Genomic DNA, 184,753 nt, shown 5'->3' with positions numbered 1-184,753 from the left:
CTGACGTCAGGGGAGCAAGCTCCCCATCAGTCCGCTCGACTTGCATGTATTAGGCACGCCGCCAGCGTTCGTCCTGAGCCAGGATCAAACTCTCCATAGAAAGTTTGATGTCTCTGACATCATTTAAATAATTCATTGACGGGATAATTTATCATTATCCCACGTTTCGCTTGGCTTTTTGTTTAGTTTTCAAAGGTCACTGTCTTTCATTTTGCCGCCCGCGTCTCTCGCGGCGACAAGTAATAATATATCACGATAACGTAAGCAGTGCAATAACTTTTTGTGAAAAAGTTTTTTATTTTTTGTCATCGTGTGCTGTTTCCTGTCCCTTTTACCGGGGACCTGATTTATTATAGAGTTTTATCTCAGGCCGGTCAAGGATATATTTTCATTTTTCACTTCTGCATATCTATTTATATCCTTGAAATGCCCCTGCCTATCTTTTATATCCAATGTAGCAGGAATTAAACCATCAGGGTCTCTATTCTGTATCCACATAATTGCATCGGAAGTCTTTTGAAGCAGCATACCAAATTCAATCATAAACGACTGACTCAACAGAAAAGACACAGGCATAAATCCACCTGTGTCTTCGAACGACCCGTTAATCGATCTTTTTTTCATCTATATAGCTGGAAAAGGTAAACGTCATTACAAAGAACAACACAAAACTAATGAGCAAAATACTGCCACCAACAATGTAATAAATGAGTGCAAATGTTGCGAGCGGGCCACCGGTAATTACTTGTTCCCAGTACATCCCTGTCGGCAGTGTAATGCTGCCAATGATAGCTGACCATACCTGGACCTTGGCAAGCTTTGAGTCTTTCGGTATTGGGAAGAGACGATAAAAAACCGCAAAGGCAAACAGTGACAGCCACCCTACCACCAGAATGTGGGCGTGCATCGGTCTTAACGCATAACTTCCTGCACCGGCCATGTGCGATCCTATAAATGTACCAACAAGCGCAAAAAGTGCAGCAAATCTCAATAACGTACGCGTACGATTCATTCTATCCCCTGCCTTGTTCATTATATTCCCGTTAACTTTATCATAACGGAGACAGCTATTCCTTCACATTTCTTGTAGATTATATGAATGTTTATCCAAAGAATGTTTACGTTAACCATTTTAACTTTACCGTTGACATTCCACACAAACAAAAGATATTCTATTGTTAACCGATATAGCGCATCGGTGAACAATAACATAATAACGAGGTGTACATAATGAACACTCACTCATCCAAGTCTCGATTTTCAGCTTCTGATATCACAAAAGCTGCCATGTTTATTGCATTGATGGCAATCGGTGCAAATGCTACTGCATTCATAACAATCGGAACGGTCCCGATGACTTTCCAGCCAGTAGTTGCTATTCTTGCAGGGGCATTGCTCGGCAGTCGGTTAGGATCCTTCTCCATAATTGGCTACACTGTACTCGGCTTAATCGGAGCTCCGGTTTTTGCTCAATTTTCAGGAGGCCCGCAAACGTTTGTTTCACCTACCTTCGGATTTATCCTTTCATTTATTCTAATGGCTTATGTTACCGGAAAGATCGTCGAAAAATCAAAAGGTTCACTTTCTTCTTACATGGCTGCTTGCTTCGCCGGACTTGCTGTAAACTATGTATTCGGCGTGACATATCTATACTTGCATATGGTCTATGTACTGGGGCTGGGAGGTGTAACCTATTTAGCTACTTACGCCAGCATGGGCCCATTCTTTATTAAAGACTTTATTTTAACAGGCTTTGCAGCATCGATTTGCCCGCAGATTGCCAACGCCGTTAACCGCCGGCGTCCCGTACAGCCAGAAAGAGCAGTATCCTGAGTCAGGTTTCTCCCATAATTAATATAGAGAAAGACAAAAGAGCATCCCGCTGACGGATGCTCTTTTTCATTGGCTGTTTTTATATCTTTTAATGCCATTTTCAATAAGACAAATCAAGTTGAAAATGAGGTTACGATCTGCTGCTTTTTACAGAGTAGTCTTGCACTTTCAGGTTACCATCTTCTCCCTCCTTGAATGTAAACCTGACAGTCAGTTCATCTTCAGGGGGATATCCGTACCTCTCGAAGTGACCTCCGGAATCTTTTTCGCTGTTGTAATAGAGGACACTTGCCTGTGTTGTTTCCAGAATAACATTGCCTCCATCCCTCCTAAACTCGAAATCATCAAGTGAGATAACAGAGAGTCCCGGGTTTAAGATTGTGTTTTTTACAGCATCATAATAATTTTGATCTGAAGATTCACTTGTCCTGTAATAGCCTTCTCTGAGATAGTGCTGAAAGGGCTCCTTGTAGACCAGTCCGTTATCTGCTTCTGTAAAAATCGTTGATAAAGCGAGCTCGATTCCTGCTGAAGTAAATGTATCCTCCATATATGTAAAAACCGCATCCTTCTGTGGAAACCTCTCATTGTAATACTTCCCGTCCATTCTTTCATGAGCTTCGAATAAACTTTGGGCTTCTGTTACCGTTTTTACATAATGGTAATGAACCTCATCCTCATCAATCCCCTCTGACTTTGGCAATTCCGTTACAAAGGGCAGACATGCAATAACAATTAATATGACCGCTGCAGCGATCCTGTTTCTTGTCTCTTTTCGCAACCTATCCCCCCCTCAAGTTTCACTCTTCTACAAATATAGACGAATCGTGCACCGCAAAAGTTTCAAATCCATTCATTTTCTTCCAAATAATTAGAATTAAAAAAGGTACTGTGAAGAAGTCAACTCCACAGTACCTTAGGTTAATAGTATAAACTTTTACAGAATAACCGCTGCCAGCCATCCGAAAAGGATAAGAGGGATATTAAAGTGAAGGAACGTCGGTACACAGGTATCCCAAATGTGATTGTGCTGTCCATCGGCATTTAAACCTGCCGTCGGACCGAGTGTACTGTCGGATGCAGGAGATCCCGCATCCCCTAATGCGCCAGCTGTACCAATAAGAGCAATTGTTGCCATCGGGCTCAATCCAACTGCTGCTGCCAAAGGAACGAAAATGGCAGCAATAATCGGGATTGTAGCAAATGAAGAACCAATCCCCATTGTAATAAACAGACCGACAACAAGCATTAGTAACGCAGCGAGACTTTTACTGTCTCCTACCCATCCTGCTACAGTATCAACGAGTGCATCCACATGGCCGGTTTCGCGGATTACTTCAGCAAAGCCTCCTGCGGTAATCATCACAAATCCGATGAACGCAAGCATTTTCATTCCGTCTGTCATCAGATTCTCAGATTCATTCAGTGATAACCTGCCGGCAAAATGAAGAACAGCAAAGTAAATGTACAACACACCTAATCCTAAAAGGGCACTGAAGATCATTGATTCTGTAAGGACCTGCGTAACGAGCGTGGTCACAATTGCTGCAAGTCCGATCACAACCGATCCGGCAGAATAGCTTGTTTCTTTTACATCATCATCAGTGCGTCTGATTTCCCGGTTTTCATACTCTCGTGGTTTTCGGTACGTGATAAAAATAGCTGTAAACAGACCGATAACCATGCCCAGAACAGGTAAAATTAACGCTTGGGGTATCATCGACATCTCAACGTCCATTCCACTGTCTCTCATGTTCTCAAACACGATCTCATGAAAGATTAATCCATACCCCGCAGGGATGAGAATGTAAGGTGCTTTCAAACCGAATGTCAGAGCTGTTGCAGCTGCACGACGGTCCATTGTCAATTCGTTAAATACCTTTAAAAGCGGAGGAATCAATAATGGAATAAAAGCAATGTGGACCATTACAACGTTTTGGGACATACACGAAATAATCACAATGATAAACAACAACAGAACTTTTGAATATGTTTTTCTTTTTGTTTCCCCGTCTTTCCCTACGATCCGGATTGCCCATTTAATAAGAAGGTTAGGAAGGCCGGTATAATTAATCGCTACAGCAAAGGCACCGAGCATAGCATAACTTAACGCCACAGTGGCGTTGGTACCAAGGCCTGATGTAAAGATATCAACTGTCTCCATTACAGAGAACCCGGCAACAAGCCCCCCCACCATTGCACCTCCAATCAGTGCAACAACGACATGAATCCGCATTAAACTAAGTAAAATCATAACCAGAACAGCAATTACAACCGCATTCATTTGCAAAATCCCCTTTAGTGCTTTATTTCTTTATCTCGCTAAAACGATAATGTATGAAAACATCAATTACTTTAACACCGGACCACACTTCTGTCAATTAAAGATTAACATTTTCCATAATGGCAGTATGCATACGAAAACCCGGAGCATGTATCGCTGCTCCGGGTTCATTATTATGTGATTAATTGCCTTCAGCTTCTTCAATTTCTTCAAGGAGCTTATCCAGAATAGCCGCTCCATCTTCTCCTACATCGTCACGGAAATAGTCCTGCATTGGAATGGCGAGCTCTCTGAATGCGTTTCTTTCTTCTTCAGAAAGTGTATAAATTTCAGTTGGATTGGCATCATCTTCTTCGATAGCCGTTAACAATTCTTCATTCATTTCAAGCTGCATTTCCTGTGCGGCCGGACGCATTTCATCGACTGTTTCATCTACCGCCTGACGGAGATCATCCGGAAGGTCATTATAAAAATCCGCATTTACCGTAGTCATAGCCACGTAAATGTTGTGATCAGAAATCGTCATGTGATCTTGTACCTCATGGAAATTCGCATCCTCAATAAAGAAGATCGGATTTTCCTGACCGTCAACGTTACCTAACTGCAGACTGGAATAAAGCTCTGCCCAGCTCAAAGGTGTAGGATCGGCACCATATGCTTCATAGGAGCGGAGGATCAAAGAAGATTCCTGCGTTCGCATTCTGAATCCTTCAAAGTCAGATGGTTCACGAAGCTCTCGGTTTCCTGTCCACTGCATGCCGCCTTCAGACCAGAAGGCGAGTGGTTTTACATTACGTTCTTCGTATTTCGCTGCCAGATCCTCATTTAACGCTTCACTTTCATTTAACACCTGGTAGTTTACGTCTTCATCATCGGAGAACAGAAACTGCAAGGCGAAGAGCTGCCCTTCACGAACGGTAGTTCCTGTGAAACCCGGTGACACAATGGCAAATTCAACGCCTCCGTTCTGAATCATTTCAAACTGGTCAACTTCACTTCCAAGACCGCCGAACTCATATACGCTCGTTGTGATCCGGCCATCTGTTTTTTCTTCCAGAAGCTCAGCAAATTCGCGTGCATACTCATATTGCAGCTGTCCTTCGTACTCTTCTGTGGCAAACCGCAGTTCGTATGTTTCATCTCCATCCCCGTCTGATGCACCATTATCTGTACCACCGTCTTCATCAGAACCGCAGGCAGCCAGTACAAACCCGAGTGATAACACACCACTCGCAAGTAAACCTCTTTTCATTGACATGTAAAATTACCCCCATTGTTTTTTTATGTGAAATTCGCCCTTACAACAAGTAAAGAAGGAAGAGTGAAATTTCTTCAAATAAAATCACCAGAATTCCTATAAAGAGCAAAATGATAATATACGGCGGTGTCCCTTTTATGACATCAAGGTAGGATTTATTAAAAACCGCACTCGCTGTGAAGATATCAACTCCAAACGGCGGTGTTGCCGACCCCAGAGCTGCCTGATAGGTAATGACAACCCCCAGATGAACAGGGTCAATTCCAGCCTCCATTGCCGGGCGCCAGAAGATTGGTGTTAAAATCAGGATGACAACGATCGGGTCTACGAACATACATCCTATAAAGAAGAAAAGTGCAATGATCATTAATACATAAAGGGCCGATGGGTCAGTTCCCATGACTGCTTCTGTGAGCATCTGCGGAATTTGCGCATAGGATATTACCCAGGAGAAGGCCTGTCCGCCGGCAACGAGCACGAATACAGCAGATGTTACAAGCCCTGTAGATAAGGCGATTCCAGGAATGTCCGTCACTTTAACGGAACGGTAGATAACAACTTCCAGGAGCAGGGCATAGAGTACCGCCACTCCGGCTGCCTCCGTAGGGGTAAAGTAACCTGTGTAAATACCGCCTACGATAATAAAAGGAAAGCCAAGAGGAAGAAGAGCTTTTCCGGTAAGCCTGAAACGAACGTTCCAGGGAGCTTTCTCCACGAGAGGTATATTGAAAATCCGCGCATGTATGTAAGCATAAATAGCAAAGCAAATAAAAATCAGCAGCCCCGGGCCAATTCCCGCAATAAACAGGTCACCGGTAGACGTCCCTGTAACAAGAGCATAAATAATCATCCCGATACTCGGCGGGATAAGAAGAGCTACATCACTCGCATTAATAATAAGCGCGATAGCACTTGAATCTTTATACCCTACTTTCAGCAGCCTCTCCCGCATGGGTTTCCCAATGGCAACAACCGTCGCCTGTGTGGAACCGGAAATGGAGCCGAACAACGTACAGGCAGCTGCAGTTGTAATCGCATACCCACCTCGGAGATGCCCGACAAATGAGCCTACAAAGTCAAGCAGCCGGCGTGAAGTCTTACCTGTAGACATTATGTCTGCTGCAAAAATAAACAAAGGAACAGCCAGAAGCACATAAGCTGATACCCCCTCTACAAGCTGGCCCGCCATCATCATCGGATCCAGGTTGTCAAAATAGATAAGCATGACGACGAGAGGAGCTACAATCAAAGGAATCATCATTGGAAAGCCCAGAAGAAGTAAAATTACCATAATGGCAAGTAAAGTCCAAACCATGTCCGTTTTCCTTTCTCTATTCACATTTTATTGTTCGTCATAATCTTTTTTGTCCTGCGCCAGATACACTTCCTCATTCACAATGTTGACCCACATGTTTCTAAGAAATTGAATGCCCCCGAGAACCAGACCCAGCGGAACAAACATAACCATAATCCAGATTGGAATTTGAAGTGCGGCTGTTGTACGACCCGAAGCATAGGTGGACATCATATACTGATAGGCAAAGTACGCAATAACAAAGAGGACGATAGCTGAAACCAGAGGATTCAATATGGATAGTGCCTTTTTCACGATCTTTGGAGATAAATCAAAGAAAGCCGACATCGTAATGTGTCTCCCTTTCCTGGCAGCATAACTGATTCCCATAAACGTAGCCATGATTACCGCAAGTCTGCTGATTTCCTGGGAGAAAGCCCAGCTTGATCCGGTGAGTTCACGACTGATCACATTTCCGACAGTCATAATTGCAATCACAATAATTGACCAGCTCAGAATAAACTTCTCAACCCAATGGAGCATGGCATCTGCTTTTTTTAAAATGGTCACTACTGTACCTCCTTTCAATATTCAGTTTTCTGATAAATTTACTTGGTATTCAATAAGATGCAGTTTGCAGTGAGCATGAAAGAGCATTATGTAAAAAACTGAACAAAAGCCAAAGCTACAGCCAGTACTTAACATCATAACGAAGCAGGACTTTTTGCACAAAGACTGTAAATTCTCATATTACGCCATTTTCAGGAAAATCAGCCCAAGCGGGATACTGGCATGAACACAATGCAGATATACAAGCCACATCGCCGGAATATTCCTTAATACTAAAGGACGATATGCCTATTCCCTTTTTACACTTCTTTTTAACCACTTTTTTCATTTGAAGCTTCACAAGCCATCATAAAACGGGATTTCAGGATAAGAAGAAGTTCATGATATTGGATTGTCGCTAATGAATAACCGCTGCATACTTAATTCATAAAAAAGAAACCCGGCCCGACAGAGACCATCGAACCGAGCGTCAATACCTTTGCTTTAATTACCTTTTTCCAATATTCATAACCGTCTCAGCTATTGTCCTTACCATCGTTCCTGTCCCGCCGCGTGGTCCCACAGCAGTTCTGCCCTCCTGCCATGCGGTACCTGCAATATCAAGATGAACCCAAGGTGTGTCTTCAGCAAATTCTCCAATAAACAAGCCTGCTGTAATTGTACCCGCCTGCCGACCCGGAGAATTATTAAGGTCTGCCACATCCGATTTTTTCACCATATCCTTATAGTCCTCATCATTCGGCAGGGACCAGACACGCTCGCCCGCCCGCTCACTCGCATCATGCACCGCGCTCATAAGGTCCACATCATTCGTTATTGCAGCTGTCATCACACTTCCCAGTGCCACTACTGCCGCCCCTGTGAGAGTGGCTACATCAATGATCGCTTTGGCACCTGCCTGTCTGGCATAGGTTACTGCATCAGCCAGAATTAAACGCCCTTCTGCATCTGTATTTAACACTTCGATTGTTTTTCCGCTCATTGACGTGATGACATCGCCTGGTTTTAACGCCTGACCGTTAATCAGGTTTTCGGTAGAAGGAATGACTGCCATCACGTTTACTGACGGCTTCTCTTCCATAATAATCCGCATCGCTCCCAGAACCGTGGCGGCACCTCCCATATCCATCTTCATTGTCTTCATCCCATCACGGGTTTTTAGGGAATACCCTCCGGAATCATAGGTGAGCCCTTTGCCTACAAGAGCTGCATCCCATTCCTGTGAGTCAGGATTTCCCCGGTACTTCATCGTTATAAACCGCGGAGGCTCATCCGAACCTTTAGCAACAGCCAGCAGTGCCCCCATTTCCATAGACTCGATTTCCTCTTTACCGTAAACATCAACCTCCACATCGTATTCACTCCCAAGCCTCAGGGCCTCTTCTCCAAGAATGGACGGCGTCATAAAATTAGCCGGGGTGTTAACGAGCCGCCTCGCTTCGTTTGTGGCCTTTCCCTGAACAAGACCGCTTTGTACTGCTGTTTCAATACTCTTCCGGGATTCTGAAAACACCTTTACGTGCAGCTCTGCCTTTCTTTTATGATTTTGTTTATATGTATCAACTTCGTATGAGCCCAGCTCCAGGCCTGCAGCAAATTGCGCGTAACAGTCCACACCGCCTCCGAAAGAATCAATCAGCAGCAAACTTGAATTTACTTTTTCCTTTGCTAAAAAGCGGTAGAGTGAAGCGCCGGTCCGTTCTGCTTTTTTCACAGACCAGTTCTCTTTTTTTCCCAAACCTGCTATAACTACATCTCCTGCTCCTGCCATCAAAATATGAATGCTGCCTGCATCACTCCAGGCTGGATGCTTTTCCTGCACATTTTGCAGCACCTTAGCCAATGATTCATCCATACTGCCCAAGTCTTCTCTTTGATCACTGAACAGGCCGTAAACAACAGTCTCGTCCGATCCTCTGTCCCATTTTTCATTCCAGGAAATTTTCATTTTTATAGCAACTCCTTCAGTAATTATTTTTAACCGACTATGACTGTAAGACTTCTGTAATGAATGTGAAATTCCTTTTATTTAAGCTGTTTTCGTCTGGATTGTTGTTTTTACCAAGTAAATTCCGCTTCAGGCGGACGCTTTCCGCGGGCATCGCTTCAGCCTCCTGAAGTTGCCTTCTGCTTCTTCCTCTACTAGCTTAGTCTTCGATGTACATGCGTCGAAGCAACTCGCAGCTAATTCTGTAATGCTCGTAGCTGATGCTATTCCCGCCGGAGTCGCCGCCTTTCGCTCCATAATTAATATTGACAAAACAACAATGTTTTCGAAAAGAGCTTTTATTTATAACAAAAGATCTATTCACTGCCTTTTAATGAGTTATGATATAATTATGGTTAAAAATAATAACTGAATGACTTTTTAAATAAGCGTGAAAGGGTATACCCTGAATGACAAACTTCAATGAAGAAAGGAATAATCCAATTGACTGAATTACTCACGAACTTTCCTCTTTGGGCCGCTTTGAGCGCGATCCTTTTAGCGCAATTTATAAAAGTACCCCTGCAATATATTGCATCCAGAAGGTTTGACTGGACACTTTTAACAAGTACCGGGGGAATGCCGAGTTCCCACTCAGGTGCTGTTACGGCTCTGGCTACAGCAATCGCCCTGCAGGAAGGTCTTAGTTCTCCATTCTTTGCCATCGCAGCGATATTTGGAATTATCGTGATGTTTGATGCAACCGGCGTCCGCTGGCATGCGGGCGAACAGGCTACTGTCGTAAATCAGCTTGTAACGGATTTTAATAAAATAATGGAGGAAATGAAAGCATGGCCGACAAAGGAAGAAAAAGAGAAGCAAAAAGAACTCAAGGAACTTCTCGGTCATCAGCCTATTGAAGTATTCTTCGGAGGTGTTCTCGGAATTGTCCTGACCTTCATTCTTCATGCCCTTGTTTTTTAATTTCCTTTGCACCTCCTTTAATGAAAACAAAAAAAGCGATCCTCCAGGTATTGATTCACCTGTTGGGATCGCTTTTTTAATTTACGTCACGAAATACCTGAACAGCTTCGTCTTCATTTAAATTAATCAGATCCTGCTCACTCAGACGCCCGTCACCTTTTTCAACAACGTAAACATTAATGGTTTGTTTGCCCCATTGAGAATAGACGTCGTCGACTGTTTCGTAGTATAAGTCAATTTTGTTTCCTTTTATAGCAGAACCGGTATCAGCAACAACTCCGAATCCATAACCAGGAATATAGAGAATGGTTCCTATAGGAAATACACTCGGGTCAGCTGCGATTGTAGAATAAAGATCCCGCTTTACTTTGACCCCGCTGTAAGTAATGCCATATTGGGGGTGTTCCTCTGTCTTTCCTGTAGACTCCACTCCGGCTGTATAACCGGTAGCAACGACAGAGTGAGAAGGATACTGTGTCCAATCCCGGGAGTTTTCCAATGTTTCTGCAGGTGGTCCTCCGTTTGTCTCGTAAAGGTTCCACGTCTTCACAGCCTGTATAGAAGGCAACTCTCTTGAACGATTGTAGACCGTTCTATTTACCGCACCATTTACTTCAACTTCATCAACCCGGTTTTCCTGGCGTTGTTCAAGCCAGCGGCTGATATCGTCCGGCTTTACATTCGTAAGGTTTATAAAAGTGGCCATCAGCGCACCGATAAGTAAGGTTGTAATTAACAGACCCTTTCCTGCTCTTCTTACAGCAGTAAGCATCTTTTTCACTCCTCTCACCTAACAGGATGTCCATTTGAGTGAAAGAATATGCAGTGAAATGATGGCAGTTAATAACTGCACAGCAGATTGGCCGTAGAGTGTCCCGTGCCATAACCAGACGAGCAAAAAACAAAAAGAACCTGCCCCAGCCGGAGCAGATTCCATTTTCTTTATATTTAAGGGTACATTACCGGAGCATTTGGTCCAAGCGGCATACCGGTTAAAATCCATACGATAAACATGACAATCCACATAATTGTAAAAGCAATCGAATATGGAAGCATAGTTGCAATAAGGGTTCCAATTCCCACCTTTTTATCATACTTCTGCGCAAAGGCGATAACGATGGCGAAGTACGGCATCAGTGGTGAAATGACGTTTGTTGTGGAATCGGCAATTCGGTAGGCGAGCTGAGTCGCTTCCGGTGAAATTCCCATCATCATCATAAGCGGTACGAAAACCGGAGCCATAAGAGCCCATTTTGCCGACGCACTTCCGATAAACAGGTTAATGAAACCTGCCACAATGATGAAAGCAATTAAAAGCAGTATGCCCGCATCCTCAAGGCCGAGACCCTGAAGTAACTCCGCACCTTTCACACTCATAACAAGTCCGAGGTTGGTTTCTGCGAAGTAAGCCACAAACTGACCGGCAACGAAAGCAAGTACCACGTACATTCCCATGGCAGCCATCGTATCGGACATTTGATTGGCTACATCTTTGTCTGACTTAATCTCATTTGTTACACGTCCGTAAACGTAACCCGGTATAAAGAACATAAGCAGGATTACAGGAACGAGAGATTCAAGGAAAGGGGCCAGTGAGACAATTAAATCGCTGTCCGGGTCACGTAAAGGTGCCCATTCAGGGACAACAAGCAACGCGATGGCTCCCATAGTAACAATAAAAGAAAGACCTGCTGCTTTAAGACCTTTTCTTTCAGTCGCATTAAGCTTGTCCGGCTCATCACCGATTCCGCCTTCATATTTACCAAGGCGAGGCTCTACGATCTTTTCAGTAACCAGTGTACCAACAATCGTAAGCACGATTACACTCACAATCATGAAGTAATAGTTCATGGCAATGTTCATACCCTCTGCGTAGGCCGGGTCCACAATTTCAGCTGCGGCAATCGTTAAATTACCGAGCAGCGGATCAAGTGAAGTCGGAAGCAGGTTCGCACTGAAGCCTGCCGAAACACCGGCAAAGGCTGCGGCAAGTCCGGCAAGAGGGTGTCTTCCGAGCCCCGCAAAAAGGACTGCACCAAGTGGTGTGAGGACCACATAACCGGCATCAGCTGCCATACTGGACATAATACCGCCAAAAACGAGTGCTGCTGTAATCAGCTGGTTCGGAACGCTCATGACAAGTCCGCGAAGCGCTGCGGAAATCAGTCCGGAACGTTCAGCAATACCAATACCAAGCATTGTAACAAGCACAGTTCCAAGCGGTGCGAAGCCGACGAAGTTATCAACGGCACTTTCAAAGATATAACGGATCCCCTCAGCATTCATCAAACTGTTGACTTCAATAATGCCTTCCTCGGGATCCGGGTGTTGAACAGACGTACCAAGGGCAGAGAATAACCCTGACGCCAGGATGACCATAAGGGCAAAGATCGCAAAAAGCGTGACAGGGTGCGGAAGCTTGTTACCTGTGCGCTCAATACCATCCAGAGACCTCATGAGAAGTCCGTTTTTATTGTTCTTCCCCATTTAATTCTCCCTCTCATTCTAGTTTAAAATAATGTAAAAAAGACAACTAAACACGATTATACGAAATTTTCCACTGATAATGAATCGTTTTTTAAACATCCAAACTAAAGCGAACGTTCATAATATTAACACGAATCTTGTCGGAGACGCTTGGGCCGAACAAGATTACACATAATTTTACAATCGAATAAAGTACAGGGTGGGGTGAAACACGTTTGATTAACCGGTTGGAACACCGTATTAACAGCTTCAGCTTCCTCATTGACGGAAGTGACCCGCCCCCAAAAGAAAAACCCTCCTTCATATAAGGAGAGTTTACTCATTAAAACATTTGATATCCACGTTCACGCAGCATACGGATCGTAATCCCGGAAAGAATTGCTCCTCCCATCCCTGCCGACAAAACGATGATGTCCGCAAGTTTAAGATTCACAAACGACTGGCCAAGCTCTGAAAAGGCCATCCCCGGAGATGTGAAATAGGTGAAAAATCCAACACTGTCAATAATGAAAATAACGACGATCGGGTAGATCACTGCCATCACCCAGGTGGAACGAAGCAGCATATTTAATATAAATCCGATTCCAAAGAACAGTACCAGGAAAAGGACAATTGAAATTATGAGTTGCGGTATACTAATCATCGGTCGTTTCACCCCCATACAAATCCGCAAAAACACGCGGTGCAACCAAACTTTAGTTTACTGCTATACCGTCTCAAGAGTCAAATGAATTTTCTTTGAACAAGATGCACAGGGGAAGAACGGTGCTTAGACTGTGATAAAGATTATCGTTGTTTTTATAAATGTTGATTACAGGAAGTGTGCCACACTCCTGCGGGTGCAATGAGCCTTCACATCACGAATTGGCTTCGAGCTGAAACCTGCGAAGCATAACTGGCAGAGGAAGAAGCATAAGCAATGGTGCTTCATATGCAAGGAGGGTCACCCCGCCACCCTGAAATCGAAGGGCATGGAGGCATCATCCACATACACGCTTATCAAAGTAAATAAAATAAAAGCCCTGTCCGTTAACGAACGGACAGAGCAAAATAACAAGAATAATTGCCTTTTTCTAAGCAGTCAGGAGGAAAACTTATCGCTTCTGGTATTGTCTTCCGGTACCGTGACAACGGTCGCATGTTTCTGAACCACCAAGCAGCAATTGGAAATACCCTTTTCCTGTACAATATACACACTCACCAGGCTTTAGACGATGCTTTGGAAATGCCATGGTTACTCTCCCCCTTTGTTGTTTATCTCAAATATATCTGAACTTTCTGATAATATAACAAGTTTCTTTACTAAAGCAAAGTGCCAAATTCAATCGTTTTAGCCCATGTAAGCGTAAACATAAGGGTTTCTCTTCTTTTTTCTCTCTCAATCAAAGCAAAAAAAATGTTCAGGGAAGCCCCTGAACATTTTAGTAATGCAATTTTTACTAAAGAATATTAAGTTTTCCTTTTTTAAGAACAAGAGGCATCCCGCCAAGAAGGAACAGGTAGCGGTTGTCGATCATCTTTTTCACAGCTGATGCTGAAGATCCGTATACTTTACGGGATCCCACGAGACCGATTGCTTCTTTTCCTCCAAGGGACGCAACTGTACCTTTAATTTCCGGTTTGAACTCATCCATTTCACCTTTACCTGTAATAAGGTGCTTCAGGTTGTTGGCACAAGTGTAGGCCTGCTGAATCGCAATTTGTGCAGTCGGCGGGTATGGACGGTTAATCTCTTCATTAATGATAAGAGCACAGTCCCCGATGATAAAGACATCATCATGATGAGGAGCACGAAGGTCTTTTTCCACCTTAACTCGACCGCGCATCGCTTCAAATCCGCTGTCTTCAACGATTGCATTTCCGCGCACCCCTGTTGTCCATACTACTGTGTGGGAATTAATCTCTTCACCATCAGCAAGGAGGACGCCGTTTTCTGTTACTTCTTTGATTGGTGTGTTGATTTTAAATTCAACACCGCGGCTTTCAAGAAGGTTCATAGCGTACTCTACAAGCTCTTCATCAAATCCCGGCAATGCTGTTGGCGCTGCTTCAACAGAAATAATCTTCACTTTTTCACGATCAATATCATACTCTTCACATAGTTCAGGAACACGCTCAGACAGTTCCCCAACGAACTCGATACCCGTGAAACCGGCACCTGCTACTACAAAAGTAAGGTACTCGTCGTGCTTTACATCATCGTTGTTATAGCTCGCGAATTTATATTCAATGTGCTCACGAATTAATCTTACGGAGTTTACACTTCGGATCGCAAAGGCGTGTTCATGTACACCAGGAATTCCGAAGGTTTCAGGCTCAGAACCAAGTCCGACAACGAGGTAGTCGTACTCTAGCTCTCCATTTTCAAGGATTACTTTTTTCTCTTCACGCTTGACTTCTTTTACAGCGTCTTTAATGAAGTTTACTTTGTTTGTATCAATAACACTGTCAATTTTCATACGTGTTTTATCATGGTGCAGTGTACCTGCTGCAGGCTCGTGCAGCCATGTAGTCTGATAGTGGTAATTATGCTTGTTTACCAGCGTAATTTCCGCTTCCTGATGCATCCCGGCTTTAGTTAGACGTGAAGCTGTCATAATTCCAGCGTATCCCGCACCTAAAATGACAATTCTTGGTTTTCTCTTCACAGTTCTCACTCCATTTCTAAATTACTCTCCATTTTCCCGGTTTCACATTGAATAAAGCATTTATATTTCATCCACGCAAATGGATATATGAAAAGGAGAGTTATAAGTTTGTGATGTAATTCACGTAATAGGGTACAAAAAAACAAGAAAAATAAGTTCAATGAAACGTGGTTGTTTTTGTTGCTGTAAACTCCATCTACAATCATATTCATTTCCTGTTTACATTTCAACCGTTTTGTGAACTTTTTCCGAACATTTTCATCTAATAATAACATTTCCATAGAATATCATATATATGTTTCCGTTTACTTTCACTTTTTAACCAGTAAACCCTGTTTACATTGAGTTATTATAACATTCTGATTTGCACGTATGTTCCTTGCGTATTTCCTTTTCTTCTATCCCTGTTACGTTTATACTGAATAGAGTAGATGTGTAAATTTTTTTCTGGAGGTGTCAGTTTTGTCAAAAGAAAGAGAGATTTACGATATTACCATTATTGGTGGAGGGCCCGTTGGGATTTTCACTGCTTTTTACGGTGGCATGCGCCAGGCCAAAGTGAAAATTATTGAAGCAATGCCTCAATTAGGCGGGCAGTTATCCGCCTTGTATCCGGAAAAGTTCATATATGATATAGCCGGCTTTCCTAAAGTGCGTGCTCAGGAGCTTGTAGACAGCCTTGTTGAACAGGCCGGACAGTTCGAGCAGACGGTCGCTTTGGAACAAGCTGTAGAGAAGGTCGAAAAAGGGGAAGACGACATTTTTATCCTGACTACAGATAAGGAAGTTCATTATTCCAAAACAATCGTCATTACAGCCGGGGTAGGTGCATTTAAGCCCCGAAAGCTTGAAATTGAAGGTGCCGAACAGTATGAAGGAAAGAACCTTCATTATTTCGTTAATGATTTAAATAAGTTTGCCGGTGACCGCGTCTTATTAGCAGGGGGCGGTGATTCTGCTGTAGACTGGACACTCATGCTTGAAGATATTGCCGAAAAAGTGACGATCGTTCACCGCCGAAACAAATTCCGTGCCCATGAACACAGTGTGAATCAGCTGATGGACTCGGATAAAATCAATGTCCGTACCCCGTATACCGTTGAAAAACTTCATGGTGACGGTGAAAAGATAACGGCTGTCGACATCAAGATGAAAGACAGTGATGAAGTTGAAACCGTAGAAGTGGACGCAGTCATTGTCAACTACGGCTTTGTCTCCGCCCTCGGTCCGATTAAAGAGTGGGGTCTGGAAATTGAAAAAAACTCCATTGTTGTTAACTCCAAAATGGAAACAAACATTAAGGGTATTTATGCTGCGGGTGACGTGGCTACCTATGATGGTAAAGTGAAGCTGATTGCCTGCGGATTTGGCGAAGCACCAATTGCCGTCAACAATGCAAAAGCTTCGATTGATCCAAAAGCGAGGGTTTTCCCCGGACACAGTTCCAGCATGTTCCCGCAATAAGGGTTTTATTGTCTCTCCTCGCAGCAGACAGATCAGGTTTGTTCATAAATTCACATAAGGTAGCAGAGTCTTTACTTATAGGATATGCCGGTTCCTGTTAACGGGGAACCGGCATTTGTCTTGACTTCTTTTAAGTTTCGCTCCGCCCACGGCAGCGGATTGGGAATGAATTCACAACAAACACAAACCCTTCATATCTTAACCCGTCAAATCTTCATAGAAAGTCAATAAAGTCCTCTGCCGCTTGTCCTCAACCCGCCTCCTCATTGAGTCCAAATGAAAACCAACCCCTGCTGGAGTTGGTTTGTATGTTTAGCAATCTTCAGGTGTTCCTTTATTGGTTGCTGTTCTGAATGATGCACCACAGCCACATGATGCAATGGCATTCGGATTATCGAGTGTAAATCCTCCGCCCATCATGTTCTGCTTGTAATCAATTTTAACACCATCCATAACCGGGATGCTCTCTTTGTCCATGACCACTTTTATGCCGTGTAACTCGAACGTTTCGTCGTCGGCATTCACTTCTGTATCAAAGCCCATTCCATAGGACAAACCGCTGCATCCGCCGCCTTTAACCCCGACGCGAAGGTAGCTGTTATGATTCTCTTCTGCTTTCATCATCTCTTTGATCTGGGTTGCTGCTGCTTCGGTAATATTCAGCATTTTTGCCCCTCCTTTCATATCTTTCCATTATATCGTCTAAAGCCGGTACCGTAAAGCTGACTGGTTTCTTCAAAACTTCAGGTCCTGCCCAGCTCTTCTCTGAACTGCATGAGCAGATTATGATAACGGTCAATCTCTTTACTATATTCCAAAACAGTAGGATGGTCACGGCCATGGGCTTCAGCTGCTCTCACCATTTCTATTCGCAGCTTCTCAATCTCCCGCATAAGTTCAGTTAACTTTCGTTCACGTCCCTGATCCGTTTCTTCAATCACAACCATCCCCTCCTTCTATATACATGCTTGCATACTTACCCCCTATTTTACACCACTCACCAGAAAACGGAACAGTAAGTCGCTCAATCTTTAGAAAGTTATTCACTTCCAGGTCACACAAGTGTATTTGGTCATTACTGTTTTACATGATTGTAAAATTGATGATAAGATAGACGGAGAGTTTTGACAAAACACTGTTTTCAGGTGCTGCAGCATATACCGTTAACCGGTCGCAAAACGATCGATGGTCATATAACAGAATGGGGGAAATTCCATGTCAATTTTGTTAATGGATCAAGAGTTAAAAAAGATTCAGGACAAAGTAGTAAATGGTGAGAGACTTACAATTGAAGACGGCCTTAAACTTTACGAAACAGAAGACTTTCTTGGAGTAGCGCAGTTAGCCAATATGGTAAACGAGCGTAAAAACGGCAAGAACGTCTACTTTATCGAAAACATGTACATCAATCCTACAAACGTCTGTGAAGCCAGCTGTGCGTTTTGCGGATTTAAGCGTAAGCCCGGTGAAGAAGGGGCCTACACCATGCACGAAGAAGAACTGCTTAAATATGTGGAAGACCGCTGGAATGACAACATCCGTGAATTCCATATCGTAGGCGGACACAATCATCAGGTGCCGTTTGATTACTACCTTGACACGATCCGCACATTAAAAAAGCACTACCCACAATGTACGGTCAAGGCCTATACAGGAGCAGAAATTGAGTTCTTCTCCCGTATCTCCGGTCTCAGTATGAAAGAAGTGCTTCAGGAACTTGTTAAAGCCGGCCTTGACACTCTTCCCGGCGGTGGCGCTGAAATCCTGACAGAGCGTTACCGTGCGAAAATGAGCCCTGAAAAAGCATCAACTGATGAGTGGCTGGAAGCTCACGAGCTTGCTCATGAGCTTGGTCTTAAAACACATGCCACGATGCTTTACGGTTCTATTGAAACAAAAGAAGAGCGTTTGATTCACATGGACCGTCTTCGTCAGCTTCAGGATAAAACGAACGGCTTTATGGTGTTTATTCCATTAGCGATGCAGCCAAGAAGTGTGAACGCAAATCTTACACGCCGTACATCTGCTTATGATGACCTGCGTACGATTGCCATCAGCCGTCTCATGCTTGATAACTTTGATCACATTAAAGCTTACTGGATCAACATCGGTCCTCAGCTGACTCAAATGGCTCTTTCATTCGGATCATCGGACATTCACGGTACACTTATCGAAGAACGTATTTCTCACGCTGCGGGCGCTTTAACATCACAAGGCCTTACGCGAAAAGAACTGATCCATCTCATTAAAGGGGCAGACAAGAAACCAGTCGAGCGTGATACATTCTATAACGTCATTAAAGAATATTAAGACACACAAAACCCTGATGCGTTTATGCATCAGGGTTTTTCTTTGAAATATTACGTTTTCTGTTTTTGTGTAAATCAATTGTTGCTAATCGCAGAAATTGAAGATGAAGCCCGCATGCCCTTCGCTTTCCGCGGCGGTGCCCGCAAGCCTCCTCGAGCTAAAACGAAGGCACTGAAAAAGTTTAGTCTTTAACTTTTTCCAGTGCATCCTAAAGCTCTGCGGAGTCTTTCCTTGCCCCCACGCCCACAGCAGTCTCTGATAGAGTACCCTGCTTTAACACGCTTAAGACCGGACTTGTCTCGGAATGTAAACTCCGTCACAAATTACTTCTGCGGGGCCTGTCATCCAAACTTCCCCTTCAAGGTCCCAGCGGATGGTTAAGTCCCCTCCAGCAAGGTGAACCGTAATTTCCTCGTCACGCTTTGAATGCCCGTTTAATACAGAAGCTACAGCTGCCGCACAGGCGCCTGTGCCGCAAGCCTGGGTAATTCCCGAGCCGCGCTCCCAAACACGGAAGTGCATCTCATTGGAAGATACGATTTCAACGAATTCAACGTTCACCCAGTCTGGAAAACGTATATCTTTTTCGATTACCGGTCCGAGTGTTGTCAATGGGGCCTGGTTAATATCATCAACAAAAAACACCGCGTGGGGATTACCCATGGAGATTGCTGTAAGGGAAAGTTCTTCCCCTCCTGCCTCAAAAGGTTCCGCTACTACTATTTCTGCATTTTCCCCGGTCATTGGGATGGCCTTCCGTTCCATAACAGGCTGCCCCATATTGACAGTCACTGCTTTAACTTTCTCATCGGCCAAGTGAACTTCGGCCGTAACATTTCCACTTTTCGTTTCAATTGTCATTTCCGTACTGTTCACAAGTCCTCTCTCAAAGGAAAATCTGGCTACACACCGAAGACCGTTTCCGCAGTTTTTTGCTTCTGATCCGTCATTATTAAAAACCCTCATCCTGACATCAGAGGTTTCAGACGGCCCAATCAGGATCATTCCGTCAGAACCGATTCCCTGAAACTGATCAGCCACTTCGACTGCCAGGGAAGGCAGCTGCTCCTCTTGGAGAGTTACCTCAAACTCGTTTACATAAATGTAATTATTCCCAAGTCCGTGCATTTTTGTGAAGGGTACTTTCATGTTCATCACTCCATACTTCTTTATATTACCTTAATGGTTCAGACGTCCAGAAATAGTCGTCGTCTGCTTCAAGGATGATCATCGTTTTTAAACAGCATGGCATGTTGAGCCTTTGCTTTACATGCTCTTTCGCTCTTTCCAGATCGCGGTTTTTCATATTTGTAAGAACATTCTCTTCTCCGCAGAACGGGCATTCAGAAAGGTAAATGTCGCCCATTTGCTTATCATAAGGCCATGTATGACTAAAAGGAATCACTTTCATATGCAGTCTCACTCCCTTGCGTTGATTTTAGCATGTATAGATGAGGAAAACAGCTTCTCTAATACCATTGAAGCTTTATTAAAAAACGTTGACTGGAATGATACCTGTGTTTAACAGAGGCAAATAAAAAAAGTGCCTCATCAAGGCATCGATCCGCCTTATGAGACACCCTCTCTTCATTAAAACATCGGATTTTCTTCCAGATGTTTATAAATATTATCGTAAAGCTCGTCGTTCGTCTCACCAGTCACTACGTCTCCATTTACAAGGGCAAAACGCTTTCTGGCACACTGACCGCAAAAGCTAAGACATCCATATTCAATCACATCGAGGTTCGGATCTTTTTCAAGCCGTTCGCGAACTTCCTGCGTTCCGCTTGCCAAGTTACTAACGCAAAACTCGATTATTGGTTTCATTCCTGCATCACCTCTTCGATGGTCAACCATAATCCTATCGTCTCACATATACCGTGTCAACATTCACGCTCATGATCGTGTAAAAAATTCGTAAAAATATTGTTATTTCGACAAAAAGTTGATAAACTTTAAACGTAGTAAAACGTTTACATATATTTCAACGTGTTTATAATCAAGGGGGCTGCCCCTTGTATATAGAGAGATACGCACATCCAAGAGGAGGCTGATCGTGTGAGAGATTTACTTATTTTAGGCGGCGGGTATGGCGGTTTACGGGTCATTCAACGGCTGCTTGCACAGAAAGACTTAAAGGATGTAAACATTACGTTAGTGGAAAAAGAGGCTTATCATAGTCTGAAGACGGAGTTTTACGCACTGGCTGCCGGTACTGTTGCCGATAAGCACCTTCGTGTAGCCTTTCCAAACGATGTCCGCCTTGAACTTAAATATGAAACCGTTACAGGTATTCACCTTGACGACAATAAGGTTGAACTGGCAAGCGGCGAGGAACTTTCATACGATGACCTTGTGATTGGTCTTGGCTGTGAAGATAAGTATCACGGCGTTCCAGGAGCAGATAAGTATACCCTCAGTATTCAGACAATGAGACGCTCCAGAAAAACCAACCAGGTTATTCAAGCCATCCATAATGGAGGAACAGTCGCCATTGTCGGTGGGGGCCTGAGCGGGGTTGAGCTTGCCAGTGAACTTCGTGAAAGCCGCCCTGACCTTAAAATCAAGCTCTTTGACCGCGGTGAAAACATTCTCTCCATGTTCCCGGCGAAACTCTATAACTATGTAACGGACTGGCTCATCAAAAACGACGTTGAAATCATTAATAAAGCCAACATTACAAAAGTAGAAGAGAATGTTTTGTATAACCATGATGAAGCTATCTCGACTGATGCCATCATCTGGACTGCAGGAATTCAGGCCAACAAGCTTGTGAGAGAGCTTGATGTGGATAAAGATAACCAAGGCCGTGTAAACGTAACCGAGCACCACTTAATCCCGGGATATGAAAACGCTTTTGTTGTCGGTGACTCTGCACGGTTAAAACAGGCACCATCAGCTCAGCTTGCGGAAGCTCAAGCCGAGCAAATTGCCATGCTTCTTCAAAAGAAGTGGAACGGCGAAGAGTGGCCGAAGGAATTGCCGCGTATTAAGCTGAAAGGCGTTCTCGGCTCACTTGGAAAAAAACACGGTTTCGGTTTAATGGGAGAAAAATCATTAACAGGCCGTGTACCGCGAGTACTCAAATCCGGTGTACTTTGGATGTATAAATATCACTCAGGATCGTAAAAACAATATAACGATTGTAGAGACATTTCCTCAATAAAAAAAGCCTCCAACAGCGGAGGCTTTTTATTTGTCTCTGTTAAAGGTAGATGCCAATTTACACTCATGGCACTTTCCAAGGACCGCTCGATACTGAGCGTATTGCAATTACGAGATCTCCCCGGAACACAAAAACATGGAAAAAACCCTCCCGGCACATGCTACTTCCATCACCCTGAGGCTTGAGACGTATTTTCAGCAGCAGACTGATGCTGCTTAATTTTTTCATAAATACTTGAAAGCTTCGGATTTCCTTCAGCCACCACTTCACCGTTTAACACAACAAGAGGATAAAAGAATTCATCATCCAGAATTCGCTCTGCAAATGAAGCCTGCTCTTCCCCGTCCGGCGAATCGATATCACAGTAGACGAACTCAAATTTCTGTTCTGGAAACTTACGGGTAATTGCTGCTTCGAGCCACTCTTTTGTTTCAAAAGCAGTCGGTAAATGAATACAGCTGGCACACTTAACTTCTGCGCCGTATATAGTGATTATAATCGGTGTCATAAGAGAACCTCCCTGAAAAGTCGAGGATAAAAACGTTTACACCCTTATTTTATCATAGATATATGTTATACTCATGGTGAATCCCATTTACAGAAAAATGGGTGAATGAAAGAAAAGATTTAAGCACGTTCATGGATTTTTTAGCGTATGGATATTATAATGAAAGATAAAGAAAGGAGTGTTTATTCAATGGCAACTGAAACAACTATGGAACAACAAGTACAGGAAGTATTAGATAAACTGCGTCCGTTCCTGCTGCGTGACGGCGGAGACGTTGAGCTTGTAGACATCGACGAAGACGGTGTTGTAAAAGTACGTTTGATGGGAGCTTGCGGTTCATGCCCAAGTTCAACAATCACTCTTAAAGCAGGTATCGAGCGTGCATTGCTTGAAGAAGTACCTGGTGTAACAGAACTTGAACAAGTATTTTAATTTGAATCCCTCTGCATAAGCAGAGGGATTTTTTGTTGCAGTTATACGGTTTTCTTGTTTACAAGTGCTTTTGGCCGGTATCCTTTCAAAATGTGAGCGATGTTCCGGCTCGCAAGCTCAGCCATGGCATGTCTTGTTTCCACAGAAGCACTGCCGATATGCGGAAGTGCAACTACATTTGGAAAAGAAAGCAATGGATGGTCCGGCTTAACCGGCTCTTCTGCAAATACATCGAGCCCTGCACCTGCGATCAGTCTCTCATGTAATGCATGAACAAGTCCTCTTTCGTCCACAAGTCCGCCTCTTGAAGCATTAATAAAGAACGCAGTGTTCTTCATTTGTTTAAACACGCTGTATGTAAACATCTGTTTGGTTTCTTTAGTCAGGGGAGCAAGACAAACAACAAAATCCGCTTCTTTTACAAGCTCTTCAAAGCCTGCATACCGTGCCCCCGTTATGTTTTCAGCTTCACGGTTTCTCGATCGGTTGTGATAAAGAATGTTCATATCAAAGCCGGCCGCACGTTTTGCCACTGCCGAGCCGATCCGCCCCATCCCTACAATGCCGATTGTTTTATGGTGAACGTCTGTTCCTGCCAAAAGCATGGGAGCCCACTCTTTCCAGTTTCCTTCGGCCAGGTAGGCAGCTGCTTCGGGCAGACGTCTTGCCGCACTTAATAACAGTGCAAATGTTAAGTCTGCTGTAGTATCTGTAAGGATGTCCGGCGTGTTGCAAACGAGTATGCCCAGCTCATCAGCTGCCTCAATATCGATGTTGTCGAAACCTACGGCCATGTTCGAAACCACCCGGAGCTTTGAAGCAGATTCCAGAAGATCCCGGTCAATGGAGTCACTCACCATTGTCAGCAGACCATCCGCTTTTTCAGCTTCTTCTTCAAGACGTGCCCGGGGGACGGGTTCATCGTCTTTTTCCCACATCACTACGTTTGCCATTTCCAGCAGCGGCTCAATTGTCTTTTCCGGCAGGGTACGGGTAATAAAGATATAAGGTTTACTCCTCACTGCAATCGCCTCCTCTCTACATTATAATTGACCCGGCTTTAAACGAAAACACTTTTAGAAAGAGTTAAGCCGCCCCAATTAAAAAGATGACCTGCAAGGTTTCAATATTCCCTTCCAAGCCATCTCTTTTTACCCCAGCCATCCTGGCAGACGCATACGGGTTCGTTCATCAATCATATAGTGAAGAACGTTGTTTACATTTTTCTCGTAACTGCCGGAATCGTAAATTGCAGTACGAAATTCACTGGCAAGCTCTCCTTTTTTCCGTTCGTCTACACTTTGGTAATATTCTTCTACAGTATCAAAGTAATGAAGGGGAAAAAGAAGCCTGGCAGCTACAAGCTTACGATCCACCACCGTCAATGGCCTCTCCTGATCATAGGTAGTAAGCATCTCTGGAAACTGCAGCGGCCTGTTTCTTTCGTTACCGGAAGATTGTTTGAAATCATCACGGAGCCACTCCGATAAGTCTCTTGAAAAGTGATCATACACAAGCTGGCCCGGTACTTTTACAGCAGACGGAAACCGTTCATCTACAGTCAGCCAGGTTGAATCCTGGAAACGCCTGTGGCAAATCGTATTTCCCTGCTCCATAGATGCCGCCCCATCATCAATCGCAATGTCATTTAACAGCTGAATGGCATTCTCACTTAATCCCATATAGTACGGATACGTGAGAAGAAAATCCTCATCAAATGGGGTTTTAATTTGTTCATTTCTTATGTGCACATACCACGATTCCATCTGATCGAGTCTTTTTTCCCAGCGGTCCTTCCAGCTCTGGGCTCCAGACGGCGCTTTTCTTTTCCCTTGATGAGCATAGAACTGACCGCGCTGATGAAAAGTAGCCAGCCTTTTTCCTACAGGATCATAACTTCTCATCATCCTGGCTTCTGAAGGCAGGCGGTAAAGAGCCATCACAGTCCCATCAAGGTCCAACGTTGCTTTACCCGTATCAGTAGGCACAAGTTCGGGAATGCCGTCCTCACCCTGAGACAACAGCCAGTTAGCCATCTCTGCCTGCTGCTGAACCTGGCTCTGTTCCGAATGAACCGGGGTAAGCATATACCTTTCCCCGCTTGCTTCGATAATCGTAACCTGGTAGGCCTGTAGTATGTTTTCCGGATATAGTCGATAGTGATCAAACAGCGAACGTTCAAGCATCCTGCTTCCTCCCAATTTCACAGCTACTCTAAACCCAGCTTATGAAAAAACAGGTTGTCACGTGATAAAAGCCTGGCTGAGTGTCTAAGATTAACTCATATCGACAACACTGTATTGAAGAACACCAAATAAGCATCAAATTCATATAAATACCCAAAGGATAATAGAAGGTGATGAGTGCAATGAGTAAAGAAAAAGAAATGGACATTGTCGAAAAAACAGCACGCGGCTGGCTTTCCGACCGAGGAGTTAAAATTGACGACATAGCTGACCTCGTCTATTTTCTTCAGGTGAGATATTATCCCGACCTGACTATGGATATTTGTAAACACAACATTAACCGGGTCCTCGCAAAAAGGGAAGTACAAAACGCTATCTTAACAGGCATCCAGCTTGATAAATTGGCAGAGAAGGGCCTGCTTGAGGAGCCGATCCAGGGTATCATTGACCGGGACGAGGGCTTATACGGGGTTGATGAAATCGTCGCCCTTTCCATCGTAAATGTATACGGCTCCATCGGCTTTACTAATTACGGTTACATCGATAAAGAAAAACCTGGCATTTTAAAATTCCTCAACGACAAATCAAACGGCTGTCATACGTTCCTCGATGATATTGTTGGAGCGATCGCAGCAGCTGCTTCCAGCAGACTGGCTCACGGAGCCGAAGCAGTGGAATAAAAGAGGTTGACCCAAATGGTCGTTTTTTACCTTTTGGGCCAGCCTCGAAGCAATGAGCGGAGCCGCTGCCCTTTTAAAAAAGCCCGGAAGGAATTGGTTTTCTCCTGCCGGGCGAGCAGCGTGCGGAGCCATTGCCAATCCGCCATAACCACTCTTTAAAGCCTATTTTGAAACCCCTGCATTGACAAGTGTTTTTTTCGTTTTGGTCGGAGCCAATCTGCTTTAGGACTCATGATACACATTTTTTATGTTTTAAGTGCCTATTCGAACCGCCACTCATCCAGGCCGCCTATGGAATGAGTCGGCTGTTCATCGTAGTCAGTGAGCTGTTCTTTCGATGTGACTCCTGTATGAACAATAATGGTGTCCAAACCTGCATGAATTCCTGCAAGAATATCTGTATGATAATTATCTCCGACCATCACTGTTTCTTCTTTTGCTGTCCCAAGAACATCAAGAGCCTGATTCACTATAATCGATTCCGGTTTGCCGATAAAGGTTGGTTTCACTCCGGTAGATACAGTCACAACAGATGTAAGAGAGCCATTCCCCGGGAGAAGTCCCCGTTCTGTCGGAATAGCCACGTCACCATTTGTAGAAATAAATGTCGCTCCGTTTCGGACAGCAAGACAGGCTGTGCTTAATTTCTCATATGAAATGGCACGGTCAATTCCCACTACCACCACATCGGCGGTTTCATCACCAGGCTTCATCCCTTTTTCTTTCAGTGCCTGCTTAATTCCCTCTTCCCCTATGGTAAAAACGGTTGCACCGGGCTTTTTTTCCGAAACATAGTTGGCTGTTGCCATACTTGTCGTGAACACGTGATCCGGTGTTGAAGGAATCCCCATGCTCACGAGCTTGTCTGATACTTGTTCAGGAGTTCTTGAAGAATTGTTCGTGACAAATAAATAAGGAATCTTTTTTTCCACCAGCTGGTTAACAAACGTTACTGCTTCCGAAATTTCCTCCTTGCCTCTGTACATTGTTCCGTCAAGATCAATTAAGTACCCTTTGTATGCTTTCATCTATGTTCTGCCTCCAGTATGTCTAAGTCAGTCTGTTTTGTTAGGTAAAAATGCCGATACCGGCCCCAGTTCATTTTCTAAATACATACGTACCCGCCCTGGAAAACGAAGAAGAACCGGCATTTGCTTTTTGTAATCCTCTTTTAATTTGCCGTGGTCAATATCCGTGTACTCCTGAAGCAGGGTTTTCCGCCATGGAAGCAGCGCTTTAATTCCTTCCTCTTCTTCTTTCGTAATCACCCGTTCATCGAGAAGAATATCCACAATGTCCTCAAAGCTTCCGGGATCTCTCATAATGAAGCCGTCGATCATCTGGTTGCCCACGTCCATCATCGTTTCAATAATCATATGACCGGCGCGTTCAAGAATGAAAGGCATATCCGGTTCATTATCATACTGACCTGCCAGCTCAGTGAGCAGCGTCTCTAAGTAGTTCAATCGTTTTTCAATTAGTTCACGGTCAACAAAATACATAATCATCACCTGTCTTCTTTAATCTCGAATTAGTATAACACATTGGCCTTTTTCCAGATAAATCTTTCATCAAATATCGTAAAATCGATTTATTTAGTGTGAAATGTTTGTTATTATGATGAAGGATTAATTATGGAAAGCTATTCTTTTATTATATCGTTATTTTACAACTGGAGGAATCAACGTGGATCGAGAATTAGCATTAGAAATTGTACGTGTAACCGAAGCAGCAGCTCTGGCCTCTTCCCAATGGATGGGTCGCGGCCGAAAAATAGAAGCGGACGACGCAGCAACCACTGCTATGCGCTCAATGTTCGACTCCGTTAACATGCAGGGAACGGTTGTCATCGGTGAAGGTGAACTGGACGAAGCACCAATGCTTTATATCGGTGAAGAACTGGGTTCAGGTAATGGTCCGGAAGTTGACATCGCCGTGGATCCGCTGGAAGGAACAAGCATCGTAGCGAAAGGACACCCGAATGCCATGGCCGTCATCGCCATCGCAGACCGTGGTACCCTTCTTCACGCTCCTGACATGTATATGGAGAAACTCGTTGTAGGTCCGGAAGCAGCCGGCCTCGTACGCCTTGATGACCCAATTGAAAAAACGATTGATATTATTGCAAAAATGAACAACAAACGTGTCCGAGACGTAACGGTGATCATTCAGGAACGGGAACGGCACGCTGAACTCATCGAACGCATCCGTGCAAAAGGTGCCCGGGTTAACCTCTTTGGGGATGGAGACGTAGGCGCATCTATCGCAGTTGCCATGCCTCGAACGGGTATTGACTTGTTTGTTGGAACAGGCGGTGCTCCTGAAGGTGTCATTTCTGCCGCAGCAATCAAGTCCCTAGGGGGCGACATGCAGGCCCGCCTTGTACCGATGAACGATGAAGAAGAAGCACGCTGTAAAAAAATGGGCGTCGAAGATACGTCCCGCATATTGCAGCTCAACGACCTTGTAAAAGGTGACGACGCTATTTTTGCAGCAACGGGGGTGTCCACCGGAGAACTGCTTGAAGGTGTCCGTTTCCTCGGCGGCGACCTCGTTGAAACAGACTCCATTGTTATGCGTGCAAAAACAGGCACAGTACGATATATTAAAGCTCATCACCGTCTTAACCAGAAGCCTCATTTGCAAGAGCAGGAGTAAGACGATAAGGAAGGGTGAGTCCCATGTCTGAGCGTTTTTATCTGTACAATGACCAAGAAGAAACAAAGACCCGCTTTGTCAGCTTTATGGGCGAAGAGCAGCGGTTTGACCTGGCCATTACAACAACGAACCGCTACTACGGAAAAAAACTCGTTATGAATATGCTCTCCAATCGCTTCGCTATAATCGGCAGTGATGACCTGGACGAGCCAGGCTACATCGAACACGCTTATAACCTGAGCGAAGAAGAAGCAAAAGAGCTCCGTGAATTCCTCTTTGAAGTTGTTTAACGTTCATAGTCAGCACCTCCTTTACACATACTATGTGCAGGAGGTGTTTTTTCTTGCCCGATAAAGATGAACGCAAGTATACAGACTTTATTGTTGTTGAAAAAAACAAAAATTTTGTTCTTCCGGAAATTACCCCGGAAGGCCCCTACGGCTCTCCCATTGAGCGCCCATTGGGAAAAAGCAGTCCATGGCATGAAGGACAGCGCTCTTACAGCGCCTTTAACTATGAATACAAAAACCTTCACGAAGGTCTGGACCGGAAAGATCCCGGCTCCCATCCGACCCACGATGACAAACGCTACAATGGCGGCGGACGGCAGTAGTTTTCACAAAGAAAAAAGTGTTCCTGCAGTGCACTGCAGGAACACCCTTTATTTATCTGGCTTGTGAGATTGGAGAGCCCGGTGTTGTACTATACGGGTTCACAGTGCCATTTATTTTTTGGATTAAGACGACTTTTTCTTCTCTTTTTCCTTTACTTTCTTTATCACAAAGTAAGGGCAGCCAAAGTTGCAGTATTCATATAAGTATTCCGGCAAAGAACTGATTTTGGATTCAAAAGGAGATTTTCGGTTCTGATCTTCAAAAAAGCCTTTCAGCCTTAATTGATTATATCCCCAGTCGCCGACGATGTAGTCATACTTATTCAGCACATCGCTGTACCGCGCTTTGAAATCTTCTTCAACCCAGCCGTCTTTTATGTTCTCGATCAGCTCGTATTCATTTCCCTGTATACGAATCATGGCAAACACCTCTCTCTACTCTCTTTATCTTGCCTTATCTCACTAAAAAATTCAATGTTTTCCTAAAGTTTTATGAGGTGTAAGCCGCGGGAGTCTCGTTCAGCAGGTTGCATGGTGTTTTGGAAATTATCCGTCTTTTCAAGGAGTTATTCAACACCCTTGGATTGTTTGTTCATCGAGTTTGAGCGGAGTTGACTGATGTTTTGGAAATTCATCTGCCTAGTTATTCATCGCCTTCAGCTGTTTGTTCATCGAGTTTGGCCGGTTGTTCATCGACTTTCCCCGGTTGTTCATCGAATTTCCACATACGCTGGCAGATCCCCGGTATTCTTGCAGGTCTTCATCAGTTTGCGTATTTATATCCAAATCCCACATATCTCAGTTCATCTCGTGTGGACTGTCCTCTCCTCACGGACATATCAACCATTTTTTCAGTTTTATCTACCATATTTACCCTCTGTCCTCTGTTAAATGGCGGATTTGTCCACCTCCAATGGATTGTCCTTTCTTCGCATACATATCTGCCAAATTTTACGATTAATCTACCACTTTTTACGGTTCTCCACCTCTTAAAACCGGTACAAATTACCGCTCCTAAGGTATCCCGAAATGGAGAACCTATAGTCAGGAGGTGGAAAAAATGAAACGATTACTCACAGCATCCCTTGTGTGTACTTTGGCACTTACAGCCTGCGGGCAAATGAATGATACTGCGCGACAGGACGGCGGCAATGCCCAGTGGAATTCACTTAGCACAGGTAACACGACTGATGGCTATAACGTCATTAACCGTCAGAGTGCCGACCATGATGAATACAATAAATACGGGTTTGTCCGTGAATCAAAAGAGACAGCCAAGCAGAAGAAGTATCCGGGTTATGCCGTTTATGACAGGGAGCTTCTTGCAAACAGTATCAGTGAGATGGCAGCCGTTATTCCATCCGTTGATGAATGCGGCACGCTCGTGACAGACGATAAAATCTTTATGGTTTACAGCCGTAACAGCGGCCACGAAGACATGGATCGCAATGAAGTGGCGGACCAGGTAAGAAAAACAGCATTATCCGTTGTTCCTTCTTACTACGAAGTGTACGTGTCTGATGATATGGAAATGATGGATGAAATTGAGCGCTTCGGCAGTCTGTATCCCGACTCTGAGGAATATAACAACACTCTGGAGCAGACAGCAGATCAGTTTAAAGATTATCCCCAGGGTGAGCCTATCAGCAGTGACGAAATGCATGATGGCAATGACGATTATATGAATTAATGGCACGAGGCCCCTTCGTTGAACAGGGGTCTTTTCTTTTTTTTACAGGCTTCGTTTAAATGAAAAAAATGACCCCCTGTAGTGGAGGTCATCTTTAATCATTAGCTTTGTGCTGCGTTTACCTGCTCATCAGCGTGGTAGGAAGAACGTACCAGCGGGCCTGATTCACAGTGCTTGAAGCCTTTGGAGAGTGCAATTTCTTTAAGCTCGTTGAACTCTTCCGGAGTCCAGTACTTTTTGATTTTAAGGTGTTTCTTGGTTGGCTGCAGATACTGGCCGATTGTCATGATGTCAACATTGGCAGCACGCAGGTCATCCATCGTTTCGATAATTTCTTCTTTTGTTTCCCCAAGTCCGATCATAATGCTTGATTTTGTTGGGATTTTTGGCTGCATTTCCTTGGCGCGTGCCAGAAATTCAAGAGAGCGGTCGTATGTAGCACGGGCACGGACACGTGGAGTCAGGCTGCGAACCGTCTCAATGTTGTGGTTGAGGATATCTGGTTTTGCATCCATGAGAGTCTCAAGGTTCTCATAGCGTCCCATCATATCTGAAGGGAGCACTTCCACCGTTGTAAACGGACTTTTGCGTCGAATAGCACGAACGGTTTCTGCAAACACTTCGGCACCGCCGTCTTTCAGATCGTCCCGGGCAACCGCTGTAATGACAGCGTGTTTAAGACCCATCAGGTGAACCGACTCCGCTACACGTTCCGGTTCCTGCAGATCAAGCTCTGTGGGCAGACCTGTCTTAACTGCACAGAAACGGCATGCACGGGTACATACATCTCCCAGAATCATAAATGTTGCTGTTTTTCGTTCAGCCCAGCACTCGTGAATATTCGGACAACGCGCTTCTTCACAGACAGTATGTAATTTCTTTTCACGCATCATCTTTTTCAGTCCTGTATAGGACTCGTTTGTATTAAGTTTTATTTTCAGCCAGTCGGGCTTACGAATGTATTCTTCTTTTTTCGCCATAAGGTTCACTCTCCTGATCAAATTTCCTTGTTTCCAAAAAAAGAGAGCCAGCTCTTTTTCTGACAGTAAACACGTCTGTTTCAGTATGCCAATGAACGATAGAATCATTAGTAACTTTAACATGAAAACTCAGAAATCTCAAAGGGGTCCGCTTATTGGAAGGATTTGTCGGGAGGGTTTTCCTTCATTTTTTCCAACACTATAGACACGTGATTTATATGAGTATTTTTTACTCATGCTGAAAGGAGATGCCTTATATGAAACGTGTCGCTTGCTGGCTGTGTGTTTTTCTATTTCTAGCCCTTTTCATCCCTGTAGAAAGCTATGCGTCGGTTCTTCAAGAACGTTCATCTGAAGAAATCTTTGCAGAGCGGATGGCACTTTATAAAAAAACTGAAACACTTACCGGTGTTCCCTGGTACTACATAGCAGGTGTGGACAGCTATGAACGCGGGCTCAGAAGGGCACGTCGGGACTTGGCTGATGAAGAGGGATATGTAGGTATCTTAATTCCGGCTGAAAGGTGGGCCGGTATGGAAAACCCCGATCCTGACGATTCAAACCCTGTTTCAATTTCGCTTTTCAATGGAATTGGCCTTGATGGTAACGGAGACGGCCTCGCCGAACAGACGAACGATGAGGATGTCCTCTTCACTTTTGCCCAGAGGCTTGCTGCTTTCGGCACTGATGAGGAGAACATGCGAATTGGATTATGGGATTATTATCAGCGCGATAAAGCCATAGAGCTCATCAACGGACATGCGGAAGTGTACCGTACCTTCAATACGCTTGATCTCCGTAAGAGAGTGTTTCCTCTGCCGCTCAATTATAACTACAGTTACAGAGGAACGTGGGGACATTCCCGCGGCTGGGGCGGACGCAGAATTCATGAGGGAACCGATCTTTTTGCTGGATACGGCACCCCCGTCAGGTCTACCACATACGGAATTGTGGAACTTAAAGGATGGAATAAGTTTGGTGGCTGGCGAATCGGGATACGTGACACAAATAACGTCTACCACTACTACGCCCACCTGACCGGATTTGAAAAAGGAGTGGAACGTGGGACAATCGTTGAACCGGGGACAGTTGTGGGCTACGTCGGAAGCTCAGGTTACGGAAAACCCGGGACCCAAGGGAAGTTCCCGCCCCACCTCCACTACGGAATGTACAAAGACAACGGCTACTTCGAATGGTCATTCGACCCCTATCCCTCACTCCGGGCATGGGAAAAAATCGAACGCCAGTCCCGCCGCAAATAAAAATCCAAGAAAAGTTCGGGGGTCTGTCCCCGCACAATTTGCGGGGAAGGGTTGACAGGAGCCTTTTGTATGGTCCTGAAAATCAAATAAAAAGGCCTCTCCGGAATTCCATTTCCGGAGAAGCCTTTTTGTCTTTTTTTATCCAAGAATGTTGAGAAGAAGAATCACGGCGATTCCCAATGGTGCTACAATTCGCAGGAACCAGATCCAGGCCGTTCCTAATGCTGAATTTGTAAGACCTGTTTCCTTAAGGGCATCGACTTTATTCCAGCCCCACCCCACAAACAGTGCAATCACAAGACCGCCCAGAGGCAGAAAGTACTTATCTGTCAGTGTATCAACTGCATCAAGGAACGGCAGTCCGAAAATCGTAAATTCTGATAGCGGACCTCCCTGACTCAAAGCAGAAGGAATACCAAACAGGGTCACAACCGCCCCGACCACTACGGCAGAGAAGCGTCTCGTCCAGTTAAACTTGCGCATCGCATATGCAACACTTACTTCAAGCAAGGAGATTGCAGAAGATAATGCCGCAATGGCTACAAGGAAGAAGAACAGAATGCCGAACAGCGTTCCAGTGCCGCCCATCTGGTTAAATACTTCTGGAAGGGTGATGAAGATCAGCCCAGGGCCGGCTCCCGGCTCAAGACCAAACGTAAACACTGCCGGGAAGATCACAAGACCTGCCACAATGGCAAACAATGTATCAAACGTGACAACTGTTCCTGCTGCACTTGGCAGGTTTGTATCTTTAGGCAGATAACTTGCATACGTAATCATAGCTCCCATACCCAGGGACAGGGTAAAGAAAGCTTGTCCGATGGCAGCTGCATACACACCCGGCTGGGCAAATGCACTCCAGTCCGGTGTGAACAGGAATGTCAGACCTTCTCCTGCACCGTCAAGCGTCAGGCTGTAGCCTGCAAGGAAAATCAGAATTACAGCCAGTAAAGGCATGAAAATCTTGTTTGAAAGTTCGATACCTTTTTTTACACCACTGAAAACAATAGCCACAACAAATATCATGAAGAGTACTTGCCAGAAAACAGGCCCTGCAGCTCCACCGATAAAGGCACCGAAGAAGTCCCCATATTCTCCTGTACCTACATTCCCCGTAGCACCGGTTACATAGCTGTAGAGGAAGTATACGACCCATCCGGCGATAACACCGTAAAATGACAAAATTAAGAATGCAGACGCAACGCCCAGAAATCCACCGATTGCCCATGGTTTTTGAGGGGAAATTGCGTTAAAAGATCCTACTACGTCCTGCTGCCCTTTCCGGCCTATCGAAAATTCAGCAAGCAATACCGGCAGACCAACGAGGAAAATACATAAGATATAAATAAGTAAAAAAGCAGCTCCTCCACTGTCTCCCGCTACGTACGAAAAACGCCACACATTTCCGAGTCCTACAGCCGAACCTACGGCAGCGAGGATAAATCCAAGCTTGGAAAACCTTTCACGGCCATTACTCATAATAAAACCCCTCTCTCTTTCTACGGAATTTTCCACCCTGGAAATTGTCAATATTTTCTGACTGCTATTACCTAAAAAAGAAGCAAACATAATCAGGTCATTCGCTTTTTTTTGACAAATTTCGACGTGGTTACATTGTCTTATTATAAGTAGCCCAGTAGTATTTGTAAAGGTATTTTCAGAAAATTAATGTAATCTGAATATACCAATTTTATCCGGTATCTGGCAAGATAATCATTTAAAATGGCACAAAAGGAGCAGATGCTCTGAAAAGTAATTATTATTAAACGAAAATAAAAAAAGAGGGTGATCATAAGGTGATTTTTCACCTTATGAATCACCCTCAGATTTAATTTTAAGCATCAACCGGCTTTATAACTGTTTTCAGAATAAAGACTGACAGTGCAAATACCACAAGCGACGCGGCAATGGCTGCAAGGAAGCTTCCTGTAAAGCCGATTACAAGGAAACCTGCAGACGCAATCACTGCAACGAGAACCGCATACGGCAGTTGCGTAAGCACGTGATCGATATGATGGCTTCCCGCACCTGTAGAAGACAAAATTGTCGTATCTGAAATTGGAGAACAGTGATCTCCGAAGATTGCTCCTGCAAGGACGGCGGCCAATACCGGAAGAAGCAGCGTAACATCCGTCTGAGCTGCAATTTCTCCTGCGATCGGCAGCATGATTCCGAATGTTCCCCAGCTTGTCCCAGTTGTAAATGCCATAAATCCTGCAATGAGGAACAATACAACCGGCAGATAAGCAAGGTTCATGTTGTCATTTACCACTTCAGCTAGGTAAGCACCTGTGCCGAGTTCGCCGATAATTTCGATGATTGTCCAGGCAAAGATCAAAATGTAAATGGCCGGAAGCATCGACTTAACTCCAGCCCATAAGCCTACGCCGAAATCTTTAACCGGCACTTTGCGCATAAAGGCAATGGCGATGGTTACTGCCATACTGATGAGACCGCCATAAAGGAGTGAAGCCGCTACATCTGTATTTTCAAACGTAGCAAGAAGGCCCGCTTCCCCTTCAGTACCTTGAACGCCTGTTACGATCATGAATAGAACTGTGGCTGCAATTAACGTGACGATCGGCCATACCAAGTCGCCTACACGACCTGAAACAACCGGCTGAGCATCTTCACTGTCCCCGGGAACAGCTCCTTTTTCTTTATCCACAAGCTCGCCTGTCGTAAGCGCACGAAGCTCATGTGTACGCATCGGACCGAAATCCAGACGGAACCAAGCAACCGCAAAGACCATAAGAATGGCAAATACAGCGTAAAAGTTCATCGGTGCCATCATAATAAACGCCTGAAGAGCACCAAATTCAGTGACTCCATGCTCCATTAGTACATCGTTACCGATAATCGTAATAATGTAGGCTCCCCAGCTTGAAAGCGGAATGAGCACACACATGGATGCTGCTGTTGAATCGACGACATAGGCAAGCTTCGCCCGTGAAATCCGGTGACGGTCAGTCAGCGGACGGCTCACGTTACCTACAGTCAGGCTGTTGAAGTAGTCATCAATAAAAATGATAATCCCAAGGAAGGCAGTGACAATCTGTGCGCCGATTCGTGTTTTCACACGGCTCAGTGCCCACTCACCAAAGGCTCTGCTTCCTCCTGTCATTGTAATAAGTGAAGCAATTATTCCTAAAATAACAAGGAACAGCAGAATATAAAACTCCCAGGTGTTTACTCCTTCACCCGGTACATAAAAGATACCTGTCACTATAGAGATAACCTGAGACAGCGCTTCGTTGACGAAGAGCTCTTCGTTCTGATTGACCATAAGCGCACCGACAATAATTCCGATACCCAGTGAAAGAAGAACACGGCGGGTAAGGATAACCATAATAAGTGCCAATATCGGAGGCAGTAATGATAATGCTCCGTGATCCATAATAATTCCCCCTAATTAAAATAATGTATGATATTCGACCCGTTCTTGAAATAACCTTCAAGAGCGCGCAAAAAGCTTGACAATACTGCTGTGAGATGAGGCCGTTCATCCATCAATTCAAGGAACACTGTTTTTTCTCACAAAAAAAAGACATCATTGGATTCCAATGCTGCCTTTGTAAGCTAACACATGATCCCCAACAAGAAAGAGTCAGTAGTTCTCCACTGCGGTTTCCCGAGTGACAGTGATGCATTTTTTAAATGCAACCCCAGCCAGGCAGCGCTGGACACGCATACCCGCTTCGGCAAAGTCCCCTTTTTGTATCACTCACAGATGTCCGAATCTCATGATACATACTCTTTGACTTCGCGCCTCTACCTCACACACATCGTGATGAGGTACCATAACCGATTCAATTGTCAAACCGTAAATGATTGTATCAGAGGGTGTAAGGGAATGCAACCATTAATCACCTGGCAAATTTTCCTGGGTTGAAATGGTTTCAGTCTCAGATACATTCACCTCTCCGGTTTCCAAGTCCCTGGAAAGCACAGGGGTTACACCCGTTCCGTAAAACTCAGGCACTTCTCCAGGGATATACACATTGGCCACCGCAATCGAAGTGGTTACAGCAGCCGTATCCGTTGCAAACGGGATTACGATTTTCACATCCGCCTCTATTTCAACGCTGATACTGATCCATGTGTTATTGATCCCCAGAGGTACCGCTTCCCACCTCAGCTGGGATTTCACGTCACCGATGGCGGATAAACGGACAGGCACCCTTGGACCAAGGTGTGCCAGCAGAGCATTGTTCGTAGCCTGACCGAGTGGAATCATGTGAATGATGCCATCCTCGGAAAACGTTGCTCCCTCTCTTTCCACGTTCACATCTGTGGGAAGACCCACATCCCTCACCCTGCCGTGTTCAATATCATTTAAATACGATTGTACGCGCTGGGTTGTCTGCTGCAAAACTTTATTAAATATAACCGGGTTGAAGTTCATATACGTAATACTGCCATCAGGACCCATCTCTGTTTCAATGACCTCTTCTAGGTTCGTATTCTCAAGAATCTGTTTGGAAATCGCATCATTGATAGCAAGTGTCCCGATCCTCTGTGTCTCAGTCTTTGCAATGGATATAAGCGTCGGACGAATACCCTTTTCAACAATCACAAGACCCTGGGCAGTCATCAGAGAAAAAATTAAAAATGAAATTAAAAATACATAACGAAAAGGCAAAGGTCCTTTCCGTCTCCTCGATTTGACCGGCTTGAACGCCCGAAACCTCCGCTTCATCAGCCAAGCACCCCTTCCTCTCTTACATACCTATGCAAAATTGTCGGGGGACAGACCCCGCACAATTTAGAGAAAAAGAAGGTTTGGGTTTTAATTTAAAAATTACGCTTGAAAGTGCCTCCATTAGTTCACCGAGGTGAGGTATGCCCCCCCATAAAATCTTCCAATGAAATTTAACCCTCCCGACAAAAAACGAAGGCTGGCTGCCTTCGTTTTTTCCAATCCTTTATTTTTCCGTGTCATTGTACTTCTCTAAAATTGATTCGTATAAAGGAGAGTTTTCTTCCAGCTGTGAGTAGTGTCTCAAAACATAACCCACACCTTTTTCCTGTATCTCCTCAGCGAGTTTCACCGCTTCCGGATCGTCTTCGTTCCGGAAAGAGAGAGCCGCCACAATCACATCAACGAGAAAAGCAGGCTGCCCATTTCGCTTCATTAACTGTTCTGCGGGAGAGATCAACCTTTCCTTACGTCCCAGTTTCCGTAGAGGGGTGCGCCCTACCCGCTTCACGTCATCCACCAGTTTGGGATTTACAAAGCGTGCCAGTACCTTCTCGATATAGGCTTTTTGCTCATCTTTAGAAAAGCTGTCATACTTTGCTGTAAGCAACTTCCCCGTTTCCTCCAGCGCTCCACGTACAGACGTAAATACACCTTCATCTGCCATCGCCTCAGCAATTGTTTTGTACCCTTCCAAAGAGCCGAGATACGCTGCCGCTGCGTGCCCCGTGTTGACGGTGAAAAGCTTACGCTCAATATAAGGGGAAAGAGCTTCCACATATAGGATACCTGGAATTCTTACGTCCGGATTCTTCATTCCTTCTGTTTCAACAATCCATTCATAGAATGGCTCAACTGTTACATCCAACCCGTTTCCAACGACTTGTTCGGGAACAATCCGGTCTACTGCAGCATTTGGAAAGCCGGCCGACTCTTCAACAATCCTGCGTTCCTCATCATCTGCTTGATCCAGCACATACTGTTTCAGTTGTTCACTGCCCCCTACCATGTTCTCGCAGGCGATCACATCTACAGCTTTACCGCTTCTTTTTACCAGTCCTTCTTTTATTACAGGAGCAAGGAACTTAAGAACGTTCGGCCCCACAGCCGTTGTCACGATATCCGCTTCTGCAATTTCTGAGACAACTTTATCTGTTTCAGTACGGCTGTTCAGGCCTTTTACACCATGCACGGAATAACGCAGTTCTTCCTCCTGGGCGTAAACAATGTCATAATGCCTTTCACTGTTCATGGCGTTAATAACCTCATCATTCACATCTACAAATGTAATCGCTGCTCCCGCATCGTATAGCAGCTGGCCGATAAAGCCTCTTCCGATGTTTCCCGCGCCAAAATGGACGGCTTTCATTTAAACGATCTCCTCAAAAAGACTGAGCAGTTCTTCCGGAGACGATGCGGATACCATTTTTTCAATGTTTTCTTCTTCAGAACAGACGATGGCGATTTGCGAAAGGATTTCCAGATGCTCATTATCTTTTCCGGCAATACCAATCAATACTTTTACTTCATTTCCGTCAAAGTCCACTCCTTCAGGGACTTGTACGATGGAAATACCGGAGTGTTTCACTTCTTTCTTTGAATCTTCTGTTCCATGAGGAATTGCTACAAAGTTCCCCATATACGTTGAGGTAAGAGCTTCTCTTTCCTTCATCTTTTCAATATAACCCGGAGACACATACCCTTTTTCAACCAAAATACTGCCTGTTTGTTCAATGGCTTCTTCTTTCGTTGCCGGTGCCGCTCCAAGTACAATGTTTTCTTTCGTTAAAATACTCATATAAAACACTCCTCATAAAGATTTTAAATAATCGTTAAATACTTTTGATAATTGATGAAGAACATCATCTTTTTCCCCGTATTCAAATACATGAAGATTTTTCTCATCATGTACGATCGCAGCGCTGATCGAACTTAGAACCTGCAGCTCTTCTTTGCTCGAATCTTCTCCTGCCAACATACATAAAACCGTAGATATTTCCTGATCCCCGCCGTCCATTCCCTTTGTCATAAGAGATACGCTGATCCGTGCGATTGTAAAAACAGGCTGTTTTACTGCCAGTGTCCGGGCGTGGAAAAGAGCCATTCCCGTATTGGGTATGCCAAGTCCCCCCAGCTTTTCCCGCTCAATCAGTGCCTTAGAAACCTCTATTGCAGAATCGATCTTCTTTTCCTTTTCCATCTCAGTGCACAGACTGTCCACAAGACATCGGATGTCAGTTGAGTCAAACCTGTACACTTCAAATTGATTGAGCAGACTGACGATGGCATTTACCGATTTTGAATAGCCTTCAAAATGGTCAATGTGTAAACCGGCATTGGATTCTTGTTTTGTTTCCTTCGCTTTCGGTTTTAACTGCTGAAGGTGTTGATGAATCGCCACGCTTTCACTTTGGGGCAAAAACGGACTCACAACAAAATAATCCCGGTTCACGCTGGTCAATTTAATCGTAGAAAGAACCAGATCATAGTCATCAAGGTTCATATCCATCATTTCCTGAACAGAAATGGTCTGCACACGATCGATTAACGAAATTTCCTTTTGAATTCTCGAGGCAAGCATTTTTGCAGACCCGACGCCGCTCGAACAAATCACAAGTGCCGTATAACCTGCATTACGCCGTCTCTGATTCATCACCGATCCAAAATGCATCACTAGATAGGCCACTTCTTCATCGGGAATATCAAGACCGGGAAAAACGGCCTTTACACCTTCTTCAAGTGTTTGAAAAAGTACTGGGTATTCTTCTTTAATTTGTCCGGTCATAGGGTTATGAATCTTCATCCCTTCCTTGATTCGGTAGAGAGCAGGATACAGGTGTGTAACAAGCCCCTGAAGAAGGGAAGAATCTTTTTCAAGGTCCCCTGCTATTTTTTTATCAACATAACGAATGAGTTTCTTAGCATAAAGGACAGTGTCCATGTTCGCCTGATCGAGCTGCACATACTGTTCAGCACTGAGCTTCGCTCCCCTGAGGTGCATGGTAATATAGCCGGTTTCAGCTTGCGGGATCTGAATAGCGAGTTTCCCTTCCAGGCGCCGGGCAAGCTCTCCAGCAAGCTTCCATTCTGCCGTCTCCATCATCTCTTCCAGTCCGCCCTGCTTCATGGTGATTTCTTCACCCAGCTTAATTCGTTCGATGGATAAAGTAAGGTGGATGACTAATCCGATATAAGCAGAGTCGGCAATCTCATATGGAAGGTCTCCCCTTACATCCTGGACGGCTTCTTCCACAGCCGAGAGCATGTCCTTATCCACCAGATGCAGAAGGCGGGCTGAAACTGTATTCATGCTGCCCTCTTCATCAGGCTGACGGTGTATTAAGGAATAGAAGTCTTCTTCATTCACAAACTCTACCAAAAGCCGGCTCATAGCCCTTCGCTTATTCGTTTCTGTACCGGACAGGTCAATTCCTGATCCTCTTTTTCTTACAACACTCAGCTGAAAGTCCCCAAGCCAGTCATCAGCTCTCGACAGATCAGTACTGATCGTGGCAGCGGTGACATTCAATTCGGTTGCAAGAGTAAACAGTTTTACAGGTTCACGTAAATGAAGAAGTTTGCTGATCAGCAGTACTTTCCGTTCTTCAGGTGTATACTCTTCATGGTTCAGCTGGGAGATATACTTGTGTAACTCATCCAGCCGGGGCTGAGAAGCTTGAAGCTCAAGCCCCCTGCCGGATTGCTTAACCAGAGTCACACCAAAGGAATCTAAGATATCCTCTACGCCCTTCAAGTCGCGGTGGACGGTCCGGTCGCTGACCTGAATGGATTTCGCAATTTCCTTAATGGTAATGTCCTGTTTGGCCCTCAGCAATTGTTCAATGATTTTTCGTTCACGAGCAGAGATATACATGTTATCGTCTCCCGCAGTTCTTTTTCACATTATTTTAACCGCTTTACCAGCTCGTCGTATTTCGGTGAGCCGAGAAAGTTGTCAACGGAAATGTGGTCCGCATCCGGCAATTTGTCCTTTGCCCGCTCAGTCAGATCTTTATGAGTAATGACAATATCCGCATCAGCCGGCAGATTACTGATTGAAGTGTTTGTAACCTCAATATCAATTGACTCTTTCTTGAATTTATTCCTCAGAATGGATGCTCCCATGGCACTGGAACCCATGCCCGCATCACAGGCAAATACGACTTTATTTACCTCAGCATCTGCTTTCGATTGTTCTACAGTTTCTTTTTCTTCTTTCTCACTGTCTGCCAGACTTCCAACAGCAGCGCTTTTCTTCCCTTTCATATCCTGCATTTTCGCCGCAGCACCTTGAAGATCTCCTTCATCGTCAGGTGCCCCGCGCTTCAGGATCACAGAAGCAATCAGGAATGAAACGACCGTTGCCACAATAACCCCTGCATAAACACCAAGGAAATTACCTTGAGGTGTTAACAGCGTATAAGCAATGATACTTCCTGGTGAAGGTGAAGATGAAAGACCTGCATTAAAGAGTGTGAAGACGAAAATACCGCTCATTCCCCCGCCGATTGCCGCCAGAATCAGCAATGGTTTCATTAAGATATAAGGGAAGTAAATTTCGTGAATGCCCCCGAAGAAGTGAATGACACTCGCTCCTGAAGCTGACTGTCTTGCCATTCCTTTACCGAATACCATATAAGCTAACAGTATACCCAGTCCCGGTCCCGGGTTGGTTTCAAGCATGAATAAGATTGACTTTCCTTCCTGAAGCGCCTGCTCGGCTCCAAGAGGAGATAAAATGCCGTGGTTAATAGCATTATTTAAGAAAAGTACCTTCCCCGGCTCAATAAAGATACTGACCAAAGGCAGCAGTCCAGCATTGACAATCACTTGTACTCCGCCTGCCAGAACCGTTGTAAAGGCTACAATGACCGGTCCGATCCCGATGACTCCGAGCATGGCAAGAAGCGCACCGAGTATCCCTGCCGAGAAGTTATTGTAAAGCATTTCAAAGCCTTGTCTTACTTTTGGTAAGAACACATTGTCAATTTTCTTAATAATAAAACCTGCAAGTGGTCCCATGATCATAGCGCCCAGGAACATTGGAATGTCCGCGCCTATGATAACCCCCATTGTAGCAATGGCACCGACCACACCACCACGAACATCATAAATGATCTTACCACCTGTATACGCGATCAATAATGGCAGCAGGTAAGTAATCATCGGTCCTACAAGCTGCTCAAACGTCTCATTTGGCAGCCACCCTGTCGGAATAAACAAAGCTGTGATTAATCCCCATGCAATAAATGCCCCGATGTTTGGCATGATCATTCCGCTAAGGAAACTGCCAAACTTCTGTACTCTGGCCTTAACTGAACTTTTTTTCTTTTCTTCAGCCATTTATGATTCCTCCTCTTTGATTAAGGATTTCGTTTTCTTATACTTTTATAGTAAAAGGGAATGTATGCGCAATCAATTTAATCTAAAGCCAATTTCGTCAAACCACTTCATGACATTTCTTTGTTTGGCAGCTGGACAGCTTTATAGGAATAGGAGGAGGAGTGATTTAAGTTCGGGATGATTTATGGAGAACTTTTCACGGTTTATGCAGACTTTCCGGAGTTTTATGGAGAACTTATGTACATTTAAAGAGAATTCGTTATATTTCGACATTTAAGAAAACCGGACCTGAGGGGAATCGGATTCTCTTTTCAAGGCTGCTGGTTTTTTTATAGGTGTATCGGCCACTAATTCTGATTTATCGACCTCTAACAGAAATATATCGGCCATTCGACACACACCGCCTTCTTCCGCACAGCAAAACCGCCTCCACTAATCCGCTCTCCATTTAAATACCTTTTGCATTTTTATGAAGAACTTCCCCTCATTTATACATGTCCACTTTTATACAGAGCTTCCGCCGGATATAGACAGACTTCAGCAGTATTTATGCAGAACTTCCAGCGATCGAAAGAGGATGCCCGGAAACGACATTCCCTCCCTGCCGCCCTCCGACACAAAAATCCCCCCGTCACACAAATGGACGGGGGGATGCTGTTATCTCTTCCGGTCATAAACGAAAAATGTATGGGCGTATTTGTTCTCACTGTCCATTTTTCCTTCAAGCTTCTCAGTGATATCCCAGTTCTGTTCTGAAAATGGCGGGAAATACGTATCGCCTTGGAACGTATGGTGAATGCGCGTCACATAAAGACGGTCCGCTTTATCCATGAGCTGTTCGAATACCTTCTGACCGCCCAGGACCATGACCTCTTCTTTTTGAGCCAGGTCGTCAACAACAGCGAGGCTGTCCACCACTTCAATCCCGTCATGGTAAAAGTCAGGGTTGCTTGTAACGACGATGTTTCGTCGGTCCGGCAGCGGTCTTCCGATGGAAACAAACGTGTTTCTGCCCATAACGACGGTGTGACCCGATGTAATTCTTTTAAAGTGAGCCAGATCGTTTGGAAGACTCCAGGGCAGTTTATTCTCATGACCGATCACATTGTTCTCGTCCATCGCAGCAATCAATGAAATCATACACTCACCTCTCCTTTAATGTGTGGGTGAGGGTCGTATTCCACTAATTCAAAGTCATCAAACGTAAAGTCCTCGATCTTCGTAATGTCCGGGTTCAGTTTCATCTTCGGAAGGCTTCTCGGTTCACGGCTCATCTGCAATTTCACCTGCTCGATATGATTGCTGTAAATGTGTACATCTCCGAAGGTATGAACAAACTCCCCGTACTCCAGGCCGCATTCCTGAGCAATCATCATTGTAAGGAGAGCGTAAGATGCAATGTTGAAAGGCACCCCGAGAAACAGGTCCGCACTTCGCTGGTACAGCTGACAGGACAGTTTACCGTCCGCTACATAGAACTGAAACAGGCAGTGGCATGGGCTCAAGGCCATTTTATCCAGATCACCTACATTCCACGCGTTGACAACAAGCCGTCTTGAATCAGGGTTCTTCTTAATTTCTTCGATGACGTTTCTCAACTGGTCAATCGACTCCCCTTCAGGTGTCGGCCAGCTGCGCCACTGTTTTCCGTAAACCGGGCCAAGGTCGCCATTTTCATCAGCCCATTCATTCCAGATCCGTACATTATTTTCTTTAAGGTAGGCGATGTTTGTGTCACCTTTAATAAACCAGAGCAGTTCATGAATGATTGCCCTCAATGAAAGTTTCTTCGTAGTAAGAAGCGGGAACCCTTCAGCGAGATTAAAACGCATCTGGTATCCGAACGTGCTCACTGTTCCCGTTCCTGTACGGTCATCTTTCTTTGTGCCGTTTTCCAGCACATGTTCACATAAGTCGAGATATTGTTTCATATCCGCAGCCTCCTATTCTTAATTGAGGCCCCTGAAAAAGTACAAACCAACTTTTTCAGTGCCTATTATTTCAGTGGCAATGGCTCCACTCGGTTGCGCGCCTGTTACGAGAAACCCATTCATAACAGGCTTTTAAAAATGCAACCGTTCCGCACATTGCTCAGAATGCACTGGAAAAGTTAAAGACCGAACTTTTTCAGTGCCTTCTACGATGCTTCTTCTTCAGAAAGCCTGGCTTCACACTTCACAATTGTAATGTTTAATTCTTTCGTCAGATCCACCTCATAAGGGAAAACAACCCTTCCTGCCTCTTGTAAAATTCGGATGACCGGCCTGGCATTCATGTTTTTATTCTGCTTGGATACAACACCTTGCCTGCCGTCATTCAACACCACTTCAAGACCGACCGGGTAGATAGCCACAGTTTTTGCAAAAACCTCAACCATTTTTTTATCAAACAGGTTGTCCGCTCCCGCATAAAGAAGCTCAAGACCTTCGTGTGGAAGCCTCGCTTTTCTGTATATACGGTTAGAGGTAACGGCATCAAATACGTCGGCGATTCCGATGATTTTTCCGTAAAGATGAATCTCATCTCCACCGATTCCCCGTGGATATCCCGAACCATTCAGGCGCTCGTGATGCTGGTATGCACAGTGGGCTGATAACAAAGGAATTGTATGGGTTTTTCTCAGCAGTTCATAGCCTGCTGTTGTATGCTCTTTGATGACCGCAAACTCTTCATCCGTGAGGGCATTCTTTTTATGTAACACTTCGGTAGGTACGGCCATTTTCCCGATATCGTGGAGTAGAGAGCCAAGTCCGAGATCCTTAAGCTGACCCTCATTAAGCCCGAGGCGTTCCCCCAGGGCAAGGGCATAGACAGTGACATTCAATGAATGGTGAAAAATATAGGAATCATAGCAATACGCACTCGATAAAAGGGAAATCGCTTCTTTATGCTTCCTCACATCATGCAGAATGTTTGAGACAATGCCGCCAAACGAACGGCTGACTTTGTCGACCTCAAAAGATTTTTTCAAAACTTCAGGAGCTGTAACGGCCTGAAAGGATTTCTTAATCGTATTAATGGACGAATGCCTCGTCTGCTCGGTAATGACTTCTTCAAAGTATATATCACTTGTAACGTCATCATCAACGTAGGCAAACGTAATCCCCTTTGCCTTTAACCGGCTGATCATGGCATTGGACAGTGGTATGCCGGCCTGCACGAGGACTTGGCCATTTTCATTGTAAATCGCCTTTGCAAGACGATCATTTTGTTTTATAGAGTAAACTGCTCGTAGACGCATAATTGACCTGCCTTTGCTGAGAAATACGCTCTGATTTATGATGTCTCAATAGGTCAGCAATATAGCTTTATCCGCTGCTTTCCCGGCAAACGAAACCTTTACATACCGGCTTTCCAGCGGCTTAGCCCTTGCTTTAAAAGGTGTCCCAAACGATAAGACAACCTGGAGGGACACCTTCAACATCCTTCGGTTACTAAAAGAAAAGGATTCACATTAACCCTTTATTATACTTTCTCCACCATGCGAAGCAATGCCTCTTTTCCTGACATGCCTGCATGAATGCCTAGATACTCCGCTTCATAAGTAACAGATTCAAGGGGCGCGTTCAGCAGGTCATCGATCGTTCTTACACCTACTGCTCTTCCCGCTACAATCTTTCGTGCTGCAAGCTTTTCGTTCAACAGTGCCACGTCCAAAGCACCGCACATAATGTAGCCAACGTCATTGGTAACAGCCATGAAGTTCGTTTTCGGTAACTTCACAGTAACTGCAGTAAAAGGCTTACCATCTATAAACATCGGTTGCACATCAATCACATCACTCACCTCTTCCACTTCCGGCTATTCCTTCTGATTCAAACAAGTCACAGGCTAGTAACAGCTTATGAGTGAAAAAGAAAAAAGTGCTTGTTCAATGGCTCCGGGCCTTTAATCGAGGTGTATGTTCCTAAGGCTCCATGCCAGTACGTCCCTGAGGAACTCCGGCATATAATAGGTTTTCTCATTTACTGTGCTTATGGAAGGGTACAGGTATCCGAAGGTAAACATATCCACCGTTGCTACATTGTAATTAGCTGACCGGTCAAGAGGTTTTCCAAGGATACGGATGTCTTTCGGCTGCAGGGGTCCCTCCGGTGATTCCAAAACGTCAATCCCATCATACACCATCATACCAAGAATCTTTCCGCGGAAACCAAATCCTTTGACTTTTTTATAAATCTTCTCCTCTTTATGGGCCTCCCGGATGAACTCAAGGAGTCTCTCACCCGAGAGCTTCACTTTCGCCGGATTAATCGGGTGTGGACAAATACTGTGAAGGGTCCCCTTTGTGACGGGTCCCTTCTTCAGTCCTTCAAGAAGAATACCGGCATTCATCATCGCTACATCCGCCTCGCACCAGCGTCTGAGCCCGGTTACAAGGAGCTTGGACAGAGGTGTTTCCTTTTCCCAGCTCAGTTCCCAGTCTTCCGGCAGTGTCGTAACAACTTCACCTAAAACATCATCTGCACGCTTTTGAAGCTCAGTAAGAGCATCTTCTGTACCCTTATCTCTGCCTCCATGTGCGTGATCCACTTCAACTGTGTGGATATCTACCAGGGAAACCGAATGACTCGTTTCATCAAATGAGATCGTAATGTCCCCAAAGTGCGAGCCGGAACGTCCGCACTGATGAATCCAGGTCTCATTAATTTTTTCTCCGTCCAAAAGAAGGTGGTGGGTGTGGGACCCGAGAATCAGGTCAATCTCAGGATACTGCTTTGCCATCCGCTCATCATCGTGCAATCCCAGATGGGAAAGACAAACCAGCACATCTACCTGGTCCTTCAGCAAATTGACTTCTTCTTCAATTGCCTCAAACGGATCTTCAATCGACCATCCAAGAGCACTGTAGAACAGTTTGTAGGCAACCGTCACACCGAAAACACCAACCGTGACACCTTGCTTTGTTGTAAAGATCCGATGGGATTTTGCCCAGCCGGGCTTTTGCCCGTTTGCATCTTTCAGGTTTGCAACGAGCACATCAAATCCTGCATCGGCATAAAGAGCATCCAGTTGTTTTTTTGAAAAAGTCATTCCTTCATTATTGCCAATGGTGACTGCGTCATAACGGAGACGGTTGAGGAGTTCCACATTCCCTTTCCCTTCTAGCCCCTCCGTTATCGGATGAACCCGGTCGGCATGATCACCGATGTCGAAAAGCAGTACTTCTTCACCCTCCTCCTCAGCTTCATCTCTCAGTTCATTGATTTTTGAAACAACAGCAGGCCACTGACTCAGCTGGCTGTGTAAGTCATTTGTATGTAGAATCCTAAGTGTTTTTTTCTTCAAGATGTTCACCACCTATGCGTCACGCCCCTGTTATACCTTGATAAATAAGGCGGATACCGATAATAACCAACATAATACGCAGTAAATTGACAACCGTATCACTTGCCAGACGACGGTTAATCGCAGCTCCGATCATCCCGCCTGCCCATGCACCGGGAATTAAGGCTGCTGCATACAGCCAATCTACGTTTCCTAGTGAAATGTGCGAAATGGAGCTTACAATCGCAGATAAAAAGACGAGGAACATCGAAGTAGCTACGGCCATGTGAGCCGGAAATGCAAATAGCAGGATCATGGCCGGAACCATTAATGATCCTCCGCCAATTCCAAAGAGACCGGAACACATCCCCACAACAAAGGCGATAGCAATGCCTAACGCAGGATGATACCCGTATTCAACCGTATCACCGAGATTATTTTGGTACGTTCTGCGCACGCCGCCCTTTTTCGCAAGCTGGATCGGCTTCACATATTTTCTGACCATTAGAATAAACGATACGAGGATAATAAAGACCCCAAAAAAGATAAGGAACATGTTCACATTGATATCTTTATTTAACCAGACACCGAAAAGTGCCCCCGGTCCGCTTCCGATAAAAAAGATGAGTCCGCTCTTAATATCTACTTTTTTCTGTTTTACATAAGCAAGTGTAGAGGAAAGTCCTGTAAATATCATCACAAGAAGAGACGTTCCGACAGCCACCTGTGGAGTAATCCCTTCCAGAATCGTTGTATAGCCGCTCAAAACCATAAGAGCCGGGACAATAATAATCCCTCCGCCAAGACCCATAATACTTCCCAGGATCGCAGCGACCAAGCCTAAAAATAATAAAAGAATCCATTCCATAATCGTATATCTTCACTTTCTGCTGCCAGCCTGCAGCGCTTGATGTATACCTTCTATTATCAATCAAAAAGGTCAAGTTGTCGAGGTGCGAGGCCCTTGTAATCAAGGCCAAGTATATCAATCATTGTCTTTGCATTTCCTGCCGCATGGCCGCCGGAATTGTTATTAAAAAGAACATAAACATTCTTTGCAGACTGATATGCTTTCTTAACTTTACCTGCGAGATCCTCCAGTTCCTGTTGGTTGTATTCATATAAATAGCGGACGTCCCGCCACTCTTGTCCATTGGCCGGTTTATTCCACCCTGCTACATTACGCCCATGAAACCGAAAGAGAACATCATCATTCCCTGCAGTATCCAGAACAAAAGGAATCGACCTTGCCCCTGCCTGAGGTTCATCACAAATGCTGTGAATCCACTTTTCTTTTTCCATAAAAGAAAGGGTTTGTTCTTTGAATTCCGGTGCAAACCAGGATTGATGGCGAAACTCAAGAGCGCAGGGTACGTCATTTAAGTATTCCTTACAATAGCGTAAGTACTGGACATTCTCTTTTTTACATTCAAACCACGGTGGAAACTGGCAAAGGACCATTGCTAATTTCCCGCTCTTTTGAAGGGGATCAAGAGAAGTTAAAAAAGCATCGAACATTTCCTCGCGTGTGGAAAAGGGATTGCCGTCCCCACGCTGGTGACCTGTCAGCCCCTGGTAAGCCTTTACAACAAACGAAAACGAATCCGGTGTATCATAAGCCCACTTTTCCATGTTTCTTAGTGGCTGGACAGCGTAAAAGGTAGAATCAATTTCCACAGTTGGGAAATGACCTGCATAGACACTGAGCTTTTCCGAGCTTTTTGTTATACCTTCATATAAAGAGTCATGATCTCCCCAACCGGTAAGGCCTATTTTGATCATGTATTCCATACACCTCTTTCTTTACCAAGCCTCTTCTTGTGTTTTATCTTTTCAGTAGGCTGTTAACTATACGCATTTTTATTTTAGTACATATGCTGATGTGTGAATACCCTGTTTGCGTCACTTTAAAAACGAGAGTTATGAAATTGAGGGGAGAATGAACATATTGGAGCAACAACCCTTTTATACTTCAGAAACACGAATAATTCATGGAGGATATGATACCCGTCGTCCTAGACCGGGCGGATGGGGTGGCGGTGGCTGGGGCGGCGGGCCTCGGCCAGGCTGGGGCGGCTATGGTGCAATCGGATTCGGCGCACCATTCTTGGGCGGTTTGTTAGGAGGAGCATTAGGCAGCTCATTGGCGGGTCCAAGCTATTATTATCCTCAGCCTTTCGGTTATCCGTACTATGCGTCTGCTTATCCTTATTATTACTAGGGGGGTGACGGTTTAAACAGGTTCGTGCTCGGTTTAAACACGTTAGCAGCCGCTTTAAACAGGTTAGCAGCCGCTTTAAACAGGTTAGCACACCCTTTAAACAGGTTAGTCCTGCCTGCCCTGCATCCCCCTCCCATTTCCCGCTAAAAAAGAACCTGGAGACCAAAATCTCCAGGCTCTTTCTATATTCAACGAACTTATCCGATGGAACCTTCCATCTCGAACTTGATCAGGCGGTTCATTTCTACGGCATATTCCATTGGAAGTTCTTTTGTAAATGGCTCGATGAAGCCCATTACGATCATTTCTGTTGCTTCCTGCTCGGAAACACCACGGCTCATCAAGTAGAACAACTGCTCTTCAGACACTTTGGAAACTGTTGCTTCGTGCTCCAAAGTAATGTCGTTGTTTAGGATTTCATTGTATGGGATCGTATCGGAAGTGGACTCATTATCCATGATAAGCGTGTCACACTCGATTTTGGATTTAGATCCTTCAGATTTTCGTCCGAAGTGACAGATTCCACGGTACGTTACCTTACCACCCTGCTTGGAGATGGACTTGGAAACGATCGTAGATGAGCAGTCAGGTGCTAAATGGTGTACTTTCGCACCGGCATCCTGGTGCTGACCTTTACCTGCGATAGCAATGGAAAGGATGTTACCACGGGCACCGCGGCCTTTCATTACGACTGCAGGGTATTTCATCGTCAGCTTGGAACCAATGTTACCGTCAACCCATTCCATGTTGGCACCTTCTTCAGCAACGGCACGTTTTGTAACGAGGTTGAAGACGTTTGGCGCCCAGTTCTGGATTGTCGTGTAACGGCAGTAAGCGTTTTTCTTAACGATGATCTCAACAACCGCACTGTGTAGAGAGTTGGTTGTGTAAACAGGAGCTGTACAACCTTCTACATAGTGTACAGAGCTGTCTTCATCGGCAATGATAAGCGTACGCTCAAACTGACCCATGTTTTCAGAGTTAATACGGAAGTATGCCTGAAGCGGTGTATCCGTTTTAATTCCTTTTGGTACATAGATGAACGATCCACCGGACCATACCGCAGAGTTTAATGCCGCGAATTTGTTATCAGATGGAGGAATCGTTTTTCCGAAATGCTCACGGAAAATATCTTCGTTCTCTTTTAGCGCTGTATCGGTGTCTTTAAACACGATTCCCTGCTCAGTAAGCTCTTCTTTCATGTTGTGGTAAACAACTTCAGATTCATACTGGGCAGATACCCCAGCAAGATACTTTTGCTCTGCTTCAGGAATACCGAGTTTATCAAATGTGTTCTTGATTTCTTCCGGTACTTCATCCCAGGAGCGCTCAGACTTCTCAGACGGCTTTACGTAGTACGTAATTTCATCGAAGTTCAATTCGCTCAAGTCGCCGCCCCACTGAGGCATTGGCATTTTATAAAACTGCTCCAGTGATTTCAAACGGAAATCGAGCATCCATTGTGGCTCTTCTTTCATACGGGAAATTTCCTCGACGATTTCTTTTGTCAGTCCGCGTTTAGACCGAAAAATCGATACGTCCTTATCGGAAAAACCGTATTGATATTCACTGATTTCTGGCATTTTCTTTGCCATGTGAAAAACCTCCCTTGTGATTCTGGTAAAACCAAACCGCGCTTCCTTCATCCGACACTGTTTCCTTCAGTCATAAAGGGAAGCTTTCTTTAGACTTTAGGAGATGTTCCCTCTATTTTACACGATAATGCGTATCTTCTCCACCTATTGTGCTTAATGGGAGATGCCGGATCACGCCTGACCGTCTTCTTTAATTCCTTTTTCCATCGCCTTCCACGCGAGTGTTGCACACTTGATTCTCGCAGGGAACTTGGCAACCCCCTGCAGTGCTTCAATGTCACCAAGGTCGAAATCACCGTAATCTGCATCTTTACCGAGCATGATGTCAGAAAAGATTTCAGATAACTTTAAGGCGTCCTCGACAGGAAGACCTTTAACTGCCTGCGTCATCATTGATGCGGAAGACAGACTGATGGAGCACCCTTCACCAGTGAATTTTGCATCGGAGATTTTACCCTCTTCCACTTTCATCTGAAGCTGGATACGGTCACCGCAAGTCGGGTTGTTCATGTTTACGGTAAGAGAATCTCCGTCCAATTCGCCTCGGTTTCTCGGGTTTTTATAATGATCCATGATCACTTGTCGATACAACGTATCTAGCTGATTACCCAAAGACATTTCCGAAGTACTCCTTTGTTTTTGTTAATCCTTTAATAAACACGTCAACATCGTCTTTCGTGTTATATAAATAAAAGCTGGCACGAGCCGTTGCAGTAACATCAAGCCATTTCATAAGAGGCTGGGCACAGTGGTGACCGGCACGGACGGCAATGCCGTCCGCGTCAAGGACAGTGGCTACATCGTGAGGGTGAACATCATCACAGTTAAATGTTACAAGTCCTGTACGGTGCTTCGGTCCGTAAACCGTCACCCCGTCCATCTCCTCAAGGCGGCCCAATGCATACTGGGCGAGATCGTGTTCATGCTTCTCTATATTTTCAAGTCCGATGTCTTCCAGAAAGTCGATCGCTGCACCTAAGCCAATTGCTCCGGCAATAATCGGTGTGCCTCCTTCAAACTTCCAGGGAAGCTCTTTCCACGTTGACTCCTGAAGACCTACGAAGTCGATCATTTCACCACCGAATTCCACCGGTTCCATGTTCTCCAAAAGAGCTTTCTTTCCGTAAAGAACACCAATTCCGGTCGGTCCGCACATTTTATGAGCGGAGAATGCAAAGAAATCACAGTCGAGATCCTGCACATCCACTTTCATGTGAGGCGTGCTCTGGGCTCCGTCCACAAGCATAACGGCGCCGTGCTTGTGGGCAGCCTGGGCAATTTTCTTAACAGGATTAATCGCACCAAGCACGTTTGATACCTGCATAACCGCAACGATTTTCGTCCGGTCGGTAATCGTGTTCCCGAGCTTATCCATCGCGATGGTACCGTCGTCATTAAGTTCAAGATACTTAAGCGTCGCCCCGGTCGCTTTGGCAAGCTGCTGCCACGGGATAATGTTACTGTGGTGCTCCATCGGTGTAATGACAATTTCATCATCGGGACCGACGTTGGCACGTCCGTAACTTGATGCAACGAAGTTAATCGCTGTCGTTGTTCCCCGTGTGAACACAATCTCTTCAGTTGAGGAAGCACCGATAAAGTTACGTACTTTATCACGTGCTCCTTCGTATCCGTCCGTCGCTAACGTTCCAAGTGTGTGTACACCGCGGTGTACGTTGGAATTATAACGGCGGTAGTAGTCATCAAGCTTTTCTATTACCTGAACAGGCTTTTGTGAAGTAGCGGCACTGTCAAGGTAAACGAGTGGCTGACCATTGACTTCCTGGTCGAGAATCGGGAACTGTTTACGGACGTCTAAAACGTTCATTAGTATACTTTCCTTTCGATTACCTCGATCAGCTGTTCTTTTACAGATTCAATTGGAATCTCATTAACAACCGGTCCAAGGAAACCGTGGATGATTAAGCGCTCTGCTTCCTTACGGGAAATTCCGCGGCTCATCAGATAGAACATCTGCAGAGGATCGATCTTACCTACAGAAGCTGCGTGGCCTGCTGTTACGTCATCCTCATCGATAAGAAGGATCGGGTTTGCGTCACCACGTGCTTTATCACTAAGCATAAGAACACGCTCAGTCTGTTCTCCGTTTGATTTCGTCGCACCTTTTTCGATCTTGGAAATTCCATTGAAGATCGAGCTTGCAGAATCTTTCATTACTGCGTGCTTAAGAATCTGACCATCGGAATTTTTACCATAGTGCTTGATCAATGTTGTGAAGTTCTGGGACTGCTTTCCGCGGCCGATGGAGACGGTCTTCGTATCTGCATAAGAACCTTCACCAACGAGGAATGTTGTGTTGTCGGAAACTGTATTCCCATCGTTCATTTGTCCAAGGGACCAGTATACTTTAGCGTCACGGCCGGTTACCTGGGCACGGCGGTTAACGTACGTTGTTACTTCTTCACCGAAGTTATCCACAGCACCGAAGTTCACTGTAGCGCCGTCCGCAGCATAAACCTCTGCCACGATGTTTGCTACTGTTTCTGAAGAGTTTTCGGAAGCGTAGTTTTCAATGTACGTAACAGAGCTGTTGGCTTCAGCTACGATCAGTACGTGATTAAAGAGACCTGCAGCCCCCTTTTGCACGTAAATCGCCTGAAGAGGGACTTTTACTTCTACGTTTTTCGGAACATAAATGAATGTTCCGCCGTTAAGAAGAGCAGCGTGAAGGGCAGTCAGACGGTTTTCATCCGCTGTTACAGCTTCACTCATGAAGTACTTCTCTACAAGATCACTGTGCTCCTGAACTGCAGTGTGGATATCGGTAAAGATAACACCCTGCTTTGCAAGATCATCCTGGGTACGGGCAAAAACCGTTCCACCGTTTTCCTGTACGAGAATTGTGTTGGCATTTTCTTCTTTACCTACAAGTTCTCTAACCTTTTCAGAAAGGGCGTCGTAGTTTGTATCTGCAGAAACTGCTTTCTCATGCTCAAATGATGAGAAATTCCACTTCGTAATGTTTGTTTTATCAGGTTTTGGCAGGTCGATTGCCTCTGCTCGCTCTAAAGACGATACACGCAAGTTAGTCAGCCATTCCGGCTCTTGGCGGTCTTTAGAGAAGTTCGTCACGTATTCCTGATCAAATGGTAGCTTTGTATCCACTGACATTTTGTTTCCTCCTCCTTAAAAAACCGCTCTTATTATTCGCCTACAGTCTCGTCTTCGATACCAAGTTCTTCTTTAATCCAGTCATAACCTTCAGCTTCAAGGCGCTCAGCAAGCTCAGGGCCACCGGATTTTACAATGCGTCCCTGCATCATTACGTGTACTTTGTCAGGCGTAATGTAGTTAAGAAGACGCTGATAGTGAGTGATGATTAAGCACCCAAAGTCTTCATTGCGCATATCGTTAATCCCTTCGGCTACAACTTTAAGGGCATCGATATCAAGACCTGAGTCAATCTCGTCAAGGATCGCAATCTTAGGCTCAAGCATCAATAACTGAAGAATTTCGTTACGCTTTTTCTCACCGCCGGAGAAACCTTCGTTCAGGTAACGGTGCTGAAAAGCCTGGTCCATATCAAGTGTATTCATTTTGTCATCCATTTTACGGATGAACTTCATTAGAGAGATTTCGTCGCCTTCTTCACGTTTCGCATTAATAGCGGAACGGATGAAGTCTGCGTTTGTCACGCCGCTGATTTCTGAAGGGTATTGCATAGCGAGGAACAAGCCGGCACGAGCACGCTCATCTACTTCCATGTCAAGCAGGTCTTCGCCGTTGAATGTTGCTTTACCGCTTGTTACTTCATATTTAGGATGCCCCATTAAAGCAGATGCAAGCGTTGATTTACCAGTACCGTTTGGTCCCATGATGGCATGGATTTCGCCGCCGTTCACTTCGATTCCGAAGCCTTTAAGAATTTCTTTTTCTTCAATGGAAACATGAAGATCTTCAACTTTTAAATTTGGTGCTGTCATTTGTTCTAACCTCCATTTATTTTTTTCACGGCACAGAAGCCGCGAACAATTTGGCTTGCTTAATAAGAATGATGCACGTTACCCATTCTCACTTTATTCTCATTACAATATTATATCATATGAAAGGTGAGTTCAAGGGAAAACGACACCCTGTTACCTATTCAAACATATTTTGTAACCATTCTTCAAACCCATTTCCAACTCTATGTATTATTCCGAGGATATGAAAGTTCATTCAAACTATGCCAGGCTTGATATATCAACGTTTTCACATTATAGAAACAGTCTGGGGACTTTCGATGGTTAATTCTCACTAAATCCTGACTAATTGAGAATGAACATCATTCTTAATCCATTTCTTTATCCTTCAATACGGTGCTCCAGAAACCAAAAATAGCGACTCCGATCAGCCCCATAATTAAGGCTCTCATGAACATGGCAGATAAGCTGTATTCATATTGAAAAAACGTATTTGCAATGACAACGGCAATAAAAATCGTGATCAGCGAATACCAGAACACTTTCTTCTCCCGTGTGGTCCTTTGTTTTTTCTCCATGTCTTCATTCTCCTTTTAATTATTAGTGTTGTTAAGCATTGGCGTGGACTGTAAAGCTCTCTTAAACTCAAGTGTATTTCCTTTCATTGCCCTTTCAGCGTTTCATTAAGAAAAGACCAGTATGCGGGGACATACTGATCTTCAAGGCAGGTTCATGGATATTTATGATCACCCTATCTCTAGGTGTGCAATTGTCGTTGATGATCAGACACCAGCTTTATGCTAGCCTGATGGTCCAGATCTCTTGCTCTTTCCACTTTCATGCGGTTATCCAGATTGTTACTGTACTCCGCATAGCTCATTCCGTGTGACTGCTGCATTCCTTTTTCCATCTCGCTTGTGTGATTCAATTGAATCTGATGGATAATAAATCAACCCTTTCAAATTTTTTGGTCAAAAGATCTGACAAGATACATGTACCTTTTATGGATATAATGTAAACTTGTTTTTATGTGATCTTTTTAACATAGTGTCATTTTACCACGTGGGTTGAGTTACTCCAATTTCCCTGAGCATGGATCCAGGACCAAATTGACTGAAAATTCTATTCAGTGAGCACTGATCACATGATCTTCTAAAATAACCCCATTTTTCACCGAAAAGCACCCGATTCCTCCAGGTGCTTTCCATAAAATTAATGGGGCTGTATATCCAGCTCAGTCATACACTGCTCCACAAGAGTCACTGCCTGACTCATCGCTCCGCCACCGCCAAAGGCTCCGGTGACAGCTACCGCCTCAAGAATTTCCTGCTGTGAGCAACCTTGATCAAGACACCCTTTTGTATGATAAATAATGCAGTATTCATCCTGCGAATAAAGAGCAATACCAAGGGCAATCAGCTGCTTTTCCTTCTGGGTCAGCTCCCCTGCTTCAAAGCACGCTTCTGTAAAGGCATTGTATTTTCGTGCAATATCAGGCATCTGCTCTGTAAAATGCCCGAGACCTGCTTTGTAGTCATGAAGCGCCTGCTGAACTGAGGACATTTGCTGGTTATTATGCTGTTCCATTTTTCATCTCTCCTTATAGTCATTTCACACCTTTTAGTATGAGTTGAAGGAGTGGAATTTATGTTTTAATGAAAAAAGTGTTGTTGTTATTGCTCTGATTAATTCTGCCTTTCTTTAGGAGTTCCTCTTTACCCGCCAGCAGGGCGGTCATCCAATTTCGATGAGAGTCTACCATAAAAAATTAGGTATGGTGCTATAACCCTTCATTTCAATTTGCTTTGTTGAACGGAATACACTCCCTTCCCCGGACTCCCGTCGAGCCTCCAGCTACGCGGAGCCGCTGAAAAAGTCTTCCTTTTAAATAGTCTCAGAAAAGTTAGGTGTTGATCTACGGGCGGCTCTATCCTCAGCGCTGCGCGCTTGCGGGGTCTCCCCGGAACTCGCTTTTCCCGCAGGAGTGTCGCGCATTCGCTCCAATCAACACTTTTTTTATAACAACAATGACTTTTAGCACATCAAAAAATCAAAACCCCCTTTGCAATCAGTGCCCTAAAGTGGTGAATTATTATTGGACTTTGACTTTTTCAGTGGCCTCGCTTTGCCCCTGTGGGGTCTCGTCTGTCTCGCACTTCCGCAGGGAGCCTCGCGTATCCATTTAACTCCGCACGATGCGCTGTGATAATCAAATGAAAAGGATAACTTAGCCAAAAAAAACACACTCCTACTTTCATCCCAGTATCGATGTGAGGTCATTTATCATGAATTCTTTCCTTTTATCATGAATCCGCAGACATTTATCATGAACCCTGCCCCTGCCGCTGATATGTAAAATCCCAAAAAACGCCTCCCCATAAAAGGGAAGACGTTTTTTGCATATCAACTATTATTCACCTGCCGGTACTACGGCTCCATCATATTCTTCAAGGATGAAGTCGCGCACTTCTTCAGAGCGGAGAACTTCTACAAGCTTCTCAATCTCTTCATTGCCTTCATCTTCGCTTCGAATGGCAATGACGTTCACATAAGGGTTGTCCAGCTCGGAAGACTCCAGAGCAATTGCATCTTCATGTGGATCAAGATCTGCTTCGAGAGCATAGTTACCATTAATTAATACAGCATCACCTTCACCGTTGTTAAAGGCTTGCGGAAGAATAGCAGCCTCAAAGTCGGCTCTGAAGTTGAGGTCTCGAGGGTTTTCTTCGATATCGTCAAGAGTGGCATCAGTTCCGGCACCTTCACTTAATGTAATCAACCCTTCTTCCTCAAGCATGAGGAGGATACGGCCGTGGTCGGCAATGTTATCACTCATAAGAATTTCAGCACCATCAGGAAGCTCATCCAGGGAGCTGTAGTCCTGGGAATAGACACCGATCGGCTCAATGTGAATACCGCCGGCATTTACAAAATCATAATCATCGTTGGAGGCAATCTGGTCCTCAAGATACGGGACATGCTGGAAGTAGTTTGCATCAAGCTCACCGTTAGCAAGTGCACGGTTTGGCGTAACATAATCGTTAAACGTCTGAACCTCAAGGTTAATTCCTTCTTCAGCGAGAAGCGGTTCTGCAAATTCAAGGATCTGGGAGTGAGGAATGTTTGTTGCCCCGACTACAAGTGTATCTTCGTCATCTCCTCCGCCGCATGCTGTAAGAATTCCTGCTGTTAATGTGATGACACCAAGTCCTGCAATTGTTTTCTTCATCGTTTCATATCTCCTTTTTCATTCATTATCGTTTGTCTAGAACATACGTTAATCTGTCGCCAATAAACTGAACAATAAATACCAGTATGAGTACCGCAATCGTCGCCGCAATTGTCACATCGTCATTGTAGCGCTGAAAGCCTTCCCGGTATGCAAAATCACCGAGTCCGCCGGCTCCGATCACTCCTGCCATGGCCGTGTAGCTGATTAATGCAATGGCTGTAACGGTTATCCCCGACATTAAAGCCGGCATGGATTCTGGCAGCAGTACTTTAAAGATAATTTCACGGTTGTTCGCCCCCATCGCTTTCGAAGCTTCAATAACACCTTTGTCGATCTCACGAAGGCCGATTTCCACCATTCGTGCATAAAATGGCGCAGCCCCGAAAATCAGAGCCGGCAATGCAGCTGATGGTCCAAGCATCGTGCCGAGAATGGCGACCGTAACCGGAATGAGAAGAACAATTAATATAATGAAAGGAATCGAGCGAAATAAGTTGACAAATCCTGCAGTAATTCCGTTTATGACTTTGTTTTCCCACAGGTTGCCTTTGCTCGTTAAAAACAGGACCAGTCCGAGAGCAACCCCTATTATAAAGGTAAAGAATACGGAAATGACCGTCATATACAGTGTCTCAAGAGTAGCGTCCCACAGCCTGAGCCAGTTTACGTTTGGAAATAATGCTTCAACCACCGTGGATCACCTCCACTTCAACTTTTTCCTTTTTAATGTGAGCAATCACGCTTTCCAGCTCACTCTTTTCTCCTTCAATCCCGACGAACAATGACCCGTAAGCGCCATTCTGGGTGGAAGAAATCTTCCCTTGAAGAATGTTTATCGTCACATCGTAGGTTCTGATCAGATCAGTGATCAGATGTTTCGTTACATCATTGCCTACAAACGTAAGCTGCAGCACCTGACCAATGCCCTCTTCACCAAAGAGATGCTCAAGGGATTTCTCTGTTTCTTCAGGTTCTGTTACCTGCTTCACAAACTCTTTCGTCATTTCTTCTTTCGGCTGCTTGAACACATCCAGGACATTTCCCTGTTCAACCACTTTTCCTTCTTCCATCACAGCTACACGGTGACAGATCTTCCTGATAACGTGCATTTCGTGTGTAATGAGCACAATTGTAAGACCGAGCTTTTGATTAATATCAACGAGAAGATCAAGAATGGAATCTGTCGTTTTCGGATCAAGCGCCGATGTGGCTTCGTCACACAAAAGAACTTCCGGGTTGTTTGCCAGTGCCCGGGCGATGCCTACACGCTGCTTTTGCCCGCCGCTCAGCTGTGAAGGGTACGATCCGCCTCTGCCTTCGAGACCCACAAGCTTGATGAGCTCTTCCACTCTCTTCTTTCTTTTTTCCTTAGGTACTCCGGCAATCTCAAGGGGAAAAGAAATATTGTCCCGCACAGTCCGGCTCCACAGCAAATTGAAATGCTGAAAAATCATTCCGATTCCCTGCCGGGCAAAACGCAGTTCATTTTTTGACAAAGAACCCATGTCCTTGTCATTGAGCGTTACGTTTCCGGAAGTCGGCCTCTCGAGCATGTTTAACATTCGGATCAATGTGCTTTTCCCGGCGCCACTGTATCCGATCACACCAAAGATTTCACCTTTTTCGATGGTAAGATCGACATTATCTACAGCCGTAACCTGGCCGTCTTTTGTCTGAAATAGTTTTTGAATCTGTTTTAATTCAATCATCTGCTCCAACCTCCAATAGCAAGAGGACTCTTAAACTGAGTACCAGTTCATATGCTCTCTTAGTATGCAGTGTCTGATATGAGAGTAAACAAAAAACCTCTCTGCTGAAAAATGAGCAGAAAGGTTTGCAATCTAAAGAACCTCTCTCTCATCTCTCAAAGCATCAACACCTGCTTTGTAGGAATTGGCACCTTCCAATCACACGGATCAGCGGTTGCCGGGTTTCATCGGGCCTGTCCCTCCACCTCTCTTGATAAGAGAATCTATAAAATTGTTTTATTGCTTTACTGTAGCACTGAGTTGAATATTAGCATGGGGAAAATAACGTGTCAACTGTTATCTCTTAATCTTAAATCTTTGCTTAAATACCAGAGTGATTCAAGAAGCAGCAGGTCCCGGAGACGTCCGGTTGCTGACAGGTCGCCTCTTTTTTTCAGGTTCAAAAGGAAGTCATCGCCGTTAAACAACGTCTTCATGGCTTCACGGTCACCATGAATCGTTACGTGGCTTGTTTCATTATCATATTGTGAGATCGAGATGGTATTTCCGGTCAGCGATAACAACCAGCTTTCCTCATTGCAAATAAGACAGACGTCGAGAATCGTTTCGTCCAGCAAACCTAACAGGTTATCTGTCTTCCTCATTCGTTTGATCGATGAAGTGAGCAGCTTTTTCACGGACACACACCGCCTCATTTTTACTTTCTGTTTGTCACTATTCGTGATGATAAGACTGTTATCCTGTCATGGATTGCTGATTTATTTTATTTCCTATCGGCTTTCGGAAGACAAAGAAGAAATATGCAGTACCGATAATGTAAAGCACACTCGTTATGGAAAAGACAATTGCATATCCCGAATATGCTCCGTATACCATGACAAGGGTTGTGGACACAGGACCCATCACTGCCCACCCTAACTGGAACACCGCCTGACCTACAGAGTTTGCCAGCCCTTTAATTGAGTCATCAACGCTTCTCATCATTAACGACATCTGTATCGGGTTACCTGCATTCATCAGTGCCTGGCGGAAAAGAAAGCCGAATACAGCAAACCACAGATTCTCAGTAAATGCTGTTATTAAAAGAAATGGAATCGATGCAAGCTGCAGGATGACCACAGCCATCACTTCCCCGTATTTTCGTACAACAGCCGGACCAATCATCATAGCAACCGCCGTCATGAGCTGCCCCATTGACAGGATCAGCCCGACCAGCGAATGGGAAATGTCAAACCGGTCTACAAAATAAAGGTTCAGGTACGGAATAACAAGACCCGAACCAAACCCGATAATCATCTGGGCAACGGCAAAAAGCAGAATGATTTTTACCCCGTGTTTATGAGTCGTGAACAATTTTTTGAATGAGCGTTGCTGATCGTTACGTGAAAAAAGCTTTCGTTCTTCATTAATCTTAAAAATCGGCAGCAGTGCAGCCAAGAAAAATACCGCTCCCACAAGAAGGGTAATACGAATGCTCCAAAGAGCGCTTAAACCTATTAGATGAGTCAGAAAATCACTAAGGGTTCCGCCGAGGAGATTTCCGACTACGTTGGCAAGCATGATAATGGCAAAATTAAAGCTGAACAAGTGAACCCGTTGTTTTTCCGTAGAATTCTCAGCAAGCAGAGGAATGGAGGATACCTGGATAAAGGACATAAACATCCCGGTCATAAAAGCCGCAGCCAGGAGCATATCTTCCAGGGATAAAACCGACCTTAAAAACAAACTTAATGCCGCAAACACAGCACCGATGACAATGATTCTCTTCCTGCCATAACGGTCACTGAGAAGACCGGCCGGCAGAAGAAGGAGCGCAGTTGCCATCGACTGCATCGCAATAACCCGGCCGTTTACTGAATCATCAAAGCCGAGCTCTCTTATGTAATAGTTATAAATGATGAGGAAGATCCCCATCCCTATGTTAGCCAATGCCGATGCGAGCAGAAAATAGCGTACATTCCGATTGTACACTTTAAACTGATCCATCCACTCTCCTACAAATCGTCCCACAAAAGCCACTCTCCGTTCTCCACCAATACTTCGCGTCCCTAAATACTAATATAATCATAGTGGAAACCTGTGACTATGGGAAGAGATTTTTTTGATTTTGGCCTTATGTAGGGATTGGGGAAAATAATCACTATATTTCGGAAAATTAATTCGGATTAAGGGAAATAATTATTACATTAAGGAAAAATCAATGGGCAGCTCTTAACTTCACGCGGAGCGGTAAGGGTAAATGTTGAATAATCGTGGCTATGTGTTAAATGCTCGTTACTAAACGTAAAATAATCGTTGCTAAGTGTTAAATGCTCACTGCTAAACGTTAAATGCTCACTGAGAACTGTAGAATTAATTTATGTAACCGTTAAATAGCAGCAATTCATTAAAAGATAAAAACACTGAGCGGCTCAGCCGCTCAGTGCTTTCCTAACATGAATATTTCCGTCAGCACCAGCCCATGTCACAGCCATCCACGTAGGACTGAGGCTGTTCTAACCGCTCTGCCTCTGGCTCACTCTTTGCCTTTAAAGAATCTGCTGCTGCAAACTCTTCAGCAAATTCATACTGCTGATTCTCATCATTCAGTCTCACTCGCCCGACTTTCTGCTGATCCAGATAAAAGGTGATGTACCCTTCATCATCGACCTGGGCACTTACCCTGTCGGAAACGTCCGTGTGGGAGCGCTCCTGGTTAAAGGTTGCATTATCTTTTTGTACATTGCTGACCTGGATTTCTTTTTCACCTGATTCGGTTGGGTTCATTGTTTTTGCCACCTTTCATAAGGCATTTATGAAATAGGATGGCTTTATAGAACCTTTTTTATAAGCAGAACTTTCATCAGGCCAAGGAATTACAATTTATATAATGGCTATTTTCGTATAAATTATTGGTTATTCACCCTTCCTTTGCAGTGAAGAAAATGAAGCCTACTTGCTTTTGATTTCCGCGGCGGTGCCGGCAAGCCTCCTCAATCTAAAACTCCGCGGGGTCTTGCCTGGCCAACACCGCACTTATCCGAAAACAGACACCCCTGCTAATTTATTTACACCATGGAGCATGAATGCTGAGTTACCCTTTTCTTCTGATTTTCACAGCGTATCATGCGAAGTTGAACGGAATATACGACACTCCTGCGAGAGAAGAAAGTTCCGGGGAGAACCCCGCAAGTGCAAAGCGCTGAGGATCGAGCCGCCAGCGAAAAGGGCAATGAGCGTAAATCAACACCTGGCTTCACTGAGCCTGTTTTAGAGAAAATGGACTTTTTCAGTAGTCTCGGCGCCAGTCCGGAAAAAGGGAGCGTATTCCGTTCAACACAGCTTAGAACATGAATATCCACAAAATTGTATTTTCAGGGTGGACATATAGAAAAAACCATCCCGTAAATAAAATGGGATGGCCCTTTTAATTGTTCTATTCTTCGCTGATCATTTCTTCGTATTGCTCTGCTGTCATAAGCTTGTCTTTTTCTGAAGCATCAGATGGTTCCACGACGATCATCCATGCTTTTTCGTATGGAGATTCGTTTACAAACTCAGGAGAGTCGTCGAGTTCTTCATTTACTTCCACTACCTTACCGCTTACAGGAGCGTAAAGCTCAGAAACCGTTTTTACAGATTCAACGCTTCCGAATGGCTCGTCAGCTTCTACTTCGTCGCCTACTTCAGGTAACTCAACGAATACGATATCACCAAGCTCCGATTGTGCGAAGTCAGTAATACCGATGCGAACTTTGTCTCCTTCGTCTTTTACCCACTCGTGCTCTTCTGAATACTTAAATTCCTTTGGTAAACTCATGTGTGCTTCCCTCCAAGTTTAAGTTGGCTGCTTATTTTACGGCACAGCATTCATTATGTACGTTTGTGCCACGTGTAAAACAATCTGATTTAACTATAGTATACTTTTCCACCTGTAAGCAAGGCTCACCCTTGCCCCCAGGCTTCTTCATATGACTCTTCTTTAAAACCGACTGTGACTTTTTTGCCGTCTGTGACAATCGGGCGCTTAATCAGCATACCGTCGGAAGCCAGAAGTTCAAGGAGTTCATCCTCGGAATCTGTTTTGATCCGGTCCTTTACACCAAGGTCACGGTATTTTTTACCGCTCGTGTTAAAAAACTTTTTCAGCTCAAGGCCACTCATCTCGTAAAGCTCTTTTAACTGCTTTTTTGATGGTGGGTTTTCCACAATATGCACAGATTCAAACGCAACATTGTTTTCTTCAAGCCATTTCTTTGCATTGCGGCACGTTCCGCACTTCGGATACTGATAAAAAGTTACACTCAACGTTTTCCCCTCCTTTTTCAAAGGTGCCTTCCCTCATTATTATGAAGGGTTTTAATTAATTTTAAAAGGCAAAAGACGTCCGTACATAGTTTCGCTTCTGCCTCGTGTGAATCCTTCTTAGTCAGCCTCTTTTTTTCGATAAGACTTGGTTTTTTCTGCAGCCGGTCCCCACGCCTCCTGAATCGCGTCCGCGGAACCACTGCTGCGAGGAGATAACTCCTGTGAAAACTCCTCTGTTCCCTGCAGATCTCCATCATACATAAATTCATTTTTCGGTCTTTTCATCGTCTTTTCCTCCTTATTTCTTTTAACCCTTTTAGTATTGGCAGAATGAAAAAGGAGGTTTCCAGAAATAAAAGTAAAGAGCTCCATATTAAGGAGCTCTTCACAATAAGAGAGGAGAATGTCCTTCCTTTAGAAAGGAGGATTATTATAATTTCGGGGCATGGGGAAATGCCCCAAATTCGATAACAGATTTTTTTCCGTTCAAAACATTCTTTACCCGAAAATGTTTTTTACAGGACGTAACGTTCAGCTTCAATGATCGGTGCCGCGATTTCACGCTTTTTCGCTACAACGTTCACTGGGGTGTGACGCGTAAGCTTTTTGAGGATCGCAAGCATTGTACGGGCACTGTCACCTTCTTCGAGTGCTACAAGTGACTCTTTTGCTACTGCTTCAATACGGTTGATCGCTTCCTGAGTGAATACCTCAGTAAGAAGGACTTTATGCTTAGCTTTCTCAAGACCGTCTTTTCCGATCGCTTTTTCTGTACGAAGGATACAAGATTCGATTGAGAAGATATCGGATACGATATCCGCGATGTTAGCAAGAATCTCTTGTTCTTTTTGAAGCTTCTCTCCGTATTTCTGAGCTGCCGTTCCTGCTACCATCATGAAGATTTTCTTAGCGTTCTCAAGAAGGTATTTTTCCTGCTCAAGAGCTTCGTCGCCTACTTCTTGCGGCATCATCATCATGAGCTCTTCTTGAAGGTTCGCAGCTTGCTCAAGAAGAGGAAGCTCGCCTTTCATTGCTTTACGCATGATGGTTGCCGGAACAAGCATACGGTTGATTTCGTTCGTTCCTTCAAAAATACGGTTGATTCGGGAGTTACGGTACATCGATTCCACTTCATATTCACTCATGAATCCATATCCACCGTGAATTTGAACCGCTTCGTCTACTACGAAATCCAACACTTCGGATCCGAAGATTTTGTTTAACGAACATTCAATCGCATACTCGGCAATTGCTTTTCCTACGGCATTGCCTTCTTTTTGCTCTTCTTCGCTCAATGCGTTGAACGCATCATCGATCAAGCCTCCAGTACGGTAGATGGAGCTCTCAGCCGCGTACGTTTTAGCTGCCATTTCAGCAAGCTTCTTTTGAATGAGGGTAAATTTTGAGATCGGAATCTTAAACTGCTTACGCTCATTTGCGTACTTGGCAGATACTTCAATCGCACGCTTCGCACCGCCTACACATCCTACTCCAAGTTTGTAACGGCCAACGTTTAAGATGTTAAAGGCAATTACGTGTCCTTTGCCGATCTCACCAAGCAAGTTTTCTTTAGGTACAAGAGCATCTTCCAGGATAAGGGTACGAGTTGACGAACCTTTAATCCCCATTTTCTTTTCTTCCGGTCCTACAGAAACCCCATCGTATTCACGCTCAACGATGAAAGCAGAGAACTTGTCACCATCGATTTTTGCGTAAACAACGAACACATCAGCAAAACCAGCGTTTGTAATCCACTGCTTTTCACCATTCAGTACATAGTGGGTTCCGGCATCGTTTAGTTTCGCTGTTGTTTTCGCACCAAGTGCATCTGATCCGGAGCTTGGCTCAGTTAGAGCATAAGCGGCAAGCTTTTCACCTGATGCAAGGTCTGGAAGGTATTTTTTCTTTTGGTCTTCAGACCCGAAGAACACGATCGGTAAAGATCCGATTCCAACGTGGGCTCCGTAAGATAGGGAGAAGGATCCTGCAAGGGCAAACTTCTCAGTAATTAAAGATGAGCTGATTTTATCAAGCCCGATTCCACCGTATTCTTCTGGAACATCGGCACCAAGAAGACCCAGCTCTCCTGCTTCTTTTAATAAGCGAACATTGATGTCAAACTGGTGTGCTTCCATTTTCTCAACTTCGGGTACTACTTTATTAACAACGAAGTCTTCCGTTGTTTTTGCAATCATCACGTGCTCGTCAGTAAAGTCTTCCGGTGTGAACATGCGGTCTGCTTCAATGCTTTCGAGCAAGAAGCCGCCGCCTTTTAACGTTTTATCCGCTGTTGCCATGTTCTTACCTCCCGTTATATTTAATTTTAATTAAGCTACTTATAAGCGGTTCTACTAAAAAGATTCCGGAAGCCTGCATGTCTTCGCTTTCCGCGGTGGTGCTGGCAAGCCTCCTCTCGCTGGTGCGATGCGGGGTCTTGCCTGGCCCCTACTACCGCAGGAGTCTCGGACATTCTGGCTTCCTAACCTTTTTTGATAACCTTCAGACATCTGAAAAAGAATGTTTATACTAGCTCAAACACTCCGGCTGCGCCCATTCCGCCGCCGATACACATGGTGACAACACCAAACTGCTCGCCGCGACGCTTCATTTCATGAATCAGACTGAGTGTAAGTTTTGTTCCTGAACATCCAAGCGGGTGACCAAGAGCAATGGCTCCACCATTTACATTCACCCGGTCATAATCAAGACCTAAGTGACGGATCACTTGAAGAGACTGGGAAGCGAAGGCTTCATTCAGTTCAAACAATCCGATATCAGACTGTTCCAGACCAGCAAGTTTAAGAGCTTTCGGGATCGCTTCAACGGGACCGATTCCCATTATTTCAGGTGCAACTCCGGCAACTGCGAAAGAGCGGAATTTCACCAGTGGTGTCAGTCCGTCTGCCTCAGCCATTTCACGGTCCATAACGAGTACAGACGCTGCTCCGTCACTCATTTGGGATGCATTTCCTGCTGTAACGGATCCGGTTGTGCTGAATGCGGGACGCAGTTTAGCAAGAGATTGAACAGTCGAATCAGGACGAACGCCCTCGTCTTGTTTAAATAAAACTTCCTTTTCCACAAGTTTGTGCTTCTCGTTGACGGAACGGAATGTTACAGGTACCGGTACAATTTCGTCTTCGAAATGTCCCTTTTCAATCGCGGCGGCCGCCCGTTTATGGCTTTCCACTGCAAAAGCGTCCTGATCTTCACGGCTGACTTCAAAACGCTTTGCTACTTCCTCCGCTGTGTGTCCCATGCCCATGTAGTATTCTGGTGCATTTTCTACAAGAGCAGGGTTTAAAGCAATTACGTGACCTCCCATCGGGATCAGGCTCATGGACTCCGCTCCGCCGGCAAGGACGGCACCGGAGTGGCCGAGCATGATTCTTTCAGCCCCGTAAGCAATACTTTGAAGACCTGAAGAGCAGTAGCGGTTGATCGTAATGGCCGGAACTGTATCAGGCAGACCTGCGAGACCTGCAATGTTTCTCGCCATGTTCATTCCTTGTTCCGCTTCTGGCATCGCACAGCCAAAAATGACATCGTCAATTTTTGAAGGATCGAATCCTTCTGCTCGTTTGAGCGTTTCTTTTACCGTAACAGCCCCTAAATCATCCGGTCTAACCTGGGCTAACGTTCCTCTTTTTGCTTTTCCTACAGGTGTTCGTGCACCTGAAACGATGACGGCTTCTCTCACAAATTGTCCCCTCCTTTTGCGTTCATTTAGTTACGTAATGGTTTTCCTTTTGTGAGCATATATTGCATACGCTGCTGCGTTTTCGGTTCAGCTACAAGGCTTAGGAATGCTTCTCTTTCCAGATCAAGCAGGTACTGCTCATCGACCTCCGTTCCTTTTGGCACACGGCCTCCTGCAAGAACGAAGGCAAGTTTCTCTGCAATTTTCAGATCGTGATCGCTGATATGGCTGCCAAAGTGAAGAGCTTTTGCTCCCTGAAGCATCGTTGCGTATCCTGTTTCCCCAACCACTTTAATCTTCTTCCGCTCCCGTGGCTGGTAGCCTGCATTTGCAAGGTAAAGAGCTTTTTGTTTCGCGTCGTGAATGAGGTGATCTCCATTCACACTGATACCGTCCTGCGGGCGGATGTAGCCGAGTTCTGCCGCTTCCTGGGCACTCGTACCGACTTTCGCCATGGCAATCTTCTCAAACACCTGATTGGCAACAGCCTGAAGATCAATTGACGACCCTTCCGGCAGACTTTCTACATGACGAAGATAAAGCTCCTTGTTTCCTCCACCTCCGGGGATGAGACCGACACCGACTTCAACAAGGCCCATATACGTTTCCTGTGCTGCCTGAATGCTTGAGGCCGGCATGGAAATCTCGGACCCTCCACCAAGAGTCATCCCGTGTGTACCAACAACAACCGGTTTGCCCGAATAGCGGATTTTCGCCATTGTCTGTTGGAACTGACGCACAACAAGGTCAATTTCCGGGTAGTTCATGTCCTGGGCTTCCATTAAAATCATCATTAAATTCGCCCCGACACAGAAGTTTTTCCCCTGGTTACTGATCACAAGCCCTTTGTAGTTTTTATCTACTTCATCGATGGACTTTGAAATCATCTGCATAACATCAAGACCGATGGAATTGTTTGGAGACGTAAACTCGAGATTTGCAATACCGTCACCAAGGTCAATTAGTGACGCACCGGCATTCTTCATAATGATGTTGCTTTCTTCTTTTTTAAGTGTTTTAAGGTTAATTACCTTAGGGTTGATTTCCGCTTTTACGTAATCCCCGTTATGGAAAAATTCGTTGTCTTCGCCGTAGAAGGATGACTTACCTGAGGAAAGCATCTCTTTTACCCAGGAAGGAACGGTGTCTCCCTCAGCTTCCATACGCTCAACGCTTTTTTCAACACCGATCGCATCCCACGTTTCAAACGGGCCAAGTTCCCATCCGAACCCCCACTTCATGGCGTCGTCAATGGCTTTTACATCATCTGCGATCTCATATGCTTTATCAGCCGAGTATAGGAGAACTGGCTTTAAAATGTTCCAGACAAGCTCGCCCGCCCGGTCATCTGCATAGACAAGCGCTTTCAATTTGGCTGCTTTTCCTTTTGCCTGCTTGCTTTGCTGAACAGAAGGCGCTTTCAATTTTTTCCGCTCAACATACTCCATTTTGTTGTAGTCAAGTTCAAGGATTTCGCTTCCTTTTTCACCTTTTTGTTTCAGGAAGAAGCCTTGACCTGATTTACTTCCGAGCCAACCTTTTTCAGCCATTTCTTTCATGAAGGCAGGCGGGTCAAAGACGTCTTTCTCGTCCCCTTCCACTTGATCGTAAACGTTCTTTGCCACGTGAAGGAATGTATCAAGACCAACTACATCCAAGGTTCTGAATGTGGCACTTTTCGGGCGTCCGATGGCAGGCCCTGTTACAGAGTCCACTTCCCCGACGGAATAGCCGCCTTTTGTCATTTCACGAACGGTAACAAGAAGTCCGTAGGTTCCGATACGGTTTGCGATAAAGTTTGGTGTATCCTTTGCTTCAACGACACCTTTACCGAGTACGTCTTCTCCAAAGGTTTTCATATATTCAAAGACTTCCGGTTTTGTTGCTTTCGTCGGAATAACTTCTAGAAGCTTAAGGTAACGCGGCGGGTTAAAGAAGTGCGTTCCCAGGAAGTGGGCCTTAAAATCATCAGAACGCCCATCAGCCATCGCTTCAATCGAAATACCCGAGGTGTTGGAGCTTACGATTGTCCCCGGTTTACGATATTTCTCAACATTTTCATAAACCTTCTTTTTAATATCAAGGTTTTCTACAACGACCTCAATAATCCAGTCAACTTCAGCCAGTTTCTCCATATCATCTTCCATATTCCCCGGGGTAATAAGGGAAGTATTTGACTTTTTGGCAAGAGGTGCCGGTTTCTGCTTTTTAAGTTTGGCGATCGCATCTGCTGCAAGGCGGTTACGAACAACCTTATCGTCTAATGTAAGTCCTTTTTTCTCTTCTGCTTCCGTCAGTTTCCTTGGCACAATGTCCAAAAGAAGTGATGGTATGCCGATGTTGGCCAAATGTGCTGCAATGCCGGAGCCCATTACTCCGGAGCCTAACACCGCTACTTTTCCGATTCTCCCAACCATGAAGGACCTCCTTATTTCATTTTGAATGAATACTCATTCATTTTTCTGCTAAAAAAATATCCGCGTCTTCATTCCGCGTCATTTTCCTCATTTACACTTTTAACTATATAAAATAATTCCCAATTACGCAACCATAATGACAGAAAATTTTCTTTATTTCTACTTTATGCACTGCTGGGTTCTTTGATGACTGGGGAAACTTGTCTTCTTTTCCCGGGAAATTATTGCATACTTCTTCCCTTTCCGACAAAACTAATGACGATTATGTATTTCACTAAGGAGGAATCGGTATGCAACAGCAGCCAAATCAGCAGCAAGGACAAAGCGTCATGCCCCAGCCACCTGAAGTCGTCACAAATAAAGATCATCTTTATATCAGTGACATGCTTTCATGGAACCTGATGGCCATGAAAAAAGCACATCAGTTTTCACAGCAGTGCCAGGACCAGCAGATCAAAGACGCTCTGGATCAGGCGGGAAGAATGCATTACATGCACTATCAGAAATTACTTACACACCTGCAGGGTACTAACAACACAAATCAGATTCAGTAATGAAGGAGGGAAATAACATGAACCAAAATCAAGCCAATGACGCACAAAAGATTGGAAATCCGAAAACACAGACTCCGGATTCTCCACAGATGAATGACCGGGACTATATCAACGATATGCTCGCAACTGAGAAATATATGACAGGCTCGTACTGCACAGCATTGAACGAAGCGAGTCACGAAGGTCTTTATAAAGATGTTCAGTCCATCTTCAACGAAACCCAGGACTGTCAGCGCAACCTGTTTAATATGATGTTTGAAAAAGGCTGGTACTCTTTTGATGCCGTGCCGCAGCAGACACTGGATCAGTCACACCAGAAATTCAGCGGCTACAGCAACCAGTTTCCTTACAATCAGAACAACCCTGTATCGTAGACCGATATAAGCAATATCACCAGGGGTCTGCGCCATTTAAACGTTTAAAAGGGCAGTCGTAACGTGCTGTTTCAGACACTTCCACTTTCCCCCGGTTCTGATTCAATAACAGTGTATCGCTGTGCGATAAGAACGATATTCGGCTGAAAAAACCCGCGATGGTTTGGTAACCATCGCGGGTTTTTACTTGATATTGAAAGAGTTTTATTTTGAATATTTGTATATATGGACATTGTGGAAAGCGCGTTCTTTAGGTGTGACTATGGTCAAGAGCTCTGCCGTTGAGAACACTAAAGCGGAAACTGTGTTCGTTCTTCCAGCATCCGTTTTCTTATCACAGGGTCAGCCTCTATTTTCTTCAATTCAGAGCGAATGTAATGTAATTCCTCTAAATAAGCATCGTATTCCATTCCAAACATGTCTTCGAGGCAGCCGCGGATTTTTTTTGCCAAAACGGGACTTTTACCAGAAGTCGTTACACTTAGTTTCAACGCTCCACGATCCACTACTGCCGGAAAATAAAACGTGCTCAGCGCCAGATTATCCACTACATTAATGAGAGAAATATATGATTGTAAAGCACCGGACAGCTTTTCATTTAAAACCGGTGAATTTGTTGCCACAACAACCATAAAAAATGAACGCCAATTTATCTCCAGACGGGAACAATACTCCTGCGCAACATCCTCTATTGTTAAAGCTCTATTATAAAAGCAGAATTGGTCTAATTGAGACTCGAGCCCTTTCGTTATCGCAGGGCTGATAAGTGTCACACCTGCTCCACCCTTAACTAAACAGGCTGTCTTTCGTTCTGCTACGCTTCCTCCTCCAATAACGAGGACCGGTTTTTGATTAAGTTTCAGAACTAGTGGACTTCCCAAGGTACATGCCCTCCTTTTTTTTCACTATAGAAACCAGGTTTCAAAGGTAATAGGATCTTTATCCACCACTCTTTTTTGCCGCTCAGAACTGATGCCGTTCTTAATTTTCTCATTTATCCATGAGGTGATTAGCGGATGTGGAAGATAGGTTTTTCCATTCCACTTATAACTGAGGCCTTTGAGCTTCTCAGGAATGACTTTATTTGTGAAGTACCCCTCACTTAAAAATAACGGCACCACTATGACGGTTCGTCCACTATTTGACACCTGTTCTGCCTTTTGGCGAAGATTATCCGGAAGCAAAGTGCCATGTATGATGTCATGGAACGGTATCCGCAGACTGATCAGATGCTTAATTTCTTCAAGTAGCTTCTCCCACTTTTGATGAAAATCCGGCTCATCGCTCCCGTGAGCTGCGAGAAGGAGAACTTCCTCTTCCGGACCTTCTGAGAGTGAGAAGATCCGTTCAATAATGATTTCTAAAATGAGAGGGTGGGCGTCCATAGGGTCCACCCAGACAAAACGGGCGGATGAAGAGACAGGGCGCAAATCCGTTTCCACACCAGGTGCAGAAATAAGACCAAGGACATATTTGATTTCACTGATATGTGTACTGGCAGAAGAAACAAATAACGGAACTGCAAGAATGACCTTGACTCCTTTTCCTTCTAACTTTCGAATCCCATGCTCAAGCGTTTCATGCTTGGAAAACTCTAAATGTCCCACTTCTAAAGGAAGGTCTCCTTTCACTCCTTTAACAGCTTCTTCCACTTCTCTGACCCATTGAGGATTACTTGAGCCATGGACAATAATTAAAATACCGGTGTCAGACATTAACAGCCTCACCCAGATAAGAAGAAGTGTTTAGTTTATCCTCAAACCATGCAAGCTGCTCACGAAGTTTCACAACCTCGCCAACAACAATAATCGCCGGTGACTGGAAGTTCCTTCTCTCTACTTCTTTGGCAATCGATGCCAGTTCTCCTGTTATTGTTTCCTGTGTTTCACACGTACCCCAACGGATCAGAGCTACAGGAGTATCGTGAGCGAGCCCATGTAACAGCAGATTCTCTTGAATAACATGAATCTGTCTGACCCCCATGTAAAAGACGAGGGTATCCACTCCGGTCGCAAGGCCTTTCCAGTCAATCTCTTCTTCTCTTCCATTTTTGCGGCGGTGACCGGTAATAACTGCAAATGAGGAACTCAGTTCGCGATGTGTCAAAGGGATCCCTGCGTAGGCTGGAGCTGCAATACCTGATGTTATTCCCGGAACAATTTCAAATGAAAGCCCTTGTTCACGACATGCTGCAGCTTCTTCACCGACCCGTCCAAACACAGTGGAGTCCCCCCCTTTTAACCGTACGACCTCTTTGCCCTGCAAACCGTGATAAACAAGAATTTGATTAATTTCTTCCTGTGTAATAGAAGGTGCCTGGGGGGATTTCCCACAGTAAATCAATTCTGCTTTTTTGGGGGCATGTTGCAGCAACTCTTTGTTTACTAACCTGTCATAGACGACAACATCTGCTTCCTGTAGCAGCTCTGCCCCGCGAAGAGTCAGCAGCTTCGGATCACCTGGTCCCGCGCCAATGAAATAAACGTTCCCTTTGCCTCTGTTCACACCTTTTCCTCCTCATCACTATTCCTGGTTTCTTAAAACAAAGCCTGCTTTTTTTCCAAGTCTTCTTGTTTCTATAAGAGACAAGTCCTCGATAACCGGCATTTTCAGGTATACTTTTTCAAGTTCTACTTCTGCAGTCTCAAAAGCAGTGGATTCATCTTGAGCAGCTACGACAATATGCACAGGATCCTTTTTATTGATGGTGGCTTCAAACCGATAAAGTTTCATCTTAATCCCCTCCTCCCGCTTCAGGATGCCTTCTCGCTGATGATTTCTGTCAGTTTTTCCTGAAGGGGATCGACTCCGGTTCTTTCGTAAAAATCGTAAAAATCTTCCCCGGCTATCTTCGTTGATTTAAAATGCTTTAATAATTCCAGAAGAACATCATTTAAATGATGGGCTTCAATTTTCCCTTTTAGCTTTTTGTTAAATTGAGCATCTTCGGAAAGTCTTCCGCCTACATAGATTTCAAAAGCTTCCACAAGCTGTTTGTCTTTGTTTTTCATTTTTATCCCTTGCAGACCAATATCGGCAATTTGCCTTTGTCCGCAGGCATTCGGACAACCAACCATATGAATACGTACCGGAACATCAATGGACAGCTTTTCGTCCAGGTAGTTTGCAATTTGCTTCATCCGTTCTTTTGTTTCTACGAGGGCCAGATTGCAGTATTCAATTCCTGTACATGAAACGGAGTAACCGATAAAGTTCTTAGGTTCAATATTCAACCTGTCCAGTAACGTCTCCCTCAGGAAGGAATCCACATCATTGTCTTTAATATTTGGGATGACCACATTTTGGGAGTTACATGTGCGAATCTCTCCATTTCCATACGTCTTTGAAATTCCTGCCAATTCAATCAGTTCATCTGAATACAACCGTCCAACAGGGATATTTAATCCAATGTAATTTAAGCCCTCCTGCTTTTGAGGATGGACTCCGTAAAAATAACCGGCATTCCATGCTTCAAATCGGTTTTCTCCTTTTGAAGGTAATTCGATGTATTCTAACAGCTTTTCTTTAAATGCATCCGGTCCCCAGTCTGCCATTAAAAATTTAAGCCTCGCCCGGTGGCGTTTATCACGGTAGCCGAAATCACGAAAAATGGTTGTGACAGCCTCTGTTGTATCCTTTACTTGCTCAGGTCTTACAAAAACGTCAAGTTCCTCTGCTAAGTAAGGTTTTGCGGAAAGGCCCCCTCCAACATAAATATGGAACCCGACAACATCTTTTCCGTCAATGTTTTTAACGGCGGGTACGAAGGATAAGCAGTTAATCTCGGCGTTTTGGGCATTGTTAATGTTTGATGAAATCGATATTTTGTATTTCCGTGGAAGATTGGAATAATCCCGGTTCCCCTGAAAGTACCAGTACACATCATCTACGATCTCTCTCGTATCCATTAACTCATTCGGGTCGATCCCTGCCAGTGGATTCCCGACAATCGTGCGCAAAATATCTCCACATGCCCCAACAGACGATAACCCGACAGCTTTCAATCTTTTAAAAATATCAGGTATGTTTTCAATCTCCAGCCAATGAAACTGAACTGCCTGCCGCGTCGTAATATCGATGACATCCCTGCCATAATCTTTCGCAATAGCGGCTAAAGCGAGTGCTTGCTCATATTTTAAGACGCCTGAGGGGATGTTGACTCTCATCATGAAGTAACCGTCTTCTTTCGGTTTTTGTAAATAAAGGCCGGCCCATTTAAAAAGAGACCATTGATCTTTTGGAATCGATTCAAATCCTTCTTCGGCATAACGGGGAATATCCTCCAAAATGTCCAACCCGTCCTTTTGCAGTTTTGCCTTTTCCTCTTTGTTTAATTTTTCATTGTCTTTCCAAACTTTCGTATAAGCCATTTCACAAGCTCCTTCCTGTCTCATTTTTATCTGTAAAAGCTAAAAAGCCTCTTTCTTAAATAATCCGTAATTTCTTCTACTGCATTTTCTATGGAAAGTTCATCAGTGGAAATGGTCAGTTCTGGATTTTCCGGTTCTTCATATGGGGCACTTATGCCTGTAAACTCCGGAATTTCTCCAGCTCTGGCTTTTTTATAAAGTCCTTTTGGATCACGGTTTTCGCATTCCTGTAAAGTACACTTCACGTAAATTTCGATGAATTCATCAGCATCAACTAATCTTCTGGCCATATCCCGGTCGGCTTTGTAAGGGGAAACGAAAGCGGTTAGTACGATCGTTCCATTATCTACAAATAATTTCGAAACCTCACCTATCCGCCGGATGTTTTCCTGACGATCTTCAGGACTGAACCCAAGATCTTTATTCAGCCCGTGGCGGATATTATCGCCATCAAGGATGTAACTGTTGCTTTTCATTTCAAAGAGTTTTTGATGCACCCCGTCAGCCAAAGTAGACTTCCCTGATCCTGATAACCCCGTAAACCAGACAACACAGCTTTTATGCCCGTTTACTCTGGAACGATCTTTTTTACTGATTGAGGTTTCATGCCACTGAATGTTTTTTAATGCCGAAGATTGGCTCATATCGTTACTTTCACCCCCTCAATAAGCACTTGGACAACTTCAGGCCGGCTGAATTCAGGCGGAGGCGTTTTACCATCGCGTAATAATTTGCGTACTTTTGTACCTGAGAGAATAACGCGGTCTTCCTCACCATGCGGACACGTTTTTGTAGATGCCATGTTTTCGCACTTCCTGCAAAAGAAGCTGTGCTCAAAAAACAGGGGAGTAATACCCAGCTCTTCAGCTGTAAACTGATGAAAAATCTCCTGTGCATCATACGTCCCGTAATAATCACCAACCCCTGCGTGATCTCTTCCCACAATAAAATGGGTGCACCCGTAATTTTTACGAACTAAAGCGTGAAAGATAGCTTCTCTTGGGCCTGCATACCTCATAGAAGCAGGGAAAACCGCCAGGAATACTCGGTTTTTTGGATAATAATGTTCCAACAAAACGTGATAGCTCTCCATCCTGACATCAGCCGGAATATCATCCGATTTGGTTTCCCCTACAAGTGGGTTCAGGAAAAGTCCGTCCACCGTTTCCAGTGCTGATTTTTGAATGTACTCATGGGCACGGTGGACAGGATTTCTTGTCTGAAAGCCAACAACGGTATTCCACCCCAGTTCCTGAAACCGCTCTCGGGTTTTAGACGGGTCCAGATAATAATCGGTAAATTGCTCTTTCTTATGCTTCTTCACTAAGGTAACAGGGCCGGCCAGATACCTGTCTCCTCTTTTAAAGACATTTTTCACTCCGGGATGCTGTGCATCGTTTGTCCTGTAAACATTCAATGCTTCAATCGTCTGATCCGGGATATAAATCTCAGTTAACTCCATCACTCCGTAAGTTTCACCCTCATAAGTCAGGCGTATGACTTCACCAACCTTTATCCTTTTTTCCTGTTCTCTCGTTACCGGCAGGGTAATGGGGATACTCCAGATTTCTCCGGTGGATAATCTTAGATTGTTAACGACATTTTCATAATCTTTTTTTCCAAGAAATCCTGTTAAAGGACTGTAAGCGCCATTCGCAATTAGTTCCAGATCTGATAACCCCGTTTGATCTAATTCAACGAAAGGTTCAATCGAATGGTAATCATACCTTTCATCAATACGGTTAACGAGAATTCCGCCGTGGGGAATACTTTCTGTCATTGTGAGTCACTCCTTTTTAGTAATCGGTCTCGAATGGAGGCCGCATTCTGTTTTTTGACTGCCAAACCACCTGCCTGCACGATGATCTTCTCCTTCTTTAACCGGGAACGTACACGGCTGACAGCCAATACTTGGGTAATCCTGATCGTGTAATGCATTGTAAGGGAGATTATGCTGGTGAATATATTCCCAGACATCCTCCCACGTCCAATGAATAAGAGGACAGACCTTAATGAGTTCGAACTTATCATCTTTATTAATAAACTCTGTGTTCGCCCGGGTCGGGGATTGCTCTCTGCGTAAGCCGGACAACCACGCTGTACTCCCATCCAATGCCTTTTCCAATGGCAGGTTCTTTCTCAGGTGGCAGCATAAGTCCGGCTTAGTTTCCCAAAGGTTCTCACCGTATCTCTCCTTTTGTTCTTCCAGAGTTAACTCAGGTTGAACCATCTGAATGTGAAGAAAGGGGTATTTTTGCCTGACCCGCTCAATAACTTCATACGTCTCCTGGAAATGAACATGAGTATCAAGAAAAACAATACGAGCATCCTTTTTCACCCGGCTGATCATATCAACCAATACAATGCCTTCTGCACCGAAACTGCATGCATAGACGAGTTTGCCGCCAAAAAATTCGTAGGCCCAGCCTATTACTTCCTGTGCCTCCAAGTAATGGAGGCGTTGATTAAAAAACCGATAGTCTTCTTTGGTGAACGTATTATAATCTGTCTGGTGACCGCTCCCCATGCTTTCAACTCCTTTTAATTCAGTTTTTTGCAGAGACTTGATTGTCTATTTTCACTGACCGGTACAAGCTGATGGTCCCAAAAGTAGCAACAATAACCGCCGTAATCATCACTACACTGTATGGATTAGGGTGAAGAAATGCATGAATGAAACTATATGACATGACAAGAGAGAGAACAGGTGACACAATCCATACTTTAATAATCTTTTTTATCACATCCTTTTGCCATAGTTGAAACCCATTCTCTGCACAGCCGATGCCGATGATCCCCGAGGTGGTTGCCTGGGTTAAAGGAACCGGGATTCCGAAAACAGAAGCGATAATGACCAGCCCGCCGCCGGTTCCCGATACTGCTGTCCCTTGCAGAAGTGAAAAAGAAGTAATTTTTTTACCGTTCGTCTCAAGCACTTTGCCTCCAAGAAGAACCGCTCCCAACGCTACGAAAGCACCTCCGGCCCAAATGGCTGATGAGCTGTCCAGGACACCTGCACCAACCAGCGGACCTACAGCATTGGCAACATTGTTCATTCCTGCTGAAAACGCCTCAATAAACCCGGTAAACACTAATATAATGGCAAGTCCTTTCCTCCACCTGCCTTTGCCTTTTAGCTGCGGCCATTTGTTCTCTGCAAAAGATATTATCTTCCCGAAAACAAAGCAGAGAACAAAAGCAGTAAAAGGAACAAGGATCCAGAATGAAACAATGTAAAGAACGTTTGTTACGTAAAGAGCCTGAAACGCAATCCCTACTCCCACCACAGCACCGATCGTGACTTCACTGGTGGAGAGAGGAATTCCAATGACGTTTGCCAAAAAAAGAGTCAGACAAGAAGCCAGCAAAATGATTATCGCCACTTCAATTGAAAAGATGGCCTGGGGGATAATACCTTCACCTACTGTTTTTACAACTTCTCCTCCACCGATGACCGCTCCGAGGAAAGCCCCTATTCCGGCAAGGAACAATGCGGCCCTCCTTACCTTTAATGCTCCACTCCCGTAAGCCGGACCCATCGTAGCTGCCGCCCCGCTTGCACCGATATTCATGGCAAAAAACAAAGCTGCAATGATCGCAAAATAGGACAAATTCATCGTGACACCTCCTCGAACACCAAATGCACGTTAATTCATATAGGTTTACTTGGTTTAAAAGTACAAAAAAAACCTCTTTTTAAGAAAAAGAGGTCGGCTTTTAAGTAAACACTCATTTGCCTCTCTCTCATCTCTCAAATGAATACGGATGGAAGTAGCACCTTTTGATCGAAATCAATGGTTGCTGAGGAGTCATTGGGCCATTTCCCTCGTCCTCTCTTGATAAGAGTCGTGAATCATTATTTAATTTTTTTGAATAATTAGAGTGTAGTGTAAATGAACGTACCGGTCAACAGGATTTTTAAAAAAAATAATAAACTGGTACAAAGACTTAGTTATAAATGGCAACAGTATTGGTTTGTGTTAAAATAGTCCCCCGGCACGACGTTGTGCCGGGGTTTTTAAAAAGCAGAGGGCAGGTACATTGCTATACCCGGGCTTATTATTTCATCCAGACATCGCCATTCTTATATGTCATCTGCTCAGGGTAGCGTAGATCTTTTACTTCATCCTGTACTTCCTGGGACGGCGTTTTTGTCATGAGGGATACAACGACAATCGTAATGATTGCTGATGCTGCCCCGAAAATTCCTGCCCCGGTATCGATAATGCCCGCAATGGAAAAGCCGCCAAAGCGAACAGCGAAAATATAAGCAAGAGTCACAGTAAGACCAACCAGCATTCCTGCAATTACCCCAGGCCCGTTTGCCCTTCGCCACCAGACTCCAAGCAGCAAAGCCGGGAAGAATGTGCCGGATGCCAGAGCAAAGGCCCATGCAACGATTTGAGTAATCGCTCCAGGAGGGTCGAGTGCGATAATTCCTGCGAGTACCGTTGCTGCTACAATTGTGATACGCCCAACTGCCAGGCGGTTCGTGTCAGTCGCATTCGGACGAAGAACACGGTAGTAAATATCGTGAGCGAAGGAAGAAGAAATCGCAATCATTAATCCGCCTGCTGTTGAAAGGGCTGCGGCCATGGCTCCTGCGGCCATCAGTCCAATAACAAACACGCCGAGATTCGCGATTTCAGGGGTGGCCATTACAACAATGTCATTTGAAATCATGATTTCATTCCACTGAAGAATGCCATCATTGTTGGTATCTGCAATTTGCAGAAGATTCGTATTCAGCCACGTCTCTGTCCAGGCCGGCAAATCATCGATCGGCTGACCTACTACATTGGTCATCAAGATGAAGCGGGAAAATGCTGCGTACGCCGGTGCAGACAGATACAAAAGCCCGATGAACAACAGCGCCCAAGCACCTGACCAGCGTGCTGCTTTCATTGTTGAAACCGTATAGAAACGGACGATTACGTGGGGAAGGCCTGCCGTACCGGCCATAAGAGTAAACATTAAGGCCATGAACTGCCACCTTGACCCGTTCTCAAATGGCGCAAAGTACTCCGACAGCCCCAGTTGTCTGTCTATTTCACCAAGCTCCGATACCACCTGTCCATAGGACAACCAGGGCAACGGGTTATTTGTGATCTGAAGACTCATAAAGATAACCGGAATGAGGTAGGCAGTAATCAATATGATGTACTGGGCTACCTGGGTCCACGTGATTCCTTTCATCCCGCCAAAAGCAGCATAAAAGGCAATGAGGACAACCCCGATCAGTGTTCCGATACGAGCATCCACTTCAAGGAGCCGGCCGATTACAACACCGGATCCGGACAACTGCCCTACCGAATATGTAAAACTGATAATGATTGTACATATGGCTGCAATCACTCGTGCAGTATGGCTGTTATAGCGATCCCCGATAAATTCAGGAACGGTATATCTTCCGTACTTTCTCAGCTGAGGAGCCAGTAGAAAGGTAAGCAGCAGATAGCCGCCTGTCCAGCCCATGATGTAGGCAAGACCGTCGTAACCGAGCAGCATGACCGTTCCTGCCATACCGATAAACGATGCTGCACTCATCCAGTCAGCACCAATCGCCATACCATTAAAAACCGGCGGCACTCCTCTGCTGGCTACATAAAAATCCGACGTTTGCCGTGCCTTATTATAAATCGCAATCCCTATATAAATCCCAAATGTAATGAGTATCAATGTCAACGAAACAAAAAACTGTGAGTTCTCCAACCGGACGTCCTCCCTTAAGCTTCTGTTGTCTCTGTAACTCTTTCATTGAAGATTGTGCAGGGCTATCTCGTGGTGGGATTAAATGCATTGTGGGTTAATGGTCAACGGTCTTTCCGTAGCTGATCTGTTCATTTGCACTTTCATCAATACCGTATTTCTGATCAATCCGGTCACTGACTTTTGCATTAATAAACAAGAGGATAATAAAGGTTAAAATTGAGCCTTGCGCTCCCATAAAATAGTGGAACGGGAAACCGAGAATCGGCACTTCAAACTGTAATGAATCTGCGAACAATACAACGCCAAACGACACAACAAACCAGATCGACAGGAAAAGTAAAATATACTTGTTTTTCTCACGGTAATACGCATCCGCAACAGACTTATCGATTTTTTTCATTCAGGAAAACTCCTTTGGTTTCGGCTTGTCATCTACTGTGGCTGAGTGACTGCTTATGGTCTACTGCAGGCTGAATATAAACCTGACTGTTTCAAAAAACGGTGCCGGTACCATGGCAACCTGAATGACCATAAAGCCAATGATCACAACAACCGGCAATGCTAAAAATAATGGTCTCTGTTTCTTAACGGTCAGGTAAATACTAACCACAATGATGAGGAAAAAAAGAATAACGGTAAACAGAATGACCCCTCCCTCTTTTTTGTAAGCGCTTTAGTTTATGAAAATAAGAGAACGGTTCCCCCTTCCCGATATTATATGTCGTGTTATACTACAGAATTTTTTAAATATTTTGTTATTTTACTAGTATGATGGATGAGTATTGGTACGTCAACCGATCTGGCCGTTAAGATTTACCTATTTTTGACCCTGTCATTTCACCTACTATATAACAGTTCGTGGAAAATCGTGTTTTTCAACCTTGAGTAAATCCGGTAAAAATGGAAACAGTAAGACTATGACAATTTCAACAATGATCTTTATTGCTTTACTGACGTTATGGGTTGCTGAGTGGTTTATTTTTAAAGAAAGCCCACGGTTACGAAAGGAGGTTCTTCGCGGGAGCATAAGGGTTAAAGGACTGGTTGCTTTTACCTTCGTCCTCTCTCTCGCCATGGCCTTCCACCTTGGTCAGCTTAATATAGAACCGATGTGGATGGCAAAGTCGTGTGGTCTGTTCTTTTTAATACTAGGAATTGCACTCAGGTACTGGACGTATGCAGTTACAAGAACATATTTCTCAAGGGGATTATCGTACGATGAGAACCGTCCTCTGTTCAGCCACGGGCCGTTCCGTCTTCACCGACACCCTTATCAGACAGGGTTCTTTTTCATGACACTCGGGGTCTGCTTATACATAAGCGGACATTGGTTTGTTCTCCTCACTACATTTACTGTTCTCGGGAGTGCCCTGCATTACAGGATGAGCCTTGAAGAAGAGGTATTAAAGAGGGTTTACGGGGAGATTTACGGATACTGGTGCCGGCATCGTTTTCGGATCTTTCCTTATTTGTACTGAACGGGGTCTGTCCCCCGAACAATTATGTAAAAACCCTCAGTCCGGTTTCGGACTGAGGGTTTTTGGGGTATTCTTTTATTCTTGTTTTACATCGTCGTTAACATAACGAATTAGTTATTGCCTTTTCCGTTATTGTTACCAGGTCCTTGGCCATTCCCGTTTCCATTGTTGTTGCCCGGTCCTTTGTTCTCGTTTCCGTTATCTTTGTCATGCCCTTTTCCTTTACCTTTACCGTTACCCGGGCGTGTGTTCTCTTCCTCTTCTTCATCAGAACCTTCTTCCTCTTTAACGTCAGAAAGAACGATGTCATCTGCTCCGCGCGGCTTCACTTGGGGCGTTCCCTGGAACTGGCTGGAAACACCTGTAATGTCTACAACATCCCCATCTGCAAAAGCAAAGTCATCAAAAGCAAGACCTGTTCTGTTATCCACACGGATAAGAACGGACTCATCACCTGATACAGCGGTAAATTCAAACGTACCAAAGTTTCCTTGTGGAGTCAGGTCTGTAATTGTTGCTTCTGAAAGCTTTACAAGCTCCGCTTCATTCTCAACACCCACCTCTGCCGGAGTTAGCTCAAGTGGTGCTGGTACATCTGCAGATCCAGTCACTTCAAGAGTTTCAAGATCCGCAATTTGAAGCTCTCCGTTAAAGTCACCGCGTGCTCCAGTTACTTTAACCGTATCACCTTTGCTTACTGCACCTTCGTCAAACTGGTAAACATAAATACCTGCTGTATCGTCTTGAATGTAAAAGCCCTGTGCTCCCCAAGCTCCCGGCTGGGATGTTACAACTCCCTCTACATACACCGTGTCCCCGTTACTTGCTTCACGGGCTTCTGAGATGGATACAGGTTCCACTGGTCCTGGTTCTTCTGCGATAAATTCAAACGACTTCGCACTTTGTAAACCCGGACGCTGGAAGTACGCTTGCAGGCTTCCATCTACGAGTACACGTTCGCCGATGTGCTCAGGGTTCGTTTGGAGACCGAAGTCACTGCGGAACCCGGCAGGAATTTGAACATAAAGCATTTTGTCAATATCGGTTTCACCTGGTGTATCTGCAATTGCAAAGTTAAAGTCGTTATTAAATGGCGCTTCAGAACTAACATTCGTTCCGGATACAATGTGTCCGACAATATAACCGGCCACCTTTGCATCTTCACCCTGGTTCTCTCTTGCTTCTGCAACAGTTAACGCATCACCAGGTGCCGGTCCAGGCCCCGGCTCGTTACCTTCAGCATAATCAATCGTAATACGTTCCCCTTCCACGTAGTCGATCGGGCCGTCGTGGTTTTCAACGTATTCAACAATAGACTCCCAAACTCTACCGTAGTTATCGTTTACGTTGGTGTTCCCTAATGTATAGAACGCTCGACCGTGCATGAAGTCATTATATGCAGCAGAAAACGTATCATCATCCGCTACTTCCGTTCCATCTTCAAAAAAGAGGTTAATAGAATCAAAACGGTCAGACGTTTCGTTTCCTTCTACAAGCTCATATTTCAACCCGGAAATTTGAAGGTCTACCCCTCTATGATAGTTTGCTTGAGTTAAAAGAACTTCCTTCAATCGCTCACCGGTTGTATCCACGCTTACAATCTCATTTCCGAATCCGTCAAGACCTTCAATCATTTTGTCGGTGATCACGCCAGGAGCAATGGTTCCTGAGATTGAAGATTCGTTTAGAATGGCTACATCTGTTTCCGTTTTCGCACGGACCGAATCGGTGTAAAGATTTCCAAGACCGCTGTCACCTAAAGCATTATTATCAGAGCTTAGACCATTTTGAGTTTCCCCGATAATGTCGCCTTCAATAGGAGCGTCAGGTGCAAGACTTACACTGATACGACCTTCATTGGCTGGATAATCAATATCCTGGCCTTGTTCAGTCAATTCCTTTGAAAAATCAATCATTGCATCGGTCATGAATCCGACTTCGTCAAGAATTTCTCCGTCAAAGTCGTACCCGCCGCCGCCGGTTCCGATATAATCGGCAACCGATACAAGATATGTTGCTTCTAAATCAATCGGCTCACCATCCACCGTCAAAAGGGAGTCGTAATAGTTACCGGAATCATACGTTAAAATTTCATAGTGCAAACCAGAAGTCTGCAAATCTACTGAATTACGACGGCTGTAAGAAAATTCAATAACATCCTGAATTGCCGCTCCAGTCATTTCAATCAACATGATTTCATTGGCAAATGGTTCTACTGTATAAATGTCCCGTTTAGTCAAATCTCCAGCTGCAATATCAGCTCGGATTCCCCCGTTATTTGTGAGGGCAATATCAGCATCTCCTGCATGTCTCATGGCGTCTGTCCAGAAGTTTCCAAGAGGTGCGTCGCGTACCGTACGCCCGGCACGGGAAAGGCCTGTGTTTGAATACCCGATGACCACATCAAGCATCTCACCCATTTTATCGTTCCAATAATCAATAATGTCCTGAACTTCTTCGTTTCTTTCAGTCAATGCACTTGTAGACTGCAGGAAACCTTCTACACTTGTCACTTCTCGTGTATTTTCATCAATTGTAAGTGTCAGGTTACCAACATCTAATCCATTTGATCCTGCCTGCACGATCGGCGTCCCATTAACCACCTGTGGAGCAGTTAAACGAGTGTGTGAGTGACCACCGATGATCACATCAAAGAAATCCACAGCTTCAGCAAGTTTGCGGTCCTCAGTATATCCATGGTGAGTCAGACCAACAAAAACATCTACTTCATCTGCTTTGTGCGCATATTCTAAAGCTGTTTCAAAAGGATCGTGAAATTCCAGTCCAACAATTCCCGCCGGAGCTGTTGATGGTGGTGTTTCTGTAAGTCCAAGAACACCTACAGTCAACCCTTCCAAATCGAATTCAACGTACGGATCCGGCTGTTCGATCAAAATGGATTCGTCAACCACTTCCATATTTGCACTGATCCAAGGAAAATCAGACTCTTCAACACGGTTCATGAACTCTTCCTGACCATAATCAAACTCATGATTTCCAATTACCATGGCGTCAAGCTCCATGGCGTTCAACACTTCAACAATCGGCTTACCGTATTCCAAATCTACTACCGGATTACCACTGAAAATATCACCTGCATCCAAATACAGACTGTATTCCGCTGCTTCACGTTCTGCATTGATATAAGCTGATGCTTTTCCAAGCGGATCAATTCCGGAGTGAATATCATTTGTATGTAGAATCTTCAGCTCCAACCCCTCACTGTCTGCCGCTTCAACTGAGGATAACCCAATCCCCATCGCCCCGGTTATTGTCTGAAAAACCAGAATAAAAGCGATCGCTACTGCCAACACCTGCTTGTAACCACGTTGTAAGTTCATCATTTCCCTCCTAAAATTATCTTACAATTAAATAGTATAGAATAATAACTAAATAGGTTTTACTGTTTTTTAAATAAATGGTTACATATTCATAAATAAATAGAACATTATATTCATAAACTTTGAATACTAAATCATTAGAACCATGCCATAAGTAGTGAGAATTGATTAAATTGTCGAAAAAGTTAAGTTGAATTGGTTATTTAGTTCGCTTATAATCGAACTAAATAATTTCGATGGAGGTCGAACAAATGAATGTTATTTCCGTTTTCCATCCTCAATTTGAATTTTTCAACAGCCTGCTCGATTATTTAAACACAACGAATTATAAACGAATTGATTTAGGAAAGAAGTGGGCAGGCGAGGTACAAAACAAAGTGGGAGAGTCATTCCTTGAACTTGTGGATAACAACAGCGATCTTCATACTCACCTGCACTTTATCCACATGGCTATGATAAGTAAAGAGGTCCACACCGGACAAACACCTGAAGACCTGTTCTCCTGGCTCAAAACCTACGAGCCTTCCCAGATCGGGGACTCTTTTCTTCAGCAACATGATTTAAAGGCACCTGTGCTTCTGGAAAAGGAATATGAACTCCTTTCACTGTGGAACAACCGCTACTACAATGACTTGGAACCCATTTTGTCCCCTAAGCTTATTGAAGTAGAACGTAAAGCAAATGCCATCATCAGCTCCCATACTCCTGTACAAGCAATTAACCTCATTACGAACGGACTTGTCCTGGAAGGTGACTTAAAGAACCTTACCGTCTACCTGTTACCTCAGTATCACGGCAGACCTGTTCTGTTTTACAAACATACAAACAAAGTACATATCTATGGGTACGCAGCGGATTCAGTAACCCTGACCAGCGATGAAGTTGCACCGGTCCTTATCAGAACCCAGCAGGCTCTTGGTGATGAAAACAGACTGAAGATGCTTCAATTTATCGAAAAAAAACCGTGTACGTTTAAAGACATACACACTCATATCAACCTTGCTAAAAGTACCGTACATCATCACCTTCTGGCACTTCGCTCATCCGGGTTAATCAATGTCCATCAGCCGCTTGGTAAACATGTCTGGTACAGCTACAGACCTCATGGAATAAGGAATCTTGAAAAAAAGCTCACCTCTTTTATCAAGGGGGGAGAGCTTCATGAATGACACCCCTTTTTTGAAGCGATCATTTGTAGTGCTCTGGTTGGCTCAGGCTGGTTCAGGATTGGGAGGAACGTTTGCAGCCTTTTTGATGTCATGGCTCGTGTTTGATCTCACAGGATCCATGGTTCTCATGAGCAGTGTGTGGGTTGCATTCATGGTTCCAAGCATCCTCACCCATTTAATTTCAGGCCCGTACATAGACAGACTGCAATATAAAACCGTGATGATATTTTCAGAGTGGCTTCGTGCTGCAGGGTTTATTATGCTGGGGTTTTGTGTGTTCACCGATCAGCTTACCCTTCCGGTTATTATGGCCACAGCCATCATGACAGGCATTGCAGAACCATTATTCCGTCCTGCAAGCATGGCTTATACAGCACACATCCTACCGAAAGAGTCGCTTCAGAGAGGAAATTCCCTTCTTGAGGGCACAATGCAGCTCATGATGCTGGCCGGACCAGCCCTTGCAGGAATATTCCTGACAGTTTCAGGTCCGGGATTACTAATTGGCATCCTTGTTTTTGTCCTGATCGTATGTGGATTGCTGCTGTTTTTGGTTCCGAGGGTGGAGCGGGAGAAGACAGATGAAAAACCGACTTGGTTAAAAATGTTTAAGGAGGGGTTGTCCTTTTATCACCTTTATCCTGTGTTATTATGGATCGGCCTGCTCATGATGGTCATTAATTTCAGTACCGGCGCGGCTGTACCTTTATTTTTGCCTTACATTATTGAGCATATTGGCAGTACAGAGTTTATGTATGGTCTTTTCACTTCGCTTTTTTCTTTCGGTATGATGGCCGGGTCTCTTATTACCGGGATGTTCAAGCAGCCAAAGAACCTTCGCGTTGTGATGCTTGGGAGTCTTACAGCTAATGGTTTGTTAATGGTATCACTCGCTCTGATCACAAATATCTGGACAGCTTTGTGTGTCGCTTTATTTCAAGGGATATTTGCGATGATCTTCACAATAAATAATACGACGTTTTACCAGCAGAGAGTCCCGGCTGCTATCAGGGGACGAGTGTTCGCCGTGCGGACACTTCTTGCCCAGACAGGGATTCCCCTTGGAGCTGTATTCGGCGGGTTTATTGCAGAAGGATATGGTTTTACAATCCTGTTTATCACTTTAGGCAGCATTATCCTGACCGCAACAACAGTCGCCTGGTTCTCGAGAATCTACCATCAGCTCAACGTACCTGTGGACGAAACAAAGATGAAAAACAAAATTGGAGCCTGATACAGGATTCAAATTGTGCGAATTGTGCGGGGTCTGTCCCCGCACAATTTTGCGGATGAAAAAAAGAAGCACCGGCGCGGCGGCCGGTGCTTCTTAAGATATTACGATGTTTTCTTTAAGAAACCTGTGTATTTGCGGTCAATAAGCTGACTCTCGATCCGCTTCATTGTATCAAGGGCAACACCTACTACGATGAGAAGACCGGTACCGCCGATTTGTACGGTAGCAGGAAGTCCCATACCGATCGTAAAGAAGACCGGAATAACAGAGACTGTCGCAAGGAACAGCGCTCCCACAAACGTGAGACGGTAGAGCACTTTCGTAATGTGCGTCTGTGTTGCTTTCCCCGGTCTGATCCCAGGGATGTAACCACTCTGACGGCGCAGGTTGTCTGCCATCTGTTCAGGGTTAACCTGAACGAACGTGTAGAAGTACGTAAAGGCAATAATTAATGAAGCAAATACGATCAGGCCAACGGGCTTCGTCTGATCAAAGTTCTGGACAACCCAGTTTGCCACCGGATTGGACTGATCAAAAAAGTTTGCAATCGTTGGCGGGAAGATGAACAGGGACATGGCAAAAATAACCGGAATAACCCCTGCACCATTAACTTTCAACGGCAGGTGCGTTGACTGACCGCCAGTCGGACGGCCGCCAGCCGCCATCTTTTTCGCATATTGAACCGGAATTTTACGCAGCGCCTGCTGAACGAAAATCACTCCTACTACAATTGCCAGCACTGCCAAAGCAAGCAAACCGATAATAACAAGATTTAAGAAAAGCTGTTCACCGGCTCCCTGAATATAAGTGGCATACAACTGGTTAACCCCGCCCGGAATCGCAGCTGCGATACCTGCAAAGATTAAAAGTGAAATTCCATTTCCGACGCCTTTTAATGTGATCTGCTCTCCGAGCCACATTAAGAAAGCTGTACCGGCAGTCAGCACCGTTGCAATCAGAAGATATGTAACAACCGATGGATTCGGCACAAGGCCCGGCATTAGGTTATTAAAACCGATCGACATTCCGAGTGCCTGTAAAAAGGCAATTCCGACCGTTCCGTAGCGCGTCACCTGCGCCAGCTTTTTACGTCCGGACTCCCCTTCTTTTGACCATTCAGCAAACTTCGGAACAACGTCCATACGGAGTAATTGTACGATAATGGATGCAGTAATGTATGGCATAATACCTGTTGCAAAAATGGAGAAATTCTCCAGTGCGCCGCCCCCGAACGTATTCAGAAAACCAAAGGCAGCCATTCCCTCAAAGTCAATAACACTTGCATTCACTCCAGGTGCTGGAATATGAGCACCTATACGGAACACGATTAACATCAACAATGTGAATATAATCTTGTTACGCAAATCCCCTACACGAAAAATGTTACGAAACGAATCAAACATACGTGCACCTCAATCCCTTCTGATGTCCTCTCCCATAAAGAAGCAAAATTCTTGAGAAATGGGCTTGTCCATTTGCTCATGTGACCGGCTTCAAAAACTTGCGCCCCCTCGCGCAATCTTCTGATACAGCCGCACAAAAGGCGACCCCTTACCCAATCCACTTAAACTATAAACTACTGTTCTCTCATTTTAGCACAAATTCCTTTAAAAATTTTGAGAATTTTCTATATTCGACAAAAAAGGTGAGATTTTTACAATATTACTTTTATTTAGAACAGCTTTTTTTCTGCTCGGACATTTAACGTGTTGCATATCTATCTAAACAAAAGAAAAGACACCGTTCTCCAAGGAGAGCGATGTCTTTTTATATTCCCATATCTATTGCCTGGTTCCTTTATGTAGCACGGGGTGAATGGAATTTTGTGATTCCGTATTCGCTTAGTAAGTCAATTAGTTCATCTACAGCGACCTCGTAAAGCTGACGTCCATCCGTAAACTTATAGATCCCAAGGGCAAGGCACTCACTGATGATATGGTCTTTCTCTACGCTTGCCAATGTTACTCCTCCTTGTATGAATCGTATGTTGCTCCACGGTACTTATTCCCACCCCGCAGGGAAGTAAAACCCATTTCATGTGTCAAAAATTTTGACTAATGTCGAATCAGCAAATACTTAGTCCTTCACAGCGCAGAGCATAGGTTATGCCATGCTGAAGGTTGCTAAAACACTTCACCCCTGTAAACTCATAATTGAGGTTACTCATTTTCATACTCAGTAATGGGGAAATCCCTACAAGCACCGTCTCAATACCCAGCAGGTACGTAGCCGAAACAAGCTGCTGGATCATGGAAACCCCGTACTCATCAATATCTTCATGCAGTCCCGTTAAATCAAGGAGCAGGTAGCTGACAGAATAACGGGAAATTTCCTCCGTTGTTTTTTCAAGAAGTTCTTTTGAGCGGAACTTATCATACTTTCCAAGCAGCGGAATCACGACCACCTGGTCAAGCACAGGGATAATTGGTGAAGAAATGTCTTTGATCGTCTGAGAAAGCTCTTCGGTTCTGACCTTAACAAGGTTCTCCAATTTATCTATTTCATTTTGTTCATTTCTGCGGGAAAGCTCGTGAATATTCTCTTTTACTGTAATGTCAGAAGGAAAAAACGAAAATTCACAGTAGTTATCTCCCTCTATCTGGCTGCTTTTGACCTCGTACCAGACGTTTGTATCAAATATTCCTGTAAAAAGCCCAGCAAAGTGACCAGGGAAAAATCGACCGCACTGTTTTTTACCCTGAATTTTATTGATCCTGTATTCCCAGCTGTCGGTAATACGAATAACAGCGGTATGTGCTTCCTCGTTCAAATGTGTAACTTCAAAGCGCCCCCAGCCTGCTGCAGCATAAATATCAGGAAGAGCATTCAATGCTTCTGCCGGCCGATCGCTCGTCTTAAAGAAGTATTCTCCCACAATAATCCCCATCCGGTAACCTGTCGTTTCCAAAACCACATTTGCCGCATCCTCACCGGACACTTCCTCCATCGTATCCAAAAAGGTTTTAAAAGCCGAGTTAAGCCAGAATAAAACGGCCTGATCCCCTTCGAACGTAAAAGTTCCTTTTCCATGATCCCAGTTGAATGGTGAACCAACAACCTCTACTGCTTTTGTTTGATTTGTCATCAAGTTCGAAACCCCTTCCCATTATAGGCCAGTATCTCTGAGCGCTCTTATCAGTAAGGAGCTATTAAACTCAGGTGTTGATTTCCGCACTCCCTCTCGCTCCCTTGCATATGAAGTACCCCTGCTTCTTCCTCTGGCAGTTATGCTTCGCAGCTTTCCGCGTCGAAGCTCATTCGTGATATAAAAGCTCAGTGCGCCCACCGGAGTGTCGCTCATTCGCTGCAATCAACTTTCTTCATAAATCACCAATGCACCTTAACACAGCCCATCGGTAAAAAACAGACGGCAATGCTTTTATTACAAACACATTCGCAACAAAAAACGGAAAACCCTGCTAAAAATATTAGTTTCCCGAAACATTATTAATGCTCGTACAACATTTTTCTTGTCATTCCTCCATCTACAGTCAGGTTTTCCCCATTAATAAATCCATTTTCAGGATCTGTTAAATAAATACAGGCACGAACGATGTCTTCAGGTCTTCCTACTCTCTTCGAAAGATGCTGATTGTGATCAATATCACGTAACTCTTCACAGTCACCTGTATGGATCCATCCCGGGGATATCGCATTGACCTTAATGAAGCTTTCCGATAACGAAGCTGCAAAAGCATGAGTTAAGGATACAATCCCACCTTTGGAAGCAGCATATGCTTCAGAGCCGGGCTCACTCATTGCAGCACGGGTTGAGGCAATATTAACCACACTGCCCCCCTGCCCGTTTTCCTGCATCACCTTTGCAGCTTCACGCGTACAAAGAAAAACACTGCGCAAATTTGTATTAATCACATCATCCCACTCATCCACAGCAAGATCAAGAGGGGAACGGAATACGGACTTTCCGGCATTGTTTATCAATACATCAATGCTTCCGTACTTATCCACAGCCTGTTTCATTAAAGATACGACATCTTCTTCAAGACGAACATCTGTTTTTACAAAACTTCCCTCTCCTCCTGTTTCACGAATGACCCTGACCGTCTCGTCGCCGCCGGTCTCATCCAAATCTGCCAAAACAACATTCGCTCCTTCTTTTCCAAAGCCAATTGCAACCGCGCGGCCAATGCCGTTTCCTGCACCTGTCACAACGACAGTCATATCCCGAAACCTCATTTCCACTATACCTCCAGTTAATTACATTTTTCTTTCTTCCTTCCTTACATATACCCTGCTTTCACTTCAAACTCCCTTCACTCTTTTATAATGGCTCAGGCACCCTGAAGCTTCCCGAATCTTTAAAATCTACTAGTATATAGAATCCATACTAAAAACGGAAGGACCATGTCCTCCCGTCTGAATGATTCATTATTTTTTTGGAACGATTGAAAAAATCTCACCTGTTTCAAATAAATCCACGACTTCTGAAAGCCACTCATAGTACTTTTCCGCACTTTCCAACTTCTGAAGGTCCCAGCAGATCCGTTCTTTTATTTCATCATGTCCGGATTCTTCTGCAAGGTCTTTCAGCAATTTTTTTGTATCGGAAATGGCGAGCTTGTTTTTTTCAGTAGCGTCACTCCAGCGCGTGACAAAAACATTGGAAAAGGATTTATACCAGTCATCTTCGGTTTTATAAAGATCTTTCCTTACCCCTTTTTCCCACACTTGCTCCACCATGTCTGCCTGGAGAAGGGCACGGATGTTCATGGACATGCTCGTCTTGCTCATCTCCATTTCCTTACTCATCTCATCAAGCGTCATAGGACGTTCTGAAAAGAATATCGTTCCATAGAGTCTTCCAGCTGAAGGCGTTATATTGTACAAGGGAATATTCTTAGCCACTTCACTGATAAAACGATTTCGAGCCGTTTCTAATTTTTTTGTGTCCTTCTCGTAGCTGTTCTGGCTGACCATCGTCCTGCCTCCTTTTAAATGCCACTGTAATAGCTATACAAAATAGTATCAGACTGAACGAAATTGTCAAAACACTCAAATGAAAAGGAAAGAAGAGGATTCAGAAGTAATTTAAAGAAATTCATCCGGTCACTTCGTACAGTTTTTTCTGAACGAACTGTTTATACAAAACAAACCTTAAATAACGTTTGTACATCGCCTGGTAAACACGTATAGTAATACAAGTGTGATTGGACCAAAGTACACAAGACTATCTTACTAATCCTGACAAATGATCTATTCGTTTTTATAAAAAGAGGTGGAAAAATGGCAAAAATAAAAGTTCAATCATTAACAAAAGTTTTTGGTAAACGTCCAAAACAGGCTGTAAAACTTTTAAACAAGGAAAAGTCAAAAGACGACATCCTAAAAGAAACAGGAATGACTGTAGGTGTCAATCAAGCCTCTTTTGAAGTGGAAGAGGGAGAAATATTCGTCATTATGGGACTCTCCGGAAGTGGAAAATCCACACTGGTCCGGTTACTGAACCGTTTAATTGATCCTACTGACGGAAATGTCTGGGTTGACGGGGAAGACCTTGCCAAAATCAGTGACAAAGAACTACGGGAAGTACGGCGAAAGAAAATGAGCATGGTCTTTCAAAAGTTCGGACTTTTCCCATTTCGCTCGATCCAGGAAAACGTTGAATACGGTCTTGAGGTTCAAGGAGTAGAGAAAAGCAAGCGTTCCGCTAAAGCCATCTCTTCTCTCGAACTGGTCGGTTTAAAAGGATATGAAGACAAATACCCGGATGAACTCTCCGGCGGGATGCAGCAGCGTGTCGGTCTTGCCCGTGCACTTGCAAATGACCCTGACATCCTCCTTATAGATGAAGCTTTCTCGGCTCTCGATCCTCTCATCCGAAAAGACATGCAGGATGAACTGCTTGAACTGCAGGAAAAGATGGAAAAGACCATTGTGTTTATTACACATGATTTAGATGAAGCGCTGCGGATCGGTGACCGGATAACGATTATGAAGGATGGCTCCATTGTTCAAGTCGGAACACCTGAAGACATTCTCACAAACCCGGCAGATGACTACGTTAAACGATTTGTAGAAGATGTAGACCGTTCCAAGGTATTCACAGCCGAAAACATTATGGTCAGACCGGAAACGGTTAATGTTGAGAAGGATGGCCCCCGCGTCGCTCTGCAGCGCATGAGAGATACGAATATCTCAAGTATTTATGTTACGAAAAGGAACAAACAGCTGAGCGGGATTGTTCATGTTGATGAAGTATCCCAGGCTGTTAAAAACAAACATACTGATTTAACGCCATACATACATAAAGACGTTCCGACAGTAACACCTGATACACCTTTGCATGACTTGTTTGACCTCTCGTCGACTTCCCGGGTGCCAATTGCAGTCGTAGATGAAGAGCGTAAACTGAAAGGCATTATTATCAGAAGTAAAGTATTGGCTGCCCTGTCTGGAAATGAGGTGACGACAAATGAATCTGATTCCTAGAATTCCGGTAGGCGAATGGATTGAAGCATTTGTGGAGTGGTTAAGGAATGCGGAGTTTATCCTCGGGTCACTTCGCAGTGTAATCAATTTTATCGCCACAGACATTTTTCTGGCTGCATTTGACGTCATCCCTCCCCTTCTGTTTATCGTTATTTTAACGGGAGTGGCAGCATTTCTCGTACGCAAAGAGAAGAACTACGGCTTACCTCTGCTTGTTCTCTTTGGATTACTCTTTATCGAGAACCTGGAGTATTGGGATGATTTATTAATTACCCTTTCCCTTGTCATGACGGCAACCTTAATTTCAGTCGTCATTGGCGTACCGCTTGGAGTCTGGATGGCGAAAAGTAATATGGTTCAAAGAATCTTCACCCCATTACTTGATTTCATGCAGACAATGCCGGCTTTTGTTTATTTAATTCCGGCAGTTGCCTTTTTCGGCATCGGTATCGTTCCAGGTGTTGTGGCCTCAGTTATTTTCGCCATGCCGCCAACGGTCAGGTTAACCAACCTGGGTATCCGTCAGGTACCAGTTGAAATGATCGAGGCTTCCGATTCCTTTGGTTCTACACCGAATCAAAAGCTGTTCAAAGTACAGCTTCCAATGGCAAAAACAACGATGATGGCCGGGGTAAACCAGACGATTATGCTCGCTTTATCCATGGTTGTTATCGCTGCGATGATCGGTACTGACGGCATTGGAAGACAAGTGTATTATGCTGTCGGCAGAAACGATATCGCCATGGGCTTTGAAGCGGGGATCTGTCTCGTTATCCTGGCGATTATCCTTGACCGCCTGACACAAACCCTGAACAAAAAAGCATCATAATTATGTTTTTCTCCCTTTTTTAATAAAAGGGTAAATAAATAGATAGAAAAAGGAGAGGTCAATTATGAAACTTAAAAAATACGGAATCGTTGCAGGTATGTCACTTGCACTTGTTGCGGCAGGATGCGGCACAGATGAAGAAGACACAGGTACAGAAACCGGTGCAGATGAAGAGAGCTCAGAAGAGAGCACGAACTATGGTGAAGAATTAGACTACACCATTACAGGTATTGAGCCTGGAGCCGGTATCATGTCTGCAGCTGAGGAAGCTGTTGAAGCCTATGAACTTGAAGACTGGGATATTTCTGCAAGTTCAAGTGCCGCTATGACACAGGCGCTGGGAACAGCTTACGAAAATGAAGAACCTGTAATCGTTACAGGCTGGACTCCTCACTGGAAGTTCGCTGCCTATGACTTGAAATATCTCGAAGACCCGGAAGGTATTTTCGGTGAAGCGGAAGATATCCACACATTCGCACGTGAAGGCTTGGAAGAAGAGAAGCCTGAAGCTTACACAGTCCTTGAAAACTTCCACTGGACTGAAGAAGACATGGGTGAAATCATGATGGCCATTAATGAAGGGCAGAACGAAGCCGAAGCTGCTGCTGAGTGGGTTGAAAATAACCAGGATAAAGTATCAGAGTGGACAGAGGGTGTAAGCTCTGTCGAAGATGAAGAAATCGAGCTGATTTTTGTGGCCTGGGATTCAGAGATCGCTTCTACTAACATGATCGGTAAAGTCCTTGAAGATATCGGATATGATGTAACAATGACTCCGACAGAAGCACCATACATGTTCCAGGCTGTTGCTACAGGAGAAGCTGACGCAATGGTCGCTGCATGGCTGCCATTAACACATGCTCACCTTCTTGATGATTACGAAGATGATATGGTTGACCTTGGTGTTAACCTTGAAGGTGCACGTACCGGTCTTGTTGTCCCTGAATACATGGACATCGACTCGATTGAAGATCTTAAGTAATCTTTACAATACTAAAAAGGAAAGAGCGGCTGATCGAGCCCTCTTTCCTTTTTTTTCTATAAATTTGCTGCAGGTTTACGTTAATGATGGAGAAATCCAATCCCTTCCTTTTTCCCCGGTCGCCCAGGTGATTCTCCTCATGAGTAGTGCCCCGTCACTGAAAGCGAAGGGCCCGCATGCTTCATCTTCATTTTCTGTAATCTAAAGACGAATAGCAACATTGTATACGAAAACAGATACTCATGCTAATTTAATCGCCCCATAGCGCATGAAAATAGGCATGGGGTCTCCCCGAAGTGGTTCAGCGCGAGTCCGCGGAAAGGGAGCGTATTCGGTTCAATGAAGCTGAGTTTGAATTCTTTTTCTGGGTAGCGTTTCAAAAACAACCACCCTTAGAAAAAAACGTTCATAATTATTACCCTTTCATCCTTCTCAGCAGATAAAGCAGGTAAGGTGTACCGATTAACGCTACCACCAGACCGCTCGGAATATCTTTTGGTGCAATAACGACTCTTCCGATGAAGTCTGCGGTCACTAATAAAAGCCCTCCCAATAAACCTGAAATAATCAGAAGAGGCAGATGTTTATAACCGGTCAGCCGCCTTGCAATATGAGGAGCAACGAGACCAATAAACCCAATCGTCCCTACAATGGAAACCGCTGCTGTACTTATGGCGACACCCGTAAACAACGCTCCGATCCGTACAGAACGAACGTTCATCCCGAGACCGGAGGCAACATCATCCCCGAACATGAGTCCATCCAGACTTCTCGTCAGGTAAACGGCCGGCACCAGGAATACAACAAGCAGAATAATCGCAAACTGTACACTTCCCCAACTGTTACCATACGTACTTCCCGACAACCAGACTAGGGCAGAAGAAACACTCAGGCCTGCTTTTACGACAAAAACCTGAATGGCAGCCGAACCGAATGCTGAAATGGCAATCCCGATCAGAGCAACCAAAATAGGCTGAAAGTTATTTTTCCACGCTGTAAATAAGATGATTGCCAGGGCTGTCATTGCACCGACAACCGCTCCCAGTGGAAGTAATTGGGGAGGCAGTGCAGGAAACATAACTAACAGAAGCATAGCTCCGGCGCCTCCCATGGACGTTACCCCGATAACGCTGGCATCTGCCAAGGGGTTTCGTAAAACCCCCTGAAACAATACTCCTGCCATGGCAAGCATGACACCAACAAGAAATGCGGTAATCACCCGAGGTGCCCTGAAAGTCCACACAGCAGCACCGGACCAGTCGAATCCTCCGGTCAACGCATTGTAGGAATACGCAATTAAAATCACAATGGCACTGCTTACCAGGAGGACCGGAACAATGATCTTCATTTTGACAGGTGACCGGGTGCCGCCCATCTGACGGTCACCCTGCTTTAGTGCTTTCGCCGTACGCCAGGCCAGGTACAAGAGCCACGGACTTCCCAGGAGCGCAGTCATGGCACCTGCAGGGATTTCCTGGGCAGGCTGAATCAGCCGTCCCAATACATCAGCTCCTACAAGCAGAGTAGCGCCCCATAAGAAAGAATGAATGAAGATCTGAAGATGCCCTTTTACGCCTATCATTTTTACAATATGAGGGGCCATTAATCCGACAAAGCCAATCGGCCCGACCACGCTGACCGTAGCAGCAGCCATCACAATGGCAAGTATCCAGGTAAGGAGTTTCACTGTCAAAACCCGTTGCCCGAGAGAAGCAGCTATATCTTCACCAAGTGAGAATGTGTCCAATGGCTTTGATAATAAGAGAATAGCTAAAAAACTGAGCCCGATGACCGGAGCTGAAAATGCAACCCCGTTCCAGTTCATCTGGACAAGGGTTCCGGCTCCCCAAAGGAACAAACCATTTGTCTGATTTTCAAAAAGCAGTTGCAAAGCACCTGTTAAAGAAGCAAAAAACAGAGAAACAATCATCCCTGTAAGGGCTACTCTGACAGGATTCATCTGCTTTCCGGATAAAAGGATGACAAGAACAGCGGCCAGGACAGCACCACACAAGGCTGTTACAAAAGGATAGCTGCCTAACAGTCCCGGGAAAAAGATCATTGATGCCACCACAAAGAAAAAAGCACCAGAATTGATCCCCAGTGTACCTGCGGAAGCCAGGGGATTTCTCGTCAATGTCTGCAATGCTGCGCCGGAAACGGCTAACGCTCCTCCGGCAATAACCCCCATCGTAAGCCTTGGCAGACGAAGAGATAAAATGATGTCCTGAATACGCCCTGGAATCCACACCTGCTCGACAAGCTCAGCCACCGTATACTGAGCCTGTCCCTGGGTAAGATGGATAACAGACAGAATTAGAAGAAGGAAAAAGCCCCCTGTCAGTGAGACAAAGGACTTTTTCGCCGCTATCCAACCCACGGTTATTTCACCATGACATCGGTAACTTGTTCAAGCAGCGTTTCAGCTGATAACGGCCCGCCATAAAGCCATGTATCTTCACCCAGGTCGTAGAGACGATCTTCCTTTACGAAATTCAGGTTTTCCCAGACTGCATTTCCTTCCAGCTGATTTTCGTAGATGTTATCGTCATCAGGAACGGTGTACAGGTAATTCGCATCTTCATATTGAACAAGTCCTTCAACGTTATAGGTGCTCGAACCAAATTCCTCAAATTGATCCGGCTCATGTACATTGTTTAAACCGATCCGCTCCAGAATAATTGAAGCCATGGAATGAGGAGTAAAGACACGAATTTCAGGTGCTTGGGCTCCGGAATAGGCAAGCGTTAAAATGACATCCCGCGTTTCAAGATCAGCCTCGTCGATTTTAGATTTCGCTTCTTCATATTTCCCATCCAGATCCGTAAGTACCTGTTCAGCTTCATTCTCCTTTCCAACTGCTTTTGCCATTTCTTCAAACGTCATTTCCATTTCTTCATACAAGTCCATGGATTCATCTTCTTCAGGGTATGGATTAAAAATAACGGTTGGAGCAATCGATTCAAGCTCATCTAAAATAGCGTCATGACGGAAGCTTACCCCGATAATCAGATCCGGCTCCAATGCGGCAATCGCTTCAAGGTTTGGTTCCTGGCGTCCGCCAACATCGGTCACTGCATCTTCATCGAGCTCCGCATCTATATTTACATAGTTATGATATTCCTCAATGTCAGCCATTCCTGCCGGCTGTATGCCAAGAGCAAGGAGATTTTCAGCATAAGTCCATTCCAGCACGACTACTTTTTGAGCCGGCTCGTCTAACGTCACTTCTCCGTTTGTGCCTTCGATTGTAACGGGTTCGCCTTCCTGCTCACCACCTGTATTTGTTGTATTTTCCTCACCGGAGCATGCTGTAAGTGCTAATGCCCCTGCAATAAGTAAAAATAATCTCTTCATGTTGATCCTCCATCTCTCATTTATTTGATTATGATAATCATTCTCAGCACAACATTAGTCTACTCCGATGTTTTAAAAATGTAAAGAACTATTTGATAGTGAAAATCATTCTCACATAACTTCTCTTTTGTGCTAAGATAGAACCAACATTATTTTGGAGGGATCTGTGTGAGCAGTTCATTACGCACCAGAGACGTATCAATCGGCTATGATAACAAACTGTTATTTAAAGATTTAAATCTGTCCATACCCAAAGGTGAAATCTCTGTTTTCGTCGGCAGCAATGGTTGCGGGAAATCCACTCTCCTCCGTTCCCTTGCCCGTTTACTTAAACCTTCGGAAGGCTCTGTTCTTCTGGAAGGGAAAAACCTGCAGCAAATGTCTTCAAGAAGTCTCGCGACGCAGCTCGGTATTTTACCCCAGTCTCCCGTTTCACCTGAAGGACTGACGGTTCATGACCTGGTTAAACAGGGACGTTATCCACACCATTCGTGGCTGTCCCGCTGGACTGAAGAAGACACCATTAAGGTCGAAGAAGCGATGAAGGCTACCCGTGTGGATAACCTCCGTGACCGGCCTGTGGATGAATTATCAGGAGGCCAGCGCCAGAGAGCCTGGATTGCCATGACCCTGGCGCAGGATACTAACATCATCCTTCTGGACGAACCGACCACATACCTGGATATGACGCATCAGATTGATGTGCTTGATCTCCTTTATGATCTGAATGAAAAACATAACCGGACAATTGTTATGGTCCTGCACGATATTAATCTGGCCTGCCGTTACGCTCATAACATTATTGCCATAAAAGACGGAGCGGTATTTGAACAGGGAAAACCGGAAGACATTGTTTCCTGTGACCTTATCCGTACTGTTTTTGATATGGCCTGCCGGGTTACCACCGATCCCCTATTCGGCACCCCTCACTGCATCCCTTACGGAAAAGGGCGCTGTATCGGACAAAATATAGAGAAGGTTATGAACGGTGCCTGAGATTAAGCTCTATCAGACAGATATTGTTGATCAGGCCAGTGGATTTGCTACGTTAGGGGATATTTGCGGAGATCATTTCGGGACGTTAATGGATATGGTCACAGAAGACACGTGTGCCGCCGACCACAGTGTAGCCACATCGATTTATATGAGAAAATACGGATTCTTTCTTGCTTCACTCCTGTCTCTTGCCGCCCAAAACAGGACATGGGACGGCACACTCGATGACGTTTATGTAGTACATAACGACGGTAGCTTCCGTTTTCAAATTGAGGAACGTTTCCTGCGCAAGCGTGAAGATCAGGACCTGCCATTCCTACTGGAGCTTTTCGGTCACGAGGTCGTTGAGTCTTTAAGAAGAAAAGGAAAGGTGTCTTCTTTTACCCTTTGGGAAAATATCTGGGGGTACGTTCTCTGGGTGTATGAACAGACAGACACAGACCTTGCCCGTGAAGACTTACATTCGCTTCTTGAAGATGATGTGTGGCAGCCCTTTAAAAGACGCTCACCTTTCAGGCGGTTTCTTAACGGACGGTCTGTGGAAGAGTGTTCCGCTGACTTTAAGAGGATTACCTGCTGCTTACTAAAGGAATTGCCTTCTAAACGAAAATGTGCGTATTGTCCATTTAACTGCTGAACTGCGAAAAGAGGCTGGGACATAAGTGTTTTAGTCAACGAGAACCCGAACATAAAAAATATGCGGTGCAAATAAATCGCTCCTGAAATATACTTCGTTACTTTCGTGCATTGTTCGGATTATCAACTAAACACTTTCTTTATGTCCCGGCCTCTTTTCGCAGTTGGCTTTTTTCTTTTTGACAGAATAATTACGATATTTGACTGAATTATCGTCATTTTCGATAGAATAAATGCCATTATCGACAGAATTCAGAGGATTTTCGAAAGAATTACGTCCTGATCCTGGGCTTTTTCTCTTTTTGACAGGAATAATTTGGACTTCAACAGAATTATCGCCTTTTTCAATAGAATCAATGCCATTTCCGGTAGAATTCAGAGGATTTCCGCAAGAATCGCATCACTAACAGGATCCATCGTAATAAAGTAATCATCCCGTCTTCTGATTTCAGAGAGGTTTTGGAACCACAAAAAAGCGCACCGGTCCGATGCGCTTTACTGATATGTATGGTGGAGACGGTGGGAATCGAACCCACGTCCAGAGATAACGACACCTAAGCGTCTACGAGTGTAGTCAGTTTATTGGGATTTCGCCATCACTTCAGCCAGCTGACAGGCTTCCATGTGGCTATCCTGGTTGATCTCTTCCTGTTATCCTCAGGCGGTGGACTTCAGGCGTATCCCACTATAAGTGAGTCCCTGGTCCTTCACATGGGCGATGAAGGGAGGAACCGCAAAGCAACTGTTACGCTGCTAGTGCGAAGTTGTTTTCTTCTTTGCCAACTATAGGCGATGAGCGTTTTATACGAGGACACTCAGCTCGACTCGCAACTTAAGCTCGACCTACCCCTGTCGAATCCAGAACGTCCCCATGATAAATGGGAAAGCTGGAGAACATGAATAGATGCTATTCTGTTTTCAAAAGTCGTCTCACGGAGAAACCACCATCTCTCCTGACGACACTTCTAATTATAGCATATAGAGATTGACAGTCAAATGGTAAACCCATCCCCCGTTGGAAAAGACGTGTACTACCGGCCGGTCTGATGATCTTTAAAGGCACGTTCGATATCACGCTTCGCTGCCTTCTTCTTAAGGTCTTCCCGCTTGTCGTATTTCTTTTTCCCTTTTCCGAGGCCGATTAAAACCTTTGCAAAGCCGTTTTTCAAATAAACCTTCAGAGGAACAAGAGTGTAGCCTTTCTCCCTAGAAAGTCCGATAAGCTGATTTATCTGCTTTCGGTGAAGAAGCAGCTTTCTCGTTCTCACAGGATCGTGGTTGTAACGGTTTCCCTGCTCGTACGGGCTGATATGCACGTTATGAATCCATGCTTCCCCGTTACTCACCCGCGCGAAAGAATCCTTCAGGTTGATTCTGCCTCCGCGGATCGACTTTATTTCCGTTCCGGTCAGGACAATGCCTGCTTCGTATGTTTCTTCTATATGATAATCGTGACGTGCTTTTTTATTCTGAGCTACAAGTTTTCCGTCTGCCATCGTATTGCATCCTTTCAGCTTGCTTCGATTCCTTTATCATACCAAATAGTATGGCTTATTTTCAATAACAATGAAGAGGGCGGCTCTCATGTGAGTCCCCCTCTTTCTTGTCAGCTAAAAACCAGGTGCCCTCTTTTTAGTTGCTAATTGTTTGGGTCTGTTAAAGCTGGATGTTGAGTTGCCTTCATTCGTGGATCTAAAAAACTGCCTCATGATCCGTACGCACCGCAGAGCTCACTTACCGTATGGCAGGCTTCTGCACACATCTGGCAGTGATCGTGTTTATGTTTGCCACACTCATTTGCGCAGTCTGCAGCTACCTCTGCACATAATCGGATAATGTCTTTCATATGGGGAGCGTTGGTCGCTATCGCTTTTAATGTTAATTCACACACATCCGCGCACTCACGGTCCGTGCGGATACACTCTCTCATGTGGGAAACATCTTCTTCAGACAGGCACGCTTCATAACACTGATTACATGCTCTGAAGCAATCTTCAACTGCAGCGTAAATCTCTTCTAAATGGCCGTTCATATGGTTCATCCTTATCCCTCTCTCTACTGTATTTTTCACCATTCTTTTCCCATCTGAAAAAGAAACTAACCGTTTTTTATCCACATGTAGATAAAAAATCCGGATCCCTGGAAAAGGACCCGGATATTCAGCGAAGTCACTGAAAAAGTTCGATCTTTACCTTTTTCCAGTGCTTTCACATTCAGACTAGCGTTTTTTCTTCTTTTTCTTCCCTTTTGGCGCACGCTCGTAGAAAGGCTTATCTTTTTTCCCGCCGTCTTTTTTCTTCTTGCCCCCGCGGTCTCCGAGCTTTAAGCCGCCTTTATCCCCGTCTTTTTTACGAGGAGAGCGTTTGCCCCCTTCGATGACTTTCGGACGGTCCTGCTTCTTCGTTTTCCGCTCTTTCATACCGACGATTTCAAAATCGATAATCCGTTCATCCACGTTTACGTTAATAACCCGGACATCAATGGCATCACCGATACGGAAGACCTTCGCTGTTCTTTCACCGATCATGGCATATTGCTTTTCATCGTAATGATAGTAGTCATCGGTAAGATAACTTACATGAACAAGGCCTTCAATCGTGTTCGGCAGTTCGACGAAAAGGCCGAATCCGGTGACACCGCTGATAATCCCTTCGTACTCTTCACCGATTTTATCTTCCATATACTGCACTTTCTTAAGCTCATCCGTTTCCCTCGACGCATCTTCTGCCTGACGCTCACGTTCAGATGAGTGCTGTGTAAGAGCCGGGAGCTTTTCTTCCCAGTAGGCCTGTGTTTTTTCATCTGTCTTTTTCTCGATCAGATACGTACGGATCAAACGGTGAACAATTAAGTCAGGGTAACGCCGGATCGGAGACGTAAAGTGCGTGTAGAAGTCTGCCGAAAGTCCGAAGTGACCGACGTTATCCGGATCATATTTAGCCTGGCGCATGGAACGGAGCATGACCGTACTGATGACGGCTTCCTCCGGTTCCCCTTTCGCTGCATCAAGAATTTCCTGCATGGCCCGGGGATGAACCGTATTGGCACTTCCTTTCACTACATAACCGAAGTTTGTAATGAACTCCAGGAAATGATTGAGCTTTTCTTCATCCGGATCTTCGTGAATCCGGTAAACAAACGGCAGCTTCATCCAGTGGAAATGCTCGGCAATCGTTTCGTTCGCACAGAGCATAAACTCTTCAATGAGCTTCTCCGCTACAGAACGGTCCCGAAGCTCTACATCCGTCGGCTTCCCTTCTTCATCCACAATCACTTTTGCTTCTTTAAAGTCAAAGTCTATCGCACCGCGGTCAAAACGCTTTTTACGTAAAATAGCAGCGAGATCTTCCATTCGTTTAAAGAACGGTACCAGGTCTTCATAGCGCTTCGTTACTTCTTCATCTTCTTCCTGAAGAATCTTGCGCACATCTGTGTATGTCATCCGCTCCGTTGTTTTAATAACCGCTTCAAAAATCTCATGGTTAACCACTTCACCCTGTGGACTGATCTCCATTTCGCAGCTGAGAGTCAGCCGGTCCACCTGTGGATTCAACGAGCAGATGCCGTTGGATAAGCGGTGTGGAATCATGGGGATAACTCGGTCAACGAGGTAGCAGCTTGTTGCCCGCTCATACGCTTCCTGGTCAATTGGAGAACCTTCTTTTACGTAATGGGAAACATCGGCTATGTATACGCCGAGAAGGTAGTTACCGTTATCGAGCTTCTCTGCACGGACAGCATCATCAAGATCCTTTGCATCCGCGCCGTCAATTGTCACAATCGTTTCGTTACGTAAATCCCGGCGATGCTTGATCTCATCCGGACTGATTTCATCAGGCACATTATTTGCGTGATCCAAGGCTTCCTGGGGAAATTCCCCGGGCAGTCCGTGCTTGTGGATAATTGACAGGATATCCACACCTGGATCGTTCTTGTGACCAAGAATCTCAACCACATGACCCTCTGCACTCATCCGTCCTTCAGGGTACTTTGTGATCTGTACAACCACTTTATGCCCGTCAACGGCCCCGCCTTCTTTTTTCTTCGGAATAAAAATATCGTTTGGAATCCGCTTGTCATCGGCAACGACGAATCCGTAATACTTATCATCCACATAAGTACCGACGACTTCTTTAACCCCGCGCTCAAGAATACGGATGATCGTCCCTTCAGGCTTGGATCCGCTTGAGTTGGTATGACGCCTTACAAGTACCGTATCCTTGTTCATGGCACTGTTCATTTCAGAGCCTGAAATATAAATATCATCAAAGCCTTCCTCGGTACGAACGAAGGCAAAACCTTTCGGGTGCATAATCACAGTCCCTCGAATGAGGTTCATTTTATCCGGCAGTCCATAGCGGTTGCTTCGTGTACGGACAAGCTTCCCCTCTTCCTCCAGTTCGTTAAGCAGTTTTACAAACGCTTTGAACTGGCTGGAATCGGTGACGCCGAGGGCCTCTTCCAGGTCCTTTACCGACAGCGGCTTGTCCGCTTCTTCTTTCATATAATTTAGTACGTACTCTTTTGTTAACTCTGTCATTTTGACTGCTCCTTTCCCTCGGACCGCATTTGCACCGGTCTATTCATTCCAGTCCAGTTTCTCAAGGAACTGATAGACATCTTCGTGCAGCTGGTCCTTTTCTTTGTCCAGTGTAATGATGTGACCGGATTCTTCGTACCACTTCAAGTCTTTTACTTCCGATTCAACTTCATTATATATAATGTTCGCACTGTCCGTATCGATCATATTATCGTGACGGGCCTGTACAACAAAAACCGGAGAATAAATCATGTCCACATTGTCCCGGACTTCCTGATTCAATTCCTGCAGTGCCTTTAATGTATTCATCGGCGTTTTCTCAAATGCCTTCATCTCTTCTTCAATTTGTTCATTCGATTTTTTTTCATAGCGTTTATACTTCCGGGCATACTCAAGTACACCTTGGTACATCGTTTCTTCACTTTTTATGTACATCGGTGCACACATCGGTACAATTCCCTTTACTGGTAGTGTGTACCCAAGCTTAAGGGAAAATACACCACCAAGTGAAAGACCGGCAACGGCAATTTCCTCGTGTCCCATCTCCTTCAAGTGGTTATATCCTTCCTGAACGTCTTTCCACCAGTCCTCAGGGCCAGTATGAACCAGTTCTTCCGGTGGAACGCCGTGCCCTTTATACTGGGGTGCGTGGGAAGTGTAGCCGCGCTTTTGTAAATAACGGCCGAGCATGCGGACGTCAGCGGAATTCCCTGTGAATCCGTGCAGTAAAAGAACAGCACGCTTTCCCCCTTCAAATGTAAATGGCTTAGGCTGTGATACTTTAATCATGTTTCTCTCTCCTTCGTTCTCCTGGTGTTTTTGTTCGTTCAAATTAAAGAAAGCATGTCCGCGTAGCAACGACGGCATGCTCGTTTTTTATCCGAGATCTTCATGCTCCAAAGACGGCGTGTCTTCTTCAGTCAAAAACGCATCAATCGTCTGCAGAAATTCCTCTTTCTCTTTACCAAACCAGATGTAATGCTTTGCATTCTGAATATAGTATACCCTTTTATCGTCAGATTGAATGTGTTCGTAAATATATTCTGCACTTTTTTTCGGCGGAACAATACCGTCGCTCTCACCCTGGATGATCAGTGTGGGAACCGTAATGTCCTTAAGTAAAGGACGTGCAGACTTAACCACTTTCGTAAACTCATAAGCAGCCATAATTGGTGTTTCTTTGATTTTCTTTTTATAAAACTGGTACAGTTTTTCATCGAATAAAGGCTTCTGGAATCCTTCCACCATCCATGCCCGTACATCCTGGACAAGCTGTTTTGGGTTCAGGTAGTAGGCTGCGGAACTGATAAGAACGAGCCGGTCTACGGGGTATTTTGCCGCAAGGAAGCTTGCAAGCATTCCTCCCATGGAAAAACCGATCACATACACTTTTTCACACCGTTCCAGCAACTCCTCAATTGAAACCATTGCCGCATAAAGCCAGTGTTTATAAGTGACTTCCCTCATCCCTTCTTTTGATCCGTGTCCCGGAAGATTGGGTGTATAAACAAGCCAGCCTTCTTTACTCTGAAGGTGGCTGGATATTGCCTCAATTTCCTTTGGTGTTCCACTAAAGCCGTGCAGGCACAGTACTCCAATCATGATGTTCACATCCATTTTCATTGAGTCATTAATATCATACGGGAAAACCCGCCTCATTGTCACGTCGTGGGCTTAAACCAGCTTCTCTCTTAAGCCAATACCCGTTTTTATCATGAACCTAACAAAAAGAAGGTATTCCAAAAGAGGAGATTCATCTTTTGAAATACCTTCTTAAGCATTGTGCGCATACGCTCTTTTTTTCTTCACGGAGAGAACAAGCTATCTGGGAGAAATCATTCTATCGGCCTGTTTGTCTTTCTTTTAATACATTCCACAGTACATCAGGATAATCTGTAAATAAACCAGTTACTCCCCAATCCAAAAGCTCGTGCATAACTTCCGGGTTATTAACAGTGTAAGGATGAATGTCCAGGTCATATTGCAAAACCCTTGCTACATCTTCTTCTGAGATGCGTGTATGGTTTGGCCCGACCCCGATGGCATAAGTTGAGATTTCTTCAAGCTGTTCATCTGTAATGTTATCTGAGTCAGCTGCTCTGATCAGCTGTACCAAAGGCCACGAGGGATCGAGTTCATGAATGATTTGAAGGCTCTCCTGACTGAAAGACTGCAATAAAACACGATCGTGCTTTCCTGTCAGCCCGTATTTATTTAAAAGACGGAGAAGCTCTTCCTCCATTCCAGGATAAACTTCAGGGGATTTTGTTTCAATATAGTACTTTGTACTTTTTCCAAACTCAATAAAGATTTCTTCTAACGTTGGTACAGTCAGCCCGACAAAATCTTCACTTGCCTTTTCAGGATTTCTTTCATTAAACCATGACCCTGCATCAAGCTGTTTGATTTCATCAATAGTATGGTCTTTCACATGCCCCGATCCATCAGTTGTGCGATCAAGTGTCTCATCGTGCATGGCTATTAATACACCGTCTTTTGTCATCTGCAGATCAATCTCGATGTAGTCACCCTTCATTTTTTCCCCAAGTTCATAAGATAGAATTGTATGTTCCGGAGCATGTCCTGAAGCTCCCCGGTGGGCCACATTAAGGATTTTCTCTGAGAAGGCTGAGGCAGTAGCCTGTCCAACTACCGTACTGACGAAAAGGGTGATTAGAATAATACTTAAAAACTTTTTCATTTTTCCATCTCCTCTGTTGATAGTAGTTTCCCTGAGACTTCATTCACCTCACTCAGTCTGACGTCATGTAAACGATACCTAACATTATAGTAATTTTCTGAATATTTTAAATAGATATGAATGAGAAAGGATATTTCGCCCTACGAATTATTTTTCCTGAAGAGAAATCTATGTCATGGGAACTGAACAAAAAGACACACAAGAGGCTGGGACATAAAGAAAAAGTTTAGCTGAGAAGCCGAACATTATGCTAACATAGCGGAGGAAATATACGCAGACTCCTGCGGGATGAAAAGGAAAGGTGAGACCCCAGAGTGCGGGCTCACCCGTTCCCGCGGAAAGCGAAGTATATTTCAGGAGCGATGTATTTGCACGTTCATCATTTATTCGGATTCTCTTTGACTAAAACACTTCTGTCCCAGCTTCTCTACATATATACATATCCTCAAATGCTATTTTGAGTCCGGTAATCTTTCAAATAAAAAATCTACAAGGTGAACAGCTCTAACCTTCTCTTCCAATCCTTCACGTTGAATACCCATCTTCATTTGCAATAGACAACCCGGGTTAGTGGTTATAATTGTTGCAGCATGTGTAGGTTTCACCTTTGCCATTTTAACATCGAGTATTTCCATTGCTTCTTTGTAATTAACAATATTATAAATTCCTGCAGAACCACAACATTTTTGTTCATCATCCATTTCTTTAAAAGTAACTCCCGGAGCTGATTTAGCTAAGAGCTTAGGAGCTTCTGTAACTTTTTGCACATGAGTCAGATGACATGAGGGTTGATAGGTAACCACTTCCTGTTTCTCAACAAGGGATGGTAACCCTCCTAATTCAAAAAGGACAGAACTAATGTCTTTAGATTTTCTTACAAAGGAAATCGCACGTTCTCGCCATTGCTCATCATTCTTGAGTAAATGGTCATATTCAACAAGTTGTGCTCCACAACCACCTGCATTATTGACTACGTAATCAACATCATACTTCTCAAACTGCTCGATATTACGTTTTGCAAGTACTTTTGCTGAATCCCCTTCTCCTGAGTGCGCATGCAAAGCTCCACAACACGTTTGTTCGTCAGGTATATAAACGTCTGCTCCTGCATGATTTAACAAGGAAATGGTATTTTGGTTTGTAGAGTAGAATGTGCTGTCCATGATACATCCTTTAAAGAAAGCGACAGAAGCTTTAGCTTTTCCTACAGCAGGATAAAACCCCTTTCTGGAAGAACGTACTTTGGGCGAGACTTGATTTGGCAGTACCTGTTCAAATTTGGCAAGATTCAATGGAGCAAAGTTTGAGAGACCTGTTTTTCTTGCGAACTTCTGCAAACCTGTTTTTTGATATGCCCAAGTGAAATGTCCGATCGTATCCATCCATTTCGAAGAAGGGAATACTCTGTTAAAAATAAAGTCCTGAACCTTCTTTTTTGGAAAAGGCAGGGTACTCTCCTCATTCAAAACCTCTTTAGCACCTTCAAGTATTTTTCCATATTGCGTATTCGTTGGACATGCTGTGACACAAGCTTGACAACCAAGACACTTTTCAATTGGATCCCGCAAATCACTAAGATCCAATTTCCCTTCGGCAGCCATCTTCACTAAATTAATACGTCCCCGGGGGCTGTGTGTTTCTTTCCCCATGGTTTCATAGGTCGGACAAGCAGGCAGACAATATCCGCATTGAACACAATCAAAGGTGTAGCTGTATCCGATTTTTTCTTGAAGCTCTTTTAATGATTGCGTACTCATTCTGTCAACACCAGCTTTGTTTGTCCGTCTTGAGGAAAGATTTTACCGGGGTTCATCACATCGTTTGGATCCCAAGCTTCTTTTACTCTTCTCATCATCTCGAGTCCAATCTTCCCAAGTTCTTTCTCCATAAAGGGAGCTTTCATTGTTCCTATACCATGCTCCCCCGACAGTGTCCCGCCAACTTCGATTGCCGATTCGAAAATTTCGGATACAGCCATTTCCACTCTTTTCATTTCCTCCTGATCACGCTTATCAGTCAATATATTTGGATGGAGGTTCCCGTCCCCTGCATGACCAAATACAACAAGCTCCACGTTATATTTTTCTCGAATTTCACTCAGCCTCTCAAACATCTCCGGTATTTTGCTTCTCGGAACAGTAGCATCCTCGGAAATTTTTGTCGGCTTGATTTTAGCAATAGCAGGAGAAACAAGCTTGCGCGCTTCCCATAATTTTTTCTGATCCTCTTCATCGCTCGCTGTCTGCACTTCTCTGGCTCCAATTTCTCTGCAAATTCGATCAGCTTCAACCATCTCCTCTTCAATCGCTTTAGGATGGCCGTCTAACTCAATGAGTAAGATCGCCGCTGCATCAACTGGATATCCTGCAGGTTTATGTCTTTCTACTGCATTAATGCAATGCTGATCAATAATTTCCATTGCTGATGGCATGATCCCGGAAGATAAGATGCCTGAAATCGCTTTTCCCGAAGCAACGAGGTCGTCAAATACAACTAGTAATGAGACACGACTTTTTGGCTTTGGTATTAAACGTAATGTCACTTCTGTAATGACGCCCAATGTTCCTTCAGAGCCTACAAGTAGTTGTGTCAGATTATATCCGGTAACATTTTTAATGGTTTGTCCACCGGTTCGAATGATCTCTCCCTGGGGGGTAACCACTTCAAGACCGAGTACATAATTGCCTGTAACGCCATACTTTAATCCTCTTGGACCACCTGAGTTTTCAGCCACGTTTCCTCCGATTGTAGAAACGTGAGCACTGCTTGGATCGGGGGGATAAAAGAACCCTTCTTTCTCAGCTGCCTCTTTTATTTTCGACGTTATCACACCGGGAGAAACAGTAGCTGTGAGGTTTTCAGAATCAATGGTAAGCTTGTCTTTCATTTTGCAGGTATCCAGCACAATTCCACCCCGAACCGGGAGAGGACCTCCGCTTAAACATGTAGCCTGCCCTCTAGGGTAAACAGGGACACCAAAAGTATTGGCCAGTTTCATGATGTCTGCGACTTCTTCACGGTTAATGGGCTGAACGACCCTTTCAGGTTGATACTGCCCGAAAGAACCGTCAAAACCATAACTCAGCAAGTCGGCCGGATTCGATAGAAGTCGCTTTTTATCCTTAATGATTTTTTCCAGTTCGATTTGCCATTGCTTATTCAACCTGTCCACCATCTTTCCAAATTCAGCTTAAATTTAATGATACAAATTTATCTTCCAAGTATTCGTTAATCCCGTGGTGACCACCTTCACGACCAATCCCGCTTTCCTTCATTCCACCAAAAGGTGCTTGAGCTGTGGTTGGGATAGGATCATTAATACCTACAATTCCATATTCCAGTTCTTCCATCATGTAGTAGGCTTGAGATAAGTCTTTTGTAAAACAATAAGCAGCAAGTCCATACTCTTGATGATTCGCACGCTCAATCACTTCTTCTCGTGTTTTGAATGTATAAATTGGTGCTACTGGGCCGAACGTCTCTTCAATAGAAATGATCATCTCATCGGTTGCTCCTTGAATAACGGTCGGCTCGAAGAAGCAGCCCTCGTTACCTTTTACCTCAGCTCGTTTTCCTCCACACAATATTTGTGCTCCTTTATTCTCTGCATCTGAAATATGTTCAACAACTTTACTTAATGCCCCTTGGTCAATAAGCGGCCCTATAGCAACCCCTTCTTCTAAACCGTTACCAATTTTAAGTGCGGAGACTTTTTCAGCAAATTTTCGTCCGAATTCTTCTGCAACACCTTCTTGCACATAGATTCTATTTGTACAGATGCAAGTCTGGCCTGCATTTCTGAACTTACTTGCTACAGCGCCTTCAACAGCTTTATCAAGATCAGCGTCATCAAAAACAATGAATGGTGCATGACCCCCAAGCTCCATCGATACTTTCTTTACAGTATCAGCAGAGTCACGAATTAACTTTTTCCCTACTTCTGTTGATCCTGTAAATGTTATTTTTCGGACAATGGTATTTCTCGTCATTTCACCAACAACCTTAGAAGCAGATCCTGAAACCAGGTTAGCTACTCCTTTTGGCAATCCAACTTCATGAAAGGCTTCAAACACTTTTAATGCAGATAGTGGAGTAGCAGAAGCAGGTTTGATAACAACCGGACACCCTGCTGCCAGAGCAGGAGCAAGCTTCCTTGTAATCATGGCTACCGGAAAATTCCAAGGGGTTACAGCTGCTGTAACTCCAACGGGTTCTTTTAGGACCATTAACCGTTTATCTTTATGGGAGGAAGGGATTGTTTCTCCATAAACTCTCTTCGCTTCTTCCCCATACCACTCTAAATAATCAATCGCTAACCCAATTTCTCCTTTTGCTTCGTTAACAGGCTTACCCATTTCTTTAGTGACCGTTTCTGCCAAGTCATCGATTGTACTGCGAAGGTACTCAGCTGCACTTTTAAGGAAAGCTGCTCGCTCTTTTGCCGGGGTTGATTTCCATGGCTTAAATGCTTTTTCAGCGGCCTCAATTGCTAACTTGGAATCTTGTTCATTCCCCTTCGCTACCTTTGTAATAACCTCATTTGTAGCAGGGTTAATGACTTCTAATTCCTCTCCTGAAACAGATTGGACCCATTCTCCATTTATATATAGCATGATTCTTCTCCCCTTCTACTCGTTTTCGGTTAAGCCTTCTTCGACGATTGACAGCACAAGATCAATTTCTTGTTTTGTTACGGTTGTAGGTGGAATAAATCGAATAACATTCTTATCCGTCCCGCATCCCAATAGAATGACACCTTTCTTCTCGGCAAAAGCTCTTAAGTGAGCGAGTTTTTCCGGATCAGGGGTCCCATCATCCTTTACGAGTTCCATTGCGAGCATTAAGCCGAAACCTCTTACATCACCAATAACCTTATACTTGTCTTTTAATTCTAGTAATCTGCCTTTGAAGTATTTTCCTAAGGTTGCAGAATTGGACAATCCTTCCTCTTCAAGGATTTTAATAGAAGCCAGAGCCGCTGCACAGGCAACTGGATTACCTCCGTAAGTTCCTCCATGAGTGCCTGCAGGCCACTGTTCCATTATCTCTTTAGGAGCGATAAGAGCACTCAAAGGAAAGCCCGATGCAATTCCTTTAGCAAGGGTTATGATATCCGGTTTTACATTGAAATGCTCGTAGGCAAACATTTTTCCTGTTCGTCCGAATCCGGTCTGAATTTCATCAAAAACAAGAAGAATACCGTGGTCATCACAAATTCGGCGAATCCTTTCCAAGAACGATTGAGGAGGCACAATATAACCACCTTCACCTTGAATTGGTTCAAGAATAATCGCTGCAACACTATCCGGTGTTACTTGAAATTTAAAGATCTCCTCAAGTTGTTGAATACATCTCTCTACTTCCTCTTCCTCTGATAGATTTGACCGAAAGACGTAAGGAAAATCTGCATAATACACACTAGGCATTAAACCTTCATAATCTTTACGGTAAGCTGCACTTGAGGCTGTAATTGATGTGGCTGCTAATGTTCTTCCATGAAAACCTCGTTTAAAGGAGATAACAGCCGGCCTTTTGGTAACCTTCTTGGCCAGTTTAATGGCTCCTTCGTTTACTTCAGCACCACTGTTACTAAAGTAAACCATGTGATCTCCACCATTTAGTTCATTGAGTTTCTCTGCAAGTTCAATATAGGACGGATAATAAACGACATTGTGTCCTGCATGAATCATCTCGTCCATTTGCTTCTTAGCCGCTTCGACAACTTCAGGGTGGTTATGTCCAACGTTCATTACTGCAACACCGCTTGCAAAATCCAGATACTTTTGTCCATCTTCTCCGTACAGGTAACTCCCTTCCGCTTTAACAACACCTATTTTAGTTGCCCTTTGAGCAGTAGGGGGTGTCACTTTTGAAGCTCTTTCAAAAAGAGATGATTTCGTCTGTAGCATAATGTTCTCCTCCTATTGGTTTAATAGTTTTTCGGTAAACGTGCGGATTAGTTTCGGTAAGATGTTGAAGGAGTAAGGCATAAACACTCTTTCTGTTCGTTTATGGGCATCTTGCCCGTATACTCCCATATTGATTGAAGGAATATTCAGCCTCCGTATGTTGTGAACAGGTACCGGGTAAATGGCTTCCCATTCGGGAAAGTTTTCAATGAGACGGTCCAATTCTTGATTCGTATCATGAAGTGATAAATAACTGCTGTCTGATAAGAAAGGAAAGAATTTTTTTAGTTTAAAGGTTTCATTTGTTTCTTCCTCAAATTGCGATAATACTTCCTTTATAACCTCAATCGTTTGTGCCTCTTTATCTACATGATCACGTAAATAATTATGTGGACAATAAGGAGGTGCGAAGAAAATGATTACCCTTGGCTTTTGATCAGGATCCGCTTCCTGGAGGTGGCGAATGATTTCAAAGCATAACTCCCGCTTTTCAAGAAGCTGATTTTTTTTGACTACTTTCTTAGTTATACTGTCAATGTCGATACCTTTTTTCACTAATGAAGAGGTATAATCTTCATAAGTAAGCACGTCAATGCTCCAGTCCAATGTTGTAGCCGGAGGTGTTTCTGTAACACGTGAAAACGTATTAAATTGTTTTTTCATATGTTCTTCCACGCTTACACAAGCTTCCTTTGTCTTGACTAAAAGCTTTCCCATTACTTGATCCGGACTGTCTTTGTAAACAAAGTAATTAAAATACAAATAACTTGTCAGAGCTGTTTGTACATTATAAAAATCTTTATTGTCTCTCTGGTAAAGACAGGTTGGTGGAAGCATTAACTCCCCTTGAAAATCCTCTGCCAACTCCATATTGTTGTTCAAATTTCGATTAATCTCGGCAGAAATTAAAGTAGGGTCCACACTAGTGAGCGTCTCCCCCACATGCGCTTCCCTTCCACTTATATAAAAACAAGGAAGTAGTTTTCCAACTGCACCGGTATAAATATATTTACTTTTATCTCCTTCATACAAACTGGTAACAAAGTCGTTGTTAATACCTGCTACAAAATCTAGTTTTTCTTTCTCTTTTAACCTTAAAAGTACATCTACTGATTCAATTGCACCTGTATGCTCATTTTCCTCAACCGGATTGAACATAACCAAGATATTTCCGTTTAAAACCTTTACTCGTTCGCAAAAATACATAAGGTTAACAAGGTGAACTGCAATTCCACTCTTCATATCCAGTGCACCTCGACCAAACATCCATTCATTGCTTAAAGCATCTTCTCGTATTTGAAGGTTATCAACTTGATCAGCAAACTGAGCTTTTAGTCGGTCCGGTTGAAAAGCTAACTCTTTATTTTCACCAAAATCATCTACCCCGACAGTATCAATATGACTATGATATAAAACTGTCTTTCTACTCGTTTTGTCTCCCTCTAAGAATGCATATACATTTTTTCTGTCTAGTAAATCATTTTTTAGAGGTTGTGCCCAAACGGAGCCTTCTCTTTGTTTGAAATAAGGGATTTCCGTTAAGAACCTTATAATAAAGTCTGCAATAACCCCTTCTCCTTTGGTTCCATTAATACTATTAATGCTAACAAGTGTTTTTGTAATCTCTTCCACCTGTTCAGGTATAGGTAAATCCTTTACCTTCTCATATAACACTACAGGACTTACAATTGATCTTTTTATTGTAGGCATGATAACGGTCACCTCCTTAATAGTACCGGTGTAAATCAACCAGATTTATCATTTCTTCAATGTTTCCATTTTCATAGTGTTTGTAATTTTGCTCAAATATCTCCTTGCACCTTGTCAGGTAATGAATAGACTTTGCAGACATATGGGGTGTAATCAACACGTTATCAAGATCCCAAAAATAATGACTTTTCGGTAAGGGCTCTTGAACAAACACATCCAAAGCCGCCCCTTTAATCTGCCCTTGTTCTATCGAATGGGCTAAGTCTGCTTCATTAACAAGACCCCCGCGTCCCGCATTGATAAAGACGGCATTTTTTTTCATTCTTTCAAACTCTAATTTCGTAAACATATTTTTCGTATTTGGCGTTAACGGTAGAACACTGACCACGTAATCATAAGAACCAATATTCTTTAACCCATCTTCAAGGGTAAATGCTCGATTAAATTGAGGATGTTCAGCTCCTGTAGTATTTACACCATCTACCTCGCAGTCAAAGAACGAACACACTTTTGCCATTTCAGCTCCGATGGTTCCGGTTCCGAAGATTAAGACTTTTCGGTTTACTAGTTCTCCTACAAAAACACTCCGATCCCAAACTTTGTCTTTCTTAAGTTTAGAATAACGGTTAAAGTCTTTTTCAAAGTACAACATTGTACTGATCAAGTATTCGGCCATCGGGCGAGTATGAATGCCTTTAGCGTTAGAAACAACCGGTTTAATTTCTTGAAGCTGCATAAACGGAAGGTCTTCAAGTCCTGCACTAAGCAATTGAATCCACTTCAATCGTTCAAAGTCATAGATGTTTTTTTCATTCAAATCGTTTCCAAAAGTAACGAGTACCTCCGTCTCTTTTCGTACCGACAAAGGCACTTCCTCAATACAAGAAAAGATCTTTACATCAATTCCTGTTTCCTTCATTGACTCAATATCCAAAGTAGAAAATTCATCGGAAGTACTGACAATCATCTAACCATTACCTCCCCTCAAAGTATTGTGGTAGGAAAGTCGATAGCTCAGGGACGAAAGTAATAACCAACAGTGAGATAATCAGCATCAGGAGTATCGGCAGCACCGCACGTGATATCGCTTCAATTCGCGTCCCACTTATATTCGAGGCAACAAACAAGTTAACCCCAACCGGTGGAGTGATGAATCCTATTGCCAGGTTCGTTATCAGGATCACCCCAAAATGAATAGGGTCTACACCTACTTGAACAACGACCGGCAGTAAAATAGGCGTTAAAATAACCAGTGCTGAGATTGTATCGATAAATGCTCCTACTATTAACAAAAAGATATTAATCAAAAGTAAAATTACAATTGGATGTTCAGACAAACTAGTCAAGTAATCTGCAATTGTCATAGGAACTCTCTCTGCAGTCATCAAGTAAGAAAAGGAAATGGAAAGACCGATGATAATCATAGTCGCTCCATTAATGATTGAAGCTTCAACAAACGCTTGATAAATATTGCGGAAATTAAGTTCTTTATATACAAAGGTCCCTATCACCAGAGCATATACTACAGCCACAACGGCTGCTTCCGTTGGAGAAAAAATACTACCGTAAATCCCCCCTAAAATAATCACCGGAATAAGGAGGGCCCATTTTGCATCCCAAAAAGCGGTCATCATATCTTTAAAAGAATAGGTTGTTGTAGCTGCTCGGTAATTGTGCTTTTTGGAAATAAGAAAGGAGATCAGTAATAATGAAAGACCAACTAGTAACCCTGGGATAATCCCTGCCAGAAACATAGACCCGACAGAAACACTGCCTACTACTCCATAAAGAACAAACGGTATACTAGGAGGGATGATCACACCTATAGATCCTGCTGAAGCTGTAATTGCGGAAGCAAACCCCGCTCCATAATTTCTTCGTTTCATCTCAGGGATCATAAACGACCCTATTGCAGCTACGGTTGCAGGACCTGATCCGGATATGGCAGAAAAGAACATACAAGCTACTACTGTTACCATGGCTAATCCACCAGTGACCCAACCAACGATAGCAGTGGCTAAATGTAAAAGCCTTTTTGACACACCACCTTTTCCCATCAATACTCCTGCCAGCATAAAGAAAGGTATAGCCATTAATGGAAAAGAATCCAGTGAAGTAAATGCCCGTTGAGCAATAATCGTCAGATTCATATCCGTCGTGATCAAGATTGTGAAAATGGCAGACAACCCTAGTGCAATAGCGATTGGGACACTTAATAAAATAAAAAGAAATAAAGTTCCGAAAAGAATAAGTATCGTCATTACAGATCACCTCTGGTAGGTTCTGGCGGTTCTGGCGGAGCTTTAAAAACCCAAACCATTTGCTGAATCAATCTAATGGACATCAGCACCCCACCTACCGGTACAGCTGAATATCCAATCCACATCGGGATTCTCATAGCAGGGGATGTTTGACCACTTAAGTACATGTTATAGACTACTTGTGTCCCAACGTAGGCTAAAACGACGGCTAAAAAGAACCACAATAAAAGAGATAGTAATTCTACGCCCTTTTGCATTGAACGAGGCAACATGTCCTTAAACATTTCCACCTTGATATGTCTTCTCATCCGTACAGCAAAACTAGCGCTTATCCAGATTTGCCATATATGTATATACCTCGCCGTTTCTTCCGTCCAACTTAATGAGTTTCCCAACAACGACCTGGAGACAATTTGATAAAAGATGAGCAGGACCATTACTGCAAGAGAGATAACAATAATCACTTCTTCCAGTCTTTCATCCAACAACTTTTTTACAGACAATGTGATCACCTCATTTATTGAGGTGGAGCAAAGAATGCACCACCTCATCAGTTGCTTTCCTCTTACTGGTTTCTATTCGTTTGCTTGTCTTGCCAATTCTATGAGATCCGCACCGATTTCTTCTTCAAAGTCGTCGTACACTGACTGTGTAGCTTCCACAAAGGCCTCTTTTTGCTCCGGAGATAGTTCATTCACTTGCATGTTGTGGTCATTCTGGAGCAATTCCAACCATTCTTCATCTTGAGCGTCAGCAATTTTTCTCTGCTCATCTCGATAGTTTTCGGACTCTTCAACAACAATTTCTTGAAGATCTTCCGGAAGCTCATTAAAGAAGTCATTGTTCATAAGCAGAATCGTAGCAGCGTAAAAGTGGTCACTTAATGTCAGATACTCCTGTACTTCATGGAATTTACTGGTGTAAACAAGTGAAATTGGGCTCTCCATTGCATCATAAGTTCCTTGTTGCAGAGCTGTATACAGTTCACCAAAAGCAAACGGAGAAGCATCTGCACCTAAAGATCGGAAACTAGCTGTATGAACAGGATTTTCCATTGTTCTAAGTCTCATTCCTTGTAAATCTTCAGGGGTCTCTACTGGTTTGTCATTGTTAGTAATATGACGAAATCCGTTTTCTCCGAAAGCAAGTCCTTTAAATCCATTCTGTTCAAGATCCTCTATTAATCCCTGTCCAAGTTCACCGTCTAAAGCACTGTATGCTGCTTCTTTGGTTTCAAATAAGAATGGGAGGTCAAACACCATGAAACTACTATTAAATCCTGACAATGGAGCAACAGCAGGAATCGTCATTTCAAGGTTCCCCATCTGAACGGCTTCAATAGCTTCTCGATCAGAGCCGTACAAAGAACCGTTTGGATAAGCTTCAACTTTCAATTGTCCATCGGACCTCTCTTCAACTCTTTCTTTAAAACTTTCCAGTGCTACATGGGTCGATTGTTCCTCATTAACCAAGTGAGCTACTCTAATTTCGTATACGTCCTCTTGAGCACCTGAACTTTCTTCTCCACATGCCACCATCATTGCTGCCAACCCTGCTGTTAATAACCCTAAGCTTGCTTTCTTCATTTTGTATCCTCCTTTGTTTTTGAATGACCAAATATTCGTCTTGTCACATTTTTTATGTGGTTTTGCATTGTCACACCCGCTTGTTCTGACTCTTGTTTTTGTAACATCTCGATAATTACATAATGCTCATCAACGGCTTCAATACCGCTATCAGACAACGTATTGGATAAAACTAAAAATCGTTGGACTTGCAGGTTCAGATAGTTTATAAATTCAACCAGCTTTTTGTTGTTTGAAAGCTCAGCGATTTTACTGTGAAATTGATAATCAAGTTCTATAAACTGATGGTAATCTTTCAACTCCAAAGACTTATTTTGTTGTTTTGTAATTTCAATAAGCTCTCTAATGTCACGTTCTGTTGTATAGTTAGCTGCCAGTTCGGCAGACAGGGATTCTAATCGTTCACGTAACAACTGATAATCCAGAGCATCTTCCGGTGAGACAGAGCTTACTCTTGCCTTAGAACCCTTCCTCAACTCAACAAGTCCTTCAAAAGCCAATTGTTTGAGCGCTTCCCTTATAGGGGTTCGACTAATGCCAAGATTATTAGCTATTTTTTCTTCAGCTAAGTATGCTAAAGGCTCAACTTCATTGTTGATGATTGATCTTTTTATTTCTCTGTAAGCCTGTTCTGTAAGTGACTGAGGTCTTTTTAATTTATCGATTGCCGTTCTCTCCTCTCAACTTCCCATATCGGTATACTGTATACAGTCTGAAAGTAAAAAAAATTCAGATAACATAGCCTGGTTTATTTTGTATACTGTGTACTGTATACAATTTTAAACATGGTGTTATTGTAAGCGCTTCACTCTTTATTGTCAAACTATTTTAAAGTTTTTATTTATTTAATTAATTTAATTATATACATGGGTTTCCAAACAAAACTACCTGCTTGTCAGATAACCTTGCATGTTTTTTATTTAGGAGGATTATATTAACTCTTAACATTTCGGGAGTATAATAAATATATGAGGAGAATGAAGAGAACACCCTCTTTTCGCAAAGGTGATGTTGCTTGTTTAAACCGGGGATGTGAACCATGTACCTGAGACTCCTGGGGGTACAGAATTCAGAAGCGTTCACAGAAAGCCAATTGTCTTCAACTTATTGTATTTATAAAGTAAAGTGGATCAACAAATACATCCTGATCAGCGCCAAAATAAAAAACAGCAGGGAACCAGGTTCCCTGCTGTTGGCATTACTTTTTACATATAAAATGCTACCGTAATGGTTAACAAGAAGAACAATACAGCAAGTACGACGGTTGTTTTGCTTAAGAAAGCTTCCAAACCACGTGCTTTTTGTTTTCCCATTAACTGCTCGGCACCACCGGAGATTGCTCCAGATAGTCCTGCACTACGGCCTGATTGCAGTAATACAACTGTAATAAGCATAATGGAGACAATAACTAGAAGTATTGACGTCACAGCTAACAATCCCTACACCTCCATCCGACACTTAAACAATACTCTGAGATGAGCTTGCTTAAAACCTATTTTGAGTTTACCAAAAAAGGATGAGGTGTGCAATAGGACATTCACCCTCTGAGATAGACATTTTCTGAATTTTACAACAAACTTACAGACTGACATTTGGCTGCTGACTCATAGAGCCCTTCAACAATCCTCTGAACCGTTGTTCCCTGAGCCGGCGTAGAAAGAGGTTTGGCTTCCCCACGGCAGCAATCAATAAAGTGCGTTATCTGCCGCTCGTAACTGGAGCGGGGATCTGTTTTTTCCAGATAGGCAGGCGTTGTGTTTAAAAGTGAACCGTGTTTTTCTTCAAAGAGCTGGAGTGGTGCTGTCTCGGCTCCTCCCTGGTCCCCGAGAAGCTTAACATTTAACGTTTCTTCCTCTTTTTGATTAGCAGCAAAAGAGGACTCAATCAGCATGCTCATCCCGTTCTGAAAACGAACCATTCCTGTAGCGAGGTCTTCCACTTCATATTTGGCTGGATCCCACTGGCCGAGAAGCCCAACTCCCGGTTTATGACCAATACGTTTATGCGTCGATCCCATTACTTCGATCGGTTCAGGAAAGCCCGTCAGGTAAAGAGCCAAATCAAGCATGTGAACACCTACGTCAATAAGGGGGCCTCCGCCTTGGAGCTCTTTGTTAGTAAAGACGCCCCACCCGGGAATTCCCCTGCGACGCATGGCTTGAACATTCGCATGATAAATGCTGCCCAGGTCACCTGCTTCGATTGCCCGTTTAAGCACCTGTGTTTCAAGATTGTAACGGTGGTGAAAAGCATACATCAGAACCTTGCCTGCTTCCTCTGCGGCAAATTCCATTTCTTCCGCTTCCGCAAGAGACATAGCCGGCGGCTTTTCGCAAAGGACATGGCAGCCTGCCTTGAGGGATTGAATGACCGCGTCCTTGTGGAACTTATTCGGTGTACAGATGCTCACGAGGTCGATATCCTCGTTTTCAAGCATTGTCTGAGTATCATCGTAGGCAGCCGGGACATTAAAATCTTTAGCAAAAGCTTCTGCTTTCTCCAGCGTTCTGGATGTCACAGCTGCCAGCTCTGTGCGTTTGTCATTTATGTAATACGGCGCATGGGCACTTCTGGCAATGCCTCCCGGTCCGATAATCCCGACTTTTAATGGTCTTTCAATCATGTCTGACTCCTCCTTCTTGTTGAAGGCACTGAAAAAGTTCGATCTTTAACTTTTTCAGTGCCTTTTAAGCAATGAGCGTAACGGTTGCATGTTTTAAAAGCCAGTTATGAGTGGGTTTCTCGTAACAGGCGCGCAACCGGGTGGAGCCATTGCCACTGGAATAAAGGCACTGAAAAAGTTGGTTTGTACTTTTTCAGTGGCCTCCTTGTTGCTCTTCGTCTATTGTAGCATTTCTTTCTGGTTCAGTGGTGGACAGTGCAAGAGGACTAATTGATCCTGGTTAGTCATATAAAGTATGAAGAGGATTTTCACGAGGAGGGGCAGTGATGGAGAGGAGAACAGCATCCATTTACCCGAACAAGCCCGTTCATGATGATGGTTTAAAGCGTGCTTTTGCCTATTCCAGCTTTATTCTGGGGATTGCCTCCCTGATCGGCGGGATCCTGCTTGCGTTTATGTCAATTCCCAGCAGCCTTCTGGCGATTATTCTGGCTATACCGGGCAGGAAGAGTACAGAACGGCGGTCATTCGCTACTGCCGGAATGATACTGGGGATTATCTCATTGTTATTTATGCTGCTGTATTTTTTAATCTTCTTCAGTACGATCTTTGATCTTGAGGATAAGATCATTGAGCAGGTCCGGGGATGGTGAGTGAGGGGGATTGGTGTAAAGGGCGGATGTAAGTGTGCGCGCAGGGGAGTGTGCTGGTGGTAGAAGGGTGTGGCGGAGGGTTATATAGCTTCCCCTGTGTTGCTGTTGAGTGCGTTGTTCATCGAGTTTGGGCGGTTTTTCATCAGGTTGAGGTCAACAGGGCTTTTGCCGCATACTTTGAGACCGATGTTCATCACTTTTGCCTCGTTGTTCATTGAGTTTGGGCGGTTCTTCATTGAGTTCAACCAACCTGATGTCCCCCACGGACTGTCCTCTCACCGTGGACATATCTATCACCTTTTCGGATTTATCTACCATCTTTCCCCTCGCACACCCTAAGTCGGAATTTTGACCTGAGTTTACTTTTTTAATAGGGCTTTTGCCGCATTTAATCGGGCTTTTCAAAAATTTAACCGGTCTTTTCCCGCGACCTGCCCCCCTTCCATTTAAATTAGTCAGAGCTCTCATAAATTAACCGGTCTTTCTCTCACCCTCCCCCTCATTCATCCACCATTAAATTCATACGGCCGGTGTGCACCAAATCCCCTTCCACCCACCCTCCACAAATGCCAAAAACCCCGCTGCACCATATGTGCAGCGGGGCTTTTGTATATTACTTACTTCTTGTTGCTTAGGTTGTAGAACGCGTCTTTTCCAGCGTAACGGCCGATGTACTCGAGCTCGTCTTCGATGCGAAGAAGCTGGTTGTATTTCGCTACGCGGTCAGAGCGGGATGGCGCTCCTGTTTTAATCTGGCCAGCGTTTGTAGCTACTGCGATGTCAGCAATTGTGCTGTCTTCTGTTTCACCGGAACGGTGAGAGATTACTGCAGTGTAGCCTGCGCGCTTCGCCATTTCGATTGCGTCAAACGTTTCAGTAAGTGTACCGATTTGGTTTACTTTGATAAGGATCGAGTTACCGATTCCCTGTTCGATACCTTGAGAAAGTTTGTTTGTGTTTGTTACGAACAAGTCGTCACCAACAAGCTGTACTTTTTCGCCCAGAGCGTCAGTAAGCTTTTTGAAGCCGTCCCAGTCGTTTTCGTCCAGGCCGTCTTCGATTGAAACGATTGGGTACTTAGAGCAAAGGTCCTCGTAGTAAGCAACCATTTCTTCAGATGTTTTAACAACACCTTCACCTTTAAGGTTGTATTTACCGTCTTCGTAGATTTCAGAAGCGGCAACGTCCATGGCAAGAACGATGTCTTCGCCTGGCTTGTAGCCAGCTTTTTCGATCGCTTCGATGATGGTAGATAGTGCTTCTTCGTTGGAAGATAGGTTTGGAGCGAATCCGCCTTCGTCACCTACAGCTGTGTTGTAGCCTTTTTCGCTGAGTACTTTCTTAAGGTTATGGAAGATTTCAGCTCCCATGCGAAGTGCGTCAACGAACTTTTCAGCACCTACAGGCATGATCATAAATTCCTGGATGTCAACGTTGTTGTCCGCGTGCTCACCACCGTTGATGATGTTCATCATTGGTGTTGGTAGAGTTTTCGCGTTAAATCCGCCAAGGTACGTGTAAAGAGGTACACCTAGAGCGTCAGCAGCCGCACGTGCAACAGCCATGGATACTCCAAGGATGGCGTTTGCGCCAAGCTTGCCTTTGTTTTCTGTACCGTCAAGCTCGATCATAAGCTGGTCAATGCCAACCTGGTCAAGAGCGTCGAATCCTACCAGTTCCGGAGCAATTTGCTCGTTTACGTTCTCAACAGCCTGGCCTACGCCTTTACCCATCCAAGCGTCGCCGCCGTCACGAAGTTCAACAGCTTCGTATTCACCAGTGGAAGCACCACTTGGTACAAGTGCGCGGCCGAATCCGCCGCTTTCCAATGTTACTTCTACTTCTACAGTCGGGTTCCCGCGGGAATCCAATACCTGGCGTGCATATACATCAATAATTGCAGTCATGTTCAAAACACTCCTTTTAATTTTGAATAAAGTACGGTGTGAAACGCCGAAAAAGTCTGCGGATACAAAGGCCTTCGAACGTCTCCGTAAGCTGTATTCGCTTCTCTTTTCCCGTTCACCTGCACCGTCTTTATTTTGTAATCAAACTTTTACCTGTCATTTCTTTTGGCTGCTCAACACCAAGCAGTTCAAGCATCGTTGGTGCCAGATCTCCGAGAATACCGTCCTGACGGATTTCACCTTTGTGACCTGTTACGATAACCGGTACCGGGTTAGTCGTGTGGGCCGTCATTGGCTTTCCTTCCATTGTCATGATTTCATCGGAGTTGCCGTGGTCAGCGGTAATAATGGCCTGTCCGCCTTTTTCGTGAATCTTCTCGACTACGCGGCCGAGGCACTCATCCACTGCTTCGATCGCTTTGACAGTCGGATCCATTTTACCGGAGTGACCGACCATATCAGGGTTGGCGAAGTTAAGAATGATCATATCGTGCTTGTCCTGATCGATCTCGTTAATAAGAGCATCCGTTACTTCATAAGCACTCATTTCCGGCTTAAGGTCGTAAGTGGCTACTTTAGGAGAATCGATCAATACCCGCTCTTCTCCCGGGAACTGCGCTTCGCGTCCACCGCTGAAAAAGAACGTAACGTGAGGGTACTTCTCGGTTTCAGCAATCCGAAGCTGGGTCAGGCCTGCTTCGGAAACCACTTCCCCGAGTGTGTTTGCAAGATTCTGAGGCTCGAACGCCACATACCCTTTAACCGTTTCACTGAAGTGTGTAAGACACACATAGTGTACGTCTTTCGGAAAGCGGTGCCCTTTATCAAATCCATCAAACTCGTCGTTTGTGAATACTTGTGACATCTGGATTGCACGGTCAGGTCGGAAGTTAAAGAAGATAACACCGTCCCCTTCCTGAATTGTTCCAACCGGTGTTTCACCGTCTTCTTGTGTCATTACAGAAGGAAGAACGAATTCGTCGTGGATGTCATTTTTATAAGAGTCTTCAAGAGCTTCAATAGGATCACGGTACTTAAGACCTTCGCCGTAAACCATAGCGCGGTAGGATTTTTCAACACGGTCCCATCGCTTGTCACGGTCCATGGCGTAGTAGCGTCCCTGAATGGATGCAATTTCACCAATACCGAGCTCTTTCATTCTCTCCTGTGTTTCGCGAATGTACTTCTCTGCTGATTGAGGACCTACGTCGCGGCCGTCAAGGAAGCCGTGAAGATACACTTTTTCCACACCGCTCTTTTGTGCCATTTCCAGGAGAGCAAACATGTGGTTGATGTGACTGTGGATCCCGCCATCGGAAAGAAGTCCGTAGATGTGAAGATTCGTTCCATTGTTCCTTACGTGATCCATAGCGTCTTTGAACGTCTGGTTTGCATAGAACTCACCTTCACGGATACTCAGGTTTACACGGGTCAGGCTTTGATACACCGGGCGGCCGGCACCGATGTTCAAGTGACCTACTTCTGAATTACCCATCTGGCCTTCCGGAAGACCTACTGCCTCTCCGCAGGCCTCAAGTGTTGCGTGCGGGTGCTCGTTCCAGTAGCGGTCAAAGTTCGGCTTGTTTGCCTTGGCAACCGCGTTACCTTTCGTTTCATCACGCAACGCAAAACCATCGAGGATGATTAATGCGGTTGGTTTTTTACTCATTTATTTCCTGCCTCCACTAACTGTAAGAAAGATTGAGGGTCTAAGCTTGCTCCACCGACGAGTGCTCCGTCAATATCGGACTTTCCAAGAAGCTCTTCAATGTTTGCCGGCTTCACACTTCCGCCGTACTGGATGCGGATCGCTTCAGACGCCGCTTCAGAGAAAGAAGACTTCACAACTTCACGGATGACTGCACAAGTGTCGTTTGCATCGTCCGCAGAAGCGGTTTTACCTGTACCGATCGCCCAGATTGGCTCATAGGCAATAACCGTTTTCTTTACCTGCTCTTCTGTAAGACCCTGAAGACCTTTTTGCACCTGGTCCGTTACTACCTGTGCTGTTTTGTCAGCTTCTTTTTCCTCAAGAGACTCTCCTACACAAACAATAGGTGTGAGGTCATGAGAGAATGCAGCGTGTACTTTTTGATTCACGATCTCATCTGTTTCGCCGAAAAGTTCACGACGCTCGGAGTGGCCGAGTACAACATATGTTACACCCAGATCGGAAAGTGCAACCGGGCTGGTTTCACCTGTGAAAGCACCACTCTCTTCAAAGTGCATGTTCTGAGCACCGATTTTAAGGTCACTGCCTTCCGCTTCTTTTACGAGGGCGTCCAAAAACAGTGATGGAGAGCATACTACTGCGTCTACCGTTTCCTTTGAAGGGATAAGCCCTTTGACTTCCTGTACAAAGTCCTGAGCTTCACGCTTCGTTTTGTTCATTTTCCAGTTTCCTGCAATGATAGGTTTACGCATTGCCAGACCTCCTCAAAAATAGTAATGCTTACTTATCGTTTAAAGCAACGACACCAGGAAGTTCTTTGCCTTCCATAAACTCAAGTGACGCTCCGCCACCAGTTGAAATGTGATTCATGCGGTCAGCCATGCCGAATTTTTCAACAGCTGCTGCAGAGTCACCTCCACCGATAACCGTATACGTTCCTTCTGCATCTGCTAATGCATTACCAACGGCCTTTGTTCCGTTAGCAAAGGTTTCAAGTTCAAATACGCCCATTGGACCGTTCCAGATTGCCAACTTGGAAGAAGTGATGACTTCTTTAAATGTTTCACGGGTTTTCGGACCAATGTCCAAGCCTTCCCAGTCAGAAGGGATGCTGTCGATATCAACCTCTTGCGTATTTGCGTCTTCACCGAAGTCGTCAGCTACAACAACATCTTCAGGCATGTAAAGGTTCACACCGTTTTTCTCTGCCTTTTCCATGAACTGCTTTGCAAGATCAACCTTGTCTTCTTCAAGAAGAGACTTACCGATTTCAAAACCGCGGGCTTTTATGAACGTGTAGGCAAGTCCGCCGCCGATAATCAAATTGTCTACCTTATCAAGCAAGTTATCAATCACACCGATTTTATCTTTTACTTTTGCACCGCCGATGATGGCTGTGAACGGACGTTCAGGCTCAGAGAGAGCTTTTCCGAGAACATCAAGTTCCTTTTCCATCAAAAGACCCGCAAGTGCCGGAAGATGATGTGCGATGCCTTCAGTAGAAGCGTGTGCGCGGTGAGCAGCACCGAATGCATCGTTTACGTAAACGTCAGCAAGCTCAGCGAATGCTGCGGCGAGATCTGCATCGTTCTTCTCTTCGCCCGCTTCGAAACGGACATTTTCAAGAAGGACGATATCTCCTTCACCAAGCTGGTCGATGGCTTTTTTCGGCTCAGCGCCATATACCTCATCGGTTTTTAGGACTTCTTTTCCTAAAAGGTCACTCAAGCGCTTAGCCACAGGATCGAGGCGAAGGTCTTCAACGACTTCTCCTTTAGGACGGCCTAAGTGACTCGCCAGAATAACTTTTGCCCCTTGCTCTGTAAGGTACTTGATCGTTGGCAGGGCAGCACGGATACGAGTTTCATCGGTTACTTCCCCATCTTTCATCGGGACGTTAAAGTCAACACGGCAGAATACTCGTTTTCCTTTTAAGTCGAGGTCACGAATCGTTTTTTTGTTCATGAAATTGGCCTCCTCGTGTTTTCATTCAATTTGATTTCCCGGGCATTCCGGGCTATATGAGTTAAGTAAAAGGGAAAGAGGAGCGGAAACCGCTGCCTCTTTCAGTTGTGGATCATTATGAGAGGTTTACAGTCCTTTTTTAGCGATATAGCCAACAAGGTCTACAAGGCGGTTTGAGTAGCCCCACTCGTTGTCATACCAGGAGATGACTTTAACCATGTTGCCTTCCATAACCATTGTAGAAAGAGCGTCTACAGTTGAAGACTCAGGGTTTCCGTTGTAGTCACCGGATACAAGCGGCTCTTCGCTGTAACCGAGAACACCTTTAAGGTCTCCTTCAGCTGCTTCTTTAAATGCTGCGTTTACTTCTTCAGCTGTTACTTCTTTGTCAAGTTCAGCCACAAGGTCAACAAGAGATACGTTAGGAGTTGGTACACGCATAGCGCCACCGTTCAGCTTCCCTTTAAGCTCAGGAAGTACAAGTGCTACAGCTTTTGCAGCTCCGGTTGTTGTCGGGATGATGTTTTCAGCTGCAGCACGGGCACGGCGGTAGTCCTTGTGTGGAAGGTCAAGGATCTGCTGGTCGTTCGTGTAAGAGTGAACAGTTGTCATCATACCGCGACGGATACCGAACTTGTCGTTAAGTACTTTTGCAAATGGAGCAAGACAGTTCGTTGTACAAGATGCGTTAGAGATAACGTGGTGGTTGTCAGCATCGTAGCTCTCTTCGTTAACACCCATAACAACTGTAAGGTCTTCGTCAGATGCCGGAGCAGAGATTAATACTTTTTTCGCACCTGCTTCGATGTGTTTCGCAGCGTCAGCACGCTTCGTGAAACGTCCTGTTGATTCGATAACCACTTCTACTCCAAGGTCTCCCCAACCAAGTTTCGCAGGGTCACGCTCAGCAAGTACTTTGATTTCTTTACCATCTACTACAAGGTTCTCTCCTTGTACTTCAACAGTAGCGTCAAGCTTACCGTGTACAGAGTCATACTGCAGAAGGTGAGCAAGCATGTCAGCATCAGTAAGATCGTTTACTGCTACTACCTCAACATCGTTGTTGTTTAGTGCTGCTCGGAATACGTTACGTCCGATACGTCCAAAACCATTAATACCAATTTTTGTAGCCATAATAATAGCTCCTCCTTATTTGGGTAAAGAAAGTTTTATATTTCAAAGGGTAATCCCCTTGATACACAATGTGATTGTCCACATTACCGCTCTATTAACGGCATGGGACATGATTAAACCTCAATTTCACTCAGTATTGCTTTTGCAGCGCCCTCATCTGTGACAAGGACTTCGCTCGGCCCTTGCTTCATATAGGCCTGAATCGCGTGCCCTTTCGATGACCCTCCTGCTACGGCAACCACATAAGGAATCGTGGCGAGGTCCTCCAGCTGCAATCCGATCGTCAGTACTTTATGGATAATATCCCCACTCTGATCGAAATAATAACCAAAGGCTTCAGCAACTGCATTTTTATCCCTGAGTTTATCGACGAGTTCCTGCGAAGACTGTCTGCGGGTCGCCATTGTCCTTGCTTCCCCGATACCGTGAACAACCATGGCGGCTGAACGGATCAGGCCGAGTATTTCTCTGACGGACGGCTCTTCAACGAGAGAACTGTACGACTCTTTGCTGAGCTGATCAGGTACATGAAGCAGCCGGTACTTTCCTGATGCTTTTCTGGCCATTTCAGCACAGATCGTATTCGCCTGGTTCTCTACCTGTTCCCCAAGGCCTCCCCTTGCCGGAACAAACAGCGCTTTTTCCAGTTCTGTGTTCGGAGCCATCATTTCAGCAACAGCTGAGATGGATGTTCCTCCTGTTACAGCAATGATGTTCTCTTCTGTTGAAAACTTCTTTTTCATCAACGAGACACACGCTCTTCCCATCTCTTTTTTCACCCACGGATATTCATCACTGTCACCAGGGACAATAACCACATCCTGAAGGTTAAAATGAGATTTGAGCTTTTTCTCCATCATGCTGATGTTGAAGGTTTCTTTCATGACTTCTTCCAGCTGAACAAGTAAATTGTACCCTTCTTCTGTGAGCGTCATTCCTGAGGAAGCGACATTGACCAGACCCTGGTCTTTTAAGAACATCACTTCACTTCTTAACACCCGCTCGGACATTTCAACGCTGGAAGCGAGGCTTCTTCTTCCGATCGGCTGCATTAACCGGACAAAACGAAGAATCCGATACCGCATACCCATCGTATCTACAAGATCAGGCAGCAGTTTTTTCTGGATATCCAACAATCGATTCATCTTTGAAACTCCTTTTTAAGTAGGCCGTTTTTATGTAACAGGGATTGGGTAATGATAAGTAATCGTCCAGGCTGCTTATTCGGGACACCAAATGTCCCCCATAGACATATTATGTCCCAACCACTGTAAAAAAAAGACCCGCCCTGCCAATCGGATTGTCCGTACTTTGGATAACACACTTTGTGTACATCCAAAGCCATTGTAGCAAGTAAAGGTCTGTGATTCAAGAATTAAGTTGTAAACAAATCATTTAGTTTTTGTTTCAATGTAAGATAAGAGATATTTCCTTCTTCCAAAACCTTTCCCTTATCATCTTCAATGACAGGAATGCGGATCTGGTATTTTTCAAGGAGAGCGTCGTCCTCGTAAATATCCATTTCTTTAACGGTGAACGGATAATCTTCACGAAGCATCTCCAAAACTGCCAGACCGCCTTCACATAACGGGCAGTCTTTTTTTGTGTAAAAAGTCAATTTCAAACTGAGGGACCTCCTGTTTATGTCAGGCGTAACGTTTCCGCTGGGACGAAGAAGGAATGTGCATCTCATCCCGGTACTTGGCAACCGTACGTCTTGAGACATGGATATCATGTTCAGACTTCAATAACTCGGCAAGCTTCTGATCGGAGAGAGGTTTGGCTTTCGGCTCTTCATCAACGAGGCGCTTCAGGTAAATCTTCACCTTTTCGGAGGAAGTCCCGTCACTGCCGCCCGCTCCTCCACCAACCATGGAGTTAAAGAAATATTTCAGTTCAAATACACCCCGGGGTGTCTGGACATATTTTCTTGTTGTCGCCCGGGAGACCGTGGATTCATGAACATCAACAATCTGAGCGATCTGCTTTAATGTAAGAGGCTGAAGGTAGCCGGGACCGTGATCAAGGAAAGCCTCCTGGTGCTTTATAATGGCCTCTGTTACATTTTTGAGCGTTTGCTGACGCTGGGCAATGCTTTTTATTATCCATTGAAGCTGCTCGTGCTTTTGCTTTAAATAGCCGTTTAATTCTTCATTATTTTCCTTCAGCATTTTTTCATACTGACGATTCAGCGACACCTTTGGCAGGTACTGGTCATTTAACATCACTTTATAACGGCCTTCGATTTTTTTCACCGTTATGTCGGGTGTCACATACTTGGCCGGCTCATCCTGAAACACAGCCCCCGGTCTTGGGTTCAGTGTCTGAATAAGATCAGCAATCGTCTGTATGTCCTGAACATCGACACCTGCTTTTTTAGCAATCTTCTTGTACTGCTTTTTTCCAAGGAGATCAAGATCCTCTTCTACCACCCGTTCTGCCAGGGGGTCACGGTTTTCAAGCTGTCTCAGCTGAAGAAGGAGACAGTCCTTTAATGAGCGGGCGCCGACACCCGCCGGCTCCAGGCTTTGAAGAATATGAAGAGCAGACTCCGTATTTTCCAACGGTTCATCCAATTCTTCTGCCAGTTTTTCTATTGTATAGGGCAGATAGCCGTTTTCGTCCACGCAAAGAGCGAGGTAAACGACGATCCTTCTCTGTGCATCAGGAAGTTTGAGGAGCCTGAGCTGGCTCAGCAAAAAATCCTGGAGCCCTTCTGTCTGGTCACTAACATGGTCAAGGGGGGAGTAGTCGTCATCGTGATCGTGACGGCTCCCTCTGTCATAGTATGGGGTCTGGAGATTCATACTGTCACGGACAAGCTCTTCATGAGCCCTGCTTTCCTTTAATTCAATCAGCGGGTTCTCAAGCTGCTGTTCGTGGAGATAGTTGTTCAAATCCAGAGCCGAATATTGAAGTATCGTAATCGCCTGTCTCAGTTCGTTCGTCATGACAAGCTTCATTGTCTGTTGCTGATACAATCCTAAATCCATATTCATCATGAGGTATAACCTCCCTCACACAAGTATACATGATTAGACACAATCTTTAAAATAGTGGCTCTGTTAAAGGCAGGTGTTGATTTCCGTTCATTGCATGCGAAGCGCCGTTTGGCCTCCTCGAAGATGAAGTACACCTGCTTCTTCCTCTGCCAGAATAGTAAAGCAGAATGCAGAAGTTTCACCAAATGGAAAAGTCCTATCTATCACACTGCTATTTTACCACACATTGTATGCGCTTTCCTGATGCAATATTTGTAATTGAATTCGTTAAATAGCTCAACTGAAGTTTGAATTCCCCGAGATTAGGCTATCATGAAAAGTGTCGATTTTTTTATGAAATACATAAGGGTGAAACATTTGACCTTCACTGACCATTACGGTTATGATAAGAGTACCTTCATGATGAAGCAGATGATTTCACAACATCATACGTATACAATATTAAAGGAGGATTTCGAAATGAATTTAATTCCTACAGTTATTGAGCAGACAAACCGGGGAGAACGTGCTTATGACATCTATTCCCGTTTGTTAAAAGATCGAATTATTATGCTGGGGTCAGGTATTGATGACAACGTGGCAAACTCCATTGTAGCACAGCTGTTGTTCCTGGCAGCCGAAGACCCTGAGAAAGACATCTCCCTGTACATTAACAGCCCGGGCGGCTCCATCACTTCCGGTATGGCCATCTACGATACGATGCAGTTTATTGCGCCAAAAGTACAGACAATCTGTATCGGTATGGCAGCAAGCATGGGGGCATTCCTTCTTGCAGCAGGGGAGCCGGGCAAGCGATTTGCCCTTCCAAACAGTGAAGTTATGATTCACCAGCCGCTTGGAGGAACACAAGGCCAGGCATCTGATATTGAGATTCACGCAAAACGCATTATTGAAATGCGCGAAAAACTGAATCAGATTCTTGCTGAGCGTACAGGCCAGCCTATGGAAATCATTCAGCGCGATACTGACCGAGACAACTTCATGACAGCGGATGCTGCCAAGAAGTACGGTCTTATCGATGATGTAATGGCAAAGAAAACAGATCTGTCCAACGCATAAGAGCGTGTGAATCACGAATGAGCCCCGGATGTGTGAAACATCCGGGGCTCATTTTTTAATGTGTAAATTAGAATTCTTTTTTTAAAAAGTTTGAGTTGGTGCAGGAATGCCTTCGTTTTGCAAGCCTTCAATTTTCAAAAAACAGGCTCTTTGCTAAAAAAAGATGACCCGAGTCTACCCGGAGTCATCTTTCTTAAAAATATAAAAAGTTGAACAGAGCGTCTATTCTTCCCGCTCGACAAATTGACGTAATGCTTCCAGAGCTTCTGATTCGTCACTGCCTTCAATCGTCAGCGCAACCGTTTTTCCTGAACCAATAGCCAGGCTCATAATCCCCATAATACTTTTGGCATTCACTTTTTTCCCGTCACGTTCGATAAAAATATCTGACGAGAAGCGGTTTGCCTCCTGTACAAACAAGGCAGCCGGTCTTGCCTGTAATCCTGTTTTTCGTCTTACAGTTAATGTTTCCTCGATCATTTCCGATTCCTCCTTTAGTCCTTATATACAAGCGCTTTCAAAAAGAACCTGTAGAAAAGGAAGTCAAAAATGACTAAACCTTTTCTCCTGCCCTTAGTTTTGTCGCATACTCATCAATTTTTCTTAAACGATGGTTGACTCCGGACTTACTTACTTTCCCGCTTTCAACCATTTCACCGAGCTCTTTCAGCGTCACATCCTGATGATTGATGCGGAGCTCTGCAATTTCACGAAGCTTGTCCGGTAAAATATCAAGACCTACTTCTTCCTTTATGAAACGGATGTTCTCTACCTGCCTCATAGCGGCACCTACCGTTTTATTCAGGTTGGCGGTTTCGCAATTCACAAGGCGGTTTACAGAGTTCCTCATGTCCTTCATAATGCGGACATCTTCAAATCGAAGCAGTGACTGATGAGCACCGATGACATTTAAAAAATCGCTGATACGTTCTCCTTCTTTCAAATAGAGGATAAATCCTTTTTTTCTCTCCAGCATTTTTGCATTCAGGTGAAAATGATTCATCAGCCTGCGTAAAGAATCGTTATGTTCCTCGTAAAGAGAGAAAATCTCCAAGTGATAAGAAGACGTTTCAGGATGGTTAACGGACCCTCCGGCCAGAAATGCCCCGCGTAGATATGCCCGTTTACAGCAATCTTTTTCAATCAGATCAGGAGAGATCTCTCTCGTAAAAGAGAAAGCCCCTTCCATTATTTTAAGCTCCTCAAGAAGCTTACGCGCTTCATTGGAGATTCTTACAATGTAGACGTTGTTCTTTTTCAGCCGCATCTTCTTACGCACGAGAAGCTCAACGTGCAATGGATAACACGTTTTAATCAATGAATAAATCCGTCTTGCTATGGCTGCATTCTCGGTCTGGATATCGAGAATCATTTGTTTGTTTCCGAATGACAAAGAACCATTCATGCGGATAAGGGCCGCCAGCTCTGCTTTGCTGCAGCACGGGTCGACCTCCAGCTGAGTGAGTTCTTTTTTTGTCATGGAAGCAAAGGACATAGGTCCCACCCCCTGACGTAAAAAATTTACAAGTCCGGCCAGTAGGATGACCGGTCCCATCGTTTTATCTTTATTTACTATTATAGCTTGATCTTCCCCTAAAGCATACTCACAAGACGCTGGGAAACTTTCAGGGCATCGTGCCGCAGAAGGTAATTATCAAAGTATAACAGTTCATCCCCTATAATTTCTACTTCCAGTTTATTCAGATGATCGCTGTCCACCTTTACTTCCATCGCCCCTTCAGTTGCATAACGCTGGGCGTAGGACAAAGGAATCGGCTGGGTATTTACGAGCACCTTATCGAGAAGGTCTTTTCCTACATGGTCTACAAGGGCCTGCACATGGTCACCTGCACTGAAGTCATCCGTCTCCCCGGGCTGGGTCATTACGTTGCAGACGTAGACCTTTTCAGCCGAGGCTTTCTTAACAGCATCTGCAATTCCCGGAACAAGAAGATTGGGCAGGATACTCGTATACAGACTTCCCGGACCAATCACAATCAGATCGGCTTTGTTAATCGCGTACACAGATTCCTTGAGGGCCGTTACGTTTTCCGGTTCAAGGAAAACCCGTTTGATTTTTTTACCCGCATGAGGGATCTTGGATTCCCCTTCTACGTGGGTCCCATCTTCCATTTCTGCATGGAGGACGATGCTCTGGTTCGCTGCAGGCAGTACCTTCCCTTTTACATTCAACACCCGGCTCAGCACTTCCACACCCCTGGCAAAATCCCCGCCTGTAATGGACGTCATCCCCGCGAGGAGGAGGTTGCCAAGAGAGTGGCCGGTGAGGCCGTTCCCATTTTCAAACCGGTGCTGAAACAGCTCCTCTACAAGAGGCTCCACTTCAGAAAGGGCAATGAGTACGTTCCTCACATCACCCGGCGGCGGAATATTGAGCTCTTTCCTGAGACGCCCGGAGCTGCCCCCGTCATCGGCTACGGTGACAATGGCCGTAATATCCACCGGAAAAGTCTTTAATCCCCTGAGTAAAACCGACAGTCCTGTTCCTCCCCCTAAAATGACGACATTTGCTTTTTTCAACCTTCTCGTCGTCCTTTCTCTACGTCACGGTGAGAAACATACGTCATGTAACCAAGATCGAGAATTTTCTGCTTAAAGTATTCAGCAAGGGTGACAGAACGGTGTTTGCCTCCTGTACAGCCGATAGCAACGATTAGCTGGCTTTTCCCTTCCCGTTTGTAATGAGGAAGCATATAGCTCAGAAGATCATGAAGCTTTTCGTTAAACTGCTGGGTCTCTGACCACTTAAGCACATAGTCGGACACTTCTTTATCCAGCCCCGTCTTCGGACGCATATGGTCAATGTAGTGGGGGTTTGGAAGAAACCTCACGTCAAACACAAGGTCTGCATCAATCGGAATGCCGTGTTTGAAGCCAAACGACATGATTTGCACGGAAAATACATTTTTCTCGGGTGAGGAGAAGCGTTCGATAATTTTTTCTCTCAGGGCAAGGGGCTTCAGATCGCTCGTATCAATAATCAACTGGGCCTGCCCTTTTAATTCATCAAGCATCTGACGTTCCAGTTTAATCCCTTCAAGGGGCGGTCCGTCTCCCGCAAGAGGATGCGAACGTCTCGTTTCCTTATAGCGGCGGACAAGCGCATCGTCCTTCGCCTCCAGGAACAAAATCTGGGGCGTCACTTTGGCCTCTGAACTGAGATAGTCAATGGTTGCGAAAAGTTCATCGAAAAAGTCCCGGCCGCGAAGATCGATGACAAACGCGACCTTCTTCATTTTTTCACCGGAGTTTTCGATTAAGTCAACGAACTTCGGAATCAGCGCGGGAGGCAGGTTATCCACACAAAAATAACCGAGATCCTCAAAGCTCTGGACCGCGACAGTCTTTCCGGCTCCTGACATCCCTGTAACAATGACAATTTCCATCTCTGTTGCTTTTGTTCTGTTTTCCATCACTGTCACCTCTCCCCTCTTTTATTCAGCATCCAGGCTGTATGAAAGCAACTTATAATCTGTGGAGTAAACAAACGTGCCGTAAATGAGACCGTCCCGGCTCAGGATATGTTTAAAGAAGTGGTGGTCCCCGGCTGCCATAGGAAGATTTATAATATTTTCCGCAGGCTGCCACTCCAGGTGGCCTTCGGGAGATTCACTGAGAAGTTCACCACTGAAATTTTCAGCGTAAAACGTAAACAGCATCCACTCGTTAACGGTTTTCCCCTCTTCTTCCACAACGACTGTGAACACGCCTCTTAGTGTGGGTTCATGGAGATCAATGCCTGTTTCCTCTTTAAATTCACGTACGGCACTTTCTTTTACGGATTCCCGTGGCTCCATCTTTCCGCCCGGTGCCACCCACCATCCGCGGCTGGGCTTTTGCAGCATTAACACCTGATCGCTTTTTTTATCATGTAAAATACAGTTGCTTACTCGTCTCATACGGTTCACCTCTGCTATGTCTGCTACATTTATATTCATAAAAAAAGATATTGACCTGTTTTGGAATGCTACTGTCCCTGCTCTGTATGTACTGCGGAACAGCTGGATTATCGGGACAGGATTGATTGATCACATTTTCACAATTAAGGATAGTGTGACAATCCGCTTCTCTTGATTAAATTATACTATATATTGCACACCGTAACCAATAGAACAGGAAAAAAGGATTGTTTATACAGGGGGGAATGGCGGTTGGTGAATGTAACAGGAGACTCGCTGATATGAAGGCAAAAAAAGGGGCACAGACTTCGATCGCCTGTGCCAAAATATATAAAAGGGGGTCAATTACTTATTCTTATATTACCCCCATTGTGTGACAGATCTGTTACAGGTTCGTTAAGACGGAATTACGATTTCTAAAACCTGGTGAACTCCCTTCAATAACCAGGAAAAGTCCCATACCCAAACGAAACTCCCGCCTATGAAACAGGTTCGCCTCCCGAAGTAGTACAGCCCAAAGTCGAAAAAGTTCGGGGGTCAAAAGTTCGGGGGTCTGTCCCCGCACAATTGCTGGTGTTCTCTTGACATTTCTTGGACAGGTACCGGGGTTTTAGCCATGGCCAGGCTGTGGCTAATGATGCGGCTGTTCGGTGTCGAAATACAGGGTATTCTCTTTAAATCGTCCAAAAGTCTGCATAAAACGTCCCGAACTCTGCATAAACACCAGAAAGTTCTCCAAAAAACAGCCTCAACTCTCCATAAATCCACAAAAGTTCTCCATAAATGTCCTTCCAGTCTTTTCAGCGTCCCTTCTAAACCAAAAAAGCGGCTCATCACCCGATGAGCCGCCGCTTACACATTTAATTCTTCGCTTTTTCACTTTCAAGCTCTTCAATCAGACTTTCCACATAGTGCTGAACTGCCTGGGCTGCGATACTTCCGTCTCCTGTTGCTGTCACAATCTGACGGAGTGTTTTCTCACGAACATCCCCAGCCGCATAGATTCCCGGAATTTTCGTTTCCATCTCGTCATTTGTTTCCACATAGCCGTCTTCGTTCGTAATGCCAAGGTCCTTAAACGGCTCGTTGATCGGAAGCATACCGATATAGATAAATACACCGTCCGTTTTAAATTCACGCTCAGAACCATCTTTCGTGCTGACGAGTGTAACACTCCCCACTTTACCCTCTTTGTCGTTGATCTCTTTTACAACAGTGTCCCAGATAAAGTTAATCTTTTCGTTGGCAAACGCACGGTCCTGAATAATTTTTTGGGCACGGAATTTATCACGCCGGTGAACAATCGTCACTTTGCTGGCGAAACGAGTGAGATATACCGCTTCTTCCACTGCAGAGTCACCACCGCCGACAACCACAAGCTCTTTATTTTTAAAGAAAGCACCGTCACAAACCGCACAGTAGGATACACCGCGGCCGCTCAGCTCTTTTTCACCATCAACACCAAGAGCTTTGTATTTCGCTCCTGTGGCAATAATAATCGCACGTGTTTTAATTTCACCATTGCCTAACACGATGCGCTTGTATTCTTTACCGTCGATGATTTCTTTTACATCACCGTATTTATACTCAGCACCGAACTTTTTAGAGTGATCAAACATTTTATTAGACAAGTCCGGACCGAGGATGCTGTCATATCCCGGGTAGTTTTCAACGTCTTCTGTATTGGCCATCTGTCCGCCCGGCATGCCGCGCTCGATCATAACCGTGGATAAGTTTGCACGGGACGTATATACAGCAGCTGTCATCCCAGCCGGTCCTGCTCCGATTATTACAACATCATAAATTTTTTCTTCAGTCACTTTGTCCACTCCCCTAATACGATAGGTTGATTTGTTCACATCTATATCCTATGAAAAAATAATCACGAAGTCCATCGTTCTGCTCACACGTTAGTGTTTGCCTATGATGAGGCATTATACCGCCTTCCACCCATCGAAAAAGAGGTTGACTCAAAAGGTTGTTTTTTTACCTTTTGGGTCAACCTCAAGCAATGAGTGGAGCCGCTGCCCTCTTTATAGAGCCCGGCAGGAGTGGTTTTTCTCCAGCCGGGCGAGCAGCGTGCGGAGCCATTGCCAATCTACCGAGACCTTTTGAGGCCCCGGCTTTGAACTATTCTTGTTCGGATTCAGGCATGCGGTAGTAGAACCAGGATCGCTCTGGCTTTGCGTCCTGAATCACCTTGTCCATACACCACTCCGCCAGCTTCTTTTGGTGGTGGTCAAACTGCGTGACCCGTTTCCAAAGCTGACGGGCACGCTCCTTATCTCCTGCCATCCAGGCTGTAAGAGCCATCTGATGATAAAAACGCGGACGCTTTAAAAAGGTATGGCGCTGATACAAGCGTTTGAACCAGTCATACGCCTCGTGGTAATCACCCAGGAAAAACCACGTTTTTGCCAGGTGATAGCCGTACCAGTCGTTCATCGGTCTCATAACTCTTAAACCAGAGGCCATCTGTTCCCAGGCAATATCTCCCGTTTCTTTCAGGAAAACAGCAGCGTTACACTGGGCAAGGAAGTTTTTGTCCTCTTTCTGTAAAAGATCAGCGACAATATCGAGCGCCTGCTCTTTTTCACCTTGATAAAACATAGCTTCGGCCATGTAGGCATAAAGATCCCACTGCTTCGGCTCTTCCGATAAGGAAGTCGTCACTTCCCGTTCCGCTTCGTCAAACTGCCCACGGTCGAGAAGGTCTGCGGCTCTCTCAAGTCGGCTGTGAGCAAGCTGCTCTTCTGTTTCCTCAACATCATCGAGCTCTTCCTCATCGTCTTCAAGCATTTCAAGAAGCGTCGTCGCATCTTCAGCGAACTCTCCTTTAGGGTCCAGCTTCAGATACGTTTTCAAATGCTTCACGGCAATGTCGAAATCCCCTGCATGAGCAAGATTGTTGGCTAAAAAGAAATAGCATTCTGCCATGTTTTCATCAATCTCATTAATGACTTTTTCAAGGAGCTCGTTTGCTTCTTCAAAATGTCCTTTTTCCGACATGACAATGGCCATCTGACACAAAAATACAGGCTCCTCCGGCTCAAGGCGGAGCGCTCTCTTAATGTAATGTGCAGCCTGGTTTATATTACGGTTCTGATAGGCTTCGATACCTTTTTTATAGTAGTAGGCGCCGTCCTGTAAAAAAGGAATGACCTGCCCCTTCTTCTCATTTACATTTATGTTACGCACGAATTGTGCCCCCAATCACGGTCAAGAACTTCTATCTTCTTACAAATTACTGCAAAAAACACATACAAGCAGTATAACACGCACCACATCCACAATTCCACACCGTAATTTCTCACTTAAAACAAAATGAGGGGTCTGACCCTCTGTGATAAATTCACAGAGGGTCAGACCCCCGAACTTATGGTGTTTTATTTTTTCAGGTGCTGTTTGCCGAAGCGGTCCTCGAGGCGTTCCAGGATCAGGTCGAGTGGCAGCTTTTGTTCTTCCAGGAGAACCATCAGGTGGTAAAGAAGATCCGCCGTTTCCCAGGTGAGTTCCTCAGGCGAGCGGTTCTTGGAAGCGATGATGACTTCCGACGCTTCTTCTCCTACTTTCTTCAGAATTTTATCCACGCCTTCGTTAAATAAATACGTGGTGTAGGAGCCTTCGGGACGTTCTTTTTCCCGGCTCGCAATCGTCTTCTCCAGCTCTTCGAGAATGGCAAAGCGATCCCTTTTCCCTTCAGCTGAGCCGCCTTCACTTGAGACGAGGGTGTCCGAGAAACAGCTCACCGCCCCCGTATGGCACGCAGGTCCACGTGGTGTCACAAGTACGACCAGGGCATCCTGATCACAGTCAAACCGGATTTCCTCTATTGTCTGAGTGTTGCCTGAAGTGGCCCCTTTGTGCCAAAGCTCCTGGCGGGAGCGGCTGTAAAACCATGTCTCCCGGGTCTCCACGCTCTTTTGAAGCGACTCTTCATTCATATACGCCACCGTGAGCACTTCTTTTGTCGAAGCATCCTGAACCACCGCAGGAATGAGTCCTTTATCATCAAACGTAAGGTCTTTGAGTGTGATTGTCATCGTATGTTCAGCCCCTTCTCTTTTAACCAGTCTTTCACTTCCGCTACACTCGTTTCTTTATAGTGGAAAATAGACGCAGCCAGTGCTGCATCAGCTTTCCCGGCCGTAAAGGCCTCATAAAAGTGCTCTTTCGAACCGGCACCGCCGGAAGCGATCACAGGAACGCTGACCGCCTCACTGACAGCCGCTGTGAGTGCAATGTGAAAACCTGACTTGGCTCCGTCCTGATCCATGCTTGTAAGAAGGATCTCACCGGCGCCCAGTTCCACTGCTCTTTTTGCCCATTCAACCGCATCCCAGTCAGTTGAGTTTCGGCCGCCGTGGGTAAACACGCGCCATGATCCCATCTCTTCATCCCAGCGGGCATCGATGGCAACGACGATACACTGGGAGCCAAAGTAATCGGCTCCTTCTGTAATCAGTTCCGGACGCAGTACAGCCGCAGTATTCAGACTCACCTTGTCCGCACCGGCACGGAGAACCCGTTTCATGTCAGCCAGGGCATTGATTCCGCCCCCCACCGTAAAGGGGATGGCCAGTTCTCCGGCCACCTTCTCAATCACATCCACCATCGTTTCCCGTCCTTCGTGAGACGCGGAGATGTCGAGGAACACAAGCTCATCGGCCCCCTGCTCATCGTAAAAAGCAGCAAGCTCAACTGGATCGCCGGCGTCACGCAAATCAACGAACTGAACGCCTTTTACAACGCGCCCTTCTTTTACGTCGAGACACGGAATAATTCGTTTCGTAAGCATCAGTCTGCCACCTCCTCCAGCGCTTGCTTTAGTGTGAACCGTCCTTCATACAGCGCTTTTCCGACGATGGCCCCTTCGATTCCTTCGGAGGCACGGGCCTTCAAATCAGCCAGGTCCTTCAATCCGCTTACCCCGCCGGATGCCACAACGTTCTTTCCGGTCATGCTTCCCAGGTTGGCGATGGCATCCACATTCGGTCCGTTGAGCATGCCGTCCCGTGAAATGTCCGTCATCACAAACCATTTCGCTCCGTGACTCGCGAGCTCAAGGGCCAGGTCTTCTGCTTTTACCGTTGACGTTTCAAGCCATCCGTGAGTGGCAACGTAACCGTCACGGGCATCGATCCCGATTACGACACGGTCACCGCCATATGTACGAAGCATCTCCTGAACAAAGGCTGGATCGCTGATGGCCGAGCTTCCGAGGATGACCCGGTCAACCCCTTCATCCAAATAGGCCGCAGCCGCTTCAAGAGTACGGATTCCTCCGCCTACCTGAACACGTGCGTCCAGTTCTTTTGCCGCCCGGGTTACATGCCCGTGGTTAACGGGAGCCCCTTCTTTTGCTCCGTCAAGATCAACCATGTGAATCCACTCTGCTCCTTCTTCCGCAAAGGTTTTCGCCATATCAAACGGGCTGTCGCCGTAAACCGTTTCCTTATCGTAATCTCCCTGAAGGAGACGGACACACTTGCCACCGCGCATATCAATGGCCGGATAAATAGTAAACATTACTTTCCCCCCTCTACCTGGTCGGCAAAATTACGAAGCATCGCTATTCCTACGGTACTGCTTTTTTCCGGGTGAAACTGTGTTCCCCACACATTGTCACGGGCCACCACAGCCGGAATTCGTTCATAGTAGTCCGCATAGGCAACGAGGTTGTCCGGGTCTGCCACATGAACAGCGTAGGAATGAACAAAATAGACATGCCCTTTAGGCACACCTGCGGTGACAGGGTGATCAGCTTTCGCATAATGAAGCTCATTCCACCCCATATGCGGCACTTTGTACCGCTCCCCTGTTGCTGACATGCCAGTAAGCTTCTCGACACGGCCAGGCAAAAGACCAAGTCCATTTGTCGAGCCGTTTTCTTCGCTTTTATCAAAAAGCAGCTGCATGCCAAGACAGATGCCCAGCAGAGGCTTTCCTGACGCTGCCCAGTCTTGGATAAACAAGATGAGACCGGCGTTTTCAAGTTCGGTTATACCGTCCCGAAACGAGCCTACACCGGGTAAAAGAAGGCCGTCTGCTTTTGAAAGTTCAGCTTCGTCTCCTGAAATAAAGTACGGATAGTCAAGGCGCTCCAGTGCTTTTGAAACACTGTGAAGGTTCCCCATTCCGTAGTCGATAATGCCAATCATTATAAACGTCCTTTCGTTGACGGAACCCCTTTAACACGGGGATCGATCTGGGTTGCCTCGTCCAGTGCGCGGCCGAGGGCTTTAAAGACCGCTTCAATAATATGATGGGTATTTTCCCCGTACGGTACGTTCACATGGAGGTTCATCCGCGCTTCAAGAGCGAGCTTCCATAAAAATTCATGCACAAGCTCTGTATCAAACGTGCCCACCTTCTCACTCGGCAGATTCACTCTGTACTCAAGGTGCGGGCGGTTACTCAGATCCACTGTCACCTGGGCAAGAGCTTCGTCCATCGGTACGAAGGCGTTTCCGTAGCGGCGGATCCCTTTTTTATCTCCGAGGGCTTCCTTCAGTGCTTCACCAAGAACGATCCCGATATCTTCAGTGGTGTGGTGATCGTCAATTTCTGTGTCCCCGTCAGCCTGAATGTTTAAGTCAAACAGTCCGTGACGGGTAAAAAGATCGAGCATATGTGTTAAAAACGGCACGCCTGTCTCAAGGGATGACTGGCCTTCACCGTCGATGTTTAAGGAAAGATTAATCTTCGTTTCATTAGTGTTGCGCTTTTTTGTAGCGAACCGGTTACTCGTTTTCGTTGTCATGTTCTTTCTCCTCCAAACGTTTTTCGACGGCGCGGGCGTGGGCTTCGAGTCCCTCGAGTCTGGCAAATGCCGCAATTTTCGCCCCGTGGCGCTGTGCCGAGGTTTTACTGTAGGACAAAATGCTGGATTTTTTTGTAAAGTCATCTACATTCAACGGACTGGAAAAGCGGGCAGTGCCGTTCGTAGGTAATACGTGGTTGGGCCCGGCGAAATAATCACCCACAGGCTCCGAACTGTTTTCCCCAACGAAGATGGCTCCGGCGTGCCGGATCGCCCCCAGGAGTTCAAAGGGGGATTCGGTCTGCACTTCGAGGTGCTCCGGTGCCAGTTCGTTTACGGCATCGAGGGCTTCGTTCATGTCCCGGGTCACGTAGATGGCGCCGTAATCACGGATGGATGCTTCGGCGATGTCTTTTTTGGGCAGGGTTTCAAGCTGCTCGTACACTTCTTTGGCCACCTGTTCGGCCAGCGTAAGATCCGGTGTGACAAGAACGGCGGATGCCATCGGGTCGTGCTCGGCCTGGGATAGCATATCCGCTGCGATGTAGTCAGGGCGGGCGGTACTGTCGGCAAGAACGACGATTTCACTAGGGCCCGCGAACATGTCGATGTCGACTGTGCCATAGACGAGCTGCTTTGCAAGAGCCACATAGATGTTGCCGGGGCCGACGATTTTATCTACGGGAGCGATCGTTTCCGTTCCGTATGCAAGAGCGGCTACGGCCTGTGCACCGCCGACTTTGTAGATTTCCTTAACGCCCAGCTCACAGGCGGTAACGAGGACAACGTCGTTTAAGGTTCCGTCTGCCTGTGGCGGGGAAACCATGACGATTCGTTCAACGCCTGCGACCTGTGCGGGAAGTACGTTCATCAGAATTGTTGACGGGTAAGAGGCCCGGCCCCCCGGCACGTAGACGCCTACTGCGTCGAGGGGGGTGATTTTCTGGCCAAGAATTGTACCGTCTTCTTCCGTCGTCATCCATGATTGTCGTTGCTGACGTTCGTGAAAGCGGGTAATGTTCTCTTTTGCTTCACGAAGGATAGCGAGTGTTTCATCATCCACGTTTTTGTAGGCGGCGTCCATTTCGCTCTGGCTTACTTTAAGGGTATCGAGTCTGGCACCGTCGAACTGCTCGGTGAGTTCTGCGAGGGCTGTATCTTTTTCACGCCTGACGCGGCTAATGATTCCTTCCACCGCTTTTCGCTGTTCGCTTGTTCCCTGGTCGACGGTCCGTTTGATACTCACGTCTTTGGAGTATTCGGTGATGTTCACTGGCCGCTCCCTCCTTCAACGACACGGGCGAGACGTTCGATCATGTCATCGATCTGGCCGGCTTTCATCCGGTAGCTTACAGGGTTGACGATAAAGCGTGACGTGATCGGCATCATCGTTTCCGTTTCCACGAGGCCGTTTTCTTTCAATGTGCGGCCGGTGGAGACGATGTCAACGATCCGGTCGGCAAGACCTACGAGAGGAGCAAGCTCAATCGAGCCGTTCAGCTTGATGATTTCCACCTGTTCCCCCTGCTCGCGGAAGTATCCGGCAGCGAGTTTCGGGTATTTTGTTGCGATTTTAGGTGCAATGTCCGCCTTTGAATCGTAGCTTGGGAGAGCGGCGACAGCCATATAACAGGCGCTGATCTTCAGGTCGAGTACTTCGTATACGTCACGCTTTTCTTCGATCATGACGTCCTTTCCGGCTACTCCCACATCAGCTACGCCGTGTTCCACGTAGGTGGGCACGTCCATCGGTTTGGATAAAATAAAGCGCATGTTGGCTTTCGGTACGTCAAGAATGAGTTTCCGGGAATCATCAAATTCCGGCGGCAGGTCGTATCCCGCCTGTCTCAGAAGAGAGACCGCTTCTTCAAAGATGCGTCCTTTTGGCATGGCAACTGTGAGGAGGTCGTCCTTGGTTTGAGTTTGATTATTCGTTTCTGTCAACGCCGCCACCTCCGTTTGTTCCGTTTTTTCCGATTAAATAATGCACATCGTCAAATTGCTTCGAGTAGGCGTCGAGGTCCCGTATGCCCATAACATCCTGCATCACCACAGACTGGCCTTCGTTTCTTAAAGTATCGGCGGTCTTCATCGCTTCTTTCCGCCGTTCGTTTGAGTAGATGATGGCGTTGCTGATGGTCACGTCTTCTTTTGATTTTCCGAGGGCTTCGGTCAAAAGGTCGAGCCGGACGGCAAAGCCTGTAGCCGGTTCGGGCCGGTGAAATTTAGAAAGAAGCTCGTCATAGCGGCCTCCGCCTCCGAGGGGGAAGCCAAGCTCATCGCTGTAGGCTTCAAACACCATGCCCGTGTAGTAGCTCATGTGCATCACCAGGTTCAGGTCAATGATGACTGAATCTTCAAGATCGTACGCTTTAAGAACGTCCACGAGCTTGTAAAGGTCAGCAAGGGATTTTCGCCCTACTTCTGTTTCAATCAGGGCTTCTGCTTCATTTAAAATGCCGAACCCGCCTCTCAGGCTGAGAAGGCTGTGGAGTCTTCTCCGGTCAATGGACGAGAGTGGCAGCTGATCGACATCTCTTTTAAAGCCGACGTAATTTTTTTCATAGAGATAGCGGCGGAACGTGCCTGCCCGCTCCTCGTTTCCGAGGATTTCAGTGAGTAGCGTATTGACGAACCCGATGTGGCCGATAGCTACTTTAAAGTTTGAGAGGCCGGCTTTTTTAAGAGCGGCGATCATAAGGGCAATTACTTCTCCATCGGCGCTGGCGGTCGGGTCTCCGATAAGCTCCACGCCTACCTGTTCAAATTCAGCCGGTTTGCCCCCTTCACGCTGCTGGGCACGGAATACACTGGCGTCGTATGTAAGACGGGCCGGGCGCTCTGTTCCTTTCAGGGTCGATGCGGCAATCCGGGCAATCGGTGCCGTCATGTCCGGCCGGAGAACTAGGGTGTTTCCCTGCTGATCAAGGAGTTTAAACAGCTGTGTGTCGGAAGTGGCTGAGGCTGTTCCGATCGTATCGTAAAATTCAAGAGTCGGTGTTTCAATAGGCGCGTAACCCCATTTGGCTACTTCTGTGGCGATGGTGCTTCTCACCTGCTGCTTCAATGAATAGAGTTCAGGCAGCGTGTCTCTCATGCCCACCGGCTTTTCAAACATAAATGGTTTCGTCATCTCACGTCACACCTTTATCAAAATTGTGCGGGGTCTGTCCCCGGAACTTTCTGCTGTAAATTGTGCGGGGTCTGTCCCCGGAACGTTTCAAAAAAAAGAAGGGTTTTTGGCTGTGCGTGTCGTACGGGCTTTTTTTCCGGCACAGCTTAAGATGGTTTCGTTTTTCGCTTTAGTTCGCTAATGTGATGTCGTAATAAAGTTATACGTAGTAGTCTACAAGGCTTTTCAGATAGCGTCAACCGATTTGGCTCGATTTTCTTACTATTCTGTCGTTCGTATGTTCAGTCAGCAGGTGGAAGCGAGGCATGCTCACTCTTTCACCACTATACCCATTCGCCTTTAATGAGCCATTTCCCTATTAACAGACATAATAAGAGCAGAATTGCATTCCAGGAGCCCTGTATTCCGGTTACGGTAATCACCTCTATCTTTTCCTTAAAGACAGGTTTCATCACAGTTACGGTTACGGATCGGAGAAGATTTTGAGAGAGAGTGCGCCAGGTTGCTTTGTCAATAGAAAAGCAAAAAAGTTCAGGGGACAGACCCCTGAACTTTTTTAGATATCTTCTTTTGTTCTGATGATTTGCATCGGATTGCCGCCGACAAAGGCGCCTGGCGGGACGTCTTTGTGGACGAGAGTGGCGGCTCCGACGATGGCTCCGTCCCCAATCGTCACTCCGGGAAGAATCGTGGAATTGGCGCCGATGAGGACGTTGTCCCCGATGATCACCTCTCCGATCCGGTATTCTTTGATGAGGTATTCGTGAGCAAGAATCGTGGTGTTGTAGCCGATAACGCTGTTTCTGCCGATTTTGATTTTTTCCGGAAACATCACATCGAGCATTACCATGAGAGCGACACTCGTTTCTTTTCCTACGTCCATTCTGAGAAACGTGCGGTAAAGCCAGTTTTTCATGCCGAGAAACGGTGTATACCGTGCCATTTGAATAACGATGAAGTTTTTCACTACTTTAAGAAAAGGAACGGTTTTATATACGTGCCATAATGAATTTGCTGTTTTTACTGGATAACTTGTCGTTTTTCTCATCGGTCCCGCTCCTCACCATTGATTGAAATGACCGGCAGAGAAACTGCCTGCCCTTTTCCACCGGAAAATGATTGATTACTGTTTACTGGTGCTGACGCCTAAAACATCAAGGAGGTCTGTCATGGAATCGAGCATTACATCGGGCTCGAATGTTTCCAGATACTCACGGCCTTTTACAGACCATGCCACACCTGCAGTTTTCGTTCCGGTGTTTTTACCGCCGAGAATATCGTGCTGGCTGTCGCCGATCATAATCGCCTGCTCCGGCCGGCTGCCTAACTGCTCGAGTGCTTTTTCCAACGGCTCAGGATGAGGCTTGTAGTTTTCCACGTGATCAAGAGCAACAATCACGTCAAAAAAGCGGTCCAGTCCCATGAGTTTCATGCCTTTGATGGCCGTGTCACTCCGTTTCGTCGTAACGATGGCCAGCTTATACCCTTGTTTGTGAAGGGCTTCAACCGTTTCCAGCACACCTTCATATTCCGTAACGAGGTCATCGTGCTTTTCATGATTGAACGTTCTGTACGTGTGCGTCATTTCGGCAACACGCTCAGGGTCGAGGTTTTCAAACGTCTCAGAGAGAGGCGGTCCGATAAAGTGGATCACGTCTTTCTCCTCGTACTCACCCGGGTAATACGTTTCCATCGTGTGCATAAAAGAAGAAACGATCAGATCGATTGTATTAATGAGCGTACCGTCAAGATCAAATAAAACTGTATCAACATGTTCCATCGTGTTGTATTTTGTCATCGGTCAGACTTCCTTTCGAAATTGGAAATTGTGCGGGGACAGACCCCCGACAAAAAGTTCGGGGGTCTGTCCCCGGAACTTTTTATAATTTTTCTTGTGTGCTACGAGATATTCTTTTCGTACTGGTGTGCGTCTGCTTCTTTCTTTTCAATGCGGTTCCAGATGAAGGCGACTGCAATGGTCAGAAGTACAGCCGTCACGAGCCTGATCAGAAGCAGGGGCCAGAGCGGAATGCCGAGTGGCGCGAAGATCAGGGTGTCTTCAATGACCGCGTGACAGGCCACAAGGAAGATAAACACCAGATAGAGATCCTTCTTTCGCACACCATCTTCTTTTACGGCCTGAATCATCACACCGGCACCGTAGGCCAGGCCAAAGACGAGCCCGGCTGCAAGCGTGGTGGATGTGTTTTCCCGTATGCCCAGTACCTTCGTAAATGGAGACATCCATTTAGAGAACACGTCGAGCCACTTTAAATCTTTCATAATCTGAATAAAGACCATAATCGGGATCACAATCGCTGCAAGCTGCACGATTCCGAAGAACGCACTTTCCATGCCCTGCATCAAAATCGCTCCCCAGCCTGTGAGCTCTTCCTGGGATGGCCCTGCCACAAACCCGTAGCGCGCTGTTTCCTGTCCCCCCTGCCAGGTGAGATGAATTACCCACGCCGCTGCAAGAGCGAGACCGATCCGAACGACAAGAACAACCCAGATCTTTAAGCCTACCTTTTTTGCTACAGCCGACTCTACAAACAGGTTGTGGGAAAAGGACAGCATCACTGCCAGAATAAACACTTCTTTTACGGTCAGGTCCATCGTGAGAATTGCCCCGATGGCCGCATATAAATTCAGCACATTACCCAGTACAAGGGGAATCGCTGCTTCACCTGAAAGTCCGATCGCCCCCATAAGAGGGGAAAGCAGCCTTACAAGCCAGTCCATGACCGGCGTGTGACTCAGGATCGTCACGATCAGTGTTATAGGAAATATGATTTTTCCGAGCGTCCATGTGGTGGACAGCCCTACTTTTAATCCATTTTTTAATGTTGTAAGCATAGGAGTCCCCCTCGAATGCGCTTGTTAAAACGTCAAGTTTTGCCTCATATTACATTATCACAATCTCTATCCATAAAGAAAGATCACTGCTCTTCCCAAACAAAAAGAGGCCACTGAAAAAGTACAAAACAACTTTTTCAGTGCCTTTTATTTAAGTTGCAATGGCTCCATTCGGTTGCGCGCCTGTTACGCTCATTGCTTAGAAGGCACTGGAAAAAGGTAAAGGCGGACCTTTCTCAGTGCCTTCTACAAAAATGCCGGGAGTCTTTTCTTCTCCCGGCACCTCACTTTATTTTCGTTTCTTTTTCTTATTTTTCCCCTGCTGGGGGGAGCTGCCTGTTTTTTTGCCCGAACCGGTTTTAGATGCCTCGTCGTTATCCAGGTAGCGCTTGTCTGCGACTCCTGTCTGGCGGCGATAGACGATCAGTGCAACAGCACCCACAACCAGGACGATGGAAATGACCTGAGCTGTTCTCAGGAGGTCAAAGATCATCAGGCTGTCGGTCCGCAGGCCTTCAATAAAGAAGCGTCCGACCGAGTACCAGATGACGTAGGTGAGGAACAGTTCGCCCCGGCGCATATTGACACGGCGCAGATAGAGAAGGAGGGCCACACCGGCCAGACTCCACAGAGATTCATATAAAAATGTCGGATGGTAGTAGGTTCCGTTGATGTACATGCCGTTAATGATAAATTCCGGGATCATCAGGCTCTCAAGAAACTGGCGGGACACTTCCCCGCCGTGGGCTTCCTGGTTCACAAAGTTACCCCAGCGGCCGATTGCCTGACCGAGAAGAATACTCGGTGCTGTAATATCAGCAATCTTCCAGAAGGAAACGCCCCGTTTTTTCGCAAAAATAACGGCCGTCACAACAGCCCCGATCAGACCGCCGTGGATCGCGAGGCCACCTTCCCAGATCGCAATAATCTGACCTGGATTTTGAGAGTAATAGTCCCATCTGAAAATCACATAATAAAGACGCGCACTCAAAATGGCAATAGGTATAGCAAATAAAAGCAAATCAGCAATCAGGTCTTTGGGAAGACCTCGTTTCTTTCCTTCAGCGTTAGCTAGTAAGTACCCCAGGAAAGCCCCGAAAGCAATGATCAGGCCGTACCAGGCTACCGTAATCGGCCCGAGTTCAAAAGCAACGGGGTTCAAGGGTTGTGCGGTTCCTAACATCGTTTCACCTCATTATTACGTTCTGCCGCAGAAGCTCACAGGATCCCCTGTGAGCACAAAGAGCATGCGGCAGCCCGTTCATCTTTTAATAATCTTCTTTATCCCCGTCTTCAATGACATCGTTCAAACGTTCCGTAAATTGCTGGGCTGCGTTGATTCCCATACGCTTCAGCCTGAAATTCATAGCAGCTACTTCGATAATAACGGCAAGGTTACGGCCGGGACGCACCGGGATCGTAAGCTTCGGTACAGCTGTTTCAAAAATTGTCATCGTATCTTCATCAAGCCCGAGACGGTCGTACTGCTTTTTCTGGTCCCAAAGCTCAAGGTGGATCACCATGCCGATCCGCTTATAGTTTCTGACAGCTCCGGCACCAAAGAGAGTCATGACGTTGATGATCCCAAGACCTCTGATTTCAAGTAGGTGCTTAATGAGATCCGGCGCAGACCCTACAAGAACACCGTCGTGCTCCTGCTTGATTTCCACGCTGTCGTCCGCCACAAGACGGTGTCCCCGGCGGACAAGATCAAGCGCTGTTTCACTTTTACCAACGCCCGATGAGCCTGTGATCATAACGCCGATACCGTAAATGTCAATCAAAACCCCGTGAATCGCTGTCATCGGAGCCAGCTCGGTTTCAAGATAGTTGGTGAGCTGTGAACTGAGACGTGTCGTCGTCATTTTGGAAACGAGTACCGGCACCCCGACTTTATTCGCAGCTTCGATCAGTTCCGGCGGCGCCTCATTGTCTCTTGATAATATAATGCCTGGTGTGTCATATGTAGACAGACGGTCCATCCGGTCCTGTTTTTCTTCATCCGTCAGCTGGCTGAAAAACGTCAGCTCTGTTTTTCCGAGGAGCTGAATACGCTTTGCGGGATAATAAGTAAAATATCCGGCCATCTCCATCCCGGGTCTTGAAATATCCGGTGTTGTGATCGGGCGGAACACAACATCCCCTTCTCCATTTACCAGTTCCAGATCAAATTCTTCAATTAATTCTTTCGCTGTTACTTTTGCCATCAATATACCTCCTACAGCCATTCCTGTATATCCTTAGTTTATACAAAACACTGCCAAATCACATGCAGTATGCTTTCGTTTCTGAACCTCCTCATTTTATCACAACTCCCGTACAAGCAGAAACAAACCTCACATGTCAACAGTAACACCCCAAAGTTCGGGGGTCTGTCCCCGTACAATTTGTCGCCAACATGGCTACCGGATAAGATAATTGTATAATTCCAGCATTTCAGCAGTTTCCTCTGTTCGAAGCGCACCCTCCCTTTTCCCTGAACACAAAAAAAGCCGTCTGCCGGGGGGATTCTCCCCTTGGCAGACGGTTTTTGTTTTGTGCTACATTATCGTTTCGTAATCGGATCCACAATAAACGAATGGATTAATGCGCTCAGGATAGCGAAAATAATCGCTGCCACAATAGCGAGTCCGAACCCGTCAATGTTAAAGGCACTGCCCATTAATGCCTGCGTTAGCATTAGGACGATGGCGTTAATAACGAACAGGAACAACCCCAGTGACAGGATTGTGATCGGCAGCGTGAGTACGACTAAAATCGGTTTTACAATGAGGTTTACAATAGCCAGTATGAAGCTGGCAATCAGTGCAGCCATGAATCCATCCACTTCGAATCCCGAGAAGAAACGGGCGATGATCAGAAGGACGACGGCATTTACGACAATCTGTATGAGCCAGCCCATCAGCGGTTCACATCCGATTCACTCGGAATCACAAATACGCCGATAATATAAGCGAGAAGCGTGGCCACATTACCAAAAATCAACGCGATAATGGCAAGAAGCCGGATCAGCGTAGCATCTACATTAAAGTACGCAGCGATTCCGCCGCACACACCGGAAATTTTACGGTCATGTTCTGTTCGGTATAAACGTTTCATAAAATACACACCCTTTCATTCGTTACTGAATTTACTGCTTTCATTAGTAGTGGAAAAAGAACTTTTGTGCTCCAGCCGTAAATTGTGCTGAATTCATGAAACATTTTCAACTATTAATGTGACCTATCGCTCTTTTTTTACCCGTTATTAAATGCCTTTAAACGAACCGGGCGGCCGTCAGTTTTTGACCGTGATCGAACCGGTAGTGGCTTCAGCTTCCACATACATGGATGTTTCCGCTTCTTTGTTAGCTAAAAAAGACATACGTTTATTTGCCCAGTCCTTCTTTTCATCAATGATCGTAAGCATCGGCAACTCACAATTGATGCCACCCACCGTCGTTTTCAGTTCACCTTCAACTTTCATCTCTTCCGGCACACGTACCACAACGCTGCCCGTTGTTGTTTTGAAGTACGCCCGAGTTCCTTCGTTTTCTATGAGAGTGTAATTGATCGTCCCGTTAAGGGTCTCCACGTCTACTTCTCCCTTGGCTACGTTCAGATCAATCGTCCCGTTCACTGTTTTTGCGTCACAGTGACCGGCTGAAAGCTTTTCAACACTGATCGTACCGTTTACTGTCTCAAGGCGCACGTCCTTCCCGGTCACCTGTTCAAAACCGATCCGTCCATTTACCGTTTGCGCTTCGAATGATATTGTGTCAATAGTTTCACCGCTTATTTTTCCGTTAAACGCGTAAAGCTTTATGCGCTCAAGGGCGGCCGCGGGTAAGTAAATAACTGTATTCACCTTCATCGACTTGGATGGTGATTTCAGGCGCAGCTTTTTCTCCTTTACGTCAAAAATGACTTCGTCGAGGAAAAAGCGACGCGCTTCGTCTGCATCTCTTACTTTATACACCTTCACACTGCATTCAATCCGTATATCGGACTCTTCCCACGGACGGAACGTGACACTTCCGTTTTCCACGCTGACATCCACGTCTGCAATCACTGCCCCTGTGTGCTGGTACGTATGCTGAATTTCAACGGAAGAACCAAAATTAAAGTCTAAGTCAAACTCTTTGATTTTGTGGACTGCATCTTCAATAAAGTCTGTGAAACGGCTCGCAAAAGAAGGCTGCCTGCTGCTCGCACGATTGCGGTACTCTTCACCCTTCTCCCAGTTCACCTCAGTCGAAATTTCATGATTACTCTGCGGCCCCGCACCAGACCCGTCATCACTTGGATCAGTCTTGTCGTCTTTCAGGGCATTTAACAGCTGCAGTCCTTCCTCAGCTGTAATCTTTCCGTCTTCAATCATCTTCAAAATCATTTTACGTTCTTCCTGCATTTAAAACCCCTCCAGCCTTTTCGTCGTTATCTCCATCATAATATGTATTTACGAAACCAAAAAGAAAAAGTTTCACACAGAGGTTGATCCAAAAGATCTGTTTTTGCCTTTTGAATCAATCTCGATGCAATGAGTGGAGCCGCTGCCCTATTTAAAGAGACCGTCAGGAGTGGGTTTTCTCCTGCCGGGCGAGCAACGTGCGCAGCCATTGCCAATCTACTCTGCACTTGTAAACGCAGAGTCTGTTCCTTTAGCCGGTAAGTTAAGGAGAAGCATTATTAAAAGATGGTGATACCAGATACAGCCGTAATGTCCTTCCCTTTCCGCGGAGGTGCCGGCGAGCCTCCTCACTTCGTTTGCGGGGTCTCCACTGGCCCATCGACTCTCATCCACAAGAAGGTTAATAAAAGAGAAATTATTCATGGAGAAACGGAGTTTAGAAGCCGAGGCGACTGAATACGGGGTCTGACCCCCGAACAATTGTGTAAATTCCTGTTTTGTGCAGGAGTTACAGGATTATCCGCTCCGCCTTCCCCAATGGAGAAGGCTCTGCCAACACAAAAACCACCTGCTCCAGGAGAACAAGACTTCCCGCTCCCCGGACAGATGGTTATTATTTTGCCTATGAAGTTGCAACTGATTCTTTTTCCTTCATTCTTTTCTCCATGCGGGCACGGTCACGCTCCAGAATCGGCTTCAGGTATTCCCCAGTGTACGAACCCTTCACCTTGGCTACATCTTCAGGTGTACCGGCCGCCACAAGCTTACCGCCCTTGTCCCCGCCTTCCGGACCAAGATCCACAATGTGATCGACTGTCTTAACCACATCGAGATTGTGCTCAATCACCAGCACCGTATCGCCATTCTCAACAAGACGCTGAAGCACTTTGAGCAGCCTGTCGATATCTTGGACGTGAAGACCTGTTGTCGGCTCATCCAGAATATAAAGAGTACGGCCGTTCGAGCGACGGTGGAGCTGGGATGCCAGCTTCACCCGCTGTGCCTCCCCTCCGGAAAGGGTCGTAGCAGGCTGACCGAGAGTCATGTAGCTTAGACCGACGTCATACAGCGTCTGAATCTTCCGCTTGATCTTCGGAATATTTTCAAAGAAAGCCAGAGCATCCTCCACCGTCATCCCGAGAACATCGGAAATGGTCTTCCCTTTGTACTTCACTTCAAGGGTTTCCCGGTTGTAACGCTTCCCGTCACACTGCTCACATGGAACATACACGTCAGGCAGAAAATGCATTTCAATTTTAATGATTCCGTCCCCGCGGCACGCTTCACAACGGCCGCCTTTCACGTTAAAGCTGAACCGGCCTTTCTTATAGCCCCGGACTTTGGCTTCGTTCGTCATGGCATACACATCACGGATATCATCAAACACACTCGTGTACGTCGCCGCATTTGAACGAGGCGTTCGGCCGATAGGACTCTGGTCAATCTCCACCACTTTATCCAGATGATCAATTCCGCTGATGGACTTATGGGCGCCTGGCTTGTCTTTCGCCACCGTCAGCTTCTGGGCAAGAGATTTGTACAGAATATCATTAATCATCGTACTTTTACCCGAGCCGCTCACACCGGTCACCGCTACAAATACCCCGAGAGGAATGTCGATTGACGTATTTTTAAGGTTGTTTTCCTTTGCCCCTTTAATACTGATCGTCCGCCCGTCCGACTTCCGGCGCTCAACAGGGAGAGGTATAAACTTTTTGCCTGAAAGGTATTCCCCGGTCAAAGACTCAGGGTCATCCATAATTTCTGCCGGAGTACCAGCTGCCGTAATTTCCCCGCCATGGGCACCGGCACCGGGACCGATGTCAATAATATGGTCCGCTGCAAGCATCGTGTCTTCATCATGCTCCACGACAATCAGCGTATTCCCAAGGTCACGCATCCGCTCAAGTGTGCGTATCAATCTCGTATTGTCACGCTGATGAAGTCCGATCGAAGGCTCATCAAGAATGTACAGAACCCCCATCAGGGAGGAACCGATCTGCGTGGCAAGGCGGATCCGCTGCGCCTCACCTCCGGACAGCGTTCCTGCCGCCCTGGACAGAGTCAGGTACTCGAGTCCCACGTTGATTAAAAAGCCGAGACGCTCTTCAATTTCACGCAAAATCAGCCTTGCGATCGTCATATCTTTTTCCGACAGCTCAAGCGTTTCAAAAAAGGCTTTGGCATCCTTAACGGAATACCCGGTCACTTCTCCGATATGCTTTTCTCCCACAAGAACACTCAGGCTCTCCTTGCGAAGACGGTAGCCTTTACACGTCGGACAAGGCTTCTGGGTCATATACCCTTCCATCTGCTCCCGGATATAATCAGAGCCCGTTTCGTGATAACGTCGGGAAATATTATGGATAACACCTTCAAAGTAAATCTCTTTTTCACGAACACGACCAAATTCATTTTCATACCGGAAATAAATCTTCTCCTTGCCACTTCCATAAAGCACTTTATCCATCTGGTGCTTCGGCAGATTCTCAACCGGTGCATCCATATCGATTCCGTAATGCTCACAGACACTTTGCAGAAGGGACGGATAATACTGCGAACTCGTCGGCTCCCAAGGGGAAATCGCATGCTCCCGAAGAGACCTGCTCCAGTCAGGCACAACAAGCTCCACATCCACCTCAAGCTTATTCCCCAGGCCGTCACAGGACGTACACGCACCGAAAGGACTGTTAAAAGAGAACATCCGCGGTTCCAGTTCACCAATCGAGAAGCCACAGTGAGGACAGGCATGCTTCTGGGTAAATAACAGCTCTTCCTCCCCAATCACGTCAGCAATAACCCGACCATCGGCAAGGTTCAGGGCTGTCTCGAGGGAGTCCGCCAATCTTGATTCGACGCCCTCTTTGATTACAATCCGGTCGATCACGACTTCAATCGAATGCTTCTTGTTTTTATCCAAGTCAAACTCTTCCGCAGCTTCCCGCATTTCACCATCGACCCTCACACGCACATACCCCTGTTTTTTAATATCCTCCAGTACTTTCGCATGAGTCCCTTTGCGTCCGGACACAATTGGCGCAAGGATCTGCATTTTCGTACGTTCAGGGTAGGCGAGCATCCGGTCGGCCATCTGCTGTACCGTCTGGGAACTGATCTCTATTCCATGATTCGGACAGACCGGCTTCCCGACACGGGCAAACAAAAGCCTCAGGTAGTCATAAATCTCCGTTACGGTTCCTACCGTAGAGCGTGGATTCCGGCTTGTGGTCTTCTGATCGATGGAAATAGCAGGGGACAGTCCTTCGATGGCATCCACATCAGGCTTATCCATCTGCCCGAGAAACTGGCGCGCATAGGCAGACAGAGACTCTACATACCGTCGCTGCCCTTCTGCGTATATCGTATCAAAGGCAAGTGACGATTTCCCCGAACCTGACAGTCCCGTAAAAACAACGAGCTTGTTTCTGGGGATCGTTGCATCTATATTTTTCAAATTGTGAGAGCGTGCGCCCTTCACTTCAATATTATCTAATGCCATAAGGTTTCTCACCCTTCCGCTTTCAGTTCAATAATCACATCACGAAGCTCTGCCGCCCGCTCGAAATCGAGGGCTTTCGCAGCCTCTTTCATTTCCGCTTCCATTCTCTCAATCACTTTCTCCCGTTCCTTCTTGCTCATTTTCTGCTTAGGAGGAATCGCATCGGTACCTTTTTCACCGTAGTCTTCTCCCTCTTCTGCAGCATAAGTAGCCTGGATCAGCTCAGGAATGGCTTTTTGAATCGTCTGAGGTGTAATGCCGTGCTTTTCATTGAATTCTTTCTGCACAGTACGGCGGCGCTTCGTTTCTTCTAACGCAATTTTCATCGATTTCGTCATTTTATCAGCGTACATAATTACGTGCCCGTTGGAATTCCGGGCTGCCCGTCCCATCGTCTGAATGAGAGAGCGCTCCGCACGAAGGAATCCTTCTTTATCCGCATCAAGAATGGCAACGAGAGACACTTCAGGCATATCCAGTCCTTCCCGGAGAAGGTTGATTCCAACGAGGACATCAAATTCGCCACGGCGTAAATCACGGATAATCTGAATCCGCTCCAGCGTTTTAATATCGGAGTGGAGGTATTTTACCCGGATTCCCAGTTCCTTAAAGTAGTTTGTGAGATCTTCACTCATCTTTTTCGTAAGTGTCGTCACGAGGACCCGTTCATTCCGCTCTTTTCGAATATGAATTTCTTCCATAATATCGTCAATCTGCCCTTCAATCGGACGGACATCCACAGTAGGATCCAGCAAACCTGTCGGACGGATTATCTGCTCAACCATCTCAGGACAATGATCCAGTTCATACTGCCCCGGGGTCGCAGAAACGAAGATGGCCTGACTAATGTGTTTTTCAAACTCGTCAAATTTTAACGGACGGTTATCTTTTGCCGACGGCAGACGGAACCCATGGTCAACGAGGACACCTTTCCGGGCCTGGTCACCGTTGTACATTCCTCTCACCTGAGGCAGGGTGACGTGGGACTCGTCCACAACGAGAAGAAAGTCGTCAGGGAAGAAATCAATGAGGGTATAAGGTGTAGCTCCCGGTTCCCGGAACGTCAGATGACGGGAATAGTTTTCGATTCCTGAGCAGAAGCCCATCTCCTGCATCATCTCTATATCATAGCGGGTACGCTGTTCAAGGCGCTGTGCCTCAAGAAGCTTCCCTCTTTCGTTCAAATCTGCGAGCACGGTTTCAAGCTCTTTTTCAATGTTTACGATGGCTTTCTTTAATTTCTCTTCCCGGGTTACGAAGTGGGACGCCGGAAAAATAGCCACGTGGTTTCGTTCCCCCAGCACTTCCCCGGTAAGGGCATCCACTTCCGTAATCCGGTCAATTTCATCACCGAACATCTCAATTCTGAGACAGTGCTCGTCACGGGAAGCAGGAAAGATCTCCACTACATCACCGCGGACACGGAATGTTCCACGGGTAAAATTAATATCATTTCGTTCATATTGTATATCCACCAGTTCACGAAGAAGGCTGTTTCGTTCCATTTCCATCCCGGTACGGAGAGAAACAACAAGATCACGGTACTCCGTTGGTGAACCAAGACCATAGATGCAAGATACACTGGCTACAATTATCACGTCATTTCGTTCAAACAATGAACTCGTTGCCGAGTGACGGAGTTTATCAATCTCATCGTTAATGCTTGCATCTTTTTCGATAAACGTATCCGACTGGGGAATATAGGCTTCCGGCTGATAGTAGTCATAATAGCTCACAAAATATTCAACAGCGTTGTTTGGGAATAATTCCTTAAACTCACTGTACAGCTGCCCTGCAAGGGTCTTATTGTGGGCAATAACAAGGGTCGGTTTATTGATCTCCTTGATCACATTGGATACGGTAAATGTTTTCCCCGTCCCGGTTGCACCAAGCAGTGTCTGTAACTTCTTATTCTCCTTCACTCCTTTGACCAGTGCTTCTATTGCCTTTGGCTGGTCACCCTGGGGATCATATTTTGATACAAGTTCAAACGTTTGCTGGTTTTCATTCATGAATACAGCCTCCTTCGCCCAAGCGGCTTGTCCTTCGTGCAGTGTATTTAAGGCATAACCTGTTATTAAGACATGCTACGCCCGTTCATTTATATCCGTTTATTCTTCCATTACCCATTCTTAACATATGTACATCATTATATCACAGAAACCGCTCAAAATTACCCAAAACAAGAACACACGTTCCTTCATTTCTATCATATCAAATTTGTCAACCCCCCTCACGCCAATTGTGCGGGGTCTGTCCCCATAGCCATCAAGAAGCAGAACTTGGCCGTTTCTTTCGTTTTCTTTCCTAAACTTACTTCCCTCTGTTAATTTAGACATGACAAAGAAGCTTCCGAGATTTTTTGAACTTATATAAATTCCGCTACAGGCGGACGCTTTCCGCGGGCATCGCTTCAGCCTCCTCAGGAAAGAGCGCCCTGCGGGGTCTTCGGTTGGGTTTTTCCTGCTTCTTCCTCTACTAGCGTATGCTTCGAAGTATCTGCGTCGAAGCAACTCGATGATTAATCGTGATGTAAACGCTCGTCGCTGGAGTCGCCGCCTTTCGCTCCACAGGTAAAAAGGTAATACCTCCAGGTTCCTCTTTCTTACAATGAAATTGTTCTCTTTGGCAATTCCGTTAAGAGAATGCTTAGGAAAGGTGCAACGGAGGGCTTTTGTGGTTTCTTCGAGTTTCGTTATCCCCATAAAAATCTTCATGTGCAAAAGCACTAAAATAAGAATGTAGAAGAGGGTGTAGCCGGAATGTTCGAGACTCCTGCGGGAGCAACGAGCGGTACACCTCGAATAAGCTGCGAGTTGCTTCGACGCACATCTCTGCGTAGCGTTTCTGGTAGAGGAAGAAGCAGGCATAAACCTCTCGGAGGCTCAACGGCGCCCCCGCGGAAAGCGAAGGGCATTCCGGCTACATCCTGACTTCTTCTGCTTTAAATTCTTAAATTATTTAACTTGACGGCTATGGGGTCTGTCCCCCGAACTTTTTTGGCTGGAGCCAAAAAAGGCGGGGGACCTTTGGGGGTCCTCCGCCTTTCGATTATTTTAAGAACTTTTTTTGTTTTCTTCGGTTGCTGCTGCTTCGCTTTCGTAACTGGCATCCACAGCGTCCTCACGCTGGATCTTCTCCCGGTCTTTCTGAAGAATAAAAGTATAGCGAAGTCCTTCGGTTGACAGGTTACCGATATCATCGTCCGGTACAAACAAAAGCCCGAGCTGATAGTGATCTCCCTCATAAACGGAAGATTGGGTAAAACGGATCTGCCCTTCTTCATCAAGCACCTGCAATTTACAAAAAGCTGCTTTCGCCTGTAGCGCCTCATACAGTTCAATCTGACTTGAAACGGCTATGCCGTTTGCTTTCATCACTTTTTCTCCGACCTTAATCCCCATCTTGTCTCCTATCGAATGAGGAATTACGCCGAGTACAACAAGTCCTTCCGTCATGTTACGGAACATGCTTGCCGTTTTTTGTTCTTTAAGATTATGCTGAATAAAGATCAGCTCCCGGCCCAGGAGAATGAGCAAAGGTACTGCGAGAAGAAGGGGACTGTAAAACGCTGCTGCAACTGCTACAGCTGCAGTTAAGAGTGCCAGTCCGAGCATCCTCGCCCCAAGGCGGCGGAATCCTTCATAAGGATAACCGGACTGTACAACAGCCTTGAAGCCGAGGATCACAGGCACAAACATGAGGCCGGCGGTCTCAGGCGTCACACCTGATACTGATTCCGCTAAAGGCCACATACCTAATCCTCCGACAGCCAGTCCGCCTGCAGGAATCAGCAGCAGTCCCGGCACCAGCCATAACCGGTTGACTTCGTGCGCCCCGACCACTTTGCCACGCTTACTCTTCTTAAGCTTTGGTGAGGACCGTTTTTTTCCATTTGTCATAATAAGAAAGGCTTCTGCAAAAAGGATTGCAGCCAAAAACCAAACAAAACTTACCGTGCTCATCTCTGAAATAGAAGTGAGCTGTCTGTCGATCCAGCCATAGCCCGTCCCTGAAGTAGGAAGGAACATCGTCACAAGCAGTGCCAGACTCCCTGCGAAGGAAAAACTGAGCCAGCGGCTGTTTCGCAATGGCAGCAGCACTGCCCAGATAAGTGTAATCAATAACATCATGGCAAAAGGAACCGTAACACCAAGCCCCGTTAAAATAATGGTGAGAACTGCACCGGCAGCAAGCGCTGCCCCTGCAGGAAAAAGTAAATCAGATACAACATCATATACCCTGGTGTGAAAATCCTTTCGTTCCCGCCTCACTCTACGCATACCAAACCATATACAAACAAAAAGGAACAGGTACACAGCAGGGTGAAGGAAGAAACGCCCTATCGCTTGAAGCAACTCCCAAAACACCGCTTCCATCGTCCGCCTCCTTAAAAATCAATCTATCTCATTGATTCACATTTCTAAAACACTCTTCTTTCATTTTAATTGAAAATATAGAAAAGCACACCCTTTTTTCAAAAGGATGATCTTCTCTTTCTCAGGTCCTCCTAAACCATTCGATAAGAAAGGGTATTATCTTCCTTAAGTTTTGTTGTGATGCTCTGCACGCTTTCCTCTCAAACAAAAAGACCCGCCCCGAAAAGGAGCGAGTCATCATTCATTACTCATTTTCAATTAACAGCTCAATCGCACGTTTGAACTGAAGATCGTTCTCACGGTCACGGACCGCTTCAACAACACGGTCTTGAAGTGCCCAGGCTGTATCTTCATCAATTACACCTGTCACATCCAGTCCTTCGTCGTCCTGGAAGGCACGAACCGCTTCCTCTGTTTCACTGCTGAAGTAACCGTCCGTACGGCCAGGATCATAATCGAGTCCTTCAAGCATCAGCTGAGCGTTTTCCACCTGTTCACTGTTCATGTCATATTCCAGTGGGTCTTCCGCCTGTACCGGAGAAACATAGAAGAAATCAGGCTGACGTACTTCCTCTGTCGGTTCCACACCAACCTCATTAATGTCGTTGCCGTCAGAAGTAAGCCATCTGAACAACGTAAGTTTCAATTCACTGCCATCACCAAGCTGAAGTGTCTGCTGAACGGTTCCTTTTCCGAACGTTGTTTCACCCACAACGTGATGACCGCCTGCTTCTTTAAGGGCCGCAGCCAGAATCTCAGATGCTGAAGCACTTCCTTCATTTATCAATGTGGCAATTGGATACTCTTTTTCCTCTTCCAGGTTGGAAACATGACGAATGCGTTCACCGTCACGGTTTTCAATCTGCACAATCGGCTCACCGCCGGGTACAAGGAGGTTACCGATATCTTCTACACTCTGAAGGAATCCACCCGGGTTTCCACGGACATCAATAACCAATCCGTCAATCCCTTCTTTTTCAAGAGCGTGTAACTGTTCTTCAAAGTCTGTTGCAGTACTTTCGGAGAAAGAACGGATTTCTATCAAACCAATTTTCGCCCCGTCCTCTTCAATCAGCTCATTTGTGACCGTTTCAATCGGAATCGTATCACGGACCACATCGATATTCAGCTCCTCACTCACTCCGGGGCGTTCAACGGTAAGTGTAACTGTCGTACCTTTTTCCCCTCTGATCTGAAGCACTGCTTCATAAAGGGAAAGGCCTTCGATACTGTCACCGTCAATGCCGACGATCTGGTCGTTCGGTCTCAGACCTGCTTTTTCTGCGGGCGAATCCCTGAAAGGTGCTACAATGGTTACTTTCCCATTCGTCATGCTTACTTCAGCTCCGATTCCTTCAAAAGAGGAATCGAGTGAATCCATAAATTCACGGGCAGTCTCCTGATCCATATAAACGGAATAAGGATCATCAAGCACTTCAAGCATCCCGTTGATGGCACCTTCAAGAAGTTCTTCTTCATCAAATGCTTCCACATAGCGGTCCATTATGATGGAATAAGCTTTATGGAATTTCTCGGCTTTATCTTCTGAAATTTCGCTGCCTGACGTTTCAACCGCTTCTTCAGCAGCATTTTCTTCCCCGTCGTCCTGGTCAATCGCTAACTCTGTATCTGCGTCTCCACTGTCGTTCAGCACCGGCTCAGCTGATGTACCATCCGTCACCTGCATTACGACAAACATCGCGACTGCTCCTAAAATAACGGATAGAGAGACGATTAACGGCAGAAATTTCTTATCGATGTTCATTCACTCACCTCATCACGGAAACCATATTCCACTATGGAGCAGATCCCCCGTTTATTCTTGATAGTTTCTCTCTTTTTTTCTAAAAAATGCTGTACTTGTTATCCTCTATCTTAACAAATCTTTGCAACAGATTAAATTGTTCTACTCAACTTACCAGGGAAAACTCTTTTTAGTATACGAAAATTTTACTACATCTTATTCGCTTTATTTCTCCCTGGAAATGCCTTTCAGTTTCAAGTATACAATATTTGTTCCCTTAACAGGATAATAGCGCCGGAGTGCCCGTCTGAACAGGGGGGCCGTGATCACATAGCAGCCCATAACCAAGGGAAATGAAGACAGAAACGCCTCTACTGCGACCGCTGCCCTTCCTCTTTCCGCCAGACCGCCCAGCATGAAACCATTTACAGAGATATAGGTAACGCCATACATGAGCCATGAGAACATCACGTTCGGAAAGTGCAGTACGATCAAAGTTTTTTCCCTGTGAAAGTACACTCTCTCAATGAGAATCTGAAGATACAAGGTCGTCAGCATCGTAATACCACAGACAACTGCCGGAAAAAAGATCCCCACGCCTGTTCCCTCCTTTATAGCTGAACTTATAACTGCTGTCCTTCTCATTGCCCCGGTTAAAGTAAACAAAAACCACATCTCCGCTAGTTTGTCCTGGCGAAGATGTGGTTATTTAAGTGTGATTCGGAATGAATCCAACGAAGCTGACAGATTGGGCTGCCGAAATTAATTGTTTCTTTAGAAGACCGTTGCTTTTAATAGATGCACTGATGCTTTCTGCAACCCTCTCGTTTTACACGGTGGTGCAGCTGTTACTTTTATGATCAACAGTTCATATGAAATACAGCTATTTAAAAGTTAACGTATTTTCTGGGGTCTACCGAGTTTGATTTTGCACCGTTCCATCCGCCTTCGTGAACTTCAAAGTGAAGGTGAGGGCCCTGTGAGGCTCCGGTGTTACCCATAATTCCAAGGTTCTGGCCTCTGCTGACACGCTGTCCCTGGGACACACTGATAGAATCCATATGAGCATAGAGCGTTGTTATGGTTTTTCCGTTCACGTTATGTGTAATCATAACTGTGTTTCCATAACCATTCATGTATTCGGCTCTGATTACCGTACCTGATTCTGCTGCTACGATCGGAACATTGGATCTTCCACCCTGACCGATATCAATACCGTGGTGAACACGTCCCCATCGAGGACCATACTCACTTGTCACTCGTCCTGTAGCGGGCAATCCAAGTGTGCCGCCGCTGTCGCTCGGCGCACTGGCACTTGCAGAACGATCCGGTGAACTTGACGATCCAGAACTTGATGAGCTGCCGGTATTGCTTGATCCGGAATTACTTGATTCGGAATTACTTGATCCGGAATTAGAGCTTTGAGCTGCAGCTGCGGCTTCCTCTTCTTCCTTCTTTTTACGCTCTTCCTCTTCTTTCTGTCTCTGGCGCTCTTCTTCTTCTTTACGCTTGCGCTCTTCCTCAAGACGACGTTGTTCTTCTTCCCACTCTTCCAATTCTTCCTTCGCAGCCGCTTCCTGTGCTGCCAGGATAGACTGTTCTTCTTCAAGGGAAACAATCGCATCTTTCAATGAAGCACCTTTTTCTTCAAGTGAGTCTACAAGACGATCTTTCTCAGCCGTTTGAGCTTCAAGATCAGCACGGAGATCTTCCAGTTCGTTCATTTGAGTTTCAAGGTTTTCAAGCTGTGTTTCAAGTTCAACTTTAGCATTTTCCAAAGCCTCTTTATCAGCGATATGCTGTTCAAGAATGTTACGGTCCTGACGGGAAATGGTGCTCAGTGCATTTACACGCTCGATCAAATCTCCAAAGCTCTGTGCACCAAGAAGGACTTCAAGATAGTTTACCGTCCCGCCATTTTTGTACATTGAATTCACACGGTCTTTCAGAAGCTCATCACGTTCCTTGATACGCTCCTGAAGAATTTCAATTTCCTCACGCAAGTCTTCTATGTTTTCATTCGTTTCATCGATCTCATCCTGCTTCACACGAATGTCTTCGTTCGTTTTCTGTGTTTTTTCATCCAGTTCTCGAATCTCGTCCTGAAGCCCGACGATTTCTTCCTCTACTTCTGCAAGCTCCTGCTCTGTCTGTTCAGCTTCTTCCAGCTTTTTTTCCTGATCACGCTGACTCTGTTCAATTTGCTCTTTCAGTTCATCACCTGTATTTGCTTCAGCTGTCGACCACATATTCGATCCGAAAAAAGTCGATGCTGCAAGAAGACACGCCAATGATACTAGTCCCAACCTGCGATTCATTGAATAAAATCCCCCTCAACCCGAGCTATCCCGATTTATTTCCACGGAAATAGACAATTTTTATTTTTATCTGGTTATTCTCGTAAACTGTTAAACCTTCAGGAATTTACGTACGCTCATCACGCTTCCCCAAATACCGATAAAGGCCCCGATCCCGGCAAGTATAGCTGCCATCTGCCATATAAGAGGATTAGCCGGCATCATTGGAAGAAATGCGAGTTCCGGTGTAGCCTGGACCAGTTCCACGAGACGCATGTAGCCATAAGCCAGTGCGCTTACAGGAATGATGGATCCAAGAACACCGAGCAGTAATCCTTCTATAAAGAAAGGCCAGCGGATAAATCCGTTCGTGGCTCCTACAAGTTTCATAATCTGAATTTCTCGTTTTCTGGCAATGATCGTAATTTTAATCGTGTTTGCAATCAGAAACATCGCCGTGAACATCATACCGACAACAAGAACAATCCCTGCATAGCGAAGGATGTTCGTTACAGAGAAAAGCTGCTCGACAATATCTGCACCGTATTCAACATCGTCTACATAGCTCAATGACTGGATTTCCTCAGCAAGTACCTGTGTCTGCTGGGGGTCCTGAGCCTGTACAACAAAAACATCGTTTAACGGGTTTTCTTCTCTTAAAGACTCAAGGTAGGTTCCTTGATCTCCGAAACTGGTAATCAAGTTTTCCAACCCGTCCTCTTTCGGAACAAAATCTACCGTTTCAACAATATCCATATCCTGTATTTCACTTTCGAGAGCTGACTGACTCTCTTCGTCAGCTGCGATATCGATGAAGACGCGAACTTCCACATCGTCTTCAAGTGAATCGGCAAATGTATTCATGTTTAAAATAAGAAGAAGGAAAGCACCTACCACAAACAGCATAATCGTAACGGCACTTACGGACGCAAAAGTCATCCAGCCGTTTCTGACTAAGTTCTTTCCGCCTTCTTTTATGTGGCGTCCCAGAGTTCTACCTTTCATAACCGTAGTCCCCCTTTGCCTCGTCACGGGCAACCCGGCCGCCTTCTATGGCAATAACACGTTTACGCATCGTGTTTACAATCTCTTTGTTGTGGGTAGCCATAACTATAGTAGTACCCCGATTGTTGATTTCTTCGAGGATTTTCATGATTTCCCAGGATGTCTCCGGATCAAGATTTCCCGTAGGCTCGTCTGCAATCAGAACGGAAGGATTATTTACAATCGCTCTGGCAATGGCCACACGCTGCTGTTCACCGCCGGATAATTCCTGGGGCAAAAAGCGCGCCTTGTTTTTTAACCGGACAATCTCAAGGACCTGCATGACCCGTTTACGGATGTTTGCTTTGCTCTCTTCAATCACTTCCAGAGCGAATGCCACATTCTCATAAACCGATAGGGTAGGAAGGAGCTTGAAGTCCTGGAATACGACACCGATTCTTCTTCTTAAGTAGGGAATATGACGTTCTTTCACTTTGGAAAGCTCTTCGTCTCCGATTTGAATCGATCCCCGTGTCGGTTTTTCTTCTCTGTACATGAGCTTAATAAATGTTGACTTGCCGGCCCCACTCGGCCCGACTACATAAACAAATTCACTTTTGTCAATATGTATGTCAATCCCGTTAATGGCCATAACGCCGTTTGGGTATGTCTTCCATACCTCTTTCATCGTAATCAAAAATATCACTTCCCGCTTTAAATAGTTCTCTGAGGTGATCGCCTGCTCAAGGCGTATGTATGATTATGTCGAATTATTTGCATTTAGTTTTCAAATCATTGCTGCATCTAAATGAATCTGCTTCTACCATTCAACATTATATCATCTAAACTAAGTAATTTGAGTGCATTTACGTTACAGTTTCATTTCAAATCTTGTCACATTACGTCAATTTAGCGCTTATTTTATAGAAAATACCTATTGCAACCCCCTTCATTTCTGCATAACGATTCCGAGTATACGAAATATCGGAAAAATAAGAAAGGCGATATGGCACATTCTTAAAAACCGTTCAATGTAACCAGGACATAGGAATGGTCTTAGAAGTAAATATTGGTTTTACATACATCTTAATGACAAATTTCACGTCAAAAAAACAGCTGACCATTTATCAGCTGTTTTTTCTATATCACATTATGTTTACTGATCGGCAACCCATGCAGAAACGTTATCCGCTTCATCACCATCTACAAGCTCAGGTGGCATGCTTCCCGGTCCTTCTTCGATCGCTGCGCGCACGGAGTCCATATCCAGACCGGCGATACCAGGTCCAGACCCGCCTTCACCGTTTTGTCCGTGACAGGACAGACAGTTCTGCTCGTACACTTCTTCTCCAGCAGCGAGGTCATATTCTCCGTCTCCTGCTGTTTCTTCTGCGTCATCTTCCGTCTCTTCGACTGCGTCGTCGCCTTCGTCTACAGGTGTCGTGTCATCATCTCCGCCACCACACGCCGCCAGAACCAAGACAGCTCCCATCATCGGGATTAGCCATTTCTTCATGTAAACCCTCCTGATCTGCTGAAAATAATTTGGTAGGTTTTTCTAAGTAACCTTCCTAGATATTATAACCGATTTATCCTTTATTAAAACCCTCCCCAAGTACCTCCGACGCATTACTCACGATCACAAAGGCATGTGGATCAATGGTTTGAACCGTTTGTTTCAATTTTGTGACTTCGTTTCGTCCCACCACACACATGAGAACAGGACGCTCGTGATTCGTATAGCCGCCATACCCGTGAAGCTTCGTCACACCGCGATCCACCTGAGTGAGCAGACCCTGACGCACTTCTTCTTCATAATCTGAAATAATAATCGCCATTTTTGAGTAGCCAATACCAGTCTGAACAAGGTCTATGGTCTTCCCTGTAGCAAATAAACCGATTAGGGCATAAAGAGCAAATTCAAATCCGAAAACAACCGCTGCCGAGATTACGACGAGCCCGTCCATAAGAAAAACACAGGCCCCAAGGGTAAGTCCAGTATATTTGTTGACAATCTGAGCGGCAAGATCCGTCCCCCCGGTTGACGAATTCGACCTGAACACAATTCCCAAACCAAGTCCTACTCCTATCCCACCGAATATTGCAGCAAGTAAAGGATCTAAAGTAGCAGGCTCAAGATGCCTGGTCATTAATACAACTGCAGGTAAAAAAATCGTTCCGGTTAATGTCTTCAAACCGTACAGCAGACTTCCGGCAATACTCCCGCCGAGAAGCAGAACACCTGCTATAAACAATGGAATGTTAAATGCCCATTGCGTAAATGCCGGCTCAAAACCAAAAGTCGCTTCCACCAGGGTGGAGATACCGGCCACACCACCGGAAGCAATGCGGTTTGGCAGGAGGAAAATGTTAAAACTGATGGCTACAATAGCAGACCCCACCAGAACGTGGGCAAATTCAAATAGAATTCTGCTCAAGGGACTTAACGGCTGCTGATCTTTTCTCCGTTTCATGGCTTTCATCATTTATGTTCACCTGTTTCTTAAAAAATGTTGCTATAAAGACGTTGGGGAATGCTTGGAATATGTATGAATGAAAATCCCTCAGTCAATTAGCTTTCACTGTGCCCTTCATTGCTATCCACAAAGCAGCAGCAGTTCCGGGCAAAGACCCAAGTAGTATATCACCGGCATGCCGGACTGTAAACAAGACCGCGGTGATGCTTTAGCGTAGTGCATTTATGGGGAGAAGGAGGAAATCCCGGGTTTTTTTTAAAGGACGAGGGACGCGTTTCCACTTGATTGGAAGCGAATCTGGAATTCTTAACACAAATCCGATAATTCCTCCTCCACTCACCAAAAAAGGCTGCCCAGGCGGAACTCTCCCCCGGGACAACCTATTAATGAAACAATTAGTCAATTTTTGAACGCAGGTATGAATCAATAAATGAACCGAGATCGCCGTCCATGACAGCCTGGGTATTCCCTGTTTCATGGTTCGTTCGGTGATCCTTAACCATATTATACGGATGGAATACGTAGGAACGGATCTGACTTCCCCATCCGATATCAGACTGCTCACCGCGGATTTCATCAAGTTCTTTTTGCTGCTGTTCAATTTTCAGCTGCAACAGCTTTCCTTTAAGCATTTTCATTGCCTGATCTCGGTTTTTAATCTGGGAACGCTCAGATTGACACGTAACGACCGTATTCGTCGGCAAGTGGGTAATCCGTACAGCGGAATCAGTTGTATTGATGTGCTGACCGCCGGCACCGCTTGCACGGTACGTATCAATTTTCAGTTCATCGGGAGACACACTTACTTCGCTCACATCATCATTCAGTTCCGGAACGACATCACACGATACGAATGACGTATGACGACGGCCGGATGAATCAAACGGAGAAATCCGGACAAGACGGTGAACCCCTTTTTCCGCCTTCAAATAACCGTAGGCATTGTGGCCTTTGATAAGAAGCGTAACGCTTTTTACACCGGCTTCCTCACCAGGAAGGTAATCCATCGTTTCCACCTTGAAGCCGTTTCCTTCCGCCCAGCGGGTGTACATACGCAGAAGCATAGAAGCCCAGTCCTGAGACTCCGTTCCGCCGGCACCAGGGTGAAGCTCAAGGATTGCATTGTTTTTATCGTAAGGCTCACTTAAAAGAAGCTGAAGCTCAAACTGGTTCAGTTTCTCACCAAGGTCCTTCACGCCTTCAACCAGATCTTCCAAAAGCTCGTCGTCCCCTTCTTCTTTCACAAGTTCGAAGGAAACTTCAAGATCTTCAAAGATATTTTCCAGCTTCCGGTAGGTTTCCACACCCTCTTTAAGCTGGTTGCTTTCGTCGATGACTTTCTGAGCTTCGTTCTGATTATCCCAGAATCCGGGTTCGGACATGAGTTCATCCAGTTCAGCTACGCGGGTCTCTTTGTTTTCAAGGTCAAAGAGACCCCCTGAAGTCCGCTAATCGCTTAGCCATAGTTGAAAGTTCGTTTCTAATATCAGACATTTCCATATTACGAACACCTCATTAGTATAGGCAGCCGGACTCTGACGAGCACCGGCTGCCTTATTTTTTACTGCTTTAATAATGACCTCTTCTTTCAGACAAATCGTGCGTGCTCTTCGTTTTACGCGGAGGCTGGGCACTACTGCTACGTCTGTTTCTTAGAAAAAACCATTATCATCTCAAAAACAATACCTTTACCCTTAACCTAATTCTTTCTGACAGCAGTTCTTGTATTTTTTACCCGAACCACAAGGACAAGGGTCATTGCGCCCTACTTCAGGTGATTTCTTGAAAGGAACTTTCTTTTGTTTTTCCTTTGCTGTCGGGCTGCTGGCGCTGCGGTGGACCGCTTTTCCTTCAGCAACAGGCTTACGCTCGAGGTTCGCTTCCACCTGGGCATTCATCACGTAACGGGTGACGTTTTCTTCAATAGAAGCAACCATCTGCTCAAACATTTCAAAGCCTTCGAATTTGTACTCGCGAAGAGGATCGTTCTGACCGTATGCACGGAGGTGAATCCCCTGACGGAGCTGGTCCATCTGGTCGATGTGGCTGGTCCACTTGGAATCAACCGTACGAAGAAGGATAACCTTCTCGAACTCACGCAGACGTTCAGGCGTAAATTCTGCTTCACGCTTATCATATTCCTCTTTGGCCCGGTCGACAATCAGTTCAACCATTTCTTCCGGCTCAAGAGGCTTCAGGTCTTTCACTTCAATTTCATTGTCGTTTAACACATTTGCGTTGATGTAATCCACAATACCCTGAAGGTTCCAGTCCTCTGGCACATCGTCCGCCGGCGTGTAGAGCTGTACGTTTCGCTCGATAGTAGACTCGATCATCTTTTCAACCACTTCACGGAGGTTCTCCGACCCGAGTACCTGGTTACGCTGCTCGTAAATAATGTCACGCTGCTCACGCATAACATCATCGTACTGGAGAAGCTGTTTACGCGCATCGAAGTTGTTTCCTTCCACCCGCTTCTGCGCTTGTTCAACAGCACGGGAAACAAGCTTACTTTCGATCGGCTGGTCATCTTCAAGGCCGATTTTATCAAACATGTTACGCATGTTTTCACTGCCGAAACGGCGCATCAGCACGTCTTCAAGTGACAGGTAGAACTGGGACATACCCGGGTCACCCTGACGTCCGGAACGACCCCGGAGCTGGTTGTCGATGCGGCGGGATTCGTGACGCTCGGTACCAAGGACGTACAGGCCGCCAAGTTCTTTCACACCGTTGCCGAGTTTGATGTCCGTACCACGTCCGGCCATGTTTGTCGCGATAGTAACTGCTTTGGGCTGTCCGGCATTCTCAATAATCTCCGCTTCACGGGCGTGGTTCTTCGCATTCAGTACGTTGTGACGGACTCCTCGCTTTTTAAGCAGTCCGGCTAAAAGTTCTGACGTGTCCACGCTGACTGTACCAACAAGAACCGGCTGTCCTTTTTCATGAAGCTCTTTGATTTTTTCTACAATCGCCTTATATTTTGCATCCATTGTCTTATAAATAAGATCGGACTTATCTTCACGGGCAATCGGCTCGTTTGTCGGCATAGCAATAACATTCATGTTGTAAATGTTACGGAACTCTTCTTCCTCTGTTTTGGCCGTACCGGTCATACCGGCAAGCTTTTCGTACATACGGAAGTAGTTCTGGAACGTAATGGAGGCCATCGTCATGCTTTCCCGTTTAATTTCAAGGCCTTCCTTCGCTTCAATCGCCTGGTGAAGGCCATCGCTGTAGCGGCGGCCCTTCATCATACGGCCGGTAAACTGGTCGATAATCGCTACATCACCGTCATCAACCACGTAATCCTCATCACGCTTCATGACAACGTGTGCCTTAAGTGCCTGATTAATGTGATGGTTTAATTGAACGTGAGACTGATCGAACAGATTATCGATGTTAAAGGATCGTTCTGCTTTACTTACACCGTCATCGGTCATCTGCACGTTTTTCGTTTTTTCGTCGTACGTGTAGTCTTCTTCCTCTTTCAGCATGCGCACGAAAGAGTTCGCAACAGTATAAAGCTGCGTTGATTTTTCCGCAGAACCGGAAATGATCAGCGGTGTCCGGGCTTCATCGATCAGGATGGAGTCCACTTCATCGACAATCGCAAAGTGAAGCGGGCGCTGTACTTTCTGTTTATTGTAGAGCACCATGTTGTCTCTCAAATAATCAAAGCCCAGTTCGTTATTTGTTGCATAAAGAACGTCACAGGTATAAGCTTCACGCTTCTCATCCTTGCTCATGCCGTTAATGTTTAAACCGACAGTGAGGCCGAGAAATTCGTAAAGTTTTCCCATCTCCGTGGAGTCACGGCGGGCAAGGTATTCGTTAACCGTAACAACATGAACACCTTTCCCGGTTAACGCATTCAGGTAAACCGGAAGTGTCGCTACGAGGGTTTTACCTTCACCGGTTTTCATCTCAGCGATGTCACCCTGGTGAAGACACACGCCCCCTAAAAGCTGCACACGGAAATGACGCATGCCAAGGGCACGGGTCGATCCTTCACGGACAACCGCAAAGGCTTCCGGCAGCAGGTCTTCAAGAGACTCGCCGTCTTCCTGGTGGCGTTTCTTAAATTCTTCTGTTTTCTTTCGTAAGTCATCGTCCGAAAGCTTTTTCATGCTTTCGCCAAGTTCTTCAATTTTGTCCACCGTCTTCTGCCACTTCTTGATCTGGCGTGCGTCGGTGTCACCAATTACTTTCTTAAGTAATCCTAGCATTGGACATTGCTCCCTTATCGTATATTCCAATGGGATATCCCATGATGTGATCGTCAGGAATCTTATCGTACAAGTCTTCTGACAGTTAACTTTCATTTTATCAGTTTCCCAGACCCCTTACAAGAACATGCCTGAACGCTCACTTGTGAACCCCCGAACGGAGGGTCAGACCCCCGGAAATAATTTCCTGGTATTTCCGGGGGTCTGACCCTCCGTGAACTTTTTCACAGTCCTTTCGAGCGTGAAAAAGCCGGTGGCCCGAATGTCTCGGGCTGCACCGGCTTTTATGCATAGCTTTTATTAGTATCTTGCTGGTTACTCTGCTTCAATGAGGCCGTACTTGCCGTCTTTACGTTTGTAGACAACGTTTGTACCGCCGTTTACAGAGTTGGAGAACACAAAGAAGTTGTGACCGAGCATGTCCATTTGAAGAACGGCCTCTTCTGCATCCATCGGTTTCAGATCAAAGCGCTTCGTACGCACGATATCGATATCATCGTCCTCGTACTGAGGCTCATCCGGAACCGGAGTCTCTCCCATTGTCGGTTCGAGTTCGTTTTTAAACATATACTTCAAGCTCTCGTCCTGACGGAACTTGCGGTTAACTTTCGTTTTATGCTTACGGATCTGACGCTCGAGCTTTTCAATCACGAGGTCAATGGCCGCGTACATGTCAGTATGGGTTTCCTCTGCACGAAGCAGGAGCTTTGGCATTGGAATCGTTACTTCGACACGCTGGTCGTTATTAAGCACTTGCAGTTTTACGTGTACATCTGATGATGGAGTCTGATCAAAATATCGTTCAAGTTTGCCTACCTTTTTTTCTACGTATTCCCTTAATGCGGGAGTCACCTCTACGTTTTCACCACGAATGTTGTAAATCATAAGCAAACTCCTCCTTTCAGTTATGTGTGTAATATTCTTCATACCCGCTTTATAATCCTGCTAAATTGAAACAAAAATCTTAAAACTTTTTGTCATATTAAGTCGGAAAGTTTTGCCTACAGGCCGGGGTATGAATTTGATAATGCTGTAACTGCGACCATCATTAAACAAAAATCACCTCTTTAAGAAGTCAGAATCACCTTTCTGCGAGCCTCCGCCAGAAATCTCTGTCTGCCATAAAGGCAGAAACAAGACATCAATCATGGCGGGCTGTTTTAGAAAGATTACAAGCCTTTACCTCCTGAGCCGTAAAAATAAACACGGAACTGTGGTGTCTGCTTCAGGGAAGAGGCTGCGAGCAGCTGCAGGCAGTTCCTGCAAAACCCTTACTATCCCCTTCCCTTATTATCTATTATCGTCTAAATTAACAAAATTGTGCGGGGACAGACCCCGCACAATTTTGTGAACATATGTTTTTCTGTCAAAGACACTCTGCCCCGCCACTGAACAGACACAGAAAAATCCCGGCACAAAGCGGGATGCGCTTCGTACCGGGATTGTCTTCGCTTACATATTACCCCTTACTGACGTAAACAAAATCATACGATTTGAACGTTCTATTTCAGGGAAGTGCGAATCATTACAGTTTTGTTACGTTCGCCGCTTGAGGACCGCGAGCACCTTCTACGATTTCGAATTCAACATCTTGACCTTCTTCAAGAGATTTGAACCCTTCTTGTTCGATCGCAGAGAAGTGAACGAATACATCGTCTCCACCTTCGCGCTCGATAAAACCAAAACCTTTTTCAGCATTGAACCATTTCACTTTTCCTTGCATGTTTCTAACACATTCCCTTCGTATTAAAAATCTGGTGGCTTGACCACACTTATAATATAGCAACGCCTAAAAACACAGTCAATTTCTTTCGACCGCCTTATTTCGACACAGAGGTCTGTCCACTAAAGCTGGTATGACAATACGCCCAGGGAAATTAGACCTGTATTTTTCAGACGTTTTGAAAAGGGTTTTTCTCCTTTTCATTTGCGCTATGTTGGGTGGTCATAAACATCTTATGATTCTCTCCAACTTTTATTCGTTTTCCATGAACCTTTTTCGTTATTTTCAGCGTCATATATCCAGTTACCAAAATTAAACTTGCACGGCACCGTCTACAAGCCCTTTTTTACAGGCCAGGTAACAGTTCCGCGCCATTACTAAGGAGTGTATCTTCTATTATGTGTGGATTTACTGCTGTTTTTTCAACCAACCAGGAGTCTTTGAACAAGTACCCTCTTGAAACCATCACTGCCGTCATCACCCACCGGGGCCCTGATGACTGCGGCTATTATAAAAGTCCGGGGGTCCAGCTTGGCTTCCGCCGCCTGAGCATCATCGATCTCCCTCACGGCCATCAGCCCATGACTTATGACAATGGCCGTTACACAATTGTTTTTAACGGCGAGATTTATAACGCTCCTGAACTCAGGGACCGCATGAAAAAGCGTGGCGCGACCTTTCAGACCTCATCCGATACGGAAGTGATTCTCGCATCCTTCAAACACGAAGGAAAAAAGAGCTTCACCAATTTCAGAGGCATGTTTGCCTTTCTCATCTGGGACAGCCGGACAGAAACCCTAACCGGTGCCCGTGACCCGTTCGGCATCAAACCTCTCTATATGAAGAAAGACGGCGACGCAGTACTGTTTGCCTCCGAGAAAAAAAGCCTGACCCTTTTCGAAAAAAAGCCCGGCATTAACAAGGACGTTCTGCCTGCATACTTAACGTTTCAATATGCACCAGAGCCGCTTACGAGCACATCAAACATTACGAAAGTGCCGCCGGGACATATCATAGAGCTGAAAAGAGAAACGGGAAAACTCACCCTGAAACCCTATTCCCAGCCTGAGTTTAACCCGACCATTCAGGAAAAGGCTTCTGCAGTCGGTAAAATCCGTCGGGCCGTTGAAGAATCTGTCGAGTTCCACCTGCGAAGCGACGTTCCCGTATCCACGTTCCTGTCAGGAGGGATCGATTCGACTGCGATCACCGCACTCGTCAAGCAAATGAAGCCTGATGTGAAAGCCTTCACCGCTGAGTTTGCCGACGCCCGTTACAGTGAAGCTGATACCGCCCGAAAGACTGCAGAAGTCCTTGGTCTCGATCACCACGTTGTGACGATTACACCTGAACAGGTGGTAAAAGAACTGCCGAAAATCATCTGGCACATGGACGAGCCCGTCGCCGACCCGGCAGCGATTCCTCTTTATTTTGTGGCAAAAGAAGCGGCCGAGCACTCCAAGGTCGTTCTTTCAGGGGAAGGAGCGGATGAGCTTTTTGCAGGATACAACATATACAAGGAGCCCGGGTCCTTGCGTTTGTTTGACTTTCTGCCTTCCGGTATGAAAAAACAGATCCACTCCCTTGCATTGAAAATTCCCCACGGGGTGAAAGGGAGAGGATTTCTGCAGCGGGGAACAACACCGCTGCGGGAACGGTTTACAGGAAACGCCCGGATTTTTGATCCGGCAGAAGTGGAGGAATATCTATTCGAAACTAAAGGGGCTTCTGCGTTTGATTTCACCGCTCCCCTGTATGACCATGCAAAACGAAAAGGCTGGGATCCGGTTACTACAATGCAGTATGTGGACATGCACACGTGGCTTCGGGGAGACATTCTTGCCAAAGCCGATAAAATGACGATGGCCCACTCCCTCGAGCTCAGGGTACCGTTTTTGGACAAGGAAGTGTTTCAAGTGGCCTCCTCCCTGCCGGTGTCAGGAAAAGTAAGCCGGAAACAAACGAAAATCTGGCTGCGGGAGGCGCTGGCGGATGTGGTGCCCGCCCATGTGGTTGAACGGAAGAAGCTCGGCTTCCCTGTGCCGGTCCGCCTCTGGCTGAAGGATGAACTGTATGACTGGGCAAGACTGATCCTTACCCAGAGTCCTGCCTCCGACACAATTTTTGATAAAGGCGCAAGCGTCCGCCTGCTCGAGGAACATGTCCAGGGAAAGCACGATCACTCAAGAAAAATCTGGACTATCCTCACCTACATGCTGTGGCACAAGCAGGCAACCCAGTCCCGCCGCACCATCACCGACGCCAGCGACCTGAAAGACATCATCTAACCCAAAAGTCAATCCCTCAGACGCAATTGTGCGGGGTCTGTCCCCGCACAATTATTTTTGTATAATTTGTAAAATAATGCTTGAATTTGTCTGAATTATCAAATAGAATTAATTTCAAGAAGGGAACAATTTCTCCCTTCTGATTGGATTGACCGGTTGTTCACATTGAAGAACAATCCGGACCAATCACTTCCAACCACCTCTTTTACCGGTTTCAGAGTCAGGGACCTCCCTCGTTCCAGATTGAGACTGAGTCACTTATTGCAACCTCGATCCCCCCCCTGTCAGTCGAGGCTTAACACTTACATAGTAAACGCATCCCAGTGCAGTAAGGACAATTCGTTTCCAGTGTGAAAACAGACGAAAGCATCAATAACTGAAAAAAAGCATTTCCAGGCGCCTTTTCCATTCGCGCACCTTTTTTTGGCCGTTTTCTCTGTTTTTACACCTTTTTTTTCTTCACCACACGTTTTTGCCGTTTCACCACAAACATCACGTAACGCTGAAAGGTACTTGAAGTTTCCCCTAGGGCAAACTTCAAGTACGACGAAAAATCTGAATGAAAGGAGCGAATGAAGGGACAGACCCTCCATGCTTCCCCGATTGAACATTCCACTTTAAAAGGAGCTCATTCAATGGCTCGAAAACCCCGCCAGTGGTTTCCTGGTGCCATCTACCACATTGTCTGCCGCGGAAACCACCGAAAGAATCTGTTTTTTGACCGGAAGGATTACTTTAAGTACTTTTCACTGCTCGATCACGCCTATCATTATTCACCTTATCACCTGCATGCTTACTGCCTGATGACGAACCATCTTCACCTTTTGCTCGGAACACAGGCCGATCCGCCGTGTAAAGTGATGCAGCCGCTCAATTCGATGTACGCCATGTATATCAACAAAAAATATAACCTGAGCGGCCACCTGTTTCAGGACCGGTACTATTCAACGCCTGTCGCTTCATCTCATTCTCTGATGAAGACAAGCGCATACATTCACAATAATCCCCGGGCTGCCGGCATGGTCGACAACCCGGAAGATTACCCTTGGAGCAGCTATTATCACTATACGCAGCCTGTCCGAAACACAAATAACTCCAATCTGATCGTGACAGGACCTTACAATGAGAGAATAAGAGAAAAAAGAGCGTCCTTGACAATGATTCACGAAAAGGCCCCTTCGCTTCTTCCTCCTTCCCCTCTCCCTCTTGCAACTGAAAAGCTCACAGCCCTGTTCCCGGTGCCAAGCCACATTCATTACCGCACCTACGTTGAACGCGAATGGAAGTTATCCTCAATGTTAAAAGAAGCATTCCAAAAATAAGGAGCGTGACCTTTATGCTAAACCAGGTGAACTTAATCGGACGAATCGTAAAAGACCCTGATCTCTCATATACAAAGGACGGTGTACCACTATCAAGATTCTCAGTAGCTGTAAAGAGGAATTACAAAAACCAGAGCGGCAAGTACGACGCCGACTTCATTCCGTGTACCCTCTGGCAGGAAAGTGCAGAGAGGGTAGCGGAACATTGTGGGAAAGGTTCCATGGTATCTGTGAGCGGCCGGCTTCAGACCAAACTGTACGAGGACGGCAACAACAAACGGATTTTCAGAATGGACATGATCGCAGAAAACGTCCAGTTTCTTCAACTAAAAAAACCGGGGAGCTCTACTCTCCAGGAAGCAGGTAACAGCCAATGACTACACTATTTAAAACACAGGATACTTCCACCCTGACTGAAATGGACCTTTTAAAGTCAGTTCTTCATAAACTCGCCCAGCTGGAACGGACAATGGTGAAAAAGGAAGACGTCTCTTATTTGAACAACGCCATGAGCGAAGCGATCGAGCAAATGTCGTTTTTGCACGAAGACCTTGAGGCGCTGAAAACAAGCGTGGAAGTGAAACACATCGAAAACATCAACTCTGATGAAGTGATCCTCCATTCCTTCATGGAAATGGCCCACCATCATCCTTCAAAGTTTTAGCAGGCGATGAGGTTTTAAAGGATTAGCCCCCCTTCATTGAAGTAAAACCTCCCCAATGAATAAAAAGACCTCTCCTTCGTCAGGTACAGAATCCTGAAAAAAAGGAGGGGTTCTTTTGGTCGCAGCTTCCGGTTTCCCGGTGACGAGAGTCTCTCGTCTTTCTTTACCCTAAGGGTTGGTTGTGTGGGACGCCATCAGGGTCATGCTGCCCCGCAGTTCATAGCGCTCAGCCGTGGCCGGGATGATGAAGTGGGCACCTTTTCTGAGCTGGTGTGTGTTCGTGCCGATTGTTATTTCTCCTTCGCCGTCCACGACACTCGCGAGGGTGTACTCGTTCACGTCACGGCTCACCGCGCCATTGAGGGTCCAGTGATAGACAGTGAAGTAGTTTTCCTCGATGAGGCGGGTGATGGAAAGGCCTGCTTCCGTCCAGGTATGCTGTGCCGGTTTTGCGTCTTCATGTGGAACCATGGAGCAGGCGATCGAATCTTCAATATGAAGGTCGCGGGTGTTTCCGGCGTCATCGGTGCGGTCGTAGTCATAAAAGCGGTAGGTAATGTCGGAGCTTTGCTGAATCTCCAGAATCACGATGCCGCTGCCGATGGCATGAACGGTGCCGCTCGGAACATAGTAAAAATCGCCTTTGTTGACGGGAATTTCGCGGAAAAGGTCGTTCCACTGTCCTTTGTCCACCATGTCAGCCAGCTCCTCCCGGGTTTCGGCGTTATGACCGAGGATGAGCCTTGCATCAGGTTCGTGGTCAAGAATGTACCAGCATTCGGTTTTTCCGAATGCGTAGCCTTCATGTTTCTTGGCGTAAGTGTCGTCCGGGTGAACCTGAACGCTCAGGTCGTCCTGTGCATCAATGATTTTTACAAGAAGGGGGAATTCGTCCCCCGGCTCATTGTTAAAAAGTTCCCGGTGTCCGTTCCAGAGTTCACGTATTGTTTTTCCCTCGTAAGGGCCGTTTATGACGCGGTTCGTGCCGTTTTCGTGGCCGGAAATGCCCCAGCACTCTCCCGTTCGGCTGGAAGGTGTACTGTATCCGAAATCGTCGGCAAGTTTGCTGCCGCCCCAGATTTTTTCTTTCAATACGGGTTCGAAAAGCAGAATATCGTTCATCGTATGTTCCTCCTGATTGTCAGTTGTAAGTGAAATGGACACGCTTTCACAGGCGTGCTATACTGAAATTGTTAAAAATCAGTGTCTTGCTGAAAGGTTTGTGCAAACGATTGCACTCTCTTTCTCTTTCTTATCCATCTGAGAATAACTACAGCTATCATTGTATACGGTCACACGCTGCCAATCAACGGGTGCCCCGCAACGGGGTCTGACCCCGCACAATTTTGTGTGAAATTATGTATTTAGCAGGAGGGACAGTTTATGTTATTAGAGGCTATTTTTCACCAGCCGAAGTCGCACTATGCGTATGCTTACGATCACGAAACGCTTCATATCCGCCTTCGTACGAAGAGAAATGATCTGGACAATGTGTATCTGATTCACGGGGACAAGTACCGTTTTACTCAGGAATTCATCGAGACAACGAAAATGACGAAGTTTGCCAGTGACACGTTGTTCGACTACTACGAGGCTGCCGTGAAACCGGAGTTCCGCCGGTTTGCGTATGCATTCCGTCTCGAGAGCGGTAAAGAAACGCTCTACTATAATGAAGTGGGCTTTCAGGAGGAAGGCGCCCAGTCCCAGTCCGGGATCGGGATGCTCGAGTCTCCGTCCGGCATGTTTGAGTTTCCTTTCCTAAACCCGGCAGACGTAAACAAGCCTCCTGCATGGGTGAAGAATGCTGTATTTTATCAAATTTTCCCTGAGCGTTTTGCCAACGGTGACGACTCTCTTAACCCTGAAGGGGTGGAAGATTGGACACCGGATGCGGTACCGACCCGTGACAATTTCTTTGGGGGCGACCTCCAGGGCGTAATTGACAACCTCGATTACCTCGTGGATCTCGGAATTACATGCATTTACTTCACACCTTTTTTCGAAGCGAAATCAAACCATAAATACGACACGATTGACTATTTGAAGGTCGATCCACAGTTTGGCGACAACGAAACGGCGAAGCGCCTGGTGAATGAAGCTCACAAGCGCGGTATTAAGATCATGCTTGACGCGGTATTTAACCACAGTGGTTTCTATTTTCCACCGTTCCAGGACGTGTTGAAAAACGGCCGCCGGTCCCGCTTTGCGAAGTGGTTTTACCTTCGTGAGAATGAGGTTAAAACAGAGCCTCTTC

Annotated in this window: 173 protein-coding genes, 1 rRNA gene, 1 other RNA gene and 3 riboswitches (1 of these 178 running past the window's edge); of the genes, 29 read left to right on the top strand and 146 right to left on the bottom strand. The window is 45.3% G+C overall.

Annotated elements, in window-relative coordinates; translation table 11 throughout:
- From JSY36_RS14990 to JSY36_RS14980, 3 genes are all read right to left on the bottom strand, one after another.
- Positions 1 to 100: ribosomal RNA gene (locus JSY36_RS14990) — 16S ribosomal RNA — on the bottom strand; the annotation flags it as partial.
- A gap of 260 nt (positions 101 to 360) precedes the next feature.
- Positions 361 to 543 carry a hypothetical protein gene (locus JSY36_RS14985; protein WP_205166980.1) on the bottom strand — a complete coding sequence of 61 codons (183 nt, stop codon included), beginning with the start codon at positions 541 to 543 and terminating at the stop codon, positions 361 to 363.
- Between the two features lie 61 nt (positions 544 to 604).
- Positions 605 to 1,012, bottom strand: coding sequence for a hypothetical protein (locus JSY36_RS14980; protein WP_122898717.1), 408 nt, complete (start codon positions 1,010 to 1,012; stop codon positions 605 to 607).
- A 218-nt stretch (positions 1,013 to 1,230) separates the two neighbouring features.
- Between JSY36_RS14980 and JSY36_RS14975 the strand changes: the two genes are divergently transcribed.
- Entirely contained in the window at positions 1,231 to 1,833 is a 603-nt protein-coding gene (locus tag JSY36_RS14975) for a biotin transporter BioY (RefSeq protein WP_205166979.1), read from the top strand.
- A gap of 130 nt (positions 1,834 to 1,963) precedes the next feature.
- Here JSY36_RS14975 and JSY36_RS14970 read toward each other — a convergent pair whose 3' ends face one another.
- The 6 genes from JSY36_RS14970 to JSY36_RS14945 form a co-directional block, all read right to left on the bottom strand.
- Positions 1,964 to 2,614 (bottom strand): hypothetical protein, encoded by a 651-nt coding sequence (locus tag JSY36_RS14970; protein ID WP_205166978.1) that lies wholly within the window; start codon positions 2,612 to 2,614, stop codon positions 1,964 to 1,966.
- A gap of 156 nt (positions 2,615 to 2,770) precedes the next feature.
- Positions 2,771 to 4,117: a Na+/H+ antiporter family protein gene (locus JSY36_RS14965; RefSeq protein ID WP_205166977.1), complete on the bottom strand. Its 1,347-nt coding sequence runs from the start codon at positions 4,115 to 4,117 to the stop codon at positions 2,771 to 2,773.
- A 181-nt stretch (positions 4,118 to 4,298) separates the two neighbouring features.
- Positions 4,299 to 5,375, bottom strand: a complete 1,077-nt coding sequence (gene dctP / locus JSY36_RS14960; protein WP_205166976.1) for a TRAP transporter substrate-binding protein DctP — start codon at positions 5,373 to 5,375, stop codon at positions 4,299 to 4,301.
- Positions 5,376 to 5,415: 40 nt separating this feature from the next.
- Positions 5,416 to 6,690 carry a TRAP transporter large permease gene (locus tag JSY36_RS14955; protein ID WP_205166975.1) on the bottom strand — a complete coding sequence of 425 codons (1,275 nt, stop codon included), beginning with the start codon at positions 6,688 to 6,690 and terminating at the stop codon, positions 5,416 to 5,418.
- 27 nt (positions 6,691 to 6,717) lie between these two features.
- A complete protein-coding gene (locus tag JSY36_RS14950; RefSeq protein WP_336511497.1) occupies positions 6,718 to 7,239 on the bottom strand; it encodes a TRAP transporter small permease in 522 nt (173 codons plus the stop codon).
- Between the two features lie 487 nt (positions 7,240 to 7,726).
- Entirely contained in the window at positions 7,727 to 9,187 is a 1,461-nt protein-coding gene (locus JSY36_RS14945; RefSeq protein ID WP_205166974.1) for a leucyl aminopeptidase, read from the bottom strand.
- A 483-nt stretch (positions 9,188 to 9,670) separates the two neighbouring features.
- Between JSY36_RS14945 and JSY36_RS14940 the strand changes: the two genes are divergently transcribed.
- A complete protein-coding gene (locus JSY36_RS14940) occupies positions 9,671 to 10,150 on the top strand; it encodes a divergent PAP2 family protein (protein WP_236784933.1) in 480 nt (159 codons plus the stop codon).
- A gap of 76 nt (positions 10,151 to 10,226) precedes the next feature.
- On the opposite strand, the gene JSY36_RS14935 is transcribed toward JSY36_RS14940, so the two are convergent.
- The 5 genes from JSY36_RS14935 to JSY36_RS14915 form a co-directional block, all read right to left on the bottom strand.
- A complete protein-coding gene (locus tag JSY36_RS14935; protein ID WP_419466047.1) occupies positions 10,227 to 10,931 on the bottom strand; it encodes a 3D domain-containing protein in 705 nt (234 codons plus the stop codon).
- A 167-nt stretch (positions 10,932 to 11,098) separates the two neighbouring features.
- Entirely contained in the window at positions 11,099 to 12,637 is a 1,539-nt protein-coding gene (locus JSY36_RS14930; RefSeq protein WP_205166971.1) for an AbgT family transporter, read from the bottom strand.
- Positions 12,638 to 12,959: 322 nt separating this feature from the next.
- On the bottom strand, positions 12,960 to 13,280 hold the full coding sequence (locus tag JSY36_RS14925) for a YuiB family protein (protein WP_205166970.1): 321 nt from the start codon (positions 13,278 to 13,280) through the stop codon (positions 12,960 to 12,962).
- 451 nt (positions 13,281 to 13,731) lie between these two features.
- Positions 13,732 to 13,869: a YuiA family protein gene (locus JSY36_RS14920; RefSeq protein ID WP_205166969.1), complete on the bottom strand. Its 138-nt coding sequence runs from the start codon at positions 13,867 to 13,869 to the stop codon at positions 13,732 to 13,734.
- A gap of 207 nt (positions 13,870 to 14,076) precedes the next feature.
- Positions 14,077 to 15,285, bottom strand: coding sequence for an FAD-dependent oxidoreductase (locus tag JSY36_RS14915; RefSeq protein ID WP_205166968.1), 1,209 nt, complete (start codon positions 15,283 to 15,285; stop codon positions 14,077 to 14,079).
- Positions 15,286 to 15,747: 462 nt separating this feature from the next.
- Between JSY36_RS14915 and JSY36_RS14910 the strand changes: the two genes are divergently transcribed.
- Complete coding sequence (locus JSY36_RS14910; RefSeq protein ID WP_205166967.1) at positions 15,748 to 16,749, top strand: NAD(P)/FAD-dependent oxidoreductase; 1,002 nt, start codon at positions 15,748 to 15,750, stop codon at positions 16,747 to 16,749.
- Positions 16,750 to 17,061: 312 nt separating this feature from the next.
- Here JSY36_RS14910 and JSY36_RS14905 read toward each other — a convergent pair whose 3' ends face one another.
- Both JSY36_RS14905 and JSY36_RS14900 read right to left on the bottom strand, forming a co-directional pair.
- Complete coding sequence (locus JSY36_RS14905) at positions 17,062 to 17,415, bottom strand: HesB/IscA family protein (RefSeq protein ID WP_205166966.1); 354 nt, start codon at positions 17,413 to 17,415, stop codon at positions 17,062 to 17,064.
- Between the two features lie 77 nt (positions 17,416 to 17,492).
- Positions 17,493 to 17,690 (bottom strand): aspartyl-phosphate phosphatase Spo0E family protein, encoded by a 198-nt coding sequence (locus tag JSY36_RS14900; protein ID WP_249414078.1) that lies wholly within the window; start codon positions 17,688 to 17,690, stop codon positions 17,493 to 17,495.
- A 274-nt stretch (positions 17,691 to 17,964) separates the two neighbouring features.
- Between JSY36_RS14900 and mqnE the strand changes: the two genes are divergently transcribed.
- Positions 17,965 to 19,059 carry an aminofutalosine synthase MqnE gene (gene mqnE, locus JSY36_RS14895; RefSeq protein WP_122898748.1) on the top strand — a complete coding sequence of 365 codons (1,095 nt, stop codon included), beginning with the start codon at positions 17,965 to 17,967 and terminating at the stop codon, positions 19,057 to 19,059.
- Positions 19,060 to 19,341: 282 nt separating this feature from the next.
- Here the strand turns inward: mqnE and dapF are convergent, their stop codons facing one another.
- The 3 genes from dapF to JSY36_RS14880 form a co-directional block, all read right to left on the bottom strand.
- The gene (dapF, locus tag JSY36_RS14890; protein ID WP_236784930.1) at positions 19,342 to 20,208 is read right to left on the bottom strand and encodes a diaminopimelate epimerase; all 867 of its coding nucleotides are present in this window, start codon (positions 20,206 to 20,208) and stop codon (positions 19,342 to 19,344) included.
- Between the two features lie 25 nt (positions 20,209 to 20,233).
- On the bottom strand, positions 20,234 to 20,470 hold the full coding sequence (locus JSY36_RS14885) for a hypothetical protein (protein WP_122898752.1): 237 nt from the start codon (positions 20,468 to 20,470) through the stop codon (positions 20,234 to 20,236).
- A gap of 179 nt (positions 20,471 to 20,649) precedes the next feature.
- Positions 20,650 to 20,886, bottom strand: coding sequence for a YuzB family protein (locus JSY36_RS14880; protein ID WP_205166964.1), 237 nt, complete (start codon positions 20,884 to 20,886; stop codon positions 20,650 to 20,652).
- A gap of 231 nt (positions 20,887 to 21,117) precedes the next feature.
- Between JSY36_RS14880 and JSY36_RS14875 the strand changes: the two genes are divergently transcribed.
- Entirely contained in the window at positions 21,118 to 22,188 is a 1,071-nt protein-coding gene (locus JSY36_RS14875; RefSeq protein ID WP_205166963.1) for an FAD-dependent oxidoreductase, read from the top strand.
- A gap of 206 nt (positions 22,189 to 22,394) precedes the next feature.
- Here JSY36_RS14875 and JSY36_RS14870 read toward each other — a convergent pair whose 3' ends face one another.
- Complete coding sequence (locus JSY36_RS14870) at positions 22,395 to 22,733, bottom strand: YuzD family protein (protein WP_205166962.1); 339 nt, start codon at positions 22,731 to 22,733, stop codon at positions 22,395 to 22,397.
- A gap of 147 nt (positions 22,734 to 22,880) precedes the next feature.
- Here JSY36_RS14870 and JSY36_RS14865 point away from each other — a divergent pair, with 147 nt between their 5' ends.
- The gene (locus JSY36_RS14865) at positions 22,881 to 23,165 is read left to right on the top strand and encodes a NifU family protein (protein WP_236784928.1); all 285 of its coding nucleotides are present in this window, start codon (positions 22,881 to 22,883) and stop codon (positions 23,163 to 23,165) included.
- A 41-nt stretch (positions 23,166 to 23,206) separates the two neighbouring features.
- Here the strand turns inward: JSY36_RS14865 and JSY36_RS14860 are convergent, their stop codons facing one another.
- Positions 23,207 to 24,187, bottom strand: a complete 981-nt coding sequence (locus JSY36_RS14860) for an NAD(P)-dependent oxidoreductase (protein ID WP_205166961.1) — start codon at positions 24,185 to 24,187, stop codon at positions 23,207 to 23,209.
- Between the two features lie 129 nt (positions 24,188 to 24,316).
- Positions 24,317 to 25,351, bottom strand: a complete 1,035-nt coding sequence (gene yutH, locus JSY36_RS14855) for a spore coat putative kinase YutH (RefSeq protein WP_205166960.1) — start codon at positions 25,349 to 25,351, stop codon at positions 24,317 to 24,319.
- 182 nt (positions 25,352 to 25,533) lie between these two features.
- On the opposite strand from yutH, the gene JSY36_RS14850 reads away from it, so the two are divergent.
- A complete protein-coding gene (locus JSY36_RS14850; RefSeq protein ID WP_205166959.1) occupies positions 25,534 to 26,031 on the top strand; it encodes a phosphatidylglycerophosphatase A family protein in 498 nt (165 codons plus the stop codon).
- A 260-nt stretch (positions 26,032 to 26,291) separates the two neighbouring features.
- Here JSY36_RS14850 and JSY36_RS14845 read toward each other — a convergent pair whose 3' ends face one another.
- Both JSY36_RS14845 and JSY36_RS14840 read right to left on the bottom strand, forming a co-directional pair.
- Positions 26,292 to 27,059: a TIGR01457 family HAD-type hydrolase gene (locus tag JSY36_RS14845; RefSeq protein WP_205166958.1), complete on the bottom strand. Its 768-nt coding sequence runs from the start codon at positions 27,057 to 27,059 to the stop codon at positions 26,292 to 26,294.
- A 27-nt stretch (positions 27,060 to 27,086) separates the two neighbouring features.
- Entirely contained in the window at positions 27,087 to 27,533 is a 447-nt protein-coding gene (locus JSY36_RS14840; protein ID WP_205166988.1) for a DUF86 domain-containing protein, read from the bottom strand.
- A 184-nt stretch (positions 27,534 to 27,717) separates the two neighbouring features.
- Between JSY36_RS14840 and glpX the strand changes: the two genes are divergently transcribed.
- The 3 genes from glpX to JSY36_RS14825 are packed head-to-tail and all read left to right on the top strand — an operon-like array spanning position 27,718 to position 29,302.
- Positions 27,718 to 28,689: a class II fructose-bisphosphatase gene (glpX, locus tag JSY36_RS14835; RefSeq protein WP_122898772.1), complete on the top strand. Its 972-nt coding sequence runs from the start codon at positions 27,718 to 27,720 to the stop codon at positions 28,687 to 28,689.
- 23 nt (positions 28,690 to 28,712) lie between these two features.
- Positions 28,713 to 28,979 (top strand): DUF3055 domain-containing protein, encoded by a 267-nt coding sequence (locus JSY36_RS14830; RefSeq protein ID WP_122898774.1) that lies wholly within the window; start codon positions 28,713 to 28,715, stop codon positions 28,977 to 28,979.
- A gap of 53 nt (positions 28,980 to 29,032) precedes the next feature.
- The gene (locus JSY36_RS14825) at positions 29,033 to 29,302 is read left to right on the top strand and encodes a hypothetical protein (RefSeq protein WP_122898776.1); all 270 of its coding nucleotides are present in this window, start codon (positions 29,033 to 29,035) and stop codon (positions 29,300 to 29,302) included.
- A 123-nt stretch (positions 29,303 to 29,425) separates the two neighbouring features.
- Here the strand turns inward: JSY36_RS14825 and JSY36_RS14820 are convergent, their stop codons facing one another.
- Positions 29,426 to 29,722 (bottom strand): YutD family protein, encoded by a 297-nt coding sequence (locus JSY36_RS14820; protein WP_122898778.1) that lies wholly within the window; start codon positions 29,720 to 29,722, stop codon positions 29,426 to 29,428.
- 640 nt (positions 29,723 to 30,362) lie between these two features.
- On the opposite strand from JSY36_RS14820, the gene JSY36_RS14815 reads away from it, so the two are divergent.
- Positions 30,363 to 30,992 carry a YhcN/YlaJ family sporulation lipoprotein gene (locus tag JSY36_RS14815; RefSeq protein WP_205166957.1) on the top strand — a complete coding sequence of 210 codons (630 nt, stop codon included), beginning with the start codon at positions 30,363 to 30,365 and terminating at the stop codon, positions 30,990 to 30,992.
- Between the two features lie 101 nt (positions 30,993 to 31,093).
- Here JSY36_RS14815 and lipA read toward each other — a convergent pair whose 3' ends face one another.
- Positions 31,094 to 31,972 carry a lipoyl synthase gene (gene lipA, locus JSY36_RS14810; protein ID WP_026688470.1) on the bottom strand — a complete coding sequence of 293 codons (879 nt, stop codon included), beginning with the start codon at positions 31,970 to 31,972 and terminating at the stop codon, positions 31,094 to 31,096.
- 257 nt (positions 31,973 to 32,229) lie between these two features.
- Here lipA and JSY36_RS14805 point away from each other — a divergent pair, with 257 nt between their 5' ends.
- A complete protein-coding gene (locus tag JSY36_RS14805; protein ID WP_122898784.1) occupies positions 32,230 to 33,234 on the top strand; it encodes a M23 family metallopeptidase in 1,005 nt (334 codons plus the stop codon).
- 138 nt (positions 33,235 to 33,372) lie between these two features.
- Here the strand turns inward: JSY36_RS14805 and JSY36_RS14800 are convergent, their stop codons facing one another.
- The 34 genes from JSY36_RS14800 to JSY36_RS14640 all read right to left on the bottom strand — a co-directional run bounded on the left by JSY36_RS14800 (position 33,373) and on the right by JSY36_RS14640 (position 71,628).
- Entirely contained in the window at positions 33,373 to 34,713 is a 1,341-nt protein-coding gene (locus JSY36_RS14800) for a sodium-dependent transporter (RefSeq protein WP_205166956.1), read from the bottom strand.
- A 355-nt stretch (positions 34,714 to 35,068) separates the two neighbouring features.
- Positions 35,069 to 36,631, bottom strand: a complete 1,563-nt coding sequence (locus JSY36_RS14795) for a Na+/H+ antiporter NhaC family protein (protein WP_205166955.1) — start codon at positions 36,629 to 36,631, stop codon at positions 35,069 to 35,071.
- A gap of 206 nt (positions 36,632 to 36,837) precedes the next feature.
- Positions 36,838 to 37,016, bottom strand: a riboswitch (Lysine riboswitch).
- Between the two features lie 80 nt (positions 37,017 to 37,096).
- Positions 37,097 to 37,933, bottom strand: a complete 837-nt coding sequence (yunB, locus tag JSY36_RS14790) for a sporulation protein YunB (RefSeq protein ID WP_122898790.1) — start codon at positions 37,931 to 37,933, stop codon at positions 37,097 to 37,099.
- A gap of 226 nt (positions 37,934 to 38,159) precedes the next feature.
- Entirely contained in the window at positions 38,160 to 39,302 is a 1,143-nt protein-coding gene (locus JSY36_RS14785) for a mannitol-1-phosphate 5-dehydrogenase (RefSeq protein ID WP_205166954.1), read from the bottom strand.
- Positions 39,303 to 39,731: a PTS mannitol transporter subunit IIA gene (locus JSY36_RS14780; RefSeq protein ID WP_205166953.1), complete on the bottom strand. Its 429-nt coding sequence runs from the start codon at positions 39,729 to 39,731 to the stop codon at positions 39,303 to 39,305. It lies immediately after the preceding gene.
- A gap of 12 nt (positions 39,732 to 39,743) precedes the next feature.
- Complete coding sequence (locus JSY36_RS14775) at positions 39,744 to 41,807, bottom strand: BglG family transcription antiterminator (RefSeq protein WP_205166952.1); 2,064 nt, start codon at positions 41,805 to 41,807, stop codon at positions 39,744 to 39,746.
- Positions 41,808 to 41,836: 29 nt separating this feature from the next.
- A complete protein-coding gene (locus tag JSY36_RS14770; protein WP_205166951.1) occupies positions 41,837 to 43,276 on the bottom strand; it encodes a PTS mannitol transporter subunit IIBC in 1,440 nt (479 codons plus the stop codon).
- 657 nt (positions 43,277 to 43,933) lie between these two features.
- Positions 43,934 to 44,416, bottom strand: coding sequence for a dihydrofolate reductase (locus JSY36_RS14765; RefSeq protein WP_122898800.1), 483 nt, complete (start codon positions 44,414 to 44,416; stop codon positions 43,934 to 43,936).
- Entirely contained in the window at positions 44,413 to 45,207 is a 795-nt protein-coding gene (locus JSY36_RS14760; RefSeq protein ID WP_122898803.1) for a thymidylate synthase, read from the bottom strand. The genes JSY36_RS14765 and JSY36_RS14760 overlap by 4 nt, the downstream gene beginning before the upstream one ends.
- A 206-nt stretch (positions 45,208 to 45,413) precedes the next feature.
- On the bottom strand, positions 45,414 to 46,517 hold the full coding sequence (locus JSY36_RS14755) for an HD-GYP domain-containing protein (RefSeq protein ID WP_205166950.1): 1,104 nt from the start codon (positions 46,515 to 46,517) through the stop codon (positions 45,414 to 45,416).
- A gap of 224 nt (positions 46,518 to 46,741) precedes the next feature.
- Complete coding sequence (locus JSY36_RS14750) at positions 46,742 to 47,035, bottom strand: YunC family protein (RefSeq protein ID WP_236784963.1); 294 nt, start codon at positions 47,033 to 47,035, stop codon at positions 46,742 to 46,744.
- Positions 47,036 to 47,164: 129 nt separating this feature from the next.
- Positions 47,165 to 48,565 carry a bifunctional metallophosphatase/5'-nucleotidase gene (locus JSY36_RS14745; RefSeq protein ID WP_205166948.1) on the bottom strand — a complete coding sequence of 467 codons (1,401 nt, stop codon included), beginning with the start codon at positions 48,563 to 48,565 and terminating at the stop codon, positions 47,165 to 47,167.
- 19 nt (positions 48,566 to 48,584) lie between these two features.
- The gene (locus tag JSY36_RS14740; RefSeq protein ID WP_205166947.1) at positions 48,585 to 49,412 is read right to left on the bottom strand and encodes a sulfite exporter TauE/SafE family protein; all 828 of its coding nucleotides are present in this window, start codon (positions 49,410 to 49,412) and stop codon (positions 48,585 to 48,587) included.
- A 59-nt stretch (positions 49,413 to 49,471) separates the two neighbouring features.
- Complete coding sequence (locus JSY36_RS14735) at positions 49,472 to 50,326, bottom strand: DUF72 domain-containing protein (protein WP_205166946.1); 855 nt, start codon at positions 50,324 to 50,326, stop codon at positions 49,472 to 49,474.
- 636 nt (positions 50,327 to 50,962) lie between these two features.
- On the bottom strand, positions 50,963 to 52,360 hold the full coding sequence (gene sufB, locus JSY36_RS14730; protein WP_122898814.1) for a Fe-S cluster assembly protein SufB: 1,398 nt from the start codon (positions 52,358 to 52,360) through the stop codon (positions 50,963 to 50,965).
- A gap of 171 nt (positions 52,361 to 52,531) precedes the next feature.
- On the bottom strand, positions 52,532 to 52,978 hold the full coding sequence (sufU, locus tag JSY36_RS14725) for a Fe-S cluster assembly sulfur transfer protein SufU (RefSeq protein WP_205166945.1): 447 nt from the start codon (positions 52,976 to 52,978) through the stop codon (positions 52,532 to 52,534).
- Complete coding sequence (locus JSY36_RS14720; protein ID WP_205166944.1) at positions 52,965 to 54,188, bottom strand: cysteine desulfurase; 1,224 nt, start codon at positions 54,186 to 54,188, stop codon at positions 52,965 to 52,967. Before JSY36_RS14720 ends, sufU begins: the two co-directional genes overlap by 14 nt.
- Positions 54,188 to 55,492, bottom strand: coding sequence for a Fe-S cluster assembly protein SufD (gene sufD / locus JSY36_RS14715; RefSeq protein WP_205166943.1), 1,305 nt, complete (start codon positions 55,490 to 55,492; stop codon positions 54,188 to 54,190). The genes JSY36_RS14720 and sufD overlap by 1 nt, the downstream gene beginning before the upstream one ends.
- 32 nt (positions 55,493 to 55,524) lie before the next feature.
- Positions 55,525 to 56,304 carry a Fe-S cluster assembly ATPase SufC gene (gene sufC / locus JSY36_RS14710; protein WP_122898822.1) on the bottom strand — a complete coding sequence of 260 codons (780 nt, stop codon included), beginning with the start codon at positions 56,302 to 56,304 and terminating at the stop codon, positions 55,525 to 55,527.
- Positions 56,305 to 56,651: 347 nt separating this feature from the next.
- Positions 56,652 to 56,861 carry a hypothetical protein gene (locus JSY36_RS14705; RefSeq protein ID WP_205166942.1) on the bottom strand — a complete coding sequence of 70 codons (210 nt, stop codon included), beginning with the start codon at positions 56,859 to 56,861 and terminating at the stop codon, positions 56,652 to 56,654.
- Positions 56,862 to 57,040: 179 nt separating this feature from the next.
- Entirely contained in the window at positions 57,041 to 57,181 is a 141-nt protein-coding gene (locus tag JSY36_RS20955; protein ID WP_473678737.1) for a YuzK family famiily protein, read from the bottom strand.
- 314 nt (positions 57,182 to 57,495) lie between these two features.
- Positions 57,496 to 57,870 carry a carboxymuconolactone decarboxylase family protein gene (locus JSY36_RS14700; RefSeq protein WP_122898826.1) on the bottom strand — a complete coding sequence of 125 codons (375 nt, stop codon included), beginning with the start codon at positions 57,868 to 57,870 and terminating at the stop codon, positions 57,496 to 57,498.
- Positions 57,871 to 58,693: 823 nt separating this feature from the next.
- Positions 58,694 to 59,512: a MetQ/NlpA family ABC transporter substrate-binding protein gene (locus JSY36_RS14695; RefSeq protein WP_205166941.1), complete on the bottom strand. Its 819-nt coding sequence runs from the start codon at positions 59,510 to 59,512 to the stop codon at positions 58,694 to 58,696.
- Between the two features lie 25 nt (positions 59,513 to 59,537).
- Positions 59,538 to 60,206, bottom strand: a complete 669-nt coding sequence (locus tag JSY36_RS14690; RefSeq protein ID WP_122898834.1) for a methionine ABC transporter permease — start codon at positions 60,204 to 60,206, stop codon at positions 59,538 to 59,540.
- Complete coding sequence (locus JSY36_RS14685) at positions 60,199 to 61,224, bottom strand: methionine ABC transporter ATP-binding protein (protein ID WP_205166940.1); 1,026 nt, start codon at positions 61,222 to 61,224, stop codon at positions 60,199 to 60,201. Before JSY36_RS14685 ends, JSY36_RS14690 begins: the two co-directional genes overlap by 8 nt.
- A 145-nt stretch (positions 61,225 to 61,369) precedes the next feature.
- Positions 61,370 to 61,484: riboswitch (SAM riboswitch) on the bottom strand.
- Between the two features lie 69 nt (positions 61,485 to 61,553).
- Entirely contained in the window at positions 61,554 to 61,901 is a 348-nt protein-coding gene (locus tag JSY36_RS14680) for a hypothetical protein (protein ID WP_205166939.1), read from the bottom strand.
- Between the two features lie 58 nt (positions 61,902 to 61,959).
- The gene (locus JSY36_RS14675) at positions 61,960 to 63,234 is read right to left on the bottom strand and encodes an MFS transporter (RefSeq protein WP_249414114.1); all 1,275 of its coding nucleotides are present in this window, start codon (positions 63,232 to 63,234) and stop codon (positions 61,960 to 61,962) included.
- 438 nt (positions 63,235 to 63,672) lie between these two features.
- A complete protein-coding gene (locus JSY36_RS14670; protein ID WP_205166938.1) occupies positions 63,673 to 63,990 on the bottom strand; it encodes a DUF2553 family protein in 318 nt (105 codons plus the stop codon).
- A 649-nt stretch (positions 63,991 to 64,639) separates the two neighbouring features.
- A complete protein-coding gene (gene gcvH / locus JSY36_RS14665; protein WP_122898842.1) occupies positions 64,640 to 65,023 on the bottom strand; it encodes a glycine cleavage system protein GcvH in 384 nt (127 codons plus the stop codon).
- Between the two features lie 125 nt (positions 65,024 to 65,148).
- Entirely contained in the window at positions 65,149 to 65,511 is a 363-nt protein-coding gene (locus JSY36_RS14660; RefSeq protein ID WP_122898844.1) for an arsenate reductase family protein, read from the bottom strand.
- Between the two features lie 117 nt (positions 65,512 to 65,628).
- Positions 65,629 to 65,796 (bottom strand): hypothetical protein, encoded by a 168-nt coding sequence (locus tag JSY36_RS14655; RefSeq protein ID WP_205166937.1) that lies wholly within the window; start codon positions 65,794 to 65,796, stop codon positions 65,629 to 65,631.
- A 230-nt stretch (positions 65,797 to 66,026) separates the two neighbouring features.
- Entirely contained in the window at positions 66,027 to 67,808 is a 1,782-nt protein-coding gene (locus tag JSY36_RS14650) for an acyl-CoA dehydrogenase family protein (RefSeq protein ID WP_205166936.1), read from the bottom strand.
- 224 nt (positions 67,809 to 68,032) lie between these two features.
- Positions 68,033 to 69,211: an acetyl-CoA C-acetyltransferase gene (locus tag JSY36_RS14645; protein WP_205166935.1), complete on the bottom strand. Its 1,179-nt coding sequence runs from the start codon at positions 69,209 to 69,211 to the stop codon at positions 68,033 to 68,035.
- Positions 69,212 to 69,237: 26 nt separating this feature from the next.
- Complete coding sequence (locus JSY36_RS14640) at positions 69,238 to 71,628, bottom strand: 3-hydroxyacyl-CoA dehydrogenase/enoyl-CoA hydratase family protein (RefSeq protein ID WP_205166934.1); 2,391 nt, start codon at positions 71,626 to 71,628, stop codon at positions 69,238 to 69,240.
- 290 nt (positions 71,629 to 71,918) lie between these two features.
- On the opposite strand from JSY36_RS14640, the gene JSY36_RS14635 reads away from it, so the two are divergent.
- The gene (locus JSY36_RS14635) at positions 71,919 to 72,182 is read left to right on the top strand and encodes a hypothetical protein (protein ID WP_122898854.1); all 264 of its coding nucleotides are present in this window, start codon (positions 71,919 to 71,921) and stop codon (positions 72,180 to 72,182) included.
- A 17-nt stretch (positions 72,183 to 72,199) separates the two neighbouring features.
- A complete protein-coding gene (locus JSY36_RS14630) occupies positions 72,200 to 72,556 on the top strand; it encodes a spore coat protein (protein ID WP_205166933.1) in 357 nt (118 codons plus the stop codon).
- 290 nt (positions 72,557 to 72,846) lie between these two features.
- Here JSY36_RS14630 and JSY36_RS14625 read toward each other — a convergent pair whose 3' ends face one another.
- From JSY36_RS14625 to JSY36_RS14575, 11 genes are all read right to left on the bottom strand, one after another.
- A complete protein-coding gene (locus tag JSY36_RS14625) occupies positions 72,847 to 73,437 on the bottom strand; it encodes a precorrin-2 dehydrogenase/sirohydrochlorin ferrochelatase family protein (protein WP_205166932.1) in 591 nt (196 codons plus the stop codon).
- Positions 73,438 to 73,461: 24 nt separating this feature from the next.
- Positions 73,462 to 74,271 carry a sirohydrochlorin chelatase gene (locus tag JSY36_RS14620; protein ID WP_205166931.1) on the bottom strand — a complete coding sequence of 270 codons (810 nt, stop codon included), beginning with the start codon at positions 74,269 to 74,271 and terminating at the stop codon, positions 73,462 to 73,464.
- A complete protein-coding gene (gene cobA, locus JSY36_RS14615; RefSeq protein WP_205166930.1) occupies positions 74,264 to 75,061 on the bottom strand; it encodes a uroporphyrinogen-III C-methyltransferase in 798 nt (265 codons plus the stop codon). Before cobA ends, JSY36_RS14620 begins: the two co-directional genes overlap by 8 nt.
- A gap of 18 nt (positions 75,062 to 75,079) precedes the next feature.
- On the bottom strand, positions 75,080 to 75,289 hold the full coding sequence (locus JSY36_RS14610) for a DUF3906 family protein (protein WP_205166929.1): 210 nt from the start codon (positions 75,287 to 75,289) through the stop codon (positions 75,080 to 75,082).
- Between the two features lie 20 nt (positions 75,290 to 75,309).
- Positions 75,310 to 76,926 (bottom strand): nitrite/sulfite reductase, encoded by a 1,617-nt coding sequence (locus tag JSY36_RS14605; protein ID WP_205166928.1) that lies wholly within the window; start codon positions 76,924 to 76,926, stop codon positions 75,310 to 75,312.
- Positions 76,927 to 76,952: 26 nt separating this feature from the next.
- A complete protein-coding gene (gene cysC, locus JSY36_RS14600) occupies positions 76,953 to 77,570 on the bottom strand; it encodes an adenylyl-sulfate kinase (protein WP_122898869.1) in 618 nt (205 codons plus the stop codon).
- Positions 77,567 to 78,706 (bottom strand): sulfate adenylyltransferase, encoded by a 1,140-nt coding sequence (sat, locus tag JSY36_RS14595; protein WP_205166927.1) that lies wholly within the window; start codon positions 78,704 to 78,706, stop codon positions 77,567 to 77,569. The genes cysC and sat overlap by 4 nt, the downstream gene beginning before the upstream one ends.
- A 6-nt stretch (positions 78,707 to 78,712) precedes the next feature.
- On the bottom strand, positions 78,713 to 79,453 hold the full coding sequence (locus JSY36_RS14590) for a phosphoadenylyl-sulfate reductase (protein ID WP_205166926.1): 741 nt from the start codon (positions 79,451 to 79,453) through the stop codon (positions 78,713 to 78,715).
- A 19-nt stretch (positions 79,454 to 79,472) separates the two neighbouring features.
- Complete coding sequence (locus JSY36_RS14585) at positions 79,473 to 80,543, bottom strand: inorganic phosphate transporter (RefSeq protein ID WP_272873300.1); 1,071 nt, start codon at positions 80,541 to 80,543, stop codon at positions 79,473 to 79,475.
- 124 nt (positions 80,544 to 80,667) lie between these two features.
- Positions 80,668 to 80,772, bottom strand: a riboswitch (SAM riboswitch).
- Positions 80,773 to 80,985: 213 nt separating this feature from the next.
- Positions 80,986 to 82,638, bottom strand: a complete 1,653-nt coding sequence (locus tag JSY36_RS14580; RefSeq protein WP_205166925.1) for a sodium:solute symporter family protein — start codon at positions 82,636 to 82,638, stop codon at positions 80,986 to 80,988.
- Positions 82,639 to 82,732: 94 nt separating this feature from the next.
- On the bottom strand, positions 82,733 to 83,038 hold the full coding sequence (locus JSY36_RS14575) for a DUF4212 domain-containing protein (RefSeq protein WP_122898879.1): 306 nt from the start codon (positions 83,036 to 83,038) through the stop codon (positions 82,733 to 82,735).
- A gap of 517 nt (positions 83,039 to 83,555) precedes the next feature.
- Between JSY36_RS14575 and JSY36_RS14570 the strand changes: the two genes are divergently transcribed.
- Positions 83,556 to 84,116, top strand: coding sequence for a methyltransferase family protein (locus tag JSY36_RS14570; RefSeq protein ID WP_205166924.1), 561 nt, complete (start codon positions 83,556 to 83,558; stop codon positions 84,114 to 84,116).
- 110 nt (positions 84,117 to 84,226) lie between these two features.
- Here JSY36_RS14570 and JSY36_RS14565 read toward each other — a convergent pair whose 3' ends face one another.
- Positions 84,227 to 87,457 carry a 5'-nucleotidase C-terminal domain-containing protein gene (locus JSY36_RS14565; protein ID WP_205166923.1) on the bottom strand — a complete coding sequence of 1,077 codons (3,231 nt, stop codon included), beginning with the start codon at positions 87,455 to 87,457 and terminating at the stop codon, positions 84,227 to 84,229.
- Positions 87,458 to 87,708: 251 nt separating this feature from the next.
- On the opposite strand from JSY36_RS14565, the gene JSY36_RS14560 reads away from it, so the two are divergent.
- Together JSY36_RS14560 and JSY36_RS14555 are read left to right on the top strand one after the other, a co-directional pair.
- Positions 87,709 to 88,626 carry an ArsR/SmtB family transcription factor gene (locus JSY36_RS14560; RefSeq protein ID WP_205166922.1) on the top strand — a complete coding sequence of 306 codons (918 nt, stop codon included), beginning with the start codon at positions 87,709 to 87,711 and terminating at the stop codon, positions 88,624 to 88,626.
- Entirely contained in the window at positions 88,619 to 89,860 is a 1,242-nt protein-coding gene (locus tag JSY36_RS14555; RefSeq protein WP_205166921.1) for an MFS transporter, read from the top strand. The genes JSY36_RS14560 and JSY36_RS14555 overlap by 8 nt, the downstream gene beginning before the upstream one ends.
- Before the next feature lie 101 nt (positions 89,861 to 89,961).
- On the opposite strand, the gene secY is transcribed toward JSY36_RS14555, so the two are convergent.
- The 5 genes from secY to JSY36_RS14530 form a co-directional block, all read right to left on the bottom strand.
- Positions 89,962 to 91,263, bottom strand: a complete 1,302-nt coding sequence (secY, locus tag JSY36_RS14550) for a preprotein translocase subunit SecY (protein ID WP_205166920.1) — start codon at positions 91,261 to 91,263, stop codon at positions 89,962 to 89,964.
- A gap of 394 nt (positions 91,264 to 91,657) precedes the next feature.
- A complete protein-coding gene (locus JSY36_RS14545) occupies positions 91,658 to 91,819 on the bottom strand; it encodes a Fur-regulated basic protein FbpA (protein WP_183163850.1) in 162 nt (53 codons plus the stop codon).
- Positions 91,820 to 91,925: 106 nt separating this feature from the next.
- The gene (locus tag JSY36_RS14540; RefSeq protein ID WP_205166986.1) at positions 91,926 to 92,945 is read right to left on the bottom strand and encodes an STAS domain-containing protein; all 1,020 of its coding nucleotides are present in this window, start codon (positions 92,943 to 92,945) and stop codon (positions 91,926 to 91,928) included.
- A 362-nt stretch (positions 92,946 to 93,307) separates the two neighbouring features.
- Positions 93,308 to 94,057 carry an SDR family oxidoreductase gene (locus tag JSY36_RS14535; RefSeq protein WP_122898903.1) on the bottom strand — a complete coding sequence of 250 codons (750 nt, stop codon included), beginning with the start codon at positions 94,055 to 94,057 and terminating at the stop codon, positions 93,308 to 93,310.
- A gap of 192 nt (positions 94,058 to 94,249) precedes the next feature.
- Entirely contained in the window at positions 94,250 to 94,798 is a 549-nt protein-coding gene (locus JSY36_RS14530; RefSeq protein ID WP_205166919.1) for a GbsR/MarR family transcriptional regulator, read from the bottom strand.
- Positions 94,799 to 95,104: 306 nt separating this feature from the next.
- Between JSY36_RS14530 and JSY36_RS14525 the strand changes: the two genes are divergently transcribed.
- The 3 genes from JSY36_RS14525 (at position 95,105) to JSY36_RS14515 (ending at position 98,121) form a co-directional block, all read left to right on the top strand.
- Positions 95,105 to 96,310, top strand: coding sequence for a quaternary amine ABC transporter ATP-binding protein (locus JSY36_RS14525; protein ID WP_205166918.1), 1,206 nt, complete (start codon positions 95,105 to 95,107; stop codon positions 96,308 to 96,310).
- Positions 96,294 to 97,139, top strand: a complete 846-nt coding sequence (locus tag JSY36_RS14520; protein ID WP_205166917.1) for an ABC transporter permease — start codon at positions 96,294 to 96,296, stop codon at positions 97,137 to 97,139. Before JSY36_RS14525 ends, JSY36_RS14520 begins: the two co-directional genes overlap by 17 nt.
- Positions 97,140 to 97,203: 64 nt before the next feature.
- Positions 97,204 to 98,121, top strand: coding sequence for a glycine betaine ABC transporter substrate-binding protein (locus tag JSY36_RS14515; protein WP_205166916.1), 918 nt, complete (start codon positions 97,204 to 97,206; stop codon positions 98,119 to 98,121).
- A gap of 415 nt (positions 98,122 to 98,536) precedes the next feature.
- Here the strand turns inward: JSY36_RS14515 and JSY36_RS14510 are convergent, their stop codons facing one another.
- Positions 98,537 to 100,501: an iron chelate uptake ABC transporter family permease subunit gene (locus tag JSY36_RS14510; protein ID WP_205166915.1), complete on the bottom strand. Its 1,965-nt coding sequence runs from the start codon at positions 100,499 to 100,501 to the stop codon at positions 98,537 to 98,539.
- A 2-nt stretch (positions 100,502 to 100,503) separates the two neighbouring features.
- A complete protein-coding gene (locus tag JSY36_RS14505; RefSeq protein WP_205166914.1) occupies positions 100,504 to 101,478 on the bottom strand; it encodes an ABC transporter substrate-binding protein in 975 nt (324 codons plus the stop codon).
- 168 nt (positions 101,479 to 101,646) lie between these two features.
- Here JSY36_RS14505 and JSY36_RS14500 point away from each other — a divergent pair, with 168 nt between their 5' ends.
- On the top strand, positions 101,647 to 102,474 hold the full coding sequence (locus JSY36_RS14500) for an ATP-binding cassette domain-containing protein (RefSeq protein WP_205166913.1): 828 nt from the start codon (positions 101,647 to 101,649) through the stop codon (positions 102,472 to 102,474).
- On the top strand, positions 102,467 to 103,111 hold the full coding sequence (locus JSY36_RS14495) for a hypothetical protein (protein ID WP_205166912.1): 645 nt from the start codon (positions 102,467 to 102,469) through the stop codon (positions 103,109 to 103,111). The genes JSY36_RS14500 and JSY36_RS14495 overlap by 8 nt, the downstream gene beginning before the upstream one ends.
- Before the next feature lie 507 nt (positions 103,112 to 103,618).
- Here the strand turns inward: JSY36_RS14495 and ssrA are convergent.
- The 19 genes from ssrA to JSY36_RS14400 all read right to left on the bottom strand — a co-directional run bounded on the left by ssrA (position 103,619) and on the right by JSY36_RS14400 (position 124,440).
- Positions 103,619 to 103,981, bottom strand: a transfer-messenger RNA (tmRNA) gene (gene ssrA / locus JSY36_RS14490).
- 160 nt (positions 103,982 to 104,141) lie between these two features.
- Entirely contained in the window at positions 104,142 to 104,606 is a 465-nt protein-coding gene (gene smpB / locus JSY36_RS14485; protein WP_122898922.1) for an SsrA-binding protein SmpB, read from the bottom strand.
- 209 nt (positions 104,607 to 104,815) lie between these two features.
- A complete protein-coding gene (locus JSY36_RS14480; protein ID WP_419466046.1) occupies positions 104,816 to 105,184 on the bottom strand; it encodes a four-helix bundle copper-binding protein in 369 nt (122 codons plus the stop codon).
- 144 nt (positions 105,185 to 105,328) lie between these two features.
- On the bottom strand, positions 105,329 to 107,650 hold the full coding sequence (gene rnr / locus JSY36_RS14475) for a ribonuclease R (RefSeq protein ID WP_205166911.1): 2,322 nt from the start codon (positions 107,648 to 107,650) through the stop codon (positions 105,329 to 105,331).
- Positions 107,651 to 107,689: 39 nt separating this feature from the next.
- A complete protein-coding gene (locus JSY36_RS14470) occupies positions 107,690 to 108,436 on the bottom strand; it encodes an alpha/beta hydrolase (RefSeq protein ID WP_122900053.1) in 747 nt (248 codons plus the stop codon).
- Between the two features lie 90 nt (positions 108,437 to 108,526).
- Positions 108,527 to 109,252, bottom strand: a complete 726-nt coding sequence (locus JSY36_RS14465) for an alpha/beta hydrolase (RefSeq protein ID WP_205166910.1) — start codon at positions 109,250 to 109,252, stop codon at positions 108,527 to 108,529.
- A gap of 238 nt (positions 109,253 to 109,490) precedes the next feature.
- Complete coding sequence (locus tag JSY36_RS14460; RefSeq protein ID WP_122898926.1) at positions 109,491 to 110,351, bottom strand: glycerophosphodiester phosphodiesterase; 861 nt, start codon at positions 110,349 to 110,351, stop codon at positions 109,491 to 109,493.
- A 452-nt stretch (positions 110,352 to 110,803) separates the two neighbouring features.
- The gene (locus JSY36_RS14455; protein WP_205166909.1) at positions 110,804 to 112,108 is read right to left on the bottom strand and encodes a (Fe-S)-binding protein; all 1,305 of its coding nucleotides are present in this window, start codon (positions 112,106 to 112,108) and stop codon (positions 110,804 to 110,806) included.
- Positions 112,105 to 113,526: an FAD-binding oxidoreductase gene (locus JSY36_RS14450; RefSeq protein ID WP_183163851.1), complete on the bottom strand. Its 1,422-nt coding sequence runs from the start codon at positions 113,524 to 113,526 to the stop codon at positions 112,105 to 112,107. Before JSY36_RS14450 ends, JSY36_RS14455 begins: the two co-directional genes overlap by 4 nt.
- Positions 113,527 to 113,536: 10 nt before the next feature.
- On the bottom strand, positions 113,537 to 114,964 hold the full coding sequence (locus JSY36_RS14445) for an NAD-dependent succinate-semialdehyde dehydrogenase (RefSeq protein ID WP_205166908.1): 1,428 nt from the start codon (positions 114,962 to 114,964) through the stop codon (positions 113,537 to 113,539).
- Positions 114,965 to 114,979: 15 nt separating this feature from the next.
- A complete protein-coding gene (locus JSY36_RS14440) occupies positions 114,980 to 116,260 on the bottom strand; it encodes an aspartate aminotransferase family protein (RefSeq protein ID WP_205166907.1) in 1,281 nt (426 codons plus the stop codon).
- Between the two features lie 12 nt (positions 116,261 to 116,272).
- The gene (locus tag JSY36_RS14435) at positions 116,273 to 117,970 is read right to left on the bottom strand and encodes a M20/M25/M40 family metallo-hydrolase (protein WP_205166906.1); all 1,698 of its coding nucleotides are present in this window, start codon (positions 117,968 to 117,970) and stop codon (positions 116,273 to 116,275) included.
- 16 nt (positions 117,971 to 117,986) lie between these two features.
- The gene (locus JSY36_RS14430; protein ID WP_205166905.1) at positions 117,987 to 118,937 is read right to left on the bottom strand and encodes a D-2-hydroxyacid dehydrogenase; all 951 of its coding nucleotides are present in this window, start codon (positions 118,935 to 118,937) and stop codon (positions 117,987 to 117,989) included.
- A 7-nt stretch (positions 118,938 to 118,944) separates the two neighbouring features.
- Positions 118,945 to 120,231 carry a TRAP transporter large permease gene (locus JSY36_RS14425; protein WP_122898941.1) on the bottom strand — a complete coding sequence of 429 codons (1,287 nt, stop codon included), beginning with the start codon at positions 120,229 to 120,231 and terminating at the stop codon, positions 118,945 to 118,947.
- Positions 120,231 to 120,734: a TRAP transporter small permease gene (locus JSY36_RS14420; protein WP_205166904.1), complete on the bottom strand. Its 504-nt coding sequence runs from the start codon at positions 120,732 to 120,734 to the stop codon at positions 120,231 to 120,233. The genes JSY36_RS14425 and JSY36_RS14420 overlap by 1 nt, the downstream gene beginning before the upstream one ends.
- Positions 120,735 to 120,806: 72 nt before the next feature.
- A complete protein-coding gene (locus JSY36_RS14415) occupies positions 120,807 to 121,817 on the bottom strand; it encodes a TRAP transporter substrate-binding protein (RefSeq protein ID WP_205166903.1) in 1,011 nt (336 codons plus the stop codon).
- Complete coding sequence (locus tag JSY36_RS20855) at positions 121,814 to 122,482, bottom strand: GntR family transcriptional regulator (RefSeq protein WP_336511499.1); 669 nt, start codon at positions 122,480 to 122,482, stop codon at positions 121,814 to 121,816. The genes JSY36_RS14415 and JSY36_RS20855 overlap by 4 nt, the downstream gene beginning before the upstream one ends.
- A gap of 540 nt (positions 122,483 to 123,022) precedes the next feature.
- Positions 123,023 to 123,253: a preprotein translocase subunit SecG gene (secG, locus tag JSY36_RS14405; protein ID WP_122898947.1), complete on the bottom strand. Its 231-nt coding sequence runs from the start codon at positions 123,251 to 123,253 to the stop codon at positions 123,023 to 123,025.
- A 131-nt stretch (positions 123,254 to 123,384) separates the two neighbouring features.
- The gene (locus JSY36_RS14400) at positions 123,385 to 124,440 is read right to left on the bottom strand and encodes a Gfo/Idh/MocA family protein (RefSeq protein ID WP_205166901.1); all 1,056 of its coding nucleotides are present in this window, start codon (positions 124,438 to 124,440) and stop codon (positions 123,385 to 123,387) included.
- Between the two features lie 326 nt (positions 124,441 to 124,766).
- Between JSY36_RS14400 and JSY36_RS14395 the strand changes: the two genes are divergently transcribed.
- Complete coding sequence (locus JSY36_RS14395; RefSeq protein WP_122898952.1) at positions 124,767 to 125,093, top strand: DUF4190 domain-containing protein; 327 nt, start codon at positions 124,767 to 124,769, stop codon at positions 125,091 to 125,093.
- Between the two features lie 80 nt (positions 125,094 to 125,173).
- Here the strand turns inward: JSY36_RS14395 and JSY36_RS14390 are convergent, their stop codons facing one another.
- From JSY36_RS14390 to rpoN, 9 genes are all read right to left on the bottom strand, one after another.
- Positions 125,174 to 125,329 carry a hypothetical protein gene (locus JSY36_RS14390; RefSeq protein ID WP_205166900.1) on the bottom strand — a complete coding sequence of 52 codons (156 nt, stop codon included), beginning with the start codon at positions 125,327 to 125,329 and terminating at the stop codon, positions 125,174 to 125,176.
- A 381-nt stretch (positions 125,330 to 125,710) separates the two neighbouring features.
- Positions 125,711 to 127,000 carry a phosphopyruvate hydratase gene (eno, locus tag JSY36_RS14385; RefSeq protein ID WP_205166899.1) on the bottom strand — a complete coding sequence of 430 codons (1,290 nt, stop codon included), beginning with the start codon at positions 126,998 to 127,000 and terminating at the stop codon, positions 125,711 to 125,713.
- Positions 127,001 to 127,130: 130 nt separating this feature from the next.
- Positions 127,131 to 128,669, bottom strand: coding sequence for a 2,3-bisphosphoglycerate-independent phosphoglycerate mutase (gene gpmI / locus JSY36_RS14380; RefSeq protein ID WP_122898956.1), 1,539 nt, complete (start codon positions 128,667 to 128,669; stop codon positions 127,131 to 127,133).
- Positions 128,666 to 129,424 (bottom strand): triose-phosphate isomerase, encoded by a 759-nt coding sequence (gene tpiA / locus JSY36_RS14375; RefSeq protein ID WP_205166898.1) that lies wholly within the window; start codon positions 129,422 to 129,424, stop codon positions 128,666 to 128,668. The genes gpmI and tpiA overlap by 4 nt, the downstream gene beginning before the upstream one ends.
- A 28-nt stretch (positions 129,425 to 129,452) precedes the next feature.
- Positions 129,453 to 130,637 (bottom strand): phosphoglycerate kinase, encoded by a 1,185-nt coding sequence (locus JSY36_RS14370; RefSeq protein WP_205166897.1) that lies wholly within the window; start codon positions 130,635 to 130,637, stop codon positions 129,453 to 129,455.
- A gap of 126 nt (positions 130,638 to 130,763) precedes the next feature.
- Positions 130,764 to 131,771: a type I glyceraldehyde-3-phosphate dehydrogenase gene (gene gap / locus JSY36_RS14365; protein WP_122898961.1), complete on the bottom strand. Its 1,008-nt coding sequence runs from the start codon at positions 131,769 to 131,771 to the stop codon at positions 130,764 to 130,766.
- Positions 131,772 to 131,884: 113 nt separating this feature from the next.
- Positions 131,885 to 132,916, bottom strand: coding sequence for a sugar-binding transcriptional regulator (locus JSY36_RS14360; protein ID WP_205166896.1), 1,032 nt, complete (start codon positions 132,914 to 132,916; stop codon positions 131,885 to 131,887).
- A 230-nt stretch (positions 132,917 to 133,146) separates the two neighbouring features.
- Positions 133,147 to 133,395 carry a glutaredoxin family protein gene (locus JSY36_RS14355; RefSeq protein WP_205166895.1) on the bottom strand — a complete coding sequence of 83 codons (249 nt, stop codon included), beginning with the start codon at positions 133,393 to 133,395 and terminating at the stop codon, positions 133,147 to 133,149.
- A gap of 22 nt (positions 133,396 to 133,417) precedes the next feature.
- Positions 133,418 to 134,773 carry an RNA polymerase factor sigma-54 gene (gene rpoN, locus JSY36_RS14350; protein WP_236784920.1) on the bottom strand — a complete coding sequence of 452 codons (1,356 nt, stop codon included), beginning with the start codon at positions 134,771 to 134,773 and terminating at the stop codon, positions 133,418 to 133,420.
- Between the two features lie 459 nt (positions 134,774 to 135,232).
- Between rpoN and clpP the strand changes: the two genes are divergently transcribed.
- Entirely contained in the window at positions 135,233 to 135,832 is a 600-nt protein-coding gene (gene clpP, locus JSY36_RS14345; protein ID WP_122900060.1) for an ATP-dependent Clp endopeptidase proteolytic subunit ClpP, read from the top strand.
- A gap of 222 nt (positions 135,833 to 136,054) precedes the next feature.
- Here clpP and JSY36_RS14340 read toward each other — a convergent pair whose 3' ends face one another.
- The 38 genes from JSY36_RS14340 to cspD form a co-directional block, all read right to left on the bottom strand.
- On the bottom strand, positions 136,055 to 136,312 hold the full coding sequence (locus JSY36_RS14340) for an HPr family phosphocarrier protein (RefSeq protein WP_205166894.1): 258 nt from the start codon (positions 136,310 to 136,312) through the stop codon (positions 136,055 to 136,057).
- A 73-nt stretch (positions 136,313 to 136,385) separates the two neighbouring features.
- Positions 136,386 to 137,327, bottom strand: a complete 942-nt coding sequence (whiA, locus tag JSY36_RS14335; RefSeq protein WP_122898969.1) for a DNA-binding protein WhiA — start codon at positions 137,325 to 137,327, stop codon at positions 136,386 to 136,388.
- Between the two features lie 98 nt (positions 137,328 to 137,425).
- Complete coding sequence (locus tag JSY36_RS14330; protein WP_122898971.1) at positions 137,426 to 138,373, bottom strand: gluconeogenesis factor YvcK family protein; 948 nt, start codon at positions 138,371 to 138,373, stop codon at positions 137,426 to 137,428.
- Complete coding sequence (gene rapZ, locus JSY36_RS14325; protein ID WP_122900062.1) at positions 138,370 to 139,266, bottom strand: RNase adapter RapZ; 897 nt, start codon at positions 139,264 to 139,266, stop codon at positions 138,370 to 138,372. Before rapZ ends, JSY36_RS14330 begins: the two co-directional genes overlap by 4 nt.
- Before the next feature lie 21 nt (positions 139,267 to 139,287).
- A complete protein-coding gene (locus tag JSY36_RS14320) occupies positions 139,288 to 139,752 on the bottom strand; it encodes an 8-oxo-dGTP diphosphatase (RefSeq protein ID WP_205166893.1) in 465 nt (154 codons plus the stop codon).
- Between the two features lie 860 nt (positions 139,753 to 140,612).
- A complete protein-coding gene (trxB, locus tag JSY36_RS14315) occupies positions 140,613 to 141,581 on the bottom strand; it encodes a thioredoxin-disulfide reductase (protein ID WP_336511498.1) in 969 nt (322 codons plus the stop codon).
- A gap of 301 nt (positions 141,582 to 141,882) precedes the next feature.
- On the bottom strand, positions 141,883 to 142,950 hold the full coding sequence (locus JSY36_RS20850) for a tetratricopeptide repeat protein (protein WP_205166891.1): 1,068 nt from the start codon (positions 142,948 to 142,950) through the stop codon (positions 141,883 to 141,885).
- A gap of 188 nt (positions 142,951 to 143,138) precedes the next feature.
- Positions 143,139 to 143,795 (bottom strand): bifunctional phosphoribosyl-AMP cyclohydrolase/phosphoribosyl-ATP diphosphatase HisIE, encoded by a 657-nt coding sequence (gene hisIE / locus JSY36_RS14305; protein ID WP_205166890.1) that lies wholly within the window; start codon positions 143,793 to 143,795, stop codon positions 143,139 to 143,141.
- Positions 143,792 to 144,550, bottom strand: coding sequence for an imidazole glycerol phosphate synthase subunit HisF (gene hisF / locus JSY36_RS14300; RefSeq protein ID WP_122898981.1), 759 nt, complete (start codon positions 144,548 to 144,550; stop codon positions 143,792 to 143,794). The genes hisIE and hisF overlap by 4 nt, the downstream gene beginning before the upstream one ends.
- On the bottom strand, positions 144,550 to 145,281 hold the full coding sequence (gene hisA / locus JSY36_RS14295; protein ID WP_205166889.1) for a 1-(5-phosphoribosyl)-5-[(5-phosphoribosylamino)methylideneamino]imidazole-4-carboxamide isomerase: 732 nt from the start codon (positions 145,279 to 145,281) through the stop codon (positions 144,550 to 144,552). The genes hisF and hisA overlap by 1 nt, the downstream gene beginning before the upstream one ends.
- Entirely contained in the window at positions 145,281 to 145,913 is a 633-nt protein-coding gene (gene hisH, locus JSY36_RS14290) for an imidazole glycerol phosphate synthase subunit HisH (protein ID WP_205166888.1), read from the bottom strand. The genes hisA and hisH overlap by 1 nt, the downstream gene beginning before the upstream one ends.
- The gene (gene hisB / locus JSY36_RS14285; protein WP_205166887.1) at positions 145,913 to 146,515 is read right to left on the bottom strand and encodes an imidazoleglycerol-phosphate dehydratase HisB; all 603 of its coding nucleotides are present in this window, start codon (positions 146,513 to 146,515) and stop codon (positions 145,913 to 145,915) included. Before hisB ends, hisH begins: the two co-directional genes overlap by 1 nt.
- A complete protein-coding gene (gene hisD / locus JSY36_RS14280; RefSeq protein ID WP_205166886.1) occupies positions 146,496 to 147,788 on the bottom strand; it encodes a histidinol dehydrogenase in 1,293 nt (430 codons plus the stop codon). Before hisD ends, hisB begins: the two co-directional genes overlap by 20 nt.
- Positions 147,785 to 148,405, bottom strand: a complete 621-nt coding sequence (gene hisG, locus JSY36_RS14275; RefSeq protein ID WP_122900065.1) for an ATP phosphoribosyltransferase — start codon at positions 148,403 to 148,405, stop codon at positions 147,785 to 147,787. Before hisG ends, hisD begins: the two co-directional genes overlap by 4 nt.
- A gap of 37 nt (positions 148,406 to 148,442) precedes the next feature.
- On the bottom strand, positions 148,443 to 149,648 hold the full coding sequence (locus tag JSY36_RS14270; RefSeq protein WP_205166885.1) for an ATP phosphoribosyltransferase regulatory subunit: 1,206 nt from the start codon (positions 149,646 to 149,648) through the stop codon (positions 148,443 to 148,445).
- 556 nt (positions 149,649 to 150,204) lie between these two features.
- Positions 150,205 to 150,696, bottom strand: coding sequence for an acyltransferase (locus JSY36_RS14265; RefSeq protein WP_205166884.1), 492 nt, complete (start codon positions 150,694 to 150,696; stop codon positions 150,205 to 150,207).
- Positions 150,697 to 150,771: 75 nt separating this feature from the next.
- On the bottom strand, positions 150,772 to 151,446 hold the full coding sequence (gene ppaX / locus JSY36_RS14260; RefSeq protein ID WP_236784918.1) for a pyrophosphatase PpaX: 675 nt from the start codon (positions 151,444 to 151,446) through the stop codon (positions 150,772 to 150,774).
- Between the two features lie 101 nt (positions 151,447 to 151,547).
- Positions 151,548 to 152,504, bottom strand: coding sequence for a nucleoside recognition domain-containing protein (locus tag JSY36_RS14255; protein WP_122898995.1), 957 nt, complete (start codon positions 152,502 to 152,504; stop codon positions 151,548 to 151,550).
- A gap of 289 nt (positions 152,505 to 152,793) precedes the next feature.
- Positions 152,794 to 153,687: a prolipoprotein diacylglyceryl transferase gene (gene lgt / locus JSY36_RS14250; RefSeq protein ID WP_122898997.1), complete on the bottom strand. Its 894-nt coding sequence runs from the start codon at positions 153,685 to 153,687 to the stop codon at positions 152,794 to 152,796.
- Between the two features lie 85 nt (positions 153,688 to 153,772).
- Positions 153,773 to 154,711 carry an HPr(Ser) kinase/phosphatase gene (gene hprK / locus JSY36_RS14245; RefSeq protein WP_122898999.1) on the bottom strand — a complete coding sequence of 313 codons (939 nt, stop codon included), beginning with the start codon at positions 154,709 to 154,711 and terminating at the stop codon, positions 153,773 to 153,775.
- 338 nt (positions 154,712 to 155,049) lie between these two features.
- Complete coding sequence (locus tag JSY36_RS14240) at positions 155,050 to 155,406, bottom strand: phage holin family protein (protein WP_122899000.1); 357 nt, start codon at positions 155,404 to 155,406, stop codon at positions 155,050 to 155,052.
- Complete coding sequence (locus tag JSY36_RS14235) at positions 155,406 to 155,603, bottom strand: PspC domain-containing protein (RefSeq protein WP_122899003.1); 198 nt, start codon at positions 155,601 to 155,603, stop codon at positions 155,406 to 155,408. The genes JSY36_RS14240 and JSY36_RS14235 overlap by 1 nt, the downstream gene beginning before the upstream one ends.
- A gap of 177 nt (positions 155,604 to 155,780) precedes the next feature.
- Positions 155,781 to 156,893 (bottom strand): DUF4097 family beta strand repeat-containing protein, encoded by a 1,113-nt coding sequence (locus JSY36_RS14230; protein ID WP_205166883.1) that lies wholly within the window; start codon positions 156,891 to 156,893, stop codon positions 155,781 to 155,783.
- A gap of 622 nt (positions 156,894 to 157,515) precedes the next feature.
- Positions 157,516 to 160,392, bottom strand: a complete 2,877-nt coding sequence (uvrA, locus tag JSY36_RS14225; protein ID WP_205166882.1) for an excinuclease ABC subunit UvrA — start codon at positions 160,390 to 160,392, stop codon at positions 157,516 to 157,518.
- 8 nt (positions 160,393 to 160,400) lie between these two features.
- Complete coding sequence (gene uvrB, locus JSY36_RS14220) at positions 160,401 to 162,404, bottom strand: excinuclease ABC subunit UvrB (protein WP_205166881.1); 2,004 nt, start codon at positions 162,402 to 162,404, stop codon at positions 160,401 to 160,403.
- 120 nt (positions 162,405 to 162,524) lie between these two features.
- A complete protein-coding gene (locus JSY36_RS14215) occupies positions 162,525 to 163,097 on the bottom strand; it encodes a hypothetical protein (protein ID WP_205166880.1) in 573 nt (190 codons plus the stop codon).
- 351 nt (positions 163,098 to 163,448) lie between these two features.
- Complete coding sequence (locus JSY36_RS14210; RefSeq protein WP_205166879.1) at positions 163,449 to 164,771, bottom strand: PDZ domain-containing protein; 1,323 nt, start codon at positions 164,769 to 164,771, stop codon at positions 163,449 to 163,451.
- Between the two features lie 244 nt (positions 164,772 to 165,015).
- The gene (locus JSY36_RS14205; protein WP_205166878.1) at positions 165,016 to 166,536 is read right to left on the bottom strand and encodes a S41 family peptidase; all 1,521 of its coding nucleotides are present in this window, start codon (positions 166,534 to 166,536) and stop codon (positions 165,016 to 165,018) included.
- Positions 166,537 to 166,740: 204 nt separating this feature from the next.
- Positions 166,741 to 167,112: a hypothetical protein gene (locus tag JSY36_RS14200; protein WP_205166877.1), complete on the bottom strand. Its 372-nt coding sequence runs from the start codon at positions 167,110 to 167,112 to the stop codon at positions 166,741 to 166,743.
- A gap of 290 nt (positions 167,113 to 167,402) precedes the next feature.
- Positions 167,403 to 168,833 carry a murein hydrolase activator EnvC family protein gene (locus JSY36_RS14195; protein WP_205166876.1) on the bottom strand — a complete coding sequence of 477 codons (1,431 nt, stop codon included), beginning with the start codon at positions 168,831 to 168,833 and terminating at the stop codon, positions 167,403 to 167,405.
- 90 nt (positions 168,834 to 168,923) lie between these two features.
- On the bottom strand, positions 168,924 to 169,817 hold the full coding sequence (ftsX, locus tag JSY36_RS14190; RefSeq protein WP_205166875.1) for a permease-like cell division protein FtsX: 894 nt from the start codon (positions 169,815 to 169,817) through the stop codon (positions 168,924 to 168,926).
- The gene (gene ftsE, locus JSY36_RS14185) at positions 169,807 to 170,493 is read right to left on the bottom strand and encodes a cell division ATP-binding protein FtsE (RefSeq protein ID WP_122899028.1); all 687 of its coding nucleotides are present in this window, start codon (positions 170,491 to 170,493) and stop codon (positions 169,807 to 169,809) included. Before ftsE ends, ftsX begins: the two co-directional genes overlap by 11 nt.
- Positions 170,494 to 170,952: 459 nt before the next feature.
- The gene (locus tag JSY36_RS14180) at positions 170,953 to 171,312 is read right to left on the bottom strand and encodes a c-type cytochrome (RefSeq protein WP_122899031.1); all 360 of its coding nucleotides are present in this window, start codon (positions 171,310 to 171,312) and stop codon (positions 170,953 to 170,955) included.
- Between the two features lie 73 nt (positions 171,313 to 171,385).
- Positions 171,386 to 172,270 carry a YitT family protein gene (locus JSY36_RS14175; protein ID WP_236784947.1) on the bottom strand — a complete coding sequence of 295 codons (885 nt, stop codon included), beginning with the start codon at positions 172,268 to 172,270 and terminating at the stop codon, positions 171,386 to 171,388.
- A gap of 398 nt (positions 172,271 to 172,668) precedes the next feature.
- Positions 172,669 to 173,773 (bottom strand): peptide chain release factor 2 gene (prfB, locus tag JSY36_RS14170; protein WP_183163854.1). Its coding sequence is split into 2 segments (ribosomal slippage): positions 172,669 to 173,700 and positions 173,702 to 173,773, totalling 1,104 coding nucleotides; the frame shifts between segments, so codons are not numbered across the junction.
- Positions 173,774 to 173,967: 194 nt separating this feature from the next.
- Positions 173,968 to 176,502, bottom strand: coding sequence for a preprotein translocase subunit SecA (gene secA, locus JSY36_RS14165; RefSeq protein WP_205166874.1), 2,535 nt, complete (start codon positions 176,500 to 176,502; stop codon positions 173,968 to 173,970).
- A 315-nt stretch (positions 176,503 to 176,817) separates the two neighbouring features.
- Complete coding sequence (hpf, locus tag JSY36_RS14160; RefSeq protein ID WP_122899037.1) at positions 176,818 to 177,387, bottom strand: ribosome hibernation-promoting factor, HPF/YfiA family; 570 nt, start codon at positions 177,385 to 177,387, stop codon at positions 176,818 to 176,820.
- A 640-nt stretch (positions 177,388 to 178,027) separates the two neighbouring features.
- Positions 178,028 to 178,225 carry a cold-shock protein CspD gene (cspD, locus tag JSY36_RS14155; protein WP_110521111.1) on the bottom strand — a complete coding sequence of 66 codons (198 nt, stop codon included), beginning with the start codon at positions 178,223 to 178,225 and terminating at the stop codon, positions 178,028 to 178,030.
- 398 nt (positions 178,226 to 178,623) lie between these two features.
- Between cspD and asnB the strand changes: the two genes are divergently transcribed.
- From asnB to JSY36_RS14135, 4 genes are all read left to right on the top strand, one after another.
- The gene (gene asnB, locus JSY36_RS14150) at positions 178,624 to 180,513 is read left to right on the top strand and encodes an asparagine synthase (glutamine-hydrolyzing) (protein ID WP_205166873.1); all 1,890 of its coding nucleotides are present in this window, start codon (positions 178,624 to 178,626) and stop codon (positions 180,511 to 180,513) included.
- 635 nt (positions 180,514 to 181,148) lie between these two features.
- Positions 181,149 to 181,835 (top strand): transposase, encoded by a 687-nt coding sequence (locus JSY36_RS14145; protein ID WP_205166872.1) that lies wholly within the window; start codon positions 181,149 to 181,151, stop codon positions 181,833 to 181,835.
- Positions 181,836 to 181,849: 14 nt separating this feature from the next.
- Entirely contained in the window at positions 181,850 to 182,212 is a 363-nt protein-coding gene (ssb, locus tag JSY36_RS14140; RefSeq protein WP_183163856.1) for a single-stranded DNA-binding protein, read from the top strand.
- Positions 182,209 to 182,499 carry a hypothetical protein gene (locus JSY36_RS14135; protein WP_122899045.1) on the top strand — a complete coding sequence of 97 codons (291 nt, stop codon included), beginning with the start codon at positions 182,209 to 182,211 and terminating at the stop codon, positions 182,497 to 182,499. Before ssb ends, JSY36_RS14135 begins: the two co-directional genes overlap by 4 nt.
- Before the next feature lie 168 nt (positions 182,500 to 182,667).
- Here the strand turns inward: JSY36_RS14135 and manA are convergent, their stop codons facing one another.
- Positions 182,668 to 183,621 carry a mannose-6-phosphate isomerase, class I gene (manA, locus tag JSY36_RS14130; protein WP_205166871.1) on the bottom strand — a complete coding sequence of 318 codons (954 nt, stop codon included), beginning with the start codon at positions 183,619 to 183,621 and terminating at the stop codon, positions 182,668 to 182,670.
- A 261-nt stretch (positions 183,622 to 183,882) separates the two neighbouring features.
- Here manA and JSY36_RS14125 point away from each other — a divergent pair, with 261 nt between their 5' ends.
- On the top strand, positions 183,883 to 184,753 hold the 5' end (the start) of the coding sequence (locus tag JSY36_RS14125; protein WP_205166870.1) for an alpha-glycosidase. The gene runs 911 nt beyond the window's last position; only the first 871 of its 1,782 coding nucleotides appear in the window; the start codon lies at positions 183,883 to 183,885; its stop codon lies off the right edge, out of view.

Source organism: Alteribacter salitolerans, from assembly GCF_016901055.1.
Lineage (GTDB): Bacteria > Bacillota > Bacilli > Bacillales > Salisediminibacteriaceae > Alteribacter > Alteribacter keqinensis.
The sequence above is the reverse complement of the archived record's forward strand: the minus strand, read 5'-3'. Positions and strand labels throughout refer to the sequence as shown.

Coding starts and splice junctions, on each gene's coding strand:
- JSY36_RS14985 (WP_205166980.1), bottom strand. CDS start 543: ATGATTGAATTTGGTATGCTGCTTCAAAAGACTTCCGATGCAATTATG.
- JSY36_RS14980 (WP_122898717.1), bottom strand. CDS start 1,012: ATGAATCGTACGCGTACGTTATTGAGATTTGCTGCACTTTTTGCGCTT.
- JSY36_RS14975 (WP_205166979.1), top strand. CDS start 1,231: ATGAACACTCACTCATCCAAGTCTCGATTTTCAGCTTCTGATATCACA.
- JSY36_RS14965 (WP_205166977.1), bottom strand. CDS start 4,117: ATGAATGCGGTTGTAATTGCTGTTCTGGTTATGATTTTACTTAGTTTA.
- dctP (WP_205166976.1), bottom strand. CDS start 5,375: ATGTCAATGAAAAGAGGTTTACTTGCGAGTGGTGTGTTATCACTCGGG.
- JSY36_RS14955 (WP_205166975.1), bottom strand. CDS start 6,690: ATGGTTTGGACTTTACTTGCCATTATGGTAATTTTACTTCTTCTGGGC.
- JSY36_RS14945 (WP_205166974.1), bottom strand. CDS start 9,187: ATGAAAATTTCCTGGAATGAAAAATGGGACAGAGGATCGGACGAGACT.
- JSY36_RS14930 (WP_205166971.1), bottom strand. CDS start 12,637: ATGGGGAAGAACAATAAAAACGGACTTCTCATGAGGTCTCTGGATGGT.
- JSY36_RS14925 (WP_205166970.1), bottom strand. CDS start 13,280: ATGATTAGTATACCGCAACTCATAATTTCAATTGTCCTTTTCCTGGTA.
- JSY36_RS14920 (WP_205166969.1), bottom strand. CDS start 13,869: ATGGCATTTCCAAAGCATCGTCTAAAGCCTGGTGAGTGTGTATATTGT.
- JSY36_RS14905 (WP_205166966.1), bottom strand. CDS start 17,415: ATGCTGAATATTACCGAAGCAGCAGCAACCCAGATCAAAGAGATGATG.
- mqnE (WP_122898748.1), top strand. CDS start 17,965: ATGTCAATTTTGTTAATGGATCAAGAGTTAAAAAAGATTCAGGACAAA.
- dapF (WP_236784930.1), bottom strand. CDS start 20,208: ATGAAAGTACCCTTCACAAAAATGCACGGACTTGGGAATAATTACATT.
- JSY36_RS14885 (WP_122898752.1), bottom strand. CDS start 20,470: ATGAAAGTGATTCCTTTTAGTCATACATGGCCTTATGATAAGCAAATG.
- JSY36_RS14880 (WP_205166964.1), bottom strand. CDS start 20,886: ATGAAACCAATAATCGAGTTTTGCGTTAGTAACTTGGCAAGCGGAACG.
- JSY36_RS14870 (WP_205166962.1), bottom strand. CDS start 22,733: ATGACACCGATTATAATCACTATATACGGCGCAGAAGTTAAGTGTGCC.
- JSY36_RS14865 (WP_236784928.1), top strand. CDS start 22,881: ATGGATATTATAATGAAAGATAAAGAAAGGAGTGTTTATTCAATGGCA.
- yutH (WP_205166960.1), bottom strand. CDS start 25,351: ATGCTTGAACGTTCGCTGTTTGATCACTATCGACTATATCCGGAAAAC.
- JSY36_RS14850 (WP_205166959.1), top strand. CDS start 25,534: ATGAGTAAAGAAAAAGAAATGGACATTGTCGAAAAAACAGCACGCGGC.
- JSY36_RS14845 (WP_205166958.1), bottom strand. CDS start 27,059: ATGAAAGCATACAAAGGGTACTTAATTGATCTTGACGGAACAATGTAC.
- JSY36_RS14840 (WP_205166988.1), bottom strand. CDS start 27,533: ATGTATTTTGTTGACCGTGAACTAATTGAAAAACGATTGAACTACTTA.
- JSY36_RS14830 (WP_122898774.1), top strand. CDS start 28,713: ATGTCTGAGCGTTTTTATCTGTACAATGACCAAGAAGAAACAAAGACC.
- JSY36_RS14820 (WP_122898778.1), bottom strand. CDS start 29,722: ATGATTCGTATACAGGGAAATGAATACGAGCTGATCGAGAACATAAAA.
- JSY36_RS14815 (WP_205166957.1), top strand. CDS start 30,363: ATGAAACGATTACTCACAGCATCCCTTGTGTGTACTTTGGCACTTACA.
- lipA (WP_026688470.1), bottom strand. CDS start 31,972: ATGGCGAAAAAAGAAGAATACATTCGTAAGCCCGACTGGCTGAAAATA.
- JSY36_RS14805 (WP_122898784.1), top strand. CDS start 32,230: ATGAAACGTGTCGCTTGCTGGCTGTGTGTTTTTCTATTTCTAGCCCTT.
- JSY36_RS14800 (WP_205166956.1), bottom strand. CDS start 34,713: ATGAGTAATGGCCGTGAAAGGTTTTCCAAGCTTGGATTTATCCTCGCT.
- JSY36_RS14795 (WP_205166955.1), bottom strand. CDS start 36,631: ATGGATCACGGAGCATTATCATTACTGCCTCCGATATTGGCACTTATT.
- yunB (WP_122898790.1), bottom strand. CDS start 37,933: ATGAAGCGGAGGTTTCGGGCGTTCAAGCCGGTCAAATCGAGGAGACGG.
- JSY36_RS14785 (WP_205166954.1), bottom strand. CDS start 39,302: ATGAAAGCCGTCCATTTTGGCGCGGGAAACATCGGAAGAGGCTTTATC.
- JSY36_RS14780 (WP_205166953.1), bottom strand. CDS start 39,731: ATGAGTATTTTAACGAAAGAAAACATTGTACTTGGAGCGGCACCGGCA.
- JSY36_RS14775 (WP_205166952.1), bottom strand. CDS start 41,807: ATGTATATCTCTGCTCGTGAACGAAAAATCATTGAACAATTGCTGAGG.
- JSY36_RS14770 (WP_205166951.1), bottom strand. CDS start 43,276: ATGGCTGAAGAAAAGAAAAAAAGTTCAGTTAAGGCCAGAGTACAGAAG.
- JSY36_RS14765 (WP_122898800.1), bottom strand. CDS start 44,416: ATGATTTCATTGATTGCTGCGATGGACGAGAACAATGTGATCGGTCAT.
- JSY36_RS14760 (WP_122898803.1), bottom strand. CDS start 45,207: ATGAAACAATATCTCGACTTATGTGAACATGTGCTGGAAAACGGCACA.
- JSY36_RS14755 (WP_205166950.1), bottom strand. CDS start 46,517: ATGCGTCTACGAGCAGTTTACTCTATAAAACAAAATGATCGTCTTGCA.
- JSY36_RS14750 (WP_236784963.1), bottom strand. CDS start 47,035: ATGTTTATAGATGGTAAGCCTTTTACTGCAGTTACTGTGAAGTTACCG.
- JSY36_RS14740 (WP_205166947.1), bottom strand. CDS start 49,412: ATGGAATGGATTCTTTTATTATTTTTAGGCTTGGTCGCTGCGATCCTG.
- JSY36_RS14735 (WP_205166946.1), bottom strand. CDS start 50,326: ATGATCAAAATAGGCCTTACCGGTTGGGGAGATCATGACTCTTTATAT.
- sufB (WP_122898814.1), bottom strand. CDS start 52,360: ATGGCAAAGAAAATGCCAGAAATCAGTGAATATCAATACGGTTTTTCC.
- sufU (WP_205166945.1), bottom strand. CDS start 52,978: ATGTCTTTGGGTAATCAGCTAGATACGTTGTATCGACAAGTGATCATG.
- JSY36_RS14720 (WP_205166944.1), bottom strand. CDS start 54,188: ATGAACGTTTTAGACGTCCGTAAACAGTTCCCGATTCTCGACCAGGAA.
- sufD (WP_205166943.1), bottom strand. CDS start 55,492: ATGTCAGTGGATACAAAGCTACCATTTGATCAGGAATACGTGACGAAC.
- sufC (WP_122898822.1), bottom strand. CDS start 56,304: ATGACAGCACCAAATTTAAAAGTTGAAGATCTTCATGTTTCCATTGAA.
- JSY36_RS14705 (WP_205166942.1), bottom strand. CDS start 56,861: ATGGAGAAAAAACAAAGGACCACACGGGAGAAGAAAGTGTTCTGGTAT.
- JSY36_RS20955 (WP_473678737.1), bottom strand. CDS start 57,181: ATGCAGCAGTCACACGGAATGAGCTATGCGGAGTACAGTAACAATCTG.
- JSY36_RS14700 (WP_122898826.1), bottom strand. CDS start 57,870: ATGGAACAGCATAATAACCAGCAAATGTCCTCAGTTCAGCAGGCGCTT.
- JSY36_RS14695 (WP_205166941.1), bottom strand. CDS start 59,512: ATGAAGAAAACAATTGCAGGACTTGGTGTCATCACATTAACAGCAGGA.
- JSY36_RS14685 (WP_205166940.1), bottom strand. CDS start 61,224: ATGATTGAATTAAAACAGATTCAAAAACTATTTCAGACAAAAGACGGC.
- JSY36_RS14670 (WP_205166938.1), bottom strand. CDS start 63,990: ATGAACCCAACCGAATCAGGTGAAAAAGAAATCCAGGTCAGCAATGTA.
- gcvH (WP_122898842.1), bottom strand. CDS start 65,023: ATGAGTTTACCAAAGGAATTTAAGTATTCAGAAGAGCACGAGTGGGTA.
- JSY36_RS14655 (WP_205166937.1), bottom strand. CDS start 65,796: ATGAAAAGACCGAAAAATGAATTTATGTATGATGGAGATCTGCAGGGA.
- JSY36_RS14650 (WP_205166936.1), bottom strand. CDS start 67,808: ATGGCAACAGCGGATAAAACGTTAAAAGGCGGCGGCTTCTTGCTCGAA.
- JSY36_RS14640 (WP_205166934.1), bottom strand. CDS start 71,628: ATGGTTGGGAGAATCGGAAAAGTAGCGGTGTTAGGCTCCGGAGTAATG.
- JSY36_RS14635 (WP_122898854.1), top strand. CDS start 71,919: ATGCAACAGCAGCCAAATCAGCAGCAAGGACAAAGCGTCATGCCCCAG.
- JSY36_RS14630 (WP_205166933.1), top strand. CDS start 72,200: ATGAACCAAAATCAAGCCAATGACGCACAAAAGATTGGAAATCCGAAA.
- JSY36_RS14620 (WP_205166931.1), bottom strand. CDS start 74,271: ATGTCTGACACCGGTATTTTAATTATTGTCCATGGCTCAAGTAATCCT.
- JSY36_RS14610 (WP_205166929.1), bottom strand. CDS start 75,289: ATGAAACTTTATCGGTTTGAAGCCACCATCAATAAAAAGGATCCTGTG.
- JSY36_RS14605 (WP_205166928.1), bottom strand. CDS start 76,926: ATGGCTTATACGAAAGTTTGGAAAGACAATGAAAAATTAAACAAAGAG.
- cysC (WP_122898869.1), bottom strand. CDS start 77,570: ATGAGCCAATCTTCGGCATTAAAAAACATTCAGTGGCATGAAACCTCA.
- sat (WP_205166927.1), bottom strand. CDS start 78,706: ATGACAGAAAGTATTCCCCACGGCGGAATTCTCGTTAACCGTATTGAT.
- JSY36_RS14590 (WP_205166926.1), bottom strand. CDS start 79,453: ATGGGGAGCGGTCACCAGACAGATTATAATACGTTCACCAAAGAAGAC.
- JSY36_RS14585 (WP_272873300.1), bottom strand. CDS start 80,543: ATGAATTTGTCCTATTTTGCGATCATTGCAGCTTTGTTTTTTGCCATG.
- JSY36_RS14575 (WP_122898879.1), bottom strand. CDS start 83,038: ATGAAAAAAATCGATAAGTCTGTTGCGGATGCGTATTACCGTGAGAAA.
- JSY36_RS14570 (WP_205166924.1), top strand. CDS start 83,556: ATGACAATTTCAACAATGATCTTTATTGCTTTACTGACGTTATGGGTT.
- JSY36_RS14565 (WP_205166923.1), bottom strand. CDS start 87,457: ATGAACTTACAACGTGGTTACAAGCAGGTGTTGGCAGTAGCGATCGCT.
- JSY36_RS14560 (WP_205166922.1), top strand. CDS start 87,709: ATGAATGTTATTTCCGTTTTCCATCCTCAATTTGAATTTTTCAACAGC.
- JSY36_RS14555 (WP_205166921.1), top strand. CDS start 88,619: ATGAATGACACCCCTTTTTTGAAGCGATCATTTGTAGTGCTCTGGTTG.
- secY (WP_205166920.1), bottom strand. CDS start 91,263: ATGTTTGATTCGTTTCGTAACATTTTTCGTGTAGGGGATTTGCGTAAC.
- JSY36_RS14540 (WP_205166986.1), bottom strand. CDS start 92,945: ATGACAAATCAAACAAAAGCAGTAGAGGTTGTTGGTTCACCATTCAAC.
- JSY36_RS14535 (WP_122898903.1), bottom strand. CDS start 94,057: ATGAGGTTTCGGGATATGACTGTCGTTGTGACAGGTGCAGGAAACGGC.
- JSY36_RS14530 (WP_205166919.1), bottom strand. CDS start 94,798: ATGGTCAGCCAGAACAGCTACGAGAAGGACACAAAAAAATTAGAAACG.
- JSY36_RS14525 (WP_205166918.1), top strand. CDS start 95,105: ATGGCAAAAATAAAAGTTCAATCATTAACAAAAGTTTTTGGTAAACGT.
- JSY36_RS14520 (WP_205166917.1), top strand. CDS start 96,294: ATGAATCTGATTCCTAGAATTCCGGTAGGCGAATGGATTGAAGCATTT.
- JSY36_RS14515 (WP_205166916.1), top strand. CDS start 97,204: ATGAAACTTAAAAAATACGGAATCGTTGCAGGTATGTCACTTGCACTT.
- JSY36_RS14505 (WP_205166914.1), bottom strand. CDS start 101,478: ATGAAGAGATTATTTTTACTTATTGCAGGGGCATTAGCACTTACAGCA.
- smpB (WP_122898922.1), bottom strand. CDS start 104,606: ATGGCAGACGGAAAACTTGTAGCTCAGAATAAAAAAGCACGTCACGAT.
- JSY36_RS14480 (WP_419466046.1), bottom strand. CDS start 105,184: ATGGTGAAAAATACAGTAGAGAGAGGGATAAGGATGAACCATATGAAC.
- rnr (WP_205166911.1), bottom strand. CDS start 107,650: ATGACAGAGTTAACAAAAGAGTACGTACTAAATTATATGAAAGAAGAA.
- JSY36_RS14465 (WP_205166910.1), bottom strand. CDS start 109,252: ATGATTGGAGTACTGTGCCTGCACGGCTTTAGTGGAACACCAAAGGAA.
- JSY36_RS14460 (WP_122898926.1), bottom strand. CDS start 110,351: ATGAAAAAGTTTTTAAGTATTATTCTAATCACCCTTTTCGTCAGTACG.
- JSY36_RS14455 (WP_205166909.1), bottom strand. CDS start 112,108: ATGAGTACGCAATCATTAAAAGAGCTTCAAGAAAAAATCGGATACAGC.
- JSY36_RS14450 (WP_183163851.1), bottom strand. CDS start 113,526: ATGGTGGACAGGTTGAATAAGCAATGGCAAATCGAACTGGAAAAAATC.
- JSY36_RS14445 (WP_205166908.1), bottom strand. CDS start 114,964: ATGCTATATATAAATGGAGAATGGGTCCAATCTGTTTCAGGAGAGGAA.
- JSY36_RS14440 (WP_205166907.1), bottom strand. CDS start 116,260: ATGCTACAGACGAAATCATCTCTTTTTGAAAGAGCTTCAAAAGTGACA.
- JSY36_RS14435 (WP_205166906.1), bottom strand. CDS start 117,970: ATGCCTACAATAAAAAGATCAATTGTAAGTCCTGTAGTGTTATATGAG.
- JSY36_RS14430 (WP_205166905.1), bottom strand. CDS start 118,937: ATGATTGTCAGTACTTCCGATGAATTTTCTACTTTGGATATTGAGTCA.
- JSY36_RS14425 (WP_122898941.1), bottom strand. CDS start 120,231: ATGACGATACTTATTCTTTTCGGAACTTTATTTCTTTTTATTTTATTA.
- JSY36_RS14415 (WP_205166903.1), bottom strand. CDS start 121,817: ATGAAGAAAGCAAGCTTAGGGTTATTAACAGCAGGGTTGGCAGCAATG.
- JSY36_RS14400 (WP_205166901.1), bottom strand. CDS start 124,440: ATGATTGAAAGACCATTAAAAGTCGGGATTATCGGACCGGGAGGCATT.
- JSY36_RS14395 (WP_122898952.1), top strand. CDS start 124,767: ATGGAGAGGAGAACAGCATCCATTTACCCGAACAAGCCCGTTCATGAT.
- JSY36_RS14390 (WP_205166900.1), bottom strand. CDS start 125,329: ATGAAGAACCGCCCAAACTCAATGAACAACGAGGCAAAAGTGATGAAC.
- eno (WP_205166899.1), bottom strand. CDS start 127,000: ATGACTGCAATTATTGATGTATATGCACGCCAGGTATTGGATTCCCGC.
- gpmI (WP_122898956.1), bottom strand. CDS start 128,669: ATGAGTAAAAAACCAACCGCATTAATCATCCTCGATGGTTTTGCGTTG.
- tpiA (WP_205166898.1), bottom strand. CDS start 129,424: ATGCGTAAACCTATCATTGCAGGAAACTGGAAAATGAACAAAACGAAG.
- JSY36_RS14370 (WP_205166897.1), bottom strand. CDS start 130,637: ATGAACAAAAAAACGATTCGTGACCTCGACTTAAAAGGAAAACGAGTA.
- gap (WP_122898961.1), bottom strand. CDS start 131,771: ATGGCTACAAAAATTGGTATTAATGGTTTTGGACGTATCGGACGTAAC.
- JSY36_RS14360 (WP_205166896.1), bottom strand. CDS start 132,916: ATGAATCGATTGTTGGATATCCAGAAAAAACTGCTGCCTGATCTTGTA.
- rpoN (WP_236784920.1), bottom strand. CDS start 134,773: ATGATGAATATGGATTTAGGATTGTATCAGCAACAGACAATGAAGCTT.
- clpP (WP_122900060.1), top strand. CDS start 135,233: ATGAATTTAATTCCTACAGTTATTGAGCAGACAAACCGGGGAGAACGT.
- JSY36_RS14340 (WP_205166894.1), bottom strand. CDS start 136,312: ATGATCGAGGAAACATTAACTGTAAGACGAAAAACAGGATTACAGGCA.
- whiA (WP_122898969.1), bottom strand. CDS start 137,327: ATGTCCTTTGCTTCCATGACAAAAAAAGAACTCACTCAGCTGGAGGTC.
- rapZ (WP_122900062.1), bottom strand. CDS start 139,266: ATGGAAAACAGAACAAAAGCAACAGAGATGGAAATTGTCATTGTTACA.
- JSY36_RS14320 (WP_205166893.1), bottom strand. CDS start 139,752: ATGAGACGAGTAAGCAACTGTATTTTACATGATAAAAAAAGCGATCAG.
- hisIE (WP_205166890.1), bottom strand. CDS start 143,795: ATGACAATCACACTCAAAGACCTTACGTTTGATGATAAAGGACTCATT.
- hisF (WP_122898981.1), bottom strand. CDS start 144,550: ATGCTTACGAAACGAATTATTCCGTGTCTCGACGTAAAAGAAGGGCGC.
- hisA (WP_205166889.1), bottom strand. CDS start 145,281: ATGTTTACTATTTATCCGGCCATTGATATGCGCGGTGGCAAGTGTGTC.
- hisH (WP_205166888.1), bottom strand. CDS start 145,913: ATGATTGGCATTATCGACTACGGAATGGGGAACCTTCACAGTGTTTCA.
- hisB (WP_205166887.1), bottom strand. CDS start 146,515: ATGACAACGAAAACGAGTAACCGGTTCGCTACAAAAAAGCGCAACACT.
- hisG (WP_122900065.1), bottom strand. CDS start 148,405: ATGCCAAAAGGACGCATCTTTGAAGAAGCGGTCTCTCTTCTGAGACAG.
- JSY36_RS14270 (WP_205166885.1), bottom strand. CDS start 149,648: ATGACGAAACCATTTATGTTTGAAAAGCCGGTGGGCATGAGAGACACG.
- JSY36_RS14265 (WP_205166884.1), bottom strand. CDS start 150,696: ATGAGAAAAACGACAAGTTATCCAGTAAAAACAGCAAATTCATTATGG.
- ppaX (WP_236784918.1), bottom strand. CDS start 151,446: ATGACAAAATACAACACGATGGAACATGTTGATACAGTTTTATTTGAT.
- JSY36_RS14255 (WP_122898995.1), bottom strand. CDS start 152,504: ATGCTTACAACATTAAAAAATGGATTAAAAGTAGGGCTGTCCACCACA.
- lgt (WP_122898997.1), bottom strand. CDS start 153,687: ATGTTAGGAACCGCACAACCCTTGAACCCCGTTGCTTTTGAACTCGGG.
- hprK (WP_122898999.1), bottom strand. CDS start 154,711: ATGGCAAAAGTAACAGCGAAAGAATTAATTGAAGAATTTGATCTGGAA.
- JSY36_RS14240 (WP_122899000.1), bottom strand. CDS start 155,406: ATGGGCTGGCTCATACAGATTGTCGTAAATGCCGTCGTCCTTCTGATC.
- JSY36_RS14235 (WP_122899003.1), bottom strand. CDS start 155,603: ATGAAACGTTTATACCGAACAGAACATGACCGTAAAATTTCCGGTGTG.
- JSY36_RS14230 (WP_205166883.1), bottom strand. CDS start 156,893: ATGCAGGAAGAACGTAAAATGATTTTGAAGATGATTGAAGACGGAAAG.
- uvrA (WP_205166882.1), bottom strand. CDS start 160,392: ATGGCATTAGATAATATTGAAGTGAAGGGCGCACGCTCTCACAATTTG.
- uvrB (WP_205166881.1), bottom strand. CDS start 162,404: ATGAATGAAAACCAGCAAACGTTTGAACTTGTATCAAAATATGATCCC.
- JSY36_RS14215 (WP_205166880.1), bottom strand. CDS start 163,097: ATGGGGATAACGAAACTCGAAGAAACCACAAAAGCCCTCCGTTGCACC.
- JSY36_RS14210 (WP_205166879.1), bottom strand. CDS start 164,771: ATGGAAGCGGTGTTTTGGGAGTTGCTTCAAGCGATAGGGCGTTTCTTC.
- JSY36_RS14205 (WP_205166878.1), bottom strand. CDS start 166,536: ATGAACATCGATAAGAAATTTCTGCCGTTAATCGTCTCTCTATCCGTT.
- JSY36_RS14195 (WP_205166876.1), bottom strand. CDS start 168,833: ATGAATCGCAGGTTGGGACTAGTATCATTGGCGTGTCTTCTTGCAGCA.
- ftsX (WP_205166875.1), bottom strand. CDS start 169,817: ATGAAAGGTAGAACTCTGGGACGCCACATAAAAGAAGGCGGAAAGAAC.
- JSY36_RS14180 (WP_122899031.1), bottom strand. CDS start 171,312: ATGAAGAAATGGCTAATCCCGATGATGGGAGCTGTCTTGGTTCTGGCG.
- JSY36_RS14175 (WP_236784947.1), bottom strand. CDS start 172,270: ATGAAACGGAGAAAAGATCAGCAGCCGTTAAGTCCCTTGAGCAGAATT.
- secA (WP_205166874.1), bottom strand. CDS start 176,502: ATGCTAGGATTACTTAAGAAAGTAATTGGTGACACCGACGCACGCCAG.
- hpf (WP_122899037.1), bottom strand. CDS start 177,387: ATGATTTACAACATTCGTGGTGAAAACGTAGAGGTGACTCCCGCATTA.
- cspD (WP_110521111.1), bottom strand. CDS start 178,225: ATGCAAGGAAAAGTGAAATGGTTCAATGCTGAAAAAGGTTTTGGTTTT.
- asnB (WP_205166873.1), top strand. CDS start 178,624: ATGTGTGGATTTACTGCTGTTTTTTCAACCAACCAGGAGTCTTTGAAC.
- JSY36_RS14145 (WP_205166872.1), top strand. CDS start 181,149: ATGGCTCGAAAACCCCGCCAGTGGTTTCCTGGTGCCATCTACCACATT.
- ssb (WP_183163856.1), top strand. CDS start 181,850: ATGCTAAACCAGGTGAACTTAATCGGACGAATCGTAAAAGACCCTGAT.
- JSY36_RS14135 (WP_122899045.1), top strand. CDS start 182,209: ATGACTACACTATTTAAAACACAGGATACTTCCACCCTGACTGAAATG.
- manA (WP_205166871.1), bottom strand. CDS start 183,621: ATGAACGATATTCTGCTTTTCGAACCCGTATTGAAAGAAAAAATCTGG.